Consider the following 227640-nt stretch of genomic DNA (forward strand, 5'->3'; position numbering starts at 1 on the left):
TGCTCCAGGCGCTCGCGCTGCGCCCGGGCCAGCACTCCTCCACGCGCGCCCGCATCATGTCGCTGATGGCCCAGTCCTCCGCCGAGCTGGGGGGCTGAGTCCCGACGCGGCCTTCACTTCACTCCCACAACACCTCCGAGAACCTCATGACACGCATCCTCAACGGGCTGGGCCTGGTGGTCCTGCTCGGCCTCATCCTGGCGCCAGTCGCCCACGCGGACATCGTGGACGACGTGTGGCGCGGCACGAATGTCCGCCTCAACGCCGCGCGCATCCACGTGCGCGGCAACGACTACGCCACGGGCTACTGGCTCTTGCCCAAGTCGGCGGGCACCCTGAACCTGCACGTCCCGGCGCGCACCTTCGGCGTGAACTCCGACCTGGTGCTGAACCTGTGGGGCTCGCGCAGCGGCAACGTCATCACCTGGACCTTCGACGACACGCTGCCCTCGCCGTACTACCTGGGCGACGCCAACAGCGTCACGCGCGTGCGCGGCACGCTCAAGGCCTTCGCCCGCCAGGTGCGCGGCGCGGATGACCCCTACTGCGAGAGCGCCTCGTGTCCCCACAACGTCGAGCTGGTGCTGACGGGGGGCAGCCAGGTCTGGGTGGACGGCTACACGGACATCGTCTTCAAGTTCTACTGGACGGAGCCGGTGCAGGTGCGTCAGTTCGTCGCCTACGCGGGCGTGCCGCGTCCGCGCCTGGCGGCGCTCCGGGTGCTGACGTCCACCAACCGCTGCCCCTCCTCGAGTGCCACGGAGCTGTCGGGTGAGGTCGTCCTGAGCAGCCCCGCGCCCGCGGGCGGAACGCTGGTGGAGCTCTTCAGTGTGGACGCGAGCGTCGGGGTCCTCAACGTGCGCGTGCCCGAGGCCCAGCGCACCGCGCGCTTCGCCATCCGGCTGCCCCCACATTGGGGCGGGCCCACCGTCATCCAGGGCTCCTCGGGCGGCATGCTCCAGTCGCAGCGGGTCGCCCTCAACCGGTGCGTCACCCAGGTGTTCGACTTCAACCGGTGGCGTCAGCTCCCGGAGGTGGCGATTGCCCGCCTCATCACCAACGAGGGCGCGGTCATCGGCCGTCTGGCGAACGACGAATCGGACAGCCTCATCACGAGCAGGTCCACCGTGCAGTCGCTGCGCGAGGCGCTCGGCGTGGACCGCGTCGACGTGAAGGCCGTCAGCGCGAGCGGAGACCTGTTCGGCACCGCGTACTCGTACAAGGGCCTGTCCGCGTTCCGGATGAAGGCGAACGAGGTGAAGGCGGGCGCGCAGCTGTGGGTCGACGGTTACGAGGCCCTGGTGGGCAACGCGCACGGCACGCCGCTGGTGCGCTGGCCTGATGACAAGGACGTCGTCTACGTCGTCGACGAGGTCGGTCCCGCGAAGCGCGAGGCGCTGACGGGGCTCGGCTCGGGGCGCCTGTTCTTCAACGCGCTGGGTGAGTCGGCGGCCGTGGTGCAGACGCAGAGCGGCCCTCGCGCGGCGCTCATCGCGGGCAAGGAGCGTCACATCCTCCTTGAGCTGGAGGCGGACATCGCCGCGCTCAACGACGTGGGCACGGTGCTGGGCACCGCGCGCGTCTCCGGCAAGCACAGCCAGCCCTTCCGGTGGACCCGCGAGAAGGGCGGCGAGCTGCTGCCCCTGCCCGAGGGCGCGCTGTCCGCGAGGGCGGGGGGGCTCAACACCAGCAACTGGGTGGTGGGGACGGCCACGGCGGAGGACAAGTCCCAGCGCGCGTTCATCACCCCGCCGGACGGGGAGAAGAGCTACCCGCTCTCCGAGCTCGCGCCCGAGGAGCTGGAGAAGGCGGGCCTGCGCGTCGTGGAGGCGTTGTCCATCTCCGACAACCTCGAGGTGCTGGTCCGCGCCGTGAATGGCGACGGCAAGTCCGTGCACCTGGTGCTCAGTCCGTGAGCGGCGCGGAGCCGGTGCACCCCATGTCCTTCCAAGCAACGAGGAACCCCATCGTGAACCTGAACTCGCCCCTGAGGGGGCTCCTGATGCTGTGCATGGTCGTCATGGCGGGCTGCGGAAGCTGCCAGGGCGGCAACTCCGGATGCGACCCCAGTCAGTATGGAACCAACGGCTGCGCGTGCCGGACGGACTCCGCGAGCTGTGACACGGGCCTGGCCTGCAACAGCGGCACGTGCGTGCCGTGCGGCGGCGAGGGGCAGGATTGCTGTGTCGCCGCCTCCGCCACGTACTGCGGCGGCTCGCTGATGTGCGTGATGGAGTCGGGCGGGGAGACCTGCCGCAACTGCGGCGACGTCGGCGAGGCGTGCTGCAACTCGTCGGGCAGCCAGGTCTGCAACGCCAGCAGCAACTGCGTGGGCGGGACGTGCCAGTCGATTGCCGCCACCGCGTGTGACGCGGGCGGGACGGTGTTCTCCCTGGGCATCCAGAGCAAGCAGTTCTGCGCGGTGCGCGTCGTGGAGGTGCGCGCGACGTCGGCGCAGAAGGCGATGGAGTGTGCCACCGCCAGCGCGCTGTTCGACCCGATGATGGAGGTGCTCACCGACACGCCCAACCTCCCCATCCAGGACATCGAGGTCTGCGTGGAGACGGCGGCGGAGGGCCGGCGCACCACCACCGTCCGGGCCTTCGGCGAGTTCGAGGCCCAGCGCTGCGCGCGCTTCACACGCTGCGGGAACGACGGCTGCCTCTCCGTCCGGCTGGGGGCCTGCCGGTAGCGTGCGAAGGAGAACTGGAGCGAGGCCGCCTTGGGGGGCGACCTCGCTCCCACGGGCCGCGGCGAGGGTCATCGAAGGCCCTCGTCGTGGCCGTGGTTTCAAGGGCTCAGGGCTTGCCCAGCAGCTCCAGCGCGGACGTCGTCAGCGCGGTGACACCCGTGCGCAGCGTGCGCTCGCGGTCCGGGATGAAGCCGGAGGAGTGCAGGGACGGGAGCGGCTCACCCCCTGAGCGGGCCTGGAGGAAGCGCTGCGGCTCCACCGCGCCCAGCCACAGGAGCGCGGCGGGGACTCCGGCGCGGCCGTACTCGGAGAAGTCCTCGCCGCCCATGACGGGCTGGGCCTCTCCGACGTTCTTCTCGCCGAGCACGCGCACCACGGCCTCGGTGAGGCGGCGGGTGAGGGCCGGGTCGTTGTAGGTGGCGGGCGTGCCCTCGGTGACGTCGACCCTGGGCGGCCGCGTGGCGCCGGAGGCCAGGGCCTCCGCCTTGGCGATGCGCTCGATGCCCGCCAGGAGCGCCTTGCGGACCTCGGGCTTGTAGGAGCGCACGGTGAGCTGCAGGCGCACGTCGTCCGGGATGATGTTGTGCTTGGTGCCGCCGTGGATGGAGCCCACCGTCACCACCGCGGGCTCCAGCGGGTGCTTCTCCCGGCTGACCAGCGTCTGGAGCGCGAGCACCGTGCGCGCGGCCATCAGGATGGGGTCCACCGTCGTGTGCGGGTACGCGCCGTGTCCGCCCTTGCCGAAGAGCGTGATGTCCACCGAGTCCACGTGGGCCATGGCGTAGCCGGACACGTACTCCACGCGGCCCGCGGGCGCCGCGGTGGTGTTGTGCAGCGCCACCGCGAAGTCGGGTTTGGGGAAGCGCTTGAAGAGTCCATCCGCGAGCATCTTGCGCGCGCCGGCCCCAATCTCCTCCGCGGGCTGGCCCACCATCATCAGCGTGCCCTTCCACTGGTCCTTCTTGCGCGAAAGCAGCGTCGCCGTGCCCATCCACACCGTCATGTGCACGTCATGCCCGCAGGCATGCATCACCGGCACCGTCTGCCCGTCGCCGCCCTTCACCTGCACCTTGCTGGCGTAGGGCAGGCCCGTCTTCTCCTCCATGGGCAGCGCGTCCAGGTCCGTGCGCAGCATGACCGTGGGCCCGGGGCCGTTGCGCAAGAGCGCCACCACGCCCGTGCCGCCGACGCCCGTGGTGACGTCGAAGCCCAGCTTGCGCAGGCGCTCGGCCAGCTTCGCGGCGGTCTTCTCCTCCTGGAAGGACAGCTCGGGGTGCTGGTGCAGGTCGCGGTACAGCGCGTCCAGGTCCGGATAGAGGCCGTCGAGTCCCCCCAGCACGGGGGACGGCTGCGCACGTGCGGCGGACGCGGTCAGCAGGACGACGAGCACGGCCAGCAGGGAAGGTCGGTTCACCAGGAGGTCTCCGGTCCGTTTCGAGGGCCGGGCTACTACAGCACATCGCGCGAGGCCCCGGCGTCCACGCCCCTTGGTCGCCGGGTCATCCCGGACGCACCGACGCGAGTCGCGCCCGCTCCACGTCCGGCGCGAAGCCCGTGCCGCGCAGGAAGTCGAACCAGCGCTCCAGCACCGTCTCCACCGGCGGCAGCTCCACGCCCATCCGCCGGGCCATCGCGAGTGCGGGCTCCACGGGGTAGCGGGCGGTGTCGAGAAAGTCGAGTGACTCGGTGGCCGCGCCCAGCAGCCGCTCGGGCAGCCAGCGCACCCACGACACGGGCAGTGACAGGCGAGGCGCGCGTCGGCCCGAGCGTCGCGCGGTCCAGCGAATCAGCTCGTGGAACGTGGGCGAGCCCGGGTCCATCAGCGTGTACTCCTGCCCCGCGGCCTCCGGAACCTCCACCACGCCCGCCATGAAGCGCGCCACCGTGTCCACCGCGACCACGGGGACGAAGGTGTCCTTCGAGCCCAGGAGGACGGGCATCTTCCCGGCGTGGACGTGGGCCACGGTGTCGCCGAGCCCCAGGCTCTGCACCGTCGCGCCGGTGCGACTGTCTCCGATGACGGAGGAAGGGTGCACGGTGGTGATGGGGACGCCCAAGCTCCCGGCGGTCTTCACCGCCACCTGGTGGGACAGCGCCTTGGAGGCCTCATAGGCGCCGGAGTCCTCGAAGCTCAGCGGGGGGGCGGGGACGATTCGCCCCGAGGCGTCGAGCCGCGGTCCGATGCGATAGCCCCCCACGAGCACGAGCCGGCGCAGCGCGGGCAGCTTCGAGGCCAGCTCCACCACGGCGCGGGTCCCCTCCACGTTGGTGCGCTGGGCCTCCTCGGGCGACAGGTGCCAGGCGAAGCGCGCGCCCAGCTGGAACACGTCCCGCACGCCCTGGAGGGCTTGGGTGTCCGCTGGCGTGAGCCCCAGGCCCGGCGCGTCCAGGTCTCCTTCGAGGAACACGAGCCGCTCGGGTGCGCCTCCGAGCGCCGCCACCCAGTCCCGGTAGGGCTGGCTGCGTCCCTGGGCGTTGCGAGCGAGCACGGCGACGTGTCGCCCGCGCCTCGTCAGCTCCGGCACGAGCCAGCGCCCCAGCAATCCCGTGGCGCCGATGACGAGCGAGTCCGGTGACGAATCCTTCATGATGACGACCTCTGTATCTAGACCAGTCTACATATTCTGGAGTCGCGCCGACGCGGCCCATCCGCGCACGGCGTGGGCCGTGCTCAGTCGAGTGAGAGCAGGCGCTCCAGTTCCTTGGAGAGCTCCTCGATGGGAGCCCGGCTGCGGTGGGCGCGCATGAGCAGCAGCGCGCCCTCGATGGAGCAGAGCACCAGGGCGGCGCGACGGCGCGACTCGGCGGCCGTGAGTCCCTCGGTCCGGAGCCGCTCGGTGAGCAGCTGCTGCCAGGACTGGAGCGCCTGGGCGGCGGCGGCGCGGACCGGCTCCGGCGTGGCGCCGGAGGACAGCACCACGGCGGACACGGGGCAGCCCTTCTCGAAGCCGGAGGCCTCCGCGCGGTCCGCCAGCTGCGCGAGCGCGCGACGCAGCCCGGTGACGAGGCCCTTGGATGAGGCGAGGTGCTCACCGAGCAGCCGCGTCACCTCCGCGGACGAGGCCTGGAGGGCTTCGATGGCGAGCTGCTCCTTGCCCCCCGGGAAGTGGAAGTAGAGCGAGCCCCGAGGCGCCTTGCCGGCCTCGAGCAGCTCGTTGATGCCCGCGCCGGCGTACCCCGAGCGCTCCAGCATCTCCGCCGCGGCGGCAATCATCCGCCGACGAGTGTCCTCTCCCTTGCTCACGACCGGATGAATATACCGGTCGTCATATTCTGTCGAGCCCTTCGACGCCGGGGCTCAGCGGCGGCCCTTGCCCAGGCGGGCGATGAAGAGCACGTGGCGGGGGCCCTTGGTGCCGTGGGCGTGGGGGTGGAGGACCTCCACGGTGAAGCCGCACTTCTCCAGGCGCCGCTCGAAGCCAGGGGCGGGGCCCGCGCTCCAGACGCCGAGCGTGCCCCCGGAGCGCAGGGCGCGCGCCGCGTTGGACAGACCAGGCAAGCCGTAGAGGCCCTGGTTGTCGGGGTGGGTGAGCGCGGTGGGCCCGTTGTCCACGTCGAGCAGGATGGTGTCGAACGTCTGCGGGTTGCGGGCCATGACGCGGCTGACGTCGGCCTCGACCACGGAGACGCGCTTGTCCTCCAGCGGCGCGCGGGCGAGGGGCGACAGGTGGGGCCCACGGTTCCAGGCGACGACGGTGGAGAGCAGCTCCGCCACGGTGACCTGGACCCCCGGGCCCACGGCGTCCAGCACGGCGCGCACGGTGTAGCCGAAGCCGAGTCCACCGACGAGCACCCGTCCGGTGCCCCGGCTCGCCAGCTCCTCGCAGCCGGCCTTCGCGAGCGCCTCCTCGGAGCCGTGCATGCGGCTGGACATCAGCGTCTGTCCGCGCACGCGCAGGACGAGCTCGTCCCCTCGGCGGACCAGGGTGAGCTCCCCCACGTCCGGGACATTGGCGCTCTCGAGTGTCTCCCAGGGCTTCATGCGCCCGGCTCATCGCCCGGAGCGGGCCTGGGGTCAAGCACTCCGCGCGGCACGCCCGGCCCTCGTGCCTCTGCCTGTGTGCAATGCCCTGTCCCGTCCTCATCCATATCCCCGCGAGGGCGCCAGGTCGCGGCGTCCCACCGGAGGAGGCATCCAGGCCATGAACGAGCGCGAGGCTTACCTGCAGAAGATGGACGCCGAGAAGCAGCGCATCGACGCGCGAATCGCGGAGGTCGAGGCACAGGCCGACATCCGTCAGGCACAGGACGAGGTAAAGGAGCTGAGGGGCGTGAAGCAGCGCCGCGAGGCGTTCCATCGCAAGCTGGAGGAGCTGCGCCAGCGCGGCACCGAGGACTTCGAGCGGGGCAAGCAGGAGCTGCTGCGCGCCTGCGACGACACCCGCAAGTCGCTCGACGACGCGGAGGAGCAGGCGGGCCAGCGCCGCGCGGCCTACGAGCGCAAGCGCGAGGCGGAGCTGCGGCAGTTGGGGGCCCAGTTCGACGGGTACGAGGCGGACATCTCCCGCTCCCGCGCGGAGGACTCGCTGCTCACGAAGGAGGAGCTGCGCTTCCTGCGCTCGTCGTTGTCCAGCACGGGTGAGTCGCTGCGGCGATTGATGAAGGCCCGGGGCGGCGAGTGGGCGAGGCTGCGGGGGGAGTACGAGGCGTCCTGGCGCGAGCTCGTCGAGAACTCGCGCAAGATTCGCGCGGACAGCCCCGATGCGTCGCAGACCCCGCCGTCTCCGTCCTGAGCTCGCGAGGGAACCCAGGACGTCCCATGCGGGTGGAGGACGTGCGCCGGCGTGACGCGGCCCTCATGGCGCGACACCCGGCGCATCCTGTCGGCACTGGAGACGGGCACGGTACATTCCGAGTCTCCCCCGGAGGCATCGAATGGGCGTGTTCGTCGAGCCGTCACAGTCCTCGCGCGAGTCCACCTCCGCGTCCTCGGCGGGAGGTGGCGCCATGGAGGGGGGCTCGTCGCGCACGAAGTCGCTGGGCGCGCTCCAGCAGGCGCTGGACTCCTCCCCGAGGGTGGTGGCGCAGGCGAAGCAGGCGCAGACGCTCCAGCGCCGTGCCTCGCCGCGCAACGACACGGGCCTTCCGGACTCGCTGAAGTCCGGCGTCGAGTCCCTGTCCGGCATGTCGCTGGACGACGTGCGCGTGCACTACAACTCCTCCGCGCCCGCGCAGCTCCAGGCCCTGGCCTACACGCAGGGCTCGGACATCCACGTGGCGCCGGGCCAGGAGAAGCACCTGGCCCACGAGGCGTGGCACGTCGTGCAGCAGAAGCAGGGACGCGTGCGGCCCACGGCCGAGTTGCAGGGCGCCGCGCTCAACGATGACTCTGGCCTGGAGCACGAGGCCGACGCCATGTCCGCGCGGGCCGCGAGGCTCCCGGCGGAGTCCACGCATGACGTCGCGACCGCGCAGCTCAAGGCGGCTCCGAGCACCGGGGCCGGGGCGAGCCTCCCCATCCAGCGGGTCGCGGTGCAGCTTGGCGCGAGTGCCGCGGGGCGCATCAACCAGGTGAACGTGGGCGGGCGCGCCGGCTCGTTGTGGCCCACGGAGCGCCACCACACCACGCCGTGGCAGACGTACCTCGACACCCTCGACCGCGCCCTGCTCGGCCGGACGCCTGCCACCGCCATCAACAACATGAACACCCTGGACAACCACCTGCACCAGCTACCGGGCTGGGACCTGGTCGACAGCCTCACGGACGACAGGCAGGAAGCCCTCCGGGAGGAGATCGACCTGCTGGCCGCCCATCGCGATGCCGCCAACAACGCGGCTCCAGGGACGATGGCCCAGGGATTCTCGCTCCAGGCGTATGTCCAGCAGTGGCTGGTCGTCCGCAGCAAGCTCCCCCTGTCTCAAGCCAACTTCGGAGGCGGCGCGGGCAATGTCGCGAACGACGCCGCCGTCGCCCGAGCGGGTAACGCGGCCGATGGTGGTGGCGTCACCAACGACGAACTCCGGGACGCGCTGTTCAGCCTCTTCGACTTCGATACCGTCCAGAACCTGCATACGAACGAGGACGGAGAGAACGACGAGGGCGAGTACGCCGCCCTGGGGCTCGACCCCGACCAGACGAACGAGAACCTGGACGAGCTGCGCGCCATGCTCTTCGAGCAGCACGCCCGCTCCGTCCGGTTGGCCTATCCGGTGGCCTTCGGAAGGCTCTACGCGAACGTCGACGCGATGGTGGCCGCCATGGAGGCGCACTGGGGCGTCGGCGACGAGTCCGAGGCCGAGGAGTCGGAGGACTCCGAGATGACGGAGACCTCCGACTCCGATTGAGCCCATCCATGAAGAAGCCCCCCGCCCATCCACGAAGGACGGGGCAGGGGGCTCCGAGTGCTCCCGCGGCCGTGTCTACGCCGTGCGCTTCACGTTCTTCGACGCGTCCACCAGCACCTTGGCGAAGGTGAGCCCGTTGGGGCCCGCGTCGGCCTGGATGGTGTCGCCCGGCGCGAAGTCGCCGTTGAGGACCTTGATGGCGAGCGGGTCCAGCAGGTTCTTCTGCACGGCGCGCTTGAGCGGACGGGCGCCGTACGTCGGGTCGTACCCGCGCTCCGCGAGCAGCTCCCGGGCCGCGTCCGTCAGCTCCAGCGTGAGGCGCTTGTCCGCCAGCAGCTTGCCCAGCTTCGCCAGCTGCAGGTCGACGATGCGGTAGATGTCCTTCTTGCGCAGCGGCTCGAAGATGACGATTTCGTCCACGCGGTTGAGGAACTCCGGACGGAAGTGCGCGCGCAGCGCGTCCAGCACCTCGTCGCGCGTCTTCTCGTCCAGCTCGTCCTTGCCCGCCATGCCCGCCTGGATGTCCGCGGAGCCCAGGTTGGACGTCATGATGAGCACCGCGTTCTTGAAGTCCACCGTGCGGCCCTGGCTGTCCGTCAGCCGGCCCTCGTCGAGAATCTGGAGCAGGATGTTGAAGACATCCGGGTGCGCCTTCTCGATCTCGTCGAAGAGCACCACGGTGTACGGCCGGCGGCGCACCGCCTCCGTGAGCTGTCCGCCCTCCTCGTAACCGACGTAGCCCGGGGGCGCGCCGACGAGCCGCGCCACCGCGTGCTTCTCCATGTACTCGGACATGTCGATGCGGACCATGGCCGAGTCATCGTCGAAGAGGAACTCCGCCAGCGCCTTGGCCGTCTCCGTCTTGCCCACGCCCGTGGGGCCCAGGAAGATGAACGAGCCGATGGGCCGGTTGGGGTCCTGCAACCCGCTGCGCGCCCGGCGCACGGCGTTGGACACGGCCTCGATCGGGCTCCTCTGGCCAATCACCCGGTTCGCCAGCCGCTCCTCCATGTGGACCAGCTTCTGGACCTCGCCCTCCATCAGCCGGGAGACGGGGATGCCCGTCCACTTGGCCACCACGGACGCGATGTCCTCCGAGTCCACCTCCTCCTTGAGGAACTTGTGGTTCTTCTGCAGCTCCATGAGCTTGGTGTTCTGCGTCTGGAGCTCCTTCTCCAGGGACGGCAGCACGCCGAACTTCAGCTCCGCGGCGCGGTTCAAATCACCCTGGCGCTCGGCCGCGAGCTGGTCGTTCTTCACCTTCTCCAGCTTCTCCTTCAGCGTCCGGATGCCGGCGATGGCGCCCTTCTCCGCGTCCCAGTGCGCCTTGAGCCCGTCGAAGCGCTCGCGCAGGTTGGCCAGCTCCCGCTCGATGGTGGCCAGACGCTCCTGCGAGTGCAGGTCCGTCTCCTTGCGCAGGCCCTCCTTCTCAATCTGGAGCTGCGTCATCTTCCGGCGCATGTCGTCCAGCTCGGTGGGCATGGAGTCGATTTCGATGCGCAGGCGGCTGCCGGCCTCGTCGACCAGGTCGATGGCCTTGTCCGGCAGGAAGCGGTCCGCGATGTAGCGGTGGCTGAGCGTGGCGGCGGCCACCAGCGCGCTGTCCTGGATGCGCACGCCGTGGTGCACCTCGTAGCGCTCCTTGAGGCCACGCAGGATGCTGATGGTGTCGTGCACGCTGGGCTCGCCCACGTACACGGGCTGGAAGCGGCGCTCCAGCGCGGCGTCCTTCTCGATGTGCTTGCGGTACTCGTCCAGCGTCGTCGCGCCGATGCAGTGCAGCTCGCCGCGCGACAGCGCCGGCTTGAGCATGTTGCCCGCGTCCATCGCGCCCTCGGCCTTGCCCGCGCCGACAATCGTGTGGATTTCGTCGATGAAGAGGATGACCTGGCCCGCGGAGTCGGAGACCTCCTTGAGCACCGCCTTGAGCCGCTCCTCGAACTCACCGCGGTACTTGGCGCCCGCCACCATGGCACCCAGGTCCAGCGTGATGAGCTGCTTGTTCTTCAGGCCCTCCGGCACGTCGCCGTCGACGATGCGCCGCGCCAGGCCCTCCGCGATGGCCGTCTTGCCCACGCCCGGCTCGCCGATGAGCACCGGGTTGTTCTTGCTGCGCCGGCTGAGCACCTGGACACAGCGGCGGATCTCCTCGTCGCGGCCGATGACCGGATCCAACTTGCCCGCGCGCGCGGCCTCCGTCAGGTCGCGCCCGTACTTCTCCAGCGCCTGATACGTGGACTCCGCGTCCTGGCTCGTCACGCGGCCGGAGCCCCGGACCTCCTTGAGGCTCGACAGCACGCGCTCGCGCGTGACGCCCGAGGCCTTCATGATTTCGCCGACGGTGCCCTTGTCCTGCGTGAGCGCCAGCAGCAGGTGCTCGGAGGAGATGAACTCGTCCTTGAGCGCCTTGGCCTCGTCGTCGGCCTTGTCGAAGGTCTTCAGCAGGCGCTGGCCGAGCATCGCGCTCTCACCGCCCTGCATCCGCGGCAGCTTGCCGAGCGCCTCGCCCAGACGGGACGCGAACAGCTTCACGTCCGCGCCAATCTTGCGAAGCAGCGGGTCGACGAGGCCGTCCTTCTGACCCAACAGCGCGGCGGCCAGGTGCTCCGGCTCGTACTGGGGATTGTCGGCGCGGCGGGCCAGCGTCTGGCCCTCTTGGATGGCTTCCTGGGCCTTCACCGTGAACTTATCGAGTCGCATACACTCAACGTAAGAGTCGCGGAGGCCTTGGCAAGTTGGTGCGGTGCGTCACGAGTCGTGCCCGGGGCTGCGCCGGAAGCGGAATACTTTGGACTCCTGGTAGCGGCTGGCTTTTCGAGGTGCCTGGGTTGCCACGAGGGACGTGGCTCGGTTATAGGCGGCGCGCACCCGCGGGGGGCTGAACCTGGAAGCGCACGGCGGCTATCTCATTCGACTCGAAAGCTTCGGCGGGCTGGAGTTGCTCCGGCAGGCCCGCGAGGCGCTGCAGCTGGACGGCGCGTCGGGCGCCACCGGGCTGCAGGTGTCGGTCAACCGTCGCCGCAAGGTGGTCCGGCTGGCCTACGTGGCGCCCTTCACCCAGGGCCGGCCCGGCGCCCACTGGTACGCGGCGCACCATGCGCTGCCCCGGCTGCTGTCCCGCGCGGCCAACACCACCGTGCACGCGTACGTGTACGACCCGGACGAGGGCGAGGAGGTCATCGCCTACGGCAACGGTCGGCGCGTGGGCGGCGAGCGGGTGGTCTACGACAACGTGGACCTGCCGGAGGGCCGTCCGGAGGATTTGGACGAGGCCGCCTTCCTGCACATGCAGTCACGCTGGCCCATGGGGCACCTGGCGCACGTCTTCGGGCTGTCGCGGCAGGCGCTCCTGAAGCTGCCCGTGACGGGGCAGGTGCTGGGGCTGGAGGACTCCACCGCGGACGTGGAGGCGGTGCTGGAGTCCCTGCTACCGGGCTCCGTGGCGCCCCACGCCCACTGAAGGACGGCTAGCCGTCGACGGCGCCGTCCTGGGTGACGAGCGCCTGGCGCACGGACTCGCTGCGGAAGAACTGGCCAATCACGGCGAAGGTCCCCGCGATGAGCGTGGTGCCCGCCACAGTCATGCCCAGGGCGAGCCAGGGAGCCACGGTGGTGACGGCCTCGGCGGCGGAGGGGTCCTGATACTCGGGGCGCTGGGCGAGCGTCTGGGCCAGGGTGACGCCCACGCGTCGAGCCACCACGGCCCACTGGGCGCCGTCGATGGTGCGCAGCACCGCCACCGTGACGGCGGCGCGGCCGAGCATCCGGCCCATGGCGCCCCGGGGCAGGTCTCCGGGGCGGAGCATGCGCAGGGCGGACACGAAGACGAAGGCACACGCCACGGCGAGCACGCCCATCAGCGCGGCACGCGGCTCACGCATGGGCTCGAGCGCCTGGTACTGCGTCTCCAGCAGGTGCTGGAGCACGGCCGGGTCATTGCCGAGGAGGAGCGGCGGGCCCTTCTCCAGGTGCTGGGAGCGCACCTCGTAGAAGTGCGCCAGCTCCGTGGCCTCGTTCAGGGATGCCCAGCCCGTCAACGCGGCGAGGATGCAGGCCACCAGCGCCGCGAAGCGGATGTGCCCGGGCAGCGAGCCCGAGCGGGGAGCAGACACCGTCACCGCTTGCTTGCCTCCACGAAGCGCAGTCGCAAGTCGGCGAGCAACCCGTCGAAGAGCTTCTCCTCTTCGGCCGTCAGGTTGCCCCGCGTCTTCAGCCGCAGCATCGACAACAGGTCCAGGTTCTGCCGGGCCAGCGGCAGGTCCTTCGTCGTCTGGCCCGTTTCGGGGTTCGGCGCATCACCCAGGTAGATGAGCACCGCGGTGCCCAGCCCCATGATGAACGTGGTGAAGCCGATGGGCTCCTCGGACGCGGAGCGCGCTTCCCCCCGCATGACGAAGGTCTCGCCGCGCTTCTCGTCCGCGGGGCTCATGGATTGTTCGGCTCGTCTTCGGAGGAGGCGACGGCGGCCAGGTCGGCCTCGTCATTGTTGGTGACGGGGGCCTCGTCGTCCGCCTCGTCGGCCTCATCGGACTCGTCCACGTCGTCCGTCTCGTCCTCGTCGTCGTAGTCGTCCTCCACGTCGTCGAGCATGAAGGTCTCCACCGGGACGGACTTGTCCGCCACATCAGGCAGGCTCTCGAGGTAGCGCTTGTGCGCCTTCTCGTCCAACTGGCCCGAGCGCAGGTACCGCTCCGCGGTGCGCTTATCGAGGTGCTTGGGGTCCACCGTGTCCGCCATGTTTCAAATCCTCAGAATTGCTTGGAAAACAGCGCGCCACCTTATAGCAGAGGGGCCGCCTGTCAACGCCGCCGTCCCGTCTTCCCAGTGCCGATGAACGTCCCGCCCCGTCCGCTGCTTCCCCCCGGCCTCTATCTGTTGTGCGACGACACCGTGTTGCCGGGCATTCCGCTGGTGGCCAAGGCGGAGCGCCTGCTGGCGGGCGGCGCGCGGGTGGTGCAGCTGCGGATGAAGCGCACGCCCGTCCGCGAGGCGCTGGAGGTGGCGCGGACGGTGGTGTCGCTGTGCCGGAGCGCGGGCGCGGTGTGCCTGCTCAATGACCGGGTGGACCTGGCGCTGTTGTCGGACGCGCACGGGGTGCACGTGGGGGATGAGGACCTGCCAGCCCGGGATGCGCGGGCGCTGTTGGGGCCCGGCCGGCTGGTGGGCGTCACGGTGCGGGATGAGCGCGGCGCGCGGGAGGCGCTGGAGGCGGGCGCGGACTACGTGGGCGTGGGGCCGGTCTTCGGCACGACGACGAAGGCAGTGCCGGCGCCGGTGCTGGGGTTGGAGGGGCTTTCGCGCGTGGTGAAGGGCAGCGCGTTGCCGGTGGTGGGGATTGGCGGCGTGGGGCTCGCCAACGTGGCGAGCGTGGCGGCGACGGGCGCGCATGGCGCGGCGGTGGTGTCGGACGCGCTGCTCGCCCAGGACATCGCCGAGCGGGTGCGGCTGCTCGCGGGCGCGTTTGAACGAGGCCGTGTGGGGGGGTAGGTTCGTCCGACGGACTCCCCCATGAACAATCATCCGCGACACCATGGTCAGCCGCCCCGGCGGCCCAACATCGGCATCACCCCGGACTGGAGCCAGCCCGAGGACCAGCCCTTCGCGAGGTACGAGCTGAAGGTGCCCTACGCGGAGGCGGTGCTGCGCGCCGGAGGGCTTCCCTTCGTGTTGCCGTACGCGGACGACCCCACGTGTGTGGAGGCGTATCTGGACCGGGTGTCGGGGCTGCTCGTCACCGGCGGCGCGTTCGACATCCCGCCCGAGGCGTACGGCGAGACGGCGCGCGAGGGACTGGGCGCGCTCAAGGAGGGGCGCACCGCGTTCGAGGCCGCGCTGATGCGTGGGGCGCTCAAGCGGAACATGCCCGTGCTGGGCATCTGCGGCGGCATGCAGCTGCTCAACGTGGTGCTGGGCGGCACGTTGTTCCAGGACATCGGCCGCGAGGTGCAGGGCGCGCGCGAGCATGAGCAGAAGCACGACCGCACCCAGCCGCAGCACCCGGTGGACGTGCGCAGCGGCTCGCTGTTGGCGGAGGCCGTGGGCCATGGCCAGCTGATGGTGAACTCCACGCACCATCAGGCGGTGCGCACGGCGGGCAAGGACGTGAGCATCTGCGCGATGGCGCCGGACGGCGTGGTGGAGGCCATCGAGTCCACCACCCACGCGTTCGCCGTGGGCGTGCAGTGGCACCCCGAGTACATGTCCACGACGATTCCCGTGCACGTGGGGCTGTACAAGACCTTCGTGCAGAAGGCGCGTGAGCATCGGCGATGAGCCCGAGGGTGGTGCTGCTCGCGGGGCTGGAGCCGACGGGGCGGGCGGGGCTGCTGGCGGACGTGGCCGCGGTGCGCGCGCTGGGTGGGCAGCCCGTCGCGGTGCCGCTGGCGCAGACGGCGCAGGGGCGGCGGACGTTCTCCTGGACGGCGTCTCCTCCGCGCGTGGTGACCGCGCAGCTCACCGCCGCGCGCGAGCTGGGGGAGGTGCACGCGGTGAAGTGGGGGATGGTGCCGGGGCTGCCGCAGCTGGAGGCCGCGAGCCGCGCACTGAAGAGCGCGAAGGCGTGGTGGGTGGTGGACCCGGTGGTCTTCACGTCACGGGGGCAGCGACTGTCGCGCCTGTCCGCGCGGCGCTACCTGGCGCTCGCGGGGCCGCGGGTGGTGCTCACGCCGAACCTCGATGAGGCGGGGTGGCTTCTGGGGCGGCCCGTGCCAGAGGACGTGGCGGGTGCGCGCGCGGCGGCGACGGAGCTGCTCTCGCATGGTTTCGGCGGAGTGCTGGTGAAGGGCGGGCATCTGCCCGACACGGGGGCGCTGGCGGACGTGCTGGCCACGCCTGATGGCGTGCTCGAGGTGAAGGGCCAGCGGCTCGCGCGCTCCCCGGAGAAGCGCGGGACGGGGTGCCGGCTGGCGTCGGCGCTGGCCACGGAGCTGGGACGCGGCCAGTCGCTCGAGGCGGCCACGCGCACCGCGCGCAAGCTGGTGATCCGCTACCTGAAGACAGGCCGCGAGTAGGGCTCCACGGGTCGCGCTGGTTGCGGCGGAGCACTGGCGGCGTCGAGGTGAGGTCGGGCCGCGAGTAGGGCTCCACAGGTCGCGCTGGTTGTGGCAGAGCACTGGCAGCGTCGAGGTGAAGCCGGACCGCGAGCAAGTGCATTCCTCGGGGCCGCGCTGGCTGCGGCAGCGCACTGCCGACGTCGAGGCGCGTGCGGCGGCGTCGAGGTGAAGCCGGACCGCGAGCAGGCGCACGCCTCGGGGCCGCGCTGGCTGCGGCAGCGCCCTGCCGGCGTCGAGGCGCGTGCGGCGGCGTCGAGGTGAAGCCAGACTGCGCGTAGGTTCGCTCTTCGGGGCCGCGCTGGCTGCGGCAGCGCACTGCCGGCGCCGAGGCGCGTGCGGTAGCGTCGCGGTGAAGCCGGACCGCGAGCAGGCCCACTCCTCGGGGCCGCGCTGGCTGCGGCAGCGCACTGCCGGCATCGAGGCGCGTGCGGCAGCGTCGAGGTGAAGCCGGACCGCGAGCAGGCCAACTCCTCGGGGCCGCGCTGGCTGCGGCAGCGCCCTGCCGGCGTCGAGGCACGTGCGGCAGCGTCGAGGTGAAGCCGGACCGTGCGTAGGGTCGCTCCTCGGACCGCGCTGGCTGCGGTGCGCGGCCCAGGGCGTCATCACGCACTCACTGGCTGCGCGACTCGCGCAGCGGCGCCGAGCCCCGCGGCGCCATGCGCCGTCGTGAGTGCGGCTCCGCCCGAGGTCCGGGCGTGGACCTACTCGCCGCGGCTGCGGCTCTCGAAGCGGGTGTACTCGGCGAGGAACACCAGCGGGATTTCGCCGATGGGGCCGTTGCGCTGCTTGGCGATGATGAGCTCGACGGGGATGACGGTGGTGGCGCCCGTGGACGGGGGCGGAGCCTCGCCGCCTTCCTCCACCTCTTCACGGTGGATGAACATCACCACGTCGGCGTCCTGCTCGATGGAGCCGGACTCACGCAGGTCCGACAGCATGGGCTTGCCGCCCTTGCGCTCCTCGACCTTACGGCTGAGCTGACTGAGGGCGATGATGGGCACCTCCAGCTCCTTGGCCAGCTGCTTGAGGGCACGGGAGATTTCGGCGACCTCCAACTGACGGCTCTCCACCTTGCCCTTCTGATGCATGAGCTGGAGGTAGTCGATGATGAGGAGCGACAGGCGCGGGTCCTTCTGCTTCACGCGCCGCGCCTTCGCGCGCAAGTCGAACGGCGACAGACCGCCGGAGTCGTCGATGTAGATGGGCGCGTTGTAGAGCGCGCCTGCCATCTCCTGGAACTTCTCCTCGTCATGCGGAGAGAGCCGGCCGCCACGCAGCTTCTTCATGTCCACCCGCGCGGTGGACGCGAGCAGACGCATGAGCAACTGGTCGGCGGGCATTTCCAGACTGAAGATGCCGACGGCCTTGTTGTCCTTGAGCGCCGCGTGCACCGCCATGTTCATGGCGAACGACGTCTTGCCGACACCCGGACGGGCCGCGAGGATGATGAGCTCGCCGGCGTGCAGGCCCGTGAGCTGGTTGTCCAGGTCGATGTAGCCGGTCGACAGGCCGGTGATGCCCGTCGCCGCCGACTTCATCTTGTCGAGCAGGTCGAGCGTCTGCTCCATCAGCTCGCTGACCGGACGCAGATCTCCTTCGCGCTTCTTCTCCGCGAGGAGGAACACCTTGCGCTCGGCCTCGTCGAGCAGCACCTCCAGCTCGCCCGTCTCCTGGCTGGCGAGCTCTTGAATCTCCCGGCCCACGTTCGCGAGCCGGCGCCGCAGCGCCTGGTCCTTGACGATGTTCGCGTACTGGACGGCGTTGGAGGCCAGGGGGACGACCTGGTCCAGCCGCATCAGGTACGCGGGCCCCCCCACGGCGACGAGCTGCCCGAGGACCTTCAGCTCCTCCGCCAGCGTCAGGTGGTCGACCTGCTTGCTCTGGCCGTCCAGGCGGATCATCGCCGCGAAGATCTGGGCGTGCGCCGGGCTGGAGAAGTCGTCCGCGTGGACGACTTCGCCCACCGCGGCGATGAGTGAGTTGTCGGCGAGCACGGACCCTAGGACCGCGCGCTCGGCGGCGAGGTCCTCGTGGACCTTTCGCCCATCTCTGACGTCGAGGGAGTTGTCCATGGCTGCCCGCCCACTCTACAGGCGGCTCTGACATCCCCCTATTTTTCCGCCACAGACCTGTAGCAACGGGTGGGCACAAGGCGTCCTCCACCCCACCAGGTCACCCCTCCAAGCCCCAGCGCCGCAGGAAGGCTTCACGCCACGTGCGGCTGAGGACCACCGTCGTGCCGTTCTTCAGCACGAGGATGCCGTCGCCGTGCGTCCAGGGCTCCAGCCGGGCCACGGCCTCCAGGTTGATGATGTCGCCCCGGTGGATGCGCACGAAGCGCTCCGGGTCCAGGCGCTCCTCCAGGGCGCGGAGGCTCTGGCGGACCAGGTGCTCGCCGCCGGCCGTGTGGACGCGCACGTACTTGTCCTCGGAGGACAGGCGCCACACCTCCTCCAGGCGCAGCGGCACCCAGGCCTCGCCGGACTTCACCACCAGCCGCTCCAGCGCGCGTCGGGGGGCCGCGGTGGCCACCTCGCGCAGCAGCGCCTGGAGTCGCTCGGCTTCGCCCCCACCGCCGAGGAGCTGGGCGTGGGCCTTGTCCAGGGCGCGGGTGAAGCGCTCGCCGTCGTAGGGCTTGAGCAGGTAGTCCACCGCGTGGGCCTCGAAGGCCCGGAGCGCGAAGTGGTCATAGGCCGTGGAGAAGATGACGGCGGGGCCCGGCTCGGCGCCGAGTGCATCGAGCACCTCGAAGCCCGTCAGCCCCGGCATCTGCACGTCGAGCACGACGAGGTCCGGCCGGAGCGCCTCGATGCGCTCCAGCGCCTGCGTTCCATCCTCCGCCTCGCCCACCAGCGTGAAGCGCGTCTCGTGCTCGAGCAGGCGCTTCACCTTCGCGCGGGCGGGCGCCTCGTCATCCACCACGAGCAGTCGGAAGGTCGTCATGGCGTGAGGCTCCGTCCCTTCGTCCGGGCGCGGCTCGCGGCATCCGTCGGCACGCCGCGAGACGACTCCCTCGCCTCGCGGGAACCTGCGCCTCGTCGACCACCCATGCGGGTCCTCATGGCATGCCGCTCCGGGGCAGCGTGAGCGCCACGCTCGCGCCGCCCTCGGGCCCGCGTCCCCGCTCCAGTCGGGCCCGTCCACCGTGCAGCAGCGCCAGCGCCTGCTCCAGGTGGGAGAGCCCCACGCCCGGCCCCGAGGCCGGTGAGCTCTCGCCGAAGCCTCGCCCGGTGTCCTCCACCTCCAGGCGCAAGTCACCACCGCTCTCGCGAGCGCGGATTCGCACCTCCAGCGGCTCGCGGCGGTCCTGGTTGTGCTTCACCGCGTTCTCCACCAGCGTCTGCAGGGCGAAGCAGGGCACCCGCGCCGAATCGAGGGCCGGCGCCACGCTCCAGCTCACCCTCAAGCGGTCCCCGAAGCGCGCGGACAGCAGCGCGATGAAGCGCTGCGCATGGGCCCGCTCCTCCGCCAGCGTCCACGTGGGCTCGGCCCGCTCCAGGCTCGCGCGCAGCAGCTGCCCCAAATCACTCAGCAGCCGGTCCGTGCGCGCCAAGTCCTCGTACATGACGGAGCTGATGGTGTGCAGCGAGTTGAAGAGGAAGTGCGGATGGAGCTGGCCGGTGAGGGACTGGAGCTGGGCGGAACGCAGCTCGCCTTCCAGCTCCGCCGCGCGCAGGGCCCGAGCCTGTCGCTCACGCCACGAGGCCAGCAGGATGACGAAGGCCGCCGTCAGTCCGTAGACGAGCACGTCCTTCACCATCTCCATCGGCAGCCGGAAGCCCAGCGGTCCGTAGTCGTACCGCCCCCAGCCGAGCAACACGTAGAGCGGATGGCGCGAGCCCATCATGAAGAGGATGTGCGCCGTCGTGTAGAGCGCGAAGCACACCGTGTGCAGCCCCACGAAGCGGACCCAGCCCGATGCGCGGGGCGACGGCGCATTGAGCGCCGCGAACAGGATGACGGGCGCCGCGAGCCACCCGGAGAGCGCTCCGGTGATCTCCCACAAGTAGGCCCGTGACGCGGGCAGGGAGGTGAGCCCGTTGGCCAACTGGTCCAGCCGCACCGCGGTGCCATACGACAGGCCGATGAGCAGGCTGAGGCCCAGCGTCACGAGCACCGGACGGACACGGAGGTGTGGCCAGCGCCAGGCGGGCTTCACGAGGGTGGGGGCGTCCATGAGGTCCTCGTCACGCAGTATGCCCCGGAGCCGCCGCACCCGGTGCGTGCACCCGGAGTGACGCACGGGCCTTCAGCCCGAAGAGCGGCCTCAGCCAGGGCAGGCGAGCGACTCCCTCGCTCAAGCCCCAGGAGAGCAGGAAGGACACCACGAGGACGCAGCCGAACAACGCCCACGGCCCCACCGGCAACCTCAAGAGCGCGAAGCCCACCACGATGATGACCGTCTGGTGGACGATGTAGAACGGGTAGGAGAGTTCCTGCGCGTGCCGCAGCCACGGGCGCGAGGTGGTGATGGAGCGCCGCGCCCAGCCCAGCGCCGTGAGGATGAACAGCCACTGCGAGGCCACCCGGCCCAGCGTCTCCGGAACGCGCGGGTACTCGTTCGGAGGCACCATCACCGCGAAGAGCACGGCCGACAGCCCCAGCAGCGCCCACCTGCGCTCCACCAGCGCGTCCCACAGGCGCGGCGTCCGCCCCATCAGGTGGCCCACCAGGAACAACAGTCCGTAGTGGCCGAAGGTCAATGGGTCATCGAACAGGCCGTGCGTCACCGGATGCCCGTGCAGCAGCACGTCGTTGAGCGCCAGTGGCACCACCAGCCACAGCACGTTCAGGCCCCGGCACAGCCACGCCTCCAGCCGCTCCACCCACGCGCGGGCGCGCGTGCTGCCCAGCCACGCGAACAGCGGCAGCGCCAGCATGCAGTAGACGAAGAGGTAGACGACGAACCACAGGTGATGCCAGCTCAGGCTGCCGCCTCGAGGGTAGGGCACGAGCTGGAACACGGAGGGGTAGAAGTCCGCGTAGCTCCCCTGGAAATGCCCCTGGAGCACGCGCTCCACGTAGATCTGCGGCGGGACGACGACGAGCATCCCGAAGAGCACCGGCACCAGCAGCCGACGCACCCGGTCCGCCGCGAAGGCCCCCGTCGAGCGACGCCGCAGCGCCAGCGCCGTGCCGATGCCCGAGATGACCATCAACAGCGGCATGCGCACCAGGTGGAGCACCTCCATCGTCGGCTCCAACACCGGCAGCGCGACGGGCGACTTCACGTGCCAGTCCCACCTGTTGAACATCATTCCCGTGTGGAACAGGTGCAGCACGAGGATGGCCACGACGCGCAGCCAGTCCAGGTCCGGGTGATGGGCTTCGGAAGACGTCGTCGGTGCGGGCGTGCTCATGGGCGAGCCTCCTGTCCCCACCGGGATACGCACCCCGCGCTGGCCCCTCCACGCGTCTGTCGTGGGACGGACCGGCGACGGCGCCAGCCGGACAGGGCAGGGGGCCGGAAATGAAAAGGCCGCCCGGGTTGCCCCGGACGGCCTCTTCGATGCGACGAGGGTGAAGGCGACGCGCCGTTACTCGGCGGCGACCTCGACCTTGATCTTCGCCGTCACCTCGCGGTGCAGGCGCAGCTCCACCTCGTAGTTGCCGAGCGTCTTGATGGGCTCGGGCAGGTGGATGGCGCGGCGGTCCACCGTCTGGCCCTGGGCTGCGACGGCCTCCGCGATGTCCAGCGCCGTGACGGAGCCGAACAGCTTGTCCTGCTCGCCCACCTTGCGCTTGATGGTGACCTTGATGGAGCCGACCTTCTTCGCCTGCTCCTCCGCGGCGCCCTTCAGCTTGGCGTTGCGGGCGGTGATGACCGCCTTCTCGTGCTCGAGCTGACGGAGGTTCTGCTCGCTGGCCAGAACCGCCTTCTTGCGCGGCAGGAGGTAGTTGCGGCCGAAGCCGTCCTTCACGGTGACGAGCTCCCCGGACTTGCCGAGGTTCTCGATGTCCTCACGCAGAATGACCTTCATGTTCAGTCTCCTGTGCGGACCGGCGCTCAGCCGACCACCGCGTTGTAGGGGAGCAGCGCGATGCCACGGGCGCGCTTGATGGCCGTCGCCACCTCGCGCTGGTGCTTCGCGCAGTTGCCGGAGATGCGGCGGGGGATGATCTTGCCGCGCTCGGTGACGAAGTACTTCAGCGTCGCCTGGTCCTTGAAGTCCACCGAAGCGTCCTTCTCCGCGCAGAAGCGGCAGACCTTCTTGCGACCGAAGCCACGGCCACCGCCGCGCTTCTCGTCGTCACCACCCATGCCGCCGCCGCGATCACCGCGGTCGCCACCACGGTCCCCGCGGTCGCCACCACGGTCACCCCGCGGCCCACCGCCGCCGAAGCCGCCACTGCGGCCGCCCGACGACGCGCCCGTCTTGCTGTCCGTACCGTTGCTCATGAAATTTCTCGTTTCCTGGATAGGGCCCTAGAGAATGTCCCGGGTGGCGCTCAGGCCTCCTCGGACGACTCCTCCTCCGACTCGCCAACGGCCTCCTCGCCGCCATCGCCGCGGAAACCACCCTCGCGGTCGGCGGGAGCCCCAGGACGCGTCTCCTCCACGTCGCCAGCCAGCTTCAGGTCCTCGAGGACCGGGCGCGTGTCGGGGTCCACCTCATCCGCCTTCTTCACGGAGATGTAGCGGGTGACCTCATCCAGGTTCTTCAGGTTGCGCTCGATCTCCGCCACCAGCTTCGAGCCGCCCAGGTAGCTGGCGTGCACGTAGATGGCGCGGGGCTGCTTGGCCACGGGGAACAGGGTCTTCTTCTTGCCCCACACCGTGAAGCGGAGGACCTTGCCACCCTCGCGGTCGACGATGCCACGGACGCGCTCCTTGAGCTTGTCCACGTTGTCGTCCGTCAGGTCCGGCTTGACCAGGAAGATGGTCTCGTACTCACGAAGCCGCTTGGCGGCCTGCGTCTCTGCCATGTTTTCTCTCCCCTTGGGGTCGAGTGCCCCTCGGACCATCCGAGGAGCGGGGAAACGGCGAGCGGCCTGGAGGGCCACCACCGGGGACGGGAAACCGCGCGCCCGTCACCTTCGCGCTACGTCCCGTGCAGAACACGGGAAGCTGGAAAAGAACATCCCGCCAGAGCAGCCTCCAGCGAGTGAACGGGCCTTCTAGGAGGCGTCCCAGGGCAAGTCAAGCACCCGGAAAGCCAGCCCGGCCGCTTCCCGGGTGGATCAGGCCTTCCGGTTGAACCGGTTCATGGCCACCGACAGCCCCTCCCGCACCCAGCACTCCGTCATGTCCAGCGCCCGGGGGATGAGGTCCTCCAGCTGGCGGCGCTCCCCGTCGTCGAAATTGGACAGGACGTAGCCGGCCACCCGCTCGCGGGCGTTGGGGCCCTCCGGCTTGTCGATGCCGAAGCGCAGCCGGATGAAGGCCTCCGAGCCCAGGCTCGAGACGATGCTCTTGAGCCCGTTGTGGCCCCCCGAGCCGCCGCCCGCCTTGAGCTGCAGCCGCCCCATGGGCAGGTCCAGCTCGTCGTGGATGACGAGCACGTCCTCGGGCGGGACTTTGTAGAACCGCGCCGCCTCGGCCACCGAGCGGCCCGACAGGTTCATGAACGTCTGGGGCTCCACGAAGAGCACGCGCTCGCCCGCGAGCGTCCCCTGGCCCACCCTGGCGGCGAACTTCTCCTGGTTCAGCTCGGCGCGGGCGCGCGACAGCATCGCCTCCACCACCATGAACCCGATGTTGTGCCGGTGCCGCTCGTACTCGCGCCCCGGGTTGCCCAGCCCGCAGATGAGCTTCATGGGAACTCCAAAAAGAAACGGGGCCCGCCTCCGACGAGGCCGGCCCCGTGTCCAGGGTACACCGGAAGAGGACTACTTCTTCGCGGGAGCCTTGGCCGCCGCCGCGGGGGCCGCCTTGTCGCCGGCCTTCGCCGCCGCCGGAGCCGCCGCGGGAGCCGCCGCCGCCGCCGGAGCCGCCTCGGCAGACTCGGGCGCGCTCAGCACGGCCAGGGTGTAGTTGACGTTCGTCTTGATGGAGACGCCCGTGGGCAGCTTCACGTCGTTGACGTGCAGCGCCTCGGCGATCTTCATCGCCGTCACGTCCACCTCGATGCGCTCCGGGATGGCGTTCGGCAGCGCCCACACCTCGAGCTCGCGGCGGGCCTGGGTGAGCAGACCACCGTCCGCCACGCCCTGCGCCTTGCCCGTCAGCACGAGCGGCACGTTCACCTTCACCTGCTCGTTCTCACGCACGCCGATGAAGTCCACGTGCAGGATCTCACGCGTGACGGGGTCCATCTGGTAGTCCTTCAGGAGGACCTGCTGGTCGCCACCGGCCAGCTTCAGCTGGATGAGCGTGTTGAACTTGTGCGGCGTGTTGATGGCCGCCTTCACGCTCTTGGGGTCCACGGCGATGTGCACCGGCTTCTCCAGGTGCTTGCCGTACACCACGGCGGGGACCAGACCCTGGCCGCGCAGACGGCGGGCAAAGCCCTTGCCGGAACCTTCACGCGCCTTCGCCTCGAGGGTGCTCTTGTCGGTGGACATGGAAATACCTTTATTGGGGGATGCAACGACGGTTGCCAACAACCCCCGGCGCCCTCGGCATCCCGCCCCATTGGCGGGCCCCGAAGACGGCGCCCATGGAAAGAGGCCGTTGGAGGAGGCCGGACATGCCAGCCCCCCGACATGGAGTCAAGTCGCCCGACGGCCGGGCGACGGTCTCCTCAGACGAACAGCGAGCTGAGCGAGTCGGCCCGGTGGATGCGGGCGATGGCTTCCCCGAAGAGGCGCTCGGTGGTGAGCACGCGGATCTTCGAGCAGGCCAGGGCCGCGGGCGACAGCGGCACCGTGTCCGTGAACACCACCTCCTCCAGCACCGAGTCCTGGATGCGCTGGATGGCGGGGCCGGAGAGGATGGGGTGCACCGCGTAGGCGACCACGCGGCGGGCGCCCTTGGCCTTGAGCGCCGCGGCCGCCTGGGTGAGCGTGCCGGCGGTGTCCACCATGTCGTCCACCAGCACCGCGTCCTTGCCCGTGACGTCGCCGATGAGGTTCATCACCTCGGAGGCGTTGGGGCGCGGGCGGCGCTTGTCGATGATGGCCAGGCCCGTGTTCAGCCGCTTGGAGTAGGCGCGCGCGCGCTCGACGCCGCCGGCGTCCGGCGACACGATGACGAGCTCCTGCGACTCCGGGAAGCGCTTGCGCAGGTCCTCCAGGAACACCGGCGAGCCGTACAGGTGGTCCGAGGGGATGTTGAAGAAGCCCTGGATCTGCCCGGCGTGCATGTCCATGGACACCACGCGCTCGGCGCCCGCGACCTCCAGCAGGTCCGCGATGAGCTTGGCGGTGATCGGCGTGCGCGGCGCCACCTTGCGGTCCTGGCGTGCGTACCCGTAGTACGGAATCACCGCCGTGATGGAGCCCGCGCTCGCCCGCTTCAGGGCGTCGCACATGATGAGCATCTCCATCAGGTGGTCGTTGGCCGGCGGGCACGTGGACTGGAAGATGAAGACGTCGTGACCGCGGACGTTCTCTCCAATCTCGACGTGGATCTCACCGTCGGAGAAGCGACCCACCTCGGCCTTGCCGAGCGGACGCTTGAGGTACTCGCAGATTCGGTGAGCCAGGCCGGGATTCGAGCTCCCGGCGAAGATCTTGAAGTCGCGCGGCTGCATGATGGAGCCGCTGACTAACCTGGACACGCGCCGATGTGAAGGCCGTTAGTCGAGATCCGCTGGCATCGGACCGAGCATCCCGGCTTGCGCCTGATGGAGGTGCCGCTCGTACTCCATGAGGATGACGCGCTCCATCTGACTGCGCGTATCCGCGTTGAGCGGGTGGGCTATATCCTTGTACGTCCCATCTTTCCGCTTCTTCGCCGGCATCGCGATGAACAGCCCCGAGGAGCCGTGGATGACCTTCAAGTCGCGAATGACGAAGCAGTGATCCAGGGTGATGGTGACGTACGCCTTGAGCTTGTCCTCTTCGACCGGAAACACCCGGACGTCGGTGATGTTCATGGTCCCCCCCCGAACCCGAAAGGTCGGAGCTGGCGGGAAGCCTGGGACATCCCGGGTGCAAAATGCAAGTGTATGGTGATGGCTTCGTGTTGCGATTGTTCCACTCGCTCACAGTCCGACAGGCGCGAGCGGGACTACCCGAGGGCTCCCGGCCAGTGCAGGACCAGGTGGGTCAGAAAAGCCAGATGGTAGACCACGATGATGCCGTACACGACGGCGCCCGCCCGGATGGCGACGCGGCTGGCCCTCAGCCGGCGGTGCAGGCACAAGAGCCACAGGCCCGCGTTCACGATGAGCAGCTTGGAGAACATGAAGAACATCGGTGACTGCTCGTAGGCCAGGCGCATGAGCGGGTTGAGCTCCTCCGCCACGCCCAGTTGCAGGAACAGCAGCGTGAACAGCCCGTCCATCAGGTTGAGCATCAGCAGCGCCACCGACGCCGGTGACGCATAGAAGGAAGCCCGACCACCCTGGATTGCGCCCTGAACCTGCTCCACCGTCGTCGTCGCCACGCCCCACCTCCCCGCCCACGCCTGCGTCCGGACCACTCCCTTTCAAGCGGCTTGCCAGCGCTCGAAGGCGGCGTGGAGGGGCAGGCGGGCGGACGGGCGGGGAGGACGTGGCGGGCCGTGTCACGGCACGCGGATGGCGGTTGACTCCAGCGGGGGGGTGACAGACTATCCGCGCCCCTCCGCCCCCAGGCCAGGCGAGCTAACTTGCACCAATTCCCCAAAGATATCGGGTGGATAGAGGTCATCTGCGGTTCGATGTTCTCCGGTAAGACGGAGGAGTTGATCCGCCGCGTCCAGCGTGCCGTGTACGGCAAGCAGAAGGTGCAGGTGTTCAAGCCCCGCATCGACAACCGGTACGACGAGACGTCGGTCGTCAGCCACTCCAAGCTCCGGGTGACGTCCACGCCGGTGGAGCGGGCTGAAGAGATTTTTTACCGGTTGGCGCCCGACACGCAGGTGGTGGGCATCGACGAGGTGCAGTTCTTCGGCACCGAAGTGGTCGCGGTGGTGGAGGCGCTCGCCAACAAGGGCCTGCGGGTCATCTGCGCGGGGCTGGACCAGGACTACCAGGGGCGCCCGTTCGAACCGATGCCGCAGTTGATGGCCGTCGCGGAGTACGTGACGAAGGAGCTGGCCATCTGCGTGGTGTGTGGGAATCCGGCCAATCGCTCCCAACGCATCGTGTCCAGTGGTGAGCGGGTGGTGGTGGGCGCCGCGGGCGCGTACGAGCCGCGCTGCCGCAAGTGTCACGTGCCGGAGCCCTCCGAGGGCACGCCGCCGCAGACGCTGGAGTTGTTCGACTGACAGCAGCGTGGGCGCCCGGAGGGGCGCGGGCGCGAGAGGAACCGACCGGATGCGCGACACCCTGTACGCGAACGTGCCCTTCAAGCTGAACGAGATGACCCACCACTATGGACCCAACGTCCACCTGGTGGGCAATCCGTTCCTGCTCTCCCAACTGGCCACCCTGTGCGCCAAGGGCGTCATCCAGCCGCAGATCAACCGGCTGGTGGAGACGCTCTACATCGACCTGGTGAAGACGGTGGTGAACGCGGAGTTCCCCCGGAAGATGGTGAGCCTGCCCACCCGGATGATCGACTCCACGCCGCAGGGGCTCTACCAGGGTGAGGTCATCGACCCCCAAGTGCGGGTGGTGACGGTGAACATCGCGCGGGCGGGCACGCTGCCGTCGCAGGTGACGTACGACCTGCTCAACGCGACGGTGGACCCGTCGGTGGTGCGTCAGGACCACATCATCATGAGCCGGATGATCGACGCGGCCGAGGCCGTGGTGGGCTCGCAGATCGGCGGCGCGAAGATTGGCGGGGACGTGGATGACGCGTTCGTGCTCTTCCCGGACCCGATGGGCGCCACGGGCGGCAGCCTGTCCACGGCCATCACGCTTTACAAAGACAAGGTGCCCGGCACACCCCGGCGCATCATCACCCTGAACCTCATCGTCACGCCGGAGTACCTCAGGCGCATGACGACGGACCACCCGGACGTCATCATCTACGCGCTCCGGCTGGACCGGGGGCTGTCCCCGCCGGAGGTGTTCGGCACGGCGCCGGGCGCGCTCTGGGAGAAGGAGCGGGGCCTGGATGACAGGCAGTACATCGTCCCCGGAGGCGGCGGCTTCGGGGAGATCATGAACAACGCCTACGTGTAGCGCGGAGGAGACCTTGGCGTTCTACGAGCAGGAAGTCGGCGTCCTGATTCCCGAGGACAAGCTGCAGGCGCGCGTGAAGGAACTGGGTGCCGAAATCACCCGGGACTACGCGGGCAAGGAGCTCACCCTCGTCTGTGTGTTGAAGGGCTCCACGTTCTTCGCCATGGACCTGGCGCGCGCGGTGGATCTCCCGCTCACGCTGGAGTTCCTGGGCGTGTCCAGCTACCAGGGCGGAACGGAGACGACGGGCGAGGTGCGCATCACCACCGACGTCAGCAAGCCGATGGCGGGCAAGCACCTGCTCATCATCGAGGACATCATCGACACGGGGCTCACCATGAGCTTCCTGTTGGAGAACCTCCGCGCGCGGCACCCGGCGTCGCTGAAGCTGTGCTCGCTGCTGGAGAAGCCGTCGCGGGCGCGCACGAAGATCGACATCGACTACAAGGGCTTCGTTATCGACGACCTCTTCGTCGTCGGCTACGGCCTGGACTTCGCGGAGAAGCTGCGCAACGTGCCGTTCATCGGCGTGATGAAGGGCAAGTAGGCCCAGGCGGGACCCGGTCGTGTGGGAGGAGGCCCGTCCTCCCGCCGGCTCGAGGGTGGCGGCGCCTCGGGCGCTCCGCGTGACAACTGGTCTCCGAGCATGGAGCGGGGTGGCGCTTTGTCACCGGAGCGTGCGTGCACAGCGTCCCGGTTGGGACTGCTGGCGCCGCGAGGCGCCGGGCGCGAGTGTCCGTGTCCGGCAGGAGCGCGGCGAGAGAGGATTCGCATGCGTTCGCCGACGGACAGAAGGACCCCGGCTGCGGTGTCAGCCGGGGTGAATGAGGGGATGCGGAAGTACCTGGCCGAGTTCATCGGGACGTTCGTCCTGGTGCTCGGCGGCGTGGGAGCGGCCGTGCTGGCGGGGGACCGCATCGGTTTCCTGGGCGTGTCGTTCGCCTTCGGGCTGTCCTTGCTGGCCATGGTGTATGCGATTGGCCCCATCTCCGGCTGCCACGTGAATCCGGCGGTGACGGTGGGGCTGACGCTGGCGGGCAAGTTCGAGACCAAGCACATCCTGGGCTATGTGGTGGCGCAGTGCCTGGGCGCGGTGCTGGCGGCGGGCGTGGTGCTGCTCATCGCCAAGGGCGTGCCCGGGGGCTACCAGGCGTCGGTGGCGGGGCTGGGCTCCAACGGGTACGGCATCGCGTCCCCGGAAGGGTATGGCGCGGGGGCGGCGTTCCTGGCGGAGGTGGCGCTGACGTTCCTGCTGGTGCTGACGGTGCTGGGGGCGACGGACGCGCGGGCGCCGGTGGGCTTCGCGGGGCTGGCGATTGGCCTGGTGCTGACGCTCATCCACCTGGTGGGAATCCCCGTGACGAACACCTCCGTGAACCCCGCGCGCAGCCTGGGGCCCGCGGTGTTCGCGGGCGGGCAGGCGCTCAGCCAGCTGTGGATGTTCATCATCGCGCCGCTGTTGGGCGGTGGGCTCGCGGCGGCGGTGTACCGCTCCGTGTTCGCGCCGGCCGCGGAGATTTCGGCGCGCACGGCGGAGCGCTCGCTGGACGCCGAGCGGGCGGAGCGCATCGCGCAGGACCGGAGCCGCACGCGCTCGCCGGTGTGAGCCCGGAGTCGCGGTGCGCGTCAGCGCGTCGCTGAGTCAAGGGCCCGTCGCCGGGAGGTTCACGGTGGCGGGCCTTGCTCGTTGGTGGAGTGGCTCGCGCTCCAGGCGCCTTCAGCGGAGGAGCGCGGCGCCCAGCAGGTAGACGACGTAGCAGGCCCAGGGCAGCGCGAAGGCCATCATCAGCAGGTTGAGGCTCGCGGCCCAGACGGGCACGCGCTCGCGCTGGTTGCGCCACGGGAGCATGACGAGCGAGCCGCCCGCGAGCACGGGCAGCGGCAGCAGGTTGGCGGCGGCCACCTTGGCGCTGAGCAGGCCCCAGGCGCGCAGGAGCTCTCCGTCGCGCAGCACGGCGACGAAGCGCTCGATTCGCTCCGGGAGGAGCGAGACCTGGAAGGGCAGGGCGAAGCCGGTGACGAAGTGGCGCAGGCCCTCACCAGGGCCCAGGCAGGCCATGGCGACTCCGACGAGCACGGCCCACGGCAGCACGATGGCGGCCGCGTGCAGCGCGACGGGCAGCTGGCGCAGGCGGTTGTCGGCCGGCGCCTTCGAGGACGCCGCGTCCTGCGTCGGGTCCTCGAAGCTCACCGCGCTGCCGAAGGGGACCAGGGGCCGCAGCGCCCACTGGATGCCACCGAGTGACAGGGTGAAGAGCCGCGGGCCGACGCCCAGCTTCACCAGCGTGGGCCGGACGCCGAATGAGCTGGCCACGGCCGCCTGACTCAGCGCCCACAGCGCGTTGACGGTGAAGAAGAGCATCCAGAGCCAGAAGAGCAGGGCGGCGCGGTCCATGGTGTGCCCCCTTTCTATCACGTGACACCCGGGGGATTCACCGCGGGCGCGCTCCGCCGATGGACACCCGCCCGTGCTTCGTCGACGTGCCGCCGATGTCTCGGATTGCGTCCGGAGGTGATGCGTGGCGGCCATGCTGGTGCAGGGGCTGGCGCGCGCTCGGGGTCTCCTCAGGGGCGGCAGCAGGCGCTTGCTGAGGTAGGCATGGAGGTCGGAGTCGAATGACTCGGTGATGACGCCCTGTCCCGGCAGCTCGATGCGAGTCTGGTTGTCCCAGGCGTCGTGGTCATAAGTATAGGACTACCAGGTGTCGCCGCTCGTCCAGCGCGCGTGGGTCTTCAAGTCCCACGGGGGCGCGTCATGGGTCATCCGCTCCCAGCTTTGGGCGATGGCCAAGCGCGGCTCGAGGCCCTGTGTGCCTGGAGGCACCGTCAGCTCGATGGAGCAGGCGGCGCAGCCGCCGGGGTCGATGAGCTTTCCAGTGCTGACGGCCATGGTCACCTCTTCGCGGAGCAGGGCTTCGCCGACGACAGCGACGTGTCGGGACACGGCGTCGTGCGCCATCCGCTGGATGGTGATGGATGTCTTCTGTTTGAGCTGTCTCTTGTGGGGGGATTGAGGGTTCAGCGCAAGTCGAGCCGAAGTGGCCTTTCGGGACCGCCGTACGTGATGGGGGTCTTCTGTCTCTCGACCACGTCGTGCCCGCGGGGGCGTGGCATCGCGACGTCAAAGACAACCGCCCGGGTGGGGTCTGTTTCGACGTGCCCGGAGGTCTCGGGTCGTTTCGGGATGCGAGGCGCCAGGAGGTGCGCCGTCAGCCTCTACCGAGACGCCTTCCCACGAAGAGCGACGGGCCCGGTCGTGCTCGGGCCCGTCGTCGAGACGACTCAGAACGTCGCGTCGAGCACGACGTCGCCCGCGGCGCCCACGCCCACGGCGACCTGGTAGGCGGACACGCGGCGCTCGAAGAAGTTGGTGAGCTCCTGCACGTCCTGCAGGTCCATGAAGGACAGCGGGTTCTTCGTCTTGAACACCGGGGAGAGGCCCAGCATCTGCAGCCGCTGGTCCGCCGTGTACTCCAGGTAGCCCCGCATCTCCTGCACGGACAGGCCCGCGACGCCGCCGCTCAGGAGGTCCTGCGCGAACTGCGTCTCGCACTCCACCGCCTCGCGAATCATCGCCTCCACGTCGCGCTCCATCTTCGCGTCGAAGAGGTCCGGCTCCTCCTTGCGGGCCACCTGGATGCACTCGAAGGCGAACGCCATGTGCGCGCTCTCGTCGCGGAACACCCAGTTCGTCCCCGCCGCGAGCCCGTTGAGCAGGCCCTTGCTGCGCAGGAAGTACACGTACGCGAAGGCCGCGAAGAAGAAGAGCCCCTCGATGCAGCCCGCGAAGCAGATGAGGTTCAAGAGGAACCGCCGCCGGTCCTCCTTCGTCTTCAGCGCGTCCACGTCGTGGATGCTGTCCATCCACTTCATGCAGAACTGCGCCTTGCGCTGGATGGAGGGGATGTTGTCGATGGCCGCGAACGCCTTGGCGCGCTCACCCGGGTCCGGCACGTACGTGTCCAGGAGCGTCAGGTAGAACTGGACGTGCAGCGCCTCCTCGTAGAGCTGACGCGACAGGTACATCCGCGCCTCGGGCGCGTTGAGGTGCTTGTACAGGTTCAGCACCAGGTTGTTGCCGACGATGCTGTCGCCCGTCGCGAAGAAGGCCACCAGCCGGTGGATGAGGTGTCGCTCCGCGTCCGTCATCTTCGAGCGGAGGTCCACCAGGTCCGTGGAGAAATCCACCTCCTCCACGGTCCAGGTGTTCTTGATGGCATTCCGGTACATCTCGAAGAAAACCGGATACGCCATGGGACGCAGCGTCAGGTTCAGGCCGGGTTCGAGCAGCATGGGCGCGATCCATACCATGCAGGCTGCTGCGTGGATCCTCCGCGACCACCGATTCCCGCGGCGGTCGCACGCCTGACAACTCTTGCTTACGTGCGCCTTCATGCGGGTTCCGCACCGTGCGTGACACACCCGCACAAAACAAAACGAGCACGCGTGAGAACGCGTGCTCGCCAGGACGAAAAGTCTGTGAATCAGGACCTCTTTACTGGCACGCCTCGCAGGCCTCGGGGTTCTCCAGCGAGCACGCCACGGCCTCCGCGTCCGTCACCTTGGCGGCCTTGGCCTCGGGGGCGGGCGTGACGGGCGCCGTCGCGGTGGCGCCGTTGCCGGCGATGGTCGCCTTGGCGATGCGCGTGGCCGGACGCGAGCGCAGGTAGTACGTCGTCTTCAGCCCCTTCTGCCACGCGTAGAAGTACATCGAGGAGAGCTTGCCGATGTTCGGCGTCTCCACGAAGAGGTTGAGCGACTGGCTCTGGTCGATGAAGGCGCCGCGGTCGGCCGCCATGTCGATGAGCGAGCGCATGGGCAGCTCCCACGCCGTGCGGTAGACGGCGCGCAGGTTCTCCGGCAGCTCCGTCAGGTCCTGCACGCTGCCCTCGGCCAGCTTGATGCGGTTGCGCACCGACTCGTTCCACAGCCCCAGCGCCTGGAGGTCGCGCACCAGGTAGCGGTTCACCTGCAGGAAGTCACCGGAGAGCGTCTCGCGCTTGAACAGGTTGGACACCTGCGGCTCGATGCACTCGTAGCAGCCCGCGATGGACGCAATCGTCGCCGTGGGCGCAATGGCAATCATCAGCGAGTTGCGCAGGCCGTGCTTCAGGACGCGCGCCCGCAGGGCCTCCCACCGCGCCGGGTCCTCCGGCGTCACGCCCCAGCTCTCGAACTGGAACTCCCCCTTCGCCGCCCGCGTCTCCGGGAAGGACGGGTGCGCGCCGAACTGCTCGGCCAGCTCGCACGAGGTGGTCAGCGCCGCGAAGTAGATCTCCTCGGAGATCTTCCTCGACAGGGCCCGCGCCTCGGGGGCGTCGAACGGCAGCTTCAGCTGGAAGAAGACGTCCTGCAGGCCCATCAGCCCCAGGCCCACCGGGCGCCAGCGGCGGTTGGAGTCCGCCGCCGTGGGGATGGGGTAGTAGTTCAGGTCGATGACCCGGTCCAACTGCTTGAGCGCGAGCTGGGCGTTGGCGCGCAGCCGCTCGAAGTCGAACTTCCCGTCCACCACCATGCGGCCCAGGTTCAGCGAGCCCAGGTTGCACACCGCCGTCTCACCCTGGCTCGTCACCTCCAGGATTTCGGTGCACAGGTTGGACAGGTGGATGACGTTCTCCGGACGGCCCGTCTGGTTGCTCTTGCGGTTGCAGATGTCCTTGAAGGTCATCCAGCCGTTGCCCGTCTGGGCGAGCGTCTTCATCATCCGCGCGTACAGGTCCCGCGCCTTCACCTTGCGCATCGCCAGGCCCGCGCCTTCCGCCTCCACGTAGGCCTTCTCGAACTCCGCGCCGTACAGGTCCGTCAGGTGCGGGACCACCTTCGGGTCGAAGAGGCTCCAGTCGCCCTCTGTCTCCACCCGCTTCATGAACAGGTCCGGCACCCAGTTGGACAGGTTCAGGTTGTGGGTGCGGCGGGCGTCGTCGCCGGTGTTGTCGCGCAGCTCGAGGAAGTCCTCGATGTCGGCGTGCCACGTCTCCAGGTACACGCAGCACGCGCCCTTGCGCTTGCCGCCCTGGTTCACCGCGGCCACGGACGCGTCCAGCGTCTTGAGCCAGGGGACGATGCCGTTGGAGTGGCCGTTGGTGGAGCGGATGAGCGAGCCGCGCGCGCGCACGCGGTGGTAGCCCACGCCGATGCCGCCGGAGAACTTGGACAGCATCGCGATGTCCGAGTACTTCCGGTAGATGGCGTCCAGGTCGTCCGCCGGCGAGTCCAACAGGAAGCAGCTGGAGAGCTGCTCGTGGCGCGTGCCGGAGTTGAACAGGGTGGGGGAGCTGGGCAGGTACTCCAGCGAGCTGAACAGCCGGTACAGCTCGATGGCCTCGCGCGCGTTGTCGCCGCTGAGCGCGCACGCCACGCGCAGGAAGAACTCCTGCGGCGTCTCCAGCACCTCGCGCGTCTGCGGGTTCTTCAGGAGGTAGCGGTCGTAGACGGTGCGCAGGCCGAAGTACTCGAACAGGTCATTGCGCGACGGGTCGATGGCCGCGTTGAGCTTGCGGGCGTTGGCCTGGACGAACTGCAGCAGGCGGTCCGCGATGAGGCCGTGCTTGTGGCCCGCCGCCACCGACTGGCTGAAGGAGTGGATGTCCTGGTTGCTGACCTCCTTCTGGATGAAGGTGGCGAGCAGCCGCGCGGACAGGCGCGCGTACTCGGGCTCCTCGACGATGAGCGCGGCGGCGGTCTGGATGGACAGGCTGTCCAGCTCGCGCGTGGTGGCGCCGTCATAGAGGCCGGAGATGGTCTTCGTGGCCACGCGCATCACGTCCACGCGCGACAGCCCCACGCAGCTCTTGCCCACCGCGCGGACAATCTTGTTCAGGTCCACCGGCTCGGCGGTGCCGTTGCGCTTGCGCACGCGCATGGTGGTGGGGGCGAACTCGCTCTGCGTGGGCTCGGGGGCCGCGACGGGTGCCGCACTCGCGCTCGGTCCGGATTGGCCGGGGGTGGCGGGAGGGACAGGCATGGGCGCGGAGGCGGGCTTCACGGGCGTCTCGAAGTTCACGAGCGGCTCACTCCAAAATGGCGATGGCGTGGCCACAGGGACAAGCGGAGAGCTTGCCCTGGGAGGGGTTTCCCGGGCCACGAAAACAACTGCACGGATGTGTAGGGAACAAGGCCCGCTCTACCGCAGCGGACCTACGGTCTCAAGGCGACCGGAGGGCACAGGCGACATACGGGGTAGATTACTGTGTGTAAAGAAACCACAACCCCTCCCTGAGCCCTTTGGGACGCCACCGGAATGGTGGGGCGTCGTCGACCGGGCACAAGGTATGGGGGGCACCCGTTGGTGTCAACGCGAGATCTAGTGCTTGGGTAGGTCCGTCCCTTGCAATCTATGATCGATCTCCAACGGTCTCCGTCACGTTCTCCTCACAACACTGAGTCCCAGGTCCGGAGACGCTCCGTACGAAGCGCCCCGAATCGGACCTGGGAGGACGGATGTTGCGCGCCCCTCTCAGGGAGTCGTCCCCGAGTCCACGCCCGAATCGACCGGCGGCGTGGGCGAGGCCCCCTCGGGAGCCCCCTCCGGCGAGGTCGGTGTGGGTGCGGGTGGGGGTGACTGGACGGGCTGGGCGGGAGGCGCCGCCTGGGGGACCTCCTGGGGCCCGCTGAGGGTGTGGACGGCGCGGCGGAGGGCCTCCTCGAGCTCCCGGGCGGGCGGGGTGACGACGGTGAGCATCTGGTGGGCGCTGCGCGCGTGGCGCGTCTGGCTCTCGGCGGCGAGCTTGAGCTGGACCAGGGCGTCGCTGACCAGCTTGCGCGCGTCCTCGAGCTTCTGGCGGGCCTGGAAGAAGGCCACCTCGGTCATGAGCTTCTGGAGGGTGAGGCGCTGCTCCTCGGTGACGCCGGAGAGCTTCTCGGCCCGGCGCAGGTAGTACAGGCCCTGCTCCACCTTGGCGGGCTCCTCGGAGTTGATGCGCGGGCGGGCCAGGGACTCCAGGAGGGGGAAGAGGGCCCGGTCCAGCTCGTCACGCTCGGTGTACTTGTTCATCGTCAGCGCCATCACGTCCTGTCCTTCCAGGGGGATGGGGGCGTAGGCGTCCGCGAGCCGGGGGTCGCCGGGGCGGTAGGGGACGGCGCCCATGGGGGCCATGCGGCCCTTCATCACGACGAGCTGCCCGTCCACGGGGGCCAGGGTGAAGGTGCGCGCGTTGAGCTGGGACAGGAGGAAGACGACCACGCCTCCGAGTCCAATAATCAGGAAAAACACGAGCAACCGCGTGAAGGTCCGCCGTGCGCGATAGCCAAAGCCCTGCTGTGCCGCTCCGTTCATGTCGCCTGCTCTCCTGACGTCCGGGCGCCGGGGCCACCGTGTGGCCTGGCGCTTTCCTTGGGGCGCGGAGGCCCACGGCTATACTCCTACCCCCGAACACACCCATGCATCACACATTCCGTCGCATGGGGCCCAGTGAACTGCTGCCCCGCTACATCTTCGCCGAGAGCCTCTTCGCGCGCCGCCGGGTGCTGGAGGTCGACGCGGTGGCCTCCACCGGAGGCGAGAGCGCGCGTTTCCTGCTGGAGCGTGGCGCGCGCGCGGTGGTGGCGTGCGACGCGGACGTGAAGGCGGTGTCGGCGGCGCAGAAGGCGCACGGTGGGCCCACGCTGCGCTACCGCGCCAACATCTACGACGACTTCGAGCCGGGCAGCTTCGACGTGGTGATGGTGGCGGACCTGGCCCCGTACGTCCGGGCCCCGGAGCTGCTCGCGGAGCTGGCGCGGCTGGTGGCGAAGCAGGGCTTCCTGGTGGGCGGCCTGCGCAACATCGCGGGCCTGGCGCTGCCGCAGCTGCTGGAGGCCGAGGAGGGCTCGCCGCCGCCGACGTACGGGCTGCTCCTGGATGCGCTCAACGTGCACTTCCCCCAGGTGGAGGTGGCCACGCAGTCGCCGGTGCTGGGGTACCAGCTGGCGTTCGAGAAGGGGGATGGGCTGCAGGTGGATGGCTCGCTGGTGCAGACCAGCGAGGCGGCGTACTTCGTGGTGGTGGCGGGGCTGGAGCCGGCGCGGGTGGTGGACCCCACGTGGGTGCAGCTGCCGCCGGAGCCTTTGGCCTTCACGCGGGGCAAGCTGGATGAGGTGGTCGCCCGCGCGAAGTCCTGGGAGGAGCGCAGCGGGCGGTTGAAGGAGTCGCTGACGCGGCTTCGCACCGAGCTGACGGCGCGCGAGGAGGAGGTCGCCTCGCTCAAGCCGGTGTTGGAGGAGGCGCGCGAGGAGGTGGCCCGGCTCACCGCGCAGCTGGAGCAGGCGCGGGGCACACCGGAGTCGCAGCGCGAGCGCGATGACCTGGCCGGGAAGCTGCGTCGGCGGGAGCTGGAGCTCCAGGTCGCGCACGAGCGGCTGGGGGACGCGGACCGTCGGCTGACGGCGCAGCGGTTGGAGGTGGAGGCGGCGCAGCGGGCGCAGGCGGAGGCCGGTGTCCAGCTGCTCGCGGGGCAGGAGACGCTCCGGCTGGAGCGCGCGCGCCGTGAGGAGCAGGCCGCGTCCCTGGAGGAGGCTCGGGAGCGGCTGACGGCGGCGTACACGCAGGTGCGTGAGCTGCAGGATGAGCTGACCACGCTGCGCATCGACCGGGAGAAGGACCGGTTGGTGGCGGAGCGCGCCGGGGAGCAGGTGGAGGACCGGCGTCGCGCCGCGGAGGCCGCGCGGGAGCGGGAGCTGCGCATCGCCGAGCAGTACTCGGCGGCCCTGGCGGCGGTGGAGCACCTGAAGATTGGGACGGCTCGGGCCGAGGAGGCCGCGCGCGAGGCGGCGGCGGCCCTGTCCTTGAAGGAAGCGGAGCTGGCGCGCGCGACGCGGGAGCTGACGGAGGCGTCGCTGCGGGCGGCGTCGGCCGAGGGCTCGCGGCGGGACGCGGAGGCCCGGCTGGAGGCGCTCCAGGCCGAGGGGCGCGGGCAGGAGACGGAGCTCGTCGCCGCGCAGGCGCGCGAGGCCCGGCTGACGCGCGAGCTGGCGGCGCTCACCGAGCGCGAGGCCCTGGCCCGGGCGACGTCCCAGAAGCTGGAGGAGTCGCTTCACGAGGCCCGCGTGCGCATCTCCGGATTGGAGGAGGAGCGCGCCCGGGTCGAGGCGGGGCTTGCCGGGACGTTGGAGGCGGAGCGTGCCCAGCTCCAGGCGCGGCTGTCGGCGCTGGAGGGGGAGCTCCAGGTCGAGCGGGGCAGGGTGGAGGTGCTGGGGGAGGAGGCTCGCACCGAGGCCGCCATCCGCGCGGAGACCGAGGCTCGCAAGCGGGAGCTGGAGGACGAGCGTCAGGCGCTGGTGCGGCGGGTGGTGGAGCTGGAGGCGGAGGTCTCCTCGCTCAGTCGTTCCCGTCGTGAGGAGTCGGCGCGCGCGGAGGAGCTGGAGGCGACGCTGCAGGCCGCGCAGGCGGACCTGGAGACGGCGCGGGAGGAGCGGGACTCCACGGCGGCGCTGGCCGCGCGGGTGGGCGGCGAGCTGGACCAGGAGCGCGAGGCTCGCGCCGCGGTCGAGGACGCGCTGCGGGTGTCTCGCGGCAAGCTGGAGAGCGCGACGCAGCGGCTCGTGGAGGCCGAGGCCACGCTGGCGCGGACCCGTGAGGCGCTGGACGCGGAGGTGGAGCGGCGGGCGACGCTGGAGGCTTCGCTGGCGGAGGTCCAGGCGACGCTCGAGGCCGAGCGGGAGGGACGGTTGAAGTCGGGCTCCGCGTTGGAGGTGCTGCGCGCGGAGCTGGAGACGGAGAAGGGGCGCCGGGAGTCTTCGGAAGCGGCGCTCGCGGAGGCCGAGGCGGGGCTGAGCGAGGCGCGACAGGCGCTCGTGCAGAGCCGCGAGGCGTTGGACGCGGAGGCGGAGCGGCGCGCGCGGTGGGAGGCTGCGCTCGGGGATGTGCAGGTCCAGCTCCAGGAGGAGCTCCAGCGGAGGACCCGGGCCGAGGAGTCCCTGGCGGAGGCCCAGGGGCGACTCCAGGGCGAGGGCCAGCAGCGCACCCACGTCGAGGGCACGCTGGCGGAGGCCCAGGCTCGACTCCAGGAGGAGTCCGAGCGGCGCGGGCAGGTCGAGGCGATGCTCGCGGAGCTTCGCGTCGAGCTGTCGCGCGAGAGCGACGCGAAGGCGCGGGTCGAGGCGAGCCTCCAGGAGGAGCGGTCTCGGGTCGAGGCGGCGGAGACGCGTCTGCGCCTGGAGGGCGAGGACAAGGCGCGGGTCGCGGAGTTGCTCGCCGAGGCTCGGGACCGCGCTCAGAAGGAGGCGGAGGACCGGGCCCGTGTCGAGGCTTCGCTCGTCGAGGCGGAGGCTCGTGCTTCCGAGGTCGAGGCGGAGCTCACCGAGACGATGGCGCGCGTCCAGCGGGAGGCGGATGCGAAGGCTCGCATCGAGGCGTCGCTCGCGGAGGCGGAGGAGCGCGCTCGGAAGGGTGGCGAGGACAAGGCCCGGGTCGAGGAGTCGCTCGCCGACGTGGCCGCGCGGGTTCGACGCGAGGCCGAGGACCGGGCTCGTATCGAGGTGGCGCTCGCCGAGGCGGAAGCTCGGGCTCTGAAGGAGGCCGAGGAGCGGGCTCGTGTCGAGGTTGCGCTCTCCGAGGTCGAGGCCCGTGCCCTGAAGGAGGCCGAGGCGCGGGCCCGTGTCGAGATTGCGCTCTCCGAGGTCGAGGCTCGGGCTCTGAAGGAGGCCGAGGAGCGGGCCCGTGTCGAGGCTGCGCTCTCCGAGGTCGAGGCCCGCGCGCTGAATGAGGTCGAGGCGCGGGCCCGTGTCGAGGCGGCGCTCTCTGAGGTCGAGGCCCGTGCTCTGAAGTCGGCTGAGGACCGGGCTCGCGTCGAGGCGTCGCTTGCCGAGGTCGAGGCTCGGGCTCGGACGGAGGCTGAAGAGAAGGCTCTTGTTGATGCTCGGGCACTGAAGGAGGCCGAGGCGCGGGCTCGTGTCGAGGCTGCGCTCTCCGAGGTCGAGGCCCGTGCCCTGAAGGAGTCCGAGGAGCGGGCTCGTATCGAGGCGACGCTCTCCGAGGTCGAGGCCCGCGCTCAGCGGGCGGCCGAAGAGCGGGCGCAGGCCGTGGCTGCGCTCGCCGAGGCGGAAGCTCGTGCTCTGAAGGAGGCGGAGGAGCGCGCTCGTGTCGAGGCGCGTGCTCAGAAGGAGGCCGAGGACCGGGCGCGTGTCGAAGCGGCTCTCGCGGAGGTCGAGGCCCGCGTCGAGACCTCGCTCTCCGAAGTCGAGGCTCGTGCTCGAAAGGAGTCCGACGAGAAGGCTCGCGCCGAGGCGGAGCTCGAGGCGGCGCTGGCCCGCATCGCCGAAATCGAGGCGCTGAAGGCCCGCGCGGACGAGGCGCTGTCCGCGGCGCGGCTCCAACTCGAGTCGGAAGTCGAGCAGCGCACCCGGGAGTCTGCGTCGCTGGTGCAGGCTCGCGAGGCCTTGGAACAAAGTGAACTCCAGTCCCAGGCCTCATTGGCGGAGGCTCGCCGGTTGCTCACGGCGGAGCGAGAGGCTCGCGAGGCGCTGGTCTCCGAGCTGTCCTCGGAGCGAGAGGCGCTGGCCGCCACCCGCGCGGAGCTGGAGATCGAACGTCAGGAGCGCAGTGACGGTGAGGCCGGGCTCGCGCGCGTCCACGAACGACTCGAGGCCGAGCAGCGCGCTCGCGCCGAAGTGGATGCGACGTTGGCTCGCACCCGGGACTCGCTGTCCGCCGAGGAGACGGCTCGCGCCGAGGTGGAAGCCTCGTTGGCCCAGGTCCGTGCGGCCCTCGCGACCGAGCAGGAAGGTGGACAGGCGACTCGTGCGGAGCTGACTCGTGAGCGTGAGGCCCTGGCGCAAGTCCGCGCGGAGCTGGCGGAGCTCACGAGCCGTGAGCAGTCGCTGCGCGAGTCGGTGGAGCGCCTGGAGACGGATCGCGCCCAGGTCGAAGCCTCGACCCTGGCGCAGCGCGAGGCCCTGGAGGCCCGGCTGTCCTCGCTCGAGACGTCCCTGGGCGAGTCCGAGGCCGCGAAGCGCGCCGTGGATGCCCAGCTCTCCGAGCGGGATTGGACGCTGCAAGAGCTGCAGACCCAGATGGAGCGTCTGCGGGAGCAGGTGCGCGAAGGCGAGGCCCAGGCCACGAAGCTCGCCGAGGTCGCCACCGCGCGCGAGGCGGAGCTGGAGAAGACCGAGAACACCCTGGAGGCCACCCGTCAGGAGGTGCTGGACCTTCGCGGTGAGCTGACCCAGCTGATGGCCGCGCGCCAGGAGGTGATGCGCCTGGGGATGGAGCTCCAGCGCGCCATGGCCGCCCTCCACGAGCGTGGGGCGCATCTCGCGCGTCTCGACGCGGAGTTGGTGGACGCGCGCGAGCGACTGGTGGCCCAGCGCGAGAACGCCGAGCTGCTCATGGTGCAGCTCGAGACGGCACGGCGCTTCGCGGGCAAGGCCACCGCGATGGAGAGCACGCTCGAGAGCGAGCGCGCCTCGCTGGAGGCGACCCGCGCCGAGCTGGCGCGAGTCACCGAGACGGCTCGGACGGAGCAGGAGCGCGCCGCGACGCTGGAGACCCGCCTGCGCGAGACCACCGAGGCGCTGGAGCAGGCGCGCGCGGACTGGGATGCCCGGCTCGTCGACCTCACCGCGCACCTGGAGACGCACCAGACGGCGCGGAGCACCCTGGACGCGCGACTCGCGGACACCACCGCGCAGCTCGACACCGAGCGCGCGGAGCGCACCGCGCTGGATGCCCGGCTCTCCGAGACCACTACACTGCTCGATGCCGAGCGAACCGAGCGGAGCGCGCTGGATGCCCGGCTCACCGAGACCACTTCGCGGCTCGATACCGAGCGGACGGAGCGGAACACCCTGGAGGCCCGACTCTTGGAGGTCGCGTCCCAGCTCGACACCGAGCGCGCGGGCCGCGTCGTATTGGAGTCGCGGCTCGCCGAGCTGGAGTCCAGCACCGCCAGCCTGCGCGAGGAGCGCGATGCCCGGCTCGCGGAGAAGGCCGCCCTCGAGGCCCGCCTGACCGAGGCCACCACCGGCTTCGAGTCCCGCCGCGCCGAGCTCGAAGCACGTCTCTCCGAGCTGGAGTCCGCCGCCACCCAGAGCGCCGCCTCCCTCCAGTCCCTCCAGGAGCGCGCAGCCCGCGCCGAGGCCGAGCGCGAGCGCCTCCAGTCCGACCTGACCGTGGCCCGCGCCGCGCGCGTCCGCCTGGAAGGCCGCATCACCGCCATGGAGACCGCGTCCACCGACGCCGTCCGCATGCTCGACACCGAGCGCGCCGAGCGCACCCGCCTCTCCGAGTCCCTCGACGAGGCCCGCCGCCAGCTCCAGCAGAAGGACGGCTCCACGTCCGACCGTCTCGCCACCCTGCGCACGGAGCTGACGCGCCTCCAGGACCAGGCCCAGGCCCTCACCGCCGAGAAGCAGGAGCTCCTCAAGGACCGCTACGAGCGTGAGCGCCTGGAGTCGCTCGTGAAGGACCAGCAGGCGCGCCTGTCCTCCATCGAGGCCGAGCGCAACGAGCTGCTCGCCGCCACCGAGGCGCTCAAGGCCTCCTCCCAGCCCGAGGCCGTCCTGGAGATGGCCGCGGAGATGGAGCACCTCCAGTCCCTGGTGGACTCGCTCCAGACCCAGCTCGAGGCCCAGGAGACGGAGCTGGCCACCCTGCGCCGCCAGACGGCGCGGACCGGCGCCAACCCCGTCCAGGACATCTACGAGCGCGCCAACGCCGAGCTCAAGGCCGTCAAGAGCGAGCTGTCCCGGCGCACGGGCGTGGTGCACACGCCCCCGGGCGGCATCCCCGTCCGCACGCCCACCATCCCCCAGGTCAAGCCGCCACGCACCGCCGTGCCCGCGCTCGACATGCCCGACCCCTCGCCGCCGAAAAAGGCGGACGAGCGCGAGTGACGTTCCGCGACTAGGATTGCGCTCGTGGACGCACGCGAGCGCATCTTCAAGTACCAGGGTCTGGGCAATGACTTCGTCGTCCTGGACCGTCGCCGGTCCGGGGTGGACATCGACGCCGACACGTCACGCTGGATGTGCGACCGCCGCCTGGGCATCGGCGCGGACGGTGTGCTCTCGCTCCTGCCCTCCGAGCACGGCCTGGCTCGCATGGTCGTCCACAACGCTGACGGCAGCATCGCGGAGATGTGCGGCAACGGCCTGCGCTGCGCGGTGAAGTACCTGGTCGACCACTCCCCGGAGACGCCCGCGCGCATCGACGTGGAGACGGGCGCCGGAGTGCTCACCTGCATGCCCGGCTACGGAGACGGCGGGGTGGTCTCAGTGGACATTTCCATGGGGCCGGCACGGCTCGTCGCCCCGAACCTCCCGTCGGGCGCCACGGGGCGTCCGTTCCTGGACACGCCCCTGCCCGGACACCCCGAGCTGCGCGCGTCCGCGGTGAGCATGGGCAACCCGCACCTGGTCCTGCTCGACAGGCCGCTGGAGGACGCGCCGAGGCTGGGGCCCGAGCTGGAGCGGCATCCCTCCTTCCAGGACCGCACCAATGTGGAGTTCGTCCGGGTGGAGCCGGATGGGCTCACCGTCGTCGTCTGGGAGCGGGGCTGTGGCCTCACCCAGGCGTGTGGCACCGGGGCGTGCGCGTCCGCGGTGGCGGCGGTGCTGGCCGGACGCCTGCCCCCCGAGACCTGGCTGCGAGTCACCCTGCCGGGAGGCGACCTGGGCATCCGCGTGCCCGCCGACCTGTCCGACATCCGCCTCCGGGGACCGGTCGCCTTCGTCTTCGAGGGCGTTGTCGGGCTTGCTGGGGGCCGGTAACCTCCGACCTCCCCCTTCGCACCCGGGTCAGACAGCGCGTGGCCGGTCCCATTCTCGTCGTCGACGACGACCTGTTCTTCCGCCAGCTCGCCAGCGACATGCTGGCCCGTCATGGGCACCGCGTCGTCTGCGTGGAGAACGGCACGGCCGCGCTCGAGGAGGCGGCCCGCACGCCCTTCGACCTGGTCATCACCGACGTGGTGATGCCGGGCGTGGACGGCTTCGCGCTCACCGCGCGCCTGCGCGAGAGGGACCCGGACCAGGAGGTCATCCTGGTCAGCCAGCGCACCGACATCAAGGGCTCGGAGATGGCGCTGCGCTCGGGCGCGGCGGACTGTCTGGCCAAGCCCGTGGACGAGGCGGACCTGGTGCTCGCGGTGGACCGCGCCCTGGAGCGCGCCGCCCTGCGCAAGGAGCGGGCCCAACTGCGCGACGAGAACATGGAGTTCGCGCGCTTCCACAACCTGCACCAGCGCTGCCTGGAGCTCATCTCCCAGTCGGATCTGGAGTGGCTGCAGGAGCGCATCATCTCGGAGCTGTCGGCGGTGTGCGACGCGCAGAGCGCCGCGCTGTGGGTGCTGGATGACCGGGGTGACCTGGTGCTGCGCGCGTACCGGGGCCTGCTCGACAAGCAGTTCCTCGCCGAGCGCATGAGCCCCGAGGGGCCGCTGGCCAGCCGGCTCAAGGACGCGCAGCCCTGGTTCGCGCGGGACGAGCGCTCGGCGGTGCTGTACGTGCCGCTGATGGCCACGGGGGAGATCGTGGGCCTGGCGCAGCTGTCCGACCCGCTGGCCGGGGACTTCCGTCAGGAGCACTCCCGCGACGCGCGCGTGCTGGCGGACTTCGCCGCGGTGGGCGTGAAGAACGGCCGCCGGATGATGGCGCTCCAGCGCCTGGGCCTGAGAGATCGCGAGACGGCGGCCTACAACCTCAGCTACTTCACCGACTACGCGTCCAAGGAGATCTACAAGGCCCGGCGCTACGGCCGCACCTTCTCGCTGCTGACGTTCTCCATCGACAACCTGCCGCTGGTGCGGGTGCGGCAGGGCGCGGCGGACGCGAAGAAGGCGGTGCGCGGCATCATCAAGGCGCTCAGCAAGATCATCCGCGACTCGGACGTCATCGCGAAGGCGAGCGACCAGGAGTTCTACCTGCTGTTGCCGGAGACGGACTTCTTCGGGGCCATGATGTTCGTGCGCCGCGCGGTGGCGGCGGTGCGCGAGGAGCCCGAGGTCCAGGACGTGGAGCAGCGGCTGCCCCTGGCGCTGGTGGGCGGCGCGAGCACCTTCCCCAAGGACGGGGAGGACTTCGACGAGCTGGTGCACCGCTGCCGGCGCCGCATGGACGAGCGCCGCGCGTCGCTGCAGCGGCGGCTGATGCTGGACGGGCTGCCGTTCTGGGACGAGGTGGACCTGCTGCTCGGCACGCCCAACAGCCCCAAGCTGCCGGTGGACGACCGCGCCGAGCCCAGCCGCCGGGGCAAGGTGGCGGACGTGCTCTTCGACGAGCTGCAGGCGGAGATCGCCCGCGAGCTGATGAGAGACCCGGGCTCGCGCGGCCTGCTGTACGTGGGCGGGCCGGAGATCCGCTCGGACCTGCCCATCGCCGCGGGCCTGGAGTCGGCGCCTCCTGACTTGTCCTCGCGCATCTACCTGCTGGGCCGGCGCATGGATCTGGAGTCGCACCCCGCGCTGACGCCCGTGTTCCTGGAGGGCGACGAGCGGGTGGCGCGACACGAGTTCATCCTCTGGCTGTCGGAGAGCGCGGCGTACGCGCTCATCCAGCGGCGGGGGCGCGGGGCGACGTGGGGCTTCCACACCTCGGACACCGCGGTGGTGGACGGGCTCATCTCCAAGCTGCAGGCCGAGTACGACCTGCAGCCCTACTGATACGAAGCGGAGCGTCGTCGTGGCCCAGGTGCGCAAGATCCTCATCGCCGACCCCGACCTCGAGTCCGTGCGCGCGCTGTCCCGCGCGCTGCGCACCAAGGGCTACCAGGTGCACTACGCGCCGGATGGCTCGCGGGCGCTGGAGGTGGCGGTGCTGCGCCACCCGGACCTCACGCTGTTCGACGAGCACTGTCGGCTGCTGGAGGCGCGCACCTTCATCCAGATTCTTCGCACCAACCCGCGCACCGAGGACATCCCCGTCGTCCTCACCACGTCCAGCTTCGACGGCGACCGCTACCGCGGCCTGCGCGACGGCTACCTGCGAAAGCCCTTCAACCTGGACGAGGTGCTCAGCCGCATCGAGCACATCTTCCGGCGCAACGAGGCGGCCAAGGACCTCAAGGTCGAGCAGCAGGAGATCGAAGGCTCGCTCAGCCAGCTGAGCATCCCGGACCTGATGCAGCTGCTCGGCATGAACCGGCGCAGCGGCAAGCTGTCGCTGGAGCGCGGCAACGAGCGCGGGGAGATCCACGTGGTGGAGGGCCGCCCCGTCAACTCGAAGCTGGGCCGCGTGGAAGGGGAGAAGGCCCTGTTCCGCCTGCTGGCCTGGGGCGACGGCACCTTCACCTTCTCGCCGGGCGCGAACGCCGCGAAGGCGCGCATCAACCGCGCCATGGACGACGCGCTGCTGGAGGGCATGCGCCAGTCGGACGAGGTGAACCGGCTCTTGCCGGGCCTGCCTCCGCGTCACACGCGGCTGATGCTCGCGCCGGACCTGGCGCTGCAGCAGGACCAGCACCCGGTGACGGCGCAGGTGGTGGACCTGCTGCGCCAGCCCCGGGCCCTGGGCGAGGTGCTGGACCTGGCACCCGCCACGGACCTGGAAGTGCTGGGCGTGCTGTCCACGCTGATGCAGCGGGGCGTGGCGAAGCTGGCGGACGCGGCGGGCACGGACGCGAACGCGGGCGAGCTCTTGGGCGCCGCCGAGGTGCACGCGCTGCGCGGCCGCATCCTGCGCACCAAGGCGCCGGCGAAGGTGGCCACCGCCAAGATCTTCGTGTGCGGCAGCGGCGCGGCGGCGGCGCGGCGAATCATGGCGCGCGTGCCGGGGCTGGAGGCCCTGTCCGCGGAGCCCACCGCGGTGAAGAGCGGCTTCGGCACGCTGGGGCGGCTGGTGCTCAGCGAGGTGCTGCGGCTGGACTTCTGCGTGCTGCCTCCCGCCGAGGCCGCGCGGCCCCTGTGGCGGCCCTTCAGCGCGGGCGCCGTGGGCGCGCTGCTCCTGGACGTGTCCGAGCCCGCGGTGGGCCTGGCGCACTACCTGGCGTGGGAGGCGCGCATGCCCGTCGTCGTCGTGGGGCTGGACGTGCCCCAGAGTCTCCAGGGCTCTCCGGCCGGCGCGCTGAGCGTGGTGGACGATTTGGGCGAGGCGCTGCGGGCGCTGCTGGTCCAGGCCCTCAACCCGGCGCCCATGTTGCCGGGTGTGCCCCAGGTCCAGCGCGCGAGCGCCTCCGCGGGGTAGCGGGGGACGTCAGGCGGCGGGCTCGAGCTCGATGCCGAGCGCCTCGTTCGCGAAGCGGAACATCCGGGCGCGCAGCTGCTCCAGCGCCTCGAGCGCGTGCCGGCCGGCGCGGTCGGCCGCGTCCTCCAGGCGCTCCTTGCACTGGAGGTCCGCGCACAGGCTGATGCCCACGCGGCGCTTGTTGTTCACGTCGGTGGTGAGCAGGGTCACCTCGCTCGACGCGCCGGAGTGGTGGCACCACTCGCACATGCGGGTGACGTTCTCCCCGCCCATCGAGTCGCGTCGGAAGATGATGCCAATGGGCTGCCGGCTGCCGGGCGCGGAGAAGATGAGGTACACGCGCAGGCCGGACGTCTCGGTCCAGGCCAGGTAGTCGCGGACGAACAGGGGGAAGGAGAGGCCCGGCGGCATCTCCATGACGCGCAGGTCTCTGGGGCGGAAGGACTGGATGAGGTCCCGGTCGGACTCGAATCGGAACACGGCTGCTCCTTGGCGTACGTCTGGACCTAACAGGCAGCGGTTGCTGATTCTACCCGAACCCACCAGGAAGCCAGGCCCCGCTCCGGCCCCAGGCCTGGCGGGTGGCCGCCCCTCGGGCGTGCGGGGGCGCTGACACCGTGCGCGAGTCCACACCCCGGCGGGAATGAAAGAGGCACTGCGTCATGGCCGTCCGGCGAGCGCATGCGTCGCGGGCTGACTCACGCGTGACATGGCGATGAGACAAGCAGGCTCATCGACTCCGGCGTGTTCGCGCCGGCCACACCCCTGTCAGGAGCCCTTCGTCCATGGACCGCGCCGCGCCGCTCTCGAGCAAGGAGCTCATCGCAAGGACCCGTCCCTTCGCCACGCAGGACGTGGCGCGCTCGGGATGGAACGTGGTGGCCACCTATGCCGCGCTCGCGGCGGCGGTGACGCTGGCGGTGGCCGCGCCCTGGTGGCCCCTCAAGGTGGTGGGCGCGGTGCTGGAGGCGCTCGTCCTCATCCGCGCGTTCATCCTCTTCCACGACGCGATGCACGGCGCGCTCTTGCCGACGTCGAAGTGGGCGAAGGTGCTGTTCCACGTGCAGGGCATCCTGACGCTCACGCCCGCGCGCATCTGGAACGACACGCACAACCACCACCACGCGAACACGGCGCGCATCGCCGCGGACTCCGCGGGCACCTTCGTCACGTGGACCACCGAGCAGTGGCGTCAGGCCTCCGGCTGGCAGCGGCTGGGCTACCGCGTGGAGCGCCATCCGGTGACCATCCTCCTGGGCTACTTCACGGCGTTCCTCTACAGCCTGTGCCTGGTGCCCTTCGTGAAGGACCCGAAGCGCTACTGGACGTCGGGGCTGGCGCTCTTCGTCCACCTCGCGCTGTCGGTGGCCCTGTGCGTCTTCTTCGGGCCGGCGGTGTACCTGCTCGCCTTCCTGGTGCCGCTGGTGCTCGCGTACGCGCTGGGCACGTACCTGTTCTATTCGCAGCACAACTTCGACCAGGTGAACCTGCTGCCGGAGTCCGACTGGACGCACGCGGACGCGGCGCTGGAGGCCTCCAGCTACCTGCGCTGCGGCAAGGTGATGGCGTGGTTCACCGGCAACATCGGCTACCACCACGTGCACCACCTCAACCCGCGCATCCCGTTCTACCGGCTGCCGGAGGCGATGGCCGCCATCCCCGAGCTGCAGGCGCCCCACGTCACCACGCTGAGCCCGCGCGACATCCTCGGCTGCCTGCGGCTGAACCTGTGGGACCCGGCGCTGGGGCGGATGGTGCGCTACCGCGACGCGTGGCGGCCGGCCATCGCGCCCGTCGCGACGCGGGAGCACGTGTCCGGCCCCCTCGCGTCAGCGTGACGCGGAGGAGCCGGTGAGCGGAGGTTGGCCCGTGGGCGGCGCGAGCGGCCCGGTGCGCGGCACGGGCTCGCCGAGCACCTTCGCGACCTCCTCGCCGGTGGGCCCCGCGTTCCACTGCCCCGTGCGCCCCATCACCCGCTCGCCCACGGGCTGTGTCTTGCTCACGAGCGTGGCCTCCTGGTCCGGCGGCACCAGGAAGCGGCTGACGTCGGGGCTCACGAAGTCGCTCGACGCCACGAAGGTCCACGGGCGCCTGACCTGCTGCCCGGGCACGGGTTGGGGCTGCCAGCCGATGTGGCCGTCTCCCCAGCGCCAGTCCACCCAGGAGGGCGCCCACTCGTCGTCGGGCCACCACACCCAGCCGTGCGCGGGCGTCACGAACCAGCGGCCGTAGTGGAAGGCCGCCCAGCCCCACTCCAAGTCGGTGTCGAACGTCCAGCCCCAGTCGCTCAGGCGCCACTGTCCGAAGCTGGCGTAGGGCACGAAGTCGCGGCCGACCTGCTCTTCGTACGGCTTCCAGACCCAGCCCACCTCGGGGAGCTCGAACCAGTCGCCGTAGGGGGACAGCAGGTCGCGGTAGATGGACACGCTGCTGCTCAGCGTGGTGGAGCTGCCCTTCACCTGCGGACCGAACTGCTCGCTCCCCGTCGCGCAGCCGACCATGGCCAGCAGCGCGCCCGCGCCGCCCGCGCGCAGCCAGCGCCAGGATGGTTTCCATGTCCGCATCGCCAGCCCCTCCCGTGGGTGGATGTCACCCCGTCTCGCGTGTGCCCTTGGGTTCAACGCGGTGAGCCTCGTGGGTGATGCCCCGGGCGCCGGACGCTGCAATGGCTCCGCCCCCTGGTTGGATTCCGGCCGGGCAGGCGGGGCAGACTGGCGGCCGTGCGCCCGAGACTCCTTGCCCTCCTGTCCGCGCTGAGCCCGTCGGTGGCCCTGGCCGGCATGCCGAACTTCCTGCTCACGGAGCTCGCCGAGCAGCGGCTGGAGGCCATCTCCTTCTTCATCGCCGTCTTCCTGCTGGTGTCCGCGGGCGTGTGGGCGCTGTGGAACCGGCTGAGGCGCGACGTGCCCCGGCTGCCGAGGCTCGGCTACGGCGCGGCGCTCGCGCTGGTGTTCCTGGTGGGGCTGGCCCTCCAGCTCGTCCTGTCGATGATTGCCGGCGGACGCGAGCTGATGACGCCGGGGGCCTGGGAGAAGACGGGCGCCACGTACCAGCTCACGCAGGCGAAGCTCCCCGCCGACACGGAGCTGGTGTCACAGGCTCGACGCCAGCGACTGGAGGAGCTGCGCACGGCGCTGTGGGCGCATGCCCAGGCGAATGGCGGCGCCTTCCCGCTGAACGACCTGGGCACGGAGCTGCCGGCCGCGCGCTGGAAGGTGCTGGGGGACTCCGGGCTGCACTTCATCTACGTGGGAGGACAGAAGGCGGACGCGCCCTCCGCGCCGCTGGCGTACGAGCCGGGCCTGTTCGGCAAGGAGCGCTGGGTGCTCTTCACGGATGGAGACATCCGACGGATGCCCATCGGTGACATCCACCGCGCGCTGGTGCTGGGAGGTTCGCCATGAAGCTCTTCAAGAAGGTACTGATGGGGACCTTCCTCCTGACGATGGTGTTCTTCCTCTTCATCGGTCAGTCCTGGGTGCTGCAGGTGCCCTTCCTGCTCGCCTTCGGGTGGCTGGGCTTCCTCAAGAGCGTGGGCCCGTCGGTGACGTTCCGGTGGGGCGCCATCGGCGAGGCGCTGCTCGTGGCGGGGATTCTCGCGGTGGGCTCGCACCTGTTCCTGCGGTGGCTGTGGCGTCAGCTCCAGCCGGAGCGCGCGCAGGCGTGGCGCGTTCGCTGGAGCGTGTCGCTGCTGCTGCTCCTGGTGCTGTTCTTCGGCGCGACGATGGCGTCGGTGGGCATCGGCCACCACGTGGGCTGGTTGATGGCGGGACGCGAGGCCCTGGTGCGCAGCAACTGGCCGCGCTGGAGGATGGAGAGCGCGTGGAACTCGCGGGGCCTGTGCCACGCGGCGGTGGCGCGGCTGGAGGCGGGGACGCCGCTCGCGGACATTCCCAGGTATCTGCTCCAGGACCCGGAGACGCGCGCGCCCTCGGAGAACCACTACGTGGTGTCGCGCGTGGAGCCCGGCGGTGAGACCGGGTTCATGGTGTTCGCGAGAGATCCGCTGGCGCTCAAGAGCGATGGGGGCGTGCGCTGCTCGAAGTCACAGCGGCCCGATGAGATGGAGTCCCTGGATGCGGAGGCCGTCGCCCGGTGGCTCGCCGGCGCCGAGCCGGTGGTGGGCGCCACGCCCTGACGCCCGTGCTGTCGTCGTCGAACGCGGTTCAACCGAAGGAGCCGAGCATGTCCTCTCGTCGCGCGTCGTATCCGTGGGTCGTCGCCGTGTTGTTGTCCTTCGCCTTCGTCGCGGGGGCCGAGTCTCCCGAGGAGCAGGCCCTGGCTTGTGACGAGGAGACCGGGGCCTCGCTGCTCACGTGCGGGCGCGCCCGTTGCGGCGACGACTGGGTTTGCGCGTGGAACTGCCCCGAGGCCCTCACGGCGGTCTGCGAGGACAACTACTGCGTGTACACGTACCCGGACCCGGGCGGCGGTGGAGGCGGAGGTGGGCCCACGCCCCAGGTGTGCCCTGGCATGCGCTGCGCCGGGGACTGGAACTGCGTCTGCGAGGGGCTCCAGGGGACGTGCGCGCCGAACGGGTACTGCACCTTCTGACGCGAAGGGTTGCCAGTGAGCACTTGGCAGCCGGCGGGTCGTGACTAGCTTCCCGCGCACCATTCGACGCCGGGGCGGACGTCCCGGTGTCGTCACGATAGGAGACGACGGTGCAGAAGCTGCTTCTGGTCGCGGTGCTGGGTGCCATGACGTTCGGCGTGGGATGCCACCGCAACACGCGTGAGAGCGCGAAGAACGATGCCGAGCGCGCCGCGGAGAAGACCGAGGACGCCGCCGAGGACGCGGGCGACGCGGTCAAGGACGCCGCCGAGGAGGCGGGCGACAAGATCGAGGACGCCACCGACAACTAGGTCGGGTGGTGGAGACCCAGGCCTTCCCGGACGCCGCACCGCGTCGGTTCGCGAGCGCGACTTCGGGAAGGTCATGGGTTGCCGACGGTGTGGGGCATGACCGAATAATCAGCCCCATGGGAACGCTCACGCTCAGCGCCTCGGCGCACCTGTGGGAGCAGTTCCTCGTCGGGGCGCTCGACGAGGACGGGGTCGCTGTTCCGGAGCCGCCCCCCATCCTCTCCCGCTGGCAGCGCTCCCGGGCGCTCGGGGCCCCGAGTACGGGGCTGCCGGACGAGGGACCCAGCGTCGGGGGACTCGCGCTCGTGGAGCGGCGGGCCCGGCTGGAGCCGGTGTGGCACGAGGTCCGGGACATGCTGGACGTGCTCGCCGCCGCGCCGCTGCCCTCGGGGCGGGTGGCGCTGCTGGCGGACCGGGAAGGCGTCATCCTCGCCACGCGCAGCTCGGGCGGAGACTTCGCGGGCCATGCGGACTACGTGCGCTTGGTGGCGGGGGCCTGCTGGGACGAGGTGTCCCGCGGAACGAACGCCATCGGCACCGCGCTGGCGGAGTCCTCGGCGGTGGCCGTGGTGGGACCGGCGCACTATGCGCAGCGCCACCATGGGCTCGTCTGCTACGCGGCGCCGGTGAGAGACCCCTTCGGCGAGGTGCTCGGCGTGCTGGACGTCACGGGCCCGGCGGGTGGCGCGGACCCGTTGGTGCTGGTGGCCGTGGCGAGCATCGCGCACTCGGCGGAGGCGCGGCTGCGCGAGGTCGCCTGGGCGCGGGTGGCGGCGGCGGCGCGCGGTGGGCTGGAGGCGCGGCTGGCTCGCGAGGATGGGCCGGTGCTGCTCGTCGAGTCACCGGGGCGGGTGCGGCGGCTCAATGGGGCGGCGCGCGCGCTGTTCGGCGTGGAGTCGTCTTCCGAGGAGGTGTCACCGGGGCGGGTGCTCGGGCTGTCGTGGCGGACGTTGAAGGACGCGGCGCTGCGCGGGCAGGTCCTGGAGGCGAGCCACCGTGACACGGGCGCGAGCTGGCGCGTGCATCCGGAGGCGGTGGGGGAGGGGGATGGGGAGTCGGCGCTCGCGGTGCTGGTGCGGCTGGAGCCCCGACTGACGCGGGCGCAGGCGCGGACGACTCGGGCCTCCGTGGATGCCCGCTTCGAGAAGGATGTCTGGTCCGAGTTGAAGGGCAGCGACGCCGCGCATCGCGCGACGCTGCGAGAGGCGGCCCGGTTCGCGCCCACGTCGGTGCCGGTGTTGTTGCTGTCGGAGACGGGCACGGGCAAGGAGCTGCTCGCGCGCGCGGTGCATGCGGCGAGCGCGGTGGCCTCCGGGCCGTTCGTGGCGGTCAACTGTGGCGCCCTGTCCGCCGCGCTGCTGGAGAGCGAGCTGTTCGGCCATGCTCCCGGCGCGTTCACGGGGGCGCGCTCGCAAGGCGCGGCGGGGAAGCTGGCGGCGGCGGATGGCGGGACGTTGTTCCTGGATGAGCTGGCGGAGATGCCCGCGGCGCTGCAGGTGATGTTGCTGCGCGTGCTGGAGGACGGTGGGTACTCGCGCGTCGGGGAGTCGCGCGTGAGGCACTCGCGCTTCCGGCTTGTCTGCGCGACGTGTCGGGACCTGGAGGCGGCGGTGCGCTCGGGAGCGTTCCGGCAGGACCTGTACTATCGGCTCCAGGGGGCGCTCCTGCGCTTGCCTCCGCTGCGCGAGCGGGAGGACCTGCCGGAGCTGGCGCAGGTGCTGCTGCGTCAGCTCGCGAGCGAGGGAGGCCATCCTCCGAGCACGTTGTCCGCGGCGGCGCTCGCGAGGCTGTGCGCGCACCGGTGGCCGGGGAATGTGCGGGAGCTGAAGACGGTGTTGCGCCTGGCGCTGGTCCGCGCGGATGGCTCGCCCGTCATCGATGTGTCCGCGTTGCCGCCGGAGCTGGGGCGCGCGCGCGTGCCCGTGGAGGCCGGGCCCGCATCGCGCTCAGCGCTGGGATTCGCTCCCGCGTCGCCGATGGATGTCGCGCATGGCTTCGCATCGCGCTCCGATGCAGGGTGGGCGTCGACGTCGCCACGCCATGGCGAGTCTGACTTCACAGCGCGCTCCGAGGTGGTGCGGGCGCCGATGTCGCCCCGCCAGGACGAGCCTGGCTTCGCATCGTGCTCCGAGGCGGTGCGGGCACCGAGGTCGCCCCGCCAGGACGAGCCTGGCTTCGCATCGCGCTCCGAGGCGGTGCGGGCGCCGATGTCGCCCCGCCAGGACGAGCCTGGCTTCGCATCGCGCACCGAGCCGGGGCATGCTCCCGCGACGCCGATGCAGGGCGAGCCTCGGCACGCATCGCGCTCCGCGCCAGGGCGTGTGCCGGGAGCCGAGCCCTTCGCGGCTTCACGCGCCGAGCCCGCAAGCCCCACGGGGCTTCGCGAGGTGGAGGCGAACGCCATCCTCGAGGCCTTGTCGCGCAGCGGTGGGAACGTGGCGCGCGCGGCTCGGCTGCTCGGGATTGCCCGCAGCACGCTCTACCGCATGGTGGAGCGCTTCGGACTGGTGCTGCCGCCACGCTCATGAGCGCCACGGTCGCGGTCATCCACCGCACATCTTGACGCCCGACGGGCCTGCCGCTCACAGCCACTTCAGAACATTCCAGCGAGGCGTGGGACACCCTGCGCGCGACACTGTCGCGGGATGCGCCACGTGTGTCCGCGGGGAGTGTCGCATCGCGGGACACGACGCGGCGCGACGTCGGCGGTGCGGGTGAGTGGCACGGGTGCTGCTCTGGGGCGGAGCGCTTCCACCCGCAGCCCCACCCGCAAGGAGAGCGTCCATGATCTACGCCGCCCCCAACCAGCCCGGCTCGAAGGTGAAGTTCAAGTCCCGCTACCAGAACTTCATCGGCGGTCGGTGGGTCGAGCCGAAGCGTGGCCAGTATTTCGAGAACATCACGCCCGTGACGGGCCAGGTCTTCTGTGAGGTCGCCCGCTCCACGGCGGAGGACATCGAGCTGGCGCTGGACGCCGCGCACGCCGCACGGGTGTCCTGGGGCCGCACGTCGCCCACGGCGCGCGCCAACATCCTGCTGAAGATCGCCGACCGGATGGAGCAGAACCTGGAAATGCTCGCGGTGGCGGAGTCCTGGGACAACGGCAAGCCGGTCCGCGAGACGCTCGCCGCGGACCTGCCGCTGGCCATCGACCACTTCCGCTACTTCGCCGGCTGCATCCGCGCGCAGGAGGGCACGGTGGGCGAGCTGGACCACGACACGGTGGCCTACCACTTCCACGAGCCCCTGGGCGTGGTGGGGCAGATCATCCCCTGGAACTTCCCCATCCTGATGGCGGCGTGGAAGGTGGCGCCGGCGCTGGCGGCGGGCAACTGCGTGGTGCTCAAGCCCGCGGAGCAGACGCCCGTGGGCATCCTGGTGCTCACCGAGCTCATCCAGGACCTCCTGCCCGAGGGCGTCTTCAACGTCGTCAACGGCTTCGGCATCGAGGCGGGCAAGCCGCTGGCCAGCAGCCCCCGCGTGGCCAAGGTGGCCTTCACGGGTGAGACGACGACGGGCCGGCTCATCCTCCAGTACGCGAGCGAGAACCTCATCCCGGTGACGCTGGAGCTGGGCGGCAAGAGCCCGAACATCTTCTTCGACGACGTGATGGCGCACGACGACGACTTCCTGGACAAGGCGATGGAGGGCTTCTCCATGTTCGCGCTGAACCAGGGCGAGGTCTGCACGTGCCCGTCGCGCGCGCTGGTGGGCGAGAAGATCTACTCGCAGTTCATCGAGCGCGCGCTGGAGCGCGTGAAGAAGGTTCGCCCGGGCAACCCGCTGGACACCGACACGAAGCTGGGCGCGCAGGCGTCGAACGACCAGCTGGAGAAGATCCTCGGCTACATCGACATCGGCAAGAAGGAGGGCGCCAAGGTGCTCACCGGCGGCGAGCGCGTGAGCCTGCCCGGCGACCTCAAGGACGGCTACTACGTGGCGCCCACGGTGTTCCAGGGCCACAACAAGATGCGCGTCTTCCAGGAGGAGATCTTCGGACCGGTGGTGAGCGTCACCACGTTCAAGGACTTCGACGACGCGATGCGCATCGCCAACGACACGCTGTACGGCCTGGGCGCGGGTGTGTGGACGCGCGACACGAACACGGCGTACCGCGCGGGGCGCACCATCGAGGCGGGGCGCGTGTGGACCAACTGCTACCACCTGTACCCGGCGCACGCGGCGTTCGGCGGCTACAAGCAGTCGGGCATCGGCCGGGAGACGCACTGCAAGATGCTGGACCACTACCAGCAGACCAAGAACCTGCTCGTCAGCTACAGCCCGAAGGCGATGGGGTTCTTCTGATGAGTGACACCCGTGCCGGGCCCGGCGCGGGGGGGCAGGCGGACTCCACGGTGGCCCGGGTGGCGGTGACGCCCGAGGCCGCCGCGGTCATCCGCTCCCTGCGTGCCACGCATGGGCCGCTGATGTTCCACCAGTCCGGCGGCTGCTGCGACGGCAGCGCGCCCATGTGCTACCCGCTCAAGGAGTTCCGCATCGGTCAGCGGGACGTCTTCCTGGGAGAGGTCGAGGGCTGCCCCGTCTACATCGGCGGCGCGCAGTTCGAGCTCTGGCAGCACACCCACCTGACGCTGGACGTGGTGCCGGGGCGGGGCGCGGGCTTCAGCGTCGAGTCCCCGCTGGGCGTCCGCTTCCTCACGCGAAGCCGCGTCTTCACGGACGAGGAATACGAGCGCATGAAGCACGAGCCTCCGCCGAGGCGCGGACCTCCGGAGTGAGCACCATGCTCCGGGCTCGACCTGGGCCCGGAGCGTATTCACAGACATCGGGCGGCGCCGGGTCGCCCCGCACCCGACCGTAACCCGTCATGTCACAGCACGGGCAATGGCAATCATCCCCCTCGAAATAGACTCACGCGGTGTCGCGAATACACCATTTACACTGCGTGCAAGTACTTATACACAGAGCCCGCCTCCAACCCAGGAGGCAACTCACTATGAGGGGGAAGTCATGACGCTGTGCAAGACTCTGGGAGTCGTGGGAGTGGTGTCTCTGCTGGTGGTCGGCTGCGGTGGGGAGTACACGCCGGAAGAGGCTGCCCAGGACGCGCAGATGGGAGAAACGACGCAGGCCGTGGAGAGCGCGTTCATCGCGGGGGGGCAGACGCGTGACTTCTCGACCTGGCTGTTCGGTGTGACGCCGTTCTATGTGCGGAACATGTCCTCGACGCGGTCCACGCGCTTCAACGCGTACTGCGGCGGCAACAACATCTCCATCCTCCTGGCGCCGAATCAGGTCTATCCCACGAGCCTGAACTGCGCCTGGCCCGGCGCGCGTCTGTATGTCCAGAACCAGGGCCTCAGCCCGACGCTGGACCAGATCTACGTCGAGACGCACTGAGTCGAGGCGCGCCCTTCCCGGGTGTGCTCGGAGAGCCTCCGCGAGGGGGCTCTCTTTTTCGTCGTTCAGCCGTGATGACCCGACACGCAGACTCGGCCCTCCCCGTGGGCGCTCGCCCGGGGCTGCGCTTTGTCGTGAAAGCCATGGGCCGCCATATTATGCTCATCATATGGTGGTCGAAGGGTTCTCGTCACACGGGAGTCGGGTCATGCAGATGAAGAATGCGGTTGCCCTGGTTACTGGCGCCAATCGTGGGTTGGGGCGTGCGTTCGCGCAGGCGCTGTTGGAGCGGGGGGCTCGCAAGGTGTACGCGGCGGCGCGGGAGCCTTCGGGCGTGGACATCCCGGGCGTCATCCCGGTCCGCCTGGACGTCACCCGGCCCGAACAACTGGAGGCGCTGGTTCGCGAGGCGGGCGACGTGTCGCTGCTCATCAACAACGCGGGCATCCTGAAGGGCACGAGCCTGCTGGGGCAGGACGCGCTGGCCGCCGCTCGGGCCGAGCTGGAGACGAACTACCTGGGCCCGCTGGCGACGAGCAGCGCCTTCGCGCCCGTGCTGGCGAGGAACGGCGGTGGTGCCATCCTCAACGTGCTCTCGGTGCTCAGCTGGGTGGCCTTCCCGGGGTCGGCCAGCTACAGCGCCTCGAAGGCCGCCGCGTGGGCGCTGACCAACGGGCTTCGCAAGGAGCTGGCCGCGCAGAAGACGCAGGTGGTGGCCCTGCATGTCGGGTACATGGACACGGACATGGCCCACAAGGTCACCGCGCCGAAGTCGAGCCCCGCGGACGTGGTGCGCCAGACGCTGGATGCCATCGAGGCCGGCCAGGACGAGGTGCTCGCCGACGAGGTGAGCCGCAACGTCAAGCAGGGGCTGTCCGCGGGCGTCTATCTCCAGCGTTGATGGAAGAAGGGGGCGCAGCCGCCATCGGGTCCCGCGCTCAGCTCCTTCGAGGTCCGGGCCCTGGGCGCGCGCGGGCTGGTGGGGGCTGGCGCGGACCAGGTCCAGGTTCTGTAGGGGTGGAATCGCTCAGGGTGTCATCGACACCCCTCGTCGCGTCAGATTCTTTCAATCCGTGAAACAGGCGCGAGGGGGCGGCCTGTGACTGGGGCGCCACCGGGGAGGGGGCGCGAAGTGTGGTACGAGGAGCCTGGATTTTTGAAACCGGAGGCTCGCTTTGACGTTGGTTCGGGTGTGTTTGACTTCGCTGCTGGTCCTGATGGTCGCCTGCGGTGATGGTGATTCGGATCCAGTGGTGGTGGTTCCTGATGCCGGGCACAACGCGCCGGACTCAGGCAACGGGACACCCGACTCGGGGGGAGGAGCGCCGGACTCGGGAGGCGACCTTCCCGACGCGGGGGGGGAGACGCCGGATGCCGGCGGTGAACTTCCAGACGCGGGCGGCGAAATCCCCGACGCGGGCGGCGAGCTTCCGGACGCGGGGGGAGAAATCCCCGACGCGGGTGGCGAAATCCCCGACGCCGGTGGTGAGCTCCCCGACGCGGGCGTGACGCCGGATGCTGGCAACGAGCCCGCCGACGCGGGCAACGAGACGCCCGACGCGGGGGGGGAGCTTCCCGACGCGGGCAACGAGACGCCCGACGCGGGTGGTGAGCTTCCCGACGCGGGCAACGAGACGCCCGACGCGGGTGGAGACGCCGGCCCGGGCAACGAGACGCCCGATGCCGGGACGCCCGACGCCGGTAACGAGCCGTCGGACGCCGGAACGCCCGACGCGGGCGGCGAGACGCCCGACGCCGGTGGCGGCACTCCGGACGCGGGTGGCGAGCCGCCCTTGGTGAGCGTCATCGCGAACTGGGGCTTCGAGGCCTGGTCCGGCTCGCTGCCCGACGCGTGGCTCGGCAGCAAGTCGAACCTCGCCGGCAGCGACGTGCAGAAGGTGACGAGCGGCGCGTTCGAGGGCTCGAACGCGGCCCGTCTGACGAATGCCTCGTCCACGCACCGCCGCTTCACCACCGCGGCGATGACGCTGCCCGCGGGCCGCTACACCTGCACCTACCAGGTGCGTGGCACCGGTGAGGTCCGCAACGCCTTCTTCGACGACGACTACTCCAGCTACACCGGCTACACCTCCGTCGACACCGCCACGTGGCGGCAGCTGACGTACACGTTCAACCTCGCCGGCGACGTCTTCGACACCTTCGAGCTCATCTTCAGCATCCGCAACACCAGCGGTGAGCACCTGACCCTCGACGACGTGCGCTGCACGCGCGCCCCCCAGCCGTGTGACACCGTGACGTGCGAGCCCTGGGCGAAGTGCGACAACACCACCGTGACGTGCGAGCCGCTCGCGGGCCGCTGCTACGACACCGTCGACTGCGACGAGTGGCAGGCCTGCGACGCCAACAACACCTGCGTGACGGCCGAGGACCGCTGCGTCCGCCACGCCGACTGCGCCGGCACGCCCGAGACCCCCGTCTGCCAGCTCTCCACGCACCAGTGCATCCCGGGCGACCCGTGCGCGGGCGTCACGTGCTCCAACCCGGCGACCACCTGCAACCCGACCTCCGGCGTGTGCGAGCTGGCCCCCGGCGCCTGCTTCACCACGTACGACTGCGTGGGCGCGCTGCCCGCGTGTGACTCGGCCACCCGGCGCTGCGTGCCCGCGGACCACGCCTCGAACATCATCCGCAACGGCGGCTTCGAGAGCTGGAACGTCTACTCCATCCCCTACCAGGGCAATCACCTCATCCCCGACTACTGGTACGGCCTGGACAACGGCATCGCGGACCCGGGCACGGAGATCCGCGCCTCGCGCCTGCAGCCCTACACGGCCGCGGTGCACGGCGGCACGACGGCGCTCCAGTTCGTCGTCCCCATCCAGGTGGCCGAGCGCTTCTCCCTGGAGAAGTTCAACGTCCCCAGCGGCAACTACTCCTGCTCGTACCGGGTGAGGGGCCACGGCACCCTGCGCCACCGCGTCTACTCGAGCGCCGGCTGGAGCCCGCAGACGGACTTCATCCTGGTGGACAGCGATGCCTGGCAGCCGGTGTTCTTCAAGTTCACCGGCAACGTGCGCGACTGGCGCCTGTTCTTCTACCCGAGCCGCAGCGAGGCCGATCGCGACCACCTCCAGGTCGACGACGTCGTCTGCACGAAGGACTAGCCCGCACTACGTAGAATCCACGATTCGCCGGACGGGGCCGCGCAGCTCAGGCGGCCTCGTCCAGTATCTCCAGCGCCTCACGGACGCCGGGCAGGGCGGAGAGCAGCTCCAGCTCGGCCGTCTGGAGGACGGAGACGCGCTTGCCGCTGACGCGCTCCATCGTCAGCTCGATGCGGTGCTCTCCCTCCGGGTTGACGCGACGGAAGATGCGCGCCCGCCGCCCCTCCGCCCGGCAGGCGAGGATGTCCTTCTGCAGGCTGCGCAGCCGCCGGAACACCTTCAGCGCCAGACGCCCCTCGGGGGTGTCGAACGTGTGGAAGTGCCGGTTGCGCGACAGCGGCTTGCTGGGGTCATGGAGCCTCTCCACGAGGCGCCGAACGAATGGGTCCATCGACGAGGGAGGATAACATCCGGTACCCTCCGGCTCAGCGATGCCCTGGAGAAAACGAAACCTGCCGTGGACGCTGGCGCTCCTCCTCCCGCTTGCCTGCAAGGAGCCCGAGGCCGCGGCCGTCCAGAACCGTGCTCAACAAGCCCAGAGCGCCCTGGGCGAGGCCCGCGTGCAGCTGGCCAGTGGACAGCCCGCCGCCGCGCTCAACGCCCTCAAGCGCGCCGCCACCGCCGCGCCCGACAGCGCCGAGCCCTTCCTGCTGATGGCCGAAGCCCACCGCATGAACAACAACATGGGCGCGGCCATCATGTCCCTCAAGCAGGCCGAGGCCCTCATCCCCGGCACGGACCCGTCCATCCAGAAGCAGCTCTCCGAGCTGTACCGGAGCAACGGCAACACCCAGGAGGCCCTGGCCATCCTCGTGACGCTGCGAGACTCGGGCCTCCTCCAGGAGCAGGACATCCTGGACCTGGCGCGCTTCCAGGCCCGCGAGGGGCAGATCGACGAGGCCTTCACCACGCTGAACAGCGTGCTGCGCGACAGCCCGGACGACCCCGAGGCCAAGGCGGTGGAGGCGGAGGTCCTCCTCATGAAGGGCGACGAGCTGCTCGCCGCCAACCTCATGGACCGGCTGCTCCAGCAGAACCCCTCGCACACCGCCGCGCGCCTGCTTCGCGCCCGCTACTTCCTGGTCAGCGGCGTGCCGCAGATGGCGGAGGCCGACCTGCAGGCCGTGGAGGGCAAGGACGCCCAGCGCGCGGACGTCGTCACCCTGAGGGCCCGCGCGCTGCTCGCGCAAGGGCGCGCCAAGGACGCCGAGGCCGCGCTCAAGTCGCTGGTCGACGCCGAACCGCAGAACGCCGAGGCCCTGGCGTGGATGGCGGAGACGGTGCTCGCGCAGGGCCGCCGCGCGGACGCGCTGGCGCTGGTGGACCGCGCGCTCACGTTCCGTCCCCGGCTGGCCCGGGGCCTCTACGTGCGAGGCCGCGCGCAGGAGGAGGCCAAGGACATGAAGGGCGCGGAGGAGAGCTACCGCTTCGCCCTCAGCGCCGAGCCGCGCTTCGCGCCCGTGCACTCCCGGCTGTGGCGGCTGTACCTCCAGACGGACCGCAAGGTGGATGCGTTCTCGTCGCTGGAGCGCATGCTCAACCTGGGCGAGGCCTCCCTGGAGGAGAAGGTCGCCCTGGCCCGGCTCTCCGCCCAGCTCCAGACGCAGATGCCCCGGGCCATGAAGCTCATCGACGAGGCGCTCCAGAAGGAGCCCGACAACGCAGAGTACCAGGAGGTGAAGAAGTCCCTGGTCTCGATGGCGCCGAAGCCGAAGAAGAAGCCCTCCGGCCCCGTCATCATCCGCGGCGGCCGCTGACGGCGGCGCCGGGGCTCAGGGGAGTCCCGGGGCCTCGGCCACCACGCGCTCCAGCGCCTTGAGGCCCTTGCGCTGGCCCACCGCCACCACCGTCAGGTTGTCGCGGCGGAAGTAGCGCTGGGCCACCTCGCGCACCTTCGCGGCGGACTGCGAGTCCACCAGGTCCGCGCGGTGGTCGAAGGTCTCCGGCGTGCGGAACAGCTCCGTGCCGCCGAACCACCCGGCCAGCTCCCCCGGCGAGTCCTGGGAGAACTCCAGCAGCATCCGGTGGCGGCGCTTGGCGCGGCTCAGCTCCTCCTCGCCAATCTCCGTGTCGCACAGCTGGGCAATCACCCGCAGGGACTCCTCCACCACCTGCGAGGCCTTCTCCGGGGCGCTCGCCGCCTCCACCTCGAACAGGCCCGCGTCGTGGTAGCCGTCCAGCGAGGCGTGGACCGAGTACGCCAGGCCCCGCTTCTCCACGATTTCGAACGGCAGCCGCGAGGACAGGCCGTCATCCAGCACGCGGCGGAGAATCTGCAGCGCGGGGTAGTCCTCGTGCTGCTCCGGCACGGCGCGGAAGTTGAGGCGGAACTCCGTCTGCGACTCGTCGTGGGTGACGAAGTGGAGCAGCGGCCCGGGCGCGCCGCGGGGCGGCGGCGTCTCGGAGCTGGCGGGGCCTCGCGGCAGGTGGGCGAAGGCGCGCTCGGCCAGCTCCAGCACCTCTTCGCGGCGCACGCGGCCCGCGGCCGTGACGACCAGGTTGCCGGTGACGTAGTGCTGGGCGAAGTGCTCCAGCACCTGCGCGTGCTTCAGCGCGGAGACGGAGTCGCGCGTGCCGGCGATCTTCTGCGCCAGCGGGTGCTGGGGGAAGAGCAGGTGCTTGGACAGGTTGTCCAGGTCGATGTCCCGGCCCTTCTCGTCCACCTCGTCGAGCATCTCCTCGAGGATGATCTGCCGCTCCACCTCCATGTCCGTGAGGCGGGGGCGGGTGAGCATGTCGCCCAGGATGTCCATGCCCACGCGCAGGTGCGCCGGGTGCAGGGGCGTGTAGTAGTAGCCGTGATCCCGGGTGGTGACGCCGTTGAGGTTGCCGCCGACCTCCTCCACGGCCGCGTTCATCCGCACCGTGTCCGGCCAGCTCTCGCTGCCCCGGAAGAACAGGTGTTCCAGGTAGTGGCTGACGCCGTTGTTGGCGGGCGTCTCGTGCCGGCTGCCGGTGCGGACGTAGATGGCGAGCAGGGCGGTGTGGAGGTGGGGCGTCTCGACGGTGACGACGCGCAGCCCGGAGGGCAGCACGTCCCGATACGGTGTGAAGCTCATGCGCGAGGAAGCCTTAACACGAAGGCCGTCCCCTGGCCGGGAATACTCTGGCAGGAGAGCGAGCCCCCGTGGGCCTGGAGGATTTGCTGACTCACCGCGAGCCCCAGGCCGGTGCCGCCCTCCTTGGTGGTGAAGAACGGCTCGAACAGGTGCTGTCGCACCTCCTCCGTCATCCCCTGGCCGGTGTCCTTGACGGTCACCTCCACGTCCTGCTCCACGGGGCGGGTGGCGATGGTGAGCTGGCCGCCGTGGGGCATCGCCTCGCGGCTGTTGCGCAAGAGATTGAGGAACACCTGGCGCAGCTGCCCCTCGTCGGCGAGCACCGGGGGCGTGGTAGGGGCGAACTCGCGCACCACCTCCACCCCCGCGCGCGTCAGCTCCTCGCGGGAGAAGTCCAGCACGCCGTCCAGCACCGCCGTCACGTCGCGCGGGTCCAGGTCCGGCCGCTGGGGGCGGGCCATGCGCAGGTAGTGCTCGGTGACGTCCGCCAGCCGGTCCACTTCCCGCGTGACGGCGGAGAGCAAATCTCTCACCTCGCCGGACTCGTCGGGGGTGGGGAAGGTGGCGCGCTCCACCGCGTCCCCCAAGAGCTCCACGTTGAGGCCGATGGAGGACAGGGGGTTTCGCACCTCGTGGACGATCTGCGCGGAGACGCGGCCCACGGCGGCGAGCTGCTCGGCGCGCATCAGGGCCTCCGCCTGCGCCTTGATCTGCGCCTCGCGGGCCTGGAGTGAGCGGGCCATCTGGTCGAACTCGCGCGCGAGCACGGCCACCTCGTCGTGTCCGCGCACGCCCAGCTGCGCGCTGTAGTCGCCCTTGCCGATGCGCGAGACGCCCTCGATGAGCGTGCGCACGGGGCGCAGCGTGCGGGCCGACCACGCCGTGGCGCCCAGGCCCAGGAGGATGGCGGCCACCGAGAGGCTGATGATGGCGATGCCCGTCTGGCGCTCGCGCTCCTCGGCGCCGTCCACGCGCTCGCGGATGCGGTTGGACAACGACAGGCGCAAGAGCCGCAGCTCGCGGCCGATGGCGTCCTCCATGGTGAGCACGTCCGCGGTGGCGCGGTCCACCGCGGCCTTGTCCGGCGCCTGGGTGCTGAACGCGTCGAACACGCTCTCCGCCGCGCGGCCATACTCCTGGTAGCGCGAGTCCAGCTCCGCGAGCCGGGCCTCCAGTTCACCGATGAAGGGAATCTCGCTCTCGGGGGCCATCTCCCGAAGCTGCGTGGCGCGCTCGCGCGTGGCGGCCAGGCGCTGGGAGATGAAGGCCGTGGGCACGTAGACGCGGGCCAGGCGGATGATGGCGCGGCGGATCTCCGCGCTGTCCTCCTCCAGCATGCGCGCGGTGTGGCGCTGCTGGTTGGCGTGGTTCATCTCCATCTCCGCCGCGTCCTGGGAGAGCTGGAGGTAGCCCTGGCTCACCAGCCGTATCTCCAGCCGGTTGCGGTGCAGCTCGGCCACGCTGAACAGCGACACCAGGCCGAAGGTGACGAGCACCACCGCGTAGCCCAGGAAGATGCGGGTGGCGAGGGAGAGCTTCATGCGCGCGTGGACCGTGCACGGGTCCTGGCGCCATCGCTACGCAACCCGGACCCCGGGCGCAAGCAAAGCCGTCCTCCCGCTCGCCCTCCCGTGGGGCGGGCCGCCATCCAGACCTCCGGAGTCATGGCGCGAAAGGATAGCCCGGCCCCGGGATGGGTGGGGGGCGGGGACGTTTCTGTAAGTCGGTTGCAATCAGCCGCCGGGGTCCGCCGTAAGGCCCTACAGGCCTTGCCCCCTCGCCCGTCCACCCAGGCACCTTGATGAATTCCTCCCTCTCCCTGGGCGCCTTGCTGGCGCTCTTCTCCCTGTCCCCCACGGCCCGGGCCACCGAGCCGGCCGCGCCCCCGAAGCCCCCCGCCCAGGCCCCCGCGGCCGACGCGGCGCAGAAGCTGGTGGGCATCTGGTCGGCGGACCCCGTCTATGGGCCCGAGGTCCAGGGCGAGCTGACGGTGTTCCGTGAGGGCACCACGTGGCGCGCGCGAATCTCGGGCTACGAGGCCACGGGCCAGGTGGAGAAGGGCGCGCTGACGCTGGCCTTGCCGGGCGGACAGGGGACGTTCCGGGCCACGGTGGCGGCGGATGGCCAGGAGCTCAGGGGCCACTGGGTGCAGCCGCGCGTCATGGTGGGTGGCGTGCGGTACGCGACGCCGGTGGAGCTGCGCTCACTGCGGAAGGGCGTGTGGCGCGGGACGGTGAAGCCGTGGGCGGACCGCTTCACGCTGTACCTGGTCGTCTACAAGAAGCCGGATGGCGCCATCGCCGCGTACCTGAGGGACCCGGAGAAGGGCTTCGGAAGGCAGTTCGCGCTGAACGTCTCCGTGCAGGGCAGCGCCGTGAAGCTGGTGGACCCGCGCGGGCCGACGACGTTCGAGGGCACGCTGGATGAGAACTCGGGCCGGCTGTCGGTGCCCATCTTCTTCCTGGGGAACCTCCAGTTCACCCGTCGCGAGCGGGACCAGGCGGTGGGCCTGTATCCGCGCACGCCCGCGCCGGGGGCGTACGTCTACCGTCCGCCCGTGGCCGAGCAGGACGGCTGGGCGACGGCGTCCCTGTCCGACGTGGGCATGGACGCGGCACCCATCCAGGCGTTGATGCAGCGGCTCCTCGACACGGAGGTGGGCCCCGGGCCCGCGCAGCGCGTGCAGGGCGTGCTCATCGCGCGCAAGGGCAAGCTCGTGCTGGAGGAGTACTTCTACGGCTACGACAAGGAGCGGCTCCACGACTTGCGCTCGGCGTCCAAGACGCTGGCGCCGGTGCTGGTGGGCACCGCCATCCAGAAGGGCGCGAAGCTGTCTCCGCAGACGCCCGTCTACTCGATGTTCCCTGGCCATCAGCCGAAGGGGCCCCAGGACGCGCGCAGGGCGGGGCTGACGCTGGAGCACCTGATGACGATGACGTCGGGGTTCGACTGCGACGACGACAACGAGGAGACGCCCGGCAACGAGAACAACCTCCAGAATCAGGAGGGGGACTGGTACGCGTACACGTTGGATTTGCCCATGGCGCGGGCGCCGGGTGAGACGCAGGCGGTGTATTGCTCGGCGGGCATCAACCTGGTGGGCGGCGTGGTGCGCAACGCGACGGGCACGTGGTTGCCGGAGCACTTCGCGCGCACCGTGGCCACGCCGCTCCAGTTCCGTCACTACGCGATGAACCTGATGCCGGACGGGGAGGCGTACCTGGGCGGCGGCCTCTACGCGCGGCCCCGGGACGCGCTGAAGCTGGGGCAGCTGTACCTGTCGGGCGGCGTGTGGAACGGCAAGCGCGTGGTGTCCAGGCAGTGGGTCGAGCGCTCCACCGCGCGGCACTCGGTGATGAGCCCCGAGCGCACCTACGGGTATGCGTGGTGGCGCCACGAGGTGCGCGTGGGCGAGCGCGTCTACACGGAATACGAGGCGGGCGGCAACGGCGGGCAGTACGTCATGGTCATCCCCGAGCTGGAGCTCACGGTGATGTTCACCGGGGGCAATTACGGGCAGTTCAACGTCTGGAAGACCTTCCGGGAGGAATTGCTGCCCCGATACATCCTCGCGGCCGTGCGGCGGTAGGGGCGGGGGAGGGGGCGTCGGGCCCGTGTCTTGGCTCGACGCCCGGGGCGGAACGTGGGTAGAAGGCCGGTGCAATGGAGCCTGTTTCGAAGCCCAAAGTCTCGCTGGTGACCGAAATCTCGAGGGAGTTCACCTTCGAGGCCGCGCACTTCCTCCCCAACGTCCCGCCGGGGCACAAGTGCTCGCGCGTCCACGGGCACAGCTATCGCGTCGAAGTCACCGTGCGCGGTCCGGTGGACCCCCACTACGGCTGGGTGGTCGACTTCGCCACGCTCACCGAGGCCTGGCAGGCGATGCACGCGCAGCTGGACCACCGGCTGCTGAACGACGTGCCGGGGCTGGAGAACCCCACCAGCGAGCTGCTGGCCGCCTGGGTCTTCAGCAAGCTGAGCTTCCCCACCGCGAAGGTGGTGAAGATTCGCGTCGCGGAGACCTGCACGTCTCAGTGTGTCGTCTATCCCGAAGAGGGCTGACTCACTCGCGCAGCAGCAGCCCGCCGTCGAGCACCAGCTCCGTGCCGGTCATCCAGGACGCGCCCAGCAGGTGGCGCACGGCCTCGGCGACGTCCTCCGGATGTCCCAGTCTGCCGAGGGGATGCAGAGAGCGCAGGCCCGCGAGCTGGGCCTCCTGACGGCGGGTGTACTCCTCGGGTGATGGCGTCGCCTCGCCCGGTGCGAGCCTCACCTCGCGCACCATGTCCGTCTCCACGACTCCGGGCAGCACCGCGTTGGCGCGGACGCCCCGGGCCGCGCCCGCCAGCGCGAGGACCTTCATCACCTGGAGCAGGCCCGCCTTCGCCGCGCTGTACACCGCGCTGGTGACGATGGGCCGCGTGGCCAGCGTGGACGCGACGAAGACCTGCGCGCCGCCGGGCTCCAACACCTCCAGCGCCTGCTCACCCAGGCGCAGCGGCGCGACGAGGTTGATCTCCAGCTGGGAGCGCAGCGCGTCCTCACCGATGTGTCCCGGCGGTTGATGCACCACCTGGCCCGCGCTGTGGACGAAGCCGTCCAGGCCGCCCAGCAGCTCCGCGGCCCGACGCAGCAGTCCCTCGCGCTCCTTGGAGGACGACACGTCACAGGGCAGGGCAAAGGCCTGTCCTGGCCACGCGCGTGACACCTCGTTGAGGACGTCCGCGCGACGACCCGTCACGACGACGCGGCCACCCGCGCGCAGCAGGGCCTCCGCCACCGCCCGGCCGATGCCCGTCCCGCCTCCGGTGATGAGCACCTTCCGGGTGCCTGTCGGCGTCATGAGCAGCGCTCCCAGCGCACGTCCACCTGTGCGCGGCGGTCGCTCACGGTGACAGGCGCTCCGGCAGGGCTTGCGTCACGTGGAAGGGCGTCGTTCGAGCGGGAGTCTCTCCTCGGTCCTTCATGCCCGGTCAGGTGCTCGTCCGTTGCCACCGCGCTCATGACCGCGTCCCCGTCGAGGACTCCGAGGCGACCAGCTCATCGTGTGGATAGTAGGAGGTGCCCGTGACGGGCGTCAGGCCCTCGGGAGGGGCCTCGGTCTCCACCTCGTCCGACGGGATGAAGCCGGGCTTGTCGACACAGAGCACGGTCTGCTCGGTGGACGAGGGGTTGTCGTAGCGATGCGGGAAGCCGCGCGGCCAGTGGAACGCCTGTCCCCGGGCCACGGGCCGGTGTTGCAGGTGCAGCCCTCCGCCCAGCACCAGCTCGCTCTCCTCCATCTTCTGGTGCACGTGCGTGGGGATGTGGCCTCCGGGCCTGACTCGCAGCCGGTAGACGCCGTAGCCCGTCCCCTCGTGGATGATGTCCACGCGGCCGAAGGACTTCTCCTCCTTGCCGTAGACCATCTCCTGCGCGCTGCGGTGCACCTGGAGAGAGGGAATCGCCAGCCCGCCCAGCGCGTGGGGCTTGGTGACTCGCACCGTGGCCGCGTGGACCTGAGCGCGCGGCACGTCCTCGGTGGGTGGCGCCAGCACGTAGCGGCAGATGGCCTCGGCGGCGGACTCGAGCAGCTCGAAGCGACACGACTCCAAGAGGAAGCGCAGCTCCCCCGCGAGCCGGCCGTAGTTCACCGTGTGCGAGAGCTTGCCGCCCGCCGCGGAGCGCGTGTCCAGGAACAGCGCCACGTCGACTTGCAGCGGCTGGGCGGAGATGCGCTCCCGATTGAAGATGCCCACGATGCAGTCCACCGTGAGGCCCCGCACCTCGATGACGTCCAGAGGTCGGCCCTCGGCCGTGGTGATGGTGGGGGGATGGAAGGCGTGCTCGATGCTCATGGCTGTCCTGGAATGTAGGCCGCCCATCGTCCGAGGGAAACGCGGACGAGGGCTCCCGTCTCCTCAGTAACAGGCCGGGGCGGTGAAGGCACCGCCGACGGGCTCCCTGGCCGTGCCCGAGCGGCGTCCGGGCCCCCCTGCCTCCGAGGCCCCCGGTGTGGTCGTCCCGAGGCGCTCGTTCCTGTTTCCCGGCTGGAGGTGCAATCCAGTGGCATCGAGTCCTCCAGGTCCTGGCCTTGGGGGCGCGAGTTGCGCGATTCTGCGCGGTACATGCTCCTCGTCCTCCTGGGTGTGCTGCTGTCCGCGAAGCCGGCGCCGGCCGCGAAGGTCTTCGTGCCGTGTCCCCAGACCACGCCCGAGTGGAGCGCGGCCCACGAGCGCCTCGTCGCGCTGGACGCGAAGCTGGAGTCGCTGCCCGACGGAGCCGACGGCAAGCCAGGCGTGACGGCGCTGCGCGAGCTCTTGTCCTCGCGCTGCTTCGAGCTGAGCCGCGAGGTGGACGAGCCGGTTCCCGCGGACGTGTCGCTCCTGGCCCTGAAGGACTGGTGGCGTCGGGGCGGGCGCACGTGGGTGGAGTCCTATCTGGAGCTGGGCAAGCCGGGCGTCCGCACGGTGGTGTTGCCACCGACGGTGCGTGAGGTGCTGATGCTCGACACGGTGAAGCCGGACCACAAGCTCGCGCCGTGGCTGTGCGCCATGGGGGACAGCGCCTGTGTAAGGGAGACCGAGCCCTGGGTCGTCCGGGCCGAGGCGGCCTTCGCCGCCCACCGGGAGAAAGAGGCGAAGCATCTCGCGAGCGTCGTGGATGCGGCCACCGCCGATGAGGGCTTCGGACCCGCGTTCTGCGAGAAGGAGGCCCGCAAGAAGTCCAAGCGCTGGCGATATCCCGCCTGGCGCTTGTGCCTGTCCAACCTCGGGGCCTCGGTGGAGCTGCTCCCGCTGGCGGGCTTGCGAGTCCCCTCGGAGGGCTGGCTGGTGTTGCGCGGGCGTCGCGGGCACTACTCCTTCTGCGACGAGGTGCGCGCCTACCACCTGGGCACGGGCACGGCGTGGGTGTCGCAGAGCTGCAGCGAGCTGGCCCTGTACGAAGACGCGGAGCACATCGGCAAGGTCGACGTGAAGACCACGGACGCGAACCGGAAGGCACGCGTGGCGGCGGGGACGGTGAGTCGCGACGGGCTGCGAGAGCTGACGTGGATGCTCCTGTTGTCGGGCGAACTCGACGACGTACGGCGGCTCGCCCCCATCCGGCAACGGGTTCCCGAGGGCTTCGCCATCGAGTGGCGGGAGCTCCCCGACGACTTCACCACCGTGGGCGGCGTCTCCGGGGGCGTGGTGTGGGGCAACACCGGGCAGACCGTCCTCCGGTGGTCGTGGTTCCCTCCCGAGCGTGGCGAGCCGCTCTCGGGAGACCTGACCTGGCCCGAGGCCTCGGACCCCGGCGATGACCATGCGGATACCTTGGTGGAGGTGCTCGAGAAGACCTTCCAAGCGGGCTGTCCGACGCGCCCCGTGCCCGTGGACCTGCTCGACTTCACCCGTCCGACCACCGTCAGTCGGGTCGACGCCCCCGAGGGCGTGGCCCAGGTCCAGGATGCCCGTGTCACCGCCCTGCGCGAGTGGACGCCGCCCCCGGGCTGCACCGTCCCCGGCAGGTGAGGCCCCGCGAGATTGCGTTGCGCTCCGGGGCGCCGGGCAATTAGTAATGGGATATGTTGCAAATTACCTCGGCGGTGAGGCGCGCCGCGCCTCGGGCGTTCCGTTCATCGGGACGCTGTTGTCCCTCCATGTGTCGTTAGCGTCGTCATCGGACCTCGCGCGGAGGGCCGGGCCATCTCACGGGTCCGGTGCGTCGCGCCGTCGGCTCCGAGCTCCTCGATAGGTACCGCCGTCCTCCCATCGGTGATGCAAGCACCGGAGGGTCGACGTGTGCCTCCACACCCCAGTGTGTCGCCTCCGGCGGCCCTTGCGCCGAAGGGGTGACGTGCGCGTCGTCTCCCGTCCTGTCCGCTTGAGTCCATGACGTCGTAATCCCAGCCACCTCCATGTCCTCCGCCGGCGACCTCGCGCGCCGGACGGCAGACGTCCGTGAAGTCGTAGCCCCAGACACCCCTGTCCCCCGTCGGCGACCTCGTGCGCCGCACGGGAGATGTCCTCGAAGACGCATTCCTAGAGCCACCCCAGTCCCCCGTCGGCGACGTCGCGCGCCGCACGGCGGACGTCCGTGAAGTCGTTCCTCGTCCTGTCACTCAGGGACCGTCGGCGGTGGGCGCGCACGAGCGCGAACGCCACCGGTGTGTCCCGACCCTTGGAAGAAGTCGGAGTCCCCCATGAATTGGAAGCGTGCAGCAGTCGGAGGGGCCCTGTCCCTCCCTCTCGTAATCGGTGGTCTGGTCCTTGCGCGGAGCGAGAGCGCGGATGCGTCCGCTGGTGGTGGTGGCGCGAAGATGGCGGCGGCCCCCGTCGTCGCCGCGGAGGTCGTCACCCGGCAGGTCGCCGACAGCGCCGAGTTCACCGGCACGCTGGCGGCGGTGCAGAGCGTGGAGCTGCGGCCTCGCGTCGGCGGCTACATCGACTCGGTGCGCTTCGCGGAGGGCGGGCTGGTGACGGCGGGGCAGGTGTTGTTCCAGCTCGACTCGCGCACCTTCGAGGCCGTGTTGGACAGGGCTCGCGCGGACCTGCGTCAGGCCGAGGAGCGCCGCACGCTGGCCGACAAGCGGTTCGAGCGCGGCGAGAAGCTGGTCGCCGAGCAGGCCATCTCCCAAAGTGACTTCGACGTGCTGACGGCGGAGCGCGCGGAGTCGCGTGCACGCGTCGAGTCCGCCAAGGCGGCGGTGCGAGGCGCGGAGGTCGACCTGCAGGACACGCGCGTGCGAGCGCCCGTGAGTGGACGGGTGGGGCGGGCGGTGGTGACGCAGGGCAACCTGGTCAGCAGTGGCGCGCTGCTCACGACCATCGTCTCGGTGGAGCCCTTCTACGTCTACTTCGACGTGGACGAGGCCACGTACCTGCGCTTCGCGGGCACGACGTCCGGCGCGCGCGGGAAGGATGGGCGCGTCAACGCGGTGCCGGTGCGCGTGGCGCTGACGGGGGACGAGGGCTTCCCGCGCGAGGCGCGGCTCGACTTCCTGGACAATCAAGTGGTGGCGGGGACGGGCACGGCGCGAGCGCGCGCGGTGCTGCCCAATCCGGACGGGAAGCTGACGGCGGGGCTCTTCGCGCGGGTGCGGCTGGAGACGGGCGCGGCGCGGCCCACGGTCCTCATCCAGGACCTGGCGGTGGGCACGGACCAGAAGGGGCGCTACGTGCTGGTGGTGCGTCCGGACCAGACGCTGGAGCAGCGGCGCGTGGAACTGGGGACGACGGAGGGCGGCCTGCGGGTGGTGCGCTCGGGGCTGGCGGCGGGTGAGAAGGTGGTGCTCAAGGGCCTGGCGAGGCCGGGGATGGCGGTGGCGCCCACGCTGGTCGCCATGGCCGGCTCCGAGCACGCCGAGGGGGCGCGGCCGTGAAGTTCGCGCACTTCTTCGTCGACCGGCCCATCTTCGCGGCCGTGTTGTCGGTGCTGCTCCTGATTGGCGGCGGCCTGTCGTTGTTCCAACTGCCGTTGAGCGAGTACCCGGCCGTGTCTCCCCCCACGGTGGTGGTGCGAGCGGCCTATCCCGGCGCGGACCCGGCCGTCATCGCGGAGACGGTGGCCGCGCCGCTGGAGCAGGAGATCAACGGCGTGGAGGGCATGCTCTACATGTCCTCGCAGGCGACGAGCGACGGCCGGGTGGCGGTGACGATTACCTTCGGCATGGGCGTCAACCCGGACACCGCGCAGGTGCAGGTGCAGAACCGGGTGGCCCGCGCGATTCCGCGGCTGCCGGCGGAGGTGCAGCGGCTGGGCGTGCTCACGGAGAAGTCGAGCCCGGACCTGCTGATGGTGGTGCACCTGGTGTCCCCGGAGGGGAAGCAGGACCCGCTCTTCCTCTCCAACTACGCGGTGCTCCAGGTGCGGGACGTGCTCCAGCGCGTGCCCGGCGTGGGCAGCGTGAACGTGCTGGGCGCGGGTGAGTACAGCATGCGTGTCTGGCTGGACCCGAGGTTGCTCGCCGCGAGAGGCCTCACCGCGAGCGACGTGGTGGCCGCCATCCGCGAGCAGAACGTGCAGGTGGCCGCGGGTGTCATCGGTCAACAGCCGGACGAGCGCTCCGCGTTCCAGCTCACCGTCACCACGCAGGGGCGGCTCACGGAGGAGGAGCAGTTCCGCGACATCGTGGTCAAGGTGGGCGAGGAGGGCCAGGTGACGCGCCTGCGGGACGTGGCCCGCGTGGAGCTGGGCGCGAGCTCCTACTCCGTGCGAGCGCGACTGGACGGCAAGTCGGCGGTGGCCATCGGCATCAGCCAGGCGTCCGGCTCCAACGCGTTGGATGTGTCCGCGGGCATCCGTGCGCGGATGACGGAGCTGAAGGAGGCCTTCCCCCAGGGCATGGAGTACAAGATTGCCTACGACCCGACGCTCTTCGTGCGCGCGTCCATCCGCAACGTGGTGACGACGTTGTTGGAGGCCGTGGTGCTGGTGGTGTTGGTGGTGCTGCTGTTCCTCCAGACGTGGCGCGCCTCCATCATCCCGCTGGCCGCGGTGCCCGTGTCGCTGGTGGGAACAGCGGCGATCATGCAGATGCTGGGCTTCTCGCTCAATACGCTGTCGCTCTTCGGCCTGGTGCTCTCCATCGGCATCGTGGTGGATGACGCCATCGTCGTCGTGGAGAACGTGGAGCGGCACATCGCGCAGGGCGTGAGTCCGAAGGAGGCGGCCCGCAGGGCGATGACGGAGGTGACCGGTCCCATCATCGCGATTACCTCCGTGCTGTCAGCGGTGTTCGTCCCCACTGCGTTCCTGGGTGGTTTGACGGGACAGTTCTACCGGCAGTTCGCGCTGACCATCGCCATCTCGACCCTCCTCTCGGCGTTCAACTCGCTCACGCTCAGCCCGGCGCTCGCGGGTGTGCTGCTGCGCGGTCACCACGGTCCGAAGGATGGCCTGACGCGCTTCATGGAGAAGGCGTTCGGCGGGTGGCTGTTCGGGCCGTTCAACCGCTTCTTCGACCGGGCATCCTCGGGCTACGTGTCCCTGGTGCGCAGGGTGGTGCGCGTCAGCGGAATGGCGCTCGTGGTGTACGGCGGCCTGCTGGTGCTGACGTGGCTGGGCTTCGCGAAGGTGCCCGCGGGCTTCGTGCCGATGCAGGACAAGTACTACCTGGTGGGCCTGGCGCAGTTGCCGCCCGCGTCGTCGCTGGAGCGGACGGACGCGGTGGTGAAGAAGATGTCGGACCTGATGCTGGCGGAGAAGGGCGTGGCCAACGTCGTGGCCTTCTCGGGCATCTCCATCAACGGCTTCGTCAACTCGCCCAACTCGGCCGTCGTGTTCGCCATCCTGGACGACTTCGAGAAGCGACAGTCGCCGGAGCTGTCGGCCGGGGCCATCGCGGGGAAGCTCCAGGGGAAGTTCATGGGCGTGCAGGAGGGCTTCGCGGCCATCTTCCCGCCGCCGCCGGTGCCGGGCATGGGCTCGACGGCGGGCTTCAAGCTGCAGGTGGAGGACCGGGCGGGGCTGGGCTCGCAGGCGCTGTACGAGGCCACGCAGGCCCTGGTGCAGCGTGCGTCCGCGGACCCGCAGGTGATGGGGTTGATGTCGGGGTTCGAGATCAACGTGCCGCAGCTCCACGCGGAGGTGGACCGGGTGAAGGCGAAGCAGCAGGGTGTGCCGTTGGGCTCGGTCTTCGAGACGCTCCAGATTCACCTGGGCTCGCTGTACGTGAACGACTTCAACCGCTTCGGTCGGACGTACCAGGTGAACGTGCAGGCGGACGCGAAGCACCGCATGGAGCCGGAGGACATCGGCCGGCTGCAGGTGAGAAACCCACAGGGCGGGATGGTGCCCCTGGCCTCGCTGGTGGACGTGACGCCCTCGTTCGGGCCGGACCAGGTGCTGCGCTACAACGGGTATCCCTCCGCGGACATCAACGGGGCGGCGGCGCCGGGTGTGAGCACGGGACAGGCGGTGGCCGCGATGGAGCGACTGGCCGCGGAGACGCTCCCCGCCGGCATGAGCTTCGAGTGGACCGACCTGACGTACCAGGAGAAGCTCGCGGGCAAGGAGGGCCTGTTCGTCTTCCCGCTGGCCATCCTGTTGGCGTTCCTCATCCTGGCGGCGCAGTACAACAGCTGGTCACTGCCGCTGGCGGTGCTGCTCACGGTGCCGCTGGCGTTGCTCAGCGCGATTGCCGGGGTGTGGCTGGTGGGTGGGGACAACAACATCTTCACGCAGATTGGCCTCGTGGTGCTGGTGGGGCTCGCGGCGAAGAACGCCATCCTCATCGTCGAGTTCGCTCGGGCGCAGGAGGATGAGGGGATGGGCGTGGTGCAGGCGGCGCTGGAGGCGTGCCGGCTGCGGCTGCGGCCCATCCTGATGACGTCCATCGCGTTCATCATGGGCGTGGTGCCGCTGGCGGTGGCGACGGGGGCGGGCGCGGAGATGCGTCAGGCGATGGGCGTGGCAGTGTTCGCGGGCATGCTCGGCGTGACGTTGTTCGGCCTGGTGCTGACGCCCATCTTCTACATCGTCATCCGGAAGCTCGCGCTGCGCGGCGAGGAGCGGGAGGCCCCGGCCATCCCCGCCGGAGCGACGGGGGCGGAAGGGCACTGACGTCGTTGGAGTTTGTCGGGGGTCGAGGGGCCGTCTTCTCAGGGGGAAGGCGGCCTCTCGTGTTTGGGGCGGGGTCCATGGCTCTGGACGAAGGTGCTGCGCTCGGACACGGCGCTGCTCATCATCCATGAAGAAGCGCGTCAGTGCATGTCATGGCCCCTTCGGTGCGCGAAGGGCGACGCCCAGGGGGCTCTTGGGCGGATGGAGTGGATTCTGTCCATCCAGCCGCACACCCCTCACCCCTCGCGCGAGCAGTTGCCGCAGCAGCTCCAGCCAGGAGTCCTGCGACGCGCTGCCAGCCAGGGGCACGGCCAACAGGTTCCCATCCTCTCCCACGCCGTAAGCCACCAGGGCCGAGCCGCTCTGCACCGTGCGCGCCCACCGGGCGTCCAGGAAGGTGGCGTCCAAGTACAGATAGGGGAAGGGATCGGTGCGAAGGCCCTCCACCTTCTCGTCGAGGGACTTCGTCACGCGGCTCACCCTCGAGCTCCTCGCTGCGCCGCTTGTAGCGGCCCAGGACGGCCTGCGCCGAGCCGCTGGCGCGGGAGCGGGCTGCCAGCGCTCGAAACGACGTGCCCCAGCGGCGCTGGTGCGCCTTGGCGTACTGCTCGGGTTCCGACGCACAAGACGATCTCGAAAGAGATTCAGACGCCGCGTTATGGATCGTCTTGTGGAGGAGGGCTTATTGAGAGGGTGTGGACAACGCGGAGGCCCTGACGGCTCCGACGCTCACCCAGGAGATAAGTGATGCCCCAGGCAAGACTGAAGGCGACCCACGGCTTCCATGCGACGATGCGAGCTCGTCCGGGGCGGGCCGACGCGCTGATCGATGCACTGCTCGCGGGAGCGCCGACGAGCAACGAGAACTGCCTCGTCTATCTCGTGGGGCGCTCGTCGAGCGAGCCCGACGTCATTGACGTCACCGAGGGCTGGACTTCGAAGGAGGCCCACGCCGAGGCGTTCGCGAGCGCGTCGGCGCAGGCGCTGATCGCGAGGCTCGCGCCGCTCGTGACTGACGCCGCGCAGTACCGGGATGTCGTCCCAGTGGGCGGCTCCGTGCGCGGCTGAAGTGAACCCCAAACCCCAAACCCCCAACCCCAACCCCAACCACCGAAGGAGATTTCCATGAGCACCACGAAGACCCTCAAGACTGTTCTCATCACCGGCTGCTCGTCTGGCTACGGCGAGGCGACGGCCCGCTACTTCCACGACCAGGGCTGGAATGTCATCGCGACGATGCGCACCCCTCGGCTCGGCGAGCTGCCGAAGTCCGACCGGCTCCGCGTCCTGGCGTTGGACGTGACGAAGCCCGAGACCATCGCAGCAGCCCTCGAGCAGGCGGGGCCCATCGACGTGCTGGTCAACAACGCCGGCATCGGCGTCGTCGGCGCGTTCGAGGCCACCCCCATGTCGACGATTCGCGAGGTCTTCGAGACCAACACCTTCGGCGTCATGGCGGTGCTCCAGGCCGCGGTGCCTCGGTTCCGCGAGCGCCGGGCGGGCGTGATCGTGAACGTGACCTCGAGCGTGACGCTCGCGCCGATGCCGCTCGCCGCCGTGTACACGGCCAGCAAGCTCGCCGTCGAGGGCTTCACCGCCTCGCTCGCCCACGAGTTGGGCGCCTTCAACGTGAAGGTGAAGCTCGTCGAGCCTGGCTACGGCCCGGGCACGCGCTTCACCGCGAACGGCACCACGCGCATGCAGGGGTTGATCCCCAAGTCCTACGAGGCGTTCGCGCAGCCCATCTTCGCGGCCTTCGCGCAGCCGGGGCTCACGACGACGGCGTCCGATGTGGCCGAGGCCATCTGGCGCGCGGCCAACGATGAGACCGGGACGCTCCGTTTTCCAGCCGGGCCAGACGCCGTCGCGCTCGCGAAGTCGGCGTCGCTCATCAAGGTCGCCTGACGTCGGCACCCACTTCAACCTCAACACCCAGGAGAGAACACCATGTCACAGCTCAACGCGGAACATCGTCTCTTCATCAACGGCACCCTCGTCGAGGCCGAGGGCGGCGCCACCTACGACGTCATCAACCCGGCGACGGAGGAGATCGTCGGCGTCGTAGCCGCCGCCTCCGTCGCGGATGGCGACCGCGCCATCGCCGCTGCCCGCCGCTGCTTCGACGAGTCGGACTGGTCGACCAACACCGCGAGGCGCATCCGCGCACTGACGCAATTGCGTGATGGCCTCAAGGCGGTCAGCGAGGAGTGGCGGCGTCAGGTCGTCGCGGAGAGCGGGTGCCCCCTCGCGTTCACGCATGGTCCGATGCTCGACAGCCCGGTGGCGGACATCGACTACTCGCTGAAGCTCCTCGAGGCCTACGACTTCGAGCGCGAGCTCGAGGACCTTGGCTCGCCCATCGGCGGCCCCGCGCGTCGCCTGGTGTGCAAGGAGGCCGCCGGAGTGGTGGTGGCCATCACGCCGTGGAACGCGCCGGTGCAGACCAACATGCAGAAGAGCATCCCCGCGCTGGCCGCGGGCTGCACGGTGGTCCTGAAGGCGGCCCAGAATACGCCGTGGGCGGCGACCATGCTCGGTCGCGTCGCGGCCCAGTGCCCGGACCTGCCTCCGGGAGCCTTCAACGTGCTGACGTCGACGGGGAGCGGCTCGCTCGGCTCGATGCTCACGTCCGACCCGCGCGTCGACGTCATCTCCTTCACGGGCTCGACGGCCACGGGACGTCGCGTGATGGAGAGCGCGTCGAAGACCATCAAGCGCACGCTGCTCGAGCTGGGCGGCAAGTCGGCGATGATCGTCCTCGACGACGCGAAGTTCCCAGAGGCGCTGACGGGCGCGGCCTTCGTCTGCGCCAACGCGGGCCAGGGCTGCGTGCTGAACACGCGCTTGCTCGTCCCGCGCTCCCGTTACGACGAGGCCATCGCGATCCTCGAGCAGATCTACCGCGACGTTCCCTACGGTGACCCGGCCGACGTGAAGAACATCATGGGCCCGATGATCAGCGCGGGGCAGCGCGAGCGCGTGCTCGCCTACATCGAGAAAGGCAAGGCCGAGGGCGCTCGCCTCGTGGTGGGCGGCGGCACGCCGAAGCACCTCAGCAAGGGCTACTTCGTCGAGCCGACCCTGTTCGCCGACGTCGACAACTCGATGACGATCGCGCAGGAGGAGATCTTCGGCCCGGTGCTCGTCGTCATCCCGTTCGATGACGACGACGACGCGGTCCGCATCGCGAACGACTCCATCTACGGGCTCTCGGGTTCGGTCATCTCGGCGTCGCCGTCGCGCGCGATGCGAGTGGCCCGTCGCATCCGCACGGGCTCGATGAACGTCAACGGCGCCTTCTTCTTCTCTCCGAACGCGCCCTTCGGCGGCTACAAGCAGTCGGGGCTGGGCAGGGAGAACGGCGTCGAGGGCTTCGAGGAGTACCTTGAGACCAAGACCATCGCCGTCCCCAACGACTTCCCGCGCCTGGTCGGATGACATCATGGGACGCCTTCTTCCGCTCGTCGTGTACCTCCCCGCCGGCGTCGCCATCGTCGGCGGGATCCACTACTACCTCTGGGCGCGGCTCGTGCGCGACGTGGGCTTCGGGCCGACGACGGCGTTCGGACTGAAGGCGCTCCTCGTGTTCCTCGCGGCGAGCGTTCCGCTCGGCGTGATCGCGAGTCGGCTCGTGCCCTATCGATGGTCGGTCTGGTGGCTCGAGCCCATCTACCTCTGGCTCGGCACCTCCATGCTCCTCGCGATGGGGTTGGCCGTGATGGAGGTGCTGCCCATCACGACGTCCCGAGCGTCGAGCGCGGCTGTCGTCCTGGTGATGGGCCTCGGCGCGGCCGCGTTGGCTGCGCATGAAGCCCGCAGGGTGCGTGTCGAACGCGTGGAAATCCCCCTGCGCAAGCTGCCGCGAGAGTTCGATCGGCTGCGCCTCGTCCAGCTCTCGGATCTGCACATCGGCCAGACGCTCGGGCGCGCGTTCCTCGAGGAGGTCGTCTCGCAAGTGAACGCCCTCGCGCCCGACGCCGTGCTCATCACGGGCGACCTGGTGGACGGCCGCGTCGCAGACATCGCGGCCGACATCGCGCCGCTTGGCGCGCTCACCTCGACCTACGGCACGTTCTTCGTCACCGGGAACCACGAGTACCACGCGGATGCGCCCGAGTGGTGTGAGCATCTTGGCAAGCTCGGCGTCCGAGTCCTACGCAATGAGCACGTCGCCCTCGAGCGCGCCGGACAGGTCCTCCACCTCGCGGGCATTGATGACTACGAGGCGGCGCACTTCGACGTCGGCCATGGCCCCGATCTCGCGCGAGCCGTCGAGGGCCGCGACCGCAGCAAGGTGCTCATCCTCATGGCGCACCAGCCGAAGGCCGTTCAGGAGGCTGTGCGGCACGGCGTCGACCTGCAGCTCTCCGGGCACACGCACGGAGGCCAGTTCTGGCCACTGCGTTGGCTGCTTCGGGCGGGCCAGCCCGTCGTCGATGGGCTTCGCAGGGTGGGAGACACGCTCGTCTACGTCAGCCGAGGCACGGGCCACTCAGGGCCACCCATGCGGCTCGGCGTTCCGCCGGAGGTGACCGAGCTCGTGCTGAGGAGCGAAGACGATGTATGATGTCGAAATGGCAAAACGTTCGCCAGCGTCCGACACGCCGCCGCCCACGCACGAATCCTCCGACCCGCTCGCGGCGGTCATCTCCCTGCTCCGTCCGCAGACAGTCTTGCCCAAGGTCATCAGCGGCGCGGGGCAGTGGAGTGTGCGGTACCCGGCGCACAACGAGCCCGGCTTCTGCATCATGCTGGAAGGGACATGCTTCCTTGATGTCGACGGCGTCGACGGGGTGCAGCTCGAGGAGGGCGACTTCGTGCTCCTGCCTTCGACGCCGGGCTTCACGATGTCGAGCGCCCAGGGGCTGAAGCCGAGGCTCATCACCGCGGCGGACGGCAACGAGCTACGGCACGGTACGCCCACGGGCCGCCCGACGATGCGCCAGCTCGGCGGCTACTTCCTCGTGGACCGCGCGAACGCGAGTCTCCTCGAGAAGTTCCTGCCCGTGATGATCCTCATCCGACGCGATGATCCCGGTGCCGTGCGTCTGCGGCGGCTCGTCGAGCTCATCGCAGACGAGGCGGCGACCCGTCGAACGGGGCGTGCGCTGATCCTCGAGCGGCTCGTCGAGGTGCTGCTCGTCGAGGCGCTGCGCCTTCGACCCGCGGAAGCGGCGGGGCGGGAGACGGGCTTGCTCGCTGGCCTCGCTGACCCTGACCTTGCGCGTGCTCTTCGGAAGATGCACGCCGACGTCGCGCACCGGTGGACCGTCGCGGAGCTCGGACGCGTCGCCGGCATGTCGCGCGCGGTGTTCGCCGAGCGATTCGCGAGAACGGTGGGCATGCCGCCGATGGAGTACCTGCTCGAGTGGCGCATCGCGATCGCCAAGGACGTCCTGCTTCGCGAGAACACGCCCCTCGCCGAGCTCGCCGAGAGGATCGGCTACCAGTCGGCAAGCGCCTTCAGCGTCGCGTTCTCGCGTCACGCCGGGTGTTCCCCGAGCGGGTTCGCGCGCTCGATGCGCGCGTGACCGGAGGCACGCGAGGGGCCGTCTTCTCAGGGGGACGGCGACCTCTCGTGTTGGGGGCGGGGTGCACGGTTCTGGACGAAAGGTGCCGGCGTGCGGGGGGAGTGCCTAGCTTGGCCGCCAGGAGGTGCACGTGGCGAAGTCAGGGGCACGGTCCGGCGGGAAGGCGCGCGCGACGAAGGAGCGGCGCTCGGACACGGCGCTGCTCATCATCGACGTCATCAATGACCTGGAGTTCCCGGGCGGGGAGAAGGTGCTGCCCTGGGCGCTGCGCATGGTGGAGCGGCTGGGGCCGCTGGCCCGGCGGATGCGCTCGGCGGGGGTGCCGGTCATCTACGTCAACGACAACTTCAACCACTGGCGCAGCAACTTCCGGGACGTCTATCGGCACTGCACGCGCAAGGGGATTCGAGGACGGCCGGTGGCGCGGGCGTTGAAGCCCGAGCCGAGGGACTACTTCGTCCTCAAGCCGAAGCACTCGGCGTTCTTCGCGACGTCGCTGGTTCCGTTGTTGGAGCACCTGGGGACGAAGAAGCTGCTGATGGCGGGGATGGCCACGAACCTGTGTGTCTTCTTCAGCGCGCATGACGCGCACATGCACGAGTACGACATCACCGTGCTGAGCGACTGCTGCGCGGCGGAGAGCGACGGGGACCATGACCTGGCGTTGGACCAGCTCCAGCGCTTCCTGGGCGTGCGCGTGTGCCGGGCGGATGAGGTGAAGCGCACCCGCCGCGCTCGGAAGCCGGCGCATTCCGCCAAGGGGGCAGGGCGGTTGTGACGTCGGGACGCAAGGTTTCTCGAATCGAGCGCCGCCGCGTCTAGACTGCCCTGCGTGTCCAGGTCTTCCGAGCAGAGCCCCGTGGGCGGCTTCCGCGCCCGTCTCCACACCATCATCTTCGAGGCCGATACACCGGCGGGGAAGGCGTTCGACGTGGCCCTGATGTGGGCCATCCTGTTCAGCGTCATCGCGGTGATGCTGGAGAGTGTCGCCCCGGTGCGGGAGCGCCATGGCACCGCGCTCTCCATCGCGGAGTGGGCCTTCACCGCCATCTTCGCCACGGAGTATGTGCTGCGGCTCGTCGCCGTCCGCCGTCCGCTGGATTATGCGCGCAGCTTCTTTGGCCTCGTGGACCTGCTGGCCATCCTGCCCTCGTTCCTGAGCGTGCTGTTCCCGGGCGCCCAGACGTTGCTCGTCGTCCGAGTGCTGCGCCTGCTGCGCGTCTTCCGCGTGCTGAAGCTGGGGCACCTGTTGGGACAGGCGGAGATCCTCATGACGGCGCTGCGCGCGAGCCGGGGGAAGATCACCGTCTTCCTCGGCTTCGTCCTGACGGTGGTCGTCATCATGGGCTCCGTCATGTACCTGGTCGAGGGCGAGGCCCATGGCTTCGACAGCATCCCCCGCGCCATGTACTGGGCCGTGGTGACGATGACGACCGTGGGCTTCGGTGACATCACACCGAAGACGATTCCGGGGCAGTTCATCGCGTCGGTGTTGATGATCATGGGCTACGGCATCCTCGCGGTGCCCACGGGCATCGTCTCCGTGGAGCTGGCCGCCGCCGCCCGTGGCCCCGTGGACACCCAGGCGTGCCCCGGCTGTGGCAACCAGGGACACGACCTGGACGCGCGCTTCTGCAAGAGCTGTGGGTCGGTGCTGGACTGGACGCCGCCGAAGCCTCCACCCACGCCCTGAGTCGCGCCGTTGTTCGACGCAGGCCACCTGCTCCAGTCGGGATGTTCATTGCTGGCCGGGGCGTGCCCGGCCCGTGCATCAATCCGAGGCTCTCCGCTCCGGGCGCGGCAGAGTGAGGCCCTTCCTTTCCTGGAGACCTCACGATGAACCTCTTCATCACTGGCGCCACCGGCTTCATTGGCGGCTCGCTGGCCGTGGACCTCAAGGCCCGGGGCCATTCGATTCGGGGACTGGTGCGCGATGAGGCCAAGGCCCGGAAGCTGGCGGCGCTCGGCGTCGAGCCCGTCCTGGGGGACCTGGACAACGTCGCGGTGCTCACGGCCGAGGCCCGGCGCGCGGACGGTGTCATCAACGCGGCGAGCAGTGACCACGAGAAGGCCATCCGGGCCCTGATTGAAGGCGTGAAGGGCTCGGGCAAGCCGCTGCTGCACACCAGCGGCTCCAGCGTCATCGGCGACGACGTGAAGGGCGACGCGCTGTCACCCAACGTGTTCGACGAGGACACGCCGTTCATCGTCGAGCCCGAGAAACAGGCTCGGCACGCGCTCGACAACAGCGTCCTCGCGGCGCCGGGGGCTCGGGGCATGGTGCTGTGCAACACGATGATCTACGGCACGGGGAAGGGCCTGAGCCGCGACAGCGTGCAGATTCCTCCGCTGGTGGCGCAGGCTCGCAAGAGCGGCGTGGTGCGCGTCGTCGGCAAGGGCGTCAACCGCTGGTCCAACGTCCACATCGACGACGTCACGGCGCTCTACGCGCTGGCGCTGGAGAAGGCCCCGTCGGGGGCGTTCTACTTCGTGGAGAACGGCGAGGCGTCCTACGCGGAGATTGGCGAGGCCATCGCGGCGCGGCTGAAGCTGGGCCCGGTGCAGTCCTGGTCCGTGGAGGAGGCGTCACGCGAGTGGGGCGAGGGCCACGCTCGCTACTCGTTCGGCTCCAACAGCCGGGTGCGCGGGAAGCGCGCGCGGCGCGAACTGGGCTGGGCGCCTCGCCATGACTCGGTGACTCGCTGGATTCGCGAGGAGATGCCCCTGGATTGAGGCGGCTTGCGTCCGCCGTCCGACATCCCCACATCCTTTTCGCGCGAGGCTCGCGGCACTTCGTGTTTGCTGCGCGTCGTTCGTCCCACCTGGAGGAGTGTGCTCATGCGTTCCCTGTTGGCGTCCCTGGCTTGTACTTCCCTGCTGACCCTCGCGGGGACCTCGCACGCACAGCCCGCGGGCAAACCCGCGGACCAGGGCGGCAACCTGGCCCCCGGGCAGGCAAAGGGCAGTCAGCAGACGGATCCTCGGCAGGGCCCCAACCCGACGGGCGCTCCCGTCGAGCAGGCCCCGCCCAACGTCCCCGAATTCAAGCCGGCCTTCCCCGGTCAGACGCGCGCGCCCGCCGTCAACACGCGCACGGCCCTGCAGGTCACCGAGGTCGCCTCCGGCTTCAACAAGCCCTGGGCCATCGCGTTCCTGCCGGACAAGCGGATGCTCGTCACGGAGAAGCCGACGGGGAAGCTCTTCATCGTCACGCCCGAGGGCAAGAAGTCGCCGGCCATCGCGGGCCTGCCCAAGGTGGATGGTCGCAACCAGGGCGGTCTGCTCGACGTCGAGGTGGGGCCGGACTACGGCACCAGTGGCCTCATCTACTGGACCTATTACGAGCCCCGGAAGGGCGGCAACGGCCTCGCGGTGGCGCGCGCGAAGCTGGTGGATGGACCCAAGCCCAAGGTCGAGGGCGTGAAGGTCATCTTCCGCATGGAGCCGACGCTGGAGTCCACGCTGCACGCGGGTGGCCGACTCGTCTTCACGCCGGATGGGAAGCTGTTCGTCACGCTGGGCGAGCGCTCCATCATGGAGGGCCGCGTCCAGGCTCGCGACCTCAAGAGCGACTTCGGCAAGATTGTCCGCATCAACCCGGACGGCTCCATCCCGAAGGACAACCCCTTCGTGGGGCAGAAGGACGCGCGGCCGGAGATCTGGACGCTGGGGCACCGCAACATCCTGTCGGCGGCGCTCGACAGCAAGGGACGCCTCTGGGAGGTGGAGATGGGGCCTCGCGGTGGTGACGAGCTCAACCTCATCGAGCGCGGCAAGGACTACGGCTGGCCCACCATCGGCTACGGCGAGGAATACTCCGGCGAGCCCATCCACAAGACCACCCAGGGCCCGGGCATGGAGCAGCCGGTGTACTACTGGGACCCGGTGATTTCGCCCTCGGGCATGACCATCTACTCCGGTGCGCTGTTCCCCGAGTGGAAGGGCAACTTCTTCATCGGCGGCTTGTCCAGCACGGCCCTCGTGCGACTGGTGCTCGAGAACGACCGCGTCGTGGGTGAGGAGCGCCTGCTGATGGACCAGAAGGCCCGCATCCGCGAGGTCGTCCAGGGCCCGGAGGGCGCGCTGTACCTGCTCACCGACGACTCGAACGGCAAGCTGCTGAAGGTGACGCCGCGCTGAAGCCAGGCGGGGTGCTCGCGTGCGGGGGCGGGCCCGGTTCGCCTCCGCGCGCGGTGGTTGACCGCAACAACCGGGTCGCCTTGCGTCATCACGTGCGTCATTCCTGAACCGTGTCCGAGCGCGAGCTTCATGCCTCGGTGACGAACGGGAGTGGGCACATGCGGAGAAGCAGGGTGGGGTTGTCGGGAGTCCAGCTGAGAGGGGCGTCGTGAGTGCCCGAGCCCTTCGTGCGCGGCCGATGCGCAGCGCCGTGTCGGTGGAGACGAAGCTGGAGGCGCTCGACTGGACCGGGCTCGGCGCGGAGCTGGATGCGCGCGGGTGCGCCACCCTGAGCGGCTTGCTCACGCCCGAGGAGTGCGGCGCCTTGTCGGCGCTCTATCCGGCGGATGCACCGTTTCGCAGTCGGGTCGTCATGGCTCGCCATGGCTTCGGGCGAGGGGAGTACAAGTACTTCGCCTATCCGCTCCCTGAACTCGTGGCTCGACTGCGGACCTCGCTCTATCCCGGGCTCGCGTCCATCGCGAATCGGTGGAACGAGGCGCTGCGCATCGACGCGCGATACCCCGAGACCCACGCCGCTTATCTCCAGCGGTGTCACGCGGCGGAGCAACTCCGGCCGACGCCGCTGCTGCTCCAGTACGGAGAAGGGGACTACAACTGCCTGCACCAGGACCTCTACGGCGACGAGGTCTTCCCGCTCCAGGTGGCCATCCTCTTGTCCGAGCCGGGGCGCGACTTCGCTGGTGGCGAGCTGGTGCTCACAGAGCAGCGTCCCCGCATGCAGTCTCGCGTGGAGGTCGTGCCGCTGCGGCAGGGGGATGGCGTCATCTTCCCGGTCCACCATCGCCCCGTGCAGGGCACTCGCGGCGTCTACCGCGTCAACATGCGTCACGGTGTCAGCCGCATCCGCTCCGGTCACCGGCACACGGTGGGCATCATCTTCCACGACGCGCGCTGACGCGGGGACAGGTCGCCTCCTCGTCGCGCCTGGTGTCGGCCGTATCCGCTCAGGGCGCTGCGCGATGGGGTTCGGCAGCCCAAGATGCTTGCTGCTGCGAAGAGAGCCTCTCTTCGCGCTGCCGGCAGGGCGTGCGCATGAAGGGCCTCGGGACAGGCCGTGTCTCGTGCCGGTTCCTTGCTGCGGTGTGTCCTGGGAAACCTGCACGGAGGGCGGGCTCGCGCGGCTATCCTGGCGCCCAGGCAGGTGGGCGCGCGATGGACGACTTTCAGGCGATTCTCGACGAGGTGATGACGGCCGTCCTGCCGGTGGTGGGGCAGGGCCGTGTGGCCAACTACATCCCCGCGCTGGCCGCAGTGGACCCGTCGCGGTTCGGCATGGCGCTGGCCACGCTCGATGGTCAGGTCTTCGGCGTGGGCGATTGGCGCACGCCCTTCTCGGTGCAGAGCATCTCGAAGGTCTTCGCGTTGGCGCTGACGCTCGCGAGAGACGGGGACGCGCTGTGGCGCAGGGTGGGGAAGGAGCCCTCGGGCAATCCGTTCAACTCCCTGGTTCAGCTCGAGTACGAGCAGGGTGTGCCCCGCAATCCGTTCATCAACGCGGGAGCACTGGTCGTCACGGACCGGCTGCTCAGTCTCACCGGGGACTCACGCGGTCTGCTGCGGGAGTTCCTGCGCGAGGAGAGCGGAAATGCCTCGGTGGACTTCGACCCGGTCGTCGCCGCGTCCGAGGCCGAGCATGGCCATCGAAACTCCGCGCTGGCGCACTTCATGGCGAGCTACGGGAACATCGAGAACCCGGTGCCCCGAGTGCTCGAGCACTACTTCTGGCAGTGCTCGCTGCGGATGAGCTGCGCGGACCTGGCGCGTGCTTGTGGATTCCTGGCGCGACATGGGCAGGGCGCCTCGGGGAGGCGGCTGCTCACGCGCAGTCAGGCCAAGCAGGTCAACGCGGTGATGCTCACCTGCGGCACCTACGACGCCGCGGGCGAGTTCGCCTATCGCGTGGGTCTGCCGTGCAAGAGTGGTGTCGGTGGCGGCATCATCGCCGTCATCCCGAATCGCTGTGGGTTGTGTGTGTGGAGCCCCGGGCTGGATGCCCACGGGAACTCGGTCGCGGGCGTGGAAGCCCTGGATCGATTCACGACGCTCACGGGCCTCTCGGTGTTCTGACGTCGCCGCGTGGATGAAGGCGAACCGGTCCTCGCGAAGTTACGCTTCCGCCGAGGACCGGCTCCCACCGCCCATCCTTCACGCCCGAGCCGTCTCACCTTGTTGAAGCGGTCTCCCGCCTCGCTCGCTGCGACACGCCCATCCAACCCGCCGCCCGTACCGCCCCGAACTACCCCGTACCGCGTGCTGCTCGTGCTGCGTGCTGCCCCGTCCGACCCGCCGCCCGTACTGCCCCGTCCGACCCGCCGCCCGTACTGCCCCGTCCTGCGTACTGCCCCGTCCGACCCGCCGCCCGTACTGCCCCGTCCTGCGTGCTGCCCCGTCCGACCCGCCGCCCGTACTGCCCCGTCCGACCCGCCACCCGTGCTGCCCCGTGCTGCCCGTCCTGCGTGCTGCCCCGTCCGACCCGCCGCCCGTGCTGCCCCGTCCTGCGTGCTGCCCCGTCCTGCGAACTACCCCGACCAACCCGCCGCCCGTCCTGCCCCGTACCGCCCCGTCCTGCGAACTGCCCCGACCAACCCGCCGCCCGTACTGCCCCGTACCGCCCCGTCCTGCGTGCTGCCCCGACCAACCCGCCACCCGTGCTGCCCCGTACCGCCCCGTCCTGCGTACCGCCCCGACCAACCCGCCGCCCGTGCTGCCCCGCCCGACCCGCCCACCGCTGCGTCGTCTTCGCTGCGTGCTCTACCCCATAGCAGGGCGCGTGCCGTCCGAATGACCTCCACTGATCCAAGTTTTTCCAAGCACTTGCACCGCACCCCCAGCGAGTGAGTCACGCGGTCCAGTAAGAAGTCCGGTGCCGTCCTTCCGGAATACCGAAAGCGCGCCACCGCGTTGACCCTGAATGCCCATCAAGACCCGTCGCTGGTGTGTCCCTGGCGAGCCCGATGACGGCTGGAGAGTCCTCATCTGCCGCTACAGGCCCCGCGGCCTCCCCAAGGCCAAGGAGACCTGGGACGAGTGGCGCCGCGAGCTCGCCCCAAGCCCCGACCTCTTCGACGCCTTCTATGGAAAGGGCCAGACGCCCATCACCCTGGACGCCTATCGCGCCCGCTATCTCGAAGAGATGCAGTCCCAGCGTGAAATCATCACGTCACTGGCCCGGCGCGTGGACGCGGGCGAAACCGTGACGCTCCTCTGCTCCAAGGACTGCATCCTGGAGCCGGTGTGTCACCGCACCATTCTCGCCGAGCTCATCCAGTCCGCCCGAGGCACCTGAACCCTCACCTCCCCGGACACGACTCCGCCGGCGCGGTGAAGGAGCCTGGTCGCTCCCTCACCGGCCGGCGGGCCCGTACCGCCAACCTTCAGGGCGCGTGGGCCGGCGCCGGCAGCTCGTCCTCCGACGCGTCACGCCGGGACGTCTCGCCGCGCACCTTCTGCATCAGCACGTAGAGGCCCGGGATGAAGAGGAGGTTCACGATGGTGGACACCAGCATGCCGCCGAACACCGCGGTGCCCAGCGAGTTGCGCGCCGCCGCGCCCGCGCCCTGCGCCAGCATCAGCGGCACCACGCCCAGCAAGAACGCAATCGACGTCATCAGGATGGGACGCAGCCGCACCTCGGCGGCCTCGACCACCGCGTCCAGCGCGCTCTTGCCCTGCTCGCGCAGCTGCTCGGCGAACTCCACGATGAGAATCGCGTTCTTGCTGGCCAGGCCCACCAGCATCACCAGACCCACCTGACAGAACACGTCGTTGGCGTAGCCCCGGAGCAGCTGCAACGCGACCGCGCCCATGATGGCCAGCGGCACCGACAGGATGATGACGAACGGCAGGCTGAAGCTCTCGTACTGCGCCGCCAGCACCAGGAACACGAACAGGATGCCCAGGCCGAAGATGATGAGCGTCTGCCCGCCGCTCTCCTTCTGCTCCAGGCTGATGCCCGTCCACTCCGCCGCCATGCCCTGCGGCAGGTTCTGCGCCGCCAGCGCCTCCATCGCCTCGATGGCCTGACCGGAGGACACCCCCGGCGCGGGCTGGCCGTTGATCTCCGCCGAGCGGAACAGGTTGTAGTGCCGGATGACCTGCGCGGACACCGTGGGCGTCACCTTCACCAGTGACTCGAGCGGAATCATGTCCCCGCTGTCGCTGCGCACGTAGAACGCGCCGATGTCCTGCGGGCTGTCGCGGAACTGCTGCTCGGCCTGCGTGTACACGCGGTAGGTGCGGTTGGCGTAGTTGAAGTCGTTGACGTACTGGCTGCCCATGTAGACCTGCATCGTCCCGAAGATCTGCTCGATGGGCACCCCGAGCGCCTTGGCCTTCTGCCGGTCCACGTCCACGTCCAACAGCGGCGTGTTCGCGTTGAACGCGGTGAACACGCCGCGAAGCTGTCCGCCCTCGTTGCCCTTGTTCACCAGGTCGTCCGTGGCCGAGGCCAGCTCGTCCAGCGTGCGCGAGCCCGCCACGTCCTCCACGATGAACTGGAAGCCGCCCACGCTGCCCACGCCGCGAATCGCCGGCGGCTGGAAGGGCAGCACGCGCGCCCCGCCGATGCGGCTCAACGGGCCGCGCAGCCGCTCCACCAGCGCCGCCACGGTGCTGTCCTTGCCGGGGCGCTCCTCCCAGGGCTTCAAGCTGCTGAAGACAGTCGCCATGTTGGCGCCGGAGCCCTGCATGGAGAAGCCGCCGATGGCGAACATCGCGCGCACCTCAGGCTGCGCCTTGAGGATCTCCTCCACCTGCACCAGCACCTTCTCCGTCTGCGCCAGCGACATGCCCTCCGGCCCCTGCACGGAGATGATGACGTAGCCCTGGTCCTCGTCCGGGATGAAGCCCGTGGGCGCCACCTTGAACAGCACCACCGTGGCGCCGATGCAGGCGAGGAACGCCAGGAGCACCAGCACCGGGTGGCGGAGCATGGCGCGCAGGCCCCGGCCGTACGTCGCCTTCGTCGCGTCCAGCACCTTGTCCACCCAGCGGAAGAACACCCACTTCTCACCATGGTGGTGCTTGAGCATGCGCGCGCTCAGGGCGGGCGTCAGCGTCAGCGCGCAGAAGGTGGACAGCGCCACCGACGCGGCGATGGTCAGCGCGAACTGGCGGTAGATGGCGCCCGTGGTGCCCGGGAAGAGCGCCACCGGCACGAACACCGCCACCAGCACCACCGAGATGGCGATGACGGCGCCGGACACCTCCTTCATGCCCTCGCGCGCCGCCTGTCGGGGTGACAACCCCCGCTCGGCCATCAGTCGCTCGATGTTCTCGATGACGACGATGGCGTCGTCGACGACGAGGCCCGTGGCCAGCGTGAGGCCGAACAGGGTGAGCGTGTTGATGGAGAAGCCCAACAGCTGCACGAAGGCGAACGTGCCCACCAGCGAGACGGGCAGGGTGAAGGCGGTGATGAGCACGCTTCGCCACCCGTGCAGGAACAGGAAGATGACGAGGATGACCAGGATGATGGCTTCCACCAGCGTCTGGAGCACCTCGTGGATGGAGGCGCGCACCGCCAGCGTGGTGTCCGTGCCCGTCAGGTACTCCATGCCCGGGGGGAACTGCTCGGACAGCCGGTCCAGCTCCCGGTACACGCCGTCGCGCACGTCCAGGGCGTTGGCGGTGGGGAGCTGGAAGATGCCCATGCCCACGCCCACGCGGCCGTTGAAGCGCAGGATGGTGCCGTAGTTCTCCGCGCCCAGCTCCACGCGGCCCACGTCCTTCACGCGCACCGCCTTGCCGCTCGGGTCGCGCATCAGGACGATTTCACCGAACTCCGCCGGCTCCACCAGACGGCCGCGCGCGCGCACCGCAATCTGGTACGGCTGCTCCTCGGTGGACGGCGGCTGGCCCACCTGGCCCGCGGCCACCTGGAGGTTCTGTTCTTGAAGGGCCCGCGTCACGTCCATGGGCGTGAGCTTGCGGCGCGCCAGCTCCGTGGGGTCCAGCCACACGCGCATGGAGAACTTGCGCTCGCCGAAGATGCGCACGTCGCCCACGCCGCGCACGCGCTTGATGGCGTCCTTGAGATTCACATCCGCGTAGTTGGAGAGGAACTGCGCGTCGTAGCGGTTGTCCGGGCTGGACAGGGCCACCGTCATCAGCATCTGGCTGGAGGCCTTGTTGACCACGATGCCCGTCTGGTTCACCTGAGAGGGCAGGCGCGAGGCGGCGCGGCTGACGCGGTTCTGCACGTCGACGGCGGCGACCTCGATGTCGCGCGTGGGCTCGAAGGTGACGGTGATTTGACTGGTGCCGTCGTTGCCGCTGGTGGAGGTGATGTAGCGCATGCCCTCCACGCCATTGAGCTCCTGCTCGATGGGGATGGTGACGGCGCTCTCCACCACCTCGGCGCTGGCGCCCACGTACGTGGACGTCACCGTCACCTGCGGTGGTGCCAGGTCCGGGTACTGGGAGATGGGCAGGGTGGGGATGGCAATCAAGCCCACCAGCGTCAGCAGGATGGAGCAGACGATGGCGAAGACGGGTCTGCGGATGAAGAAGTCGACGAACACGGCGTTCAAGCCCTCGAAATCATGGTGGGGGCCGGGCCTCGCGGCGTGCCGTCCGAGGCCCGGTCCATCCAGCGCTTCAGCGGCTGCCCGCCGTCGCCGCGCCCGCGCCCGTGCTCGGGGCGCTGTCCGCGGACTTCACCTTCACGGCCATCCCGTCACGCAGGGCCTGCAGCGAGGACACCGCCACGCGGTCCCCCTGCTTCAGCCCGTTCTCGATGACGTAGGCCATCTCACCCAGCGCGCCCAACGTAATCGGGCGGCGCTCCACCACCGTCTTGCCGTCCTTCTCCTGCACCACCATGGCGAAGGGCTGGCCGCTCAGGCGCACCACCGCGAGCGCGGGAATCTGCAGCGCGTCCCGCTTGGCGTAGACGATGCGCGAGCGCACCAGCTCGCTGGGGCGCAGCCCCACCGTGTTCTGGAACGCGGCCTTCACCTCCACCAGCTGCGTGCGCGGGTCCGCCTGCGGCGCGACGAAGAACAGGGGGCTGGTGAGCAGCACCTTGCCCTGCGCGTCCAGGACCTCCAGCTGCGTGTCCGGCTTGAGCGCGCGCGCCCGCTCCGAAGGCAGCGACACGCTGACCTCCAGCACGTCCGCCTGGGCGATGGTCGTCAGGGGCGTGGTGGCGCCCACGAAGTCACCCAGGCGCACCAGCACGTCGCCCACCGTGCCCGCGAAGGGCGCGCGCACGGCGTGGAACTGCAACTGCACCTGGCGCTGCGCCACCTGCGCGGCCGCCGAGCGCGCCGCGGCCTCCGAGGCCTCCAATTGCGCGCGGCCCTGCTCCAGCTCCTGCGCGCTGGCGAGGCCCTCCTTGTAGAGCGCCTCCGTGCGCGCGAAGGTGCGCCTGGCCAGCTCGCGGTTGATGTTCGCGGAGCTCTGCTGGGCCTGCGCGCTGTCGAGCGCGGCCGTCTCCGTGCGCGAGTCGACCTCCAGGAGCGTCGCTCCCGCCTCCACCTTCTGGCCGGGCTTCACGTGGATGCGGCGCACGTAGCCGGCCACCTGGGGCAGCACGGTGATGTTCTGCCGCGACAGCAGCGAGCCCAGGTACTCACCCGTGTCCCGCACCTCGCTGGGCGACAAGGTCAGCACCTGCACCTCGCGGGGCGGAGGCGCGGCGGGCGCCGCGACCTTGCCCGAGCACCCCGCCGCCATCAACAGGGCCGTGCTCCACACCGTCATCTTCAGCGCCATCAGGGGGCGCACCCGTCTCACCAGTCGCACCGGGCCTCCGTCAAGAATGCGTCCAGGCGCGCCTGGACCGCCTCGAATTCACGCAGCGCCAGGGCCAGCTCCGCCTGGCGCAGGGCCGCGCCGCTCTGCACCAGCTCCAGGCTGCTGCCGCGGCCCACTTCAAAGGAACGTCGCGTCAGCCGGTCCGTCCGGTCCGCCAGCTCGCGCGCCTCGCTCGCCGTCTTCACCAGCGCGTCCGCCACCTCGACGCTGCGCCGGGCCTGCGCCACCTCGACGGACACGTCGCGGCGGTTGCCCTCCAGCGTCTCGGCCGCCTGGCGCTCGATGCCCGTGCGCTCGCGCACCAGGCCCCCGCGCAGGCCACCCTCCCAGAGGGGCACGGCGATGACGGCGGAGATGGTCCACGTGGAGAAGCGGCCGAAGCCCGGGTCCGTCGTCACGCCGTTCAGGTTGGAGGCCAGGCCCAGCGTGGGCAGGTAGCCCGCGGACGCCTGACGCCGGCTGTCGCGCGCGGAGTCCACCTGCGCCTTCGCGGCGACCAGGTCCGGACGGGACTCCAAGTCCTGGAGCGGCGTGCACGCCTGGCGCGCCTCCTCCATCAGCCCGTTGAGGTTGAAGGAGGGGTCCACGCCCACCGCGTGGCCGAAGCCCAGCGCGATGCCGAGCGCCTCGCGCGCCCGCCGCAGCTGCTCGTCACCGGCCACGAGCGACCCGCGCGCCAGCGCCACGTCCTGGTTCACCCGCACCACGTCCAGCTGGTTGCTCGCGCCCAGGTCGAACGAGCGCGTCGTCAGCGCGGCGCGCTCCAGCGCCTGGAGCAGGCCCACGCGGTTGAGCTCCGCGGCGCGCTCGGCGGCCACGGTGGCCACCAGCGTGCGCGCGAGGCCCAGCGTGAGGCGACGCCGGGTGTCCTGGAGGCTCGCCACCGCGCCCCGCTCGGCCGCGGACGCGGCGGAGAGGTTGCGCCACGCGCCCACGTCCACCAGCGACTGTGTCAGCGAGGCCGTCAGCGTGCCCAGGATGGGCGCGGTGGGCGTGCGGCCGTCGAGCGCCGGGGAGGGGAAGACACCCACGGCGGTGTCCGGGTTGAGCAGGTCGTGGGCCGCCGTCGCCCGGGCGTTCGCGTTGGGCAGGAGCGACGCCAGGGCCTGACGCCAGCGGCCCTCGGCGCGCTGCACGCCCGCCTCGGCGGAGCGCAGGTTGGTGGAGCGCTCCCGGACGAGCGTCAGGGCCTCATCCCAGGTGCGCACCTGCTGCTGGGCGGGCGGGACGGGGGCCAGCATCGGGTCCTCCACCTTCGTCTGGAAGGGCTGGGGCGGAGGGACGGAAGGGCTCGACTCGGGCGGCGTCGAGGTCGCGACGAGCGCCAGGAGGATGACGGTGGGGGCGGACATACCAAGGGGGTAGGCAAGGGTGACGACAGGTGCGACTGGACTCCCCCCGTGCGGCCAGATGCGCCGAGCCGATGTAATTGACAACCGTTGTAGGTGACAACTATTTCGGAAGTCAGATGACTTTCGCGGAGCAACTCGCTTCCTTGCGTCGTGCCATCCGCCGCCACCTCACCGAGAAGCTGGGTGCGCGGACGAACCGGCCGTTCAATCAACTGTTGGCGTTGAAGGGCATTTCCGAGGGCGCGCGGCGACAGGCGGCGCTGGCGGAGCGGCTGCTGGTGGACGCGCCCGCCGCGAGCCGGCTGGTGGACCGGTTGGAGGAGGACGGGTTGGTGCTGCGGCGCGCGGGAGAGGACCGGCGCTGCGTGCGGCTGGAGTTGACGGCCGCGGGTGAGCGCGAGCTGTCCTTCCTGGTGGACGCGCTGCGGGAGCTGGATGGAGAGCTGGGGGAATACCTGCCCGCCTCGGAGGTGACGGAGCTGCAGCGGCTGATGGGCAAGCTCCAGGAGGGGCTGGTGACGCGGCAGTCCGGCGACGGCGCGCCCCCGACGGACGGGTGCGAGTGACGCCTCGGCGCGCGCGGGCTGTGTGAACGACGAAGGGCCCGGCCCACCGGAACGGATGTCCCGGAAGGCCGAGCCCCTCGGGCTCGACAGGCGCGGCGTGGGGCTCAGGCCTGCTGCGCGGACTTGGCCTCGCCGTCGGCGGCGTGCGAGTCGGTGGCGGCGGGGGCCTCGGTGGCCTGCTGCTGGGCGGCGGCCTGGGCCTCGGACTCGGCGCGCACGCGCGAGGTCTCCTCGGTGCGCTGGTCGCTGGCGGCCATCTCCTCGGGGGTGAGCTCGGTGCGCTCGGCGAGGATGCCCGTCTTCTTCTCCAGGTCCTTGATGGCGCGGCGCATGAGGTCGCGCTCGAGCAGCGTCCGGTTCAGGCGCTTCTCCAGGGCCTTGTACTTGTCCTTCATCAGGTCCAGGTCGTGCTTCGTCACGGTGTAGACGCGCTGCTGCGTCTCCGCGCGGCCCTTGACCCGGCGCACTTCCTTCTCCAGCTCCACGGCGCGCAGGCGGTCCTTGTTGGCCGCCTGCTCCAGCCGGTCCATCTTCTCCTTGTCCGCCTCGCTCAGCTCGCGGATGACGCGGCGGGGCGTGCGGTCCTCGCGCGCGGCCTCGGCGGCGGGCACCACCGGCACGGCGGCGGCGACGACGGACTCACCCTCCTTGGCGGGGGCGGAAATCTGCGGCGCGGGGGCGGCGACGGGCGCGGGAGCCTGGGGCTCACGGCGGCGGCCCTTGCCCTCGGACTCGGCCTTCAGGCGCTGGTTCTCGGTGAGCACCTGCGCCAGCTCCAGGCGGGTCTGCTCCAGCTGGATGGAGGCGTTGCGCTCCACCTCGGCGCGGGCCTTGGCCAGGTCATTGGAACCCTTGTCGGACTCCTTCTGCTCGAAGACCTTGCGCTTGGTCTGCTTGAGCTGCTCCTTCACCTCCTGCAGCTGGACCCGCTGTTCGTCGAGCTCCTTCTGCTTGCGCTGCAGCTCCGCCTCGGCGCGAGCGCGCGCGGCCTTGTGGTCGGCCTCCAGCTCCACGCGGGGCGCGTTGGTGGAGGCGGAGGAGGACGACGGGAGCGCGGCCTGCTTCGCGCCGCCGAAGAGGTTGAAATACAGCGAGATGGCGAGCCCGACTGCCAGGGCGATGACCAGGAACGACACGGGACGACCTCCACGGGAGGGATCTGCAAAAAGCGGGGCAGCCTACCGTCCAGCACAGGCGCGTCAAGGGTGCGCTGGGGGCGTGCGCGGGGTTCACCGCCTCCCTGCCTCGTCCGTGCGCGGGGGGACTGCTGGAAATCTCCACGAAGCCGGGCGTCCGGCTGGTCGGGGTCTTCCCCGCCCCGTCGTGAGCCGCGATGCTGCACCGCCGTCGATCTCCCCGTCGAGGACCCGCCTGACATGGCGCACCTGGAGCTGAGACCCAAGCCGCGCATCTCCAGCTTCCGCAAGCTGGCCCTCGGTAGTTGGGCGGCGCCGTATGACCCCACGGTCTACGGCTCGCTCACGGTCCGGATGGACCGGGCGCTGGCCTACATGGACGCCTTCCAGCGGGGCACGGGGACGCGGCTGACGGTGACGCACCTGGTGCTCAAGGCCCTGGCGGTGGCGCTGCGCCGCTGTCCCGACGCGAACGCGGTGCTGCGCTTCCACCGGCTCTACCTGCGCGAGCGCGCCACGGTGGCCGCGCTGCTGGGGGACACCTCGGGTGGGGAGGCGCGGTGGAGTGCGGTGCGGGTGGCGGACGCGGACCTCAAGGGCCTGCGGGACATCGTCGCGGAGCTGGAGGCGGGGCCGCGCGACGTGGCGGCGGCTTCGCGGGGTTGGCGGTGGGTGGCGCGGATGCCTGGGCCGCTGATGCGGGGCTTCACCCGGTGGGTGTCGTTCCTGGCGGTGACGCTCAACGTGGACTTGAGCCGCTTCGGGCTGCCCCGGGACGCGTTCGGCGCGGCCATCGTCACGGACGTGGGGGCGCTGGGGCTGGACGCGGCCTATCTGCCGCTGGTGCCCTTCACCCGGGCGGCGGTGTTCCTGGCGCCCGGCGCGGTGCGCGAGGTGGCGGTGGTGGAGCAGGGGCGGGTGGTGGTGGGGAAGGTGATGAGCCTCAACGCGTCCATCGACCACCGCTTCATCGACGGCTTCCACGCGGGCGTGCTGGCGAACACGTTGAAGGAGCTGCTGGAGGACCCGGAGGCGGCGTTCGGTCCTCCGGGGTGAAGCGCGGCGGGAGCCCGGTGTCCTGGGCTCCCGCGCTCGGCCGTCCCGTCAGTACGCGTACTCCCAGCCGCCGCGGCCTCGGGCGCGCGAGCCGCCCGCTCGGGCGCTCATGGCGCGCAGCCGGCGCACCCGCTCGGGGATGGGCGGGTGGGTGGAGAACAGCGCCATGACGCCGCCCCTGTGCAGCGGGTTGACGATGAACAGGTGCGACGTCGCCGGCGCCCGGTCATACGGCATCATCTCCGCGCCGCGCTCCATCTTGAGCAGGGCGTCCGCGAGGGCATCGGGGTCCCCGCTCAGCTCGGCGCCGGTGGCGTCCGCGCCGTACTCGCGCGAGCGGCTGACGGCGAGCTGCAGCAGCGTGGCGGCGATGGGCGCCACCAGCAGCAGGCCCAGGTTGGCGAAGGCGCCGGCGATACCGCCGCCCTCCTCGTCATCGCTCCGGCCGAGCATGGAGCCGCCGAACCAGAAGAGCATCTGCGCCGCGTAGCTGATGATACCGGCGAGCGTGGCCGCCACCGTGCCGATGAGCGTGTCGCGGTTTCTCACGTGACCGATTTCATGGGCGAGCACGCCCTCCAGCTCGCGCTGGTCGAGGATCTCCATGATGCCGGCCGTCACCGCGACGGCGGCATGCTTGGGGCTGCGGCCGGTGGCGAACGCGTTGGGCGCGCGCGTGGGCAGGATGTAGACCTTCGGCTTGGGCATGCCCGCGCGGGCGGACAGCCGCTCCACCATCTGATGGAGCCAGGGGGCCTGCTCGTAGGGCAGCGGCTGGGCGCCATGGATGGCCAGGGCGATCTTGTCGCTGAACCAGTACGAGCCGAAGTTCATCACCACGGCGAAGAAGCCGGCGAACATGAGTCCCTGCGCGCCGCCCAGCCGCTGGCCGATGACGAGCACCAGCGCGGTGAGGCCCGCGAGCAGCACCGTCGTCTTGAGCGCGTTGCCCAGGCGGTGCCACCCACCGCCGCCGTGCAGCGCCGGACGTCCGCCGCCGTTCCGGGAAGTTTCGTGGGTGTCGGTGAAAGCCATGTCGTCTCGTTCCTTTCCCCCGCTCAGGGGCTTCAGAAACGTAAACAGGGGCGCTGGCTCGTCAATGAAAGCCCGTGGAGAGTTCCGTGAATCCGAGGGCTTGCGCATGCTCCGCCTCGACGCTCGGACTGTCCGTTGGCGGGCTGGCGAGCAGGCGCCTGTGTGCATGTATCGGCACCGTGAGCGCGATGCGCGCCAGGCGCCGACGTTTCAATCGGGCCTCTGTTTGAAAGACGGGAGGGTGACCGCTGCGCGGCTTCGCTCGCTCCAGGACGCGAGAGCGGGGCTCCCGTGTAGGGTCGGAGACCGAACAACAACATTCGGACGTTCACGCATGTCTCGAACATGCACCACGAGTCGGCGCATCGCGCGGGCGCAGCGCGTGAGCATGCATCCTGTGCCGATGATCCGCCGTGCAGGTGTCACGCGCCTGCGTATCGCTCAATCACGCGCCATGTGCTGACGCAGTGTCGGAGCACAATGTGCAGCCGCATCGCTCGCGCGTGTGCCGATGCTCAGTCCAAGCACGTACCCCTCGCCGACGCGCAACTTGCGCACGCACGACATGATGCGGGGGCCGGCAGACATGTGCTGCCGCATCGCTCGCGCGCGTGCCGATGCTCGGTCCAAGCACGTATCCCTCGCCGACGCGCAACCGGCCCACGCACGACCTGATGCAGAGGCCGACTGACCCGCGGCACGCGAGAGACGTGTCCCGCGGTGCCGCGGCCATCGTCGCGTGTGACTCAATGCACCTGCGCGCGCCACGTTGGGCGCAGCTTCACGGGAGGCGTCTCGGGCGCCGGGAGGATCCACGGCTTCGCGGCGAGTCCATCCTCCACGCGCGCCAGGTCCACGTCCGGGTCCACGAGCAGCTGCGCCGCGCGCCCGTTCAACGACACGCGCACGTCGGCGCGCACCTCGACGGGCCCCAACCCCCTCGCCTCGAAGTCGCGAGCGATGTGCCGCGCGAGCTGGAGGATGAGGTCCGGCTGCACGGACATCTCGCGCTCCTGCAGCCGCGTGAGGTAGTCGCTGGGCGGCACGTGCCACTCACGCCCCGTGGAGGGCGAGGTCACCACGAACGTCGCGCTGCCGTTCTTCTCCCGCGCCATCACCCGCCAGGAGAAGCGCATGCCCTGCTCGTGCCACAGCACGTTGCCGCCATACAGGTGCGTGCGCAGCGGCATCGCGACCTGGAGCACGCCGTACACCACGGCCACCGCGAGCCCCGCCCACGCGAGCCGCGTCACGGGCTGAACAGGGACGGGAAGGGCGGGCACGGACACTGGAGCCACCGTCCCTCGCCGCCACGCGCGCACCCGCGCCGCGATGCGACGAGGCCACGACGCGTCGAAGAAGACGAGCGCCGCCGTCACCATGATGAAGGGGAACATCCCGATGGGGAACAGCACCGACGTCGCCGCGTGGAAGCCCACCACCACCACGTACGCGAAGGGCCGCAGCCTGCGCGACAGAAGGAAGGCGACGATGGTCGTGTCGAACAGGAAGCCGGCCCACGCCGCCGTGTACGCCACCCAGCGCTCATCCAGGAACGGCCCCACGAGCAGGAGGCTCGTCCGCGCGGACAGCCAGATGTTGAGCGGCTGCGCGTGCACGAGCCAGTCGGACGTGAGCTTCGCCAGCCCCGCGAACACGTAGACGACGGTGACCTGGAAGCGCAGCAGGTACGTGCACCACGCCGGCAGCGTGTCGCTCCTCAGCACGGGCCTGCGCCACGCATCGAGCGAGAAGGCGCGGTGCGCGGGCACGAAGACGAGCAGCCCCAGCAACAGGCTCACCAGGTAGTAGTGGTTGAGGTAGTTGCTGACGTCGACGAGCTGCACGTACGAGAACGCGACGAACAACAGCACCGTCGTGGCCCGGTAGAACAGCCCCGCCGACAGCAGCACCCCGAGCACCGCCAGCCCCGCGAACAGCGCCTGCATCCACGGCGCGGGCAGCGCCCGCACCCAGCCGAAGCCCCAATAGGTGAAGTGGTAGCGCGGCCCCGTGAAGAGCACGTCCACCCAGCCGTAGGCCAGGAAGCGCACCGACGAGACGGTGATGAGCGCGCCAAGCGCCACGCGGAACGCCACCAGCGCCGCGATGTCCCGCGGCGCCAACAGCCAGCTCCAGAGCCGCGCGGCCCCCCGAGCCTGCTCAGTCATTGTCCCCTTCGACGGACTGTGGCAGCTCCAGGTCCAGCACCGTGACGAGCTCCGTCTTCAGCACGTCCGTGACGCCCTTGAAGGCGTCATGCAGCGCGCGCACCGACGCCTTGTCCTGCGCCAGGGCTTGGTGCAGGTCGTCCTCCTCGATGGCGGAGAGCGCGGCCTCCGCGGCCACCACGCGCTCGACCAGCTTCTGCGCCAGCGCCTCCGCGCCCGCGGCCTTCAGCAGGTCGTCGAAGCCCGTGCCCTGGTAGCCCTCCTCGCAGCCCTCCGAGAGCAGCCGGAAGCCCTTCACGTTGGCGCGCAGGTTCGCCTTCGAGCGGTGCGCGAACTGGGACTCGAGGTGCTCCGGGCACGTGTCCGTGGAGCACTCGCGCATGCCCAAGGGCCGCGCCAGCTTCAGGTCCTTGCCCTCGCGCTCGAAGTAGAACATCGCGTCGCTGATGGAGTTGAGCGCCGCCTGGCTCGTGGGGAACACCGCGTTGCCGGAGCCCGCCGTGGCCAGCGTGTTGGCGAAGTTGTCCTGGTCCGCCGCCCACGCCTTCACCAACTGCGCGGCCTTCACGTCCACCTCGCGCGCCACCACGGCGGCGTACGCGCGCTTGCGCGAGGCCCGCTCCTCCGTGGACAGCGCCGCCCACGTCCCCTGCGCGACGATGGGCGAGGTGCCCTGGCACACGGTGTCCTCGCCCGCGTAGAACATCAGATACTCCAGCGCGTACAGCCCGCGCCGGCTCACCAGCGACGTCGGGAAGCCCGGGGCCTCATAGCCCTTGGAGACGAGCTGCTCCTCGATGGCGCACCGGCTCACCAGCGGCCACGAGTAGATGTTGTCGCGAAGCTCCGCCCCACCCGCCGCGCTGCGAGGCGCCGCCGGGCCCACCTGCATCACCTCCGCCACCTGCCACGCATCCATGGCCGCGTGGTACGCCGCCTTCGCCTGCGCCAGGCTCGCCGCGTGCGGCTGGGCCGCCCACGCGGACACCGCCTGCGACAGCGCGGTGCTCGTCGTGTGGAACTCGCGCGCCGTGCGCTCCACGCACACGCCCGTGGCCTTCAGGAGCGCCCCCCGAGACGTGTCCGGACCACCCGGACCGCCCGGCCCCGCGTCGTCCTTGCCGCGCTCGGACTCCTTGCAGCCCCCGAGCGTCGCCAGGGCGGTGATGAGAAGCAGCGCGCGAGTGCTTCGCGCGCGAGGGGAGGAAACGGAGGGGAAAGACATGGATTCTCGCTTGTCTCGGTCGGGTTCGCGGCTCTTGCCTTGACACCCAGTGAAGCCCTGGGCTAGGAGCCGCATCCGATTTTGAGAACGATTATCGTTAGCAGGTTACTGCTTATTACCATCACCCGGGAGCGGGGCCACCATGAAGCGAAGCAGTGAGCAGCGAAAGTTCGTCGGCGTAGCATTCCTCACGGCGGCGTTGGCCGTTTTCAGCAGCGCGTGCGGTGACGACGACGAGAAGCAGCCCCAGCAGCAGACCCCGGATTCCGGCACGCCCGACTCTGGCACGCCTGACTCTGGCACGCCTGACTCCGGCACGCCCGACGCGGGCCCGGGCACGGCGCTGCTCGACAGCGACATCGGCCTGATGCGCTTCAACGCGGACGGCACGGTGGACACGACGTTCGGCGCGAGCGGCACGACGCGGCTGGACCTGACCACGGTGGTGCCGGGCGGCGCGCGCGACTCCGTGTGGGGCGTGGCGGCGGATGCCACGGACCGGCTGGTGGTCTTCGGGGCTCGCCGCGGTGATGGTGACCGGGTGGACGCGGACCGCGTGGTGGTGCGCTTCGGGGCGAACGGGACGCTGGACACCACGTTCGCGACCAACGGCGTGCACACGCTGAACATCTCCAACCTGAGCGACGGCGCGCGCAACGGCATCGTGCAGGCGGACGGGAAGATCCTCGCCTCGGGCTACACCAGCCAGCCGACGGGCGCGGGCACCCAGGCGGCCAACCGCATCGTCCTGCTGCGCCTGGATGACGCGGGCAAGCCGGACAACAGCTTCGGCTGGAAGGGCGTGGTCAACGACGCGCCGTTCGGTCGGGTGAGTGACGTGAACCCCGAGTGGGGCATGGCCGAGGCGTACACGGCGGGCCAGCTGTCCGACGGCAGCTACGTCACCACGGGCTACGGCCGCAGCGCGTCCACCGGCACGGTGGACATGGTGAACTTCAAGTACAAGCCGAATGGCGAGCGCGACCTGACGTTCGGCACCGGCGGCGTCGTGCTGCTGGACCTGGTGGGCGACAACGACCGCGGCCGCAACCTGGTGGTCCTCAACGACGACCGCGTGGTGACGGTGGGCAGCGCGACGCCGGCGGCGCAGAAGATCCAGGGCCTCATCCACATCACCGACAAGAACGGCGTGCCCACCACGCAGCTCGGCACGGACGGCTACAAGCTGTACGACTTCGAGCGCCCGGAGCAGGCGTTCTTCGGCGTGGCGAAGTCGCAGGACGGCAACTGGGTGGCCGCGGCGGGCTACCGCGCGGGCGGCGACAACGATGACGACGCGGTGCTCGTCATCCTCCCGGTGGGCGCGAATCCGGGCGCGGACATCGCGATCGCCGCGCCCATCTCCGAGACGGAGAACGACCGGTTCTGGTCGGTGGCCTTCGACTCGACCAACCGCATCTACGCGGCGGGCTTCGTCACCGAGGGCGGCGACAACCGCCTGGCGGTGGCGCGCTACACGACGGCCGGCGTGCTGGACACGTCGTTCGGCACGGGCGGCGTCGTGAAGCACAACTTCTCCGTCGGCAAGACGGAGGAGGCGGTGCGCGGCATCGTGGTCCAGTCCGACGGCAAGATCGTCGTGGCGGCCACGGTCGAGAAGTAGTCACGTAGGAGTGGTCAGTGCCGGAGCCGGGGAGGTGGGTCCATGTCCGGACCCGCTCGCCCCGGCTCCTGGCGTCTGACACAGTGCCACCGCAGCACCGGGATAGAGGCGTACTTCGCAGATGGCATGGCTCAAGGACAGGTTGAGGCGGGCACGAGGCTGGGCGGCCCCGGTGCTCCTGGTGGGAATCGTCGCGGCCCCCGCGGCCGGGCACGCGCAACAGGCGTCGGGCGCGGAGGGTGCCCCCGCTCCGACGGACGCTTCCGTGGCTGCGCCCCCCGACAGGGCGCCGGCCGCCACCGGGCAGGTGTCCCTCCCGACAGGGGCGGCACCGGTCCAGCCCTCCTCCGAGCAGGGCTCCGCCGCGCCGGCTGAAGCCACGACGCAGTCGGCCGAGCAGGGCGCCGCCGCGCCGGCTGAAGCCGCGACGCGCACCGCCGCTGAGCAGGGCGCCGTCGCTCCAGACGCGACCCCGGCCGGAGCCCCGCCCGCGGCGGCGGGTGACGCCTCCGGCGAGGCTGCGGGAGCGCCGCTGTCCGACCCCGCGCCCGGGCTTCCGGGTGACGCGCCGACGCAAGCCTCGACCGAGGCGCCTCCCGCGTCGCCGGACCCGACGCCCGAGCCCGGGCAGCGCAAGTTCGAGAGCGTGGTGGTGGGGACGTCGGAGACGCGCACCAGCGGCTCGGTGCATGTCCTCAAGCCGTCCCAGCTGGAGCGCTTCAAGCGCGATGACCCGAGCATGGTCCTGATGACGGTGCCCGGCGTCTACGCGCGCGGCGAGGACGGCTTCGGGCTGCGGCCGAACGTGGGCCTGCGCGGCGTCAACCCGGACCGCAGCAAGAAGGTGACGCTGCTGGAGGACGGCGTGCTCTTCGGCCCGGCGCCCTACAGCGCGCCCGCGGCCTACTTCTTCCCGCTCGTCACGCGCATGCAGTCGGTGCGCGTGCTCAAGGGCCCCTCGGCCATCCAGCAGGGGCCGCAGACGGTGGCGGGCTCCGTGGAGTTCATCACCCGCGACATCCCCGCCTCGGAGTCCGCGTGGCTGGACATCGCCGGCGGCGGCTACCTGTACGGCAAGGCGCACGGCGTCTTCGGCGCGAGCACCGAGCGCGCGGGCTTCCTCCTGGAGGGCCTGCACCTGCGCAGCAACGGCTTCAAGGAACTGGACGGCGGCGGCACCACGGGCTTTCGCCGCAACGAGTGGATGGCCAAGGGCCGCTACTGGCTGGTGCCCGACGGCGAGGTGCGCCAGAGCCTGAACCTCAAGCTGGGCTACTCCGACGAGGTCTCCAACGAGACCTACCTGGGCCTGTCCGACGAGGACTTCCGCGCCAACCCGCTGCGCCGCTATGCCTCCAGCGCGCTGGACCGGATGGAGTGGCACCGCACGCAGGTGGCCGTCAGCCACGTGCTGGAGGCGGGCTCGCTGGCCATCACCACGACGGCCTACCGCCACGACCTCACGCGCGCCTGGCGGAAGATCAACCGCCTGGGCGGCGCCGCCATCGCCACCGTGCTCGCGGACCCGACCAGCGCGCGCAACTCCATCTACTACGGCGTGCTCACCGGTCAGCTCGACAGCTCGTCCTCGCAGGAGCTGCTCTTCATCGGCCCCAATGACCGGACCTTCGTGTCCCAGGGGGTCCAGAGCGTCGCGCGGTGGACCACCACCACGGGTCCGCTGAGCCACAACCTGGAGTTCGGCGCCCGCTTCCACTTCGACAGCATCGACCGGCTGCACACCGAGGACGCGTTCCGCATGGCCGGCGGCGAGCTGGTCGCCACCCACACCGCCACGTCCACCACCGCGAACAACAAGGACGCCACGCACGCGCTCGCGCTCCACGTGACGGACGCCATCGCCTGGGGCCCGCTCGTGCTCACGCCCGGCGTGCGCCTGGAGGTCATCCGCTCCCGCTCGTACGACCGGCTCACCGGCGAGGACACGAACGGAGCGCTCGAGGTGCTGATGCCAGGCATGGGCGCGTTCGGCGCGCTGACGCCGAACCTGGGCCTCTTCGCCGGCGCGTACCGGGGCTTCTCACCGCCGGCGCCCGGCCAGCCGGACTCGGTGGGCGCGGAGCGGAGCATCAACTACGAGACGGGCGCGCGGTGGACCCGCCGCGGCGAGCGCCTCGAGGTGCTGGGCTTCTTCAACGACTACTCGAACCTCACCGCCATCTGCACCTTCTCCAGCGGCTGCGTGGACGACGACCTGGACCGCCAGACGGACGCGGGCCGCGCCCACATCTACGGCCTGGAGGTCTTCGCGGAGAAGGTCTTCCGTCCCGGCGGCGGCCTGACGTTCCCCGTCACCGCGTCGTACACCTTCACGCGCACGGAGCTGCTCGAGGACTTCCAGTCCGCCGACCCGCAGTTCGGCAACGTGAAGGCCGGCGACGAGCTGCCGTACGTCCCCCGGCACCAGCTCTCCGCGTCCGTCGGCGTCGAGGGCCGGCTGGGCGGCGTGGCCGTGAGCGCCCTCTACATCGACACGATGCGAGAGAAGGCGGGGCAGGGCGAGGCCCCTCCCGGGGAGCTGACGGACTCGCTGCTGACGTTCGACGTCAACGCGAACTGGAACTTCTCGCGCTGGGGGCAGCTCTACCTGAGCGCGCGCAACATCCTCGACACGGTGGAGATCGCCTCCCGCCGGCCGTACGGCGCGCGCCCCAACGCGCCGCGCACCGTCATCCTGGGCTTCAAGCTCACCCACTGAGGCCCGCTCGGGCCCCGCCCCGGGCCGTGACTCCCGGGGCGGCGTGGGCCTAGAGGTAGAAGCGGTCCGTCACCCCGGCGGTGCGCTGGAGGATGGCGCTCCAGCCCAGCCAGAGCGGGATGCGGCTGTCGCCGGTGAGCGCCTCGCCGCCCAGCGCCCCGAGCGAGCCGGTGCAGCCCGCGAGCGTGCACAGCCCTGAATCCGTCAGGTGCTCCAGCAGCGCGCGCAGCGTGGGCATGCCCCGGGACTCGAAGCGGTCCGCCACGTCCTCGCGGCCCGCGAAGTCCGGCTCGTCCAGCGCGTCCTTCAGGAAGCGCTCGAGCGCCCACCAGAAGAGGTAGATCTCCGCGCGCCGTCCCGCCGCCGTCGCCGCCGCCGCGATGGACAGGCCCTGGTGCACGCGGTCGTAGTCTCCACTGTGAAGGAAGACGACCACCTTGGGCGACGCGGGGGCGCTCATGCGGGCCTCATACTGTCCCGCAGTGGATTTCGTCCATTGGCATGCCCTCTTGGACCGCTCGGCCCTTTGGCTTGCACCCCTCCCCCGGCGCTTGCTAGGTAACTCGGGCCTTCCGCACACCTCCGCCTTGTCGGGCACCCGGGACGGACCCACACCAAATGGTCGAGGACATCACAGCGCGGCGCAAGGACGCTCACCTCGACCTGTGTGCGACGGGTGACGTGGAGCCCGGTCAGAACAGCACCCTGCTGGACCTGGTCCACCTGGTCCACTGCGCCATGCCGGAGATGTCCGTGGAGGACGTGGACCTGTCCACGCCATTCCTGGGCAAGCGGCTGCGCCACCCGCTGCTCGTCACGGGCATGACCGGCGGCACCGAGCGCGCGGGGGTGGTCAATCGCGACCTGGCCCTGGTGGCCGAGCGCCACGGGCTGGCCTTCGGCGTGGGGAGCCAGCGCGCCATGTCGGAGGACGCGACGCGGGCGGCCTCGTTCCAGGTGCGGCAGGTGGCGCCCACGGTGGCGCTCCTGGGCAACATCGGCCTGTACCAGGCGGTGCGGCTGGGCGTGGACGGCGTGCGGCGGCTGATGGACGGCATCGGCGCGGACGGAATCGCGCTGCACCTCAACGCTGGGCAGGAGCTGACCCAGCCCGAGGGCGACCGGGACTTCCGCGGCGGCTACGCGGTGGTGGAGTCGCTGGTGAACGCCCTGGGCGAGCGGCTGCTGGTCAAGGAGACCGGGTGCGGCATCGGCCCGGAGGTGGCGCGGCGCCTGGTGGAGTTGGGTGTGCGCAACATCGACGTGTCCGGGCTGGGAGGCACGTCGTGGGTCCGGGTGGAACAACTTCGGGCCACGGGCGTACAAGCCCAGGTGGGCGCGGAATTCAGCGCGTGGGGCATCCCCACGGCGGCGGCGGTGGCCACCGTCCGCGGGGCCGTGGGCCCGGACGTGCGGCTGGTGGGGAGCGGAGGCATCCGCACGGGGTTGGAGGTGGCGAAGGTGCTGGCGCTGGGGGCGGACGTGGCGGGCATGGCCCTGCCGTTGTTCCGGGCGCATCAGACGGGCGGGGTGGCGGCGGCCGAGCAGGCGCTGGAGGTCATCCTGACGGGGCTTCGTCAGGCGCTCGTGCTCACCGGAAGCAGAAGCTGCGCTGAGCTGAGGCGGCGGCCGCGGGTGGTGACCGGTGTATTGAAGGATTGGATGGCGGCGCTGTAGTGGGGACCGCCAACGCAGGAAGAGGGAAGACTCATCATGTCTGAGACGGTGACGTCCCGGCTATCCGGGTTCCACAAGCTGCCGATGGACGAGCGCCTCGCGACGCTCGCCCGCATGTTCCGGCTGTCGCCCGGGGACCTGGAGCAGCTCCGTGGGACCGAGGCGCTCCAGCCGGTGCTGGCCAATCAGATGATCGAGAATGCGGTGGGGACCTTCTCCCTGCCGCTGGGCCTGGGGCTCAACCTCCAGGTGAACGGGCGCGACTACCTGGTGCCCATGGCGGTGGAGGAGCCGTCCGTCGTGGCGGCCGTGTCCTTCGCCTCGAAGATCGTCCGCGAGAACGGTGGCTTCAGCGCCGAGGCGGACGAGTCGATGATGATCGGCCAGATCCAGGTGACGCGCTTCGGCGACCCGACGGAGGCGGCCGAGAAGATTCTGGCGCACAAGGAGCAGCTGCTGGCGCTGGCCAACAGCTTCCACCCGGCCATGGTGGCGCGCGGCGGCGGCGCCCGGGACGTGGAGGTGCGCATCCTCCCGGCTCCGGAGGGCCCCAGGGGCGAGCCGCTGCTCGTGGTGCACATCCTCATCGACACGCAGGAGGCGATGGGGGCCAACCTCATCAACACCGTGGCGGAGGGCGTGGCGCCGCTCGTCGAGCAGATCACCGGCGGCAAGGTGTACCTGCGCATCCTCTCCAACCTGGCGGACCGGCGGCTGGCGCGCGCCACGTGCCGCATCCCGCTGGCGGCGCTGGCGGACTTCGAGATGCCGGGGGAGATCATCGCCGAGGGCATCGCCCAGGCCAGCCGCTTCGCGGAGGCGGACCCGTACCGCGCGGCCACGCACAACAAGGGCGTGATGAACGGCATCGACGCGGTGGCCATCGCCACGGGCCAGGACTGGCGCGCCATCGAAGCCGGCGCGCACGCCTTCGCCTGCCGCAACGGGCAGTACCGTCCGCTGTCCACCTGGTACCTGGAGGAGGGGCACCTGGTGGGCCGCATCGAGCTGCCCATGGCGCTGGGCATGGTGGGCGGCCCCATCAAGGTGCACCCCGGCGTGCAGATGGCGCTCAAGCTCTTGCGCGCCTCGGGCGTGCGCGAGCTGTCCATGGTGTTCGCGGCGGTGGGGCTGGCGCAGAACTTCGCGGCGCTCCGGGCGCTGGGCAGCATCGGCATCCAGAAGGGCCACATGGCGCTCCATGCGCGCTGCGTGGCGGTGACGGCCGGCGCGCGCGGCGACTGGGTGGAGAAGCTGGCGGACCTGTTGGTGAAGGCGGGCCACGTGAAGGTGGAGAAGGCCCGGGAGATTCTCGCCAGCCTGTCCGCCGAGGACGCCAAGGCCGCCACCACCGGTACCACCGTCTAGCGCGCCCGTGGCCACCTCGCCCCCACTGTCCACGTTCGGCGCCGGCAAGGTCATCCTGCTGGGCGAGCACAGCGTGGTGTACGGCCACCCCGCGCTCGCGGGGCCGCTGTCGCAGGGGGTGAAGGCGCGGGGCGTGCCGGCCCGGAAGTGTCAGCTGACGCTTCCCGCCACGATGAGCCGCGCCCAGCGCGCCCAGCTCACCGGCGCCTTCCTGCGCGCGGCGAGGCTGGTGGGCGAGCCTCCCGTGAAGGTGTCGTTGGACCCGGAGCTGCCCCTGTCGGCGGGGCTCGGCAGCTCCGCAGCGGTGTCCGTCGCCTGCGCGCGCATGTTGCTCTGTGCCGCGGGCCGGGAGCCCACGCCCAAGGAGGCCGGACGCCTGGCGTGGGAGATGGAGCAGGAGTTCCACGGCACGCCCTCGGGCGTGGACCACACCACCAGCGCCCAGGAGCAGCTGCTCTTGTACCGCCGCGCGCCGGGCTCCTCCGACGTGGGGCGCGGCAAGGTGGTGGACAGTCCGCGTCCCTTGCGCGTGGTGGTGGCGCTGGCCGGTGAGCGCAGCCCCACGAAGAAGACCGTGGGGGCGCTGCGCGAGCGGCAGGCGCGCTGGCCCGAGCGCTACCAGCGCCTCTTCGCGCAGATGGGGAAGCTGGCGTCGGAGGGCGCGAGGGCGGTGGAGGCCGGTGACCTGGAGGGCCTGGGCGACGCGATGAACGTCAACCAGGGCCTCTTGGCGGCGCTGGGCCTGTCCTCGCCGGCATTGGAAGAGATGGTGTACCGACTGCGGGGCCTGGGAGCGCTGGGCGCCAAGCTCACCGGAGCCGGTGGGGACGGCGGGGCCGTGGTCGGTCTGTTCCTCGAACCCGAGCCCGCGGTGGACCAGCTCACCCGGCTCGGCGTGCGCTGCTTCAGCAGCCAGCTCGCGGGTCCGCGAGCGACCTAGGTGTCCCCATGAAAGCCACTGTCCTGGCGCATCCCAACATCGCCCTGGTGAAGTACTGGGGGAAGCGGGACGACGCCCTCATCCTGCCGCACCAGTCCAGCCTGTCGCTGACGCTCTCCCCGCTGTCGGTGACGACGACGGTGGAGTTCGGCGTCCCCACGGACGCGGTGGAGCTCAACGGCCACGTCGCCAAGGGCAGCGAGCGCGAGCGGGTGCTGCGCCTGTTGGAGTCCGTGCGCGCGCAGGCCGGCGACAAGTCCCTGGGCCCGGCGAAGGTCGTCTCGCGTGGCGACTTCCCCATGGCGGCGGGCCTGGCCAGCAGCGCGGCGGGCTTCGCGGCGCTGGCGGTGGCGGGGCGCGCGGCGGCGGGCCTGCCGCGGGACACGAAGGCGGAGAGCATCCTGGCCCGGCTGGGCAGCGGCTCGGCGTGCCGCAGCGTGCAGGGCGGCTTCTGCGAGTGGCAGCGCGGTGAGCGCCCGGACGGCGACGACAGCTTCGCGGTGCAGCGCTTCGACGCGGCGCACTGGCCGGAGCTGCGCATGGTGGTGGCCATCCTGGACCGCGGCGAGAAGGACGTGAAGTCGCGCGACGGGATGAAGCAGGCGGTGGAGACCAGCCCCTACTACGCGGCCTGGGTGAAGGACGCGGAGGCGGAGGTGCCCCGCGCGCGCGAGTACATCGCCCGTCGGGACTTGCAGGCGCTGGGCGAGATGTGTGAGCGCAACGCCTGGCGGATGCATTCCACGTCGCTCGCGGCCGACCCGCCGCTCTGCTACCTGAACGCGGCCACGGTGGGGCTCATCCACCACCTGCGTGAGCACCGCAAGAAGGGCGTGCCCGTCTGGTTCACGCTGGACGCGGGCCCCAACCCGGTGCTGCTGACGGACGCGGCGAACGAGGTGGCGGCGGAGGCGCTGGCCCGCGCGTGCGGCGCGCTGGACGTGATTCGCTGCGTTCCCGGTGGTGACGCGACGCTGAAGTCGGAGCACCTCTTCTGATGGAGCGCGCGCTCTCGGCTCCGGGCAAGCTGTTCGTCTCCGGCGAGTACGCGGTGCTGTGGGGTGGGGTGGCGCGGCTGGTGGCGGTGGCGCCCCGCACGCACGCCTACGTGCGGCGGCGCGAGGACGCGCGCGTGCACGTCTGCCTGGAGGAGGGGACGCTCGCCGGGAGCATGACGCCGCGCGGGGTCCGCTGGGAGCGCGACGTGCCGGCGGGCTTCTCCTTCGTGGCGCGCACGCTGGACGAGGCGCTGCGCGCGCACGGCCGGGCGAGCCAGGGCTTCGACTTCGCGGTGGCGCCGTCCGCGGTGGGGCCCAACGGCCAGAAGCTGGGCATGGGCGGCAGCGCCTGCGCCACGGTGCTGGCGTCGGAGGCCGCGCGCTGGGTGCTGGACGAGCGCTACGACGCGCTGAAGCTGGCGCTGCTGGCGCACACGCAGGGGCAGGGCGGCAAGGGCAGCGGCGGGGACGTGGCGACGAGCTTCGCGGGCGGCGTGCTGCGCTACCGGCGCTACGACGTGGCGGCGCTGGTGGAGGCGAGCAACCACGGCCGGCTGAGCGCGGCCATGACGGAGTCCGCGTCCGTCGACGTCTGGCGGCTGCCTCCGCCCCGGGTGCCCATGGCGTATGCCTTCACGGGCGAGAGCGCCTCCACGCGCGTGCTCATCGGTCAGGTGGAGGCGAGGCTGGAGGAGCTGGGCCGTCAGGCCTTCGTCGCGCGCTCGGACGCGGTGGGGCAGGCGGTGGAGGACGGGCTCGCCGGCTGGGACTTCCGGGCGTTCTCCGAGGCGGTGAAGGCCCAGCACGCGCTGCTGTTGGAGCTGGGCCCGCTGGAGACCGAAGGCATGCGCCGCGTGCTGTCGCTGGCGGCGGCCTACGGTTGTGTCGGGAAGCTGTCCGGCGCGGGCGGAGGCGACGGCTGCATCCTCTTCGCGCCGGACGTGGCGGCCCGCGCCGAGCTGTGCGAGGGCCTGGAGTCCCGTGGCTTCCACACGCTGCTGCTGGAGCCGGCGCCCGGTGTCCGCGGCGAGGCGCACCTGGACGCGCGCCTGCGGGCCTGGGTGGACGCGCTCGTCTGAAGCGGGGGCCACGGTGGGCCCCTCGTGGATCATCCGACCGAGAGGCGCGGCCCCTCGTCGAGGAGCTCCTGGGTGGGCTCGTTGCTCGCGCGCGCGCGCCGGGCGTTGGGGCGCCGGGCCACCACGGGGGCGTTGCCGCCGAGCCAGTCCCACTTCTCTCCGTCCCACAGCTGCTCCCGCCAGCCCAGCTGGGTGGCGGCCTCGCGCGCCTTCTCGCCGTGGGCGATGAGCGCCCAGCCCGCGCGCGACTGCTTGCACTCACCGCTCTTGAACTTCAGCAGCCGGTGCTGGCCCTGGGCCTCGTCACGGTCCGCGTCCCACAGCGCCTGCTGCTTGCCGCCCGTCCCCTCGTAGTCGACGCCGTTCCACTCACACCAGGCGATGACGTCCTTGAGCCGGACCAGCTTCGCGCTCCGCGACAAGGAGAGTTCCGTCACGGCCGCCACGAGGAGGCCAGGGGAGATGACACGCATGGAAGAAGCCCCGTTGCAGGTCAGCGATTGCAGCCAACCTACAGCGGGGGTGGTGTCGGAAGGTCCATGACGACTCCATGCCTTTGTCATGGTTCTGTCATGCCTCACGCGGAGCTTGACTCGCAGCGTTGAAGACAGCGCGCGGCGTCATGGCGAGCAAGCGTCAGAACATGTGGCCGAAGGTGATGTAGACGCGCTGGCGTCCCGTCTCGGTGGAGCGCGCGTAGTCCATGCGGACCACGGCGGCGCGGCGCATGAGGCGCAGGCCTCCGCCGATGCCCGGGTGCCACTCGTGCCACTTGCCGTCGGGCACGCCCGGGTGCCACACGCGGCCCAGGTCCAGGAACATCACCGCGCCCACCTTCATGCTCTTGCCGAACACCTGGAGGTTGGCGGCGTGGTAGCGCAGCTCCGTGTTGCTGAAGGCCTTCACGTTGCCGGAGAAGCGGTTGCGCTCGATGCCGCGCACGCTGCTCATCCCGCCGATGCCCTCCGACACGTTGACGCCGCCGGTGTTGCTCCACTCGAAGAACGGCACCTCGCCGAAGAGCATGTCCAACGTCAGCCGCTGCGCCAGCGTCAGCCGTGACGACAGCTTGAGGTAGCGCCGCTCGCTCAAGGTGATGCCCGCGTACTGGTACCGGCTGCCGGTGGCCATGCCGGAGACGCGCAGGGCGATCTCCTCCACGCCGCCCTCCAGCGGGTCCGTCTCGTCGTCGCGCGTGTCCCACAGCGCGCCCACGAGCAGCTGCCCCGTCATGCCGCCCTCGATGCCCAGCGGACGCTGCTGGTGGAGCATCGATTCGTCGTACGTGTCCACGCTGGTGTAGCGCAGCGCATAGCCCACGTAGGACTGGAGCGGATGGGTGGGACCGAAGGGCCGCCCCCGCAGCCGGAACCAGCCGCCCGGCGCGCCCTTGTCGAAGGTGTAGCGCTCGTTGTCCAGGTCGCCCCGGAAGTCGGGCGCCGAGAGGTTGCCCGCGCCGAAGAAGGGGCTCTTCAGCTCGCGCCTGTACTCCAGGCCGGCCTCCAGGCGCAGCGGGCCAATGAGCCGGGGCCCGTCGTAGCGCACGTAGTGGCTCTGCACGCCGCGGCTGCTGAAGAGCACCTGCGCGCCGATGCCGTGCGCGTACGGCGTCTTGCCGGGGCCGTACAGGTAGATGCCGCCGACGGCGCCGTAGCTGATGCCGTGGTCCGAGCTGAACGTCATCATCGGCAGGGCGATGATGTCCGAGCCGGAGTCCGCCTTCGTTTGAGGCAGCCCGGGCGCTGGACGGGAAGGCGACTTCACCGGAGCGGCGCCGAGCACGACGAGGAGGACAGCGGGAAGGAGCATGGGGACCGTGGTGACGTCTCTCTGAGTCGGAACCATCCCGACAGAAGGACGGCGCTACCTGCCCGCCTGCTTTCCAGGAGGGCTGCCTTCGACTGAAGGCGGCCGTCCCCCCGAGTGCTCATTCTGGCGGGTGAGGGAGGGGAGGCGTCAACGTGAGTGGTGTGATTACTCCGGCGTCCTGGATGTGGGCCCATGGGCTCGCGCGGCGGATTGGAACGAAAGTTCCGCCCGCAGCGGCGCATCGGCGCAGGAATCTGCTGCTCATCCACCTCGACGGCGTACCCAAGGCCCTGCTGGACGAGGCGATTGTCGCCGGCAAGCTCCCGTTCGTCTCACGACTCATCCGCTCCGGCACGTTTCAATTGGATGACGCCTTCTGGGGCGCGCCCACCTCCACGCCGTACTTCCAGGCGGGGCTCCTGTACGGCCTGCGGAATTCGAACCTGCCCGCATATTCCTGGTTCGACAGGGAGCTGGGACGACAGGTGCGGATGAGCACGCCCACGGACGCACACGTCATCGACGAGCGCCTGCGAGGCCAGGGGCGCGAGAGCCTGTTGGATGGAGGCGGCCACGGCTACTTCTCGCTGTTCCGCGCGGGCGCCCGGAACGCGCTCAGCATGAGCACGCTGGCGAGCTTCAAGCAGATGTCGCGCGCGTTCTCGTACGAGATGATGGGCCTGTCGGCGGGGCGCACGCGCGGCCTCTGGGACTTCCTCGGCGCGTTCGGCATGGACACGTGGCGCTCGGCGCGCGAGGTGGCCCACTGGGCCCACGCGCTGCACGACTGGCGGCACGAGCAGTCCTTCCTCGTCAGCCGCGTGTTGTTGCAGCGGCTGGGTTGGAGCTTCGCGTACACCAAGGCGCTGGTGGACATGGTGCGCGGCGTGCCCGCCATCTACCTGGTGTTCGGAAACTACGACGAGGTGGCGCACCGCCGGGGGCCTCGCTCAACGCTGGCGCTGTCCGAGCTGCACCGCGTGGACGCGTACCTGGAGGACCTCTACGCGATGTCCCAATCGGTGGAGCACCCCTACGACGTCATCATCCTGTCGGACCACGGCCACGTGGACGCCGTGCCGTTGGAGCAGCGCCAGGGGCGACGGCTGGAGTCGCTGCTCCTCGAGGGTGCGCCTGGCGAGCTGTCCGAGGACGTGGTGCGCGGACTGCGCGACGGACGTCCGCTTCAGGACTCGGTGCCGAGCGCGCCCTTCGAGCCCGTCATCGTCGAGTGCGGCAACTTCGCGCACGTCTATCTCTCCGGTGCGCGAGAGCCGCTGGAGGCTCGCGCGCTGCTCGCGCGACATCCGGAGGTGCTGGCGCGCGCCACGCGCAGCGAGGACATCGGCATCGTCGCGCTGAGACGAGGTCACTCCGCGGTGGCGGTGATTCGCGGCGGCGTGTACGGCCCGGACGAGGTGGAGCGCGCGCCGCTGTCGCCCGAGTTCAGCCGCCGCGCGGTGGCGGACTTCCTGCGAGGGCTGCCGGCGATGACGACGGCGGGAGACCTGGTCGTCTTCGGAGAGGCGGTGCGCCGGGGCGGCACGGTGGGCTTCGCGTGGGAGTTCGGCTCGCACGGCGGGCTGACGCGCACGGAGGCCAACAGCCTGGTGTGCTGGCCCACGAACGCGCCGGTGGACCTGTCCGGACTGGGGCACTGCGCCCAACTGCATGACCGGCTCGCGGAGGTCTATGTGCGGCAGGCGCCTCGCTTGAGGTGGGTGCAATGAAGGCCCCTGGGCGTCGCACGAAGGCCGTGTGGCCCAGGCCGTCCGCGCGGGGCCTGAGCCTGCCCAAGGTGCTGCTCGGCGTGGTGGGGCTGGTGCTGTCCGTCGTCCTGCTCTCCACGGCCTTCTTCCACTGGAACCCGAAGGGCCCAGGCCCCCTGCTGCAGCCGCGCTTCCCGCTGGACGACTTCCTGAGGGACCTGCCCGGTCACCTGGTGTGGCTGGTCCCCTTCGTCATGCTGCAGGGCTCCATCATCCCGCTGCGCGCGGTGCAGTGGCAGAGCACCCTGCGCAAGCGCGTGCCCTTCCGCGAGCGCTACCACCTGGTGGCCATCGGCGCCTTCGTCCACAACGCGCTGCCGGGGAAGCTGGGCGACATCCTCCGCTCGTTCCTGCTGTCGCGCACCGAGCGCATCCCGTTCCTGCGCTGCCTGGGCACCGTCGCCGTCGGCAAGCTGATGGAGTTCGCCGCGCTGATGATGCTGGTGACGCTGTCGCTGCTGGGGCCCTTCGGCTCCACCCTCACGCGCTTCCAGGGGCAGCTGAAGGTGGCGGTGTCCCTGTGCGTGGGGCTCGTCGCGCTCGTGGTGCTGCTGGCCCACTGGTCGCTCCCGCTGGCGAACGCGCTGCACCGGCGCCACCGCTTCCCGCGGCTGGAGGGCTTCCTCCACCACGTCAGCGACGGGCTGGGCTCCGCGCGCTCCTTCATCGGCATGGGCAAGGTGCTCTTCTACTCGGTGGGCCCGGTGCTCGCGTCGGCGCTGGCCTACGGGCTGGCGCTCCACGGCATCGGCATCTCCGGCGGCCTCTTCGCGGGCGCGGTGGTGCTGGGCGCCATCTCCCTGGGGCAGGCGCTCCCGGGCGTGCCCGCGGGCATGGGCATCTACTACTTCGTCACCAGCTGGGCGGCCCGCAGCCTGGGCGCCACCCCCGAGGACGCGGCCGCGTTCGCCACGCTCACCCACCTGGGCACGGTGTTCAGCCAGGCCGGCGTGGGCGCCGTCTCCGTCTACATCCGGAAGATTCGCATCCGTGACCTAAGGAAGGGCGGCAGCCTGGCGCGCGAGGCCGCGCAGCACGTGGCGCATGAAGCGGTGGAGCCGGCGCCGCAGTGAGCCGGGCGCGGAGCGCGGACCCCTGAAAAGCGAAAAGGGGCCCCGGTTTGAAACCGGGACCCCTTATCGACTTTGTGCCCAGGAGAGGACTCGAACCTCCATGCCCTTGCAGGCGCTAGACCCTGAATCTAGTGTGTCTACCAATTCCACCACCTGGGCAGGTGGCTTCACCGCCTCGGCGCCGTGGCGTCGCTGCGATGGGGCGGACATATAGGTGTCCTGCCCCGGCTCGTCAAGAACTACGTAACAACCTCACTTCTTCAGCGGCCATTTCCCCTCGGCCTCCAGGGCCCGGCGGATGACCGGGTTCTCGTCCATGAAGGCCGTGAGGGACTCCTCGGTGATTTCGACCACCACGTCCTCCTGGCTGACCTCCGTCTGGCAGCTCAACCGGGAGTACGGACGCACGTCGAACCCCATGTCCAACCGGTCCGCCTCCGCGTCCGATTGCTCGCTGAGCGAGTCCAGGCCCTTGCGGACCCAGATGTGACAGGTGGAGCAGCCGCAGACCCCGCCACAGCTGTGGCCCACCTGGGCCCCCGACTGTTCGGCTGCGTCCAGGAGGATGGTCCCGGGGGGGACGTCCACGCTGACCTCGGCCAGCGGGCTCTTGAAGGTGACCTTGGGCACGTCAGTACTCCTCCACCGAGTGGCCAGCGACAACCTGGGTGATGGCCTTGTTCATCACCCGCTCGATGAAGGGCCGGGACGTCTCGTCCAGGGCGTGCACGGCCTCCTTGAGCTTCAGGTAGTCGTTGCCCTGGGCCACCTCTCGCACGCGGGCGATGGCCGCGTCGATGGTGGCCTTCTCGCCGTCCTGGAGCAGCGAGGCGTGCTCGCCCAGCTGACGGTCCGCCTCGGCCAGCATGCGCTCGGCGTCCACCCGCTGCTCGCGCAGCTGCCGGGCCTGGATGTCGTCCTCGGCGTACTCGATGGAGTCGAGCAGCATCCGCTCGATTTCATCCTCGGTGAGGCCGTGGCTGGGCTTGACGGTGATGGACTGGGTGGCGCCGGTGCTCTGCTCCTTCGCGGAGACGGAGAGGATGCCGTCGGCGTCCACCTGGAAGCGCACCTCCACGCGCGCCATGCCGGCGGCGAGCGGGGGGATGCCGGAGAGCGTGAAGCGCGCGAGGCTGCGGTTGTCCTCCACCAGCTCCCGCTCGCCCTGCACCACGTGCACGTCCAGGCCCGTCTGCGCGTCCTTGAACGTGGTGAACACCTGCGCGGCCGCGGTGGGGATGGTGGAGTTGCGCAGGATGAGCTTCTCGGTGATTCCGCCCATCGTCTCGAGCCCGAGCGACAGCGGAATCACGTCCAGCAGCAGCACCTCGTCCTGCCGGTCCGCGTTGGTGAGCAGGTCCGCCTGCACCGCGGCGCCCAGCGCCACCACCTGGTCCGGGTCGATGTCGCCCAGGGGCTCGCGGCCGAACATCTCCGCCACGAACCGGCGCACCGCCGGCACGCGGGTGGAGCCGCCCACCAGGATGACGCCGTCCAGCTCGCCCGCCGCCACGCCCGCGTCCTTCAGCGCCCGACGGCAGACGATGCCCGTCTTCGCCACCAGCGGCTGGATCCACGCGTCGAAGTCCGCGCGCTTCACCGCGTGCGTCCGGCCATCCACCGTGACGGTGGCCTCGGCAGCGTCGGTGAGGGCCTCCTTGGCCTTGCGCGAGGACGCGAGCGCCTCGGCGACCAGGGCAGGGGAGGGCTCGGTGATTCCGAGCGCCTCGAACGCCTTCGTGGCAATCGCCCGGTCGAAGTCGTCGCCGCCCAGGGCCGAGTCGCCGCCGGTGGACTTCACCTCGAAGACGCCGTCCACCAGCTTGAGGATGGAGATGTCGAAGGTGCCGCCGCCCAGGTCGTAGACGGCGAACGTGCCCTGGCTGCCCTTGTCCAGGCCGTACGCGAGCGCGGCGGCGGTGGGCTCGTTGAGCAGGCGCAGCACCTCCAGGCCCGCGAGCCGCCCCGCGTCCTTGGTGGCCTGGCGCTGGGCGTCGTCGAAGTACGCCGGCACGGTGATGACGGCCTGCTCCACCTTGCTGGAGAACTGCGCCTCGGCGCGGCGCTTCAGCGCACGCAGGATTTCGCCGGAGACCTCAATCGGCGTCACCGGGTTGCCGCCCGACACATCGAAGCGGACCACCTTGGCGCCGGGGACGAACTTGTAGTGGCCCAGCTTGCGCGTCTCGGCGTCCTCGGGGCCTCGGCCCATGAAGCGCTTCACCGACGCGATGGTGTCCGTGGGGTGCGAGGCCGCGAGCGCGCGAGCCCGGACGCCCACCACCACGCCGCCGTCCTGGCCGTAGTGCACCACGGAGGGCAAGAGCAGCGAGTCGCCCTCGTCCACCGGGACGCAGCGGGGCTTGCCCTGCGTCACCGCCGCCACCAGCGAGTGGGTGGTGCCCAGGTCGATGCCCACCGCCTGGCCCTTGGGCTTGAGCGGATCATGGATCTGCAGGTAGCCGTTCTTGCTCACGACAGACTCTCCTCCTCGAACGCTTCCACCTGCTCGAGAAAGCGCGTGAAGTAGCGCACCCGACCCAGGGCATGCGACGCCTTTCTCACCGGAGACTGTGAGTCACCCTCGCCCTCCAGGGCGCGCAGGGCACCGGCCGCCTCGTCGAGCGCCGCCTTGCGCCGCCCCTCCACCTGGGTGCCCATGGCCTGCACCCGCGCCAGGTCCTTCTTCTCCATGGCGGTGTCGAGCGCCTCGCGCAGCTCCATGACCTCCTCGAGGAACTCCAGGGGCATGTCCTTCTGCGCGCCCGCGTCCTCGCGGTCCAGGTCCACGCCGTGGAGCTTGAGCAGGTAGAAGGCGCGGCGCACCGGGTCCTTGAGCGCCTTGAAGGCCTCGTTGAGGGCGGTGGTGCCCTCCAGGGCCTTGAGGCGCTCGCGCGCGTCGGCCTGGGCCACGCGGTCCGGATGCAGCTGGAGCGACAGCTCGCGGTACTGCTTCTCCAGCGCCGGCACGTCCACGTCATAGGCGCGCGGCAGCCCGAAGACGTCGAAGTGGGTCCTCACTCGGTGTGCTCCATGGGGGCAGGGGGGCGGATAAACGAAAGGGGCCCGGCGGCTGGCCGGACCCCGCGTGACTGGAGGTCCCCCGCGCGAGGCGAGGGACGAGGGCTGTCCCCACGTCAGACGGAGAAGCTCTCTCCGCAGCCGCACGCGGCCTTGATGTTGGGGTTGTTGAGCTTGAAGCCGGAGGCCATGAGCGTCTGCTCGAAGACCAGCTCCGTGCCGATGAGGTACAGGTAGCTCTTCGGGTCCACGAAGACGCGCACGCCGTCCTTCTCGAAGATCTTGTCGCGCTCGCGGGCCTTCTCGGACCACTCCATGGAGTACTGGAGGCCCGAGCACCCGCCGCCCTTCACGGCCAGCCGCAGGCCGGCCTCGGGCGTCTGGCGCTGCTCCAGGAGCTCCTTGAGCCGCGCCACGGCGCTGTCCGCCACGACGATGCCCTTGGGGGCGGCCTTGGCCACGGGCGCCGCGTTGGCCACCGGGCCGGGCGTCATCTGCTGGGTCGCCTGTTCGCTCATGGGTTCACCTCCTGGAGTCATGTGGAGAGCACCGTGCTCCCAGGACTCAAGATGCCTGGGCCTTGCGCGCGGCGCGCTTCTTCTTGAAGTCCTCGATGGCCGCCTTGATGGCGTCCTCGGCGAGGACCGAGCAGTGGATCTTCACCGGCGGCAGCGCCAGCTCCCGGGCCACGTCCTTGTTGGAGATGGTCATCGCCTGGTCCACCGTCTTGCCCTTCACCCACTCGGTGACGAGCGACGAGGACGCGATGGCGGAGCCACAGCCGAAGGTCTTGAACCGCGCGTCCTCGATGAGGCCGTCGTCCGAGATCTTTAGCTGCAGGCGCATCACGTCGCCGCACGCGGGCGCGCCGACCAGACCCGTGCCGACGTTCGGGTCTTCCTTGTCCATCGTCCCGACGTTGCGGGGGTTCTCGTAGTGGTCGATGACCTTGTCGCTGTAAGCCATGCCAACTCCTTCAACCGATGCTTCGCACCAAAGGTTCCGGCGAGCAATGCCCACCGTCCGGGGAGCCATGCGCCCCGCTGATTGCTCGGGAAGGCGCGCTAATGCGCCGTCCACTCGATGCTCTTGAGGTCGATGCCTTCCTTGGCCATCTCGTACAGCGGGCTCATGTCGCGCAGCTTGCGCACCTTGTCCACGACGAGCTGGACGACGTAGTCGACCTCCTCCTCCGTGGTGAAGCGCCCCAGGCCGAAGCGGATGGAGCTGTGCGCCAGCTCCTCGTCCACGCCCAGCGCGCGCAGCACATACGAGGGCTCCAGCGAGGCGGACGTGCACGCGGAGCCGGACGACACCGCCACGTCCTTGATGCCCATCATCAGGGACTCGCCCTCGGCGTGGGCGAAGGAGATGTTGAGGTTGCCCGGCAGGCGGTGCTCCAGCGAGCCGTTGATGATGGTCATGTCCAGCGCGTCCGTGAGGCCCTTGCGCAGCTTCTCGCGCAGCCGGAGGATCCGCGCGGACTCCTCGGCCAGCTCCTCGCGCGCCAGCTGCGCCGCGTGGCCGAAGCCGACGATGGCCGACACGTTGAGCGTGCCCGAGCGCATGCCGCGCTCATGGCCGCCGCCGTCGATGATGGGGGCGATGCGCACGCGCGGCTTGCGGCGCACGTACAGCGCGCCGATGCCCTTGGGGCCGTACATCTTGTGCGAGGTGATGGAGGCCAGGTCCACCTTCATGGCCTCGACATCGAAGGGCACCTTGCCGATGCCCTGCACCGCGTCGCAGTGGAAGAGGATGCCCTTCTTGCGGCACAGCGCGCCAATCTCCGCGATGGGCTGCACCACGCCAATCTCGTTGTTGGCGAACATGATGGAGACCAGCACCGTGCGAGGCGTCATCGCCTCCTCGAGCTTCTCCAGGTTGACCCGGCCGTCCTGCTCCACGTCCAGGTACGTCACGCGCGCGCCGCCGGTGGGCAGGTCCGCCCACTTCTTGTACGTCGCGTCGTTCTCCAGATCATGCTTCGCGGAGAGCTCCGCCACTTCCTCGGGCGACACGTCGCGCTCGGCGAGCTGCGACAGGCGCAAGAGCTTGAGCTCGTCCAGGCGCTCCTGGCGCACGCGCTCCAGGCGCTTGCAGGTGTCCAGGATGGCCTTGTGCTCGGTCTTCAGGGTGATGATGTGGTCACCCTTCGACTTGTAGTACTCGATGACCCCCTTGATGGCCAGGTTGTCGGACTCGGTGGCGCCGGAGGTGAAGACGATCTCCTGCTCCGTCGCGCCGATGAGCTCCGCCACCTGCTGCCGGGCCTTCTTCACCGCCGCCTCGGCCTTCCAGCCGAACACGTGGTTGCGGCTGGACGCGTTGCCGAAGTCCTCGCGCAGATAGGGGAGCATCACGTCCAGCACGCGCGGGTCCAGCGGCGTGGTGGCGTGGTTGTCCATGTAGATCGGCAGCTTCACCATTGCGTCCCACACCTTCCTGAAGGGGCTTGCGACTGCCCCCGCACCCCGGCGCCACCCAGGGGCGCGCTGCGGCGGGCATACACCGTCACACATGAATGTGGACCGGACTGGTCAATTATAAAATCGGGTGCCCTCGGGTCAAGCGAACATAAGGCGTACGGGAGACCCGTTGGGACTGGCCGGAAGGAGGGGCTGTCGGCGTTGGAACGGCCGCGCCGGGGTGGATCAACCCAGGTGGGCCGTCCTGGCGCGGGGTGGTCCGGAATGGGGCGAGGCGGGGGCCTCATCGCGCGCAAGCGGCTGATTTCCCGAGGGGCGTGGGGCTGGCCGGGGGGCTGCAACCGGGGCGCGTCGCCAGGAGGCAGGCATGAGCGCGAACGCGAAGCGGGTGAAGGAGTCGTCGGAGTCGACAGAGCAGGGCCGTGCACAGCTCGTCCGGATGGAGGGGGGCGGTGGGGGGATGGATAAGAACCGTTACTCGGACGGCTGGCGTGCGGGGAAGCCCGCGGAGGACCCGGAGAAGATGAAGCGCTGGGGCCTCATCACCGCCCGGCCGAGCGAGTTCCTGGTCCACATGCGCCGCGGCCGCGTGCGCGACATCAGCGGCCAGGGGGCCAGCTGCTTCAAGCTGCCGGGTGACTCGGTGGCGATCGTCCCCACCAGCATCCAGCGGCTGCAGTTCACCGCGGACCAGGTGACGAGCGAGAAGGTGGGCGTGCAGGTGACGGGCCTGGCGGTGTACCGCATCGCGGATCCGCTGGTGGCCTTCCGCATGCTGAACTTCTCCTTCCCGGAGCGGGCGCAGGAGAAGCTGGCGGAGCTCTTGCGCGAGATGTTCGTGGGCGCCGCGCGCAGGCTGGTGGCGAACCTCTCCGTGGAGGAGTGCCTGTCCCGGCGCAAGGAGGGCATCGCCGCGGAGCTGATGCGCGAAATCGCGCCGGTGCTGTCGGGGCAGGGGCGCCTGGCGGACTCGACGGACGCGGGTTGGGGCGTGCTGCTGGACACGATTGAGATCCAGGACGTGCGCGTCCTGTCGTCCACCGTCTTCGAGAACATGCAGGCGCGCTTCCGCCGCGAGCAGGAGCGCCAGGCCCGCGAGGCGGAGCTGGCCAAGGAGCGCTTCGTCCACCGCGAGGAGACGGAGGCCGAGCGGCAGCTGAGCCTCCAGAAGCTCGAGGCCGAGGACGAGGTGCGCCAGCGCCGGCAGACCGCGGACGAGCAGTCGCGGCTGGAGACGCTGGCCGTCGAGGCGCGCGTGGCCGAGGCGAAGCTCGCCCAGGAGCGCACGCTCAAGCAGGAGCAGGCCACGGTGGAGCGCGAGGTGGCGCTCACCAAGCTCGCCGCCGAGCAGGACGTGCGTCAGAAGAAGCAGGTGGCCGACGAGCAGGCCAAGCTGGAGGCGCTCACCGCCGAGGCGCGGCTGGCCGAGGCGAAGATCGTCTCCGAGCGGCAGCTGGCGACGAGCCGCGCGCAGGTGGAGATGGAGAAGCTGTCGCGCGAGCAGGAGCTGGAGGGGGCCCGCGCGCGCATCGCCCTGGAGAAGCTCAAGCGTGAGCAGGACGCGGACGTGGGCCGCGCGAAGCTGGAGCTGGAGAAGCAGAAGCTGTTGCAGGAGGCCGAGGCCGCCCAGGCGCGCTTCGAGCTGGTGCGGCTGCAGCGCGAGCAGGAGACCGAGAGCGCCAAGGCGACCATCGAGCTGGAGCGGCTGCGCCGTGAGCAGGAGCAGCAGAACGCGCTGGCGCAGATGGAGCTGGAGCGGCTGCGCCGGGAGCAGGAGCAGGCGGCGGCCCGGCACGAGGGGCAGCTGGCCGAGCAGCTCCAGGAGGTCGAGAAGCTCAAGGCGCAGCTGCAGGTGGTGCAGTCGCGGCGCGGCATCGCGGAGGCGGAGGTGGCCATCGCGGAGCTGGAGGTGCGGCGGGAGAACGCGCGGCAGGAGCTGGAGCTGTCGCGGGCCCGGGCCCTGCGGGACATCGAGAACACCATCAGCCCGGAGGTCATCCAGATGACGCTGGCGCAGCAGCTCCCCCAGGTGGCGGCCGCGTTCCAGCAGAAGATGGGCGAGGTCCACGTCACGGCGGTGGATGGGGCGAACCCCTTTGGCTACATCGCCGCCGCGGTGGAGGGCGTCATGGGGCTGGCGCGGTCCGCGGGCCTGAAGGTGCCCGCCTCCTCGCTTGCCCCCACGGCGCAGTAGCCCCCGGGCCGGGGCCTGCGTATACAAAGCGGGCCCTTTTTGCTGGGGATGACGGAAGAGAGCGCGCATGGATGCCAAGAAGCTCGGGTTGATGGCCGTACTGGCCGGCGTGGCGGTGGTGGTGGTGCCGTGGCTGTTGCCCACCGGCCCCAGCACGGAGCTCGACGCGGCGCGTTTCCTGGAGTCCGGCAGCCTCTTCCTCGGCGCGGCCATCGTCTTCGGCGGCGGGTTGCTCACCGCGCTGACGCCCTGCGTCTACCCGCTCATCCCCATCACGGTCTCCGTCTTCGGGGCCCGCAAGGCGGAGAGCCGGGGCAAGGCGATGCTGCTCACCACGTCCTACATCGTGGGCATGGGCGTGGTGTTCAGCGGGCTGGGCATCCTGGCGGCGAAGACGGGCCAGGCGTTCGGCTCGATGTTGGGGCACCCCGCGGTGGTGACGGGGCTGGCGGTGTTCCTGCTGTTGCTCGCCTCGTCGATGTTCGGCGCGTTCGAGCTGGCGCTGCCGTCGGGGCTGCAGACGCGGCTGAACTCGGTGGGCGGCGCGGGGGTGGCGGGCGCGTTCCTGATGGGCAGCGTGTCGGGCTTCCTGGCGGCGCCGTGCACGGGGCCGGTGCTCACGGGGCTGCTCGCCTTCGTGGCGAAGACGGCGAACGTGACGCTCGGCGCGTCGCTGCTGTTCATCTACGCCTTGGGCATCGGCGTGCCGTTCTTCATCCTCGGGGTGTCCACGGTGAGGCTGCCCAAGAGCGGCGTGTGGATGGAGTGGGTGAAGAGCGTGCTGGGCATCATGCTCGTCGCGCTGGCGTTCAGCTACCTGAAGGACGCGTCGCCGTGGGCGCGTGACGTGGTGAAGGCGGCGGGCGCGGAGCTGGGGCGACTGCCGGGCGCGGCGCTGGCGGGGGGGCTCGCGGTGGTGGGCGTGCTCCTGGGCGCGGTGCACCGCTCGTTCAAGGAAGGCGCGCGCGACTTCTCGTTCAAGGCGTTCGGTGTGGCGCTGGTGGTGGTGGCGCTGATGGTGCGCGGCGGCGCGCTGGACGCGGGCCCGGTGGGCGAGCTGTGGGTGCGCCTGGGCATGGCCGAGCGTCCGCGTGCGCCGACGTGGGCGTGGGACCACGTGATGCCCGCGAAGAAGGCGACCTTCTCCCGCGAGGCGTTCGACCAGGTGCTGGCCCAGGCGAAGGCCGAGGGGCGGCCGGTGCTCATCGACTTCTTCGCGGACTGGTGCGCGGCCTGCAAGGAGCTGGACCGCGAGACGTACCCGGCGCCGCAGGTCATCTCGCAGTCGTCCGAGGGGCAGTTCCTCACCATCAAGATCGACGCGACGAACAGCGACGACGCGCTCGACGCGCTGATGGAGCGCTTCGGCGTGGAGGGCCTGCCCACGGTGGCCTTCGTGTCGCAGACGGGCACGGAGCTCAAGCGCCCGCGCGTCACCGGCTTCCTGGAGCCCGTGCCGTTCGCCGAGCAGATGCGCAAGGCGCGCTGCACCGAGGGCGCCTCCTGCTGAGTCCGCTGTCCGCTTCGTGAGACGACGCGACGCTCAGTCGCCGTCGTCCTCGTCACACGAAGGCGCGGGGCCCCGGCCGCGGCTCGCGAGCACGCGGTCGATCATCTTCTCGTGCAGGTCGTAGAGCGGGCGGGACACGTCCTCACCCTCCAGGTACGTGAGCGCGCCGGCGATGGCCTCAATCGTCGACATGCCGTCCGGATGCGGCGGCCTGCGCAGCCGGCGTGAATCCAGGGGCGGCGGAGGCAGCTTCAGTCCGGGCAGCCTGCGCAACCCCGGCAGTCGCTGCACCATGCGGCGCGCCTGTCCCCAGCTGCCATCCAGGACGATGAGCCGCCGGGGCTTCTCGGCCTCCGGCGCGGCCGTCTGCTGCGCGTCCGGGAAGAGCAACCACGTGGAGCCGTCGTCCTCCAGCACCGACGCATCGAAGCGCTGACCCGGCGAGCCATACGAGACGATGTGACAGCGCGGCAGCGCGAGCGCCGCCATGCGCGCGGTGTTCGTCGACTTGAGCGTCTCCTTGTGGTGCCGGATGACGAGCAGCTCCGTGCGCGTGGGGATGCTCGGCAGCTCGGCGCACAGGCACAGCGGGGAAGGCAGGAAGCAGCGCGGACAGCGGCCCGCGAGGTCCTCCGGAGTTCGAGACCTCATTTCCCCTGACGGTAGCGCTCCATCAGGACGCGCGCCTCACGAAGCTTCTCCTCCACGAAGCGGTCATCCGCGTCCGGCTCGTAGTCCGCGTCCGGCACGTCGAGCTGGAAGATGGCGGAGAGCAGGATGGGCGCGACCTCCAGCCACTCGGCCGTGCGGTTGAGCGCGGCCTGCCGACGGCCCGCGAAGGTCTCCGGTCCATCCTCCGGCCCGCAGCGACAGATGCGCGCCGAGTCTCCGGAGACGTCCACGTAGAGCCCCAGCACCTCGGCGTCGACCTCGGCCGCCAGCGCGCACGTGGCCTCGCTGACGTACGCGGCCATGGCCTGCGCCGCCGAGCGCTCCGTGAGCGAGCGCACCAGGTACACCTGCCACCCGGCCTCCGACAGCGCCCCGGACTCCTGGATGGGCGTCAGCTCCGCGGGCGGGGCCTGGATGCGCGACAGCAGCCGTCGCACGGGCGCCTCCAGCCGCTCCAACCTCGCGCTTGACGCGGGGCAGAAGAAGAGGACGCGGTACTCACGACTGTCTGCTGCGGTTTCCATGGGCATACGGCGTCGCAAGCACGGCGCTGCGGGGAGGAGCTGCGTTGGCCCAAGAGGACCAAAGGATTCCCCGACCTTGCAAGTGGGGAGTTGGGTGGAGATTTCAAGACGTGGCGGACGGGAGGGCCATGCTTGACGCGGGCGCCCGACGCTCGGAGGCGACCCAGACCCCCGCGGCCAGCACCAGGAGTCCCCCCGCCACGCCCACGGGTGTGAGCGCCTCGGAGAAGACGGCCCAGCCCACCAGGGAGGCCGTGAGCGGCTCCAGGTACGTCAACGCCCCGGCCGCCGCCGTGGGCACCCGGCTCAGCCCCGCATTGAAGAGGCACGTCCCGGCAAGGCCGCACACCGCGCCCCCGGCGAGCACCTGGAGGGTGGCCGGGTCCAGCGCGGTCGGCAGCGCGTCCGTCCCGGCGATGAGAAGCAGCACCCCGGCGGACACCGGCGCGTGCAGCGAGGCCACGGCCAGGGGTGAGTAGGCTCGCGTCGCCGCCTTCGTCCCCAGGACGATGGCCGCGAAGAACAGGGCGCTGCCCGCGCCGAGCGCCGCCGTCATCCCCGTTCCTCCCTGTCCGTCGGGCCGGCCGATGAGCATCACCAGCCCCGCCAGCGTTACGGGCCCGGCCACCAGGGCCCGCACGGAGCGCTTCTCCCCCAGCACCCAGGGCGCGGCGAGCGCGAGCAGCAGGGGCGCGAGATAGTGCGTGAGCACGGCCACCGACACGGGGCCCCGCTTCATGGCGGCGAAGAACAGGCTGATGTTGGCCGCGTCCGCCAGGGCCACGACGAGCAGGGCCACGGTGGCGCGCCGGTCATGGAACGGGGCGCCGCGCAGCAGCAGGGGCACCGGCAGCGACATGGCGACCAGCGCCAGGAACGCGTTCTGCGCCCAGGACAGGCCCGCGGGCCGGAGGAAGAGGGACCAGCACCCCCACAGGGTGGCCCCTGCCGCGACCATCGCGAAATGCCGCACTGCTCATGACTCCTGGTGACGTCGGAGCGCCTCGAGGCGCCGACGGGGCGCACACTAGGAACATCTGCCACACTCCGTCCATGGGGCCCCTGTTCGCCTACAGCCTGGTGCCGGTCCTGTCGGTGTCGCTCCTCTTGTGTTTCACGGCCGCGCTGCGAGGCCGCGACGCCGCGGGGCTGACGCTGTACTGCCTGGCCACCGCGTTCTGGAGCGGCTCGCTGCTGCTGCTGTGCGTGCCCCAGGCCGCGTGGCTCGGTGAGCGCTTCGCCGCCAGTGGCGCCTTCACCGCCGCCGCCTTCTTCCACACCGCGCAGGACGTCTCGCGCCAGCGCTCCCCCCGGCTGGTGGTGCTCGCGTACGTCGTGGCCACCGTCGTCACGCTGGTGGGGGCGCTCTTCCCGGACGCGCTGTACGGCCCCCTGGCGATGAGGCGCGGCCCGCTGTTCTGGCCCACCATGGCGCTGTCGGTCTCCGCGGCGGGCGTGCCCCTGGTGCTCCTGGCGCGCTCGTACCGCAAGGAGACGCCCGAGCGCCGTCCGCTCCTGCGCAGCCTGGGCATCGTCGGCGCGCTCGCGTACTCGGGCGGGCTGGCCACGGCGCTGCTCCTGTCCGCCGGCTACGCGCTGCCCTTCGGGATGTACCTGGTGCTGGCCTCGTTGCTGGTGCTCGTGCACGTCATCAACGCGCACCAGCCGCCCTCCGAGCGCAGGCTCCTGGAGCGCAGCCTCGTCTACTCGGCGATGGCGGCGGTGCTGTCCGCGGGCTTCCTCTTCGGCGTGCTGACGCTGATGGCGGGCAGCGGCCAGCCCTTCCTCGCCGAGTACCGCGCGGGCGCCTTCTTCCTGCTCGCCCTGGCGGCGCTCGCCTTCGAGCCCCTGCGCCAGGGGCTCCAGGAGTGGCTGGGACGCAGGCTGCTGCGAGGGCGCGCCACGGGCACGGAACTGGTGGCGGCGCTGGCGGAGCAGGAGACCCGCGCGGACCAGGCCGCGCGCCTGGCGGAGCTGGGGCAGTTCTCCTCGGCCGTGGCCCACGAGGTGCGAAACCCGCTGGGCGTGCTCGCCGCTCAGCTGAAGCTGCTGGAGCGCCAGGGCGCGGACGCGGACACCCTGGCCGGCATGCGCGAGCAGATTTCCCGCGCGGGGCACTTCGTCGACGAGCTGTTGCGTTATGGCCGGCCCCGCCCGCTGGAGCTGCGCCGGGTGGATGTCCATGCCACGGTGGCGCTGGCGTACTCCACCGCGCGACAGGGATTGGGCACCCTGGCGCCGGATGTCTCCTTTGACCTGGAGGAAGGCGAGCCCCTGGCCGTCGAGGCGGACCAATCCCAGCTCTCCCAGGTGTTTGTCATTGTCCTGGAGAATGCCTTGCTCGCGCTGGGGGAGGTCGCGAGGCCCAGGCTCCAGGTCCGCCTGTCTCAATCCGACACGATGCTCCAGGTCCACGTGGAGGACAGCGGTCCGGGCATCCCACCGGAGCTGTTGCCCCGGCTGTTCCAGCCCTTCGTCACGGGGCGGCGGCGCGAGGGTCCTCGTCCGGGGACAGGGCTGGGATTGGCCATCGCTCGAGGCATCCTGGAGCGCCACGGAGGCACCGTGCGGGCCAGCCGCTCCGAGTCGCTGGGGGGCGCATGTTTCACCCTCACGTTGCCGCTGAAGCAGCCCGCACCGCTCTCCGCCGCTGCGTCATGACACCCCGCGGGGCCGTGTCGTGTTGTCATCACAACACCCCACCTTGGACGTTCCCTCCTCATCCCAGGGGTGGCGTGTTTGTAAGAATAAGGGGGTGTCGGCAATAAAGCAGACCTGACGCGTTCTCTGGTCAAGGAGGAGGGGCAATGCGCTCGAGGCCGCGATTGAGGGTGGTGGAGCCTCCGTCAGGGGAGCCAGGCTCGGACTTCGAGGCCTTCGCCCGTCAGTATCAGCCGCTGTTGTTTGCCATTCTTCGCAAGTACTGTGTCGGGATTGAACACGAAGTGGAGGACTTGGTGCACGATGTATTGCTTCGTGCGCTCCTCCGGTGGGAGCACCTACAGCGATGGGACTGCTTCAAGCAGCGCTCGTGGCTGGGGCGGGTGGCGGAGAACTGTTTCCTGGACCGGTGTCGGCGTCGCCGCAGTGAGTCGGACCGGCTGCGGGGGCTGCTCGAGCTGTCGGTGGACGCGGAGGAGCACGACGGGCTGGAGCAGGACGAACTCTGGGGCTACGTCGGCGTGGAGGACTTGCGGTGGGCGCTGAGCTTCCTGAGCCCCACGCTGCGTCGGACGTTCGAGCTGTATCTCCAAGGGTGGTCCTACTCGCGAATCGCCCGGGAGACGGGCGTGGCGCCGGGCACGGTGGGGGCGCGGCTGCACCACGCGCGCTTGGAGCTGCGCGAGGTCTTGAGGGAGACGGCTGAGCGGCGTCGGCGGGAGCGGAGGCAATGACGGTTGATTGCAAGGACTTGCAACGCTTCCTCGATGGACAGATGCAGGCTCGGGAGCAGGGGAGGTTCCGACAGCATCTGGGGGGCTGCGGCGCGTGCGAGGCGCGCTTCCGGGAGTCGATGCAGCTCGAGCTGCTCGCGCACCTCGCGCAGGCGCAGGAGGTGGCCTCGTCGGACGCGCCCGCGCCATCGGCGCCCGCGGAGCGGCGGGCTCGGCGGACGTGGCTCCGGGGGCTGCGCGGGCTCGAGGTGTTGGTGGCGGGCGTCGCGGTGTGGATGCTCCTGCCCTTCTCCCTCCCGTGGGGCGGGGAGCAGAGCGCCTGGCTGTCCGCGGAAGGCCCTCGCGTGCTGGAGGGGCGGGTGACGTATCGGGCGGTGGATGCCCACCATCGACCGTATGTGCCGGACCGGGGGGCTGACGCGGCGCAATCGCCGGTACCCTCGCTGCCGCTGCAGGACTTGTGGCGGATGGAGGCGCGCGGAGATCTCCACGGCGTCGCCACGGCCTATCTGCTCCATGGCGCGCCCCGACAGGCACAGGCCTTCTTGAAGCGCATGCCCGCCTCGGCGGACCGGGATTGCGACCTGGCGCTGCTGGCCCTGGAGCAGGCGCGACAGGAGGGCTCGCTCGACACCCGACCGGCGCGGCTGGAGGAAGCGCTGGAGCTGCTCTCGGGGGTCCTGCGCGAGTGGCCTCGACACCCCCAGGCCCTGTGGAACCGGGCCCTGGCGTTGAGCGAGCTGGGGCTGCCGCTCCTGGCGGCCGACGCGTTCGGTGAGGTCGCCCGGTTGGGGGAGCCCGGGTGGCGCGAGGAGGCGGCGCAGCGCGAGCGCGTGCTTCGCGAGTCCACCTCGCTGCGCGCCCGGGCCTGGAAGGACGCCTACGCGTCGGTGCGGGAGCTGGTGACGGATTCGTCCGCGCCCCTGCCGCTCGCCGCGGCGCGTGAGCATCCCGGCATCCTCCGGCTCGGCTTCTACGATGCGGTGAGGGCGGCGCCCTCGCGTGAGGCGGTGCTGCGCCTGGAGCCGCTGGCGCGCGTGCTCGACGAGCGCTACGGCGGGAGCGTCCTTCGCACGTGGCTCGCGCGGGTGGCGGAGCGGGACTTCACGCACCGGGGGCCGCTCGCGCGGTTGTATGGGCGGCTCGTGATGGGCTCGCTCGCTCCGGCGGGTGAGGTGCTGGAGACGCTCCGGCGCTCGGGCGAGGAGGACTTGTACCTGGGCGCGCTGGTCCTCGCGGACTCACAGCGGCAGCCCGTCGACTCGCAGGCGGTGATTCGTCTGGCGCGTGCCTCCGGGGACCCGTGGATGCGCGTCCTCGCGGACCAGGAGCAGGCGAAGCTCTGGCAGCGCGAGGGCCAGTGGTGGAAGGCCGAGCAACGCTTGTTGGATGCGCTGGATACCTGCCAGAAGCAGGGGTTGGTGTACCGCTGCCTGGGCCTGCAGCGGAGGCTCGCCGACCTCTACCTGGACCAGCACCGCCCCGCGGAGGCCTTCCAGCACGCGTGGAAGGGGTGGGCGCGCGCGCTGGAGGCCCGGGAGTGGCGCTTCGAGCAGGAGTTCCTCCAGGAGCTGGCGGACGTGGCGCGCTACCAGCACGCGTTCACCACCGCGCGCGCGTATCTGGAGGAGTCCCTGGGCCGCATGCCGGAGGACTGCGCCCAGCGCACGCATGTGCATCGGACCGTGGCGTTGCTGGAGTGGCAGCGCTTCCGACCGGAGGCCGCGCGCGCGGCGCTGGAGCGCGCGATGGAGTGTGAGCGGCCGCTGGGGCTGACGGGCGCCTGGGTGTTGTCGGAGATGGCGCGCTCGGTGCCCCGGCCGCAGGACGGCGCGCTGCTGCGTCGGGCCCTGGCTGACTTGCGACGGGGGCCTGTCTCTCCCGGGCTGGAGTCGCTGCTGCTCGTCATCGAGGGGCAGTTCCTGCTCGCGCAACCGGGCAGCTCCGGCCGTGAGCTGGTGCATCGGGCACTGTCGATGGCGGACCTCGAGCCGGACAGCGTCGATGCGCGCAAGGCCCGCGCCTTCGGCTACTCCGCGCTGCTCTCCGAGGCGGGGCGCACGGGGGCGTGGGATGAAGCCCTGACGCTGATGGCACACGAGCTGCGTGTGGAGCCCGTGGCGCAGCGCTGCCTGCTCGCGGTGTCCGTGCAACACGAGCGGACCCTCGTCCTCGTGCGTGGGCCCTTGGGAGAGCTGAAGGGGGCGTACTCCACGGGGCGCCAGGTGCCGCTGCGCGACGAGGCCACGGGCCTGGTGCCCGCCGAGCTGGTGAAGGAGCTGTCGGGCTGCGACCACGTCGACGTGCTCACCCGTCCTCCGGTCCATGGGCTCGCGGGGTTGTTGCCGGACTCGCTCGCGTGGAGCTACCGCGTGGGGCGGGGGGCGCGGGGAGTGCCTGCTCGCACCGGGCCCTCGACCCACCTGGTCGTCACCGAGGTGGCGAGCCCGCCTTCCCTGCGGCTGTCGAGGCTGGCCCCGTTGACGCCGCCTCGCGTGCCGGACCCGTGGCGCGTGGAGCTGCGCGGCGCGGAGGCCACGGCCTCGCGCGTGCTCTCCGAGATGGCCCAGGCGTCGGAGGTGGAGCTCCACACGCATGGGCTGTTCAGCGCGTCCCAGTCGGATGCGTCCATGGTGGTGCTCGCGCCGGAGGCCGACGGCAGCTACGTGCTGACGGTCGACAAGGTCCGCCAGGCGCGGTTGAGCCACGCGCCGCTGGTGTTGCTGGCCACCTGTGGGGCCGCGAGGACGGCGCCCTTTCCCCACGAGTCCTTCAGCCTTCCCATGGCCTTCATCGAGGCGGGCGCGAGCGCGGTGCTGGCGGCGTCCGTGGAGATTCCCGACTCCGCGGGCGCCTTCTTCGAGCGGGTGCGCGAGCGCATCCGCGCGGGAGAGCGCCCCTCGGTGGCGTTGAGGGACTTGCGCGCCTCGTGGTTGCTCGAGCGCCCCGACGACGCCCGCTGGCTGTCGCGCGTGCTGCTGTTCGAGTGAGCCCGCCTCGCGGCACGCGCGCTCCCTGCCCGCTGGGATGTGGGAGGTTCAACGCAACAAGAAGGACCTGGGGCGTTTTGTTCCATGAGGACCGCGCGCTCCCGCATCCGGCGGGAGAGGGGCGAGGTCCCAGGAGCCGCGTGCCATGACGGGCAGGATGAACGAGGCGCAGTCTTCGGAGCAGCTCACCGCGACGGTGATGCTCCCGGAGGTCCACCGCCCCACTCCGGGACAGTCCTCCGACGTGGAGCCGGGTGGCGCCGGGGAGGTGGCCGTGCCGCCGCCTTCCTCCAAACCGGACGTGAGGGACCCGCCTCCGGGTGGGCCGCCGGGCTGAGCGCGTGCGCGGCCGACGGCGCGCGTTGCTCGTAGGGCATCCGAGCGGGCGTCCGAGGTGCTCGGTGTCAGTCCCACCACGTCCCGGGGCCACCCGGCCCCAGGGCCCGGAGCGATGTCCTGGAGCCACCGGAACCCAGCGTGACTGCGTCGGTTTCCAGACGACGACCCAAGGATTCCGGGTGGCTGCGTTTCGAGTGGGCGTGGAAGGAGGGCGAGGGGTCGATGAAGGACCATCGCATTGCCTCGGTGAAGCGATTCGCCGTGGCCTACAGTGCCAGCGTGGCACACGAAGGCTTCGAGGAGTTTGCTCAGCGCGTCAGGCCCATGCTCGTGGCCCTGGCGAAGCGTCTGTGCGGTCAGGGGGGCATCGACCCGGAGGACCTGGCGCAGGAGGCGCTGGTGCGCGCGCTCGTGCACCACGCGGCGTTGTCCGCGCAGCCGGAGCCCGTGTATCGCGCGTGGCTGTGCCGGGCGTTGACCAATCATTTCCTGGACCAGTGCCGCAAGCGCCGCACGGAGCTGCTGGAGCAGGAGCGCCGGGACATCCGGCTCGTGCGCGAGGACGTGGGCTCTCCCGACGCGGTGACGGGGGAGATGTGGGAGCGGATCTCCGACGCGGACCTGCTCAAGGCCATCGCCCGGCTGCCCAACGCCCGCGTGCGTGAGGCCTTCGAGCTGCACGCCAAGGGCCTGCGCTACCGGGCCATCGCCCAGCGCATGGGCGTGCCCGAGGGCACCGTGGGCAGCTGGCTGTTCCAGGCGCGCAAGGAGCTGCGCGAGCTGCTGATGCCGCTGACGGATGGCGGAGGGGACGCATGAGCCCCCCGTGTCACAAGCTGTACCTGTTCCTGGATGGTGAGCTGCCCCCGGTCGACGAAGAGAACTTCCGCCACCACCTGGCGCGCTGTCCCATGTGCGCCACGGGCCTGCACGAGGCGATGCAACTGGAGCTGCTCGGCTTCCAGGCGCTCCACGAGGAGGGGCTGCCGTCCGATGACGCGCTGACCGCCGCGCCGGAGGTGGTGTTGCCCGCGTGGCCCACGCCGCCCTGGCCCCGGCCGTCGTGGCGACAGCGGCTGCGCTCGCTGAGCCCCACGCGGCCGCGCGCCGTGCATGTCTGGGCCGTGGGAGGCGTGGCGCTGGCCGCGGTGCTGCTGGCGCTGGTGCTGGCCGTGCCGATGTCGCGCGAGGCGCCGCCCGAGGTGTGGGGCACCCATGTCGAGCAGCGAGGGCTGGAGGGGCGCGTGGCGTATGCGCGGGCGGATGGGTATCGGCGCTACGTGCCGATGCGCGCCGGGCCCGGGGCGCCGGAGTCGACGACGCCCCTGCCGCTGAGCGAGCTCGCCGAGCTGGAGGAGCAAGGAGACCTGCACGGCATCGCCGCCGCGTACCTGGTGCGGCAGGACTGGCGTCAGGCGTCGGATTTCCTGCGACGCACGCGGCCTTCCGTCGACCGCGACAGCGACCTGGCCCTCATCGCGCTGGAGCAGGGGCGGCACGAGGAGGCGCTGGAGCTGCTGGAGGCCGTGCTGCGCGCGGCGCCGGACCATCCCCAGGCCCTGTGGAACCGGGCGCTGGTGCTGCGCGAGCTGGGGCTGTCGCTCCAGGCGGCCGAGGCCTTCGATGCGGTGGTGAGGCTGGCAGAGCCGGGCTGGAGCGAGGAGGCGCGCCTTCGCGCCACGGCGCTGCGCAGCGAGACGAACCTGCGCTCGCGCGACTTCCACGATGCCCGCGCGGCGGCGCAGAACCTCGCTTCGTTGGATGGCTCGCGCCTTCCGCTCGAGGAGGCCCGCCGCTTCCCGGGCGTGGTGCGCCTGGTCTTCTATGACGCGGTGAGGGCCGCGCCCACGCGCGAGGCGGTGCTGCGACTGCTGCCGCTCGCGCGGGTGCTGGACGAGGTCCAGGGGGGCTCCACGCTGGCCGACACCGTGAACCGCGTCTCGCTCGCGGACTTCGAGCGCCGAGGGCCCCTGGCGCGCGACTACGCCCGGCTGCTTCGCCAGGAGCACGCCGCCCCGGACGCGTTCCTGGAGACGCTGCGACGCTCCGGAGAGGACGACCTGTACCTGGGCGCGCTCGTCACGCTGGACGCGGCGGAGCGACACCTGGACGACTTCGAGCGCATCGCGCGGGCCAGCCAGGACGCGTGGCTGGTGCTGCTGGCCGAGCGCGAGCTGTCCGTGCGCGAGGAGCGCGAGGGGCAGTGGTGGAAGGCGGAGCAGCGGCTGCGCGCGGCCCTGGCGTCCTGCACGGGGCGGGGGCTGGCGTACCGGTGCGCGACGCTGCGGCGCAGGCTCGCGGACCTCTTCGTGCGCCTGCACCGCCCGGCCGACGCGCTGGAGGAGGCTCGCGAGGGCCTGCGTCTGACGCGTGAGTTGGGCGAGTGGAACCTGGAGCAGCAGTTCCTCCAGGAGATGGCGCAGATCGCCCGCTACCGCCACAGCGCCGCCAGCGCGCGCGCGTTCCTTCGCGAGTCGCTGTCGCGCATCCCCGATGACTGCGAGCAGCGCACGTACGTGCACCGCAACCTGGCCTCCGTGGCGTGGGCGGACTTCCGTCCGGACGAGGCGCGCGACGAGCTGGAGCAGGCCACGCGCTGCGGACGTCCCCTGGGCATGCCCGGCGCCTGGGTGTTGTCCCATCTGGCCCGCCATGGCGCGCAGGTGCGCGACGAGGACCTGATGCGGCGCACGCTGGGCGAGCTGCGACGCGGCCCGCGCACGCCGGGGGAGCTGGCGCTGCTGTCCTTCCTGGAGGGCCAGTTCATGCTGGAGCGCGAGCGCGCGTCCGGGCGTGAGCTGCTGCTCGGCGCCATCGACGCGGCCCAGGCGCTCCCGTTCGACGTGGACGCGCGCAAGGCCCGCACCTTCGCCTATGGCGTGCTGGTGAGCGACGCGGGCCGCGCCGGCGCGCAGGAGCAGGTGCTGGAGCTGATGGGCCAGGCCCTGCGCGTGCCCGTGCCGGAGCGCTGCGTGCTCGCCGTGGCGGTGGACCACGAGCGCACGGTGGCCGCCGTGAAGGACTCCCAGGGGGCGCTCGTGGGCACGTACGACGACCACCGGACCGCGCCCCTGCATGCTTCCGCCGACGGGCTCGTCCCGGCGAGGCTGGTGGCGGCCCTGCGCGGCTGCGCGCACGTGGATGTGCTGGCCCTTCCTCCCGTGCATGGCCTGCCGGGCCTCCTGCCGGCGGACCTGGCGTGGAGCTACCGCGTGGGTCGCTCGGGCGTCGCCCCGGAGACGCGCGGACAGGCGGGCCATCACCTGGTGGTGACGGGCGTGGAGGCGCCCCGCTCGCTGGGCCTCGAGAAGCTCCAGCCCCTGGAGGCGCCGCGCGTCCCGGACCCGCTGCGGGTGGAGCTGCGAGGCGCGGCGGCCACCCCCTCGCGCGTGCTGCGCGAGATGGCCCAGGCGCGGGAGATAGAGCTCCACACCCATGGCCTCTTCAGCCCGGAGCTGTCGGACGCCTCGCTGCTGGTGCTGGCGCCCGAGGAGGATGGCCGCTACGCGCTCTCGGCGACGCAGGTGCGCGAGCAGCCGCTGCACGGCGCGCCCCTGGTGCTGCTCGCCGCGTGTGGCGCCGCCCGCGCCGCGCCCTTCCTCCACGAGTCGGTGAGCCTGCCGGTGGCCTTCATCGAGGCGGGCGCGCGCACCGTGCTTGCCTCCACCGGCGACATCCCCGACACCGCGGGGCGCTTCTTCGAGTCCGTGCGCGAGCGCATCCGCGCCGGAGCCCCGGCCTCCCAGGCCCTGCGCGACGAGCGCCTGGCGTGGCTGTCGCGCGAGCCCTCCGCGACCTGGCCCGCCCTCGTCCTGCTGTTCGAGTGAAGTGTCCGCTCCTCAAGGATTCCGACCCGCCACGTTCTGGTGTTGACGCTCCGCCACACGTCGCGGCGCGTCGACCTTGAACCGTCGAACCCAGGGGGAGCCTCACATGAGGAATTCGAACTCGAGGATGCCGGGCCTCATCGCCCACGAGATTCCAGATCCACCGCCGGAGCGGGACCGGGGCCTGCGCGCCCCCACGGAGGAGGCCCCCGAGGCCCTCTCCGCCAGGCCCTCCGTCCCGCAGCCACCCGCCAGCCCCGCTGTCAATCCGGAGCGGTGAAACACGTCTCAGGGGTGACATGACTCTCCCGATTTTCCGGTGAGTTGCATGTTTTGCGGGCGTTTCTCGTGAGGAGGAGCGCCCGTTTTATTTCACCGCGAAACACTCAAGAAAAAGGGCTCGCCGCGTATTTCAGATGGAAGACGGCGGCGGCGGGGAGTGGAGCTGCATCGACTGCATCGCGACAGGGGGGAGTGATGTTCCGATGTGACGCGAGGGGCCAAGGGGAGTCTCACGGGATGTGGGCGCCGGAGGAGCGGGGCGCGGGCGGCGGGAGCTGGGGGGCGTTGGCGGAGGGTGAGGGACGGGAGCTGGGCGGGGGGCGGTGCCGGGGGGGCGCTTCTTCTGAAGAGGATGAGCCGCAGCGGGAGGCGCGTGACGCGGAGCTCCTGCTGGACGACGACCTGGATTTCCAGATCGCCAGCTACTGAGATTTTGGCGCGAGGGTTTGGGAGCGCTTCACACGGGCAGGCGGCGTCGGGGGACGACCGTCGCCTCTGACGGATGGCGTCGTGAAGGTGGGGGAGACGACGCGAATGACTCCAGGTCGTGGGGGGGCGTCATCCGGGAGGGCCTGCGTGGTGCGTGGTGGAGGAAGGGGCAGTCCGCGCCCCAGGTCCTCCGCCTCCGGAGTCTCCAAGGGCTCCGGAGGTGGGGGACTTCGGTGAGTGCCGTCTGAGCGATAGGGTGTGGCTCCTGCTCGACTCGGAGTCCCCAATGACCCTGCTGAAGTGGGCGGCCCTGCCGCTCCTGTTGTTGTCCGCGTGTTCGACGTCCCGGTGTGCCCAAGCCCGGGACGAGAAGCCCCGGCTGTTGCCCATGTCCCAGCAGATTGCGCTGCGGGAGGGCTGGCTGCGGAAGCGCCACGACATGTTGCTGGAGATGATGCGCCGCCATGGCGTGGGCATGTGGATTGTCGTCAACGAGGAGTTCCATGACGACCCGCTGACGCAGTACGTGGCGCCGCCGCGCCCGTACGCCGGCAACCGTGACGTCTTCGTCTTCGTGGACGCGGGGGCCGAGGGGCTGCGGCGCGTGGCGCTGACGGGCTACGCGGAGGAGGCGGTGCTCCAGTTCTTCGAGACGCCCGAGGAGGGCAAGTCCGGGCCGGAGTTCCTGGCGGAGCTGGACGCGCGCCACCAGCCGAAGGCGATTGCGCTGGGCATCGACGGCAAGCGGGGCGTGACGCGCAGCCTGACGCGGGACGGGTATGCGTGGATTCTGGAGGCGCTCGGGCCGAAGGCGGAGGCGCGCTTCGTGAGCGCGGCGCCGCTCATCGAGGAGTACCTGGACTCGCGGCTGCCCGAGGAGTGGGAGCACTACCAGGGGCTGGTGGAGCTGACGGACGAGGTGGTGAAGGAGGCCTTCTCGTCGAAGGTGGTGGTGCCGGGGAAGACGACGGTGGGGGACATCCGCCGGTGGCTCTACGACAGGCTGTGGGCGCTGGGCGTGAGCACGTGGTTCCAGCCGGACATGCGCGTGCAGCGCAAGGGCGGGGTGAACTCCAAGTCGCGCGGCTTCCTCGCGGTGACGAAGGAGGAGGTCGTCATCGAGCGTGGGGACCTCATCCACGTGGACTTCGGCATCAGCTACCTGGGGCTGCACACCGACTGGCAGAAGATGGCCTATGTGCTGCGCGAGGGGGAGACGGACGCGCCCCAGGGCTTGAAGCAGGCGCTGGCGAACACGAACACGCTCCAGGATGTGTTGATGCTGGAGGCGTCCCGGCCGGGGCGCTCGTCGGCGGATGTGTATGACGCGACGATGGCGAGGATGGACGAGCTGGGAATCACTGCGCAGGTCTACAGCCATCCGCTGGGCAACCAGGGCCACGCGCTGGGCGCGTCCATCGACTTCCGCTCGGCGACGCGCAAGGAGGCGCCGAAGCTGCTGCGCGAGGGCTCGTACATCGCCATCGAGCTCAACACGTCCACGCCGGTGCCGGAGTGGGACGGGCAGAAGGTCGCGGTGATGGAGGAGGACCCGGCCTATCTCACGCAGGAGGGCTGGAAGTTCTTCGTGCCCCGGCAGGAGGCCTTCTACCTCATCAAGTAGCGGGCCCTGTCAGAAGCCGACGCCGAGCCCCAGGCCCAGCGCCCACATCCGTGACGCGCTGGGCGCGGGGTGCGCCCGGGGGGCGCCCAGGTCGATGCGCACGCCCGCGCGGGCGAAGGCGGGCCCCAGGCGGACCCGGACGAAGGGCTCCAGCGAGACACGCGAGTCCTCCCCATCCCAGGTCGCCTCGGTGAGGTGGGGCGTGACGACCTGCACCCGCGCGCCGGGCTCCAGCATGCCGAGCCCGAGCGCGGCCTCCAGGCTGGCCTGCGCGACGAAGTGCGTGTCCCTCGCCGTGCGGGAGACGGGGATGAGCATTCCCAGTGCCACGTCCGCGCGGAGCTGGAAGCCGGGCAGGTCCAGGCCCACGGCCATGGGCAGCACGACGGAGGTGGTGTCGAGCGCCCACAGCCACGGGTCCGCGAGCCCGCGCACCGCGGCGGCGGTGGTGTAGTTGGCGTCTTGTGTCTCCGGTCTGCGCGCGTCGAGCTCGTCGGCGTCCTGATGGCGGGCCAGGGGCACGGCGACGCCCACGCCCATGCGCACGAAGACGGTGTCATCGACGAAGGCGCGGACGTTGTGCAGGCCGACGAGCAGGTTGGAGGAGCCCAGGTGGCTCCTGCGTCCCTCGATGGCGCCGGCGGGGTCCACCGAGGTGTAGGGCAGTCCCCAGTCGAGCCGGAGCTGCGAGTGCTCGGAGAGCCGGAAGCCGGCGGCGAGCATGGGCGAGGCATGTCGGGTGGAGACCTGGCGCAGCCGAGGCGCGGAGGAGAGGGTGACGGACGTGGCGAGGAAGTTGTCCGGCTCCCGCACCTGCGCTTCCACGCGCTGTCCCAGCAGGAGGAGGACGATGGCGATGAGCCACGTGCCTGTCCGGCGACAGGAGTCGAGGTGGAGCTGCGGCGTGGACATGGCGGTGCTTTCGTGTCGAAGGTCCGTCCGGCTCACGGCCCCCCATTGCCTTCAACACCGATGAAGACGCGCTCCGTCACCGTCCTTTGCGTGGCCCGTGCTTTTTTCCGGCGGGTCGACTCCAACGGTCGTGGAAACCCCCGAGGGCCTCCCGCCGCGTCGAGTCAGCTCACATCGGCCCAGGTCAGGCCGAAGCGCGCCAGGTACTTCTTCAGTCGGTCCGCGTCGTTGACGCTCGACTTGCGAGCACGGGACTGAGCGAACAGCACGCGCCCGGCCTCCGAGAGCGAGCGGCTTCCCTGGCACACGCCCAACACGTCCGCGAGCTGCACGCGGTCGAACCGGTCCAGCTCCGCGGCGAGCTCTTCACCGAGCACCTCCGCGACCCGGTCCTCGCCGCTCATGGATGACACAGGGCCCGGGCGGGTACTGCCTGTCCGCCACTGCGCGCGCAGGCGCTCCAGTTCCTCGTCCACGACCTCGCGGGTGATGCGCCCCCCGGGCGCGAGCGTGGCCATGCGCAGCACCGCGGCGTTGAGGTCCCGGAAGTTGCCCGACCAGCGCGCATCAGGAGAGGTGGCGAAGCGCAGGAAGCGCTCCTGGGCCTCCTTGTTCAGCGTGATGCGCGCGCCCATCGCCTCCGATGCCCGGTCCAGCTCGTAGAGCAGGTTCGGCGGGATGTCCTCGGGGCGCTCACGCAGCGCGGGCAGTCGGAAGGTCCACAGGTTGATGCGCGCGAGCAGGTCCTCGCGGAAGCGCCCGCGCTCCACCTCGGTCTGCAAGTCCCGGTTGGTGCCGGCGATGAGCTGGAAGTCGCTCTCCACCTCCTTGTCCGAGCCCACCGGCAGGAACCGCTTGTCCTCCAGCGCGCGCAGCAGCATCGCCTGCTCGTCGGCCCCCAGCTCCCCAATCTCGTCGAGGAACAGCACCCCGCCGTTCGCCTGACGCAAGAGTCCAGGCCGGTCCTGCAGCGCGCCGGTGAACGAGCCCTTCACATGTCCGAAGAGCGCGGACATGGCGCCGTCACCGCGCAGCGTGGCGCAGTTGAGGTCCACGAACGGTCCGCTCACCGTGCCGCGAGACTTCTTCAGCGTGTAGACGCGGCGCGCGAGCTGCGACTTGCCCGCGCCCGTGGGACCGGTGATGAGCAGCGGCGCGCGCGAGTGGCTCGCCACCTGTTCGATGCGCTCGATGATGTGGTTGAACGCCGCGTTGCGCGTGTCGATGCCCGCCTTGAGGTACGACAAGCCCTCGCGCTGCTCACGCTGGAAGCGCGCCGCCAGCGTGTCGTAGCGCGACAGGTCCAGGTCGATGAGCGTGTTCGTCCCCGCGCCCGCCTTGTCCCGAGGGTCCGGCGACAGCTGCACCAGCCGCCCCGGAATCAGCCGGCTCTCCACCAACAGGAACATCGAGATCTGCGCGATGTGCGTGCCCGTGGTGATGTGGACGAGGTAGTCCTCCTCCTCGGGGTTGAAGCTGTACCCGCGCACGTAGTCGAGCAGCGCGCCGTACGTCTCCTCCAGGTCCCACGGGTTTCGGATGTCCAGCAGCGTGGTGCGCACCGTGGTCTCCGGCGACACCTGTCGGATGTCCGCCACCACCGTCGCCGCAATCTGTGTGGCCGCCGGCGGGTGCAACAGCTCCAGCCGGTGCACCACCAGGTCCTCCTGCTGGCACAGCGCCACCGTGGGCCGCCACTTCATCCACCGGTTCGGGCCCTGCCCCGTGTCGAGCGTCGTCCCGAGCATGCCCAGGACCACCGTCTGTCGTGCGCGCTTCTTCGCCATCAGGATAGGACTTTATCCGAACAGATACGCCACGCCAGGGCCCACCGGGCGCTCCCCTCTGGAGCGGGCCTGGCACGCCGGCTGCTCTAGGTCCCTGCGTGCCCGGGAAACAGAGCCCAGGGCGAACGACCGAAAGGTGAAGGCCATGGAGCGCAACAAGGTGAACTACGAGGTGCTGTCGGACGAGGCGGGTCGCCCCATCAAGTCGTGGACCGTGGGCGTGCCGTTCGAGGACGAGGCCAAGAAGCAGCTCCGAAACCTCCGTGGCCTGCCCTTCATCCACAAGTGGATCGCCGCGATGCCGGACGTGCACCGCGGTTACGGCGCGACGGTCGGCAGCGTGGTCCCGACGGTGGGCGCGGTGGTGCCGGCTGCGGTGGGGGTGGACATCGGGTGCGGAATGATCGCGGTGCGCACGACGATGCGCGCGGATCAGCTCCCCGACTCGCTGCGTGGGGTGCGCTCGGCCATCGAGCGGGCGGTGCCGCATGGCCGCTCGGACAACGGCGGCCGTAACGACGTCGGCGCGTGGCGCGTGGCTCCGGCCTCCCACCAGAAGGAGTGGGCGCGTCTGATGGAGGGGTATGACCGCATCGTCGCCAAGCACCCTCGCATCGGCCGTGGGCCGGACCTGGGACACCTGGGTACGCTCGGCACGGGAAACCACTTCATCGAGCTGTGCCTGGACGAGTCGGATGCCGTGTGGCTGATGTTGCACTCCGGTTCGCGCGGCGTGGGTAACCGCATCGGAAGCCACTTCATCGAGCTGGCGAAGGAGGACATGCGCCGCTGGTTCATCCACCTACCCGACGCGGACCTGGCGTACCTGCCCGAGGGCTCCGAGCACTTCGATGACTACGTCTTCGCGGTGAGCTGGGCGCAGGACTACGCGGCGACCAACCGCGAGCTGATGCTGCGTGGCGCAATCGAGGCCCTGCGGCTGAGCGGTGAGCTGCCTCCGTTCGAGCTGTCCGACGCGGCGGTGAACTGCCACCACAACTACGTGGCGCGTGAGCACCACTTCGGGAAGAACTGCTTCGTGACGCGCAAGGGCGCGGTGCGGGCGCGCGAGGGTGACCTCGGCATCATCCCCGGCAGCATGGGGGCGCGCTCGTTCATCGTCCGCGGGAAGGGGAACGCGGACAGCTTCCACTCCTGCAGCCACGGCGCGGGCCGGGTGATGTCGCGTGAGGCGGCGAAGAAGCGCTTCACGCTGGAGGACCACGCGAAGGCGACCGCGGGCGTCGAGTGCCGGAAGGACGCCGAGGTGATTGACGAGACGCCGGCGGCGTACAAGCCCATCGACGCGGTGATGGCGGCGCAGTCGGACCTGGTCGACGTGGTCCACACGCTCAAGCAGGTCGTCTGCGTGAAGGGGTAGGCGGTACCACCCCGACTCCTGCACGCGAGGTGACCATGCCGGGATGACGACATCGAGGCGCCCGCTCCCCCCAAGAGGCCGAAAGGCCGCCAGAGTGGGGGAGCGGGCGCCGCTATTTCAGGGCAGGGCGCTTCAGCGCGAGCGGCCCTGACACCAGCCGGAGGAGCTGCACGTGCGCATGCCGTCGCACTGACACGCGCTCCAGCAGCGGTTGGAGCCGCCCGGGTTCCAGGCCTCGTTCCAGTAATAGCTGGGGCTGGTGCAGCTCACGGCGGGGCGCGCGGTGCCCTGGCACCAGCCGGAGGAACTGCAGGTGCGCATGCCGTCACATTGGCAGCTGTTGGTGCACCGGTTGGGGCCGCCGGGGTTGCGGCCCTCGTCCCAGTAGTAGTTGTAGAACTGGCACTGCGACTGCTCCTGGGACGTCACCTCGAGCGCCGAGTCCTCGGGCGGAGCGGACTGCGTCTCCTGGGCGGGAGCCTCCAGGGTGTCCGGGCCGCACGCGGACGTGAGGACCATGAGCAGCGCCGCGAGGGGGACCATCAGATTGCGAGCAATGAGACTGCGAGAGACCACGACTGCCTCCAATGCAAGACACGCTTCCGGAGTGAGCGCCTCGGAAGCGCAGCTCGTGTAAGGCCTGGCGGAGCCGCTCGGTGGCTTTTCTGGAGGAGCGCTGGGTTGTGGATGCTTCGGGTGTTGACTGACACCGCGCGTGGCCGATAGCGGGCCAGGGTGCGGGGCGTGCTCGCGCATGTCAGATTGCGCGGGTGGGGCCGTGAGGCGTGGGAAGACGGGAGAGACGAGACATGCTGCGCATCGATGGTTCCAAGGGAGAGGGCGGCGGCCAGGTGCTGCGCACGTCGCTGGCGTTGTCGCTGGTGACGGGGACGCCGTTCACGATGACGAACATCCGCGCGGGCCGCGCGAAGCCGGGCCTGTTGCGGCAGCACCTGACGGCGGTGAAGGCGGCCGAGGCGGTGGGCGCGGCGGAGGTGTCCGGCGCGGAGCTGGGCTCGCGAGAGCTCACGTTCCATCCGCGCGCCCTGGCCGCGGGCAACTACCACTTCGCGGTGGGCACGGCGGGCAGCGCGACGCTGGTGTTGCAGACGGTGTTGCCCGCGCTGCTGGCCGCGAAGGAGCCGTCCACGCTGATGCTCGAGGGCGGGACGCACAACCCGGCGGCGCCGCCGTTCGACTTCCTGGCGCGGGCCTACCTGCCGCTGTTGCGGCGCATGGGCGCCGACGTGGCGGCGACGCTGGACCGGCCCGGCTTCTTCCCGGCGGGCGGCGGGAAGTTCCGCGTGGACGTGCGGCCCCAGGCCCTGAAGCCGCTCTCGCTGATGTCGCGTGGGCGGGTGCTGCGCCGCGAGGCGAAGGCGGTGGTGTCGATGATTCCCTTCGACGTGGCGAAGCGCGAGCTGGAGACGGTGGGCTCGCTCCTGGAGCTGCGTCCCGACCAGCTCCGTCCGGAGGAGTTGAAGCGCGGACAGGGGCCCGGCAACGCGCTCGTGGTGGAGGTGGAGAGCGAGCACGTGACGGAGGTCTTCACGGGCTTCGGGGAGCGAGGCAAGCGCGCGGAGACGGTGGCGGAGGAGGTGGCCGCCGAGGTGAAGCGCTACCTGAACGCGGAGGTGCCCGTGGGCGAGCACCTGTGTGACCAACTGCTGCTGCTGTGCGCGCTCGCGCGGGGCGGGGAGTTCCGCACGCTGCCCCTGGATGGACACGCGCTGACGCAGTTGGAGACGATGGCGCACTTCCTGGATGTGAAGGTGGACGTGGGCGAGGTGGACCGCGACGTTCGCGACGTGGTGGTCCGCGGCTGATTCGCGCGCCGCTGGGGCTCCAGGCCTTCGTGGCACCTGGAGCCCTCGGCGTTCACCGCGCCGTCGTCACTGGCCGGTGCATGTGTGGTGGGCACCTTCGCTTTTCTATCGGTTACCATGGCCTGCCTCGCCCGGCTTGATGTTCTGCGGGCGCAGGAAGGGGACCGAGTCCGCATGGAGGAGGTCCGCGGCAAGATGTCCGCGCAAGCATCGTCCGCCCACTCAGGTCCGCCCCGTCCACGCGCGACGCAGTCGCCGTGTTCAACGAGGAACTCCTGATGGACTCTCTTGCGCTTGGACAGCCCGTGGCCGTCCGGGTTCTGTGCATTGAGACGCTGGCGCGTCGCTCTCCATCCAGGTTGCCAGGGCCGCCGATGGCGCCTGCACGGTCGGCGTGCTCGGGTTCATGACCGGCTGCCTGGGCGTCAACAATGGTGGTCCGCTCAACGGCTGAGGTGGTCGATGATGCATCGCCGGAGTGGTCCTCCATGGGAAGGTTGTCATCAGTTGGGACAGTGCAGGCGTCGGTAGGTACGACACCATGGTGCGGAGCGACGTGAAGGTCTTCACCAACGGCCAGTACCTCATCGGGTTCACCTCCTCGTTCCGCCTGGGCCAGTTGCTCCAGGACTCCTTTGAGCCGCAGGTGCCGGAGAAGCCTGGGTCCCTCGTCCGTTACATGGTGGTGGACTTCATCGACACCGTGCGCGCGACCCTCGAAGGACAAGGGCTGAGTGTCGAAACACTTCGAGCAGGAGTCGGGTGAGGCGTTCCTCGTGGGGATATTCGGCCACCTCTTCCGCGTCGACAGTGATTACCAGGTAGGCGAGTCCCTAGACGAGTTCGACGCGGTTGGGTTTGGTTCTGAGTCGGCGCGTGGAGCCCTCTTCGTGGCCCGGCACCTCTAGCCCGAGGCGTGGGTATGAATGGCGCTCGGTGCGGCGGAACGTTGCTGTGAAGGTGGCAGTGGGCCCTTCCTCATCCGATCGACGTGATGGGAAATCGGCCCTCATTGCGCATGACTCCGCCGGCGTTACTCTTGTCGTGCCGAGGCCGCCACGGAGGCGCGCCAAGCAGCCCCCCGCAGAGAGGAGACAATTCATGGCGCTGTTTATTGTGACGTATGACCTGAGTGACAGACACGCTCAGGTGAAGGGCAGCCTCAAGGCGAATAGGTTTTTGGACAAGGTTCCACATAAACATGGTCTTGGTCTTTTGTCGGAGAGCCTTCCGGATACGACGCTACTCGTTGAAGGAACATCGGCCGACGAGGTCGCTCGAAGATTCAAGCAGGCGCTTCTGGTGGATGCATTCTCATTGCTGAACGGCTCGCCTCTCAAACGTCTCTTCGTGATCGCGGTCGGAGACGACTACTGCATCGACAAGTAGGCCTCGTGCTCATGGGGCAGCCACTCGCCTTCCCAGCCGGGTGGCTGCTCGCGCAGCCGGCGTAGGAGCATGTCGGGGACGGACGTGCTGGGCAGTAGCGCGGGTATCCGGGGACGTTCCTTGTCCTGTCGGCGTGATGCCACTGGGGTTCCTTGGTGTTCGAAGTCATGAACGACAGCACGCGCGGGCATATGCCAGCCGTGTCACTCGCGCATGCCGAAGTGACCACTGGAACCGAGTCTCCGCGATGCCTGGCGGTCTCGCGAGTCCTTCCGTCCGAGGCAATCGGTGAGCACCCGTGTCGCCCCCGCTTCGTCCGGTGGGACTCCGAGCGGGCGTGCCCAGGCCCATGTCGGGTGACTGGCACGGCGCCTCCCTCGCACGACAGTAAAGAGGACGGAGGTCGTGAGACGGGATGGCCGAGGTCCCCGAAGTCGAAATCATCACACGAGACCTGCGGCAAGCGGTTCTCGGCCGGCGGATCGCCGACGTCGAGGTGCTCGCGCCCGCGGCGGTCCGCTTCCCCTCTCCGGAGGACTTCGTCATGGCGCTCCGGGGCCGGCGAATCGTCGACGCGCGGCGACGGGCCAAGTTCATCCTGTTGGGGCTCGATGACGGACAGACGCTCGCCCTGCACTTCATGCTCTGGGGCGAGCTGTCATTGCGGCCAGGCGGCGCGGAGCGCCCCTCCGAGACGCTCGTCGTCCTGACGTTGGAGGACGGCGAGGCGCTCCACCTCACGGACACGCTGGGCTACGCGCGCGTGGCGGTGGGGCCCACGGCGGAGCTGTCCGCGAGGCTGAAGCTGGAGGAGCTGGGGCCGGAGGTCCTCGACCCGGCCTTCACGCCCGAGTTGCTCGCGCGCCGTCTCGGTCGACGCAGGAGCCCGCTCAAGACGGTGCTGCTCAACCAGCGCATCATCGCCGGGCTGGGCAACCGCGACGCGGACGAGAGCCTGTGGCGCGCGGGACTCGACCCACGGCGTCTGGTGACCTCGCTGTCTCGCGACCAGGTGTCACGGCTGCACCAGGCGATGCGGACCGTGCTCGAGGAGGGGCTCGCTCTGCGAGGCACGCAGCGGGACCTGTTCGGCGTGAAGGGCCAGGCGAAGCATCGGCGCAACGTCTTCGAGCGCACCGGCGCCCCCTGTCCGAGCTGCGCCACCCCCATCACCCACGAGCGCGTCGGCGGGAGGAACACGCACTGGTGTCCCCGCTGTCAGCCCGAGGAGGGCACCGCCACGGGGCCGACCCAGGGCGTCCTCTGGTAGGGCGCCCATCGCCCGGGCTTCTCGTGCATGGCAGCAGGGCTTGTCCCCGGCACGCCCCCGCTGCGCTTCCCGCCGCCACGCTGTTATGAAGTGGCTGTGTCCGACGTCCCCGCGCCCGCACCGTCCGAGCTCGACTCCGCGCTGGCCCGCGCCAGTGAGGAGCTGGGCTTTCCCAGCTACTACCAATCCTGTGTGCGCCCGCTGCTGCGCAACCCGGAGGGCCGCTGGCCCCGCTGCTGTGGCGGCGGCTGCGAGCCCTGCGCCCAGACGCTCATCCAGGTGGCCCTGAGGACCCTGGAACTCTTGGGCACCCCGCGCCAGGCGCCGCTGCCGGACTGAGCACTCATCATGGCCCCCGCCCAGCCGCTGCTGCTCGTCGACGACGACGCCGCCTTCCGCAAGGTCTACGGCCGCCTGCTGCGTGACGCGGGCTACGAAGTGGTGGAGGCCGGCGACCGTCCCTCCGCCCGCGCCGCCTTCGACGCGCGCGACTTCCCCCTGGTCCTGCTGGACTTGATGCTGCCGCCGGATGGCAGCGTCTCCGCGGGCCTGGAGGGACTGGCCGCGCTGCTCGATGCGCGACCCGGCGCCAAGGTCATCGTCGTCTCCGGCGCGGGCGACACCCGCCACTCGCTGGAGGCCATCCGCCTGGGCGCGCATGACTTCCTCACCAAGCCGGTGGACCCGGACGTGCTGCTCGTCGTCGTGCAGCGCGCGCTCGCCCGCGTGACGCTGGAGCGGCGCGTGGAGACGCTGCGCACGTCCCTGGAGCGCGCCTCGGCGGACGCGGCGATGGTGGGGCAGAGCGCCGCGTTCCTCGCCGCCGTGTCGCTGGCCGAGCGCGTGGCCGCCAGTGATTTGCCCGTCCTCGTCACGGGCGAGAACGGCACGGGCAAGGAGCTGCTCGCGCGCACCGTGCATCTCAAGAGCCGCCGCCACGCGGGGCCCTTCATCCCGGTCAACTGCGGCGCGCTGCCGGAGACGCTGCTGGAGAGCGCGCTCTTCGGCCACGTGAAGGGCAGCTTCACCGGCGCCACGAAAGACCACCGCGGACTCTTCGCGGAGGCGGACGGCGGCACGCTGTTCCTCGATGAGCTCGGGGACATGACGCCCTCGCTCCAGGTCAAGGTGCTGCGCGCGCTGGAGACCGGAGACCTCCTGCCGGTGGGCGCGGACCGCCCCGTCCACGTGGACGTGCGCCTCGTCACGGCCACGCACCGTGACCTGGGCCGCATGCTCCAGGAGGGCACCTTCCGCGAGGACCTCTACTGGCGCGTCAAGGGCGTGGAGGTCCGCCTGCCGCCGCTGCGCGAGCGCGCCACCGACCTGCCGTTGCTCGCCAAGCACTTCCTCAACCAGTGCGCGCACCTGTGTCCGGATGGCCGGGCGCGGCTGCTCTCGGACGCCGCCGCGGAGGCGCTCGCCGCGCACGCGTGGCCCGGCAACCTGCGCGAGCTGCGCCACGAGATGCAGCGCGCGTCCGTGCTGGCCGGAGAGCGCCGCGAGCTCCAGCCCGAGGACCTGTCCTTCACCGGCAGCGAGCGGCCACGCGCGAGCACGTCGGGCGGCACCACCCTGGCCGCGAAGGTGGAGGCGCTGGAGCGCCGTGAAATCGAGAGCGCGCTGGAGCGCTGTCACAACAACCGCACACACACCGCGGAGGCGCTCGGCCTGTCGCGGCAGGGGCTGCTCAAGAAGCTGGAGCGCTACGGCCTGACGTGAGTCAGAACAGGCGCGCCCCCAGGCCCGCCTTCACGCCCCAGCCCAGCCGCGTGTCGGAGAGGCCCACGCGCTCGCGGAACGTCTCCAGGCCCAGCTGCCCCGCGAGCAGGATGGACACGTCGTTGCCCAGGTACACCTCCACGCCTCCGCCGCCGAGCACCTGCGCGCGCCGCGACTCGGACTTGGAGAGGCCCACGTCCACGGGCACGTCGACCAGGCCCAGGAGGGTCACCGTCTCCGCCACCCGCCAGCCCACCACCAGCCCGGGCGACAGGCGCAAGAGCACACCCGAGAAGTTCTGGTCGTCCATGTACGTGGAGCCGGAGTTGAGCACCACGCCCAGCCCCAGCGTGGGCGCCATGGACACCGTGCCGTTGTCCATCACCTTCACCCGGCCCACCAGCTCCAGCGCCGCGGACAGCTGGAACCAGTTGAAGCGCGCCCGCGCCTCCAGCTCCAGCAACGACAGGCCCTGGCGGAAGCCCACGCCCAGCTCCGGCGCGCCCGCGTAGCCGTACACCGCCGTCACCCCGGCTGGCAGCGTCACCGGCGCAATCACCGCGCCCAGCCGGTCCTCCGCGGACTCCATCGCCGTCTGCTCCACGCTGACCGAACCCGCCTCCCCCGGTTGCCCGGGGGCGCCCTGCTGGGCAAAGGCGGCGGAGGCCAGGAGCAGTGTGGACACCAGGACGGAGCGAGGGCTCGAGCGCGTCATGCCGCGCACCCTACCGCGCCGGGGAGGTGACGGAAACCCAACGATTCCGAGGACTTGTGTCCAGGTTGCGAAGTTGTCGAACTTCGCTGGAATAATTCGTTATCCATGGCTGACGCGCTTCCTCATCTCCCCCTGTCGAGCTCTTCCGAGGACCCGGTGCCCTCGGAGGTGGGCTCGCGCCGTCGCGGAGGGCGGAGCCGGGCGCGGGTGCTGCTGGTGGACTCGGACGCGCCCGCGCAGTCGGCGCTGGCGGTGGCCCTGGTGGAGGCGGGCTTCGAGGCGCTGCTGGTGGGCGACGTGCGCGGCGCGCTGGAGGCGCTGGCCTCGGAGGAGCCGTTGCCGCGGCTGGTCATCGCCGAGGTGGAGTTGCCGGACGGTGACGGCTTCAGCCTGTGCGGACAGCTCCGCGCGGACGCGCGCACCTCTCGCGTGCCGGTGTTGCTGCTGGCCCGGCGCGAGGAGGAGTTCCACCGGGACCTGGCCGCTGGCGTGGGCGCGGACGACTACCTGGCGCGGCCGGTGGACGTGGAGGACGTGGTGGCGCTGGCGAGGCTCAAGTCGGAGCGGGCCACGGGCGAGTCCACCTTCGAGTCCCACACCGCGCGGCTGCCGCTGACGAAGGTGACGCGGGCGCTGCTGTCGGGCGTGCGCTCCGGGCGGGTGGTGCTGGCGGAGGGCGAGGGCTGGTTCTCGTTCCGGCACGGGCTGGTGGTGGACGCCATGTTCCACGGCGTGCGCGGCAGCCTCGCGTTCCGGAGGATGCTGGGCTTCGCCCACGGCGACTACGCGGTGGCGCTGGGGCCGGAGCTGCACAAGGGCTCGTTCACCATGGACCGGGCCTATCTGTGCGAGACGGTATTGCCGGCGCTGGAGCGCTTCGAGGCGCTCAGGGCGCGCGGCCTGCCGCTGGCGTCGCGGCTCACGGTGGACTTCGCGCGGCTCGCGCGGGAGCTCTCCACGCTGCCCGAGGACGTGGGCGTGCTGGTGCGGCTGTTTGATGGACGACGCACGGTGCGCGCCGTGCTGCTCGAGTGCGACTTCCCGGAGGTGGTGACGTACGAGGCTGCCACGCGGCTGTTCGCGCTGGGCGTGCTCGTCCCCGCCTGCCTCATGGAGGAGCGCGAGCGCGGGGCGGGCTCGGGCGACGTGCCCGGCTTCTTCGAGCCCCTGCCCTCGGTGGAGCCCGGGGCCAGCGTGACGGAACCGGACGCGGACCGACGAGGGGTTTGACTCCGCGCCCCGGGCTGGGAGACAAGGCCGCCACGAGGCGACACCTTCCATGTCCGGTCACAATCGGTGGTCGAAGATCAAGCGCCAGAAGGCCGCGATGGGCGCGACCAAGGGCAAGCTCTATTCGAAGGTCATCAAGGAGATCACCGTCTCCGCGAGGCTCGGAGGAGGAGACCCCGCTGGCAACGCGCGCCTGCGCGTGGCGCTGGGCCTGGCCCGCGACGCCAACATCCCCAAGGACACCATCGAGCGCGCCATCAAGAAGGGCACCGGTGAGCTGGAAGGGGAGAGCTACGAAGAGGTGATGTACGAGGGCTACGGCCCCGGCGGCGCGGCCGTGCTCGTCGAGTGCGTCACCGACAACCGCAACCGCACCTCCGCGGACGTGCGCTCCGCGTTCGGCCGTCACGGCGGTAACCTGGGCGCCGAGGGCGCGGTGGCCTGGATGTTCCAGAAGAAGGGCGTCGTCACCGTCAAGCCGGGCCCCTCCGAGGACACGGTGCTGGAGAAGGCGCTGGAGGCGGGCGCCGAGGACGTGGTGCCCCAGGGCGCGGAAGGCTTCGAGGTGCGCTGTGCGCCGGCGGACCTGCACACGGTGGCCACGGCCCTGGAATCCGGGGGCCTTCCGCTGGGCGAGCAGAAGTGGGTGTATCTGCCGCAGAATACGCTCCAGCTCGACGGCGACAACGCCAGGAAGATGCTCAAGCTGATGGACGCGCTCGACGAGAACGACGACGTGCAGAACGTGCACGCGAACTTCGAGATCGAGGAGTCCCTGATGGAGTCCTTGTCGCAGTAGCGGCGGGTGGAACGGAGTCAACGGTGCGCGTCCTCGGTGTGGACCCCGGCAGCCGCTTCATGGGCTACGGGGTGGTGGAAGAGAAGCGGGGCCGCCTGGTGCACGTGGGCCACGGCGTCATCAAGGTCGACGAGAGCGCGCCCCTGGCCTTCCGCCTGAAGGAGCTGCACGCGGCGCTCAGCGCCCAACTGGCGCACTTCCGTCCGGCGGCGGTGGCCGTGGAGGGGGTGTTCACCTTCCGCAACGCGCGCAGCGCGCTGGTGCTGGGACACGCGCGGGGCGTGGCGCTGCTGGCGGCGGCCCAGGTGGCGCTGCCCGTCTTCGAGTACCCGCCCGCGAAGGTGAAGAAGTCGGTGGGCGCCGGCGGCGCGGACGGCAAGGACGCCGTGTCACGCATGGTGAAGACGTTGCTGGGGCTGCAGGCGGTGGACCTGGGGCGCGCGGACGCGAGCGACGCCCTGGCCGTGGCCCTGTGCCACCTCAATCACGGCCGGTCTGCCATTCCCACGGCGGGCCCGACCACGAAGAAGCGCAAGGGCGCCGCGGCGCTGCTCGCGGACAGGCTGGCGCCGTCCTATCGGCGTCCGGAGGCGGGATGATTGCTCGGTTGCGGGGAGTGGTGCTGGAGAAGGACGCCGAGGACGCCGTCATCGACGTGCAGGGCGTGGGCTACCGGGTGAACCTCTCCACCCTGTCGCTGGGCAAGCTGCCCCCGGAAGGCCAGCCGGTGGAGGTGCGCATCCGCACGGTGGTGCGCGAGGACGCCTTCGAGCTGTTCGGCTTCCTCACCAAGGCCGAGGAGGACGTCTTCCTGCTGCTCAACGGCGTCTCCCGCGTGGGCCCCCGCATGGCGCTGGGCGTGCTGTCCGGCATGGAGGTGCCGGAGCTGGTGGCGGCGCTGTCCCGCGGGGAGGTGGCCCGGCTGGCGAAGATCCACGGCGTCGGGAAGAAGACCGCCGAGCGGCTGGTGCTGGAGCTCAAGGACAAGATGAAGAACGTCCACCTGGAGGCGGTCTCCCGGGGCACCGCCCCCGCACCCGCCAGCGCCACCCAGTCCGACCTGGTCTCCGCCCTGCTCAACCTGGGCTACAAGCCCCCGCAGGCGGAGAAGGCCGCGGAGCTCGCCACCAGCCGGCTGGGCGCCGACGCTTCCTTCCAGGACCTGTTCCGCGAAGCCCTCAAGTCCCTCCGGGCAGGGGGCTGATGCCTTCCGGACAGCCTCGTCCCCGGGTGTAGTCGGGAGGCCAATTCAAGACCTCCCTGGACAGCCCGCACAACCGTTTCTCCTCTAAGAAATCGAAACGGTCCGAGGTCCGACGGGCCCGGTGTCCTCCGCGTGGCACCTGTTGGCCTACGTCGCAGCATGGCGGACACCCTGAGCCTCCCGGTTCCCTCGGTGAGTAGCGAGTTCCGCCACTGGTGACACTTTCCAGCCACAGCGGTGGGGTCGCGGCCTCACGCAGGACAAGGAGTTGCTCACATGAAGGCATGGCGTGGCATCCCGGTGCTCGTGTCCGTTCTTTGGGGAGGGCTCCTCGCGGTGGGGTGTGGTCCCGCGGTCGAAGGCGTCGACGCGGAGGGCGAGGCGGCGGTGGAGTCCGCGCGGGCCGAGGTGGTGGCGGCGGGCCGCGCCTGCGCGTCGGAGCGGGTGATGCCCTCGGGCACGAAGCCGGAGTGGCTGGTGCGCGGCGTGGACCGGCTGTTCTTCAGCGCGGACTCGCAGGAGCAGGGCCGCGAGCTGTGGAGCAGCCCGGGTGGCGGTGGCTGCGCGGGCCTGGTGAAGGACATCCGGGCGGGAGCGCAGGGCTCGGTGCCGCGCTACCTGACGGCGCTGGGGCGCTGGGTGCTCTTCGCGGCGGATGACGGGCTGCAGGGGCCGGAGCTGTGGCGCACGGACGGCACGGAGGCGGGCACGGTGCGGGTGCTGGACGTGTGGCCGGGCGAGCGGGGCTCGGCGCCGCGCGCGCTGACCCGCGTGGGCACGCAGGTCTACTTCCTCGCGGAGGCGCCGGGAAATGGCCAGGAGCTGTGGCGCACGGACGGCACCGCGTCCGGCACTCGGCGGGTGCACGCGTTCATCCCCGGCAGTGACGTGTTGCAGCTGACGGCCTGGGGTGAGCGGCTCGCGCTGGTCTCCTACGACGCCGAGGCCGCGGTGCTCTGGGTGGTCGAGCCGAGCGGCGAGACGCGCGAGGTGTTCCGCTCGGCCGTGGGCGTGTTCGACTCGCTGACGGCGGTGGAGCGTCGGCTCTTCTTCGTGCGCGACACGGGAGAGGGCATCGTGGAGCTGTGGGTGGTGGCGGGGCGTCAGGCCGTCGCGACGAAGGTGCGCGACTTCAGCGGCGGGGCGCCCTCGGAGCTGACCGCGCTGGGGGACCAGGTGTTCTTCCATGCGGGCTCGGACGGCAACTATGGCGAGCTGGGCGACACGCGGCACGGCGGCGAGCTGTGGCGCAGCGACGGCACGACGCAGGGAACCCGCATGGTGCGGGATATCTGGCCGGGGCCGAAGGGCTCGCTGCCCTCGGACCTGGTCGCCATGGACGGCGTGCTGTACTTCGCGGCGGAGGACGGCTGGCGCGGGCGCGAGCTGTGGCGCAGCGACGGCACGGCCCTGGGCACGTGGATGGTCTGGGACCTCCAGTGGGGACCGGAGGGCAGCGAGCCGCGGCAGCTGGTGGCGCAGGACGGCTGGCTGTTCTTCTCGGCGACCACCGCCGCGCATGGCCGCGAGGCGTGGAAGAGCGACGGCTGGCTGTGGAACACGCGCCGGATGACGGACATCGCCCCCGGCGCGTCGTCGTCGAACCCCCGCTCGTTCGTGCGCTCGGGCCGCGACGTGTTCTTCCTCGCCAACGAGGCCGCCGTGGGCGAGGCGCTCTGGGTGTTGCCGCTCCACGGCGCGTGGCCGTGCGCGGGCCCCCGGGGTGGGAAGGGCTGCTGAAGTCCCCTCAGGCGGCGCGGCGGCTCGCGGGCGTGGGCCGCACGTCGCCGAAGTTGGGCGCGGGCAGGACGATGGTGGGCGACAGCCCCGGCGCCAGCAGGTGGGACGTCAGCAGCGAGGACGGATGGAAGTTCACGAAGGCGCCCTCCACCGCGGAGGGCCCGGCGAAGAGCTTCTCCACCACCATGGAGGAGTATTGCAGCAGGGAGTCCTCGCGGCTGTTGCCGTTGAGCACCACCTCCCAGCCCATGTGCTCGGCGAAGCGGCGCACCCCGGGGATGGCGGAGAGCAGCGGCGTGTAGCTCTCCGTGGCCACGCCGTTCTCGCTGGTGACGAACACCTCGCGCGAGGTGGCCACCGCCAGGGACATGTTGCCGCGCGTGTGGCCCGGCGTGCTCAGGATGGCCGCGCCCGTGCCCAGCCACGTGTGCCCGTCCAGCAGCACCACGCGCTCCTCGGGGATGTCCGCGCCGCCGGGGACGAACCACACCGACTGCATGGGGTGCAGGTCCTTCACCATCTCCCACTCCGCGCGCTGCACCAGCAGCTTCGCGCGCGGGAAGTACGCGGACAGGCCGTCACCGCCCAGCCACCCGCGCAAATCCTGGATGTGCAGGTGGTCGAAGGCGAGGAAGTCCACGTCCCCGGGCGTCAGCCCCAGCGAGGCCAGGTGGCTCTGCACCGTGCCGTGCTGGGTGGACATGACCTTGTCGGAGACGAACGCGCCGTAGCGCTCCCGCAGCGAGCGGTAGAAGGGCGCCGCCTGTCCCCGCTCGTAGTCGGAGGGGTTGAACAGGAGCGTGCGCCGCTCGCCGTTCGCGTCCACGAACTGCACCACCTGCATGCGGTGGGTCATCATCACGTAGGGCGCCGGCGAACTGGCCGCGCCGCTGAAGGCGAACAGCGACGGGTAGGGGAAGGTGACGAGCTCGCACGTGGCCACCGCCGCCACCGGGCCCTCCTGGACGAAGCGCTCGCGGGCCTGGAGCGCCGCGCGGCGCAGCTTCTGGAGGCGCGGGCCGGGCAGCGTCTCGGCGTGGGCCTCGGCGAGGAAGGGCAGGGGACGGAACGCGGGGCTCTGGCTCATGGGCTCACCGTGACTGCGAGAGGTCGATGACCTTGGCGACCGGAAAGGTGATTCGCGAGGGCATGTTCTCGCGCCCCCGGGCCGTCCCGCCAAGTCGCCTGGGACGTGTTTCTCACGAGCGTCCGCCAGTCCACAGGCGCGCCTGCCGGGCGGCCTCACCGCGAGCAGAGGGCGCCCGTGCGTCGACGGGCGTCCGGGGCGGGCTCCCGCTCGCCGGTCGGCTGGTCTCCGGGGCGTCCCGGGGGGCTTGCTCCGAGGATGTGGGCGACACGCGCGGCCTTCCTGTATAGGGTCACATGGTCATGGCGAGGAAGTCCGACACTCTCTCCGAAGAGGTCCTCCCGGAGGACGTCCGGCTCGAGGCCTCCCTGCGTCCGCGCTCGTTCGACGAGTACGTGGGGCAGGGCTCCGTCGTCGAGAAGCTCAAGGTCTACGTGCAGGCGGCCAGGAGCCGGGGCGACGCGCTGGACCACTGCCTGTTCTCCGGGCCCCCGGGCCTGGGCAAGACGTCGCTGGCGCACATCATCGCCAACGAGCTGGGCGTGGGCATCCACGTCACCAGCGGCCCGGCGCTGGAGCGCAAGGGGGATCTGGCCGGTCTGCTCACCAACCTGAACGCGCGCGACGTCCTCTTCATCGATGAAATCCACCGCCTCAACGCCGCCGTGGAGGAGTACCTCTACCCGGCGATGGAGGACTTCCGGCTGGACATCACCATCGACACGGGGCCGGCCGCCCGGGCGATGAAGATCGACTTGCCGCCCTTCACGCTCATCGGCGCCACCACGCGCACGGGCCTGCTCACGTCGCCCTTGCGTGACCGGTTCCAGATTCAGGAGCGCCTGGAGTACTACGACGCCCAGGCGCTGGAGCTCATCCTCCACCGCTCCGCGCGCATCCTCGGCATCCCCCTGGACAGGGACGCCGCGCGCGAGGTGGCCACGCGCTCGCGCGGCACGCCCCGCATCGTCAACCGACTCCTGCGCCGGCTGCGCGACTTCGCCGAAGTGGAAGGCAACGGCCGCATCTCCCTGGAGCTGGCGAAGAAGTCCCTGGACCGGCTGGGCGTGGACGCCAGCGGCCTGGACTCCATGGACCGCAAGATTCTCCTCACCATCCTGGACAAATTCGGTGGGGGCCCGGTGGGCGTGGAGACCATCGCCGCCAGCGTGGGCGAACAACGCGATACGATTGAGGACGTGTACGAGCCCTTCCTCATGCAGGAGGGCTTCCTCCAACGCACGCCCCGGGGCCGGATGGCCACGCACCGCACCTACCAGTATTTCAAGAAGCAGCCACCGCCCACGCCCCAGGGCAGCCTCTTCTGACCTCCCGCGAGCCATGAGCCAGGCCACCTCTCCCGCGTCTCCCGCCTCCGGACCCACCACCCTCCGCGTCGCGCGTGACTTCTACGCGGACCTGATGCGGGCCTCGCAGACGTCACGCGCGGGCTTCCTAGCCGAGCGCGAGCGCTGGCTGCGCGGCGTGCCGGTGGATGGCCGCGAGGAGCTGCTCTTCGAGTTCGAGATGCTGCTGCGCGCGGTGGAGCGCTACCTCAACCTCACCGCCGTGGTGGACGCCAAGGACCGGCCGCTCGTCACCCGCGACTTCCACGAGGAGCTGGTGGACGTGCGCGACGCCATGGACCGCGCCATCCGCGTCGCCCGCCACCTGCAGGACCCCGACAGCGACCAGAAGATGGTCTTCCGCAAGTACGTGGAGACCCAGCTGGCCGACGACCGGGTGCGCCGCGCGCTCATCGAAGAGGAGCTGGACCAGCAGACCGCCCCGGAGAGCCTCTTCGTGCTGCGAGAGGACCTGGACGCGCTCCGCAACCTCCTGGACCACCTGCTCCAGCTCCCCACCGCGCGGCTCAACCTGTTCCAGGACCTGGGCAAGCTCGCGCTGAAGGAGATCGTCCTCAACCGCTACTTCCGGCCCTTCCGCCCGCTGGAGTTCCGCGTCGAGTACGACCGGCTGCGCTCCGTGCGCATCCTGGACACCCTGTCACAGATGTCAGAGGAGCCGCGGACGGCCTTCGCCACCGCCTTCCTGGGCCTGTTCCGGCTGTTGCACTACCTGTCCTACGTGGACGCGGAAGGGACGCCGCCCGTGCCGCGCCGCGTCCGGGTGCTGCTGGCCCTGGTGCGCAGCGAGACGCACGCCCTGGCCACGTGGATGCACGCGGAGCTGTCCCCCAGGGCGGGCTCCAAGGCGCTCCAGGCCGCCGCGCTGAGGGCCGCGCGGGACCTGGCCAAGGAGGCCGAGCGCATCGGCCGGGAGGTGCTCGCCCACGTGGACCGCGAGCCGGACGCGCCCCAGCGCGCCGCCGCCGCCTTCACCACGCTCCTGCGCACGCAGGTCGTCGCGCTGGTGGAGTCGCTCGCGCCCAACGGCGGGCTGACGGACGGCGTCTTCGACCACCTGGTGAGCCCCCAGGACGCCGCGCTGCGGCTGCGCAAGGACCTGTGGGTCTACGCCCAGCTGTGCCGCGCCGCCGAGGGCCACCTGCGCGCCGACGACGTCCCCGCCGCCGAGCGCGCCCTGGACGCGCTCAAGAGCTTCCTGGGCTACTTCCACGACGGCGGCTACCAGCTGCTGCGCTACGCGGACTACGACGCCTTCGACCGCTTCACCGCGCTGCTGGTGGAGCTGCCCTGGCCGCCCGAGGGCCCCGGCATCCGCTCCCGCCTCGCCGAGGACCTGCGCCGCTTCAGCCAGACGCTCGAGTCCACCTTCCACGCTGTCAGCCGCCGCACCCTCCTGCAGGGCAGGGGCTTCGACCGCCAGGAGGCCGAGGCCCTGAGGGACCGCTTCGTGGCCCCCGCACCCCGCTGAGCCGCTCAGGACGGGGTTGCGAGGACCCACGCCCACGCGCACCGTATGACGCAAGCCCCCACGACGGGTGCTCATACGGGGCGTGTTTGCTTCCAGCCAGTTCCTTGCGCTATGGACGCCCCCGTGTTGCATGGAAGACACGCTTCGTTACGAAGCGCGTCACGGTGATGGGCGGCGGCGGAGGCGGTGATGGAATCCCGGACACCAATGTCACGGTTTCGGGCGATTTCACCGGGCCTCCAACGGGGGGCGGGTGTCTGGCCACGAGGGGCACCCACCGCGATGTCAGAAAAAGACCAGCCATTCCAACGGGTTCGAGCCACTCAAGGACCCCTCGGAGGCCCCCGGGATGTCACGCGGTCGTGGCATGCCACTTGCTGAATCTGCGCGTCGCGTCAGACCACTGTTGAACGATTCCGGCGCCATCTGGCCAGATGACCGTTCGGAAGTCCCGCAGCACGAGCAGCCACGAGGCGACACCGACATGCCCCCGTCTTCCTACAACCAGCGCACCCTCTCGAAGACCGCCAGCCTCCAGGGCATCGGGCTCCACTCGGGCGCGAAGGTGACGCTCACGCTGCGTCCGGCCCCTGCGGGGCACGGCATCGTCTTCGTGCGTACGGACCTGCCCCGGCCGGTGAGCATCCCCGCCCTGGCGGAGTACGTGGTGGACACGGTGCTGGCGACGACGCTGGGCCGCGACGGCGTCAAGGTGGCCACGGTGGAGCACCTCATGTCGGCCATGGCGGGCATGGGCATCGACAACGCCCGGGTGGAGCTGGACGGCCCGGAGGTGCCCATCATGGACGGCAGCGCCGCCCCGTTCGCGGCCCTCATCCAGGAGGCGGGCGTCCGCGAGCTGGACGCGCCCAAGGAGCTGCTCGTCATCAAGAAGCCGGTGTCCGTGGTGGACGGCGACAAGCAGGCCTCGCTCACCCCGTCGCGCCACTTCCGCATCAGCTGCACCATCGACTTCGAGCACCCCGTCATCCAGGGCCAGGCGTTCGACCTGGACTTCAGCGACCGGGACTTCTCGCGGGAGATTTCGCGCGCGCGCACGTTCTGCTTCCTGCGCGACGTGGAGAAGCTCAAGAGCCTGGGCCTGGCGCGCGGCGGCTCGCTGGACAACGCCATCGTCGTGGACGAGGTCTCCATCCTCAACCCCGAGGGCCTGCGCTTCACCGACGAGTTCGTGCGTCACAAGATCCTGGACGCCATCGGTGATGTGTCTCTGTTCGGCAGGCCTGTCATTGGCCACCTGACGGCCTACAAGACGGGGCACGCGCTCAATCACAAGCTGGTGCGCAAGGTCCTGTCGGACCCGAGCTGCTATGAGATTGTCCCGGCGCGTCGCCGCGACGTGGAGGGCCTGGAGCTGGGCCTGCCCGGGCTTGCTGGCGCGCTGGAGCTGGAGCCGCTCGTCGCCTGAAAGGGCGTCTTGCATTTCCTTGCAGGTCGGGGCTGCCTCGACTAAGTCGCGGGCTTATGCCCATGCGTCCAACCCCCGTCATCCTCGCCGCGCTGCTGGCGGCTTCGTTCACCGCCGGTTGCAACAAGGAGAAGGCGCCGGCCACCGCGCAGGCTCCCGCCGCCGCCGCGGCCACTCCGGGTGAGCCCACCCCGGACACCGTGGTCGCCACGTTCGGCGACGGACAGAAGATCACCTACAAGGAGCTCAACGAGCGCGTCTCGGAGCCCCTGGCCAACCTCGAGAAGCAGAAGTTCCAGCTGCGCAAGCGCGGCCTCGAGGGCATGGTGACCGAGAAGCTGGTCGACGCGGAGGCCAAGAAGCGCGGCATCTCCCAGGACCAGTTCCTCAAGGCGGAGATCGACGACAAGGTCGAGGCGCCCACCGAGGAGAAGATCAAGGAGGTCTTCGACGGCGCCAAGGGCCAGCTGCCCCCCGGCTCGACGTTCGAGCAGATGAAGCCGCAGATCGTCGACTTCCTCACCCAGCAGCCCAAGCAGGAGCGCGCCCAGGCCCTGTTCGCGGAGCTGCGCAAGAACGCCAACGTGCAGATCACCCTGCCCGAGCCGCCGCGCCCGCCGGCCGAGCGCAAGCAGGTGGCCGCCACCGGTCCGTCGAAGGGTCCGGACAGCGCGCCCGTCACCATCGTCGAGTTCAGCGACTTCCAGTGCCCGTTCTGCAGCCGCGCCAACGCCGCCGTGGACCAGGTCTTCAAGGAGTACGACGGCAAGGTGAAGCTGGTGTTCCGCCAGTTCCCGCTCGACTTCCACAAGGAGGCGCAGAAGGCCGCCGAGGCGTCGCTGTGCGCGGCGGACCAGAACAAGTTCTGGGAGATGCACGACAAGCTGTTCGCCAGCCAGAGCGCCCTGCAGGTGGAGAACCTCAAGAAGTACGCGGGCGAGCTGCAGCTGGACCAGGCCAAGTTCGACAAGTGCCTGGACTCCGGTGAGAAGGCCACCATCGTGAAGACGGACATGGCGGACGCGCAGAAGGTCGGCGTCAGCGGCACGCCGGCGTTCTTCATCAACGGCATCATGCTCTCCGGCGCGCAGCCCTTCGAGGAGTTCAAGAGCATCATCGACGCCGAGCTGAAGCCGACGGCGCAGAAGTAATCCCGACGCACGGAGGACACGGGCGGTGGCCCAGAAACCCAAGGCCACGCCCCGGCTCGGTGGCGAGGCGACTTCCCTCGACCTGGAGAAGTCGCTCTCCCAGGGCCTGTCCTCCTCCCGTCCCCTCTCGGCCTGGTTCCACGGGCCGGAGGGGATGGTGCTCCTCCATGAGCCCTCGGGCTTCGCCGGCTTCCTGGCCGGGACGCTCGGGACGTTGTCCGTGGAGGAGGTCTTCGCCCACGTCCTCACGGGCATCCGCAGCGGCCTCTTGGCCGTGCAGCACGGCGCCGTTCGCAGGACGGTGTCCTTCCGGGACGGGCAGGTGGTGTTCGCCACGTCCACGGAGCGCTGGGAGCGGCTGGGCGCGGTGCTGGTGCGGCTGGGGCTGGTGACGCAGGCGCAGCTCACGCAGGCGCTCTCGCGCGTGACGCCGTCGCGGCGCATCGGCCAGGTGCTCACGTCCGAGGGCATGGTCTCCGAGGCGAACCTCTACAGCGCCATGACGTACGTGGTGCGCGAGGTGGTGCTGAGCCTCTTCGAGCTGACGGACGGCAGCTTCCTGTTCGTCGAGGGACCCGCGCCCATGGCGGACGTGGTGAAGCTGCCGGAGCGCACGCGGGACCTGGTGCTCACCGGCATCAAGCGCTCGGAGGAGCTGTCGCGGCTCAGGCGCCGCTATCCGGACGACACGCGCGTGGAGGTGGGCCCTGCTGGCGCGCGCGCGGGTGAGGAGCGCTTCTTCCAGCGGATGGGCTCCGGCACGACGGTGGGCGAGCTGCGGTTGGTGCGCGAGAGCGGCGCGCACACGTTCTTCACGTGGCTGGAGGAGTGCGTGCGTGGGGGCCACCTCCAGGTGAAGCCCGCGGCGCCTGCCGTGCCCCCGGCGCCCGCGGTGGAGGGCATGGCCTGGGAGCTGTTGTCCGCGGAGGAGCGCTACAACCTGCTGTTGTCGCTCATCCACCGCGCGCTGCGCGACGCGGGGCAGGACGTGGACTTGATGCGCGGCTTCCTCGACGCGCCGCCCTCGGGGCTGGAGGACGCGTTCTCCGGTGTGGTGCTCGGGCCGGACGGGCGGGTGGACGTGACGCGGCTGCGGGCGAACCTAGCGTCAGGTGGTGAGGCCGTGGCGCGGGCGCTGACGCTGGAGGCGCTGGACGCCATCGTGTCCTATGCGCTGTTCACCGCGCGCAACGTGTTGCCCCCGGACGTGGCCGAGCGGCTGTCCAACACCTACCGCACCCTCCAGGGAGGGCTGGCCTAGCAGGCGCCACATGGCCACGTTCGCGACCACGGCGTTGGTGGTCGGGGGATGCGTGTCATGGGTGTTCTGCGGAAGCTGGCGTGGGGTTTCCTGGTGTTGGGCACGGCGTGCAGTGGCTCGCGCCAGGCCGTGAAGGCCGACGCGGCGGCGACGGAGCCGGGCACGGGCGGCTCCGGCCCCCCGGTGGCGGCGCAGACGGCGTCGGTGTCCGGGCCCTACGTCGACGAGGAGCTGGGGTTCGAAATCATCCGCCCCAGCGACGAGTGGCACCTGGTGGTGACGAACGAGCGCACGCCGGAGGGACTGGCGATTCCCGTCGTCCTGCGCCACCCGCCCTCCAACGCGCAGGTGGTGCTGCAGGTGGCGCCGGAGGTGGTGTCACCCACCCAGTTCGCCGAGCGGCTCGCGGAGGGCCTGCGTCAGCAGCCGGGCTTCACCACCACGGACCCGGTGCCGCTCGCGCTGTCGGACAAGGCGGTGGGCTTCGACTTCCAGGTGGGGGAGGGCGTGCACGGCCGCGTCGCCGTGCGCGAGGGACAGGAGGGCCGCGTGCTGATGATGCTGGCCACCTGGCCCGCGCTGGCGCCCGCCGGTGACATCCAGAACGTGGATGCCCTCATCCAGGGCATCCGGCCGCTGCCGGAGCGCAAGAAGCCGCTGCCGGGCACCGTGCCTCAGGCCGCGCGTCCCTGAGCTTCCTCCGTCGCTGGAGGTCGCCTGGCGCGCCCGATCCTCACGCAGCGCCACGCGCCTGCGCGGTACGCGCAAGCGCCGCCGCGAGCTCCACACCTGCGTGGGGCTCGCGGACACCGCCGACAGGAGGCGTCAGCCGCGCGTGGACTTCTTCGCGCCGCGCGCCTGGCGAGCGGGCTTCGCGGGGGCCTCGGCCACCTCTTCGCCCTGCGTCTGCGCGCGCAGCCGCACCCACTCGACCAGGGTGCGCACGCCCACGCCGGTGCCGCCCTTGGAGAGGTAGCCGCGCTCCTTGGGGCTGTTGGACGGCCCCGCGATGTCCAGGTGCACCCACGGCGTGTCGCCGACGAACTCCTTGAGGAACAGCGCGGCGTTGATGGAGCCGCCCCAGCGCTCGCCGGAGTTCTTCATGTCGGCGACCTCGGAGCGCAGCGCGTCCTTCTGCAGCTCGCTCACCGGCAGGCGCCACATCTCCTCGCCCGCGGTGCGCGCGGACTGGAGCACCTGGTTGACGGTGTCGTCGTCGTCGCCGAAGGCGCCGACGATGTAGTTGCCCAGCGCGACGATGCACGCGCCCGTGAGCGTGGCCAGGTCGATGACGGCGGACGGCTTGTGCTCGCACGCCCACGTCAGCATGTCGCCCAGCACCAGCCGGCCCTCGGCGTCCGTGTTGGTGATCTCCACCGTCTTGCCCAGCCGCGACGTGAGGATGTCACCGGGCTTGTACGCGTTGCCGGCCGGCATGTTCTCGCACGCGCCGATGAAGGCATGCACGGGGAAGGGCGGCTTGAGCTGCGCGATGACCTGCATGGCGCCCAGCACCGCGGCCGAGCCCGCCATGTCCGTCTTCATGTCCACCATGCCCTCGGTGGGCTTGAGCGACAGGCCGCCCGAGTCGAAGGTGATCGCCTTGCCCACCAGCGCCAGCGGAGGCCGCTTCGCGTCGCGCGCGTTCTTCGGCGTGTACTCCACGTGGATGAGCCGCGGCTCCTCGGTGCTCCCGGCCGTGACGCCCAGGAACATGCCCATCCGCAGCTTCTCGATCTCGCGCTGACCGCCGATGGTGATCTTCAGCCCGTGCTCCTTGGCGGACTTGCGCGCCGCCTCGGCCAGCACCGTGGGCGTCACCGCGTTGGGCGGCTCGTTCACCAGGTCGCGCGCCCAGTTGGCCGCCTCGGCCACGCGCTTGCCCAGCGCGAGCGCGTCCTCGAGGTCACGCGACTTCTCCACGCCCTCGGGCAGCACCAGGGACACCTTGACGGGCTTCTTCGCGCCCTTCTCCTCGCGCGCGGAGGACTTGTACTTGTCGAACTTGTACGCGCCCAGCTCCAGCCCCTCCACCACCGCGCGCACCGCGTCCGCCTGCGCGTCCGTGACGGGGAGCGCCACCACGAGCGAGGCCACCTTCAGCCGCTGGGCCGTCTTCGCCGCGCGTCCGGCGGCCAGCCGCAGCACCTCCGGGTGGAAGCGCGCGCGGCTGCCCAGGCCCAACAGCAGCACCCGGCCCGCCGGGGTGCGGCCGAGCGTGTGCATCACCAGGGACTGGTCCGCCTTCGCCTTGAAGCCCTCCTGGGTGGCGGCGCCGCGCAGGCGGCCCTCCAGCGCGCTGTCCGCCGCGACGAGACCCGCCGGGGCACCCTCACCCAGCTCACCCTCGAAGAGCGGAATGACGAGCAGCTCGCCATTCGTAAGGGAGGCGTCGCCGGAGACGAAGGAGAAATTCATGGGCCGATGGACTCCTGAACGGATGAGGGAAGACGAAAGGCCGCGGACTGTAACGCCCGCCCTGTTGCACGCAAAGCGTTGGATTTCATTCGAGCGTTGCATTGCCGCGGGGGGCTGGGTAGCAGTCAGGCAATGCCCACCTTGCTGATGCATCTGACCGCCATCGAACGGTTGGCCGCCAACCCCGGAGAGCTGCCTCCGGAGTGGGTGCGTGCGCTCTCGGAGGACCTGCCCTACGCGCGCTTCGGCGCCGCGCTGCCGGACCTGCCCCTGTGCGAGGGCGTCCGAGGCGGGCTCGCCGCCTTCCTGCCCGAGCGCGAGATGCCGCTGTTCTCGCGGCTGTACCACGAGCGCGCGCCGGTGGGCTTCGGCCTGAAGATGGCGGAGCTCGTCGCCACGGGCGCGCTGGTGGGCACCGAGCCGGGACTGGCCCTGCTGTCCGGCTACTTCACGCACCTGTGCATGGACCGCCGGCTGCACCCCATCGTCGACCAGCTCGTGGTGAAGCACCGCCGGCGGGGCGAGCGGGCGCTGGCCGCGCACCGCGACATCGAGTGGGCGCAGACGCTCTTCTACCTGCGCGAGCTGCACGGCGTGGACCTGCTCGGCACGCCCCGGCTGCGCGAGAAGTGTCAGGTGGTGAAGAGCCCGGGCTTCCCGTGGCGCGGCATCGGCCGGGGCATCTACGAGCTGGTGCGCCTGTCCTCGCAGGAGCGCGTGGGGCAGGCGCCCTCCAAGGCGGACGTGGATGGCTGGGTGCGCGGGCTGTACGTCTCCGGACTCTTCCTCTCCAGCCCCGTGGGCCGCACGCGCGCGCTGCCCGCCTTCGCCCGCCTGTCCTTCCAGGAGCTGTATCGCAACGACACCTTCGACTTCGCCCAGGAGGTCGAAGGTGCGCTGGAGTCGGCGCGTGGAGTCCTTCGGAGGTTGCACGGCTACATGGCCAGGGGCACCTTCACGCCTCGGACGCGGGCGCGCTTCCTGGAGGCCTTCCCCGAGGGAACGCTGGGGGTTCGAGCGGCTTGACGCACCCGCCCCACGCCCTGCGGTGCCAGGGCGTTTCGCGCGCAGAGCAACCGTCCTGCCGAGCCTGCCTGCCGTCGGGGAATGCCGCTGTGCGAGGCGGCTCACCGCTCCTATCCTCGTGGAGGAATGACGGTACTTCTCCTCATGGTGGTGGGCGGGCTCGCGGGGGCGTTGGGAGCGATGCTCGGCATCGGGGGCGGCATCGTGCTCGTGCCCGCGCTGGTGCTGGGCTTCGGGCTGCCGCTGGAGGAGGCGGTGCCGGCGAGCCTCATGTGCGTGGTGGCCAACTCGTGCGCGGCCGCCGCCGGCTATGTGGACAACCACCTGAGTGACATCCGGCTGGGGCTGACGCTGGAGCTGGCCACGGTGCTGGGCGCCATCGCGGGGGGCCTCGTCGCGGCGCTCATCGCGCCGGCGATGGTGGCGGTGGTGTTCGGCCTGTTCACGCTCTACGTGGCGCTGCAGATGATTCTGCTGCGCTCGCCCCGACGCGAGCCGGCGACGCTGGACGACTACCAGCCGACGAACTATCCGCTGGGCATCTCCGGCTCGTTCGTGGCCGGTGGCCTGTCCGCGCTGCTGGGGGTCGGCGGAGGGCCGCTGAAGGTGCCGCTGATGAGCTACGGCATGCACGTGCCCTTCAAGGTGGCCAGCGCCACGAGCAACCTGATGATTGGCGTGACGGGCGCGGCGAGCGTGGCCGCGTACGCGCTGCGCGGGCACCTCAAGCTGGCGCTGGTGTCGCCGCTGGTGGTGGGCGTGCTGGCCGGCGCCTATGTGGGCAGCCGGCTGATGCCGAAGGTCCCCACGGCGGTGCTCAAGCGGCTGTTCGCGCTGGTGCTGCTGACGGTGGCGGGGCAGATGTTGTGGAAGGGAGGGGCGGGACTGTGGCCGAGCATCTGGGAGTGAGGGGTGAGGACCCGGACGGAGAAGAACCTCCAACGGTCTCCGCGGTGATGGCGGAGCCTGCGAGGCTGACGCACAACGCGGTGGCGGCGACGTCCGCTCCGGCCGCGGCGGAGACGGCGCCGGAGCTGGAGTCGGAGCCCGTCACCGCGAGCACCCTGGAGGCACCCGCGCCGAGCACCCCGCGCGTGCGCGACAGGGCGCTGGCCGGAGACCGGTGGATTGCCCGCGTGCTGCGCGTGGGCGCGGTGCTCAGCGGCGGCATGTTCGTGCTGTCGCTGGGGCTGGAGGCGCTGCCGGGCTCGGAGAGCACGCACGTGGCCATCGACCAGCTTCGCAAGGCGGCGGCGTCGCTGCTGCTGGTGACGCCGGTGGCGCGGCTGGGCGTGGCGGGCACGCTCCTGGGCCTGCGCGGAGAGTGGCGCTACGCCGTCATCGCCGCGGGAGTGCTGGGCCTGTTGGCCCTGGCGGTGGGGGCCGGCATCCAGGCGTGACGCGCGGCACCCCGGAAGGCGGTGGGGCGCTTCAGGCGCCCCGGGCGGCGAAGTGGGCGAGGATGTTGCGCACCTTGGCGACCTCGTCCATGCGCCCCTGCTCCTCGTAGAGCGGCAGCACGGCCTCCAGCTGCTCCCGGGCCGCGGGCAGGTCCTGCGTGTAGTAGCAGGACAGGCCCAGGTCCCACCGGGCGCGCGCCTCGTGCACGTGGTCGTGCAGCTCCTGGTACAGCTCCACCGCGCGCAGCAGGTGCGAGCGCGCGCCCTCGTGGTTGCCCAGCAGGCCCTCGGACTCGCCGAGCAGCAGGTGGCCCAGCGCGAGCGCCTCGGGGTCGTCGCCCTGCTCCAGCAGGGGAATCGCCTCGAGGAAGCGCTTCCGGGCCGGCTCGTACTCGGCCTTCTCCATGCGGATGTCGCCGATGTCGAGCAGCAGCCGCGCGGTGCGCCCGGTGTTGCGCGTCTGGCGGTAGAGGATGAGCGCCTCCTGGTACTTCTCCTCGGCGGCCTCGGGCTGACCCAGCGCGCGCAGGGACTCGCCGACGCAGGCGCGGCACATCGCCTCGCCCTCGCGGTCCTTGGTCTCGTTGAAGAGCATCGCGGCCTTGGCGATGAGCTCCAGCGCGCCGCGGTGGTCCTCGAAGTTCGCCTTGGCCACGCCCATGCCGAAGTACGCCTGGGCCAGGCCCGGCTTGTAGCCGGCCTCCTGGAACATCCCGAGCGCCTCCTCGTAGCACTGGCGGCTGGCGGCGTGGTCCTCGAGCAGGCCGTGCAGCTCCGCCAGGCTCACCAGGCCCTGGCCCACGGTGGTGGGCGTGCCGGTGATGCGCAGGGTGGCCAGCTGGTTCTTCTGCTTCTGGAGCGCCTCCAGCAGATGGGCGCGTTCGGTGTCTTCGGGCGGGTGCATGCTCACGCGTCGCCACCCTTGCGGCGCCGGGCCGCCTTGTCCAACGAATCGTGCTTCTCGCTCCCGTCAGCGCCATTGACGCCTGGCTGCGCGCCGCCGCCATTTCCAGTGGCGCCGTGGGCGCCCCCGACGTGGCGCTCCTTCTCCACCTTGTCGGCCTGCTCGTAGCCCAGCAGCGGGGAGAAGAAGCAGTCCTTCTTCGTGTACTCGTCGAACGCGAAGGCGAAGCGGTAGCTGGCCGCCGCGCGCTGGTTGCAGTCGGTGCGCTCGCAGAAGCGGCAGGAGATGCCGGAGGGGATGGCATCCTTGCGCAGGTCGTTGGTGGGCAGACCGTACGCCAGGTACTTCGCGTTCTCCGCGTGGGTGCCCAGGCCGATGGAGTAGGCGGTGCCCTTGACGATGGAGCCCTCCGTCGGCTGCAGCTGCACCTTGGCGAAGCAGAAGTACGTGGTGCCGTCCGGCATCATCGAATACTGCCGGGTGAGCTGGGACGGGTTGAGGAACGCCAGGTGCACGGCCCACTTGCCGCAGCTGCCGCCGCCGCTGGCGAAGCGGATGCCGGTGCCGCTGTAGCGCTTGGAGATGTTGCCGGCGATGTCCGAGCGCAGGAAGTGGAACGGGATGCCCGGGCGCTTCGGGTCCGACAGGTTGCACAGCCGGTGGGCCACCGTCTCGTAGGTGGAGCCGAAGATGCTCGACAGCAGCTCCACGTCGTAGCGCGTGCGCTGCACCTCCTTGAAGAAGTCCCCGTACGGCAGCATCAGCGCGCCGGCGAAGTAGTTGGCCAGGTTCACCTTGATGAGCCGCGTCGTCTCGCCGTGCCGGGTGCGCCCCGCGCCGAGGATGCGCTCGACCAGCTTCTCCTTGTCCAGCATGAGCAGGCCGATGGACGCGGCGATTTGAAACTTCAGCGGCTGCTCGGTGAGGTCCGGTGACAGCGTGAGCGTCTGCTCCTCCGGGTCCAGCCGCCGCACCACGGACGAGCCGCTGGGCGAAGCGTCGATGAGCACGCGGTAGCCGAAGCGCTTCTCCAACAGCTGCATCAGCTGCCCGCTGGTGAGCTGGCGCTCCAGGCTCACGTCGCGCCGCAGGGCCTCCGCCTGCTCCTCGATTTCGGGGAAGTAGTTGCGGTGCGTCTCCAGGAAGTCACTCACCTCGTCGAAGGGCGAGTAGTCGAAGCGCACGCCGGGCACCGTGCCGTTGCCGGCGCTGCTGCCTTGGGTCCGCGTGCGCTCCTCCACGTTGAGCTGCGCGAGCACGTTCTCCAGCTGCGTGCGCGTGTTCTTGTAGAGGTTGAAGAGCGCGGCCACGGTGCCGGCGAGCTTCGGCTCGGCCGACAGCGACTGGAGCGACTCCGGGTCGATGTCCAGGCTCTTGAGCAGCGGCTCGTCGAGCAGCTTCGCGAGCGCCTCGTCCACCCGGCCCTCGCCCAGCGTGGACATGAACTGCTCGGGGTCCTGGTCGAAGTAGCGAAGGGCCTTCCAGAGCAGCGGGAAGGGCATCACGCGCTTGCCCTTCTCGATGAGGTTCAAGTAGGCGGGGGAGACCCCCAGGTCCTTCGCCGCGTCCGCCTGCTTGATGTTGCGGGCGAGCCGCAGACCCCGGAGCTTCAGGCCCACGTTGGCGTTCAGTGCGTTGTCGTTCATGGCTGAGTCGGGTCCACCACAGGGCGCGCCTGGCCCTCGCGCCTCACGGACCCTTTCAACCACTTTGCAAATCGATTTACCGATTTGCAATCAGCGTTTTTCGACCGCGCTCCCCCTGTGCGGCCGGCGACGGAACAGCCAACTGCCACCTGTCCGATACCTGTCGAGCATGTGCAACCACATGTAATCGTTGCACTTTGTTCTCGCGCGGATGTGCGTTCCGGGCGGTGCTCGACGCACCTTGTCAAGTGTTTACCGCCGCGATGCGGCATGCGGTTCGCGTGCGTTGGTAAACGAGTTTTCGCGGTTTACAGGGATGATGCGGGACAGGGCTCAGGGGATCAGCCTTCGGAAGATGAGCGACACGTTGGTGCCGCCGAAGCCGAAGGAGTTGCTCATGACGGCGTCGACCTGGGCGGGCCGGGCGGTGTTGGGCACGCAGTCCAGGTCGATGCGTGGATCCAACCGCTCCAGGTTGATGGTGGGCGGCAGCAGGCCCCGGGTGAGGGCGAGGATGCTGATGACGGCCTCCGCGGCGCCCGCCGCGCCGTTCATGTGGCCGGTCATCGACTTGGTGGAGGAGACGGCGACGGAGCGCGCGGCGTCGCCGAAGACGTGGTGGATGCCCTGGACCTCCATGAGGTCGCCCACGTCCGTGGAGGTGCCGTGCGCGTTGATGTAGCCGATGTCGGCGGGGCGCAAGGCGGCGTCCTTCAGGGCCGCGCGCATGCTGCGTTGGGCGCCCTCGTGCTCGGGGGCGGGCGCGGTGACGTGGTGCGCGTCGGCGCTGGCGCCGTAGCCGGTGAGCTCCGCGTGGATGCGGGCGCCGCGGGCGCGTGCATGCTCCAGCTCCTCGAGGACGAGCATGCCGGAGCCCTCGGCGAGCACGAAGCCGTCGCGGTCCGCGTCGAAGGGGCGACTGGCGGCATGGGGCGCGTCGTTGCGCAGGGACAAGGCCTGCATGGCGGCGAAGCCTCCGACGCCGAGCAGGGAGATGGGGGCCTCGGCGCCTCCGGCCACCGCCACGTCGAAGTCGCCGCGCTGGATGCCGCGCATCGCCTCGCCGATGGCGTGGGCGCTGGTGGAGCACGCGGAGTTGGGCGCCCAGGAGGGGCCCTTGAGGCCATGGCGCAGGCTCACATAGCCGGGGGCCATGTTGATGATCATCTGCAGGACGAAGAAGGGGCTGATGCGGTCCGGCCCCTTCTCCAGCGCGCGGCGGAAGGTCTCCTCCAGGCTTCCGATTCCACCGATGCCCGAGCCGATGATGGTGGCGATGCGCTCGGCGTTCTCGGGGGTGACCTTCAGGCCCGAGTCCTCCAGGGCCATGTCGGAGGCCACCACGGCGAAGTGGGCGAAGCGGTCCATGCGTCGGGCCTCGCGCCGCTCGATGTGGTCCTCGACCTTGAAGTCCTTCACCTCGCCGGCGATGCGGCAGTCGAGCGCGCTCGCGTCGAAGAGGGTGATGGGGCCCACGCCGCTCTGGCCGCGCACCAGCGCCTCCCAGCTCTTCTCCACGCCCGTCCCGCAGGGGCTGATGAGCCCCAGTCCCGTCACCACCACGCGCCGCTTCTGCATCCGCCGCTCCCTTGCATGGCACGCCAGGAGAACACACGGTCCGGCCGTCCGTGGGCCCTCCTTCTTCGCGACGTGCGCTCGATGCCCCTTTGTATTATGGGTATCATTCCATCTGGCAAGCCTCATTGTCGAGGAACGTGTGGATGTCCGGTCCTGGGACGATGAGGGTCATCATTTCATCGAGGGAGAGGCCATGAGCGAGGCGGAGAGCGACGCGCGGACCCGGACGGTGACCTGGCGGGACTACCGGGAGGGGGTGGCGGCGGCGAAGACGATGTCGGGGCTGGAGTACCTGCGCGCCATCGTCCGGGGGGAGGTGCCGGGGGCGCCGATTGCGTCGCTGATGGGCTTCGCGCCGGTGGAGGTGTCGGAGGGGCGGGCGGTGTTCGAGGTGGAGCCGGGGGAGTACCACTACAACCCGATCGGGACGGTGCACGGGGGATTGGCGGCCACGTTGTTGGACTCGGCGCTGGGGTGCGCGGTGCACAGCACGTTGCCGGTGGGGGCGGGCTACACGACGTTGGAGCTGCACGTGAACCTGGTGCGGGCCATCTCGCAGGACACGGGGAAGCTGACGTGCACGGGGGAGGTGATTCACGTGGGAGGGCGGGTGGCGACGGCGCAGGCGAAGCTGACGGACGCGAGCGGGAAGCTGTACGCGCACGGGACGACGACGTGCATGGTGTTCAGGCCCGCGGGCCCGGGTGGCCGGGAGTAGGGCGGCGATGCGCTACGCACCCGAGCACAAGCAGGCCACGCGCGAGAGAATCCTGGCGGCGGCGGAGTCGCTCTTCCGGAAGGAGGGGTTCGCGGGCGCGAGCGTGGAGCGCGTCATGCGCGCGGCCGGGCTGACGGTGGGCGGCTTCTATGCGCACTTCGCGTCGAAGGACTCGCTGCTCGCGGAGTCGGTGCGGGCGTTCTTCCAGCATCAGCACTCGCGCTGGTTGGGAGGGCTGGAGGAGCTGCGTGACGCGGAGTTCCTGAGTCACTTCGTGCGGCGGTACTTGAACCGCCACAACCGTGACGACATGGAGGAGGGCTGCATCCTCCCCTCCGTGTTGTCGGACGTGACGCGGGGCACGCCCGAGGCGCGGGAGGCGCTGGGGCAGGGCGTGGAGGCGCTCGCCGCGGAGCTGGGGGCCCGGGTCGCAAGTGGGGAGGGAGTCACCGGGAGGCAGCGTGCGCTGGCGACGGTGGCGCTCCTGTTCGGGGCGATGACGCTGGCGCGGGCGACGAAGGCGACGCCGCTCTCGGATGAAATCCTGGAGGCGGCGCGTGCCTTCCTGCTCGCGGGGGCGGCGCCGCCGGTGAAGAAGTCCGGTGGCGCTTCGTGATTCGAAAATGGGATGCGAATGCAACAGGGTGGTCAAGTGGACCACCTGATTCTGTTCTTGGAATTGCTGTTTAGTCTGGATTTGACGGGTGCCATTGCTATATCACGAACGCCTCACCGTTGAATGAGGAGGTTCCGTGATGCGCCCCCATGTCCGTGAGAGTTTGAGATGGAGTGCCGCCGCGCTGACGCTGGTGGCGGGTGGTTGTGATGTCCCGGAGCGCGCGGGAGAACCGTTGGAATACGACGCCAGGGTCTCTCCCCTCGTGGCGCAGCAGATTGTCATTGCACCGGGCATGGTCCAACCGGATGGCATCCGTCCGACGCTGGGCGCGTACCAGAACCTCTATGATGAGCAGACGCTGATTGGCGACCCTCGAGGGCCGTGGACGTACAAGCCCGCGACGACCTGGGGGAACGTCGCGTACAACGAGAATCAGTACCCCATGGGTTTCGTCATCGACCTGGGCCAGTTGTATGACGTGACGCAAGTCGGCGTGTTCGACACCTACGACAACCCGAACAGGAAGGGCTACGTCTACTTCGACGTGGGGACGCCGGGCGCATGGACGAGTCTGCCCGCGTTGCTCACCGACAAGTGGGAGAAGTGGCCGTTGGTGAGCGTGAACACCCGCACGCGCTACCTGCATTTCTCGCGGAACATCGATGGTGCGTCCAACGAGCTGGTCATCTTCGGGACTCCCGCGGCTGGCGCTCCGGTGAACGCTCCGCCCGCGGTGTCGGCGGGGGTGGACCAGACGGTGGTGTTGCCCACGTCGACCGCGCAGCTGACGGGGACGGCCAGCGACAGCGATGGGCAGGTGGTGTCCCACCAGTGGGTGCAGCTCATGGGGCCGTCGAACGTGACGCCGACGAGCGGCACGGGCCTGTCCGCCACGGTCTCCGGACTGGTGCAGGGGCTCTATGAGTTCGAGCTGCGCGTGACGGACGATGATGGCGTCACCGTGGCGTCGCGGATGAAGGTGAAGGTGGACCCGTCACCTGTCGAGCGCGGCCGCGTGCAGTGGGTCCAGAAGTCGTCGACGCAGACCGGGTATGGGCACTTCATCTACCTGCCTCCGGGATACGACGGGGGGTCGAACTGGCCCATCGTCTTCTTCCTCCACGGGCTCGGGCAGTCCGGGAATGGTAACGGCGACCTTCCGAAGCTGCTGGAGGAGGCCCTGCCGCGCTACGTCGTCAACGAGGGCAAGGACTATCCGTTCGTCCTCGTGGCGCCCCAGACCTCGGGGAACTGGAGCGAGTACGAGGCCATCCATCACCTGGACCCGTTCTTCGAGCACTTCCTGTCGACACTGAAGGTCAACCGCAAGCGCATGTACCTGACAGGGTTGAGCATGGGGGGCGCGGGGACGTTCAACTATGCGTACCTCTTCCCCCAGAAGCTCGCGGCCGCGATTCCCATCTGCACCGGAGGCTGGGGGTCGACCCTCCCCCTGGCGCAAGCCATGGTCAACGCAGACCTCCACCTCTGGGCGTCGCATGCGATTGACGACGGCGCCGTCAATTACGCGACGACGGCCAACTGGTTCACCCTCCTCGGGCAGGCCATGGGAGGCTCGGGGAGCGTCATGGCGACGTACTCCACCAACCCGGTGAAGACGCGGACCGCGTTCTTCAGGCCCGCGCTCGGGACGTGGGAGTGGGTGGATGGCCAGACGGCGACCGATGCGAACGGGCAGCCGCCCACGAAGCCGATGCTGTTCACGCTCTTCGAGAGCGGCGATCACTACATCTGGGGCACCGTGTACAAGGACCCGAAAGTCTTCGCCTGGATGCTGGCGCAGCAGCGGCCCTGAGCGTCGCTCAAGACGCCCCGTTGGCTGTGACGCGCCTGCGTCTGGAGGATGACCTGCGCCAACGCCGAAGAACCCGAGGCGACGCGGGCCGCGCGGAATGGCTTGGAGTGCCGGGTCGCCCTGATGGATGAACAGGAAGACCTGGTGCCCTCGCCCCCTCCAGGTCGAGCGGCTCGCTGGGAGGCTCACGGCGCCTGGCGCACCCGGAGCCACGACAAGGCCTGGACTGAAGCGAACCATGCCCCCGCGACCAGGATGTGGCGCAGGTGGTTCAGTCGCGCCCAGAGCATCGCGCTTTCGACGGAGGCGGAGGTGTCGGGGGCCTGCATCAGCCGCACCATGGTGGGGATGAAGTACGAGAAGGTGAAGAGCCTGTCCGCGAGCGCCACCAGGGCCGCGGCGAGCCACCAGAAGCGCAGCGGCCCGGTGGCGCGTGTGGCGAAGACGAGACTCGCAAGGGTGAGCAGCGTCAGGGGGCCCGTGCTGACGAAGGCCCAGAATCGCCGCCCGACGTCGTCCTGTCGCGCCGCCTCCGCGAGCCAGTGCGCGTCCGTGGCGTCGAGCCACCTGGGCAGCACGATGCGGTGCTCATAGAGCCCCGCGCCGAACGAGACGCCGAGGTTGATGACAAAGAGCCACAGGAAGAGTTCCGCCGCCGACAGCTTCAGGTTCATCATGCGGGCACGATGCGTCCGGCGGTGCGCGGGCGTCTTTCGTGCCCTTGTGCTGTTTTTCTGAATCCTGCGGTGTTCCTCATGGCTCCCCGACACGCCCTCCTCGAGCAGATTGGCACCGACATCGTCCGCTTCCAGGATGCCTCCGCGGAGTTCGACGCGGCCGTCGGGGAGGTGCTCGCGCTCGGCCGCGCGGAGCTGGCGTGCCTGGCGCAGTTGCACTTCGGAGGCCCCTTGCCCGTGAGCGCTGTCGCGCGGGGCACCGACGTGGCCCGGCTGGAACTCGCGGGCTATGTCCGGCGGGAGGCCGCCGGAAGTGGCGTGCGGCTCGCGCTCACCGAGCATGCGCGCGAGTGGATAGAGGCCCTCTGGGGGCCTCTGCGCATCGAGGGGTTCCAGCTGATGTCAGCCCTGTCGGATGCGGACCTGAAGGTCATCGCCACCTTCCTGACCGCGGCCCGGGCGGTGCAGGACCGTCATGCCGCTCGGATGGCGAAGCTGCTCCAGACGCCAGGAGGTTCGAGGGCGGCGCGACGGCGTGGCGGACTCTCCGCCGCCGCGCTCCATCGCGTGCAGCTCTTCATCGAGGCGCACCTGGCGCGGAGGATTCGCATGGAGGAGCTGGCCCAGCGCTCGGGCTTGAGCGTCTTCTATTTCACGCGCGCCTTCCGCCAGTCCATGGGGATGACGCCGCATGCCTACGTGCAGCAGCGACGGGTGGAGCGGGCGCGTGAGTTTTTGAGCCGCACGTCCCTGTCCCTGCGCGACATCGCGCTGGAGGTCGGCTTCAGCTCGCAGAGCCACTTCACCACCGTCTTCCGCCGACTCACGGGGCTGACTCCCGCTGTCATCCGGCGCGAGGGCGAGTGAGCCGCGCCACGGACTGACCGACGAGAGTGCCGCGGCACATTCAAGGGGACTCGAGTCCAGCGGATCGCTGAGTGCGGCCTCCAACGCCCCGAGTCCAGCGTGTGTGCCAAGGGGGTGTCCGAGGGGAGGAACTCCTGGTCCAGGTCCAGCAGCGTCTCCACGGCCTTGGCGCTCGGGCCGGGCGAGTCGAACGCGAGGACCTCGTGCTCACCCGCGGGGCCAGGACGTCGATGAGGAATCGAGTCAATGGATGTGGCCGCTCAGGCTCTTGATGCGCACGGAGTGGTATTCCCCCCACCGCTGCACGGGCAGCACCCGAGCGTCGCGGTCCTCCGTCGATGGGGGGCTCGCTCCCCGTGCTTCGCTCCCGCGCACGCTTCGCTCCAGGCTAGGGTTGTGTCCGTGATGTCCCACGCGCGCATCCGTTCGATGCTCCCGCTGCTCTGCCTCGTGGCGCTGTCCTGCCTCGGCGGTGTCCGCCCGCGCGCGGCGAAGGACCCGGTGGCGCTGCGCTACAACCTCACCTACGTCCGCGAACCCACGCCCGCGCTCGACGTGGAGGTCGTCCTCGTCCGAGGCACGCCGCGCACCTTCCGCTTCACGCGCCCCGGCGGCGTGGACTCCGTCAGCGCATTCCGCGAGGACGGCGAGCGTCTCGACGTCCCGGTCCGCGACGGCCTGGTGCAACTGCCCCGCGACATCCGCTTCCTGCGCTACCGCTATGCACTCGAACCCCGCCGTCGTGGACACGGCTGGGACTTCTTCTCGGGGAGCACCGAGGAGGACACGTGGCACCTCACGGGGCGCACGTACCTCATCCGCCCCAACCTGGCGCCACCCGACCTGCGCGTGGAGCTCGTCGTCGAAGGCATTGATGCCCTGTTGCCCTGGCAACCGGATGACACGGGCCTGTACCACCTGCGCGCCGAGGACCTCGTCGACTCGGGGTTCCACGCCTTCGGTGGACGGCGGTGTCAGGTGGTCCTTCAAGACGCGGTGCTGGACGTGGCGGTGCTCGGCCACTTCACCCACCTCGACGACGCGCGGGTGTGTCACTGGCTGAAGCGGACCGCCGACGAAGTGCTCACCGTGCGCCGCGCCTTCCCCTATCCCCGCGTCACCGTGCGGGTCATCCCCGTCCCCGGGCGCGAGGGCCCCGGCCTCTTCGGCATGGTGCTGTGGAGCTCTCCACCCAGCATCTCGCTGCTCGTGGGACAGGACGCCACCGAAGCCTCGTTCGAGCGCGACTGGGTCGCGCTCCACGAGATGCTCCACCTCGCGCATCCCGCCATCCTCCCGCGCGTGCCGTGGTTGTCGGAAGGCCTCGCCACCTACCTCACGGAGATGGCCCAGGTCCGCTCGGGAAGACAAAGCGCCCAGCGCGCCTGGGGCGAGCTGGTGGACGGCTTCGGGCGCGGCCGAGGCGTGGCGAAAGCCCGCACCATGAAGGAGGTCGTCGCCGACAGCGACTTCTCCCCAGGCACCTATTGGACCGGCGCGCTCTTCGCCCTGCATCTCGATGTGGAAATCCGCCGTGTCACTGGAAACCGACGCCACCTGGAGGATGTGTTGGAGGGGCTCGCGGCGCGGGGGAGCACGTCCACCTTCGGTGCCTTCGGCATGGCGGTGGACGAGGTCGCGGGGCGGCCGCTGTTCGATGCGCTGCTCGCCCGCCACCTCGAGCGGCCTGCTTTTGTGGAGCAGGAAGGTTTGCTACAAGCGCTGGGCGTGACGACGGGCGCAGAGGGCATCCAACTGGTGCCGGCCCGTGACAGCGCGCTGCGCGAGGCACTGGAAAGTCGTGGGTGTAACCCACGTGCGGGAAGTTGCGTATCGGATGCATCCGCGATTCATCGACATCCGTAGATGAGGTCCGCCATGTCCAGAACGACGCTGGCGCTCATCGCGCTTCCAGATGACTCGCGCGCTCGAGCAGTAACCCCCTCAACGAAGTACCGAAAGGAAGCAACCCCATGAACGCGAAGGCTCTTGCGGCGATTGTCGGCACCCTGTCCCTGGCCTCCCTCGCCACCGGCTGTGCCTCCACCAAGTCCGCCGAGGCCCAGCCGGCCGCCGCGGAGAAGGGCGCCGAGGGCAGCTGTGGCGCGCAGAAGGCCGAAGGCGACAAGGGCGCCGAGGCGGGCTGCGGCGCGCAGAAGACCGACGGCACCACCCCCGCCGCGACGCCGGAGAAGGGCACCGAGCACGCCTGCGGCGCGGGCGGCTGCGGCAAGAAGTAGTCGTCACGGGCCGCATCCAGGCCCCCTCCGGGCGGTGGGAACATCCGCTCCCACCGCCCGGTTTCGCATCAACCCCGTAGGAGGTCCCCCGCCGTGGTGGCGACGTACGCGCGAAGACACGGACTGAAGCCCCTGGGCGCGGGCATCGGCCTGCGACGGAGCTTCTACGAGGAGCTGCCGCGCACGCAGCGCACGCTCGACTGGGTGGAGATCATCCCGGAGAACTTCCTGTCGCTCGGCGGTCGTCCCCAGCGCGCGCTGGACGCGTGCGTGGAGCGCTGGCCCGTGTTGCCGCACGGCGTGGGCCTGGACATCGGCGGGCCGGACGCGCTCGACATCGACTACGTCACGGCCCTGGCCGCGCTAGTGAAGCGCGTGGACGCGCCGTTCTTCTCCGACCACCTGTGCTACTCGCGCCTGGGCGGCGTGTACCTGCACGACCTGTTGCCGCTGCCCTTCAGTGAGGCCGCGGTGGAGCACGTCGTGCCGCGCGTGCGCGAGGTGATGGCCCGCGTGGGCCGCCCCTTCCTGCTGGAGAACCCGAGCTACTACGCGAACATGCCCGGGGGCACGCTGAGCGAAGCGGACTTCCTGCGGCACGTGGTGGAGCAGGCGGACTGCGGCCTCCTCCTGGACGTGAACAACGTCTACGTCAACGCGCTCAACCACGGCTACGACGCGCGCGCCTTCGTGGACGCGCTGCCGCTCGAGCGCGTGGTGCAGGTGCACCTCGCCGGCCACACGCGCTACCCCGACGTCATCATCGACACGCACGGAGACCGCGTCTGTGACGACGTGTGGTCGCTGTATCGCTACGTGCTCGAGCGCACCGGCCCCGTGTCGACGCTCATCGAGTGGGACCAGGACATCCCGTCGATGACGGCCGTGCTGGACGAAGCGGACCAGGCGCGCGCCGTGCTCGGCGACACGGAGCGACGATGAAGCCCGAGCTCAAGCACTTCTTCGACGGCATGGGTGCCTACCTCGCGAAGCCCGGCACGGCCTCGCTCGAGCAGCTCTACGCGAGGCACCCGGGGTGGGACGTGCCCGCCCGGCGCGTGTCCCTCTACGGCGACTTCGTGCGAGGCCACGTGCGAGGCGCGGTGGAGAAGCTCTATCCGCTCCTGCGCCGCGCGGTGGGGCCGGAGGCATGGACCTCGCTCGTGGAGGGCTACACGCTGACGCGCCCCGCGCGGCACCACGAGGTGAACCGGTTGGGCGAGAGCTTCCCCGCGTTCGTCGCGGACTCGCTCGTGTCCCACGGCCTGCCGTCCCACGCCGCAGAGCTCGCGCGCTTCGAGTGGACGGACTTCGCGGTGTTCTCGTCCCAGGCGCCGTCGCCGACCCGCGTGGAGACGCTGACGCCGAACCCCACCCTGGCCGTGCTGGAGCACACCTTCCGCCTCTGCGCGCACGTGCGGAGTCGGGGGGAGGGCGGGGCGCCCGAGCGCGGCGAGGAGCTGGCGCTCCTGTGGCGCCACCCCGTGGACCTGGTGACGTACTACCAGGAGGCCACGCCGCCCACGCTGCTCGTGCTGAAGATGGCGGTGGAGGGCCTGTCCGCGTCGGACGTGACGGCGGCCACCGGGATGCCCGAGGCCGACGTCCTCGGCGCGGTGGCCCGGCTCTCCCGCGACGGGCTCGTGCTCACGCCGGGCGGGTGACTCAGGGCCCTCAGTCGCGGACCGAGCACACGCGCCCGTCGAGGGTGTCCTCGCAGCGCGAGGCGCCCGGGCAGTCCAGGTCCTCGACGCACGGCACGGTGCACTGGCGCTCCACGCACAGGCCCGTGGACATGCCCAGCCCCTGGCAGCGCTCGTCGTCCGCGCACTCCGCGCCGAATTGCAGGAGCGCGCTGCAGCTCAGGAAGCGCTGCGTGTCCGGCAGGCAGTTGCCCGCCTGGCAGGTGAATCCCGCCTCGCAGCGGCTCGCGGCGAGGTCGTCCTCGTCCACCGTCTCCGAGCACGACTTCACGCACGTCGGCCCGCCGCCGACGAGCAGCATGCACGCCGAGCCGTCATCACAGCTGCGGCCATTCACGCACGCGCCGCACTGGGGGCCATTCGCGTTGCAGCGGAAGCCCTTGCACGACATGCCCGCGCCGCACTGGTCGTCCTCCACGCACTCCACGCAGCGGCCACCCGGGCCGCACACCAGGCCGTCCTCGCAGCCCGTCGCGGCGCACCGGTTCACCAGGTCCGCGCGGGGCTGCAACTGGACGCGCAGCTCCTTCTTCTCTCCCGAGCCGACGCACGCCGAGGAGCGCACCTCCGGAAACCCCATGCCGACGATGGACAGCTCGTAGCACCCGTCCGGCAGGGGGCCCACCTGCACGCGCCCCTTGCCATCCAGTTGCAGCTGGTCCAGGTGCGTGCCCAGCACCGTCACCTCCACGCCCGCCACCCGCTCGCCCTGGGTGGACCGCGCGCGCAGCTCCAGGAAGCCCGCGGCCTTCGGCTCGACGCGCTCGACCTCGAGCGCCTTGCCGGCGGAGACCTTCACCTTCACCCGCGTCGCCTTCTCCCGCGTGGCGACGACGAACAGCTCCACGTCCCCGGAGGGGACCTTCTCCAGCTTGAAGCGTCCCTGGTCATCCACCGTCGAGCGCAGCTGTGGCGCGCCCACCACCGACACCAGGGCGTGCGCCGGGTCGTACTCCGACAGCGCCCCTTCGATGGTGCCCAGCCGCAGGGGCGCGTTCTCCAGGTTGCCGCACGCTCCCGCGCCCAGGGCCAGGAGGACTCCCAACGCGATGTGCAGTTTCGAGCGCATCAAAAGCGGTACCCCACACCGGCCCAGCCGCCGGTGAAGCCCACGGCCTGTCCCTTCCCGTCCAACACCACGTACGTCAGCATGAGCTGCGCCTGTCCCACCAACTCCAGGCGCTCTCCCACCCTCAGCACCACGCCTCCGACCACGCCGGGGCTGACCGTGAAGAAACTCTGCCCGGCGGCGTACGTCTCCACATCGAAAGACCGCCCCAGGTACAAGGTGGCCACACGCGGGCCGGCGAAGAGCGTCAGCCGCTCCCAGCGCCACAGGTAGGGGAGCGCCACGCCGGCGGAGAACGTCGTGTAGCGGAAGGGGACCGTGTCCTCCGGCAGGAGCCGCAGCGAGCGGCGGCCCGTGCTGAAGCTGACATCGAACAAGAGCCCGAAGTCGCGCAGCGGACGGTCCTCCAGCCGCAACGACACCGCCACCTCCGGCGCCATGGGCAACAGCTCCCCGCGGCTTCTCGCGTCCGCGAAGGTGAACATGCCGCCCAGCAGCGACAGCGAGCGCCGGGGGAAGGCCTCCGACAACAGCTGCTCCAGGGGCAGCCGCTCCCCGTCACCCACCTCCACCTCGCGGCGCACCAGCACCGCGTCACCCTTGGTCAGCTCCACCGTGCGCTTGCCCGGCACCACCGCCGCGCCGCCCGGCAGCTCCGTGCGCGGCTCCCCGTCCACCTTGAGCGTGAAGCCATCCAGGCGCGGGTTGTAGGAGAACAGCTCCGGCCGGCCCGTGCGGGAGATGCTGCCCGACAGCACCACCGGGTCCGCGCCCACCTCCAGGATTTCCGCCGACGGCCGCTGCCGTCCTTCCGTGAAGGCGAACGTGCGCCGGCGCGCGTAGTCGTGCGCCTCCGTCGCGGTGACGGCTCCGTCCGCGTTGCGGTCAGCGCCGCCGCCCAGCCCCTCGACGAGGAAGTGCGTGTAGATGTCGTTCTGCAGGCCCTCGTCCTCGCGCGCCGTCTCGCCCCAGTCACAGGCGGCGAACACCATGGAAGCCCGCGAGGACTCCTCCAGCGGCCGCGCGTAGAAGCCGGACTTGATGCCCGACAGCTCCTTCTCCAACTCCTTGGGCAACAGCGACTTGCCGTTGCCGCTGTGACACGAGGCCAGCACCAGCAGCCGCCGCCGGCTGGAGAGCGCGTCGAACTCCGCCTTCAGCGCGTCCATGGACAGCGCCGTCTGCGCGATGGCGCGGTAGGACGCGTCCCGCGTCACCAGGAAGCGGCGCAGCTCCCCGGTGGCGTCGCGCGCCAGCGTGCCGTGCGCGGAGAAGTAGACCACCACGACGTCATCCGGGCGGTGCGCCTCCTTCCGGAGCTGCCTGAGCGCGGCGAGGATGGCCGCGCGTGTCGTCTCCTCCGGCCGCGTGAGCACGCGCACCTGGTCGAAGCGGCCCTTCGTCGGGTCCAGCATCGCCGCGGCCAGGTCCTTGGCGTCCTTCGATGGGTAACGCAGCCCCCGCCAATGGGGGTCGTCGAACTCGGAGATGCCCACGAGCAGCGCCATCCGCCGGGGCGTGTAGGCGCTGGAGAGCGCCTCTTCGTCGAGCCGCAGCGGCACGAGGCCGCCCTTCTCCGTCCCCAGGGACGAAGGAGTCGCGCACGCCATCAGCGCCGCCAGCAGGATGGAGAGCAGGGGCCTCACGGTGACTCGGTCAGCGCGGATTCTCGCCGCTTCCCACGCGCACGTCGAACCTCGTCACGGCGAGCGTGCCTTGTTCCCATCGCTCACCTCCTCCCACCAGGACCCGCCTCACCTCGTCGGGCGAGGGCTCCAGGCCCGAGGGGGTGGCGGCCAACCACAACGTCACCGGCCCCGATTCCCCCTCCAGGCTGACGCCCGACAGGCCCTGGGGGTCGCGCAGGTCATGGGTCCCCGCCTCCAGCACGAAGGTGCCCAACAGCTCCGGCTCCTGCTCGGCCCGCTGCTGGAAGAGCAGGCCCGTGCCCGCCTCGGTGGCGTGGTAGCGCAGGAGCAGCACGTCGCCCGGGGCCACCTGGGTGTCCGGGTCCAGCCGCCTGAGGCTCCCGTCCGCGCCGCGCGCCACCACCGCCAGCTCCAGGGCAATCTTCCCCACCTGGCCCTTCACGCCCGGCGCCAGCGAGTCCGTGCCCACCTCCACCCCGGCGCCCGACTGGCGCACCCGGGGCACCACCACCACCGCGACGAGCGCCGCGGCCACCGCGCCCGCCACCACGCCCCAGCGCCGCGCGTCCCACCGGGGCGGTGCGCGAAGCTGCTTCTTCACCCGCGCCAGGCCCACCTCGTCCAGGGGGGCCTGGGGGCGCGGAGGCGCCAGGGCCAGGAGCACCGCGTCCACCCGCCCGTCCAGGAGGTCAGGGCCGGAGTGGGTGGCGAGGTAGCCCTCACACGCCTCACACGCGGTGGCCAGGTGCTCGCGGAAGTACGTCACCGCGTCCGGCTCACGACGGGCAAGGGCGCCGAGCGCCTCGTCATCCAGGTGTCTCATGACCTCTCACTCCCACCGACCGGCGAGCACTCGCCGCAGCAGCTCTCTCTTGATACGACCCCGGAAGCGCTCGAGTCTCATCGTCACGGCGCTTTTGCCCACGCCCATCTGCTCCGCAATCTCACGCGCGGACAGCTCCCCTTCGATATAGAAAAGCTGCACTGTCCGCTTCTCCTCGCCCTCGGGCAGCTCGGCGATGAGCTGACGGACCACCTCGATGTCGCGCTCGAGCTGCAGGGACTCCGGCACGGGCGGCACCGCCTCCGGCTCCGGGTCCGCGATGTCGTCCTCCAACCTCCTGAGGTGGGCCTTTCGCTCCAGCCGGGTGCGCGCCCGGTTGCGAGCGATGGACAACAGCCAGGCCTCGAAGGCCCCCGGCTCCTTCAGCCGGGGCAGCGCCCGGAACGCCCGGACGAAGGACTCCTGGATGACGTCCTCCACCTCGTCCGAGTCCAGCGGGGCGAACCCCGCCACCAACCTCGCCACGAGGGGGCGGGTGCGCCGATACAGCTCACTGAAGGCGGAAGTCTCCCCACTCGCCGCGCGCCGTACCCACTCCGCCAGTCCCTCCGTGGAACCCACCTGACCTCCAGACCCCCGGGACGGTCCGGTGGCCACGCTGCATTTCCCGTCCCCGGGGCCGCTCCTGGAGGAGGCGGACGAGGGCGGACCGCTTCCTACTGGCTCCCGGGGGGGCGTCGGGAGGAAGAATGGGCCCCGCCGTTCCATTTCGAAGAGGAGCCCTGTCCGCCATGCGCGTCATCAACTTCAACCCCGGTCCCGCCGGCCTGCCCCTTCCCGCCCTGGAGCGCGCCCGGGACGAGCTGCTCGACTTCCAGGGCTCCGGCATGTCCGTCATGGAGCACAGCCACCGCGGCAAGGAGTACGAGGCCGTCCACGACGAGGCCATCGCCCTGCTGTCGGAGCTGACGGGCCTGCCGTCCACGCACCAGGTCCTCTTCCTCACCGGCGGCGCGTCGCAGCAGTTCGCCCAGGTGCCGATGAACTTCCTCACCCCCGACACGAGCGCGGACTACCTCATGACGGGCGTGTGGAGCGAGAAGGCGCTCGACGAGGCGAAGTACTACGGCAAGCCCCGCGTCGCGGCGACGACGGTGCAGCCCGACAAGCACTACACCCGCGTGCCACGCCAGGACGAGCTGTCCCTGGACGCGAAGGCCGCGTACGTCCACGTCACCACCAACAACACCATCTACGGCACCCAGTGGCACACGCTGCCGGACACCGGGCCGGTGCCGCTGGTGGCGGACATGAGCTCCGACTTCCTGTGGAAGAAGATGGACCTGTCGCGCTTCGGGCTGGTCTACGCGGGCGCGCAGAAGAACCTGGGGCCCTCCGGCGTCACGCTGGTGGTGGCCCAGAAGGACTTCATCGCGAAGGGCCGCAAGGACATCCCGAAGATCTTCCGGTACTCCGTCCACGCGGAGAACAACTCGCTCTACAACACGCCCCCCACGCTGGCCATCTACCTGGTGCGCAACGTGCTCGCGTGGATGAAGGACGTGGGCGGGCTGGGCCAGATTGAAGCGTGGAACCGCCAGAAGGCGGACCTGCTCTACGGCGCGCTGGACACGCACGCGGGCTTCTACCGGGCCCCCGTGGAGCGCGCGTCGCGTTCAGTGATGAACGTCGTGTTCCACCTGCCCACGCCGGAGCTGGACGCGGCCTTCGTCGCTGACGCGAAGCGGCAAGGAATGGTGGGGCTCAAGGGCCACCGGACCGCTGGAGGAATCCGGGTTTCCACGTACAACGCGGTGACTGTGGAGAATGTGCGCACCCTCGTCACCTTCATGGAGCATTTCGTGAAGACGCGTGGCTAGTGTGCGTCGGAGCACGTGAAACAACCCACTTGGAGGGATTCATGAAAGCCACCCTGTCCGCCGTCGCGCTCTGCCTGCTGTTCGCCCTGCCTGCTTCCGCCGCTCCGGGAGAGGCCCAGGAGGTCGCCGGGGTGAAGTTCCCCGGAACCGCCAAGGTGGAGGGCAAGGAGCTGAAGCTCAACGGCGTGGGCCTGCGCAAGAAGATGATGTTCAAGGTCTACGCGGTGGGCCTGTACGTGGAGACACCGAGCCAGGACGCCGCGGCGCTCGTGTCCGCGGACGAGTCCAAGCGCGTGCGCATGTACATGCTGCGCGACCTGGACAAGAAGAGCATCACCGACGCCATCGTGGAGGGCTTCAAGAAGAACGCGGGCGACAAGCTGCCCGCGCTCCAGGAGCGGCTGAACACCTTCGCCAACGCCATTCCGGACGTGAAGAAGGGCGAGGAGATCATCCTCACCTACGTCCCGGGTTCCGGCACGAGCGTGCGGAGCACCAAGGTGACGGAGCCCATCTCGGTGGAGGGCAAGGACTTCGCCGACGCGCTGTTCTCCGTGTGGCTGGGCAAGTCGCCGGTGGACGGCGGCCTGAAGGACGGCATGCTCGGCAAGGACTGAGCCGCGCCTTCGTGTCGTACACGCGCCCCATGTCTCCCTCGGGAGGCGTGGGGCGTTTTCGTGAGGGGGCGTGGGGCCTTGAAATACGTGGGCACGTGGGCCGTAGTGGCCTGTGTGGGCCCGGGTGCACGGCGACGCCGGGTCTGATAGCAACCCGCCGGTCAGGAGGATGACATGGGAATCTGCTCGTGGCTGGTGCTGGGAGGGCTCGCGGGGTGGATCGCGAGCATCATCAAGGGAACGAACGCGAGGATGGGAATCTTCGCCAACATCGCGACGGGCATCGTCGGCTCGATGATTGGCGGCTTCCTGTTCAGCCTGCTGGGCGGGCGCGGCGTGACGGGGTTCAACCTCTACTCGTTGGCGGTGGCCACGGTGGGGGCGGTCATCCTCATCAGCATCGTCCAGGCGATACGCAAATAGGCGCGCTCAGAAGAGGCTGAGCTGGGGCGAGGGCGGTGGCTTTCGCGGCGGGCGCTGGAAGGTGTCCGGTGCCGGCTCGGTGATGTACGAGGTGCGCAGGCCCACCCTGCGCGCCGTTGTCTCGAAGAGGCGGTGGATGGTCTGGGCGTAGAGCCCCTCGCCTCGCATGCGGTGCTTGAAGCGGGAGTCGCTGAGCTCCCCGCCGCGCGTCTCCCGGATGCGGTGGAGCACGCGCTCGGCGCGCAGGGGGAGCCTGGCGCGAAGCCGCTCCTCGAAGACGTCCTTCACGGGGCCGGGCAGGCGCACCAGGGTGTAGTGGGCGCGGCGGGCGCCGGCCTCCTTCGCGGCGGTGAGGACGCGGTGGATGTCCTCGTCGTTGAGGCCGGGGATGATGGGCGCGAAGGAGATGGCCACGTCGATGCCCGCGTCCGCGAGGCGGCGGATGGCGAGCAGCCGCCGCTGGGGCGAGGCCGCGTAGGGCTCCATGGCGCGGGCGATGTCCGCGTGGTGGAAGGGCAGGCTGATGCTGACCCACAGCCGCGCGTCGCGGGACAGGCGCTGGAGCACGTCGAGGTCGCGCTCGATGAGCACGCCCTTGGTGACGATGCCGACGGGGTTCTTGTACTCGGCGCAGACCTCCAGGCACGCGCGCGTCAGCCGCATGGAGGCCTCGAGCGGCTGGTAGCAGTCGGTGACGCCGCTGAAGACGACGGTGTCCCCCTTCCAGGAGGGGCGCTCGAAGGCGTCGCGGAGCAGCTCCGCCGCGCGCGGCTTCATCACCAGCTTCGTCTCGAAGTCGGTGCCGGCGCCGAAGTCGAGGTACTGGTGGGTGGGGCGCGCGTAGCAGTAGGCGCACGCGTGCAGACAGCCCCGGTAGGGATTGACGCTCCAGTCGAAGCCCACGTCCGGGCTGTCGTTGTGGGAGAGGACCTGGCGGCTGTGGTCCTCCCAGACCTCCAGCTTCGCGGGAGGAATCTCGTCCAGGTACTCCACCGCGGTGCTCGCCCAGGGGTTGGGCGGATTGTCGACGGGGCGGGCTTTCACCGTCCCAGAGTGGGACTGAAACTCCGTTCAGTCAAGTCCCATGTCTTTCAGGTCGGGATGTCTGTCATTCCAACACGGCTTCGGCTTCATGCGCCCAGATGGGCGAGCATGACGTCCTTGTCGCCCGTGGCCAGGGTGTACGGGGGGCCGGGAGGGATGACGTCCTGGCGTGCCGCGACGCCCTCCACCGCGTCCCGGGCATGGACGAGCTGCACCCCGGCGCCGCCTCCGCCGAGCACGAGCGGCGCGCCCATCTTCAGGTCCAGCACCACCACCTGTCGTCGGGCGGGGCGCGGCTCCGCCATGTCCACGACGACGAAGTCCCCCGCGAAGCGGCGCTGGTCACAGCGGAAGACCCAGAGGTTGCGCTTGCGCTCCAGCAGCGCCTTCACGAAGGGCTTCTCGTTGCTCTTCAAGGCGTAGCGCTCGGAGAGCAGGGCGGCGGTGGAGAGCGGATAGCCCTCCTCCTTCACCAGCAGCAGCGCCCACGGGTTCGCGTGCCGGAGCAGAGGCAGCAGGACGGGCAGGACGATGGGCGGCTCGCGGGGCATGCGCGGACGGGCTCGACGAGCCACACAGCTCGTGTCGGACGGACATTCGAACACACCACCGCGTGTCTCGACGATGGCGGTTGTCTCAGGACTCCCTCAGAATCCACGGCTCTGGTAGAGGGGCGACGCTGTCAACCTACTCCTGGAGTCTCCGCATGTCCCGGTTCTCGCGCCACGCGCTCGTACTCTCCCTGTTGCTCACCTCCACCTCGGCGCTCGCGGGCTCGCAGTGGGCGCAGGCGCGCACGGTGCTCAACACGTGTGGCTACTTCAGCACCTCGCAGGCGGAAATCACCCTGACGTACCGCAACGACGATTTGCCCTGGGGCACCCGCGTGTTCCTCATCTACGGCTGGGGCGGCAGCTCTGGTCCGTCGAGCACGTTCGACTGGGCTCCGGCGCCGCAGACCGTGGAGGTGCCCGCCGTGGCGCCTTGGCACTGGGGCACCACCGTGACGGGGGTCATCCGGTCGCGCTCGTCCACGCAGTACACGAGCCTCAACTACGTCTGGAAGGTGGTCCTCCCGGACGGGCACGAGTTCTACGAGAAGGGCAACGGCTCCACCTACGGCTACTACGCCGCGGACTTCTCGCAGGTGCCCATGCCGTGCACCACCACCGCCGGCACCTTCGTGGGCAACGCGACGCCGCTGACCATCACCACCGTCGTCAAGGACTGACGCCGCTCGTCCCCGCTCGCGCCACGGGGCCTCATGAAGGAAACCCTCGCTTGACGTTGTGAGTCACCACGGGGGGACCTTCTCGAAAAGGGGCCCCCAAGGTAGACCCTGTCCCCGAGGCGGCCACTCGGGGCGGCCGGCAGGAGAGGGGGACGTCTTCGTGTTGAGCGAACGTGGTGCCGAGCGGGAGTACCTTCACGACAACCTCCGCAGCGGTCTGAAGACCGACACGCGCCTGGATGGCGTGATGCCCCACCTCGGGGTGGGGTGGATCGCCTGGGACAGCGGGTTTCGGGGCTCGGGCCTGCGCGTGGGAGACCGCATCGTCGCGGTCGACGGCGAGCCCATCGTCACGCCTCCGGACATGCCCACCCGGCAGCGCACCGGCCCGTATCTGCTGGGCCAGCACGCCGAGAGCCAGACCTGGGCGCGGCAGGGGCGCAAGGAAGGGGACCTGGTCCGCTTGCGAGTCCTGCGCAGGCGCGCGCCAGGGGACGGCTGGGAGACGCTCGAGCTCAGCGGCACGCTGCGCCATGAGCGGCTCTGGAGCATCGGCGAGACGACGAAGCGAATCCTCGGGCCGGGTGGGCCCGAGCAGCTGGGCCGAGACGGCTTCGACGAGTCCTGGTCGGGCTGGGTCGACAAGCGTGTCTCCGAATGGGAGCGCCTCCTCGACGGGACCTTCGGCGTCTGGCGCACCGCGCGCGGGACGCGGATGGAGCTCGCCAACCACCTGGCGCACAAGGCGCGCGTGGACTACCTGGTCGAGCACTTCCCCGGTCCCCTGGCGACGGCGATGCGCGACGACTGGGAGCGGGTGCGGGACTGTCTCGACGGCGACCTCGTCTCGCTCCCCGAGGGCGCCCTCGACTTCCGCAGCCGGGGCGAGGAGCAGGTCAAGGCCATCGGCCTGCGGGCCACCGCGGCCTGGAGGGCCCTGCTGGAGTCGCGCGCCGCGGAGACCCTCGGCGTGTTCCCCGTCGTCGACCCCTTCCGCGGCGACCGCTCGGTGGTGACGGGCAAGCTGGTCGCGCTGCCGCAGGTGAGCCAGCGCGACTGGATTGTCGACATGGGCAATGCCTATCTGGCCTGGAACCAGTCGGGGGCGTGGGTCTTCTGTCCCGTCAACACCCCGGCCATGGCCCGGGTCTTCGCCGCCATGCATCGCTATCAGCGGCTCGTCTCTCCCTCGATTCGGGGCGACATCGCCCTGCTCGGTCGCATCCTGCCGGATCCGCGTCTGCTCGCCGGCTCGGGGCGCACGGCCGCGGGGCTGGAGGTGGAGCCCGTCGCGGCCCTCATCGGCGGCGCGGTCTGCGTCGACGTCACCGACACGCGCGAGGGTGGGCCCCTCTTCGCCGGCGAGGAGTCGCTGCGGCAGGAGACCTCGGGGCCCCTGTCCGACGACGCGAGCCCGCGCGCGGTGCTGGAGGCGATGATTGCCGCCGTGAAGCGCGGCGACCAGGAGACCTGGAACGGCCTCTTCGCCGACTGGCGCGCCGTGCCGGACGAACAGCGGCCCATCTACTACCCGGTCTACACCTGGAACGGCCGCGACAGCGAGTGGGTGCGCTCGCGGCGCCTGCTGCTCGACAAGGTGCTCGACGCGCGGGTGCACTGGTGTGGCGACGCGCGCACCGTCATCCGCGGCGACGAGGCCCCGGGCCTGCCGCGCATCGAGCAGGTGGAGCTGGAGGTCGACCACGTCGGCCTCTTCGAGGGCCAGACGCGCACGTTCAACTCGGTCGAGGTGCACCGGCGCTGGGAGCTGCAGCGCCGCGCTGGCGGCCCCTGGCGCATCACCAGCCAGCAGAGTCTGTGAGGAGCACCCATGGGTGGGTATTCGAGCCGAGTCGCCGAGCTGCAGGACCAGATGACCCGTGCCGCCGAGGGCGCTCCGGACACGGTGAAGCGCGCCTTGGCGGAAGGCCTCAAGCGGGCGGGGCGCGCGGCGGAGGACGCCCTGTCGGCCCTGCTCGACGCGAGCGAGCGCGCCAGTGCCGGCAACCTGGGCACCTGGCGAAAGTGGCAGGACCGCTGCGCCACGGCCCGGGCGGAGATCAGCCGGGCCTTCGGTGATGCCGCCAAGGACCACCTGCTGACGCCGCCCCTCCAGCTCTTCTGGTACCAGGCCCTCGAGCACGAGATGGCCTTCTTCGACTCGCTCGCCAAGGTCCAGACGCCCCAGCTGCACGACGACCTGCTCGTGCATCAGGACGTGCTCAACAAGATGCTCGGGGAGCTGTGGGACAAGTGGACGTTCCTCCTGTCCAAGGACGTCGCGTTCGAGAACGACCAGCGGCAGGTGGTGCAGCAGGTCGCGCAGATGGCGCAGAAGATCGTCGACGACCTGGCCCCCGGCGCCGTCAAGCGCCTCTCCGAGGGCGTCGCGCGCGCCACGTCGAAGTCGCTCGACAAGGCCCGTCAGCTCGATGACAAGCACCTGGGCGGCAAGGGCATCGACCTGGCGAAGTTCATCACCTCGCTGTTCGACATCGACATCCCCGACGGCATCGACCGGGATCTGCTCGACGCCGTGCAGGGCGGCTCGGACGTCTACCAGACGCAGAAGGGCCACTACCGCGCGCTGGTGGCGACCTACCAGAGCCTGGTGCAGGCGGAGAAGGGCAGCGTCCTGTTGCTCTTCAACTCCACGCGGGCGGAGGTGCTCACGTACTACGACAAGAACGACCTGGGCAAAGCGCGCGTCCTGCTCGACCAGGCCAAGGGGCATCTCTCCGACTGGGCCTCCCGCGTCGCCACCTCCGCGCAGCGTGGCGAGGCCTCGGGCTTCAAGGACAAGGTCTGCGCGGCGCTCGACACCGACTGGAAGCTCACCGAGGAGCTCGACGGCAAGTTCCGCGACAGGTTCAAGGGCATCTTCATCCAGTCGCTGGGCAGCGAGACCATCGAGCAGCTCGCGGAGTCCTATCTCTTCAGCAAGCACCTGGAGGAGGTCACCCGCAGGGGCGCGGCCAGCACGCTCAAGGCACTGCCGGGCCGACTCCAGAGCGAGGTGGACCGGGCCGTCGACCAGGGGCTGAGGCCGCTGGATGACCTGGTGGACCGTGTCCCGGAGGAGGTGCGTGCGCTGGCGCGGATGGAGAACCAGGGGTTCAAGGAGCACGTGCGCGCCCGGCTCAAGGACCGCATCCAGACGCTCCTGCCCATCATCATCGAGCTCGCCGAGTTCCTGGAGCCGAGCAACCTCTCCCGGGACTTCAGCCGCGACGAGCTGACGCGCGGCCTGCGCTGAGAAAACACGAACCGGGAGGCCTCGACAGAAGCCCCCCGGTCCGGTGTGTCACTCACGAGGGACGCGGAGCGAGTGCCCCGCTACCCGGCATGTCGACTCAGAGCGCCGCGCAGGTGGACGGCACCTGGAAGCCGTTGGTCGGCGTGGTGCTGGCCGAGCCACCGGAGACGGCGTTGCTGCCCAGGCCGAAGGCGGCGAAGGCCGTCCACAGGCGGCACACGTCCTCGCCGTTGTGCAGGGTGGTGGCGGCGCTGATGATGCCGTCGCGCACCTGGGTGAACGTCGGGCTGCAGGGCGTGCGCTTCAGGCCCTCGGTGAAGTACAGCATCATGCGCTGGTTACCCGCGTTGCCCTGGGCGTTGTAGAGGTTCGCGTCGAAGCCCCAGTGGTTGACGAGCGCCCAGTAGGCCTCCCACATGCCCTGGGTGAACACGGAGCCCACGCCGTGCGGCACGGCCATGCCGTTGATGCTGGCGTACGTCCACGTGTTGCGCGTGGAGTCGAGCGTGTACGGCTGGGTGCGGATGCCGTTGCCCGTGGTCGCCTGGTTCAGCGCGTAGGTGCCCACGCCGCGAATCTTGTTCGCCGTGTCACCCGTGCGCGCCGTGTAGAAGAGCGAGAGGAAGTCGCTGATGCCCTCGCCCGGCTGCTGACGGTTGGAGAGGCAGGACACGTTGCTCGGACCGCCGACCAGGCGGTTGGAGATGCCGTGGCCGTACTCGTGCACGATGATGCCGCTGTCGAGGTCGCCGTCCTTGTCCGGGGTGGGCGCCGTCCAGATGTACATCTGCATGCGCGGGGGCGAGCCGTCCGCGGGCGTGGAGAAGTTGGCGTTGTTGGTGCCGCTGCCGTCCTGCGCCTCGGCCCGGACGTAGTCGTTGCCCGCGCCGCCGCGGCCGTAGTTGTTCTGCTGGAAGTTGCCGGCCACTTCGTTGAAGCCGTACTGGTACTGCACGTCGTGGATGATGTTGTTCCAGTAGAACAGGTTGGTGACGGCCGCCGGGATGTACGTGGAGGGCGCGCCGGTCAGGTTGATGGTGAAGACGCAGTTGATGGCCGCGCCGCAGTCCGGCTGGGAGGCGGGCGCCGCGTTGTTGGCGTCGCGGTCCTCGTAGGCGTGGACGTTGTTGCCGCGCGGGATGGTGTACTCCGCGCCAGCGACGCCGTTGGTGTCATGCCAGCCGTAGGGCGAGGCGACGGCGTTGGCGGGGTTGGTCACCGTGACGCGGCCATCGGAGGGCGGCAGCGGCGAGGTGTGGTTGGGGCTCTCCACGGGCACGGGGTAGACCTTGTACGAATCCGCGGCCACCCAGTCGAAGCGCGTGAGCACCTCGCCCGTGTTGGCGTCCACCGTCACGTCGTAGTCGTGCTGCGAGTCCAGCGTGGACACCTGGAAGTGCCACACCAGGCGCGCCTCGCCGCGGCGCATGGGGAGGATGGCCAGCTGCGCGTTGATGGGCTCGCGCGACAGGCCGTCCACCTCGACGCCCGTGCGGCGCTGCACGCCCGCCTCGGCCTGCAGCGCGCGGGGCTGGGCCGCCAGCTCCACGCCCAGGTGCCGGGCGAGCCCCGCCACGGCCTGACCCGCGTTGATGCGCGGCTCGGTGCCCGCGAGCGCCTTCTCGATGGAGGGCAGGAAGTCGCTGTGCACGCCCAGCACGCTGCCGTCCTTGGCGACGTTGACCTGGAGCTGCGCGTTGTAGACGGGCAGGCCCTTGAAGGTCTGGCGCAGATACAGGTGCGTGGCCCCGCTGACCTCGGAATAGACGCGGTCCGTGACTTCGAACGTGGACACGTCGCTGAGGCTCAGCCCGAGCGCCTCGTGGTGCTTCTGGACGAAGTCCAACGCGATGGACATCGGGTCACCGCTGCTGGGGCCCGTCAGCGCGCCCACGGGGTTGACCAGCGAGCGCACCAGGCCCGTGGACTCGTCCGTCTCGACCATCAGGTCCGGGATGCTGCGGCGCAGGGACTCGACGTGCGCCTTCTGCGTCGTCGAGAAGCCGAAGCGCGCCTGCGCGTTGTAGCTGGTGCGCGCGTCGAAGTGACGCTCGCCACCATGTGCGTGCTCCGGCGCCACTGCGAACGCCGTGGACCCCGAGAGGGTCGCCGTGAAGACCACCGCCTGGAACAGCCGCCTTCGGTATGCACCTACGGACATGTCGTGCTCCTGCGCTGCGGGTGAAGTCGCCCCGTGCGGGGCGGGACTGGCAGTATGAGGAAACACGCATTTCTGGTTTAATGCAAATCAACGGAAATACGTGAAAAATACGCTTAAATTGTAGGCGTGGTACTGGCGCCGCCGCGCGTCGGGTGACGGATGCGGCGCGGACGGGCGTGCGTCCGTGGGTGCGGGAGGACCTTGGGAGGTGTTGGTGGCGCGTGTCGGGGTGGCAACTTCCCCAGCAATTTGGCGCTGTTCAGGCGGCGCGGGAGGGAAGGGAGCAGTCGCCAACGTCCTTGACGCTCCCGGGGGGCTGCGGTACACCGGCCGGGTCGCTCGCGGTGGTAGCTCAGTTGGTAGAGCACGAGCTTCCCAAGCTCGGGGTCGAGGGTTCGAATCCCTTCCGCCGCTCTTGAAGGCCGGTAGTCCTCGAGGAGACTCGGGACTACCGGCCTTCTTGTTTCCAAGGGCTACATCGCGATGCAGCCGTAGACCTTCTCGTAGTGGACGGTCTGGGTGCCGGTCAGCACCCGCTCGGGCACGCTGCAGCCGCACTGGAGCTCGCCGACCTTGGTGAGCTTCGCGGCCTCCGCGTAGTACGTGATGACGTAGTCGCGTCCCGTGATGTCACGACACGGAATGGCCTGCGCCTCCGTCTCGGATTCGACGCTGACGTCGTCCTCGACTCCGCCGCAGCCTACGAGCAACCCCATCGCCAGCAGTCCCGCCATGATTCCAGCGCGCATGTGTCTCTCCGTTCGGGGTGTGGTGGGGGTTACATCGTGCAGGTGTACCGGACGAGGCAGCCGCCCGAGTACACCGGGGTGATCGTGCCGAACTCGCAGAAGCCGGGGCCCGGGTAGACGATCTGGGGACAGTTGGCCTTGGCGGCGCGGGGAACACACTCGAAGCCGATGAGGCACGTGCCCGAGTAGATGGGGTAGAGGTCGCCGTCCTCGCACAGCGGAGGCATCACCTCCGGGCAGATGGGAGGCGGCACGCGGCCACCCGCCATGCTGGTGACAGTCTCTTCCGAGGTCTCCGCGACGGGTGCTTCCGGACCGCAACCAACCAGCGCCAACAGGCCGCACATCGCGGCAAGACGTCCAAGGGTGTTCATCCAGGCTCTCCGTGTCAGACCCGCCAAAGCGGCGGGTGTACGGAGCCTCTACCAGCCGCGTCTGACGCCTTCAAACCCAGCACACGCCGAGTGCGGATGTCGCAAGGCTCACGCCGCCGAGAACAGCTTTGTCTCGTGCGACTGCAATGACACACCGTTGGACGGCGGACGTCACAGGCAGTCACCGCTCAAGGGGCCAAGGCTCAGCGGCCCCGTGCTCCAGCCATACTCCGCGGGCTGCGGCCCTTCACCCGGCACGAGCTGCACCTCGAAGAAGAAGCTCCTGCCCTGGTCGAACGGATACTTGCCGGCCTGCAGCTTCCAGGGGCGCGCGGGCTCCTTGCCGGCCGTGATCTCCACGCCACCGCTCAAGGGACGCCAACGGCCCGCGGGCTGCTCCGTCATGTCCTGGAGCGTCTCCACGACGCGCTTGTCCGCCGCGAGGGTGATGCTCTTCGGCAGCTGCCCCGGCCGGAGGAACCACCAGTCGGACGTGGTGCCCAGGATCTTCTCCCGGATGCCCTTCTCCTCCACCAGCACCGAGATGGCCTGACGCCACTTCTTGTATTCATCACGCGCCTTGAGGGCCTTGAGTCCCTGGGTGTCCTCGTCGATCTTCGGCAGGATGGCCTTGGCGTCCAGCTCCACCGCCTTCGACAGGTCGCCCAGCGCCAGGTAGATCCAATTGCGCTCGTAGGCGCAGGAGTCGAAGTCGTCGGCGTCCTCCTGGCCCTGGTTGAGCAGGGTGGTCGTCCTCGCCCGGTTGAGCCGCGCATAGGCGTTGGACGGGTCCTGCTTCAGCGCCTTCTCGAAGAGGGCGTGGGCTTTCTTGTAGTCGCCCTTGCCATACGCCGCGAAGCCCTGGGCATTGGCCTCCGGGGCCTTGGCGAGCACGGGCTGGCTGATGCCCAGACAGAGCATCATGAGCAGCGAACCTCGGGTGGGTTTGCACAGGGAGATGGGTATCACGCTCACGGCTTCTAGCACAGCCCGTGTGGGCTGGGATTCGCCGGGGCGGGGCCTGTGGTCGGCGCTCAGCCCACGCGAGACGAAGCGCCCTTCCGTGCGCTTGTCCGGAATCGCTGACTCAGCAGCTCGATGAATCGCGCCAGTGGTGCGGAGCGCTGGCGTGAGGCGCGGGTGACGGCGCTCCAGCGGCGTCGGATTCCCCGAGGGGTGAGTCGGACGGTCCGCAATCCCTGACGTTGCGTCGGCAGCATCCACTCGGGTAGCGCCGTGACACCGATGCCGCCGCGCACCAGCTCGATCAGCGCCTCGGTGAGGGGCACGGGGGAGACACGTTGCGGCTCGAGCCCCGCGGGCCACAGCACCCGCGTGAAGACATCGAGCTGTTCCCGGGGCGCGGCGTAGGTGAGCAGGTGTTCGCGCACCAGGTCCTGCGCCGTGACATGTGCACGCTGCGCGAAGGCGTGCGCCTCGGGGACCACCAGCATGAGCTCGTCCTCGAAGAGGGGCGTTCGTGCGAGCCGTGCCTGCTTCGGGACGTCGGGAGTCAGGGCGAGGTCCAACTGCCCATCGAGCAGCGCTCCGAGCGGCTGACGCGTGGCCTCCAGGACGATTCTCAGCTCGACGCGAGGGTGCTCCGACTGCCACTGCCCGAGGATGGGCGGCAGCCAGCCATACACGGTGTAGCAGCCCGTGCTGAGCCTCAAGAGGTCATCCTGGGGATGCGCGCGGCACACCGCCTCCGCCTGGGCGACTTCACTCAGGACCCGCCGCGCGGAGAGGAGCAGCTTCTCGCCCGCGCCGGTCAGCAGCAGCCGTCGCTGGCGACGCTGGAAGAGCTGCACGCCCAGGCGCTCCTCGGCGTCGCGGAGCTGGTGGCTCAGGGCCGAGGACGTGAGGTGGAGCTGCCGGCTCGCGGCGGCCAGACTTCCCATGTCGGCGACCGCGGCAACCAACTTGAAGTGACGAAGCTCGAGCATGGCCGGGGCAGCTTCACATGAATCGGGTTCAGTATCTTGGCGAAATCGTTTCGCTGCGCTCAGCTCGTGGTGCTCCTTAACGTGGGTGCACCACAGCCAGAGGAGCGGATGGATGCCGCGAACAGACAGCTTCCCGAGAGTGCAGGGCCCCTTCGTCCCCGTGAGGCTCGACGACGTCGAGCCCGTCATCGTGGGGCCCGGCTGCCTGCGGAGGGACTTGCCGAGCACCCGTGACGTGAGGGTCTGGGTCGTGGACATGGCCCCGGGGAGTCAGTGGCCCTTCGTGGACGTCCATGACACGGGGGAGGAGGTCTTCGTGCTGAGCGGTGAGCTCATCGAGGGAGAGCAGCGCCTGGGCCCGGGCTCGTACCTGTTCTTCCCACCGGCGAGCCGTCATCAGCCGAGGACGGAGACGGGGGTGCGTCTCTTCGGCATCAACCCCGTGCGTGCTCCGGAGGCGCGATGAGCCGCCGAGGCTTCTTGCGCGCGGCGCTCTCGCTCTCGGCGGGAGCGGTCCTGTTTCCTCCTGGTCTGGGTCGGGCGGCGAAGCCCATGGAGACCGAGTCGCTTCGCGCCCAGCGCCTGGCCTGGGCCGGAGTGCGGTTGCAACTGGGGAAGGACACGCTCTTCCTGGACCCGTTGAGCGACCCCTCCGTGTGGGGCGCGGCGCTGAAGGACCCGCTGGTCCCGATGGAGGTGGGGGAGGGCAACCGCTACGTCCTGGTGACGCATCGTCACCCCGACCACTTCGACCGACAGGCGGTGCGACAGGCGTTGGGGGACACGGGGACGCTGGTGTGTGGGCCGGACATGGCGGCTACGGCCGCTGCGTCGGGCTTCCGGGTGCGGCCCGCGCCGCTCCACGAGCCCGTCCTGCTCAATGAGTTCACCGTGACGGCCGTTCCTGCGGTGGACGGCTACGGAGACCCGCAGGTGTCGTGGGTCGTCTCCGGGGGAGGGCGTCGCATCATCCACTGCGGAGACACGCTGTGGCATGGCTCCTGGTGGAGCATCGGCCGGCAGCTCGGGCCCTTCGATGCGGCCTTCCTGCCCATCAACGGCGCACGCTTCGGGTGGCGCAAGCCCGTCAGCGACGTGCACGGCGTCCTGACACCGGAGCAGGCGGTGGCCGCGGCGAAGGTGTTGGGCGCGAAGCTCCTCGTGCCCATCCACTACGGCGTCGCGCCCTCCGAGGACTATCGGGAGGTGCCCGATGCGGAAGCGCAGCTCCTCGCCGCCGCCCGTGCGCGGAAGGTGGACGTGGAGCTGGCGCGTCCTGGCGAGTGGCTGACCTGGCGACCCAGGACCTGAGACCGCCGGGCCTCGCGCCGCTCGCGCTACACCGGGCGGAGCGAGGCGCGGTCGATGTCGATGGAGTCCTCTTCATCCCCGAGGTGGACCTCGGTGCCCCGGAAGCGCTGGCCATCCGGCGTCACCAGGTACCAGGTGACGGCGATGGCGGGGTCGCCCGAGGGGGGAGACACGAGGACCTCCTCCCCGAGCAGCACGGCCACCCTCGCGGCCAGCTCCTGCGAGGTGAGCGCCTCTCCGCCGCGGACGCGAGACGCGTCGACGTACAGGCTCACGTCCGTGCGGAACCCCGCCGGCCGCGACGTGGTCGTCACGAGGACCATCTCATTCCCCGGCCGGTCGACGTCGAACAGCGACACCTCTCCGACCTGGATGCCGAGCGCCCGAGCGATGCCGTCGAAGAGCCGCTCGTCGCTCATCGCGGCGCGGACGAGGAACCCCAATGGAAGTCTGTCGGCCATGTTTCCTCCTACCCGGCCTTGAAGGCCTTGAGCGCGGCCTTCCTATCAGCTTCGGGGACCTTCATTTTGTCCAGGACCTCCTTGGCGCGGGGCGTGTCCTTCATCTCGTTGTAGATGCCCAGCGCCTTGAACGCCCCACGGTTCAGCTCGTGGATGCCATCGCCGCGCATGGGGTACAGGGTGCCATCGTGGCTGCCATAGGTCCGCCGGTTGATGGTCCATGTCTGGACCCCGGACTCGTTGCCCTTCTTGGCCTTGCCTTCGTTGATGTCCTGCACGTCCCGGTGGATGTTCACCCGGGACTCCACGACGCTGTTGTCTTCACGGACGTAGGACTTCTGGGTGACCTTGCGGATGGAGTGCCGATCGGCGGGCTTCTTCAGCGGCTTCGCCGGCATGTCACCCGCCCAGGCGGGCATCCCGCCCAGCAACACCCCGAGCACCAACAGCAGGGTCATCGGGAGCGGGACTCGCGAGGTCGTGGAGCGATGCATCGGGTTCCTCCTGCGCAGATGGACGAGCGTCGTGCTGGACCAGTCTGGCTCGACGCGCGAGATTCGAGGAGTGGGTATTCATGAGGCCAGGCGGGTGGAAAGCACCCTCCCGAGGACTCCAGGAAAGGTGCATCCGTGACCGCCGCTCCGACACTCCGTTTCGAACGCTATCGCGAGGTCCATCGCGGGGATGCCCGCCCCGTCATCGAGCGGTGCGAGCTGGTTGCGCCCCAGGGCGTCGACCCGCTGTCCTTGAAGCTCACCTTCCTCCCGTACTTCGGAGAGACGAAGCCCGACACCACGCTGGGCGCGTTCCTGGAGGAGCAGGAGGCCCACGCAGGGAGCGCTCAGCGAGCGCTGTTCCCGTCGAACCTGGAGGGTTGTCTGCGCCACCCGGCCGAGGAGCGCCGCCAGTTCCGCACGCTCGTCGAGCCCCAATCCCAGTACACCGACCTGCTCGTCGTGAGACGCGGCGATGCGCGGTGGTACGTCGACGAGGTCTTCTACCGCATCGAGTCGCTGTCGGGCTGGGCGTCAGGGGCGCGCACGGACGTCGTCGAAGGTCGGTTCGAGGACTTCCGCCGCTTCTCCCCGCTGGTCCAGTTGCGGCTGCACGAAGGGCTTCCGTGGCTCGCGCATCCGGAGGCCGCGCCCGCGCGCTCCGCGGAGGACCACGTCCTCGAGCTGTCGAAGTCGCCCGGCCTCCCCAACACGCGGAGCTTCTCGCTCACCGTCTTCCGGGACGGCCGCTTCCTGCGCCGCTCCACCCTCGAAGGTGAGCAGTCCGGCGCCGACGTCCATCGGCTCACGACCTTGCTCATCGCCGCGAGTCGGCTTGCGCCCATCCAGGCGTTTCCAATGCCGCCGGGCTTCGCCCACGATGCCCAGACGCTGTCGGTCTCCTTCCCCGTGGCGAGGGGGCTGGAGCGCGTCACGTTGGACGAGAACGCGCCGGCCGACGTCCTGGCCTTCGCACGGCAGGTGGCCGCGGCCTACGGCCTGGAGTTCTGAGCCGGCGGCTCAGCGGCGCGAGCGTCGGGGCCGCCGTACGGCGCGCACCTTGCCGCTCGTGCCGCCACCGGCGTAGAGCACGTCACCGCCGTCGGACTCCAGCCCGGTGACGCTCACACCCTCGGGCAGCGTGAGCCTGACGAGCACGCGTCCATCCACGGGGTCGAGTCGCCGGAGGTCGCTCGCGCCATCCTCCAGCGTGCCGTGCCACAGCTCGTCCTGGGCCCAGGTGACGCCGGTGACGAAGCGGTTGGATTCGAGCGTGCGCAGGATGGCTCCCGTCTCGGGGTCGATGCGATGGATTCTCCGGGCGTGGTACTCGCCCACCCAGAGCGAGCCCTCGGCCCAGGTGAGCCCCGAGTCATCGCCCTTGCCGGGCGCGGGAATCGTCTTCAGCACCTGTCCCGTCTCCGGGTCCACCTTCCGGATGACGCCACCGCCGAGCTGGTAGAGGTGTCGCCCATCGAAGGCGGTCCCCGCGTCACAGGCCACCGCGAGCGTGCGCACGGGCTCGCCGCTCGTGGGGTCGAAGGCCCGGAGCCCCTCGTCTCCCGCGAACCAGACCCGCGCGCCGTCATACGTGACGCCATGGATGCGCGCCGCGCCGTCGAAGGGGCCGTATTCGCGGAGGACCTCCGCCGGCTGCGTCTCCTCGACTTCGTCCCGATGCTTGTCCATGGCCCGCTCCATCCCCTTCGGTCCGCTCTAGCCCGGCAGGGACAAGGTGGGGAGTAACAATGTCGTCGTGAACCCGCTGAGCGGAGGTGCCACCCAGCGCCTCGCCCGGCCTCGTCCCAACACGCGGACCTGCCCGGCCGCTTCCAGGGTGGTGAGCACGCGCTGCACCGTGCGCTGGCTCGCGCCGAGCGCGAGTGCGAGCGCGGAGGTCGACCAGTGCTCCCCATCCGCGAGCAAAGCCAGGACGGCGCCGCCCGCGCCCTCGACGGGGGGCGCCAGGACACGGACCTCGACCGCGCCTCGAGGCTCCAGGACGAAGCCTCGGGGCGTGGCCTGGATTCCCGCCACCTCGCGCACCTGGGCGCGCAGCCTGCCCAGCTCGACGCGCAACCGCGCGCGATGCGAGGCGTTCATCCTCCGCGCTCCGAACACCTGTTGAACGAGCTCCTCGCGCGCGGCGTCTTGAGGCCAGGCCTCGGCCAGCACCCGCAGCAGCGAGAACAGGATGGGACGCGTGGACAAGGTCACGACCCGCGGGCCCGCGCGGAGCACCCGACGGCACGCGTCGACGACCAGGTGCTCCGATTCGAGGAGGGCTTCGACCTCGTCGAGCACGACGGGGCGGGCCTCGCCTCGCGAGACGACCCGCGCGGCGGGGAGGTCCAGGGCGCCTGCTGCTTGTTCCACCTCCGCGACGAGCGCGGGGATGCGGGCGCGCCGCGCGGCGATGCGGGCGCGCTCCAGGGCGGCGCGCGCGGTGCGAGGCGTTCCCCTCCGCACGGCCACCTCGAAGGCCAGGAGCCACGCGAGCGTGGACGGCATCGCGGGCGTTCCCCCTGGTACGAGCGGGGCCTGTGTCACCTTGGCCGTAGCGGGCTTCGCGGGCGTTCCCCCTGGTACGAGCGGGGCCTGTGTCACCTTGGCCGTAGAGGGCTTCGCGGGCGTTTCCTCCCGTGCGAGCGGGGCCTGTGCCACCTTGGCCATGGATGGCGTCGCGAGCATTTCCTCCCGCGTGAGCGCGGAGTGTTTTCCCTTCGCCGTAGAGGGCCTCGCAGGCGTTTCCTCCCGCGCGAGCGGGGGCAGTGCTCCCTTCTCCGAAAAGGGCCTCGCGGGCGTTTCCTCCCGTGCGAGTGCGAACAGTGCTCCCTCCGCCTCCTCGATGCGTCCCAGCAAGAGGGCATGTCGCGCCCGCAGAAGCCGTGTGTAGCGCGCGTTCTCCACATCGCCGTGGCGTGTGAAGACGCGGACGGCTCCATCGAGCGCGAGGTCGATGCCCTCGAGCTCCCGGGTCGCGAGCGCCACCTCCGCCCGCGCGACGTCGCAGCGCGCTCGGGCGAGCGTATCCCCGGAGCCATACGCACGCGCCGCCCGCTTCAGCAGCGCCGCCGCCTGGGCGAACTCACCCAACTGCGCCATCGCGATGCCCCTCAGGGCCAACGCCGGCGCGTCCTCGCGCAGCGCCACGCGCTGGAGAGCCCCCAGCGGATCTCCCTCGCGAAGGGCCCGGGCCGCCACGCTGACGAGCGCATCCATGCGGCGCATCCTCCGTCGCTCCCTCGTCGATGGGAAGCCCGTCGTCTTTGTTACTCCCGACCCACGGGCTCGGACCGTTACGTCTGGGTGCATCCAATCCCTGGAGGAAACCCATGTCCCAGAAACTGACGGAGTCGAGGAGTGAGTGGCTGTCCGCGCGCAAGGCGCTGCTGGCGAAGGAGAAGGCGCTGACCCGGATGCACGACGAGCTGAGCGCCGAGCGTCGCGCGCTGCCCTGGCTGCGCGTGACGGAGCCCTACACGTTCGACACCCCGGATGGGGCCAAGACGCTGCCGCAGCTCTTCGAGGGCCACAGCCAGCTCGTCGTCTATCACTTCATGTTCGCTCCGGAGTGGGAGGTCGGTTGCAAGAGCTGCTCCTTCTGGGCGGACTCCTTCAACGGCGCCGTCGAGCACCTGGCTCAACGCGATGTCCGCTTCACCGCGGTCTCCCGTGCGCCGCTGCCCAAGCTCCAGGCATTCCAGCGACGGATGGGGTGGACCTTCTCATGGGTGTCGTCCCAGGCAAGCCGCTTCAACTTCGACTTCAACGTGTCCTTCCGTCCGGAGACGCTGGCGAGCGGCGAGGCCGTCTACAATTACGGACCGCTGGGGGAGTCCAACACGGAGATGCCGGGGTTCAGCGTCTTCGCGAAGGATGCGCGTGGCGACGTGTTCCACACCTACGGCACGTATGGACGAGGCATCGAGGTCGCCAACGCCGCCTATCAGTTGCTCGACATCTCGCCGAAGGGGCGCGACGAGGATGGGCTGTCCTTCTCCATGAGCTGGGTCCGCTTGCGGGACCAGTATGGACGCTGAGCAAATGTCCCAGGGCCCGACAGCGCGGCGCGTGCCGGCCGTGTCCCTGGTCCTGGGCCTGCTGGCCGCGCTTCTCCCGAAGTGCCCTCTGTGCATTGCCACCTGGCTGTCATTGCTCGGTGTCACGGCGAGCGTCGCGGGCGGAATCGGGACCATGGTGCGCCCCGCGGGCATCTGCGTGGCGGCGGTCTCATTGGGATTGCTCATCGCGCGGCGTCTGCGGCGGCGCAGATAGACGGTCCAGGGCGGAGGTCTGCCGAGGACCGCAGTCGATTCCGCGGCGCGGGGCGGCCCGGGCGCTACTCAGCGCTCGTGGTGGATTCCGCGGGGGGCGCCTCGTCCCCCAGGGCCTGCGAGGTGCAGATCCAGTACTCGAGGTCGCAGTCGTTCTGCTTCGCGTCGCGAGCGCGTTCGTCCGACTCGAGTGAGGCCAGGTAATAGCAGTAGGCGTATTCCTCCTCGCAGGTGTTCGCCAGCGAGGGAGGCGCCCACAAGGTCGATGCGGCAATCGGCGCTACCAGGAATCGCATCCACTTGAATGACATGTACGGCTCCTTTCCGGAGGCGCTGACTCTGTCAGTTTCCAACAGATAGGACTAGCGCCTGGCGCAATCGCTCATGGGTGCGCACAAGGAGGGACTCCGCGCACACCTGCGACTCATCTGAACTCCGTCATCTTCCGCAGTCCGAGTCTCTTCATGGCGGCGATGCGTGTCTGGCCTCTCTGCTGGGGCACCGCCACCGCCGTGTACGATTGGTGCGATGCGCAGCCGTCGGGAGGGACCACGCCCCGCACCGCACCCCGCGGACACTCGTCCTCTCGGGCTCTCACAAATGCGCATCAATGACAAACACATCGGACATCGGGCGCGTTGACGGGTTGCGCGAGGATGTCTAGACAGCCCATCGCCTCCTGGAACCTTGTGCCCCAGGATGGCTTGAAGGAGCTGTCATGAAGCAACATGTCGTTTGGCTGGCCATCCTCGCCGTGCTGGGTTCTGGTTTCGTGGGCTGCGGCCCCGGGACGGAGGCCCCCGAAGTCCCTGTGGATGAGACGTCGCAACCCCCACCCTCGGAGGAGGTCTCGTCCGAGGACAGACCCGTCGAGGCGTTCGCGCGCAACTGCAAGACGACCTGCTCGGGCTTCACCGCGAGCGGCGGCACCTGCAACGTCGTCGGCTTCGGCGCCACCACGTTCCTTGGGGGCTGCAAGAAAGCGTGCCGGTTCGCGCGCCAGGACGCCGATGCGAAGGCGGCCAGCTACGGCTGTCAGCTCGCGCAGTGCAGCGATGCGTGTAACTGACGACTGAGTTCCACCCCCGGCCGGGGACCTCGGGTGTGCTGCCTTCCGTCTCCGGCCTTCTTCTTGGACACGGGCGTGCTGGGCCCTGCTCGCGTGGCACCGTACACTCCCGTGCGTGACGTTCGCTCCCGACGACCTGGCGGCCATCTCCCCTGAGACGGACACCCTTCGCCTTCGTCGCGTGGCTCCCAGAAGACCTGGCGCTGCTCCTCGCGGTCGAGGGGCTACCCGCCTTGCGTCAACTCGAACTGCGCAGCCGCGTGTTCGGCGATGCGCAGTGCCGTGAGCTGGTCCACCTGTGGCACGCCCCCAACTGGAGGTGTTCGAGCTGACAGGTGCTGCTCTCTCGGACGAGGGTTCCCCTGCGTCATCGAGACCACTTCCCACGATTGCGGCGGCTCAGCTGTGGCCCCGGGGGGCTCTCCGATGCCCGGTGGACCGAGCTGCGAGGCGAGTACCCCGTCGATTCTTGAACTCCAATGGAGTGGGGGGCGGAGCGTCGAGTCGGCGAGCTGCGGGTGGCTTTACTCCGCATGACATGGCTGGAGGCGACGGCTAGCGTCCGCGCACCAGGCATCTTCCTGGCTCGTGGTCGGAGCAAGCATGTCGACGCAGTCGAATGAGAGCGCGGTGACGCAGGCGGTGGAGCGGCTGAAGTCCTTCGTGGAGACGAAGGAGGGCATGTCCGTGGAGTTCGCCGCGCCGGTGGACGCCGCGGCGGTGGCGGGTCTGGAGGCGAAGTACAAGCTGAAGCTGCCCCCCAGCTACGTGCGCTTCATCACCACGCTCGGCACCTTCAAGGTGGTGTACGGCGGGCAGGAGCTCATCGGGATGGAGGAGCCGGGACTGCTGCGCGCCGCCGCGCCGGACCCGTCGGACGCCGTGGATGGCGAGGACGCCGAGGTCGCGGAGGCCATCAACCAGGCCCTGTTCTTCCAGCGCCGCGATGACGACTCGGTGGAGAACTTCTGGTGCTTCAACCCGCGCGCCCGCTCCCCGGAAGGCGAGCTGGCCGTCGTCGCCTACAGCCATGACGAGGCCTTCAGCCTCTCCGACGGCGAAGATGACTTCCGCGACTTCTCGACCCACATCGTCAAGGTCATCGACGACTTCATCGAGACCTACGCGGAGGCGTAGTCCTCGGTACCCGGCGCGGGCGGGGCTCCCCGCCGCGCCCTGGGGGGCCCATGAAGGTCTGCACCGCCATGCTTCGCTACCACCTGGGCCAGGTCATCCTGACCTGCTTCGTCGACCACAACGAAGTGCCGGAAGACCTCGGTGAACTCGACAGCGACATCGAGACCATAGGCCACGGGGCACAGGCCTCGGGAGACTTGCCCTGGCTGCTCCTGGGCTTGCGGCAGCTCCTCCATGACCCGCGGGCCGACCTCGCGTCCTACGGTGGCGGTGTGTTTCCCCTCGAGGACGGCGACATGCGGGGCATCATCATCCACGTGCTCAGCAGGCTCGATGCCCGCGGCGGATTCTCCTCCTCGCCCGATGTCCCCGTTCAGCGCGAGAGCATGGGCGGCGAACTCTGGCGGACGTACCGCGACCGCTGGGGCGCCTCGTCCTGAGGGACTGACTGCTCGGAATCCCACCGCGACGTGGTCTCGCGCTTTCGTGCCCACTTGAGGGGCACCCTCTCGCTCCCTACCTTCCGCCGCTGCGTTTGGAAGGAGCGGTCATGCGTGTCAGGAATGGTGGTGCCCTGGTGTGGTTGGCTTTGCTGGCCTCGGGCTGCGGGGGCCTCGCGATGGAATCCCATGCGGTGACGGCCCAGGCCTGTCCGCCAGGCGCCGCGTCGAGGACGCGGGTGGTCAATCCTCCGGGAGCATCCGTCAACACCCACCTGGAAGGACTCACCGACGTCCAGGGGATGCTCTACTTCACGCTCGCCGCGCCTGGAGGTGGCACGGGATTGTGGCGCAGTGATGGCACCGAAGCCGGCACCGTGCAGGTGCGGAGCTTCCCCGCGGGCGTCTTCGCCGAGGGCACTCCGGCGGCGGTGGGCAACACGCTCTTCTTCCAGCTCGCCGACTCGGCGACGGGAATGGTCCACCTCTGGACCAGTGACGGGACGTCGACTGGAACCCGCTTCATCAAGGCCTTCACGCCGGACGTCAACGGCCCCGCGCTGCGCGCCGTGACGGCCCTCCATGGCCGACTGGTCTTCTTCCACCTGGGCGCCTCGGGAGGTCCGGCGCTGTGGAGCTCGGATGGGACGAGCGCGGGGACGGTGCTGCTCGCGAACCTCCCCGGTGTCCTCGGGCTCTACTTCGACCAGACCCTGCGCGTCGGAGATGCGCTGTTGTTCTTCCGCTCGCAGGGCGGCGCCACGACGCTGTGGCGCACGGATGGCACCCAGGCGGGGACCATGTCCCTCAAGCAGTTGGATGCGGGAACCGTGAGCATCCAGCAGGTGGGGCGGGCAGGGGACCAGGGCTTGTTCGTGCTCCGGGACGGGTCGAACGACGAGGTCTGGAAGACGAATGGCTCGGCCGCGGGCACGCTGCGATTGGACACGTTCGGTCAACGCGTCCGTCTGGTGGGCGGGCTGGGCTCGAAGGTGTACGTGGCCCAGGCGGCGCGGCTCTACAGTCTCTCGCTGAGTGGCGGTGGCAGGACGCTTGTCACCACCTTGCCGCGAGACAATCCCGACCAGCTCCCCGCGGTGCTGCGGACCGCGGCCTCCGGTGACTCGCTCTACTTCTCGGTCGGCCTCAACGGCCTGAGCCCCGTGCCCGACGACGTGCGGCTCTGGGTGACGAACGGCACGGCGGCGGGGACTCGCGAGCTCTTCCGCTCGCTGCACCGCAATGACACGTCCTATTCCCCCGTGTTCGCCACGGGGACGGGGGCCGTCCTCTTCACCGGCTCGCCGGACGGCACGGCCAACAGGCCCTGGTTCACGCGAGGCACGACGGCGACGACGGGACAGCTCGCGAAGGTCACCGTCCCGGTGGTGCTCGGACTGGGGCCCGAGCCCTTCGTGCGCGCGGGCGGCCGCGTGTTCTTCCCCGCCACGGATGACACCGGCCTGGAGCAGCTCTGGTCCGTGCCGGCGTCGTTCTCGTGTCCTCCGGGTGCGGCAGCCGAGTCCCTGTGAGCGCTATCGGCTCAGCGGGTCATCGGGCCGGGTCCCCCGGTCCAGCTCATCGCGGTCGAAGACGCCGTCCAGGTCCCGGTCGATGCCGATGCGCACCTCCGAGCCCTTGGGCACCACCGTGAAGGTCAGCTCGTTGCCGGGCAGCGCCATCGTCTGGAGCTGCGCGGCGGTGACGGTCTCCGCCGCGCGGTCGGCCTGGAACAGACCCCCGCCCACATAGGTCGCGCCGCGCGCGATGCCGCCCTGGTTGCCCTTCGCCACCAGCCCCACCTTGCCGCTGTCGGCGAGGGCCTGGAACGAGGCCAGGGTGCTCGTCTGCGCGGGTGTGGGGCTCGCCGTGGTCAGCGTCACCTGCCTGCCCACCGCCGCGTGGGTGTCCTTGCTGTCCGGCCCGGGCGGCTCCGCGACCGTCGTCGTGGTGCCCTTGGGCAGGTCCGAGCCCGAGAACGCGAGCATGAACGCCACCATGTCCGCGACCTCCTGGTCGCTCTGGAGCGTGAACACCGGCTCGGTGATGAAGCGGGCAATCGAGTCCACGCTGCCGTCATGCGAGAAGCCGAAGCCCGCCAGGTTCGACGTCTGGGTGAACTCCATGCCCACCTTCTCGTAGAGGTTTCGCAGTTGTGAAATCTTCATCGTCACGTTGGTGAAGCCATCCACGGAGACGAGCCCCGTGTGACGCTCGCCGTTGGGGCCCGCGTTGACGGGCAGGAACTGGCTCCCGTTCCAGCGCACGTCCGCGCCCAGGCCCGTGGGCAGGGTGTGGCACGTCGAGCAGGCGAAGACGCCCGAGTCCAGCAGGCGCGGCGGCCGGTAGATGCGCAGACCGTTGACCGCGTTCCCGTTGGGCAGCGGCTGTCCCGCGGCGCCGAAGCGCCCCGTGGTGAAGTGCCCGGGCAAAGGCAGGCTCGTGGGCAGCGAGTTGTCGAGGTTCCGGAAGGGATTGGGCGGGAAGGTGAGCGTCGCGAGGAAGTCCTCGAACTGCTGCATCTCGATGACGGTGAGCTGGGTGTCGTCTCCCTGGAGGCTGGTGAAGGCGCCGTTGAACTCCTCGATGCCCGCGCGGTCTCCGCGCCAGTGCAGAGGCTCCTTGCCGATGAGGTCCTGGAGCGTCTGCGTCGTCATCGGGCCCTTCATGGCGTGCCACGGCTGGAAGTTCGACGTGAGCCCGGGGATGCCCATGCCCAGGTTCTGCCCGGTGACGGCCTTCATCTCGCCGGCGGGGTCTCCCAAATCCCACGCGAGCCGGTCGAGCCGGCCGTCGATGTGGCACGACGCGCACGACACGTGTCCCAGGCCCGAGCCCGTGTGCGTGTCGTAGAGGTGCCTGCGGCCGACCTTGATGGCGCCGGGGGAGGGGTCGAAGAACGGCACCCGCGCGACCTCGACGTTCGAGGTGGTGTCCACCAGGGAGATGCTCGCGGCGAACTTGTTGAGCACGTAGAGCCGCGTCCCGGAGAGCACCACGCCCGTGGGGCCCTCGCCGACCGTCACCTGGGTGATTCTTCCGCCCGCGTCGTCCATGACGGCGACGTTGTTGGAGCCCATGCCGGTGATGTAGACGCGGCTGCCGTCCGTGTTCCAGGCGAGCCCTCGCGGGTCTCCCAGCGCGAGCCGCCGCGTCGCCAGGGGCACCGTGCCCGTGGTGTACGTCAGGTGCGGATTGAGGTCGAAGCGGGAGACGACGGAGGGATTGGTCGGGTCGAACGCGGCGGCGAGCACGCGCAGGAATCGGCCCTTGAGGTTGGGCTCGAAGCGGACCTCGTTCACCGCGTCCGTGCCCACCACGACGACGTGGCCGCCCGGGTGGATCGCCAGCGCCATGTTCAGGTTCATCGCCCCGCTGGCGTACGTGACGGCCAGCGTGGACGCGTTGATGATGGCCACGTCCCGGTCCGGCAAATCCCAGCCCGGGCGACGTCCGGACGCGGACGCGTTGCTTCCCGAGACGACGCTCGTCCAGTCACGGCTGTTGTCGTCCATCCACTGGCCGCTGGCGTTCTTCTTCACGATGAGCGCCACGGGAGGAGGCGTGGGCGTGCCGCTGCGCCTGGGCGGGTTGAACGCGTTGCCGGCGTTGGGGGGCGGGTTGACGCCGCCGTAGGGGCCCAGCCCGCTGCTCACCACGTTGGGTGGGAAGCCGCCGCCGCCCATCGCGTTGCCACCGCCGAGCACCGTGCTGCGATTGCCGGACTCGAAGAAGGCGACGTAGACGTGGGTGCCCGCCGCGTTGGTGGCGAGCGCGCGAGGCTCTTCTCCTTGCAGCGCGAGCCGCGTGGGCGTGGCGAGGGGATTGGCGGGGTCCAGCACCAGCACGCGGTTCACCTGCGAGCAGGAGATGAACGCGCGTTGCGGTGAGCCCGCGAAGATGACGTCCGCGGGCTCGTCATCCGTGGGGAGGGTGGCCCTGACGTTGAGCGTGGTGAGGTCCACGATGCTGACGCTGTCGGAGACGTGGTTGACGACCCACGCCTCGGTGTTGCTCCGGGCGCGCACGGACACGGGGTCCAGGCCCACCGGGATGGAGGCCGTGAGCACCGGCGTCCCGCCCGTCACGGAGAACACCATGAGCCGGTTGTCCGCCGTGTTCACCGCGAGCAGGCGCGCGCCGTCCGGCGTCAGCTCCAGCGGGTGGACGTGGGGGTGCTCCCAGTTCACGAAGGTGCTCGGTGACTGTGCCCGCGCCGCGCCCGCCACCAGCACCACGCACAGCAACAACGAGAGCCGCACCTCTCGGACACAGGGCATGGAGCCTCCCGCGCGACACCCTCGTTCGCGCGTGGGTGGAGAATTCAGCGATGACTGCTAAATCTGACTATCCTTAATTGGATGAGTCTTTAGCATGAACCGCTGACGCGCGCTGTGGGGAGGGGGCGCCACCTGGGGGGCAGGTGGCGACGTGGCTCAGGTGGGCTGCGGTGCCCCCGAGGTGTTCGTCACCTTCGCGGGGGCCTGCTGGGTGCTCTCCTGTTGGATGTGTTCCAGCACGTCCTCCATCGTCGCCATCATCGCGTGTGGACTGGTGTCCGACCACGTCCCGTCCGTCTCCATCATCTTGGCGACGCCGTTGCGCGCGCCCGCCACCAGCACCCGGCCCCGGCGGACGGCCAGCGCATCGGACAGCTCGCGCAGCGTGCGAAGGCCCGCCGCGTCCATGAACTTCACCTCGGAGAGGTCCAGCACCAGGAAGTCCGGCCAGGGCGGAGCCTGCAGCGCCGCGCTCACGTTGGCGCAGGAGCGCACATCCAGGTCGCCGCGCACGCGCAGCAGTTGCACCGGAGGCCGCGCGTAGGCGTCCTGCCCCTCGGCGCCGAGCGGGCGGAAGAGCGGGCGGCCATCGGGGCGCAGCAGCAGGCTGCGCACATGGGCCCTGGGCCGCGAGAAGAAGCCCCACGCCAGCGACAGCAGCACGCCCGCGACCAGGCCCGGCAGGAAGCCCACCGTGGCGATGAGCAGCGCGGTCGCAACGGACACCGCCCCCTTGCCCGCGTTCTGCCGCATCAGCGCGCGCAGCCCGCGCAAGTCCAACAGCCGCGTGGCGACGACGAGCAGGATGGCGGCGAGCGCGGCCATCGGAATCAGCGCGACCAACGAGCCGGCCAGGATGCAGGCGCCCAGCAGCATCACCGCGTGCAGCACGGAGGCGGCGCGCGTGCGGCCCCCCGCCTGGACGGACACGGACGAGCGGACGATGGCGCCCATCACCGGCATGCCGCCGAACATCGCCGATGTCGCGTTGGCGAAGCCCTGCGCCACCAGCTCCTGGTCTCCGTCCGTCCGGTGGTTCTCCAGCCCGGGCAGCTGGTCCAGCGCCCGCGCGGACAGGAGCGAGCCCAACGACGCCAGCACCGTCAGCGCCAGGATGTCCGGCAGGAGCGCCTGGAAGTCCAGCCCCGCGAAGGAGGGCATCACCGGCATGGGCAGGCCCGTGGGCAGCGCGCCGACGCGCGCCAGGCCCTCGGAGAGCACACCCAGGCTGGACGCCGCGGTGGCGACCACCAGCCCCACCAGCACCGCGGGAATGGAGCGGTGCAGTTTGGGCATGAGGAGCATGCAGGCCACCACCAGCACGCCCACCACCACGGAGGCGCCGTGCACGGACCAGGTGGACCACGTGGAGGGGAGCACCAGCGCGCGCGCGGAGGACGTGCCCTCCGTCACCGCGCCGAGCAGCCGGGGAAGCTGACCGTCGAGCAGCAACAACCCGATGCCGGCGGTGAAGCCACGGGTGACCTCGGAGGGCATGAACTGCGCGAGCCTGCCCGCGCGGGACAGGCCGAGCACCACCTGGAGCGCGCCGCACGCGAGCGTGGCCACGATGACGCCCGCCACGCCGTGCTTCATGGAGATGAGCAGCACGGTGGGCACGAGCGCGGCCTCGGGGCCCGTCACCTGGAGCCGGCCTCCGCCGAGCATCGCCGCGACGACACCGGCGACGGCGCCGCTGATGAGGCCGACCTCGGGAGGTAGCCCCGAGGCCACCGCCAGCGCCAGATTCAAAGGAAGCGCGACACACGCCACTGTCAGAGCGGCGCTCGCGTCACCCGGGAGCGTCCGGCGTGACACCATCTGCTTCCAGTCCGTCCACAACCGCTTCGGACCTGCGGTCCATCCACGGGGCGTCTTGAGCGTAGGAGTCTCGACCATGATGCCCGGGCCATCTACATGGACCGTGCCGACGGCCTCTCCCCTCTGAATGCTGATTCAACTGTCGGCCGAGGCCGACGCTTCGTCGTCACCTGTCGGCCGACACCTGTCTGTCGGAACCGACAGGAAGATTCACGAGGGAACACCCGCTCGAAATTGCTGCGCGACGCTCGTCAGCTCGGTAGTGAGACTTCCGGAACAAGCGCGCCCTCACATGCGTATGAATCGGCCTCATGCGACTCGCTCACCGACTGCTCATCTCCCACGCACTCATGACCGCCGCGCTGCTGGGCGCGGCTGCCTTCTCGGGGGTGGCCATCGTCCGGATGACGTCCCTGCTCACGGAGGTCCGTGAGGAGCAGCTCGGCGGAGTCATCAAGGAGGAGGCCGTCCATCAGGCCGCCTGGGCCGTGGAGGTGGCCGCCCGTCAGGGCCTGTTCGCTTGTGAGCACAGTCCCCAGGAGGTGCCCGCTGCCGCGGCGACGCTCGGGCAACGGCTCACCCACCTGGACGCCCTCCTGAAGCGTCACGGCGCCGCCACACAGCCGTTGCTCCTGCGCGCGGCCGAGGGCTTCAAGAACTACGCAAGCCACATCCTCCAGGGCGACACGTGCGAGCGGCTGCAGAACGCGGCGCTGCGCAACCAGCGCCTGCACCTGGCGGAGCAGCTCACCGACGCGTGGATCAACACCACGCTCGCGCTGCACTCGGCCATCCGTCAGCGCGAGATGCGGGCGCACGACATCGGCTCGTCCGCCATCGCGGTGGGGCTCATCCTGGGGGCCATGGCGGTGGTGGCGGCGTGGGCGGTGGCGCGGTGGGTGGCTCAAGGGGTGACGCGCCCGCTGGGGCAGTTGTCCGCGCTGGCGCACCGGGTGGGGGACGGCAACTTCGCGCCGCTGCCCGCGGTCTCCGGGCCCAGTGAGATTCGCGCGCTGTGGGCGGACCTGGACCGCATGCGGGGCCGGCTGTCGGAGCTCGACCAGCTCAAGGACGCCTTCGTCGCCTCCGCCTCTCATGACCTGCGCACGCCGCTGGCGCGGCTGCGCACGGCCATCGGTCTGTTGGCGGACGGCACCGCGGGCCCCTTGACGGCGCAGCAGCAGCGCGTGGTGGCGCTGGCGCAGGTGGCGTGCGAGCGCGAGATCCGGCTGGTCACCGCGCTGTTGGATTTGACCCGGGTCCAGGCGGGCAAGGCCGTGCGCCGGGACGAGGGGTGTCGGTTGGATGACGTCATCGCGCGCGCCGTCGAGGAGGTCAACGAGCTGGCGGAGGAACGCGGTACGAAGCTGGTGCTCCAGGCCGAGGGCACGACGCCTCCGGCCTCGCTGGATGCCGCGCTGGTGGAGCGCTCGTTGGTGAGCCTGATGACGAATGGTGTGCGCGTCTCCGCGCCCGGTCAGACTGTCTACGTCACCCGCACGCTCATGCCCCGGGGGCCGGATGGCCAGCCCGGGACGTGGGCGCGGATCGAGGTGCGGGATGAAGGCCCCGGCGTGCCCGACGACGTGCGTCCGCGGGTCTTCGAGCCCTTCTTCACCCGCGCGGTGGGCGCCGCCGCCGCGGATGGGTTGGGGTTGGGGTTGCCCCTGGCGCAGCGGATGATGCGGGCGCTGGGCGGTGATGTGCTGGTGCTGGAGAACGCGAACCCCGGCGCGCGGTTCGTGCTGGTGTTCCCGCTGGGGTTGGGAGCACCCGCCCCGGTGGCGACGGAAGCGATGTCCAAGAGGATGGAAGGATGAAGCACCCCCGCGGTGGACATGTGTTGGTGGTGGACGACGACGCGGAGCTGTGTGAGCTCATCTCGTTGAGACTGGAAGCGCGTGGGATGAAGGTCACCACCGCGCTCACGGCGGCCCGCGGGCTGGAGCTGCTCGAGCAGGAGGAGGTGGACGCCGTCGTGCTCGACCTCCGGCTGGAGGGGGCGGATGGGCTGGAGGTGATGGGACAGATGCGGGCCCGCTCGCCGGACCTGCCCGTCGTCATCCTCACCGCGCACGGCACCATCGAGACGGCCGTGGAGGCGATGCAGCGGGGCGCGTATGGCTTCCTCACCAAGCCCTTCCAGGACCACGAGCTGGTCCAGAAGCTGTTGCACGCGACGGAGCGCAGTGACTTGCGGCGGGAGCTGGCCGACCTGCGCCGCATCGTCGCGGGCACCACGCCCGAGCGACTGCTGGGCACCAGCTCCGCCATCGCCGAGGTGAGGGACCGCATCGCGCGGGTGGCCCCGTCCGAGGCGACGGTGCTCATCCTGGGCGAGTCCGGCACGGGCAAGGAGCTGGCGGCGCGGCAGGTCCATGCGCTGTCGCGGCGCGCGAGCGGGCCGTTCGTCGCGGTCAACTGCGGGGCGCTGCCGCCGGAGCTTCTGGAGAGCGAGCTGTTCGGCCACGTGAAGGGCGCCTTCACCGGGGCCACGCAGACGCGCGAGGGGTTGTTCGGCGCGGCGCGCGGCGGGACGTTGTTCCTCGACGAGATTGGCGAGGCGGCGCTCCGGGTCCAGGTGAAGCTGCTGCGCGTGCTCCAGGAGCGGCGCTTCGCGAGGGTGGGCAGCACGGTGGAGGAGGAGGCCGACGTGCGCATCGTGGCGGCGACCAACCGCGACCTGCGTGAGGAGGTCGAGGCGAAGCGCTTCCGCGAGGACCTCTACTACCGGCTCGCGGTGCTCCCCATCGTGATGCCTCCGCTGCGCGAGCGGCTGGAGGACATCCCGATTCTCGCCACGCGGCACCTGGAGCAGGCCGCCGCGCGCAACGGGCTGCGGCTGCCCCGGCTGGCGCCGGAGGTGATGGACCTCTTGCGCTCGCACTCGTGGCCGGGAAACGTCCGCGAGCTGGTGAACGCCATGGAGGCGCTGGTGCTGCTGGCGCCCGAGGACGACATCCGCTTCGAGCACGTGGCGCGCATGTTCGACCCGCCGACGTCCTCCCGCGCGCCCGCGGACGCCGTGCGCGAGGAGGAGCAGGACTGGCTGAGCGCGGAAGGGGAGCTGCCCACGCTGCGCGAGGCGAGAGACCGCTTCGAGCGGCGCTACCTGTCCGAGGTGCTCCGCCGCTCGAAGGGCAACGTGGCCGCGGCCGCGCGCACCGCGAGCCGCAACCGGACGGACTTCTACGAGCTGTTGCGAAGGCACGGCCTGTCGCCCGCGGAGTTCAAGTAGCGCCGGGGACGGAGGGACGACGGGCTTGATTGGTTTTTGCAATCGAGTTACGTAAGCGTCCGATGCTCCGCCCCATGTCCCTTCCAGCGCGCGCCTGCGCGGCCACCCTCGCGGTGTTGTGGCTGACGTTGCCGCTGGTGGGGGTGCTCCATTCGGACGAGCACGCGCACCGCTACTGCGCCGAGCATCGGGCGTTCGAGGAGTTGGACGACGCGGGGCTCCTCGCGTCCGCCGTGCGACAGGGGCCCGGGGCCGAGGTCGCGCTCACGGATGGCGAGGAGGATGGAGATTCGCATGCGCGGTGTGCCCTGGCCTGGGCACAGGCGCGTCAGGCGGTGTTCCTGCCTGCTGGACTCCTGCTGACGGTCCCGTCGTCGCGGCCGCTCCTCACGCTCGAGGAGTCCGTGGGGAATGGCTCCGGAGTTCCGTTGCTGGCGCTCGCACCGAAGGGCTCTCCGCCCGGTCGCTGAGCCGTCGCACTCCGTCTCGTGTCGCGGGCCTGGGCCATGGCGCCCAGCGCCTCGTCGCGCGCGTTTCCTTCAATTCCTCTCTCTCTCAATGGATTCATCATGCCCAAGGGCAATCGGACCATCGTCCATCTCGTGTCGACCGCGAAGACCGGCTACTTCTACACGACGACGAAGAACAAGCGGAAGTCGCAGGACAAGCTCCAGCTCAAGAAGTACGACCCTCGCGTGCGCAAGCATGTGCTGTTCGTGGAGGGCAAGCCATGAGCGAGCCCGCCGTGAAGCGCCGCCTTCCCACCACCGTCCTCTCCGGTTTCCTCGGCGCGGGGAAGACGACCCTGCTCAATCACATCCTCAACAACCGTGAGGGTCTGCGCGTCGCCGTCATCGTCAATGACATGAGCGAGGTGAACATCGACGCGCGGCTCGTGCAGGGCGGCGCCTCGCTCAGCCGGGTGGACGAGAAGCTGGTGGAGCTGTCCAACGGCTGCATCTGCTGCACGCTCCGGGAGGACCTGCTCGAGGAGGTGGGGCGGCTGGCCCGTGAGGAGCGCTTCGACTACCTGCTCATCGAGTCCACCGGCATCTCCGAGCCGCTGCCGGTGGCGGAGACCTTCACCTTCGCCGACGAGTCCGGCCGCAGCCTGTCCGACGTGGCGAGGCTGGACACGCTGGTGACGGTGGTGGATGCGCTCAACTTCCTGCGCGACTGGGAGGGCTCGCAGGGGCTGGCCGAGTGTGGCCTCGCCATCGCCGACGAGGATGAGCGGACGGTGGTGGACCTGCTGGTGGAGCAGGTGGAGTTCGCGGACGTGCTGGTGCTGAACAAGACGGACCTGGTCTCCTCCTCCCAGTTGGAGGAGCTGGGCGAGATTCTGCGCAGGCTCAACCCGGAGGCGCGGCAGGTGCTGGCGGAGCGGGGCAGGGTGCCGCTCGCGGAGGTGCTCGATACCCGGCGCTTCGACTTCGAGCGCGCGAGTCGTGCTCCGGGGTGGCTCAAGGAGCTTCGCGGCGAGCACGTGCCGGAGTCCGAGACGTACGGCATCCGCAGCTTCGTCTTCCGCGGCCGCGTGCCGCTGCATCCCCAGCGCTTCTGGGACTTCATCCATGGGAGCTGGAAGGGCGTGCTGCGCAGCAAGGGGTTCTTCTGGCTCGCCACCCGGATGGACATCACGGGCGTGTGGGCCCAGGCCGGTGGCGCGTGCAGCTTCGAGCCCGCGGGCCTGTGGTGGGCCGCGGTGCCTCGCGAGGAGTGGCCGGAGGAGCCCGAGGCCCAGGCGGAGCTCGAGCGCGAGATGACGGGGCCGTATGGGGACCGGCGTCAGGAGCTGGTCTTCATCACCCGGGATGCGGACCCCGAGGAGGTCCTGGGGCAACTCGAGGCGTGTCTCTTGACGCCCGCGGAGCTCGCGCTGGGCCCTTCCGGATGGTCTGCGCTGGAAGACCCCTTCCCGGCGTGGGAGGTGGTGCGCGACGAGGACGCGGCCGCCGAGGAGCGGAGCGCCTGATGGAGCCCGCCTCGCGGTGGGAGTCACGCGCTCCCGAGTCATGGTCCGCCTCGCACGTCCTCGTCTGGCAGCCCTCGGAGCTGACGGAAATCTATCGCGAGGGTCTCAACCTCTGCGTGTGGCGCCGGGGCCTGGGCTCCGAGCTCAGCCGGTGGTTGGGGACTGTCTGTGCCCGGCACACCCTCCACGTCGTCGAGCGCGTGGATGCAAGACGCCTGGACTTCCGAAGGACACTCGCGGAGCTGTCGGGGGTGGAGGAGCGCGAGGCCTGGTGTGAGGACCTGCGCCAGCTCTGCCAGGTGTACGCGGACCTCCTCGAGTGCCGGTGGCTGGGCGTGCGGCTCACCACGTTGGAGCGGGAGATGTGTCCGCGCTTCCACGTGGACCGGGTCGGCGTGCGGTTGCTCTGCACCTACGCGGGCCCCGCCACCGAGTGGCTGGAGAACGCGGACGCGCTGCGAGAGGGGCTGGGGCCGAAGGGCGAGGTGCTCCGCGCGGGCGGGCGCGTGCAGCGATTGGAGCGCTTCGACGTGGCGTTGTTGAAGGGAGAGTCGTGGCCCGGGAACGCGGGGAACGGTGTCGTCCACCGCTCCCCGGCGCTCGTGTCAGGGCAGCGGCGCATCATGCTCTCCATCGACGCCGTCGACTGAAAGGGCATGGCCTGCGATAACGGGCGGGCCCTGTCCTCCGAGGGGCGGGCACCTGCACCCGGCCCGAGGCGGGGGCGTCAAAGGAGTTGCCGATGGCGTGGGGACTTCGGGTGGCCTCGTACAACCTCCTCGCGGATTCCTACATCCGACCGGAGTGGTTTCCGAACACGCCCGCGCACCTCTTCGAGCCGCGCAGGCGACAGGAGGCCCTGGCCCGACGCATCCTGTCGCTGGACGCGGACATCGTCTGTCTCCAGGAGGTGGAGGCCTCCACCTTCGACGCGCTCCAGCGGTCCCTGTCCCCGCAGGGGTACTCCGGTGTGCTGGCGTTGAAGCAGCAAGGCAAGCCCGACGGTTGCGCGGTGTTCCATCGCGTGGAGCGCTACGTGGGGCACCGGGCCCACTACTTCAAGGACGTGCTGGAGGACGGGCGCGTCTCGGGGCACCTGGCGCTGGTCGTCGACTTCGCGGTGGGGCAGGACCGCTTGCGCGTGGCGTGTACGCACCTGCGATGGGACCGGCCCGACAGGCCGGTGGCGCTGCACCAGGGGATGCAGCAGGCCACGGAGCTGCTCGGGGAGGTCGTCCAGGCGGACCCAGGCGCGCTGTGGGTGGCTTGCGGTGACTTCAATGCGCGCCCCGGCGAGCCGCTGGTTCGCGCGTTCACCGAGGCGGGGCTGGAAGACGCCTTCCAGGGCCAGCACGCGCCCACGTGCAACGCGAATGGCGAGGCCAAGGCCATCGACTTCATCTTCCACTCACGGGGCCTGAGCGCCCGCCCCGTTGCTCCGCCGGTCATCGATGACCTGACGCCGCTGCCCTCGGAGCAGGAGCCCTCGGACCACCTACCCCTGGTCGCGACGCTGCGGCGGGCGTGAGGCAAGGCCAGTCCGTTCCGCGCTAGATGCTGATGATGAAGGGGCCGATCTGGAAGGGGCGATGGTCGACACGCAGCGTCTCCCCGCCGCGGTACGGGTCGCCTCGGGAGTTGTTGATCACCGCGTCCTCGTCGAGGAGCAGGACGAAGCGGTGGTAGCCGCCGGGATACCACCGGGCATGGTGTGCGCAGACCTCGGGTGACGCGAGCACGATGTCACAGTCCTCGGCGGAGCCGATGACGATGCCCGTCTCCCGGGAGCAGCGCGCTTCCAGGTTGTCGACGTGGCGTGTCTCCACCTGCCCGGTCCGGGTGTCTTCGATGTGCACGGCAATCTGGCTCATGTGAGGGATTGTAGAGGAACTCCTGGGAAGCCTTCAGTCAGGGGCGGAGCGCCCCGTGGCTGGCGGCCCTCTCCTTGTGGTCCTGGAGCCGCGTTCTCGACGCGCCATGTCGCGGGCCCGTGTGTCCCTCCAGTCGGAAGACGAGGCATGCCGTCTGCAAACCCATGGTGCATGAAGAGGAATCCATGAACGACCGAGTCCACCGCGCCGCATCCTCTCCGTCCCGGGCGCCTCGGATGCGACGGCACCCTGGCCGAGCCCTGGCGCTCGGGCTGTGGCTCGGGAGCACGACGACCCTGGCCGCTCCCACCGAGCCTTGGTTCGACAGGGGTGCGGTCCTGGTCGAGACGCCCGAAGGTGGCGCGTACTACGGGCTGGATACGCAGAAGCGGATCGCCTGCGAAGGTCGCCTCTGTCTTTGGCGCGTGGTCCAGAGCATGGGGCCCTGCTTCTACGGACTCTGCACGAGCCAGCAGATGGTCATGTCGGACCGGGAGGGGAGATTCCTGGGGGCGGCACATGACCTCGACGCGTGGTCCCCGAGCACCCTGCGCTTCATCGACGCGGGGCATGTCGAGGTCGTCACCACGAGCAGGAATGAGCCCTTCAGCATCCCCGCCAATGCATTGGACCCGACCGCCGTATCCCGCCAGGTCCTGAAGGTCGCGTCGGATGGCTCGCGATTCATCGCGGCCCCCCTTCGAACGCCGAAGTGGACGAAGCCCGCGGCGCGGCGTGGGAAGGCGCCAGTCGACCCGAAACCTCCCAGGTCCCTGCCCGTGGATGACGCGCTCCTCGCTCGGGCTCGCGCCCTGTGCCGCGAGGACCTGCGCTTCAATCCCGTGGACCATGCCTGTCGGGACGGGACCTGTTTCCTGCTGCTCTCCGGCGGCGAGCCCTCGTCCGAGGCCGATACCGAGGACGCCTCCCCACCGGCGGAGGCCGGCCTCAAGGGACCTTTCTGTGGCCTCCTGGTGAGGGGGGACGACCTCCAGTCGCTCGGGTTCGACGAGGACGGGGTCGAGGTCCAGGTGTCATCCACCGCGTACGCCTTGTCGGGACCTGTCGGCGCCCGCGGCTCGATGGAGCACATGGAGACGCTCTCCCGCAGCCGGCCGGGCTACATGGTGTTCAGTGACACCGTGGGCGCGGTGGTCGACGGAATCAGGCCGTACCCCGTGCGGTCGGCGCAGTCCACGGAGGCCGCGCTCGCGTTGGCCCCCACGGCCCAGGCCTATACGCCCGCCCATATCACCTGGGGGCTCGCGGGTTGGAAGGACGCGGAGGACCTGGCTTTCGCCTGGCGGCTGGCGCGCGTGGGTGGGGCGCTCGCCCTCCACGTGGAGGTGCACGATGACAGGGTTGTTCCTCTGGGCACCGGTACCGGTGTGCACTCGGACCATGTGGAGTTCACCGTGCACCGGATGCGCACGCCTGGAGCGTTCTCCGAGCTCAAGCTGGGCCTCCTGCTCGCGGCGGGAGGAAAGGTCGAGGCGCGTGACTGGACGGGAGAGGCGAACACCCCCTTTCCCGCCATCCAGGGCACCTGGCGCAAGCGTCCTCGGGGATACGAGATGACGCTCACGCTCCCGTTGGCGGACCTCCTCGGCGCGGCGGAGCCGAATATCTCCCTCGGCGTCTCGCTCGCGGTCTCCGATGCGGACGCGCGAGGCAAGCAGGAGACGCTGATGAAGCACAGCGGAACCCTGATGTTCTGGACCGAGTACCCGCCGAGCATCGACGAGTACCGGCGCCACGGCGCCATGGAATGACGCGCGGACTGGGGGCTACTGCATCGTCGTCAGCACGCAGCCCCAGCCGTCGTAGTCACCCTCGTGGGCCTGGAGGACCTCCAGGATCTCCACCGTCACCTCGTCCGCGCGCCCCTCCGCCAGCGAGTCCTCTCGGGTGAAGGACACGGCCCACCGCGTATCGGGAGGCTCGGGCGCGCGCGGGGCGGAGACCTTGAACCCCTTCTTCGCGAGCTGCCCCCCGGCGCGGGTCGCCTGCTCCTCGCTGGAGAAGTGCGCCAGATGGTCCACCTCGCGCGCCACTTCACTCCGGTCTCCTTGCTTCGCCAGCAGGTCGAGCAGGCTCCGGTTCGACATCAGGTGGCGGTGGAGCTCCGGCGGATAGAGCCAGTCGAAGTACACGGCCCACTCCGGGTCCTCCTCGAGCTCCAGCTCCAGCGTGTAGTCACCCTGCACGGGGGTCACCACGCGCTGGACCTCGGACTGCGAGACGCCGCGCGGGCCGAAGAAGAACGCCTCCGTGAGGCCCTGCCCCACGCTGCGGCCCACGAAGAGGAACCCCAGCGCCCCGAGCGCCGGGACGAACGCGTCCTCCAAAGCGAAGAGGGCGTCCGACTCCTCACGCGAGCGCAGGCCGTCCGGCCGGGGCGACTTCATCGCCACGCGCACGGTGAGCCGGAGCGGATGGCTCGAAAGAGGCGCCTGGGACGCCGCCTCCATGTCCAGGAGGAACGACGTGGGGCCGTCCTCCAGCTCCATCAGATACGTATCGAAGTTCTCCTCCCAGGCCTTCACCGCGCTGCTCACTGCTCACCTTCCTCCACCGTGAGCTGGTACGAGTCCTGGAAGTTGGCCTCGCGGTTCTTCGCGTCGCGCACCTCGAAGATGTAGACGCCGGGCTCCGCGCTGAAGCGGATGCTCTCCGGCTGGTCGCCCTTGGCCCGGTCCGCCGTCTGCACCAGCGACAGCTTCCCGTCCGGCTGCACGCGGTGCAGGTACAGGCCCACGTCCACCTTGAGGATGCCCAACAGCGTCGCCTTCAGCGGCGTACGCACCGGACGGTCCGACAGGTCCAGGCGGTAGAAGTCCGTGTCCTTCACCGGGAACACCGTGCCGCGCACCGCCTTGCCGAGCGTCAGCTCCTGCGCGCGCTCCAGGTTGTTGTTCGGCTCGCGCTCCTCGCCGCCGTTGTCCGGCACCGTGGTGATGCTGATGCGGTAGGGCTGCTCCGCGTTCTCGAAGTCCTTCACCCACTTGCCCTCCACCTTGCGCGACGCGCCCTCCACCCGGAACCAGCACGAGCCACTGCACGCGACGTTGTTCAGGCGCTCGGGCTCCTTCAGCGCGCCGTCGTTGGCCCGCAGCAGCACCGTCTCCTGCTGACCGTCACCCTGGGGCGGCTCCACCATGGAGAGCACCAGGTCCAGCCGCTCCACGCCCGACAGCTCCACCTTCGCCAACACCGGCTCCGTCGTGCGCAGCACGAAGTGGTCCACGTCGCCCTTGGGCGAGATGAAGCCCTCGCGGTAGCCGCCGGCCGTCAGCGGCGTCGCCTTGTACAGCTCGTCGTTGGGCTCCAGCTCCGCGTTCGCGCCGGCCTCCTCCTGCGTCACGGTGAGCGTGTACGGCGTGCCCGAGTTGAACGTGCGGCGCGCCTCCTTGCCCGTCCCCGTCCAGCCGCCCTTCACCACCACGTAGACCACCCGGTCCGTCGCCCGCACGCCGATGTTGCGCAGCGACAGCGCCTCGCCCTCCTTGCCTCGCAGCGAGAACAGCGGCGCCTCGGCCGCCGACAGCACGGAGAGCTCCGGCCGCACGCCCTCCACCGCGGACAGTTCGATCTTCAACGCCACCGAGGGAGGCTCGGGCGGCACGGCGGCGCCCGCGTCCATCGCCTGCGCCACCGCCGCGCCCTGGGGCCGAGGCGCCGCGGGGGGCTCTCCTCCGGCGAAGGTGCCCGAGGGGGCGGGCGGCGTGTCCAGCGGCGCCGCGCCTTCCTCCGGCGTGCCCGTGGCCGCGCCGCTCTCCGAACCCGGAGCGGGGGAGGGCGCCTCACCCTGCGCGGCGGCCGCGCCCTGCGCCACGGCGCCCTGGAGCGCCTCGGCTCCCTGGGGCGCGGCGCCCTGCGTCGGCGTGGCCCCCTGCGCGTCGTCCGGCGCGGGGACGCCCTCGCCCGGCGGAGGCGTGGGGACGGCGGCCTCGGGCAGCTCCACCCGGTACCAGTCCTCGTCGCCCGCGTGGCCCAGGAACGCCGTCACCGTCTGCCCCAGCGGCAGGGGAATCGCGTCCACCGCGCGATCATTCGGCTCGTGCTCCTCGCCGTCGTTGGGCGCGCGCATCTTCACCGTCAACGTGTACGCCCCGCCCACGCCCTTGCGCGCGGGCGCCACGCGCACCCAGCGCTCCTTCTCCACGTAGAGGTTGGGGAAGCGCTCCGGCTTGCCGTCGCCCTCGCTGTTGATGGCGGCCAGGCGGTTCCTGTCCCGGTCATGGACCTCCAGGGTGATGTCCCCGCCGGGCAGGCCCGACACGGTGACGTCCACCACCCGGGGCGCGGAGGGCGCCAGCCGGTACCAGTCCTCGTCGGCCTTGTTGGGCTGCGCCGTCAGCTCCGCCGTCACCGTGCTGTCGCGGGTGATGTCGAGCGCCTGCTCGGGCCGCTCATTGGGCTCCTGCTCCGTGAGCGCCGCGGGCCCTGTCTCCACGGGCCCCGCGTCGGGCACCTCGGCCGGCTTGTCGTCCTTGCAGGCGACCAGCGTCGCGGCCAGCACACAGACCCACCCCCAGCGTCGCGTCACGTTCATTCTCCGCATCGTGCCGCATCACTTCCTCGCGGCGTCCGAGTGTCAAGCACCCCAACATCGCGGCGGGCGCTTTCATCCCCCCGGGCCGGGGATCCGCTGTCGCTGGATTCACCGCGAAGACTTCCAGCCAGGGACTGGAGCCGTCGACGCGGGGCGATCCAAGATGGCGCCATGAGCCGCCTCCCCCTCGCCCTGCTGCTGCTCTCGAGCGCCGCGCCCGCCGCGTCCACCGCCCCGCCGGGCTACGCCCAGGCCTCCGACTACCTGGAGCGCGAGCGCCAGCCGGAGCGCTACTCGCCCCTGCACCTGTTGGATGGACGCGACACGACGGCCTGGTGCGCCACGGGGACGCCGCCCGCCGCCGTCACCATCGGCTTCAAGGACGTGGTGACCATCGACGAGGTGCGCGTCTACACGGGCGACGGCACCGACAAGGCCGCGTACAAGGCCCACGCGCGGGCGAAGAAGCTCACCCTCACCACCGTGGACACGTCCAAGAGCCTCAAGGTGGAGGACAAGCGCGGGCTCCAGGTCGTCCCCATCAGCCCCGCCATGACGGGCAACCGCTTCACGCTGGAGGTTTCCGAGCGCTTCCCGGGCACGGCGGAGGACGGCCCCGTCTGCGTCACCGACCTCATCTTCTACTCGGGAGGCAAGGCGCTCAACGGCACGTGGCTTGCGCCCCGGCTGCGCTACGACGCGCGGCTGGCGCCCCTGTTGGGCACGTGGTTCAGCGGCCTGGAGGGCGCTCCGGACCGCTTCCTCTCGCTCTACGTGGACGGGACGTACCGCTTCGCGCACGAGCCGCTGGAGGGCGGCGAGCCCAGCGCCGTGACGGGCACGTATGCCCTGTCCGGTTCCCGACTCACGCTGGAGGTGCCCAAGCGCGGCAAGGTGACGCTGCGGCTGCAGAAGGGCGGCTCGGACGATGCGGGCGCCACCCTGGAGCCCGAGGGGGCCCTGGCCGAGGAGTGGGGCCGCGGTTTCCGCGGCCAGCCCTAGGTCCGTCCGGCGTGCCGCCCGTCTAGAGGGCGGCCACCTTCTTCTTGGCGCTGAAGCGGCGGAAGAAGTCGATGATCTCCTTCTCCGCGACCTTCACGTCGGTGGCGTCCTGGAATTCCGACTCCAGGAAGATGCCACCGCAGGACTCGCAGGTGTCGTAGTGGAGCGGGTGCTGGCGGTCGCCGCCGTCCACGCGGACGAGGTCGACATGGCACTCGGGGCACTGGCCGGTCAACGCCTCCGCGTCCACCTTGCCTCCCTGATGCTCCAGCCCTTGGAGGTTGTTGTGGAGCAGGACCCGGTTCAGGTCCGCGACGTCGATCCAGAGCCCGCCGCAGTCTCCACACTTTCGCAACGTCTGGTCATCCCCCTCGAGATCGGCCATCTCGACGTTGCAGCTGGGGCAATCCATGGGACGGTTCATTCTCCTGCAATGGGGGACGCACGTCCCCAGTGGTCCGAGAATGATAGGTCGCGCGAAATTTGGGATGCAACCCACGTTGCCGCTTCTGTTGGCAACGCGCCGTCTGGGGGTCGAAAGGCCCCGTGCTCCTCAGGCCTTCGCCTTGACCCGGCGGATGTCCGCGCCCAGGGCGCGCAGCTTGCGCTCCAGCCGCTCGTAGCCGCG

At 70.3% G+C, this 227640-nt stretch carries 204 protein-coding genes, 2 tRNA genes and 1 pseudogene (2 of these 207 only partly in view); 121 read left to right on the forward strand and 86 right to left on the reverse strand.

Features of this window, described 5'->3' with window-relative positions:
• The 3 genes in view from K8640_RS02075 to K8640_RS02085 are tightly spaced (at most 53 nt apart) and all read left to right on the forward strand, a layout consistent with a single transcriptional unit that may run on beyond the window.
• On the forward strand, positions 1–98 hold the 3' portion of the coding sequence (locus tag K8640_RS02075) for a HEAT repeat domain-containing protein (protein WP_223745540.1). Its footprint begins 1828 nt before the window's first position; the window shows 98 of its 1926 coding nt (coding positions 1829–1926); its start codon lies off the left edge, out of view; the stop codon is at positions 96–98.
• A 48-nt stretch (positions 99–146) separates the two neighbouring features.
• Positions 147–1916, forward strand: coding sequence for a hypothetical protein (locus tag K8640_RS02080; RefSeq protein WP_223745541.1), 1770 nt, complete (start codon positions 147–149; stop codon positions 1914–1916).
• Positions 1917–1969: 53 nt separating this feature from the next.
• Entirely contained in the window at positions 1970–2692 is a 723-nt protein-coding gene (locus K8640_RS02085) for a hypothetical protein (protein ID WP_223745542.1), read from the forward strand.
• A 106-nt stretch (positions 2693–2798) separates the two neighbouring features.
• Here K8640_RS02085 and K8640_RS02090 read toward each other — a convergent pair whose 3' ends face one another.
• From K8640_RS02090 to K8640_RS02105, 4 genes are all read right to left on the reverse strand, one after another.
• Positions 2799–4106, reverse strand: coding sequence for an amidohydrolase (locus tag K8640_RS02090; RefSeq protein WP_370640300.1), 1308 nt, complete (start codon positions 4104–4106; stop codon positions 2799–2801).
• Between the two features lie 85 nt (positions 4107–4191).
• Positions 4192–5280, reverse strand: coding sequence for an SDR family oxidoreductase (locus K8640_RS02095; RefSeq protein ID WP_223745543.1), 1089 nt, complete (start codon positions 5278–5280; stop codon positions 4192–4194).
• Positions 5281–5363: 83 nt separating this feature from the next.
• On the reverse strand, positions 5364–5906 hold the full coding sequence (locus tag K8640_RS02100) for a TetR/AcrR family transcriptional regulator (RefSeq protein ID WP_223745544.1): 543 nt from the start codon (positions 5904–5906) through the stop codon (positions 5364–5366).
• A gap of 84 nt (positions 5907–5990) precedes the next feature.
• The gene (locus K8640_RS02105; RefSeq protein WP_223745545.1) at positions 5991–6674 is read right to left on the reverse strand and encodes a spermidine synthase; all 684 of its coding nucleotides are present in this window, start codon (positions 6672–6674) and stop codon (positions 5991–5993) included.
• A gap of 160 nt (positions 6675–6834) precedes the next feature.
• Between K8640_RS02105 and K8640_RS02110 the strand changes: the two genes are divergently transcribed.
• Positions 6835–7425, forward strand: a complete 591-nt coding sequence (locus K8640_RS02110) for a hypothetical protein (protein WP_223745546.1) — start codon at positions 6835–6837, stop codon at positions 7423–7425.
• Positions 7426–7567: 142 nt separating this feature from the next.
• Positions 7568–8977: a DUF4157 domain-containing protein gene (locus K8640_RS02115; RefSeq protein ID WP_223745547.1), complete on the forward strand. Its 1410-nt coding sequence runs from the start codon at positions 7568–7570 to the stop codon at positions 8975–8977.
• A gap of 75 nt (positions 8978–9052) precedes the next feature.
• On the opposite strand, the gene clpB is transcribed toward K8640_RS02115, so the two are convergent.
• Positions 9053–11677: an ATP-dependent chaperone ClpB gene (gene clpB, locus K8640_RS02120; protein ID WP_223745548.1), complete on the reverse strand. Its 2625-nt coding sequence runs from the start codon at positions 11675–11677 to the stop codon at positions 9053–9055.
• A 238-nt stretch (positions 11678–11915) separates the two neighbouring features.
• On the opposite strand from clpB, the gene K8640_RS02125 reads away from it, so the two are divergent.
• Positions 11916–12437 carry a hypothetical protein gene (locus K8640_RS02125; RefSeq protein ID WP_141325143.1) on the forward strand — a complete coding sequence of 174 codons (522 nt, stop codon included), beginning with the start codon at positions 11916–11918 and terminating at the stop codon, positions 12435–12437.
• A 7-nt stretch (positions 12438–12444) separates the two neighbouring features.
• Here the strand turns inward: K8640_RS02125 and K8640_RS02130 are convergent, their stop codons facing one another.
• From K8640_RS02130 to K8640_RS02140, 3 genes are read right to left on the reverse strand one after another with little or no spacing between them, the layout of a single operon-like run.
• Positions 12445–13095 carry a hypothetical protein gene (locus K8640_RS02130; RefSeq protein ID WP_223745549.1) on the reverse strand — a complete coding sequence of 217 codons (651 nt, stop codon included), beginning with the start codon at positions 13093–13095 and terminating at the stop codon, positions 12445–12447.
• On the reverse strand, positions 13092–13406 hold the full coding sequence (locus K8640_RS02135; RefSeq protein ID WP_223745550.1) for a DUF1844 domain-containing protein: 315 nt from the start codon (positions 13404–13406) through the stop codon (positions 13092–13094). The genes K8640_RS02130 and K8640_RS02135 overlap by 4 nt, the downstream gene beginning before the upstream one ends.
• Positions 13403–13714, reverse strand: coding sequence for an RNA polymerase subunit sigma (locus K8640_RS02140; protein WP_223745551.1), 312 nt, complete (start codon positions 13712–13714; stop codon positions 13403–13405). Before K8640_RS02140 ends, K8640_RS02135 begins: the two co-directional genes overlap by 4 nt.
• Before the next feature lie 93 nt (positions 13715–13807).
• Between K8640_RS02140 and thiE the strand changes: the two genes are divergently transcribed.
• The 3 genes from thiE to K8640_RS02155 are packed head-to-tail and all read left to right on the forward strand — an operon-like array spanning position 13808 to position 15987.
• Positions 13808–14464 (forward strand): thiamine phosphate synthase, encoded by a 657-nt coding sequence (gene thiE / locus K8640_RS02145; RefSeq protein WP_141325146.1) that lies wholly within the window; start codon positions 13808–13810, stop codon positions 14462–14464.
• Positions 14465–14485: 21 nt separating this feature from the next.
• The gene (locus K8640_RS02150; protein WP_223745552.1) at positions 14486–15250 is read left to right on the forward strand and encodes a gamma-glutamyl-gamma-aminobutyrate hydrolase family protein; all 765 of its coding nucleotides are present in this window, start codon (positions 14486–14488) and stop codon (positions 15248–15250) included.
• Positions 15247–15987 carry a bifunctional hydroxymethylpyrimidine kinase/phosphomethylpyrimidine kinase gene (locus K8640_RS02155; RefSeq protein WP_141325147.1) on the forward strand — a complete coding sequence of 247 codons (741 nt, stop codon included), beginning with the start codon at positions 15247–15249 and terminating at the stop codon, positions 15985–15987. Before K8640_RS02150 ends, K8640_RS02155 begins: the two co-directional genes overlap by 4 nt.
• A gap of 743 nt (positions 15988–16730) precedes the next feature.
• Here the strand turns inward: K8640_RS02155 and dnaB are convergent.
• The 12 genes from dnaB to K8640_RS02215 form a co-directional block, all read right to left on the reverse strand.
• Positions 16731–18101, reverse strand: coding sequence for a replicative DNA helicase (dnaB, locus tag K8640_RS02160; protein WP_223745553.1), 1371 nt, complete (start codon positions 18099–18101; stop codon positions 16731–16733).
• A 100-nt stretch (positions 18102–18201) separates the two neighbouring features.
• On the reverse strand, positions 18202–18972 hold the full coding sequence (locus tag K8640_RS02165) for a LytTR family DNA-binding domain-containing protein (RefSeq protein WP_223745554.1): 771 nt from the start codon (positions 18970–18972) through the stop codon (positions 18202–18204).
• Between the two features lie 115 nt (positions 18973–19087).
• Complete coding sequence (locus tag K8640_RS02170; protein WP_223745555.1) at positions 19088–20206, reverse strand: sensor histidine kinase; 1119 nt, start codon at positions 20204–20206, stop codon at positions 19088–19090.
• A 10-nt stretch (positions 20207–20216) separates the two neighbouring features.
• Entirely contained in the window at positions 20217–21389 is a 1173-nt protein-coding gene (locus K8640_RS02175) for an acyltransferase (protein ID WP_223745556.1), read from the reverse strand.
• 177 nt (positions 21390–21566) lie between these two features.
• Entirely contained in the window at positions 21567–22010 is a 444-nt protein-coding gene (gene rplI / locus K8640_RS02180) for a 50S ribosomal protein L9 (protein WP_046715138.1), read from the reverse strand.
• 26 nt (positions 22011–22036) lie between these two features.
• Positions 22037–22429 (reverse strand): 30S ribosomal protein S18, encoded by a 393-nt coding sequence (gene rpsR, locus K8640_RS02185; protein ID WP_046715137.1) that lies wholly within the window; start codon positions 22427–22429, stop codon positions 22037–22039.
• Between the two features lie 50 nt (positions 22430–22479).
• Complete coding sequence (rpsF, locus tag K8640_RS02190) at positions 22480–22956, reverse strand: 30S ribosomal protein S6 (RefSeq protein ID WP_046715136.1); 477 nt, start codon at positions 22954–22956, stop codon at positions 22480–22482.
• A gap of 255 nt (positions 22957–23211) precedes the next feature.
• Positions 23212–23787, reverse strand: a complete 576-nt coding sequence (pth, locus tag K8640_RS02195; protein WP_223745557.1) for an aminoacyl-tRNA hydrolase — start codon at positions 23785–23787, stop codon at positions 23212–23214.
• A 72-nt stretch (positions 23788–23859) separates the two neighbouring features.
• Positions 23860–24534, reverse strand: coding sequence for a 50S ribosomal protein L25/general stress protein Ctc (locus K8640_RS02200; RefSeq protein WP_223745558.1), 675 nt, complete (start codon positions 24532–24534; stop codon positions 23860–23862).
• 179 nt (positions 24535–24713) lie between these two features.
• A complete protein-coding gene (locus K8640_RS02205; protein WP_046715133.1) occupies positions 24714–25664 on the reverse strand; it encodes a ribose-phosphate pyrophosphokinase in 951 nt (316 codons plus the stop codon).
• Positions 25665–25709: 45 nt separating this feature from the next.
• Positions 25710–26009: a septation regulator SpoVG gene (gene spoVG / locus K8640_RS02210; RefSeq protein WP_046715132.1), complete on the reverse strand. Its 300-nt coding sequence runs from the start codon at positions 26007–26009 to the stop codon at positions 25710–25712.
• Between the two features lie 134 nt (positions 26010–26143).
• The gene (locus K8640_RS02215; protein WP_174816712.1) at positions 26144–26521 is read right to left on the reverse strand and encodes a DUF5658 family protein; all 378 of its coding nucleotides are present in this window, start codon (positions 26519–26521) and stop codon (positions 26144–26146) included.
• Between the two features lie 204 nt (positions 26522–26725).
• On the opposite strand from K8640_RS02215, the gene K8640_RS02220 reads away from it, so the two are divergent.
• From K8640_RS02220 to aqpZ, 4 genes are all read left to right on the forward strand, one after another.
• Entirely contained in the window at positions 26726–27325 is a 600-nt protein-coding gene (locus K8640_RS02220; protein WP_046715130.1) for a thymidine kinase, read from the forward strand.
• Between the two features lie 49 nt (positions 27326–27374).
• A complete protein-coding gene (locus K8640_RS02225) occupies positions 27375–28190 on the forward strand; it encodes a uracil phosphoribosyltransferase (protein WP_223745559.1) in 816 nt (271 codons plus the stop codon).
• Positions 28191–28203: 13 nt separating this feature from the next.
• Positions 28204–28737 (forward strand): hypoxanthine phosphoribosyltransferase, encoded by a 534-nt coding sequence (hpt, locus tag K8640_RS02230; RefSeq protein WP_223745560.1) that lies wholly within the window; start codon positions 28204–28206, stop codon positions 28735–28737.
• 225 nt (positions 28738–28962) lie between these two features.
• Positions 28963–29796, forward strand: a complete 834-nt coding sequence (gene aqpZ / locus K8640_RS02235) for an aquaporin Z (RefSeq protein ID WP_370640301.1) — start codon at positions 28963–28965, stop codon at positions 29794–29796.
• Positions 29797–29907: 111 nt separating this feature from the next.
• On the opposite strand, the gene K8640_RS02240 is transcribed toward aqpZ, so the two are convergent.
• The 5 genes from K8640_RS02240 to K8640_RS02260 all read right to left on the reverse strand — a co-directional run bounded on the left by K8640_RS02240 (position 29908) and on the right by K8640_RS02260 (position 36465).
• Positions 29908–30585 (reverse strand): site-2 protease family protein, encoded by a 678-nt coding sequence (locus K8640_RS02240; protein ID WP_223745562.1) that lies wholly within the window; start codon positions 30583–30585, stop codon positions 29908–29910.
• 300 nt (positions 30586–30885) lie between these two features.
• Positions 30886–31080 (reverse strand): hypothetical protein, encoded by a 195-nt coding sequence (locus tag K8640_RS02245; protein ID WP_223745563.1) that lies wholly within the window; start codon positions 31078–31080, stop codon positions 30886–30888.
• A 392-nt stretch (positions 31081–31472) separates the two neighbouring features.
• Positions 31473–32483: a ribonucleotide-diphosphate reductase subunit beta gene (locus K8640_RS02250; RefSeq protein WP_223745564.1), complete on the reverse strand. Its 1011-nt coding sequence runs from the start codon at positions 32481–32483 to the stop codon at positions 31473–31475.
• Positions 32484–32685: 202 nt separating this feature from the next.
• Complete coding sequence (locus K8640_RS02255; protein ID WP_223745565.1) at positions 32686–35193, reverse strand: ribonucleoside-diphosphate reductase subunit alpha; 2508 nt, start codon at positions 35191–35193, stop codon at positions 32686–32688.
• 453 nt (positions 35194–35646) lie between these two features.
• Positions 35647–36465, reverse strand: coding sequence for an IF-2 protein (locus tag K8640_RS02260; RefSeq protein WP_223745566.1), 819 nt, complete (start codon positions 36463–36465; stop codon positions 35647–35649).
• Positions 36466–36569: 104 nt separating this feature from the next.
• Between K8640_RS02260 and K8640_RS02265 the strand changes: the two genes are divergently transcribed.
• Genes K8640_RS02265 through K8640_RS02280 form a run of 4 tightly spaced genes read left to right on the forward strand, consistent with a single transcriptional unit; the run spans position 36570 to position 47282 of the window.
• Positions 36570–42998: a methyltransferase domain-containing protein gene (locus K8640_RS02265; protein WP_223745567.1), complete on the forward strand. Its 6429-nt coding sequence runs from the start codon at positions 36570–36572 to the stop codon at positions 42996–42998.
• Between the two features lie 24 nt (positions 42999–43022).
• A complete protein-coding gene (gene dapF, locus K8640_RS02270; RefSeq protein ID WP_223745568.1) occupies positions 43023–43874 on the forward strand; it encodes a diaminopimelate epimerase in 852 nt (283 codons plus the stop codon).
• A gap of 38 nt (positions 43875–43912) precedes the next feature.
• The gene (locus tag K8640_RS43045; RefSeq protein ID WP_223745569.1) at positions 43913–45763 is read left to right on the forward strand and encodes a response regulator; all 1851 of its coding nucleotides are present in this window, start codon (positions 43913–43915) and stop codon (positions 45761–45763) included.
• Positions 45764–45782: 19 nt separating this feature from the next.
• Complete coding sequence (locus K8640_RS02280; protein WP_223745570.1) at positions 45783–47282, forward strand: DUF4388 domain-containing protein; 1500 nt, start codon at positions 45783–45785, stop codon at positions 47280–47282.
• A 9-nt stretch (positions 47283–47291) separates the two neighbouring features.
• On the opposite strand, the gene K8640_RS02285 is transcribed toward K8640_RS02280, so the two are convergent.
• Positions 47292–47762: an FBP domain-containing protein gene (locus K8640_RS02285; protein WP_223745571.1), complete on the reverse strand. Its 471-nt coding sequence runs from the start codon at positions 47760–47762 to the stop codon at positions 47292–47294.
• Between the two features lie 305 nt (positions 47763–48067).
• Between K8640_RS02285 and K8640_RS02290 the strand changes: the two genes are divergently transcribed.
• Positions 48068–49120 carry a fatty acid desaturase gene (locus K8640_RS02290; protein ID WP_223745572.1) on the forward strand — a complete coding sequence of 351 codons (1053 nt, stop codon included), beginning with the start codon at positions 48068–48070 and terminating at the stop codon, positions 49118–49120.
• On the opposite strand, the gene K8640_RS02295 is transcribed toward K8640_RS02290, so the two are convergent.
• Positions 49112–49846: a DUF6600 domain-containing protein gene (locus K8640_RS02295; RefSeq protein WP_223745573.1), complete on the reverse strand. Its 735-nt coding sequence runs from the start codon at positions 49844–49846 to the stop codon at positions 49112–49114. The genes K8640_RS02290 and K8640_RS02295 overlap by 9 nt on opposite strands.
• Before the next feature lie 156 nt (positions 49847–50002).
• Here K8640_RS02295 and K8640_RS02300 point away from each other — a divergent pair, with 156 nt between their 5' ends.
• The 10 genes from K8640_RS02300 (at position 50003) to K8640_RS02345 (ending at position 60633) form a co-directional block, all read left to right on the forward strand.
• Positions 50003–50686 (forward strand): hypothetical protein, encoded by a 684-nt coding sequence (locus tag K8640_RS02300; protein ID WP_141326946.1) that lies wholly within the window; start codon positions 50003–50005, stop codon positions 50684–50686.
• Positions 50683–51420 (forward strand): hypothetical protein, encoded by a 738-nt coding sequence (locus K8640_RS02305; RefSeq protein WP_223745574.1) that lies wholly within the window; start codon positions 50683–50685, stop codon positions 51418–51420. Before K8640_RS02300 ends, K8640_RS02305 begins: the two co-directional genes overlap by 4 nt.
• 47 nt (positions 51421–51467) lie before the next feature.
• Positions 51468–51836 carry a hypothetical protein gene (locus tag K8640_RS02310; protein WP_223745575.1) on the forward strand — a complete coding sequence of 123 codons (369 nt, stop codon included), beginning with the start codon at positions 51468–51470 and terminating at the stop codon, positions 51834–51836.
• A 110-nt stretch (positions 51837–51946) separates the two neighbouring features.
• A complete protein-coding gene (locus K8640_RS02315) occupies positions 51947–52147 on the forward strand; it encodes a hypothetical protein (RefSeq protein WP_046715108.1) in 201 nt (66 codons plus the stop codon).
• Positions 52148–52263: 116 nt separating this feature from the next.
• Positions 52264–54675, forward strand: a complete 2412-nt coding sequence (locus tag K8640_RS02320) for a sigma-54-dependent Fis family transcriptional regulator (RefSeq protein ID WP_223745576.1) — start codon at positions 52264–52266, stop codon at positions 54673–54675.
• A gap of 256 nt (positions 54676–54931) precedes the next feature.
• On the forward strand, positions 54932–56452 hold the full coding sequence (gene adh, locus K8640_RS02325; protein ID WP_223745577.1) for an aldehyde dehydrogenase: 1521 nt from the start codon (positions 54932–54934) through the stop codon (positions 56450–56452).
• Complete coding sequence (locus tag K8640_RS02330) at positions 56452–56886, forward strand: DUF779 domain-containing protein (RefSeq protein WP_223745578.1); 435 nt, start codon at positions 56452–56454, stop codon at positions 56884–56886. Before adh ends, K8640_RS02330 begins: the two co-directional genes overlap by 1 nt.
• Positions 56887–57151: 265 nt before the next feature.
• Positions 57152–57508: a hypothetical protein gene (locus K8640_RS02335; RefSeq protein WP_223745579.1), complete on the forward strand. Its 357-nt coding sequence runs from the start codon at positions 57152–57154 to the stop codon at positions 57506–57508.
• A 208-nt stretch (positions 57509–57716) separates the two neighbouring features.
• Positions 57717–58409, forward strand: coding sequence for an SDR family oxidoreductase (locus K8640_RS02340; RefSeq protein ID WP_223745580.1), 693 nt, complete (start codon positions 57717–57719; stop codon positions 58407–58409).
• Between the two features lie 289 nt (positions 58410–58698).
• Positions 58699–60633 (forward strand): invertase recombinase-like protein, encoded by a 1935-nt coding sequence (locus tag K8640_RS02345; protein WP_370640302.1) that lies wholly within the window; start codon positions 58699–58701, stop codon positions 60631–60633.
• 46 nt (positions 60634–60679) lie between these two features.
• On the opposite strand, the gene K8640_RS02350 is transcribed toward K8640_RS02345, so the two are convergent.
• Positions 60680–61024 carry a hypothetical protein gene (locus K8640_RS02350; protein ID WP_046715102.1) on the reverse strand — a complete coding sequence of 115 codons (345 nt, stop codon included), beginning with the start codon at positions 61022–61024 and terminating at the stop codon, positions 60680–60682.
• Between the two features lie 40 nt (positions 61025–61064).
• On the opposite strand from K8640_RS02350, the gene K8640_RS02355 reads away from it, so the two are divergent.
• Positions 61065–62390: a lipopolysaccharide assembly protein LapB gene (locus K8640_RS02355; RefSeq protein WP_223745582.1), complete on the forward strand. Its 1326-nt coding sequence runs from the start codon at positions 61065–61067 to the stop codon at positions 62388–62390.
• Positions 62391–62405: 15 nt separating this feature from the next.
• Here K8640_RS02355 and K8640_RS02360 read toward each other — a convergent pair whose 3' ends face one another.
• Positions 62406–63692: a pitrilysin family protein gene (locus K8640_RS02360; protein WP_141326964.1), complete on the reverse strand. Its 1287-nt coding sequence runs from the start codon at positions 63690–63692 to the stop codon at positions 62406–62408.
• On the reverse strand, positions 63689–65233 hold the full coding sequence (locus K8640_RS02365; RefSeq protein ID WP_223745583.1) for a HAMP domain-containing sensor histidine kinase: 1545 nt from the start codon (positions 65231–65233) through the stop codon (positions 63689–63691). The genes K8640_RS02360 and K8640_RS02365 overlap by 4 nt, the downstream gene beginning before the upstream one ends.
• A gap of 260 nt (positions 65234–65493) precedes the next feature.
• Here K8640_RS02365 and K8640_RS02370 point away from each other — a divergent pair, with 260 nt between their 5' ends.
• Both K8640_RS02370 and queD read left to right on the forward strand, forming a co-directional pair.
• A complete protein-coding gene (locus tag K8640_RS02370; RefSeq protein ID WP_223745584.1) occupies positions 65494–67281 on the forward strand; it encodes a serine hydrolase in 1788 nt (595 codons plus the stop codon).
• A 104-nt stretch (positions 67282–67385) separates the two neighbouring features.
• Positions 67386–67754, forward strand: a complete 369-nt coding sequence (queD, locus tag K8640_RS02375; RefSeq protein ID WP_370640309.1) for a 6-carboxytetrahydropterin synthase QueD — start codon at positions 67386–67388, stop codon at positions 67752–67754.
• A 1-nt stretch (position 67755) separates the two neighbouring features.
• Here queD and K8640_RS02380 read toward each other — a convergent pair whose 3' ends face one another.
• Positions 67756–68535, reverse strand: a complete 780-nt coding sequence (locus K8640_RS02380; RefSeq protein WP_223745585.1) for an SDR family NAD(P)-dependent oxidoreductase — start codon at positions 68533–68535, stop codon at positions 67756–67758.
• Between the two features lie 157 nt (positions 68536–68692).
• Entirely contained in the window at positions 68693–69529 is an 837-nt protein-coding gene (locus K8640_RS02385; RefSeq protein ID WP_223745586.1) for a dihydroneopterin aldolase, read from the reverse strand.
• 270 nt (positions 69530–69799) lie between these two features.
• Here K8640_RS02385 and K8640_RS02390 point away from each other — a divergent pair, with 270 nt between their 5' ends.
• The 3 genes from K8640_RS02390 (at position 69800) to K8640_RS02400 (ending at position 76220) form a co-directional block, all read left to right on the forward strand.
• A complete protein-coding gene (locus K8640_RS02390) occupies positions 69800–71188 on the forward strand; it encodes a hypothetical protein (protein WP_223745587.1) in 1389 nt (462 codons plus the stop codon).
• Positions 71189–71976: 788 nt separating this feature from the next.
• Positions 71977–73038 (forward strand): efflux RND transporter periplasmic adaptor subunit, encoded by a 1062-nt coding sequence (locus tag K8640_RS02395; protein ID WP_223745588.1) that lies wholly within the window; start codon positions 71977–71979, stop codon positions 73036–73038.
• Positions 73035–76220 carry a multidrug efflux RND transporter permease subunit gene (locus K8640_RS02400; protein WP_223745589.1) on the forward strand — a complete coding sequence of 1062 codons (3186 nt, stop codon included), beginning with the start codon at positions 73035–73037 and terminating at the stop codon, positions 76218–76220. Before K8640_RS02395 ends, K8640_RS02400 begins: the two co-directional genes overlap by 4 nt.
• Before the next feature lie 222 nt (positions 76221–76442).
• Here the strand turns inward: K8640_RS02400 and K8640_RS02405 are convergent.
• Positions 76443–76706 (reverse strand): annotated as a pseudogene (locus K8640_RS02405) (transposase); the annotation flags it as partial.
• A gap of 261 nt (positions 76707–76967) precedes the next feature.
• On the opposite strand from K8640_RS02405, the gene K8640_RS02410 reads away from it, so the two are divergent.
• From K8640_RS02410 to K8640_RS02465, 12 genes are all read left to right on the forward strand, one after another.
• Positions 76968–77288, forward strand: coding sequence for a putative quinol monooxygenase (locus K8640_RS02410; protein ID WP_223745861.1), 321 nt, complete (start codon positions 76968–76970; stop codon positions 77286–77288).
• A gap of 57 nt (positions 77289–77345) precedes the next feature.
• Positions 77346–78125, forward strand: a complete 780-nt coding sequence (locus K8640_RS02415) for an SDR family oxidoreductase (protein WP_223745590.1) — start codon at positions 77346–77348, stop codon at positions 78123–78125.
• A 42-nt stretch (positions 78126–78167) separates the two neighbouring features.
• The gene (locus K8640_RS02420) at positions 78168–79658 is read left to right on the forward strand and encodes an aldehyde dehydrogenase family protein (RefSeq protein ID WP_223745591.1); all 1491 of its coding nucleotides are present in this window, start codon (positions 78168–78170) and stop codon (positions 79656–79658) included.
• A 4-nt stretch (positions 79659–79662) separates the two neighbouring features.
• Positions 79663–80787, forward strand: a complete 1125-nt coding sequence (locus K8640_RS02425; protein WP_223745592.1) for a metallophosphoesterase — start codon at positions 79663–79665, stop codon at positions 80785–80787.
• A complete protein-coding gene (locus K8640_RS02430; protein ID WP_223745593.1) occupies positions 80780–81751 on the forward strand; it encodes an AraC family transcriptional regulator in 972 nt (323 codons plus the stop codon). Before K8640_RS02425 ends, K8640_RS02430 begins: the two co-directional genes overlap by 8 nt.
• A 130-nt stretch (positions 81752–81881) precedes the next feature.
• On the forward strand, positions 81882–82529 hold the full coding sequence (locus K8640_RS02435) for a cysteine hydrolase family protein (RefSeq protein WP_223745594.1): 648 nt from the start codon (positions 81882–81884) through the stop codon (positions 82527–82529).
• A gap of 54 nt (positions 82530–82583) precedes the next feature.
• Complete coding sequence (locus K8640_RS02440; protein WP_223745595.1) at positions 82584–83444, forward strand: ion transporter; 861 nt, start codon at positions 82584–82586, stop codon at positions 83442–83444.
• A gap of 143 nt (positions 83445–83587) precedes the next feature.
• Positions 83588–84484, forward strand: a complete 897-nt coding sequence (locus K8640_RS02445) for an NAD-dependent epimerase/dehydratase family protein (RefSeq protein ID WP_223745596.1) — start codon at positions 83588–83590, stop codon at positions 84482–84484.
• A gap of 105 nt (positions 84485–84589) precedes the next feature.
• Positions 84590–85891, forward strand: a complete 1302-nt coding sequence (locus tag K8640_RS02450; protein ID WP_223745597.1) for a PQQ-dependent sugar dehydrogenase — start codon at positions 84590–84592, stop codon at positions 85889–85891.
• 238 nt (positions 85892–86129) lie between these two features.
• Positions 86130–86849: a 2OG-Fe(II) oxygenase gene (locus K8640_RS02455; RefSeq protein ID WP_223745862.1), complete on the forward strand. Its 720-nt coding sequence runs from the start codon at positions 86130–86132 to the stop codon at positions 86847–86849.
• Positions 86850–87106: 257 nt separating this feature from the next.
• On the forward strand, positions 87107–88021 hold the full coding sequence (locus K8640_RS02460; RefSeq protein WP_223745598.1) for a glutaminase: 915 nt from the start codon (positions 87107–87109) through the stop codon (positions 88019–88021).
• An 844-nt stretch (positions 88022–88865) separates the two neighbouring features.
• The gene (locus tag K8640_RS02465; protein WP_074956160.1) at positions 88866–89240 is read left to right on the forward strand and encodes a DUF488 domain-containing protein; all 375 of its coding nucleotides are present in this window, start codon (positions 88866–88868) and stop codon (positions 89238–89240) included.
• Positions 89241–89328: 88 nt separating this feature from the next.
• On the opposite strand, the gene K8640_RS02470 is transcribed toward K8640_RS02465, so the two are convergent.
• The 3 genes from K8640_RS02470 to K8640_RS02480 all read right to left on the reverse strand — a co-directional run bounded on the left by K8640_RS02470 (position 89329) and on the right by K8640_RS02480 (position 95064).
• Positions 89329–92475, reverse strand: coding sequence for a multidrug efflux RND transporter permease subunit (locus tag K8640_RS02470; protein ID WP_223745863.1), 3147 nt, complete (start codon positions 92473–92475; stop codon positions 89329–89331).
• Between the two features lie 76 nt (positions 92476–92551).
• Positions 92552–93691, reverse strand: coding sequence for an efflux RND transporter periplasmic adaptor subunit (locus tag K8640_RS02475; RefSeq protein ID WP_370640310.1), 1140 nt, complete (start codon positions 93689–93691; stop codon positions 92552–92554).
• Entirely contained in the window at positions 93688–95064 is a 1377-nt protein-coding gene (locus K8640_RS02480) for a TolC family protein (RefSeq protein WP_223745599.1), read from the reverse strand. The genes K8640_RS02475 and K8640_RS02480 overlap by 4 nt, the downstream gene beginning before the upstream one ends.
• A 143-nt stretch (positions 95065–95207) precedes the next feature.
• Here K8640_RS02480 and K8640_RS02485 point away from each other — a divergent pair, with 143 nt between their 5' ends.
• Positions 95208–95630, forward strand: coding sequence for a MarR family winged helix-turn-helix transcriptional regulator (locus tag K8640_RS02485; RefSeq protein ID WP_267700192.1), 423 nt, complete (start codon positions 95208–95210; stop codon positions 95628–95630).
• A gap of 104 nt (positions 95631–95734) precedes the next feature.
• Here K8640_RS02485 and K8640_RS02490 read toward each other — a convergent pair whose 3' ends face one another.
• On the reverse strand, positions 95735–96766 hold the full coding sequence (locus K8640_RS02490; RefSeq protein WP_223745600.1) for a cell envelope biogenesis protein TolA: 1032 nt from the start codon (positions 96764–96766) through the stop codon (positions 95735–95737).
• Positions 96767–97006: 240 nt separating this feature from the next.
• On the opposite strand from K8640_RS02490, the gene K8640_RS02495 reads away from it, so the two are divergent.
• A complete protein-coding gene (locus K8640_RS02495) occupies positions 97007–97822 on the forward strand; it encodes a 2-oxo acid dehydrogenase subunit E2 (protein WP_223745601.1) in 816 nt (271 codons plus the stop codon).
• A gap of 48 nt (positions 97823–97870) precedes the next feature.
• Here K8640_RS02495 and K8640_RS02500 read toward each other — a convergent pair whose 3' ends face one another.
• From K8640_RS02500 to K8640_RS02510, 3 genes are all read right to left on the reverse strand, one after another.
• Positions 97871–98857 carry a zinc metalloprotease HtpX gene (locus tag K8640_RS02500; RefSeq protein WP_223745602.1) on the reverse strand — a complete coding sequence of 329 codons (987 nt, stop codon included), beginning with the start codon at positions 98855–98857 and terminating at the stop codon, positions 97871–97873.
• A gap of 746 nt (positions 98858–99603) precedes the next feature.
• Complete coding sequence (locus K8640_RS02505; protein ID WP_223745603.1) at positions 99604–101028, reverse strand: HTTM domain-containing protein; 1425 nt, start codon at positions 101026–101028, stop codon at positions 99604–99606.
• Positions 101021–102253: an imelysin family protein gene (locus K8640_RS02510; RefSeq protein WP_223745604.1), complete on the reverse strand. Its 1233-nt coding sequence runs from the start codon at positions 102251–102253 to the stop codon at positions 101021–101023. Before K8640_RS02510 ends, K8640_RS02505 begins: the two co-directional genes overlap by 8 nt.
• Positions 102254–102395: 142 nt before the next feature.
• On the opposite strand from K8640_RS02510, the gene K8640_RS02515 reads away from it, so the two are divergent.
• Positions 102396–103877, forward strand: a complete 1482-nt coding sequence (locus tag K8640_RS02515; RefSeq protein ID WP_223745605.1) for a hypothetical protein — start codon at positions 102396–102398, stop codon at positions 103875–103877.
• 265 nt (positions 103878–104142) lie between these two features.
• A complete protein-coding gene (locus K8640_RS02520) occupies positions 104143–106596 on the forward strand; it encodes a TonB-dependent receptor family protein (RefSeq protein WP_370640303.1) in 2454 nt (817 codons plus the stop codon).
• 49 nt (positions 106597–106645) lie between these two features.
• Here the strand turns inward: K8640_RS02520 and K8640_RS02525 are convergent, their stop codons facing one another.
• Complete coding sequence (locus tag K8640_RS02525) at positions 106646–107056, reverse strand: hypothetical protein (RefSeq protein WP_223745606.1); 411 nt, start codon at positions 107054–107056, stop codon at positions 106646–106648.
• Between the two features lie 158 nt (positions 107057–107214).
• Here K8640_RS02525 and fni point away from each other — a divergent pair, with 158 nt between their 5' ends.
• The 5 genes from fni to K8640_RS02550 are packed head-to-tail and all read left to right on the forward strand — an operon-like array spanning position 107215 to position 112658.
• Entirely contained in the window at positions 107215–108273 is a 1059-nt protein-coding gene (gene fni / locus K8640_RS02530) for a type 2 isopentenyl-diphosphate Delta-isomerase (protein ID WP_223745607.1), read from the forward strand.
• A 36-nt stretch (positions 108274–108309) separates the two neighbouring features.
• Positions 108310–109641 (forward strand): hydroxymethylglutaryl-CoA reductase, degradative, encoded by a 1332-nt coding sequence (locus K8640_RS02535; RefSeq protein WP_223745608.1) that lies wholly within the window; start codon positions 108310–108312, stop codon positions 109639–109641.
• A gap of 7 nt (positions 109642–109648) precedes the next feature.
• Positions 109649–110581 (forward strand): mevalonate kinase, encoded by a 933-nt coding sequence (mvk, locus tag K8640_RS02540; protein ID WP_141325181.1) that lies wholly within the window; start codon positions 109649–109651, stop codon positions 110579–110581.
• Positions 110582–110589: 8 nt separating this feature from the next.
• Positions 110590–111579 carry a diphosphomevalonate decarboxylase gene (gene mvaD, locus K8640_RS02545; RefSeq protein ID WP_141325180.1) on the forward strand — a complete coding sequence of 330 codons (990 nt, stop codon included), beginning with the start codon at positions 110590–110592 and terminating at the stop codon, positions 111577–111579.
• Positions 111579–112658 (forward strand): mevalonate kinase, encoded by a 1080-nt coding sequence (locus tag K8640_RS02550; RefSeq protein ID WP_223745609.1) that lies wholly within the window; start codon positions 111579–111581, stop codon positions 112656–112658. The genes mvaD and K8640_RS02550 overlap by 1 nt, the downstream gene beginning before the upstream one ends.
• Before the next feature lie 29 nt (positions 112659–112687).
• Here the strand turns inward: K8640_RS02550 and K8640_RS02555 are convergent, their stop codons facing one another.
• Positions 112688–113095 carry a hypothetical protein gene (locus tag K8640_RS02555; RefSeq protein WP_223745610.1) on the reverse strand — a complete coding sequence of 136 codons (408 nt, stop codon included), beginning with the start codon at positions 113093–113095 and terminating at the stop codon, positions 112688–112690.
• Between the two features lie 199 nt (positions 113096–113294).
• A complete protein-coding gene (gene omp85 / locus K8640_RS02560; protein ID WP_223745611.1) occupies positions 113295–114467 on the reverse strand; it encodes an Omp85 family outer membrane protein in 1173 nt (390 codons plus the stop codon).
• A gap of 182 nt (positions 114468–114649) precedes the next feature.
• On the opposite strand from omp85, the gene K8640_RS02565 reads away from it, so the two are divergent.
• Both K8640_RS02565 and K8640_RS02570 read left to right on the forward strand, forming a co-directional pair.
• Positions 114650–116197, forward strand: coding sequence for an alkaline phosphatase family protein (locus K8640_RS02565; RefSeq protein ID WP_223745866.1), 1548 nt, complete (start codon positions 114650–114652; stop codon positions 116195–116197).
• On the forward strand, positions 116194–117309 hold the full coding sequence (locus tag K8640_RS02570; protein ID WP_223745612.1) for a lysylphosphatidylglycerol synthase transmembrane domain-containing protein: 1116 nt from the start codon (positions 116194–116196) through the stop codon (positions 117307–117309). The genes K8640_RS02565 and K8640_RS02570 overlap by 4 nt, the downstream gene beginning before the upstream one ends.
• Before the next feature lie 75 nt (positions 117310–117384).
• Here the strand turns inward: K8640_RS02570 and K8640_RS02575 are convergent.
• From K8640_RS02575 to K8640_RS02605, 7 genes are all read right to left on the reverse strand, one after another.
• Positions 117385–117468 (reverse strand) — tRNA-Leu (locus K8640_RS02575).
• A 93-nt stretch (positions 117469–117561) separates the two neighbouring features.
• Positions 117562–117939, reverse strand: a complete 378-nt coding sequence (locus K8640_RS02580) for a 2Fe-2S iron-sulfur cluster-binding protein (RefSeq protein ID WP_046715064.1) — start codon at positions 117937–117939, stop codon at positions 117562–117564.
• A 1-nt stretch (position 117940) separates the two neighbouring features.
• The gene (gene hscA, locus K8640_RS02585) at positions 117941–119785 is read right to left on the reverse strand and encodes a Fe-S protein assembly chaperone HscA (RefSeq protein WP_223745613.1); all 1845 of its coding nucleotides are present in this window, start codon (positions 119783–119785) and stop codon (positions 117941–117943) included.
• Entirely contained in the window at positions 119782–120330 is a 549-nt protein-coding gene (gene hscB, locus K8640_RS02590) for a Fe-S protein assembly co-chaperone HscB (protein ID WP_223745614.1), read from the reverse strand. Before hscB ends, hscA begins: the two co-directional genes overlap by 4 nt.
• Before the next feature lie 116 nt (positions 120331–120446).
• Positions 120447–120848, reverse strand: coding sequence for an iron-sulfur cluster assembly accessory protein (locus tag K8640_RS02595; RefSeq protein ID WP_141325174.1), 402 nt, complete (start codon positions 120846–120848; stop codon positions 120447–120449).
• 46 nt (positions 120849–120894) lie between these two features.
• Positions 120895–121296, reverse strand: coding sequence for a Fe-S cluster assembly scaffold IscU (iscU, locus tag K8640_RS02600; RefSeq protein ID WP_015351027.1), 402 nt, complete (start codon positions 121294–121296; stop codon positions 120895–120897).
• Positions 121297–121394: 98 nt separating this feature from the next.
• Positions 121395–122756: an IscS subfamily cysteine desulfurase gene (locus K8640_RS02605; protein WP_223745867.1), complete on the reverse strand. Its 1362-nt coding sequence runs from the start codon at positions 122754–122756 to the stop codon at positions 121395–121397.
• A gap of 370 nt (positions 122757–123126) precedes the next feature.
• Between K8640_RS02605 and K8640_RS02610 the strand changes: the two genes are divergently transcribed.
• Both K8640_RS02610 and K8640_RS02615 read left to right on the forward strand, forming a co-directional pair.
• Positions 123127–124953, forward strand: a complete 1827-nt coding sequence (locus K8640_RS02610) for an SPFH domain-containing protein (RefSeq protein WP_223745615.1) — start codon at positions 123127–123129, stop codon at positions 124951–124953.
• A 67-nt stretch (positions 124954–125020) separates the two neighbouring features.
• The gene (locus K8640_RS02615; protein WP_223745616.1) at positions 125021–126463 is read left to right on the forward strand and encodes a protein-disulfide reductase DsbD; all 1443 of its coding nucleotides are present in this window, start codon (positions 125021–125023) and stop codon (positions 126461–126463) included.
• 33 nt (positions 126464–126496) lie between these two features.
• On the opposite strand, the gene K8640_RS02620 is transcribed toward K8640_RS02615, so the two are convergent.
• The 3 genes from K8640_RS02620 to K8640_RS02630 form a co-directional block, all read right to left on the reverse strand.
• A complete protein-coding gene (locus K8640_RS02620; RefSeq protein WP_223745617.1) occupies positions 126497–127114 on the reverse strand; it encodes a tRNA-uridine aminocarboxypropyltransferase in 618 nt (205 codons plus the stop codon).
• A complete protein-coding gene (locus tag K8640_RS02625) occupies positions 127111–127659 on the reverse strand; it encodes a hypothetical protein (RefSeq protein WP_141325169.1) in 549 nt (182 codons plus the stop codon). Before K8640_RS02625 ends, K8640_RS02620 begins: the two co-directional genes overlap by 4 nt.
• A 103-nt stretch (positions 127660–127762) precedes the next feature.
• On the reverse strand, positions 127763–128632 hold the full coding sequence (locus K8640_RS02630; protein WP_223745618.1) for a DMT family transporter: 870 nt from the start codon (positions 128630–128632) through the stop codon (positions 127763–127765).
• An 80-nt stretch (positions 128633–128712) separates the two neighbouring features.
• Here K8640_RS02630 and K8640_RS02635 point away from each other — a divergent pair, with 80 nt between their 5' ends.
• From K8640_RS02635 to K8640_RS02675, 9 genes are all read left to right on the forward strand, one after another.
• A complete protein-coding gene (locus K8640_RS02635; RefSeq protein WP_223745619.1) occupies positions 128713–130320 on the forward strand; it encodes a sensor histidine kinase in 1608 nt (535 codons plus the stop codon).
• A gap of 146 nt (positions 130321–130466) precedes the next feature.
• Positions 130467–131054 (forward strand): RNA polymerase sigma factor, encoded by a 588-nt coding sequence (locus K8640_RS02640; RefSeq protein ID WP_223745620.1) that lies wholly within the window; start codon positions 130467–130469, stop codon positions 131052–131054.
• Complete coding sequence (locus K8640_RS02645) at positions 131051–134044, forward strand: CHAT domain-containing protein (RefSeq protein WP_223745621.1); 2994 nt, start codon at positions 131051–131053, stop codon at positions 134042–134044. Before K8640_RS02640 ends, K8640_RS02645 begins: the two co-directional genes overlap by 4 nt.
• Positions 134045–134189: 145 nt before the next feature.
• Positions 134190–134381 (forward strand): hypothetical protein, encoded by a 192-nt coding sequence (locus tag K8640_RS02650; RefSeq protein ID WP_223745622.1) that lies wholly within the window; start codon positions 134190–134192, stop codon positions 134379–134381.
• A gap of 224 nt (positions 134382–134605) precedes the next feature.
• The gene (locus K8640_RS02655; protein WP_223745623.1) at positions 134606–135202 is read left to right on the forward strand and encodes an RNA polymerase sigma factor; all 597 of its coding nucleotides are present in this window, start codon (positions 134606–134608) and stop codon (positions 135200–135202) included.
• Positions 135199–138210: a CHAT domain-containing protein gene (locus tag K8640_RS02660; RefSeq protein ID WP_223745624.1), complete on the forward strand. Its 3012-nt coding sequence runs from the start codon at positions 135199–135201 to the stop codon at positions 138208–138210. Before K8640_RS02655 ends, K8640_RS02660 begins: the two co-directional genes overlap by 4 nt.
• 106 nt (positions 138211–138316) lie before the next feature.
• Complete coding sequence (locus K8640_RS02665) at positions 138317–138490, forward strand: hypothetical protein (RefSeq protein ID WP_153882679.1); 174 nt, start codon at positions 138317–138319, stop codon at positions 138488–138490.
• A gap of 239 nt (positions 138491–138729) precedes the next feature.
• Positions 138730–138921, forward strand: coding sequence for a hypothetical protein (locus K8640_RS02670; protein ID WP_223745625.1), 192 nt, complete (start codon positions 138730–138732; stop codon positions 138919–138921).
• A 286-nt stretch (positions 138922–139207) separates the two neighbouring features.
• Positions 139208–140545 carry a M24 family metallopeptidase gene (locus K8640_RS02675; protein ID WP_223745626.1) on the forward strand — a complete coding sequence of 446 codons (1338 nt, stop codon included), beginning with the start codon at positions 139208–139210 and terminating at the stop codon, positions 140543–140545.
• 9 nt (positions 140546–140554) lie between these two features.
• Here the strand turns inward: K8640_RS02675 and K8640_RS02680 are convergent, their stop codons facing one another.
• Positions 140555–141457 carry a hypothetical protein gene (locus K8640_RS02680; protein WP_223745627.1) on the reverse strand — a complete coding sequence of 301 codons (903 nt, stop codon included), beginning with the start codon at positions 141455–141457 and terminating at the stop codon, positions 140555–140557.
• A gap of 164 nt (positions 141458–141621) precedes the next feature.
• Positions 141622–143244, reverse strand: coding sequence for an RNA repair transcriptional activator RtcR (rtcR, locus tag K8640_RS02685; RefSeq protein ID WP_223745628.1), 1623 nt, complete (start codon positions 143242–143244; stop codon positions 141622–141624).
• A 145-nt stretch (positions 143245–143389) separates the two neighbouring features.
• Here rtcR and K8640_RS02690 point away from each other — a divergent pair, with 145 nt between their 5' ends.
• Positions 143390–144625 (forward strand): RtcB family protein, encoded by a 1236-nt coding sequence (locus K8640_RS02690; protein ID WP_223745629.1) that lies wholly within the window; start codon positions 143390–143392, stop codon positions 144623–144625.
• A gap of 132 nt (positions 144626–144757) precedes the next feature.
• Here the strand turns inward: K8640_RS02690 and K8640_RS02695 are convergent, their stop codons facing one another.
• Positions 144758–145201, reverse strand: coding sequence for a hypothetical protein (locus K8640_RS02695; protein WP_223745630.1), 444 nt, complete (start codon positions 145199–145201; stop codon positions 144758–144760).
• A 233-nt stretch (positions 145202–145434) separates the two neighbouring features.
• On the opposite strand from K8640_RS02695, the gene rtcA reads away from it, so the two are divergent.
• From rtcA to K8640_RS02725, 6 genes are all read left to right on the forward strand, one after another.
• Complete coding sequence (gene rtcA / locus K8640_RS02700; RefSeq protein ID WP_223745631.1) at positions 145435–146451, forward strand: RNA 3'-terminal phosphate cyclase; 1017 nt, start codon at positions 145435–145437, stop codon at positions 146449–146451.
• A gap of 541 nt (positions 146452–146992) precedes the next feature.
• Positions 146993–147217 (forward strand): hypothetical protein, encoded by a 225-nt coding sequence (locus tag K8640_RS02705; RefSeq protein WP_223745632.1) that lies wholly within the window; start codon positions 146993–146995, stop codon positions 147215–147217.
• Between the two features lie 335 nt (positions 147218–147552).
• Positions 147553–147840: a hypothetical protein gene (locus K8640_RS02710; protein WP_223745633.1), complete on the forward strand. Its 288-nt coding sequence runs from the start codon at positions 147553–147555 to the stop codon at positions 147838–147840.
• 415 nt (positions 147841–148255) lie between these two features.
• A complete protein-coding gene (gene mutM / locus K8640_RS02715; RefSeq protein WP_223745634.1) occupies positions 148256–149110 on the forward strand; it encodes a bifunctional DNA-formamidopyrimidine glycosylase/DNA-(apurinic or apyrimidinic site) lyase in 855 nt (284 codons plus the stop codon).
• A 96-nt stretch (positions 149111–149206) separates the two neighbouring features.
• A complete protein-coding gene (locus K8640_RS02720; RefSeq protein ID WP_046715044.1) occupies positions 149207–149449 on the forward strand; it encodes a hypothetical protein in 243 nt (80 codons plus the stop codon).
• Positions 149450–149458: 9 nt separating this feature from the next.
• Positions 149459–150832: a sigma-54 dependent transcriptional regulator gene (locus K8640_RS02725; RefSeq protein ID WP_223745635.1), complete on the forward strand. Its 1374-nt coding sequence runs from the start codon at positions 149459–149461 to the stop codon at positions 150830–150832.
• 1 nt (position 150833) lies between these two features.
• Here K8640_RS02725 and K8640_RS02730 read toward each other — a convergent pair whose 3' ends face one another.
• A complete protein-coding gene (locus K8640_RS02730; protein ID WP_223745636.1) occupies positions 150834–151547 on the reverse strand; it encodes a hypothetical protein in 714 nt (237 codons plus the stop codon).
• A 105-nt stretch (positions 151548–151652) separates the two neighbouring features.
• Here K8640_RS02730 and K8640_RS02735 point away from each other — a divergent pair, with 105 nt between their 5' ends.
• From K8640_RS02735 to K8640_RS02755, 5 genes are all read left to right on the forward strand, one after another.
• Positions 151653–152777 carry a PleD family two-component system response regulator gene (locus K8640_RS02735; protein WP_223745637.1) on the forward strand — a complete coding sequence of 375 codons (1125 nt, stop codon included), beginning with the start codon at positions 151653–151655 and terminating at the stop codon, positions 152775–152777.
• A gap of 49 nt (positions 152778–152826) precedes the next feature.
• Complete coding sequence (locus K8640_RS02740) at positions 152827–153576, forward strand: YebC/PmpR family DNA-binding transcriptional regulator (protein WP_223745638.1); 750 nt, start codon at positions 152827–152829, stop codon at positions 153574–153576.
• A 23-nt stretch (positions 153577–153599) separates the two neighbouring features.
• Positions 153600–154175 carry a crossover junction endodeoxyribonuclease RuvC gene (gene ruvC, locus K8640_RS02745; RefSeq protein WP_223745639.1) on the forward strand — a complete coding sequence of 192 codons (576 nt, stop codon included), beginning with the start codon at positions 153600–153602 and terminating at the stop codon, positions 154173–154175.
• Positions 154172–154780, forward strand: a complete 609-nt coding sequence (gene ruvA / locus K8640_RS02750) for a Holliday junction branch migration protein RuvA (protein WP_046715040.1) — start codon at positions 154172–154174, stop codon at positions 154778–154780. Before ruvC ends, ruvA begins: the two co-directional genes overlap by 4 nt.
• 276 nt (positions 154781–155056) lie before the next feature.
• Entirely contained in the window at positions 155057–156520 is a 1464-nt protein-coding gene (locus K8640_RS02755) for an ELWxxDGT repeat protein (protein WP_223745640.1), read from the forward strand.
• Positions 156521–156527: 7 nt separating this feature from the next.
• Here K8640_RS02755 and K8640_RS02760 read toward each other — a convergent pair whose 3' ends face one another.
• Complete coding sequence (locus K8640_RS02760; RefSeq protein ID WP_223745641.1) at positions 156528–157607, reverse strand: hypothetical protein; 1080 nt, start codon at positions 157605–157607, stop codon at positions 156528–156530.
• Between the two features lie 296 nt (positions 157608–157903).
• On the opposite strand from K8640_RS02760, the gene ruvB reads away from it, so the two are divergent.
• The 6 genes from ruvB to K8640_RS02790 all read left to right on the forward strand — a co-directional run bounded on the left by ruvB (position 157904) and on the right by K8640_RS02790 (position 164979).
• The gene (ruvB, locus tag K8640_RS02765; RefSeq protein ID WP_223745642.1) at positions 157904–158935 is read left to right on the forward strand and encodes a Holliday junction branch migration DNA helicase RuvB; all 1032 of its coding nucleotides are present in this window, start codon (positions 157904–157906) and stop codon (positions 158933–158935) included.
• 13 nt (positions 158936–158948) lie between these two features.
• Entirely contained in the window at positions 158949–160445 is a 1497-nt protein-coding gene (locus K8640_RS02770; RefSeq protein ID WP_223745643.1) for a hypothetical protein, read from the forward strand.
• Between the two features lie 484 nt (positions 160446–160929).
• Complete coding sequence (gene lpxC / locus K8640_RS02775; protein ID WP_223745644.1) at positions 160930–161874, forward strand: UDP-3-O-acyl-N-acetylglucosamine deacetylase; 945 nt, start codon at positions 160930–160932, stop codon at positions 161872–161874.
• Between the two features lie 62 nt (positions 161875–161936).
• The gene (locus tag K8640_RS02780; RefSeq protein WP_370640304.1) at positions 161937–163025 is read left to right on the forward strand and encodes a thioredoxin domain-containing protein; all 1089 of its coding nucleotides are present in this window, start codon (positions 161937–161939) and stop codon (positions 163023–163025) included.
• A gap of 25 nt (positions 163026–163050) precedes the next feature.
• Entirely contained in the window at positions 163051–164286 is a 1236-nt protein-coding gene (locus tag K8640_RS02785; protein ID WP_223745646.1) for a DUF4388 domain-containing protein, read from the forward strand.
• Between the two features lie 57 nt (positions 164287–164343).
• A complete protein-coding gene (locus tag K8640_RS02790; RefSeq protein ID WP_223745647.1) occupies positions 164344–164979 on the forward strand; it encodes a hypothetical protein in 636 nt (211 codons plus the stop codon).
• Between the two features lie 132 nt (positions 164980–165111).
• Here K8640_RS02790 and K8640_RS02795 read toward each other — a convergent pair whose 3' ends face one another.
• On the reverse strand, positions 165112–166704 hold the full coding sequence (locus K8640_RS02795) for a leucyl aminopeptidase (RefSeq protein ID WP_223745648.1): 1593 nt from the start codon (positions 166702–166704) through the stop codon (positions 165112–165114).
• A 132-nt stretch (positions 166705–166836) separates the two neighbouring features.
• Here K8640_RS02795 and K8640_RS02800 point away from each other — a divergent pair, with 132 nt between their 5' ends.
• The 3 genes from K8640_RS02800 to K8640_RS02810 all read left to right on the forward strand — a co-directional run bounded on the left by K8640_RS02800 (position 166837) and on the right by K8640_RS02810 (position 169130).
• Complete coding sequence (locus tag K8640_RS02800; protein ID WP_141325890.1) at positions 166837–167730, forward strand: zinc dependent phospholipase C family protein; 894 nt, start codon at positions 166837–166839, stop codon at positions 167728–167730.
• A 126-nt stretch (positions 167731–167856) separates the two neighbouring features.
• Positions 167857–168639 (forward strand): sulfite exporter TauE/SafE family protein, encoded by a 783-nt coding sequence (locus K8640_RS02805; protein WP_046715030.1) that lies wholly within the window; start codon positions 167857–167859, stop codon positions 168637–168639.
• Positions 168640–168683: 44 nt separating this feature from the next.
• On the forward strand, positions 168684–169130 hold the full coding sequence (locus K8640_RS02810; protein ID WP_370640311.1) for a hypothetical protein: 447 nt from the start codon (positions 168684–168686) through the stop codon (positions 169128–169130).
• A gap of 31 nt (positions 169131–169161) precedes the next feature.
• Here K8640_RS02810 and K8640_RS02815 read toward each other — a convergent pair whose 3' ends face one another.
• From K8640_RS02815 to fabF, 3 genes are all read right to left on the reverse strand, one after another.
• Positions 169162–170034, reverse strand: coding sequence for a tetratricopeptide repeat protein (locus K8640_RS02815; RefSeq protein ID WP_141325893.1), 873 nt, complete (start codon positions 170032–170034; stop codon positions 169162–169164).
• A gap of 2 nt (positions 170035–170036) precedes the next feature.
• Complete coding sequence (locus tag K8640_RS02820) at positions 170037–171680, reverse strand: short-chain fatty acyl-CoA regulator family protein (protein WP_141325894.1); 1644 nt, start codon at positions 171678–171680, stop codon at positions 170037–170039.
• A gap of 333 nt (positions 171681–172013) precedes the next feature.
• Complete coding sequence (fabF, locus tag K8640_RS02825) at positions 172014–173258, reverse strand: beta-ketoacyl-ACP synthase II (RefSeq protein ID WP_223745650.1); 1245 nt, start codon at positions 173256–173258, stop codon at positions 172014–172016.
• A 193-nt stretch (positions 173259–173451) separates the two neighbouring features.
• Here fabF and K8640_RS02830 point away from each other — a divergent pair, with 193 nt between their 5' ends.
• The 3 genes from K8640_RS02830 to K8640_RS02840 all read left to right on the forward strand — a co-directional run bounded on the left by K8640_RS02830 (position 173452) and on the right by K8640_RS02840 (position 176411).
• A complete protein-coding gene (locus tag K8640_RS02830; RefSeq protein WP_255652583.1) occupies positions 173452–173976 on the forward strand; it encodes a PaaI family thioesterase in 525 nt (174 codons plus the stop codon).
• A gap of 7 nt (positions 173977–173983) precedes the next feature.
• Positions 173984–174592, forward strand: coding sequence for a TetR/AcrR family transcriptional regulator (locus tag K8640_RS02835; protein WP_223745651.1), 609 nt, complete (start codon positions 173984–173986; stop codon positions 174590–174592).
• A gap of 139 nt (positions 174593–174731) precedes the next feature.
• Positions 174732–176411 (forward strand): PKD domain-containing protein, encoded by a 1680-nt coding sequence (locus K8640_RS02840; RefSeq protein ID WP_223745652.1) that lies wholly within the window; start codon positions 174732–174734, stop codon positions 176409–176411.
• Positions 176412–176596: 185 nt separating this feature from the next.
• Here the strand turns inward: K8640_RS02840 and K8640_RS02845 are convergent, their stop codons facing one another.
• The gene (locus K8640_RS02845) at positions 176597–177088 is read right to left on the reverse strand and encodes a DUF1772 domain-containing protein (RefSeq protein ID WP_223745653.1); all 492 of its coding nucleotides are present in this window, start codon (positions 177086–177088) and stop codon (positions 176597–176599) included.
• A gap of 78 nt (positions 177089–177166) precedes the next feature.
• Here K8640_RS02845 and K8640_RS02850 point away from each other — a divergent pair, with 78 nt between their 5' ends.
• The 5 genes from K8640_RS02850 (at position 177167) to K8640_RS02870 (ending at position 181859) form a co-directional block, all read left to right on the forward strand.
• Positions 177167–177955, forward strand: coding sequence for an AraC family transcriptional regulator (locus tag K8640_RS02850; protein WP_223745654.1), 789 nt, complete (start codon positions 177167–177169; stop codon positions 177953–177955).
• A 405-nt stretch (positions 177956–178360) separates the two neighbouring features.
• Positions 178361–179821, forward strand: coding sequence for a hypothetical protein (locus K8640_RS02855; protein ID WP_223745655.1), 1461 nt, complete (start codon positions 178361–178363; stop codon positions 179819–179821).
• Between the two features lie 107 nt (positions 179822–179928).
• Positions 179929–180195 (forward strand): hypothetical protein, encoded by a 267-nt coding sequence (locus K8640_RS02860; protein ID WP_223745656.1) that lies wholly within the window; start codon positions 179929–179931, stop codon positions 180193–180195.
• 96 nt (positions 180196–180291) lie between these two features.
• A complete protein-coding gene (locus tag K8640_RS02865) occupies positions 180292–181137 on the forward strand; it encodes a DUF692 domain-containing protein (RefSeq protein ID WP_370640312.1) in 846 nt (281 codons plus the stop codon).
• Positions 181134–181859, forward strand: a complete 726-nt coding sequence (locus tag K8640_RS02870; protein WP_223745658.1) for a DUF2063 domain-containing protein — start codon at positions 181134–181136, stop codon at positions 181857–181859. The genes K8640_RS02865 and K8640_RS02870 overlap by 4 nt, the downstream gene beginning before the upstream one ends.
• Before the next feature lie 10 nt (positions 181860–181869).
• Here the strand turns inward: K8640_RS02870 and K8640_RS02875 are convergent, their stop codons facing one another.
• From K8640_RS02875 to K8640_RS02890, 4 genes are read right to left on the reverse strand one after another with little or no spacing between them, the layout of a single operon-like run.
• Positions 181870–182967, reverse strand: coding sequence for a carboxypeptidase regulatory-like domain-containing protein (locus tag K8640_RS02875; RefSeq protein ID WP_223745659.1), 1098 nt, complete (start codon positions 182965–182967; stop codon positions 181870–181872).
• Positions 182967–184613 (reverse strand): caspase family protein, encoded by a 1647-nt coding sequence (locus K8640_RS02880; protein WP_223745660.1) that lies wholly within the window; start codon positions 184611–184613, stop codon positions 182967–182969. Before K8640_RS02880 ends, K8640_RS02875 begins: the two co-directional genes overlap by 1 nt.
• 10 nt (positions 184614–184623) lie before the next feature.
• Positions 184624–185439 carry a hypothetical protein gene (locus K8640_RS02885; protein WP_223745661.1) on the reverse strand — a complete coding sequence of 272 codons (816 nt, stop codon included), beginning with the start codon at positions 185437–185439 and terminating at the stop codon, positions 184624–184626.
• A 6-nt stretch (positions 185440–185445) separates the two neighbouring features.
• The gene (locus tag K8640_RS02890) at positions 185446–186021 is read right to left on the reverse strand and encodes an RNA polymerase sigma factor (protein WP_174816707.1); all 576 of its coding nucleotides are present in this window, start codon (positions 186019–186021) and stop codon (positions 185446–185448) included.
• Positions 186022–186191: 170 nt separating this feature from the next.
• Between K8640_RS02890 and serC the strand changes: the two genes are divergently transcribed.
• The 3 genes from serC to K8640_RS02905 all read left to right on the forward strand — a co-directional run bounded on the left by serC (position 186192) and on the right by K8640_RS02905 (position 188320).
• Positions 186192–187280 carry a 3-phosphoserine/phosphohydroxythreonine transaminase gene (gene serC / locus K8640_RS02895; RefSeq protein ID WP_223745662.1) on the forward strand — a complete coding sequence of 363 codons (1089 nt, stop codon included), beginning with the start codon at positions 186192–186194 and terminating at the stop codon, positions 187278–187280.
• Positions 187281–187321: 41 nt separating this feature from the next.
• Positions 187322–187897 carry a chalcone isomerase family protein gene (locus K8640_RS02900; protein WP_046715011.1) on the forward strand — a complete coding sequence of 192 codons (576 nt, stop codon included), beginning with the start codon at positions 187322–187324 and terminating at the stop codon, positions 187895–187897.
• A gap of 174 nt (positions 187898–188071) precedes the next feature.
• Entirely contained in the window at positions 188072–188320 is a 249-nt protein-coding gene (locus K8640_RS02905; RefSeq protein ID WP_046715010.1) for a GlsB/YeaQ/YmgE family stress response membrane protein, read from the forward strand.
• A 6-nt stretch (positions 188321–188326) separates the two neighbouring features.
• Here K8640_RS02905 and K8640_RS02910 read toward each other — a convergent pair whose 3' ends face one another.
• Complete coding sequence (locus tag K8640_RS02910; RefSeq protein WP_223745663.1) at positions 188327–189364, reverse strand: PA0069 family radical SAM protein; 1038 nt, start codon at positions 189362–189364, stop codon at positions 188327–188329.
• 86 nt (positions 189365–189450) lie between these two features.
• Positions 189451–189915, reverse strand: coding sequence for a hypothetical protein (locus tag K8640_RS02915; RefSeq protein WP_223745664.1), 465 nt, complete (start codon positions 189913–189915; stop codon positions 189451–189453).
• A 155-nt stretch (positions 189916–190070) separates the two neighbouring features.
• On the opposite strand from K8640_RS02915, the gene K8640_RS02920 reads away from it, so the two are divergent.
• The 3 genes from K8640_RS02920 to K8640_RS02930 all read left to right on the forward strand — a co-directional run bounded on the left by K8640_RS02920 (position 190071) and on the right by K8640_RS02930 (position 193851).
• The gene (locus K8640_RS02920; protein WP_223745665.1) at positions 190071–190595 is read left to right on the forward strand and encodes a hypothetical protein; all 525 of its coding nucleotides are present in this window, start codon (positions 190071–190073) and stop codon (positions 190593–190595) included.
• Positions 190596–190758: 163 nt separating this feature from the next.
• Complete coding sequence (locus K8640_RS02925; protein ID WP_223745666.1) at positions 190759–192417, forward strand: hypothetical protein; 1659 nt, start codon at positions 190759–190761, stop codon at positions 192415–192417.
• A gap of 9 nt (positions 192418–192426) precedes the next feature.
• On the forward strand, positions 192427–193851 hold the full coding sequence (locus tag K8640_RS02930) for a hypothetical protein (RefSeq protein WP_223745667.1): 1425 nt from the start codon (positions 192427–192429) through the stop codon (positions 193849–193851).
• A 97-nt stretch (positions 193852–193948) separates the two neighbouring features.
• On the opposite strand, the gene K8640_RS02935 is transcribed toward K8640_RS02930, so the two are convergent.
• Complete coding sequence (locus K8640_RS02935; protein ID WP_223745668.1) at positions 193949–196012, reverse strand: M36 family metallopeptidase; 2064 nt, start codon at positions 196010–196012, stop codon at positions 193949–193951.
• 341 nt (positions 196013–196353) lie between these two features.
• On the opposite strand from K8640_RS02935, the gene K8640_RS02940 reads away from it, so the two are divergent.
• Positions 196354–196426: transfer RNA gene (locus tag K8640_RS02940), tRNA-Gly, on the forward strand.
• A gap of 59 nt (positions 196427–196485) precedes the next feature.
• On the opposite strand, the gene K8640_RS02945 is transcribed toward K8640_RS02940, so the two are convergent.
• The 4 genes from K8640_RS02945 to K8640_RS02960 all read right to left on the reverse strand — a co-directional run bounded on the left by K8640_RS02945 (position 196486) and on the right by K8640_RS02960 (position 199081).
• Entirely contained in the window at positions 196486–196761 is a 276-nt protein-coding gene (locus K8640_RS02945; protein WP_223745669.1) for a hypothetical protein, read from the reverse strand.
• A gap of 29 nt (positions 196762–196790) precedes the next feature.
• Entirely contained in the window at positions 196791–197135 is a 345-nt protein-coding gene (locus tag K8640_RS02950) for a hypothetical protein (RefSeq protein ID WP_143097246.1), read from the reverse strand.
• Between the two features lie 171 nt (positions 197136–197306).
• Positions 197307–198059 carry a tetratricopeptide repeat protein gene (locus tag K8640_RS02955; RefSeq protein WP_223745670.1) on the reverse strand — a complete coding sequence of 251 codons (753 nt, stop codon included), beginning with the start codon at positions 198057–198059 and terminating at the stop codon, positions 197307–197309.
• Between the two features lie 110 nt (positions 198060–198169).
• Positions 198170–199081: a LysR substrate-binding domain-containing protein gene (locus tag K8640_RS02960; RefSeq protein ID WP_223745671.1), complete on the reverse strand. Its 912-nt coding sequence runs from the start codon at positions 199079–199081 to the stop codon at positions 198170–198172.
• A gap of 112 nt (positions 199082–199193) precedes the next feature.
• Here K8640_RS02960 and K8640_RS02965 point away from each other — a divergent pair, with 112 nt between their 5' ends.
• The gene (locus K8640_RS02965) at positions 199194–199547 is read left to right on the forward strand and encodes a cupin domain-containing protein (RefSeq protein WP_223745672.1); all 354 of its coding nucleotides are present in this window, start codon (positions 199194–199196) and stop codon (positions 199545–199547) included.
• Positions 199544–200392 (forward strand): MBL fold metallo-hydrolase, encoded by an 849-nt coding sequence (locus tag K8640_RS02970; RefSeq protein WP_223745673.1) that lies wholly within the window; start codon positions 199544–199546, stop codon positions 200390–200392. The genes K8640_RS02965 and K8640_RS02970 overlap by 4 nt, the downstream gene beginning before the upstream one ends.
• A gap of 26 nt (positions 200393–200418) precedes the next feature.
• Here the strand turns inward: K8640_RS02970 and K8640_RS02975 are convergent, their stop codons facing one another.
• Together K8640_RS02975 and K8640_RS02980 are read right to left on the reverse strand one after the other, a co-directional pair.
• Positions 200419–200853 (reverse strand): hypothetical protein, encoded by a 435-nt coding sequence (locus tag K8640_RS02975; protein WP_223745674.1) that lies wholly within the window; start codon positions 200851–200853, stop codon positions 200419–200421.
• 8 nt (positions 200854–200861) lie between these two features.
• Entirely contained in the window at positions 200862–201347 is a 486-nt protein-coding gene (locus K8640_RS02980; RefSeq protein WP_223745675.1) for a hypothetical protein, read from the reverse strand.
• Positions 201348–201482: 135 nt separating this feature from the next.
• Between K8640_RS02980 and K8640_RS02985 the strand changes: the two genes are divergently transcribed.
• On the forward strand, positions 201483–202358 hold the full coding sequence (locus tag K8640_RS02985; RefSeq protein WP_223745676.1) for a hypothetical protein: 876 nt from the start codon (positions 201483–201485) through the stop codon (positions 202356–202358).
• 9 nt (positions 202359–202367) lie between these two features.
• On the opposite strand, the gene K8640_RS02990 is transcribed toward K8640_RS02985, so the two are convergent.
• Positions 202368–203036 (reverse strand): glutamine cyclotransferase, encoded by a 669-nt coding sequence (locus tag K8640_RS02990; RefSeq protein ID WP_223745677.1) that lies wholly within the window; start codon positions 203034–203036, stop codon positions 202368–202370.
• Between the two features lie 27 nt (positions 203037–203063).
• A complete protein-coding gene (locus K8640_RS02995; protein ID WP_223745678.1) occupies positions 203064–204569 on the reverse strand; it encodes a helix-turn-helix domain-containing protein in 1506 nt (501 codons plus the stop codon).
• Positions 204570–204682: 113 nt separating this feature from the next.
• Between K8640_RS02995 and K8640_RS03000 the strand changes: the two genes are divergently transcribed.
• Positions 204683–205390 (forward strand): thioredoxin family protein, encoded by a 708-nt coding sequence (locus K8640_RS03000; RefSeq protein ID WP_223745679.1) that lies wholly within the window; start codon positions 204683–204685, stop codon positions 205388–205390.
• Positions 205391–205689: 299 nt separating this feature from the next.
• Here the strand turns inward: K8640_RS03000 and K8640_RS03005 are convergent, their stop codons facing one another.
• Positions 205690–205935: a hypothetical protein gene (locus K8640_RS03005; protein ID WP_223745680.1), complete on the reverse strand. Its 246-nt coding sequence runs from the start codon at positions 205933–205935 to the stop codon at positions 205690–205692.
• Positions 205936–206342: 407 nt separating this feature from the next.
• Here K8640_RS03005 and K8640_RS03010 point away from each other — a divergent pair, with 407 nt between their 5' ends.
• The 4 genes from K8640_RS03010 to K8640_RS03025 all read left to right on the forward strand — a co-directional run bounded on the left by K8640_RS03010 (position 206343) and on the right by K8640_RS03025 (position 209802).
• A complete protein-coding gene (locus K8640_RS03010; protein WP_223745681.1) occupies positions 206343–206693 on the forward strand; it encodes a hypothetical protein in 351 nt (116 codons plus the stop codon).
• 603 nt (positions 206694–207296) lie between these two features.
• Positions 207297–207830: an SMI1/KNR4 family protein gene (locus K8640_RS03015; RefSeq protein ID WP_223745682.1), complete on the forward strand. Its 534-nt coding sequence runs from the start codon at positions 207297–207299 to the stop codon at positions 207828–207830.
• Positions 207831–207880: 50 nt separating this feature from the next.
• Positions 207881–208270 (forward strand): hypothetical protein, encoded by a 390-nt coding sequence (locus K8640_RS03020; protein ID WP_223745683.1) that lies wholly within the window; start codon positions 207881–207883, stop codon positions 208268–208270.
• 110 nt (positions 208271–208380) lie between these two features.
• On the forward strand, positions 208381–209802 hold the full coding sequence (locus K8640_RS03025) for a hypothetical protein (protein WP_223745684.1): 1422 nt from the start codon (positions 208381–208383) through the stop codon (positions 209800–209802).
• A 3-nt stretch (positions 209803–209805) separates the two neighbouring features.
• Here K8640_RS03025 and K8640_RS03030 read toward each other — a convergent pair whose 3' ends face one another.
• Positions 209806–212550 carry a YncE family protein gene (locus K8640_RS03030; protein WP_223745685.1) on the reverse strand — a complete coding sequence of 915 codons (2745 nt, stop codon included), beginning with the start codon at positions 212548–212550 and terminating at the stop codon, positions 209806–209808.
• Between the two features lie 156 nt (positions 212551–212706).
• Positions 212707–214449, reverse strand: coding sequence for a SulP family inorganic anion transporter (locus K8640_RS03035; protein ID WP_223745686.1), 1743 nt, complete (start codon positions 214447–214449; stop codon positions 212707–212709).
• A 233-nt stretch (positions 214450–214682) separates the two neighbouring features.
• On the opposite strand from K8640_RS03035, the gene K8640_RS03040 reads away from it, so the two are divergent.
• The 7 genes from K8640_RS03040 (at position 214683) to K8640_RS03070 (ending at position 221112) form a co-directional block, all read left to right on the forward strand.
• Complete coding sequence (locus tag K8640_RS03040) at positions 214683–216191, forward strand: HAMP domain-containing sensor histidine kinase (protein WP_223745687.1); 1509 nt, start codon at positions 214683–214685, stop codon at positions 216189–216191.
• A complete protein-coding gene (locus K8640_RS03045) occupies positions 216188–217609 on the forward strand; it encodes a sigma-54 dependent transcriptional regulator (RefSeq protein ID WP_223745688.1) in 1422 nt (473 codons plus the stop codon). The genes K8640_RS03040 and K8640_RS03045 overlap by 4 nt, the downstream gene beginning before the upstream one ends.
• 74 nt (positions 217610–217683) lie before the next feature.
• Positions 217684–218079, forward strand: a complete 396-nt coding sequence (locus K8640_RS03050) for a hypothetical protein (protein ID WP_223745689.1) — start codon at positions 217684–217686, stop codon at positions 218077–218079.
• 99 nt (positions 218080–218178) lie between these two features.
• Complete coding sequence (rpmG, locus tag K8640_RS03055; protein WP_046714983.1) at positions 218179–218343, forward strand: 50S ribosomal protein L33; 165 nt, start codon at positions 218179–218181, stop codon at positions 218341–218343.
• A complete protein-coding gene (gene zigA, locus K8640_RS03060) occupies positions 218340–219584 on the forward strand; it encodes a zinc metallochaperone GTPase ZigA (RefSeq protein ID WP_223745690.1) in 1245 nt (414 codons plus the stop codon). The genes rpmG and zigA overlap by 4 nt, the downstream gene beginning before the upstream one ends.
• The gene (locus K8640_RS03065; protein WP_223745691.1) at positions 219584–220234 is read left to right on the forward strand and encodes a DUF1826 domain-containing protein; all 651 of its coding nucleotides are present in this window, start codon (positions 219584–219586) and stop codon (positions 220232–220234) included. Before zigA ends, K8640_RS03065 begins: the two co-directional genes overlap by 1 nt.
• A gap of 92 nt (positions 220235–220326) precedes the next feature.
• Positions 220327–221112: an endonuclease/exonuclease/phosphatase family protein gene (locus tag K8640_RS03070; protein ID WP_223745692.1), complete on the forward strand. Its 786-nt coding sequence runs from the start codon at positions 220327–220329 to the stop codon at positions 221110–221112.
• Positions 221113–221134: 22 nt separating this feature from the next.
• Here K8640_RS03070 and K8640_RS03075 read toward each other — a convergent pair whose 3' ends face one another.
• Positions 221135–221455 (reverse strand): FHA domain-containing protein, encoded by a 321-nt coding sequence (locus K8640_RS03075; protein WP_223745693.1) that lies wholly within the window; start codon positions 221453–221455, stop codon positions 221135–221137.
• A 185-nt stretch (positions 221456–221640) separates the two neighbouring features.
• Here K8640_RS03075 and K8640_RS03080 point away from each other — a divergent pair, with 185 nt between their 5' ends.
• On the forward strand, positions 221641–223227 hold the full coding sequence (locus K8640_RS03080) for a hypothetical protein (RefSeq protein WP_223745694.1): 1587 nt from the start codon (positions 221641–221643) through the stop codon (positions 223225–223227).
• Positions 223228–223242: 15 nt separating this feature from the next.
• Here K8640_RS03080 and K8640_RS43050 read toward each other — a convergent pair whose 3' ends face one another.
• Both K8640_RS43050 and K8640_RS03090 read right to left on the reverse strand, forming a co-directional pair.
• The gene (locus K8640_RS43050) at positions 223243–224013 is read right to left on the reverse strand and encodes a DUF695 domain-containing protein (RefSeq protein ID WP_223745695.1); all 771 of its coding nucleotides are present in this window, start codon (positions 224011–224013) and stop codon (positions 223243–223245) included.
• Positions 224010–226019, reverse strand: a complete 2010-nt coding sequence (locus K8640_RS03090; RefSeq protein WP_370640305.1) for an ABC transporter substrate-binding protein — start codon at positions 226017–226019, stop codon at positions 224010–224012. Before K8640_RS03090 ends, K8640_RS43050 begins: the two co-directional genes overlap by 4 nt.
• 162 nt (positions 226020–226181) lie before the next feature.
• On the opposite strand from K8640_RS03090, the gene K8640_RS03095 reads away from it, so the two are divergent.
• Positions 226182–227012, forward strand: coding sequence for a discoidin domain-containing protein (locus K8640_RS03095; protein ID WP_223745697.1), 831 nt, complete (start codon positions 226182–226184; stop codon positions 227010–227012).
• Between the two features lie 22 nt (positions 227013–227034).
• On the opposite strand, the gene K8640_RS03100 is transcribed toward K8640_RS03095, so the two are convergent.
• On the reverse strand, positions 227035–227424 hold the full coding sequence (locus K8640_RS03100) for a zf-TFIIB domain-containing protein (protein ID WP_223745698.1): 390 nt from the start codon (positions 227422–227424) through the stop codon (positions 227035–227037).
• A 141-nt stretch (positions 227425–227565) separates the two neighbouring features.
• Positions 227566–227640: the 3' end of a UDP-N-acetylglucosamine 1-carboxyvinyltransferase gene (murA, locus tag K8640_RS03105; protein WP_223745699.1), read on the reverse strand. Its footprint extends 1197 nt past the window's final position; the window shows 75 of its 1272 coding nt (coding positions 1198–1272); the start codon falls outside the window, past its right edge; the stop codon is at positions 227566–227568.

It is taken from the genome of Myxococcus sp. XM-1-1-1 (assembly GCF_020037095.1).
Lineage (GTDB): Bacteria > Myxococcota > Myxococcia > Myxococcales > Myxococcaceae > Myxococcus > Myxococcus fulvus.

Coding starts and splice junctions, on each gene's coding strand:
- K8640_RS02080 (WP_223745541.1), top strand. CDS start 147: ATGACACGCATCCTCAACGGGCTGGGCCTGGTGGTCCTGCTCGGCCTC.
- K8640_RS02095 (WP_223745543.1), bottom strand. CDS start 5,280: ATGAAGGATTCGTCACCGGACTCGCTCGTCATCGGCGCCACGGGATTG.
- K8640_RS02100 (WP_223745544.1), bottom strand. CDS start 5,906: ATGATTGCCGCCGCGGCGGAGATGCTGGAGCGCTCGGGGTACGCCGGC.
- K8640_RS02105 (WP_223745545.1), bottom strand. CDS start 6,674: ATGAAGCCCTGGGAGACACTCGAGAGCGCCAATGTCCCGGACGTGGGG.
- K8640_RS02110 (WP_223745546.1), top strand. CDS start 6,835: ATGAACGAGCGCGAGGCTTACCTGCAGAAGATGGACGCCGAGAAGCAG.
- K8640_RS02115 (WP_223745547.1), top strand. CDS start 7,568: ATGGGCGTGTTCGTCGAGCCGTCACAGTCCTCGCGCGAGTCCACCTCC.
- clpB (WP_223745548.1), bottom strand. CDS start 11,677: ATGCGACTCGATAAGTTCACGGTGAAGGCCCAGGAAGCCATCCAAGAG.
- K8640_RS02135 (WP_223745550.1), bottom strand. CDS start 13,406: ATGAGCCCCGCGGACGAGAAGCGCGGCGAGACCTTCGTCATGCGGGGG.
- K8640_RS02140 (WP_223745551.1), bottom strand. CDS start 13,714: ATGGCGGACACGGTGGACCCCAAGCACCTCGATAAGCGCACCGCGGAG.
- thiE (WP_141325146.1), top strand. CDS start 13,808: ATGAACGTCCCGCCCCGTCCGCTGCTTCCCCCCGGCCTCTATCTGTTG.
- K8640_RS02150 (WP_223745552.1), top strand. CDS start 14,486: ATGAACAATCATCCGCGACACCATGGTCAGCCGCCCCGGCGGCCCAAC.
- K8640_RS02155 (WP_141325147.1), top strand. CDS start 15,247: ATGAGCCCGAGGGTGGTGCTGCTCGCGGGGCTGGAGCCGACGGGGCGG.
- dnaB (WP_223745553.1), bottom strand. CDS start 18,101: ATGGACAACTCCCTCGACGTCAGAGATGGGCGAAAGGTCCACGAGGAC.
- K8640_RS02165 (WP_223745554.1), bottom strand. CDS start 18,972: ATGACGACCTTCCGACTGCTCGTGGTGGATGACGAGGCGCCCGCCCGC.
- K8640_RS02170 (WP_223745555.1), bottom strand. CDS start 20,206: ATGGACGCCCCCACCCTCGTGAAGCCCGCCTGGCGCTGGCCACACCTC.
- K8640_RS02175 (WP_223745556.1), bottom strand. CDS start 21,389: ATGAGCACGCCCGCACCGACGACGTCTTCCGAAGCCCATCACCCGGAC.
- rplI (WP_046715138.1), bottom strand. CDS start 22,010: ATGAAGGTCATTCTGCGTGAGGACATCGAGAACCTCGGCAAGTCCGGG.
- rpsR (WP_046715137.1), bottom strand. CDS start 22,429: ATGAGCAACGGTACGGACAGCAAGACGGGCGCGTCGTCGGGCGGCCGC.
- rpsF (WP_046715136.1), bottom strand. CDS start 22,956: ATGGCAGAGACGCAGGCCGCCAAGCGGCTTCGTGAGTACGAGACCATC.
- pth (WP_223745557.1), bottom strand. CDS start 23,787: ATGAAGCTCATCTGCGGGCTGGGCAACCCGGGGCGCGAGTACGAGCGG.
- K8640_RS02200 (WP_223745558.1), bottom strand. CDS start 24,534: ATGTCCACCGACAAGAGCACCCTCGAGGCGAAGGCGCGTGAAGGTTCC.
- K8640_RS02205 (WP_046715133.1), bottom strand. CDS start 25,664: ATGCAGCCGCGCGACTTCAAGATCTTCGCCGGGAGCTCGAATCCCGGC.
- spoVG (WP_046715132.1), bottom strand. CDS start 26,009: ATGAACATCACCGACGTCCGGGTGTTTCCGGTCGAAGAGGACAAGCTC.
- K8640_RS02225 (WP_223745559.1), top strand. CDS start 27,375: ATGCGCGACACCCTGTACGCGAACGTGCCCTTCAAGCTGAACGAGATG.
- aqpZ (WP_370640301.1), top strand. CDS start 28,963: ATGCGTTCGCCGACGGACAGAAGGACCCCGGCTGCGGTGTCAGCCGGG.
- K8640_RS02240 (WP_223745562.1), bottom strand. CDS start 30,585: ATGGACCGCGCCGCCCTGCTCTTCTGGCTCTGGATGCTCTTCTTCACC.
- K8640_RS02245 (WP_223745563.1), bottom strand. CDS start 31,080: ATGGCCGTCAGCACTGGAAAGCTCATCGACCCCGGCGGCTGCGCCGCC.
- K8640_RS02250 (WP_223745564.1), bottom strand. CDS start 32,483: ATGCTGCTCGAACCCGGCCTGAACCTGACGCTGCGTCCCATGGCGTAT.
- K8640_RS02260 (WP_223745566.1), bottom strand. CDS start 36,465: ATGAACGGAGCGGCACAGCAGGGCTTTGGCTATCGCGCACGGCGGACC.
- K8640_RS02265 (WP_223745567.1), top strand. CDS start 36,570: ATGCATCACACATTCCGTCGCATGGGGCCCAGTGAACTGCTGCCCCGC.
- K8640_RS02290 (WP_223745572.1), top strand. CDS start 48,068: ATGGACCGCGCCGCGCCGCTCTCGAGCAAGGAGCTCATCGCAAGGACC.
- K8640_RS02295 (WP_223745573.1), bottom strand. CDS start 49,846: ATGCGGACATGGAAACCATCCTGGCGCTGGCTGCGCGCGGGCGGCGCG.
- K8640_RS02305 (WP_223745574.1), top strand. CDS start 50,683: ATGAAGCTCTTCAAGAAGGTACTGATGGGGACCTTCCTCCTGACGATG.
- K8640_RS02310 (WP_223745575.1), top strand. CDS start 51,468: ATGTCCTCTCGTCGCGCGTCGTATCCGTGGGTCGTCGCCGTGTTGTTG.
- K8640_RS02320 (WP_223745576.1), top strand. CDS start 52,264: ATGGGAACGCTCACGCTCAGCGCCTCGGCGCACCTGTGGGAGCAGTTC.
- adh (WP_223745577.1), top strand. CDS start 54,932: ATGATCTACGCCGCCCCCAACCAGCCCGGCTCGAAGGTGAAGTTCAAG.
- K8640_RS02330 (WP_223745578.1), top strand. CDS start 56,452: ATGAGTGACACCCGTGCCGGGCCCGGCGCGGGGGGGCAGGCGGACTCC.
- K8640_RS02340 (WP_223745580.1), top strand. CDS start 57,717: ATGCAGATGAAGAATGCGGTTGCCCTGGTTACTGGCGCCAATCGTGGG.
- K8640_RS02350 (WP_046715102.1), bottom strand. CDS start 61,024: ATGGACCCATTCGTTCGGCGCCTCGTGGAGAGGCTCCATGACCCCAGC.
- K8640_RS02355 (WP_223745582.1), top strand. CDS start 61,065: ATGCCCTGGAGAAAACGAAACCTGCCGTGGACGCTGGCGCTCCTCCTC.
- K8640_RS02360 (WP_141326964.1), bottom strand. CDS start 63,692: ATGAGCTTCACACCGTATCGGGACGTGCTGCCCTCCGGGCTGCGCGTC.
- K8640_RS02365 (WP_223745583.1), bottom strand. CDS start 65,233: ATGAAGCTCTCCCTCGCCACCCGCATCTTCCTGGGCTACGCGGTGGTG.
- K8640_RS02370 (WP_223745584.1), top strand. CDS start 65,494: ATGAATTCCTCCCTCTCCCTGGGCGCCTTGCTGGCGCTCTTCTCCCTG.
- K8640_RS02380 (WP_223745585.1), bottom strand. CDS start 68,535: ATGACGCCGACAGGCACCCGGAAGGTGCTCATCACCGGAGGCGGGACG.
- K8640_RS02385 (WP_223745586.1), bottom strand. CDS start 69,529: ATGAGCATCGAGCACGCCTTCCATCCCCCCACCATCACCACGGCCGAG.
- K8640_RS02390 (WP_223745587.1), top strand. CDS start 69,800: ATGCTCCTCGTCCTCCTGGGTGTGCTGCTGTCCGCGAAGCCGGCGCCG.
- K8640_RS02395 (WP_223745588.1), top strand. CDS start 71,977: ATGGCGGCGGCCCCCGTCGTCGCCGCGGAGGTCGTCACCCGGCAGGTC.
- K8640_RS02410 (WP_223745861.1), top strand. CDS start 76,968: ATGCCCCAGGCAAGACTGAAGGCGACCCACGGCTTCCATGCGACGATG.
- K8640_RS02415 (WP_223745590.1), top strand. CDS start 77,346: ATGAGCACCACGAAGACCCTCAAGACTGTTCTCATCACCGGCTGCTCG.
- K8640_RS02420 (WP_223745591.1), top strand. CDS start 78,168: ATGTCACAGCTCAACGCGGAACATCGTCTCTTCATCAACGGCACCCTC.
- K8640_RS02425 (WP_223745592.1), top strand. CDS start 79,663: ATGGGACGCCTTCTTCCGCTCGTCGTGTACCTCCCCGCCGGCGTCGCC.
- K8640_RS02430 (WP_223745593.1), top strand. CDS start 80,780: ATGTATGATGTCGAAATGGCAAAACGTTCGCCAGCGTCCGACACGCCG.
- K8640_RS02445 (WP_223745596.1), top strand. CDS start 83,588: ATGAACCTCTTCATCACTGGCGCCACCGGCTTCATTGGCGGCTCGCTG.
- K8640_RS02450 (WP_223745597.1), top strand. CDS start 84,590: ATGCGTTCCCTGTTGGCGTCCCTGGCTTGTACTTCCCTGCTGACCCTC.
- K8640_RS02455 (WP_223745862.1), top strand. CDS start 86,130: ATGCGCAGCGCCGTGTCGGTGGAGACGAAGCTGGAGGCGCTCGACTGG.
- K8640_RS02460 (WP_223745598.1), top strand. CDS start 87,107: ATGGACGACTTTCAGGCGATTCTCGACGAGGTGATGACGGCCGTCCTG.
- K8640_RS02465 (WP_074956160.1), top strand. CDS start 88,866: ATGCCCATCAAGACCCGTCGCTGGTGTGTCCCTGGCGAGCCCGATGAC.
- K8640_RS02480 (WP_223745599.1), bottom strand. CDS start 95,064: ATGTCCGCCCCCACCGTCATCCTCCTGGCGCTCGTCGCGACCTCGACG.
- K8640_RS02495 (WP_223745601.1), top strand. CDS start 97,007: ATGGCGCACCTGGAGCTGAGACCCAAGCCGCGCATCTCCAGCTTCCGC.
- K8640_RS02500 (WP_223745602.1), bottom strand. CDS start 98,857: ATGGCTTTCACCGACACCCACGAAACTTCCCGGAACGGCGGCGGACGT.
- K8640_RS02505 (WP_223745603.1), bottom strand. CDS start 101,028: ATGACTGAGCAGGCTCGGGGGGCCGCGCGGCTCTGGAGCTGGCTGTTG.
- K8640_RS02510 (WP_223745604.1), bottom strand. CDS start 102,253: ATGTCTTTCCCCTCCGTTTCCTCCCCTCGCGCGCGAAGCACTCGCGCG.
- K8640_RS02515 (WP_223745605.1), top strand. CDS start 102,396: ATGAAGCGAAGCAGTGAGCAGCGAAAGTTCGTCGGCGTAGCATTCCTC.
- K8640_RS02525 (WP_223745606.1), bottom strand. CDS start 107,056: ATGAGCGCCCCCGCGTCGCCCAAGGTGGTCGTCTTCCTTCACAGTGGA.
- fni (WP_223745607.1), top strand. CDS start 107,215: ATGGTCGAGGACATCACAGCGCGGCGCAAGGACGCTCACCTCGACCTG.
- K8640_RS02535 (WP_223745608.1), top strand. CDS start 108,310: ATGTCTGAGACGGTGACGTCCCGGCTATCCGGGTTCCACAAGCTGCCG.
- mvaD (WP_141325180.1), top strand. CDS start 110,590: ATGAAAGCCACTGTCCTGGCGCATCCCAACATCGCCCTGGTGAAGTAC.
- K8640_RS02550 (WP_223745609.1), top strand. CDS start 111,579: ATGGAGCGCGCGCTCTCGGCTCCGGGCAAGCTGTTCGTCTCCGGCGAG.
- omp85 (WP_223745611.1), bottom strand. CDS start 114,467: ATGCTCCTTCCCGCTGTCCTCCTCGTCGTGCTCGGCGCCGCTCCGGTG.
- K8640_RS02565 (WP_223745866.1), top strand. CDS start 114,650: ATGTGGGCCCATGGGCTCGCGCGGCGGATTGGAACGAAAGTTCCGCCC.
- K8640_RS02570 (WP_223745612.1), top strand. CDS start 116,194: ATGAAGGCCCCTGGGCGTCGCACGAAGGCCGTGTGGCCCAGGCCGTCC.
- K8640_RS02595 (WP_141325174.1), bottom strand. CDS start 120,848: ATGAGCGAACAGGCGACCCAGCAGATGACGCCCGGCCCGGTGGCCAAC.
- iscU (WP_015351027.1), bottom strand. CDS start 121,296: ATGGCTTACAGCGACAAGGTCATCGACCACTACGAGAACCCCCGCAAC.
- K8640_RS02610 (WP_223745615.1), top strand. CDS start 123,127: ATGAGCGCGAACGCGAAGCGGGTGAAGGAGTCGTCGGAGTCGACAGAG.
- K8640_RS02615 (WP_223745616.1), top strand. CDS start 125,021: ATGGATGCCAAGAAGCTCGGGTTGATGGCCGTACTGGCCGGCGTGGCG.
- K8640_RS02620 (WP_223745617.1), bottom strand. CDS start 127,114: ATGAGGTCTCGAACTCCGGAGGACCTCGCGGGCCGCTGTCCGCGCTGC.
- K8640_RS02625 (WP_141325169.1), bottom strand. CDS start 127,659: ATGGAAACCGCAGCAGACAGTCGTGAGTACCGCGTCCTCTTCTTCTGC.
- K8640_RS02635 (WP_223745619.1), top strand. CDS start 128,713: ATGGGGCCCCTGTTCGCCTACAGCCTGGTGCCGGTCCTGTCGGTGTCG.
- K8640_RS02640 (WP_223745620.1), top strand. CDS start 130,467: ATGCGCTCGAGGCCGCGATTGAGGGTGGTGGAGCCTCCGTCAGGGGAG.
- K8640_RS02645 (WP_223745621.1), top strand. CDS start 131,051: ATGACGGTTGATTGCAAGGACTTGCAACGCTTCCTCGATGGACAGATG.
- K8640_RS02650 (WP_223745622.1), top strand. CDS start 134,190: ATGACGGGCAGGATGAACGAGGCGCAGTCTTCGGAGCAGCTCACCGCG.
- K8640_RS02655 (WP_223745623.1), top strand. CDS start 134,606: ATGAAGGACCATCGCATTGCCTCGGTGAAGCGATTCGCCGTGGCCTAC.
- K8640_RS02660 (WP_223745624.1), top strand. CDS start 135,199: ATGAGCCCCCCGTGTCACAAGCTGTACCTGTTCCTGGATGGTGAGCTG.
- K8640_RS02665 (WP_153882679.1), top strand. CDS start 138,317: ATGAGGAATTCGAACTCGAGGATGCCGGGCCTCATCGCCCACGAGATT.
- K8640_RS02670 (WP_223745625.1), top strand. CDS start 138,730: ATGTGGGCGCCGGAGGAGCGGGGCGCGGGCGGCGGGAGCTGGGGGGCG.
- K8640_RS02675 (WP_223745626.1), top strand. CDS start 139,208: ATGACCCTGCTGAAGTGGGCGGCCCTGCCGCTCCTGTTGTTGTCCGCG.
- K8640_RS02680 (WP_223745627.1), bottom strand. CDS start 141,457: ATGTCCACGCCGCAGCTCCACCTCGACTCCTGTCGCCGGACAGGCACG.
- rtcR (WP_223745628.1), bottom strand. CDS start 143,244: ATGGCGAAGAAGCGCGCACGACAGACGGTGGTCCTGGGCATGCTCGGG.
- K8640_RS02690 (WP_223745629.1), top strand. CDS start 143,390: ATGGAGCGCAACAAGGTGAACTACGAGGTGCTGTCGGACGAGGCGGGT.
- rtcA (WP_223745631.1), top strand. CDS start 145,435: ATGCTGCGCATCGATGGTTCCAAGGGAGAGGGCGGCGGCCAGGTGCTG.
- K8640_RS02705 (WP_223745632.1), top strand. CDS start 146,993: ATGGTGCGGAGCGACGTGAAGGTCTTCACCAACGGCCAGTACCTCATC.
- K8640_RS02710 (WP_223745633.1), top strand. CDS start 147,553: ATGGCGCTGTTTATTGTGACGTATGACCTGAGTGACAGACACGCTCAG.
- mutM (WP_223745634.1), top strand. CDS start 148,256: ATGGCCGAGGTCCCCGAAGTCGAAATCATCACACGAGACCTGCGGCAA.
- K8640_RS02725 (WP_223745635.1), top strand. CDS start 149,459: ATGGCCCCCGCCCAGCCGCTGCTGCTCGTCGACGACGACGCCGCCTTC.
- K8640_RS02730 (WP_223745636.1), bottom strand. CDS start 151,547: ATGACGCGCTCGAGCCCTCGCTCCGTCCTGGTGTCCACACTGCTCCTG.
- K8640_RS02735 (WP_223745637.1), top strand. CDS start 151,653: ATGGCTGACGCGCTTCCTCATCTCCCCCTGTCGAGCTCTTCCGAGGAC.
- K8640_RS02740 (WP_223745638.1), top strand. CDS start 152,827: ATGTCCGGTCACAATCGGTGGTCGAAGATCAAGCGCCAGAAGGCCGCG.
- ruvA (WP_046715040.1), top strand. CDS start 154,172: ATGATTGCTCGGTTGCGGGGAGTGGTGCTGGAGAAGGACGCCGAGGAC.
- K8640_RS02755 (WP_223745640.1), top strand. CDS start 155,057: ATGAAGGCATGGCGTGGCATCCCGGTGCTCGTGTCCGTTCTTTGGGGA.
- K8640_RS02760 (WP_223745641.1), bottom strand. CDS start 157,607: ATGAGCCAGAGCCCCGCGTTCCGTCCCCTGCCCTTCCTCGCCGAGGCC.
- ruvB (WP_223745642.1), top strand. CDS start 157,904: ATGGTCATGGCGAGGAAGTCCGACACTCTCTCCGAAGAGGTCCTCCCG.
- K8640_RS02770 (WP_223745643.1), top strand. CDS start 158,949: ATGAGCCAGGCCACCTCTCCCGCGTCTCCCGCCTCCGGACCCACCACC.
- lpxC (WP_223745644.1), top strand. CDS start 160,930: ATGCCCCCGTCTTCCTACAACCAGCGCACCCTCTCGAAGACCGCCAGC.
- K8640_RS02780 (WP_370640304.1), top strand. CDS start 161,937: ATGCGTCCAACCCCCGTCATCCTCGCCGCGCTGCTGGCGGCTTCGTTC.
- K8640_RS02790 (WP_223745647.1), top strand. CDS start 164,344: ATGGGTGTTCTGCGGAAGCTGGCGTGGGGTTTCCTGGTGTTGGGCACG.
- K8640_RS02795 (WP_223745648.1), bottom strand. CDS start 166,704: ATGAATTTCTCCTTCGTCTCCGGCGACGCCTCCCTTACGAATGGCGAG.
- K8640_RS02800 (WP_141325890.1), top strand. CDS start 166,837: ATGCCCACCTTGCTGATGCATCTGACCGCCATCGAACGGTTGGCCGCC.
- K8640_RS02805 (WP_046715030.1), top strand. CDS start 167,857: ATGACGGTACTTCTCCTCATGGTGGTGGGCGGGCTCGCGGGGGCGTTG.
- K8640_RS02815 (WP_141325893.1), bottom strand. CDS start 170,034: ATGCACCCGCCCGAAGACACCGAACGCGCCCATCTGCTGGAGGCGCTC.
- K8640_RS02820 (WP_141325894.1), bottom strand. CDS start 171,680: ATGAACGACAACGCACTGAACGCCAACGTGGGCCTGAAGCTCCGGGGT.
- fabF (WP_223745650.1), bottom strand. CDS start 173,258: ATGCAGAAGCGGCGCGTGGTGGTGACGGGACTGGGGCTCATCAGCCCC.
- K8640_RS02830 (WP_255652583.1), top strand. CDS start 173,452: ATGAGCGAGGCGGAGAGCGACGCGCGGACCCGGACGGTGACCTGGCGG.
- K8640_RS02835 (WP_223745651.1), top strand. CDS start 173,984: ATGCGCTACGCACCCGAGCACAAGCAGGCCACGCGCGAGAGAATCCTG.
- K8640_RS02840 (WP_223745652.1), top strand. CDS start 174,732: ATGCGCCCCCATGTCCGTGAGAGTTTGAGATGGAGTGCCGCCGCGCTG.
- K8640_RS02845 (WP_223745653.1), bottom strand. CDS start 177,088: ATGATGAACCTGAAGCTGTCGGCGGCGGAACTCTTCCTGTGGCTCTTT.
- K8640_RS02850 (WP_223745654.1), top strand. CDS start 177,167: ATGGCTCCCCGACACGCCCTCCTCGAGCAGATTGGCACCGACATCGTC.
- K8640_RS02855 (WP_223745655.1), top strand. CDS start 178,361: ATGTCCCACGCGCGCATCCGTTCGATGCTCCCGCTGCTCTGCCTCGTG.
- K8640_RS02860 (WP_223745656.1), top strand. CDS start 179,929: ATGAACGCGAAGGCTCTTGCGGCGATTGTCGGCACCCTGTCCCTGGCC.
- K8640_RS02870 (WP_223745658.1), top strand. CDS start 181,134: ATGAAGCCCGAGCTCAAGCACTTCTTCGACGGCATGGGTGCCTACCTC.
- K8640_RS02875 (WP_223745659.1), bottom strand. CDS start 182,967: ATGCGCTCGAAACTGCACATCGCGTTGGGAGTCCTCCTGGCCCTGGGC.
- K8640_RS02885 (WP_223745661.1), bottom strand. CDS start 185,439: ATGAGACACCTGGATGACGAGGCGCTCGGCGCCCTTGCCCGTCGTGAG.
- serC (WP_223745662.1), top strand. CDS start 186,192: ATGCGCGTCATCAACTTCAACCCCGGTCCCGCCGGCCTGCCCCTTCCC.
- K8640_RS02900 (WP_046715011.1), top strand. CDS start 187,322: ATGAAAGCCACCCTGTCCGCCGTCGCGCTCTGCCTGCTGTTCGCCCTG.
- K8640_RS02905 (WP_046715010.1), top strand. CDS start 188,072: ATGGGAATCTGCTCGTGGCTGGTGCTGGGAGGGCTCGCGGGGTGGATC.
- K8640_RS02915 (WP_223745664.1), bottom strand. CDS start 189,915: ATGCCCCGCGAGCCGCCCATCGTCCTGCCCGTCCTGCTGCCTCTGCTC.
- K8640_RS02920 (WP_223745665.1), top strand. CDS start 190,071: ATGTCCCGGTTCTCGCGCCACGCGCTCGTACTCTCCCTGTTGCTCACC.
- K8640_RS02930 (WP_223745667.1), top strand. CDS start 192,427: ATGGGTGGGTATTCGAGCCGAGTCGCCGAGCTGCAGGACCAGATGACC.
- K8640_RS02935 (WP_223745668.1), bottom strand. CDS start 196,012: ATGTCCGTAGGTGCATACCGAAGGCGGCTGTTCCAGGCGGTGGTCTTC.
- K8640_RS02945 (WP_223745669.1), bottom strand. CDS start 196,761: ATGCGCGCTGGAATCATGGCGGGACTGCTGGCGATGGGGTTGCTCGTA.
- K8640_RS02950 (WP_143097246.1), bottom strand. CDS start 197,135: ATGAACACCCTTGGACGTCTTGCCGCGATGTGCGGCCTGTTGGCGCTG.
- K8640_RS02955 (WP_223745670.1), bottom strand. CDS start 198,059: ATGATGCTCTGTCTGGGCATCAGCCAGCCCGTGCTCGCCAAGGCCCCG.
- K8640_RS02960 (WP_223745671.1), bottom strand. CDS start 199,081: ATGCTCGAGCTTCGTCACTTCAAGTTGGTTGCCGCGGTCGCCGACATG.
- K8640_RS02965 (WP_223745672.1), top strand. CDS start 199,194: ATGCCGCGAACAGACAGCTTCCCGAGAGTGCAGGGCCCCTTCGTCCCC.
- K8640_RS02970 (WP_223745673.1), top strand. CDS start 199,544: ATGAGCCGCCGAGGCTTCTTGCGCGCGGCGCTCTCGCTCTCGGCGGGA.
- K8640_RS02975 (WP_223745674.1), bottom strand. CDS start 200,853: ATGGCCGACAGACTTCCATTGGGGTTCCTCGTCCGCGCCGCGATGAGC.
- K8640_RS02980 (WP_223745675.1), bottom strand. CDS start 201,347: ATGCATCGCTCCACGACCTCGCGAGTCCCGCTCCCGATGACCCTGCTG.
- K8640_RS02990 (WP_223745677.1), bottom strand. CDS start 203,036: ATGGACAAGCATCGGGACGAAGTCGAGGAGACGCAGCCGGCGGAGGTC.
- K8640_RS02995 (WP_223745678.1), bottom strand. CDS start 204,569: ATGGATGCGCTCGTCAGCGTGGCGGCCCGGGCCCTTCGCGAGGGAGAT.
- K8640_RS03000 (WP_223745679.1), top strand. CDS start 204,683: ATGTCCCAGAAACTGACGGAGTCGAGGAGTGAGTGGCTGTCCGCGCGC.
- K8640_RS03005 (WP_223745680.1), bottom strand. CDS start 205,935: ATGTCATTCAAGTGGATGCGATTCCTGGTAGCGCCGATTGCCGCATCG.
- K8640_RS03010 (WP_223745681.1), top strand. CDS start 206,343: ATGAAGCAACATGTCGTTTGGCTGGCCATCCTCGCCGTGCTGGGTTCT.
- K8640_RS03015 (WP_223745682.1), top strand. CDS start 207,297: ATGTCGACGCAGTCGAATGAGAGCGCGGTGACGCAGGCGGTGGAGCGG.
- K8640_RS03020 (WP_223745683.1), top strand. CDS start 207,881: ATGAAGGTCTGCACCGCCATGCTTCGCTACCACCTGGGCCAGGTCATC.
- K8640_RS03025 (WP_223745684.1), top strand. CDS start 208,381: ATGCGTGTCAGGAATGGTGGTGCCCTGGTGTGGTTGGCTTTGCTGGCC.
- K8640_RS03030 (WP_223745685.1), bottom strand. CDS start 212,550: ATGCCCTGTGTCCGAGAGGTGCGGCTCTCGTTGTTGCTGTGCGTGGTG.
- K8640_RS03035 (WP_223745686.1), bottom strand. CDS start 214,449: ATGGTCGAGACTCCTACGCTCAAGACGCCCCGTGGATGGACCGCAGGT.
- K8640_RS03040 (WP_223745687.1), top strand. CDS start 214,683: ATGCGACTCGCTCACCGACTGCTCATCTCCCACGCACTCATGACCGCC.
- K8640_RS03045 (WP_223745688.1), top strand. CDS start 216,188: ATGAAGCACCCCCGCGGTGGACATGTGTTGGTGGTGGACGACGACGCG.
- K8640_RS03050 (WP_223745689.1), top strand. CDS start 217,684: ATGTCCCTTCCAGCGCGCGCCTGCGCGGCCACCCTCGCGGTGTTGTGG.
- rpmG (WP_046714983.1), top strand. CDS start 218,179: ATGCCCAAGGGCAATCGGACCATCGTCCATCTCGTGTCGACCGCGAAG.
- zigA (WP_223745690.1), top strand. CDS start 218,340: ATGAGCGAGCCCGCCGTGAAGCGCCGCCTTCCCACCACCGTCCTCTCC.
- K8640_RS03065 (WP_223745691.1), top strand. CDS start 219,584: ATGGAGCCCGCCTCGCGGTGGGAGTCACGCGCTCCCGAGTCATGGTCC.
- K8640_RS03070 (WP_223745692.1), top strand. CDS start 220,327: ATGGCGTGGGGACTTCGGGTGGCCTCGTACAACCTCCTCGCGGATTCC.
- K8640_RS03075 (WP_223745693.1), bottom strand. CDS start 221,455: ATGAGCCAGATTGCCGTGCACATCGAAGACACCCGGACCGGGCAGGTG.
- K8640_RS03080 (WP_223745694.1), top strand. CDS start 221,641: ATGAACGACCGAGTCCACCGCGCCGCATCCTCTCCGTCCCGGGCGCCT.
- K8640_RS03090 (WP_370640305.1), bottom strand. CDS start 226,019: ATGCGGAGAATGAACGTGACGCGACGCTGGGGGTGGGTCTGTGTGCTG.
- K8640_RS03095 (WP_223745697.1), top strand. CDS start 226,182: ATGAGCCGCCTCCCCCTCGCCCTGCTGCTGCTCTCGAGCGCCGCGCCC.
- K8640_RS03100 (WP_223745698.1), bottom strand. CDS start 227,424: ATGGATTGCCCCAGCTGCAACGTCGAGATGGCCGATCTCGAGGGGGAT.